This is a genomic window from Larsenimonas rhizosphaerae (assembly GCF_023700005.1).
GTDB classification, from domain to species: Bacteria; Pseudomonadota; Gammaproteobacteria; order Pseudomonadales; family Halomonadaceae; genus Larsenimonas; species Larsenimonas rhizosphaerae.
The window spans coordinates 57,672-288,357 of the sequence record NZ_JAMLJK010000001.1 but is presented as its reverse complement, the minus strand read 5'-3'; the positions used below and the strand labels follow the sequence as shown (position 1 = coordinate 288,357).

At 59.7% G+C, this 230,686-nt stretch carries 208 protein-coding genes and 1 other RNA gene (2 of these 209 only partly in view); 101 read left to right on the top strand and 108 right to left on the bottom strand.

All coding sequences use genetic code 11. The annotated features are described in order from the left end of the window. The 3 genes from NAT21_RS01295 to NAT21_RS01285 all read right to left on the bottom strand — a co-directional run. A protein-coding gene (locus tag NAT21_RS01295) for an amino acid ABC transporter permease (RefSeq protein ID WP_250935058.1) crosses the window boundary here: on the bottom strand, positions 1-646 show its 5' portion. Its footprint begins 545 nt before the window's first position; 646 of the gene's 1,191 nt are visible here — the first part of the coding sequence; the start codon lies at positions 644-646; the stop codon falls past the left edge of the window. Between the two features lie 79 nt (positions 647-725). Next, complete coding sequence (locus NAT21_RS01290; RefSeq protein WP_250935056.1) at positions 726-1,760, bottom strand: amino acid ABC transporter substrate-binding protein; 1,035 nt, start codon at positions 1,758-1,760, stop codon at positions 726-728. Between the two features lie 227 nt (positions 1,761-1,987). After that, a complete protein-coding gene (locus NAT21_RS01285) occupies positions 1,988-3,976 on the bottom strand; it encodes an acetoacetate--CoA ligase (protein ID WP_322974108.1) in 1,989 nt (662 codons plus the stop codon). Between the two features lie 225 nt (positions 3,977-4,201). Here NAT21_RS01285 and NAT21_RS01280 point away from each other — a divergent pair, with 225 nt between their 5' ends. Beyond that, on the top strand, positions 4,202-6,478 hold the full coding sequence (locus tag NAT21_RS01280; RefSeq protein ID WP_250935055.1) for a mechanosensitive ion channel domain-containing protein: 2,277 nt from the start codon (positions 4,202-4,204) through the stop codon (positions 6,476-6,478). Positions 6,479-6,549: 71 nt separating this feature from the next. Here NAT21_RS01280 and speE read toward each other — a convergent pair whose 3' ends face one another. The 3 genes from speE to hemE all read right to left on the bottom strand — a co-directional run bounded on the left by speE (position 6,550) and on the right by hemE (position 8,927). Beyond that, positions 6,550-7,413: a polyamine aminopropyltransferase gene (speE, locus tag NAT21_RS01275; RefSeq protein ID WP_250935054.1), complete on the bottom strand. Its 864-nt coding sequence runs from the start codon at positions 7,411-7,413 to the stop codon at positions 6,550-6,552. A 115-nt stretch (positions 7,414-7,528) separates the two neighbouring features. Next, the gene (locus NAT21_RS01270; RefSeq protein WP_250935053.1) at positions 7,529-7,873 is read right to left on the bottom strand and encodes a VanZ family protein; all 345 of its coding nucleotides are present in this window, start codon (positions 7,871-7,873) and stop codon (positions 7,529-7,531) included. Next, complete coding sequence (gene hemE, locus NAT21_RS01265; RefSeq protein ID WP_250935052.1) at positions 7,866-8,927, bottom strand: uroporphyrinogen decarboxylase; 1,062 nt, start codon at positions 8,925-8,927, stop codon at positions 7,866-7,868. The genes NAT21_RS01270 and hemE overlap by 8 nt, the downstream gene beginning before the upstream one ends. Before the next feature lie 266 nt (positions 8,928-9,193). Here hemE and ribA point away from each other — a divergent pair, with 266 nt between their 5' ends. The 3 genes from ribA (at position 9,194) to NAT21_RS01250 (ending at position 11,147) form a co-directional block, all read left to right on the top strand. Further along, a complete protein-coding gene (gene ribA, locus NAT21_RS01260; protein ID WP_250937942.1) occupies positions 9,194-9,829 on the top strand; it encodes a GTP cyclohydrolase II in 636 nt (211 codons plus the stop codon). Positions 9,830-9,872: 43 nt separating this feature from the next. After that, positions 9,873-10,565, top strand: coding sequence for a PAQR family membrane homeostasis protein TrhA (trhA, locus tag NAT21_RS01255; protein WP_250935051.1), 693 nt, complete (start codon positions 9,873-9,875; stop codon positions 10,563-10,565). Between the two features lie 99 nt (positions 10,566-10,664). Next, the gene (locus tag NAT21_RS01250; RefSeq protein WP_250935050.1) at positions 10,665-11,147 is read left to right on the top strand and encodes an acyl-CoA thioesterase; all 483 of its coding nucleotides are present in this window, start codon (positions 10,665-10,667) and stop codon (positions 11,145-11,147) included. A 68-nt stretch (positions 11,148-11,215) separates the two neighbouring features. On the opposite strand, the gene dxs is transcribed toward NAT21_RS01250, so the two are convergent. Genes dxs through xseB form a run of 3 tightly spaced genes read right to left on the bottom strand, consistent with a single transcriptional unit; the run spans position 11,216 to position 14,297 of the window. Then, positions 11,216-13,123: a 1-deoxy-D-xylulose-5-phosphate synthase gene (dxs, locus tag NAT21_RS01245; RefSeq protein ID WP_250935049.1), complete on the bottom strand. Its 1,908-nt coding sequence runs from the start codon at positions 13,121-13,123 to the stop codon at positions 11,216-11,218. A gap of 11 nt (positions 13,124-13,134) precedes the next feature. After that, entirely contained in the window at positions 13,135-14,010 is an 876-nt protein-coding gene (ispA, locus tag NAT21_RS01240; RefSeq protein ID WP_250935048.1) for a (2E,6E)-farnesyl diphosphate synthase, read from the bottom strand. After that, positions 14,010-14,297 (bottom strand): exodeoxyribonuclease VII small subunit, encoded by a 288-nt coding sequence (gene xseB, locus NAT21_RS01235; protein ID WP_250935047.1) that lies wholly within the window; start codon positions 14,295-14,297, stop codon positions 14,010-14,012. Before xseB ends, ispA begins: the two co-directional genes overlap by 1 nt. Positions 14,298-14,679: 382 nt before the next feature. Between xseB and serA the strand changes: the two genes are divergently transcribed. From serA to NAT21_RS01220, 3 genes are all read left to right on the top strand, one after another. Continuing rightward, the gene (gene serA / locus NAT21_RS01230) at positions 14,680-15,927 is read left to right on the top strand and encodes a phosphoglycerate dehydrogenase (RefSeq protein WP_250935046.1); all 1,248 of its coding nucleotides are present in this window, start codon (positions 14,680-14,682) and stop codon (positions 15,925-15,927) included. Between the two features lie 348 nt (positions 15,928-16,275). Further along, positions 16,276-17,496, top strand: a complete 1,221-nt coding sequence (locus tag NAT21_RS01225; RefSeq protein ID WP_250935045.1) for an MFS transporter — start codon at positions 16,276-16,278, stop codon at positions 17,494-17,496. A gap of 60 nt (positions 17,497-17,556) precedes the next feature. Then, complete coding sequence (locus NAT21_RS01220; RefSeq protein WP_250935044.1) at positions 17,557-18,348, top strand: SDR family NAD(P)-dependent oxidoreductase; 792 nt, start codon at positions 17,557-17,559, stop codon at positions 18,346-18,348. Between the two features lie 71 nt (positions 18,349-18,419). Here the strand turns inward: NAT21_RS01220 and NAT21_RS01215 are convergent, their stop codons facing one another. Next, positions 18,420-18,659 carry a hypothetical protein gene (locus NAT21_RS01215; RefSeq protein ID WP_250935043.1) on the bottom strand — a complete coding sequence of 80 codons (240 nt, stop codon included), beginning with the start codon at positions 18,657-18,659 and terminating at the stop codon, positions 18,420-18,422. A gap of 30 nt (positions 18,660-18,689) precedes the next feature. Here NAT21_RS01215 and NAT21_RS01210 point away from each other — a divergent pair, with 30 nt between their 5' ends. After that, a complete protein-coding gene (locus NAT21_RS01210) occupies positions 18,690-20,339 on the top strand; it encodes a BCCT family transporter (protein WP_250935042.1) in 1,650 nt (549 codons plus the stop codon). Between the two features lie 65 nt (positions 20,340-20,404). Here NAT21_RS01210 and NAT21_RS01205 read toward each other — a convergent pair whose 3' ends face one another. The 6 genes from NAT21_RS01205 to NAT21_RS01180 all read right to left on the bottom strand — a co-directional run bounded on the left by NAT21_RS01205 (position 20,405) and on the right by NAT21_RS01180 (position 27,027). Next, positions 20,405-21,127 (bottom strand): 3'-5' exonuclease, encoded by a 723-nt coding sequence (locus NAT21_RS01205; protein ID WP_265896087.1) that lies wholly within the window; start codon positions 21,125-21,127, stop codon positions 20,405-20,407. Next, a complete protein-coding gene (locus tag NAT21_RS01200; RefSeq protein ID WP_250935041.1) occupies positions 21,124-23,055 on the bottom strand; it encodes a DUF294 nucleotidyltransferase-like domain-containing protein in 1,932 nt (643 codons plus the stop codon). The genes NAT21_RS01205 and NAT21_RS01200 overlap by 4 nt, the downstream gene beginning before the upstream one ends. 146 nt (positions 23,056-23,201) lie before the next feature. Beyond that, on the bottom strand, positions 23,202-23,414 hold the full coding sequence (locus tag NAT21_RS01195) for a CsbD family protein (protein ID WP_250935040.1): 213 nt from the start codon (positions 23,412-23,414) through the stop codon (positions 23,202-23,204). A gap of 179 nt (positions 23,415-23,593) precedes the next feature. After that, complete coding sequence (locus tag NAT21_RS01190) at positions 23,594-25,072, bottom strand: aldehyde dehydrogenase family protein (RefSeq protein WP_250935039.1); 1,479 nt, start codon at positions 25,070-25,072, stop codon at positions 23,594-23,596. Positions 25,073-25,167: 95 nt separating this feature from the next. After that, positions 25,168-25,308, bottom strand: coding sequence for a DUF2256 domain-containing protein (locus NAT21_RS01185; protein ID WP_250935037.1), 141 nt, complete (start codon positions 25,306-25,308; stop codon positions 25,168-25,170). A gap of 6 nt (positions 25,309-25,314) precedes the next feature. Further along, positions 25,315-27,027, bottom strand: coding sequence for a thiamine pyrophosphate-dependent enzyme (locus tag NAT21_RS01180; RefSeq protein WP_250935035.1), 1,713 nt, complete (start codon positions 27,025-27,027; stop codon positions 25,315-25,317). A gap of 154 nt (positions 27,028-27,181) precedes the next feature. Here NAT21_RS01180 and NAT21_RS01175 point away from each other — a divergent pair, with 154 nt between their 5' ends. Next, complete coding sequence (locus NAT21_RS01175; protein ID WP_250935033.1) at positions 27,182-28,303, top strand: hypothetical protein; 1,122 nt, start codon at positions 27,182-27,184, stop codon at positions 28,301-28,303. Positions 28,304-28,367: 64 nt separating this feature from the next. Here the strand turns inward: NAT21_RS01175 and NAT21_RS01170 are convergent, their stop codons facing one another. Both NAT21_RS01170 and NAT21_RS01165 read right to left on the bottom strand, forming a co-directional pair. Further along, positions 28,368-28,916: an O-acetyl-ADP-ribose deacetylase gene (locus NAT21_RS01170; protein WP_250935031.1), complete on the bottom strand. Its 549-nt coding sequence runs from the start codon at positions 28,914-28,916 to the stop codon at positions 28,368-28,370. A 72-nt stretch (positions 28,917-28,988) separates the two neighbouring features. Then, positions 28,989-30,185 carry a multidrug effflux MFS transporter gene (locus NAT21_RS01165; protein ID WP_250935029.1) on the bottom strand — a complete coding sequence of 399 codons (1,197 nt, stop codon included), beginning with the start codon at positions 30,183-30,185 and terminating at the stop codon, positions 28,989-28,991. A 192-nt stretch (positions 30,186-30,377) separates the two neighbouring features. Here NAT21_RS01165 and NAT21_RS01160 point away from each other — a divergent pair, with 192 nt between their 5' ends. Further along, positions 30,378-31,244, top strand: a complete 867-nt coding sequence (locus NAT21_RS01160; RefSeq protein ID WP_250935027.1) for an SDR family oxidoreductase — start codon at positions 30,378-30,380, stop codon at positions 31,242-31,244. A 111-nt stretch (positions 31,245-31,355) separates the two neighbouring features. Further along, positions 31,356-31,853 (top strand): GNAT family N-acetyltransferase, encoded by a 498-nt coding sequence (locus tag NAT21_RS01155; protein WP_250935025.1) that lies wholly within the window; start codon positions 31,356-31,358, stop codon positions 31,851-31,853. 63 nt (positions 31,854-31,916) lie between these two features. Here NAT21_RS01155 and NAT21_RS01150 read toward each other — a convergent pair whose 3' ends face one another. Beyond that, a complete protein-coding gene (locus NAT21_RS01150) occupies positions 31,917-33,380 on the bottom strand; it encodes a methylenetetrahydrofolate reductase C-terminal domain-containing protein (protein WP_250935022.1) in 1,464 nt (487 codons plus the stop codon). Between the two features lie 374 nt (positions 33,381-33,754). Here NAT21_RS01150 and NAT21_RS01145 point away from each other — a divergent pair, with 374 nt between their 5' ends. After that, positions 33,755-34,738 (top strand): DUF1852 domain-containing protein, encoded by a 984-nt coding sequence (locus NAT21_RS01145; protein WP_250935020.1) that lies wholly within the window; start codon positions 33,755-33,757, stop codon positions 34,736-34,738. Positions 34,739-34,778: 40 nt separating this feature from the next. Next, on the top strand, positions 34,779-35,807 hold the full coding sequence (locus NAT21_RS01140; RefSeq protein WP_250935018.1) for a methionine synthase: 1,029 nt from the start codon (positions 34,779-34,781) through the stop codon (positions 35,805-35,807). 234 nt (positions 35,808-36,041) lie between these two features. On the opposite strand, the gene NAT21_RS01135 is transcribed toward NAT21_RS01140, so the two are convergent. After that, positions 36,042-36,269 carry a hypothetical protein gene (locus NAT21_RS01135; protein WP_250935016.1) on the bottom strand — a complete coding sequence of 76 codons (228 nt, stop codon included), beginning with the start codon at positions 36,267-36,269 and terminating at the stop codon, positions 36,042-36,044. A 19-nt stretch (positions 36,270-36,288) separates the two neighbouring features. Further along, a complete protein-coding gene (locus NAT21_RS01130) occupies positions 36,289-37,476 on the bottom strand; it encodes an aldose epimerase family protein (protein ID WP_250935014.1) in 1,188 nt (395 codons plus the stop codon). Between the two features lie 374 nt (positions 37,477-37,850). Here NAT21_RS01130 and NAT21_RS01125 point away from each other — a divergent pair, with 374 nt between their 5' ends. Further along, positions 37,851-38,819, top strand: a complete 969-nt coding sequence (locus NAT21_RS01125) for a metallophosphoesterase (RefSeq protein WP_250935011.1) — start codon at positions 37,851-37,853, stop codon at positions 38,817-38,819. Between the two features lie 40 nt (positions 38,820-38,859). Here NAT21_RS01125 and NAT21_RS01120 read toward each other — a convergent pair whose 3' ends face one another. Then, on the bottom strand, positions 38,860-40,056 hold the full coding sequence (locus tag NAT21_RS01120; protein ID WP_250935009.1) for an MFS transporter: 1,197 nt from the start codon (positions 40,054-40,056) through the stop codon (positions 38,860-38,862). 278 nt (positions 40,057-40,334) lie between these two features. On the opposite strand from NAT21_RS01120, the gene NAT21_RS01115 reads away from it, so the two are divergent. Then, on the top strand, positions 40,335-41,399 hold the full coding sequence (locus NAT21_RS01115; RefSeq protein ID WP_250935007.1) for an acyltransferase family protein: 1,065 nt from the start codon (positions 40,335-40,337) through the stop codon (positions 41,397-41,399). A 61-nt stretch (positions 41,400-41,460) separates the two neighbouring features. Then, positions 41,461-42,513 carry a dihydroorotase gene (gene pyrC, locus NAT21_RS01110; RefSeq protein ID WP_250935005.1) on the top strand — a complete coding sequence of 351 codons (1,053 nt, stop codon included), beginning with the start codon at positions 41,461-41,463 and terminating at the stop codon, positions 42,511-42,513. A gap of 37 nt (positions 42,514-42,550) precedes the next feature. On the opposite strand, the gene NAT21_RS01105 is transcribed toward pyrC, so the two are convergent. Then, on the bottom strand, positions 42,551-44,071 hold the full coding sequence (locus NAT21_RS01105) for a carboxylesterase/lipase family protein (protein WP_250935003.1): 1,521 nt from the start codon (positions 44,069-44,071) through the stop codon (positions 42,551-42,553). Between the two features lie 349 nt (positions 44,072-44,420). On the opposite strand from NAT21_RS01105, the gene NAT21_RS01100 reads away from it, so the two are divergent. Beyond that, positions 44,421-45,797, top strand: a complete 1,377-nt coding sequence (locus NAT21_RS01100) for an NAD-dependent succinate-semialdehyde dehydrogenase (RefSeq protein WP_250935002.1) — start codon at positions 44,421-44,423, stop codon at positions 45,795-45,797. Between the two features lie 235 nt (positions 45,798-46,032). After that, positions 46,033-46,623, top strand: a complete 591-nt coding sequence (locus NAT21_RS01095; protein ID WP_250935001.1) for a malonic semialdehyde reductase — start codon at positions 46,033-46,035, stop codon at positions 46,621-46,623. Positions 46,624-46,672: 49 nt separating this feature from the next. Here NAT21_RS01095 and rutR read toward each other — a convergent pair whose 3' ends face one another. Next, positions 46,673-47,320 (bottom strand): HTH-type transcriptional regulator RutR, encoded by a 648-nt coding sequence (rutR, locus tag NAT21_RS01090; protein ID WP_250935000.1) that lies wholly within the window; start codon positions 47,318-47,320, stop codon positions 46,673-46,675. A 339-nt stretch (positions 47,321-47,659) separates the two neighbouring features. Here rutR and rutA point away from each other — a divergent pair, with 339 nt between their 5' ends. The 6 genes from rutA to NAT21_RS01060 all read left to right on the top strand — a co-directional run bounded on the left by rutA (position 47,660) and on the right by NAT21_RS01060 (position 52,902). Then, complete coding sequence (gene rutA, locus NAT21_RS01085; protein ID WP_250934999.1) at positions 47,660-48,763, top strand: pyrimidine utilization protein A; 1,104 nt, start codon at positions 47,660-47,662, stop codon at positions 48,761-48,763. Then, entirely contained in the window at positions 48,760-49,515 is a 756-nt protein-coding gene (gene rutB, locus NAT21_RS01080; RefSeq protein ID WP_250934998.1) for a pyrimidine utilization protein B, read from the top strand. The genes rutA and rutB overlap by 4 nt, the downstream gene beginning before the upstream one ends. 26 nt (positions 49,516-49,541) lie before the next feature. Continuing rightward, positions 49,542-49,928: a pyrimidine utilization protein C gene (gene rutC / locus NAT21_RS01075; RefSeq protein WP_250934997.1), complete on the top strand. Its 387-nt coding sequence runs from the start codon at positions 49,542-49,544 to the stop codon at positions 49,926-49,928. Positions 49,929-49,963: 35 nt separating this feature from the next. After that, positions 49,964-50,773: a pyrimidine utilization protein D gene (gene rutD, locus NAT21_RS01070; RefSeq protein WP_250934996.1), complete on the top strand. Its 810-nt coding sequence runs from the start codon at positions 49,964-49,966 to the stop codon at positions 50,771-50,773. Then, positions 50,770-51,309 (top strand): flavin reductase, encoded by a 540-nt coding sequence (locus NAT21_RS01065; protein WP_250934995.1) that lies wholly within the window; start codon positions 50,770-50,772, stop codon positions 51,307-51,309. The genes rutD and NAT21_RS01065 overlap by 4 nt, the downstream gene beginning before the upstream one ends. Before the next feature lie 90 nt (positions 51,310-51,399). Beyond that, positions 51,400-52,902 (top strand): NCS1 family nucleobase:cation symporter-1, encoded by a 1,503-nt coding sequence (locus tag NAT21_RS01060; protein WP_250934993.1) that lies wholly within the window; start codon positions 51,400-51,402, stop codon positions 52,900-52,902. Between the two features lie 68 nt (positions 52,903-52,970). Here NAT21_RS01060 and NAT21_RS01055 read toward each other — a convergent pair whose 3' ends face one another. The 6 genes from NAT21_RS01055 to ltnD form a co-directional block, all read right to left on the bottom strand. Further along, entirely contained in the window at positions 52,971-54,350 is a 1,380-nt protein-coding gene (locus NAT21_RS01055; RefSeq protein ID WP_250934992.1) for a GntP family permease, read from the bottom strand. A gap of 39 nt (positions 54,351-54,389) precedes the next feature. Further along, positions 54,390-55,364: a D-erythronate dehydrogenase gene (gene denD, locus NAT21_RS01050; RefSeq protein WP_250934991.1), complete on the bottom strand. Its 975-nt coding sequence runs from the start codon at positions 55,362-55,364 to the stop codon at positions 54,390-54,392. 79 nt (positions 55,365-55,443) lie between these two features. Continuing rightward, entirely contained in the window at positions 55,444-56,244 is an 801-nt protein-coding gene (otnI, locus tag NAT21_RS01045) for a 2-oxo-tetronate isomerase (protein WP_407658243.1), read from the bottom strand. A gap of 58 nt (positions 56,245-56,302) precedes the next feature. Beyond that, the gene (gene otnC / locus NAT21_RS01040) at positions 56,303-56,956 is read right to left on the bottom strand and encodes a 3-oxo-tetronate 4-phosphate decarboxylase (RefSeq protein ID WP_250934990.1); all 654 of its coding nucleotides are present in this window, start codon (positions 56,954-56,956) and stop codon (positions 56,303-56,305) included. Beyond that, the gene (gene otnK / locus NAT21_RS01035; protein WP_250934989.1) at positions 56,953-58,239 is read right to left on the bottom strand and encodes a 3-oxo-tetronate kinase; all 1,287 of its coding nucleotides are present in this window, start codon (positions 58,237-58,239) and stop codon (positions 56,953-56,955) included. The genes otnC and otnK overlap by 4 nt, the downstream gene beginning before the upstream one ends. Further along, the gene (gene ltnD, locus NAT21_RS01030) at positions 58,236-59,183 is read right to left on the bottom strand and encodes an L-threonate dehydrogenase (RefSeq protein WP_350355145.1); all 948 of its coding nucleotides are present in this window, start codon (positions 59,181-59,183) and stop codon (positions 58,236-58,238) included. Before ltnD ends, otnK begins: the two co-directional genes overlap by 4 nt. Before the next feature lie 122 nt (positions 59,184-59,305). Between ltnD and NAT21_RS01025 the strand changes: the two genes are divergently transcribed. After that, positions 59,306-60,340, top strand: coding sequence for a LacI family DNA-binding transcriptional regulator (locus NAT21_RS01025; protein ID WP_250934988.1), 1,035 nt, complete (start codon positions 59,306-59,308; stop codon positions 60,338-60,340). Here the strand turns inward: NAT21_RS01025 and NAT21_RS01020 are convergent. Further along, the gene (locus NAT21_RS01020) at positions 60,337-61,947 is read right to left on the bottom strand and encodes an inorganic phosphate transporter (protein WP_250934987.1); all 1,611 of its coding nucleotides are present in this window, start codon (positions 61,945-61,947) and stop codon (positions 60,337-60,339) included. The genes NAT21_RS01025 and NAT21_RS01020 overlap by 4 nt on opposite strands. A 317-nt stretch (positions 61,948-62,264) precedes the next feature. Between NAT21_RS01020 and NAT21_RS01015 the strand changes: the two genes are divergently transcribed. After that, positions 62,265-63,488, top strand: coding sequence for an ATP-grasp domain-containing protein (locus NAT21_RS01015; protein WP_250934986.1), 1,224 nt, complete (start codon positions 62,265-62,267; stop codon positions 63,486-63,488). A gap of 60 nt (positions 63,489-63,548) precedes the next feature. Continuing rightward, complete coding sequence (locus NAT21_RS01010; protein WP_250934985.1) at positions 63,549-65,555, top strand: hypothetical protein; 2,007 nt, start codon at positions 63,549-63,551, stop codon at positions 65,553-65,555. 61 nt (positions 65,556-65,616) lie between these two features. Here NAT21_RS01010 and NAT21_RS01005 read toward each other — a convergent pair whose 3' ends face one another. Then, positions 65,617-66,930 (bottom strand): short-chain fatty acid transporter, encoded by a 1,314-nt coding sequence (locus NAT21_RS01005; RefSeq protein WP_250934984.1) that lies wholly within the window; start codon positions 66,928-66,930, stop codon positions 65,617-65,619. A gap of 156 nt (positions 66,931-67,086) precedes the next feature. Between NAT21_RS01005 and NAT21_RS01000 the strand changes: the two genes are divergently transcribed. From NAT21_RS01000 to NAT21_RS00980, 5 genes are all read left to right on the top strand, one after another. Next, the gene (locus NAT21_RS01000) at positions 67,087-67,716 is read left to right on the top strand and encodes a tellurite resistance TerB family protein (RefSeq protein WP_250934983.1); all 630 of its coding nucleotides are present in this window, start codon (positions 67,087-67,089) and stop codon (positions 67,714-67,716) included. A 191-nt stretch (positions 67,717-67,907) separates the two neighbouring features. After that, a complete protein-coding gene (locus NAT21_RS00995) occupies positions 67,908-69,038 on the top strand; it encodes an ABC transporter substrate-binding protein (RefSeq protein WP_250934982.1) in 1,131 nt (376 codons plus the stop codon). Beyond that, entirely contained in the window at positions 69,035-70,102 is a 1,068-nt protein-coding gene (locus tag NAT21_RS00990) for a FecCD family ABC transporter permease (RefSeq protein ID WP_250934981.1), read from the top strand. Before NAT21_RS00995 ends, NAT21_RS00990 begins: the two co-directional genes overlap by 4 nt. Continuing rightward, a complete protein-coding gene (locus tag NAT21_RS00985; protein WP_250934980.1) occupies positions 70,096-70,851 on the top strand; it encodes an ABC transporter ATP-binding protein in 756 nt (251 codons plus the stop codon). Before NAT21_RS00990 ends, NAT21_RS00985 begins: the two co-directional genes overlap by 7 nt. A 31-nt stretch (positions 70,852-70,882) precedes the next feature. Continuing rightward, positions 70,883-71,644 (top strand): TraX family protein, encoded by a 762-nt coding sequence (locus NAT21_RS00980; protein WP_250934979.1) that lies wholly within the window; start codon positions 70,883-70,885, stop codon positions 71,642-71,644. Between the two features lie 15 nt (positions 71,645-71,659). On the opposite strand, the gene NAT21_RS00975 is transcribed toward NAT21_RS00980, so the two are convergent. The 3 genes from NAT21_RS00975 to NAT21_RS00965 all read right to left on the bottom strand — a co-directional run bounded on the left by NAT21_RS00975 (position 71,660) and on the right by NAT21_RS00965 (position 74,966). Next, entirely contained in the window at positions 71,660-73,057 is a 1,398-nt protein-coding gene (locus NAT21_RS00975; protein ID WP_250934978.1) for an NAD(P)/FAD-dependent oxidoreductase, read from the bottom strand. 138 nt (positions 73,058-73,195) lie between these two features. Further along, on the bottom strand, positions 73,196-74,332 hold the full coding sequence (locus NAT21_RS00970; RefSeq protein WP_250934977.1) for an alkene reductase: 1,137 nt from the start codon (positions 74,330-74,332) through the stop codon (positions 73,196-73,198). Between the two features lie 115 nt (positions 74,333-74,447). Continuing rightward, positions 74,448-74,966 carry a GNAT family N-acetyltransferase gene (locus NAT21_RS00965; RefSeq protein ID WP_250934976.1) on the bottom strand — a complete coding sequence of 173 codons (519 nt, stop codon included), beginning with the start codon at positions 74,964-74,966 and terminating at the stop codon, positions 74,448-74,450. A gap of 205 nt (positions 74,967-75,171) precedes the next feature. Between NAT21_RS00965 and NAT21_RS00960 the strand changes: the two genes are divergently transcribed. Together NAT21_RS00960 and NAT21_RS00955 are read left to right on the top strand one after the other, a co-directional pair. Further along, positions 75,172-76,446: a nitrate- and nitrite sensing domain-containing protein gene (locus NAT21_RS00960; RefSeq protein WP_250934975.1), complete on the top strand. Its 1,275-nt coding sequence runs from the start codon at positions 75,172-75,174 to the stop codon at positions 76,444-76,446. Between the two features lie 339 nt (positions 76,447-76,785). Then, on the top strand, positions 76,786-78,141 hold the full coding sequence (locus NAT21_RS00955) for an MFS transporter (protein WP_250934973.1): 1,356 nt from the start codon (positions 76,786-76,788) through the stop codon (positions 78,139-78,141). A gap of 104 nt (positions 78,142-78,245) precedes the next feature. On the opposite strand, the gene cobA is transcribed toward NAT21_RS00955, so the two are convergent. After that, a complete protein-coding gene (gene cobA, locus NAT21_RS00950) occupies positions 78,246-79,148 on the bottom strand; it encodes a uroporphyrinogen-III C-methyltransferase (RefSeq protein ID WP_434084384.1) in 903 nt (300 codons plus the stop codon). Beyond that, positions 79,135-81,888, bottom strand: a complete 2,754-nt coding sequence (locus NAT21_RS00945) for a nitrate reductase (protein ID WP_250934971.1) — start codon at positions 81,886-81,888, stop codon at positions 79,135-79,137. Before NAT21_RS00945 ends, cobA begins: the two co-directional genes overlap by 14 nt. Before the next feature lie 558 nt (positions 81,889-82,446). Here NAT21_RS00945 and NAT21_RS00940 point away from each other — a divergent pair. The 7 genes from NAT21_RS00940 (at position 82,447) to NAT21_RS00910 (ending at position 90,734) form a co-directional block, all read left to right on the top strand. Then, positions 82,447-83,694: an NAD(P)/FAD-dependent oxidoreductase gene (locus tag NAT21_RS00940; protein WP_250934968.1), complete on the top strand. Its 1,248-nt coding sequence runs from the start codon at positions 82,447-82,449 to the stop codon at positions 83,692-83,694. Further along, positions 83,691-86,258, top strand: coding sequence for a nitrite reductase large subunit NirB (gene nirB, locus NAT21_RS00935; protein ID WP_250934966.1), 2,568 nt, complete (start codon positions 83,691-83,693; stop codon positions 86,256-86,258). The genes NAT21_RS00940 and nirB overlap by 4 nt, the downstream gene beginning before the upstream one ends. Then, positions 86,255-86,656: a nitrite reductase small subunit NirD gene (locus tag NAT21_RS00930; RefSeq protein WP_250934964.1), complete on the top strand. Its 402-nt coding sequence runs from the start codon at positions 86,255-86,257 to the stop codon at positions 86,654-86,656. Before nirB ends, NAT21_RS00930 begins: the two co-directional genes overlap by 4 nt. Positions 86,657-86,900: 244 nt before the next feature. Further along, positions 86,901-88,112: a zinc metallochaperone GTPase ZigA gene (gene zigA / locus NAT21_RS00925; protein WP_250934962.1), complete on the top strand. Its 1,212-nt coding sequence runs from the start codon at positions 86,901-86,903 to the stop codon at positions 88,110-88,112. After that, positions 88,105-89,043, top strand: a complete 939-nt coding sequence (folE2, locus tag NAT21_RS00920; protein WP_250934961.1) for a GTP cyclohydrolase FolE2 — start codon at positions 88,105-88,107, stop codon at positions 89,041-89,043. Before zigA ends, folE2 begins: the two co-directional genes overlap by 8 nt. A gap of 81 nt (positions 89,044-89,124) precedes the next feature. Continuing rightward, the gene (locus tag NAT21_RS00915) at positions 89,125-90,279 is read left to right on the top strand and encodes an MFS transporter (protein WP_250934960.1); all 1,155 of its coding nucleotides are present in this window, start codon (positions 89,125-89,127) and stop codon (positions 90,277-90,279) included. 59 nt (positions 90,280-90,338) lie between these two features. After that, positions 90,339-90,734 carry a putative signal transducing protein gene (locus NAT21_RS00910; protein ID WP_250934959.1) on the top strand — a complete coding sequence of 132 codons (396 nt, stop codon included), beginning with the start codon at positions 90,339-90,341 and terminating at the stop codon, positions 90,732-90,734. A gap of 18 nt (positions 90,735-90,752) precedes the next feature. Here NAT21_RS00910 and NAT21_RS00905 read toward each other — a convergent pair whose 3' ends face one another. The 7 genes from NAT21_RS00905 to NAT21_RS00875 all read right to left on the bottom strand — a co-directional run bounded on the left by NAT21_RS00905 (position 90,753) and on the right by NAT21_RS00875 (position 97,500). Next, positions 90,753-91,406, bottom strand: a complete 654-nt coding sequence (locus NAT21_RS00905) for a DUF1826 domain-containing protein (protein ID WP_250934958.1) — start codon at positions 91,404-91,406, stop codon at positions 90,753-90,755. A gap of 310 nt (positions 91,407-91,716) precedes the next feature. Beyond that, positions 91,717-92,052, bottom strand: a complete 336-nt coding sequence (locus NAT21_RS00900) for a hypothetical protein (RefSeq protein ID WP_250934957.1) — start codon at positions 92,050-92,052, stop codon at positions 91,717-91,719. Between the two features lie 612 nt (positions 92,053-92,664). Next, the gene (locus tag NAT21_RS00895; protein WP_250934956.1) at positions 92,665-92,874 is read right to left on the bottom strand and encodes a hypothetical protein; all 210 of its coding nucleotides are present in this window, start codon (positions 92,872-92,874) and stop codon (positions 92,665-92,667) included. Further along, positions 92,875-94,152 (bottom strand): cytosine permease, encoded by a 1,278-nt coding sequence (gene codB / locus NAT21_RS00890; protein ID WP_250934955.1) that lies wholly within the window; start codon positions 94,150-94,152, stop codon positions 92,875-92,877. 256 nt (positions 94,153-94,408) lie between these two features. After that, a complete protein-coding gene (locus NAT21_RS00885; RefSeq protein WP_250934954.1) occupies positions 94,409-96,601 on the bottom strand; it encodes an OsmC domain/YcaO domain-containing protein in 2,193 nt (730 codons plus the stop codon). A 146-nt stretch (positions 96,602-96,747) separates the two neighbouring features. Then, positions 96,748-97,320: a hypothetical protein gene (locus tag NAT21_RS00880; RefSeq protein WP_250934952.1), complete on the bottom strand. Its 573-nt coding sequence runs from the start codon at positions 97,318-97,320 to the stop codon at positions 96,748-96,750. A gap of 30 nt (positions 97,321-97,350) precedes the next feature. Next, a complete protein-coding gene (locus NAT21_RS00875; protein ID WP_350355172.1) occupies positions 97,351-97,500 on the bottom strand; it encodes a DUF2835 family protein in 150 nt (49 codons plus the stop codon). 241 nt (positions 97,501-97,741) lie between these two features. Here NAT21_RS00875 and NAT21_RS00870 point away from each other — a divergent pair, with 241 nt between their 5' ends. Continuing rightward, positions 97,742-99,022: an MFS transporter gene (locus NAT21_RS00870; protein WP_250934948.1), complete on the top strand. Its 1,281-nt coding sequence runs from the start codon at positions 97,742-97,744 to the stop codon at positions 99,020-99,022. An 87-nt stretch (positions 99,023-99,109) separates the two neighbouring features. Here the strand turns inward: NAT21_RS00870 and hemB are convergent, their stop codons facing one another. After that, on the bottom strand, positions 99,110-100,084 hold the full coding sequence (hemB, locus tag NAT21_RS00865) for a porphobilinogen synthase (protein ID WP_250934946.1): 975 nt from the start codon (positions 100,082-100,084) through the stop codon (positions 99,110-99,112). A 349-nt stretch (positions 100,085-100,433) separates the two neighbouring features. On the opposite strand from hemB, the gene NAT21_RS00860 reads away from it, so the two are divergent. Next, on the top strand, positions 100,434-101,777 hold the full coding sequence (locus tag NAT21_RS00860) for a hypothetical protein (RefSeq protein WP_250934944.1): 1,344 nt from the start codon (positions 100,434-100,436) through the stop codon (positions 101,775-101,777). A gap of 92 nt (positions 101,778-101,869) precedes the next feature. Here NAT21_RS00860 and NAT21_RS00855 read toward each other — a convergent pair whose 3' ends face one another. The 3 genes from NAT21_RS00855 to NAT21_RS00845 all read right to left on the bottom strand — a co-directional run bounded on the left by NAT21_RS00855 (position 101,870) and on the right by NAT21_RS00845 (position 104,931). Next, positions 101,870-103,378, bottom strand: a complete 1,509-nt coding sequence (locus NAT21_RS00855) for a tripartite tricarboxylate transporter permease (protein WP_250934928.1) — start codon at positions 103,376-103,378, stop codon at positions 101,870-101,872. A 3-nt stretch (positions 103,379-103,381) separates the two neighbouring features. Beyond that, a complete protein-coding gene (locus tag NAT21_RS00850; RefSeq protein ID WP_250934927.1) occupies positions 103,382-103,840 on the bottom strand; it encodes a tripartite tricarboxylate transporter TctB family protein in 459 nt (152 codons plus the stop codon). Between the two features lie 80 nt (positions 103,841-103,920). After that, the gene (locus NAT21_RS00845) at positions 103,921-104,931 is read right to left on the bottom strand and encodes a Bug family tripartite tricarboxylate transporter substrate binding protein (protein WP_250934925.1); all 1,011 of its coding nucleotides are present in this window, start codon (positions 104,929-104,931) and stop codon (positions 103,921-103,923) included. Positions 104,932-105,201: 270 nt separating this feature from the next. On the opposite strand from NAT21_RS00845, the gene NAT21_RS00840 reads away from it, so the two are divergent. Together NAT21_RS00840 and NAT21_RS00835 are read left to right on the top strand one after the other, a co-directional pair. Next, complete coding sequence (locus tag NAT21_RS00840; RefSeq protein ID WP_250934923.1) at positions 105,202-105,894, top strand: response regulator; 693 nt, start codon at positions 105,202-105,204, stop codon at positions 105,892-105,894. Beyond that, the gene (locus tag NAT21_RS00835; RefSeq protein WP_250934920.1) at positions 105,891-107,312 is read left to right on the top strand and encodes a sensor histidine kinase; all 1,422 of its coding nucleotides are present in this window, start codon (positions 105,891-105,893) and stop codon (positions 107,310-107,312) included. Before NAT21_RS00840 ends, NAT21_RS00835 begins: the two co-directional genes overlap by 4 nt. Positions 107,313-107,384: 72 nt before the next feature. Here NAT21_RS00835 and lldD read toward each other — a convergent pair whose 3' ends face one another. The 3 genes from lldD to NAT21_RS00820 form a co-directional block, all read right to left on the bottom strand. Next, a complete protein-coding gene (gene lldD, locus NAT21_RS00830; RefSeq protein ID WP_250934918.1) occupies positions 107,385-108,548 on the bottom strand; it encodes an FMN-dependent L-lactate dehydrogenase LldD in 1,164 nt (387 codons plus the stop codon). 104 nt (positions 108,549-108,652) lie between these two features. Then, a complete protein-coding gene (locus tag NAT21_RS00825) occupies positions 108,653-108,856 on the bottom strand; it encodes a hypothetical protein (RefSeq protein ID WP_250934916.1) in 204 nt (67 codons plus the stop codon). After that, positions 108,819-109,784 carry an alpha/beta hydrolase gene (locus NAT21_RS00820; protein WP_250934914.1) on the bottom strand — a complete coding sequence of 322 codons (966 nt, stop codon included), beginning with the start codon at positions 109,782-109,784 and terminating at the stop codon, positions 108,819-108,821. The genes NAT21_RS00825 and NAT21_RS00820 overlap by 38 nt, the downstream gene beginning before the upstream one ends. A 382-nt stretch (positions 109,785-110,166) precedes the next feature. On the opposite strand from NAT21_RS00820, the gene NAT21_RS00815 reads away from it, so the two are divergent. Further along, positions 110,167-111,357 (top strand): MFS transporter, encoded by a 1,191-nt coding sequence (locus NAT21_RS00815; protein ID WP_250934912.1) that lies wholly within the window; start codon positions 110,167-110,169, stop codon positions 111,355-111,357. A 1-nt stretch (position 111,358) separates the two neighbouring features. Here the strand turns inward: NAT21_RS00815 and NAT21_RS00810 are convergent, their stop codons facing one another. Beyond that, positions 111,359-111,970: a DNA-3-methyladenine glycosylase I gene (locus NAT21_RS00810; RefSeq protein ID WP_322974106.1), complete on the bottom strand. Its 612-nt coding sequence runs from the start codon at positions 111,968-111,970 to the stop codon at positions 111,359-111,361. 243 nt (positions 111,971-112,213) lie between these two features. Between NAT21_RS00810 and NAT21_RS15455 the strand changes: the two genes are divergently transcribed. The 7 genes from NAT21_RS15455 (at position 112,214) to NAT21_RS00780 (ending at position 118,362) form a co-directional block, all read left to right on the top strand. Continuing rightward, entirely contained in the window at positions 112,214-112,339 is a 126-nt protein-coding gene (locus NAT21_RS15455; RefSeq protein ID WP_265896022.1) for a hypothetical protein, read from the top strand. A 224-nt stretch (positions 112,340-112,563) separates the two neighbouring features. Continuing rightward, a complete protein-coding gene (locus tag NAT21_RS00805) occupies positions 112,564-112,716 on the top strand; it encodes a hypothetical protein (protein ID WP_250934910.1) in 153 nt (50 codons plus the stop codon). A gap of 255 nt (positions 112,717-112,971) precedes the next feature. Beyond that, entirely contained in the window at positions 112,972-113,961 is a 990-nt protein-coding gene (locus tag NAT21_RS00800; RefSeq protein ID WP_250934908.1) for a TAXI family TRAP transporter solute-binding subunit, read from the top strand. 116 nt (positions 113,962-114,077) lie between these two features. Beyond that, positions 114,078-116,684, top strand: coding sequence for a TRAP transporter permease (locus tag NAT21_RS00795; RefSeq protein ID WP_250934906.1), 2,607 nt, complete (start codon positions 114,078-114,080; stop codon positions 116,682-116,684). A gap of 120 nt (positions 116,685-116,804) precedes the next feature. Then, complete coding sequence (locus NAT21_RS00790) at positions 116,805-117,332, top strand: helix-turn-helix domain-containing protein (protein WP_250934904.1); 528 nt, start codon at positions 116,805-116,807, stop codon at positions 117,330-117,332. Beyond that, entirely contained in the window at positions 117,329-118,027 is a 699-nt protein-coding gene (locus NAT21_RS00785; protein WP_250934901.1) for an AzlC family ABC transporter permease, read from the top strand. The genes NAT21_RS00790 and NAT21_RS00785 overlap by 4 nt, the downstream gene beginning before the upstream one ends. Further along, positions 118,024-118,362, top strand: coding sequence for an AzlD domain-containing protein (locus NAT21_RS00780; protein ID WP_250934899.1), 339 nt, complete (start codon positions 118,024-118,026; stop codon positions 118,360-118,362). The genes NAT21_RS00785 and NAT21_RS00780 overlap by 4 nt, the downstream gene beginning before the upstream one ends. Here the strand turns inward: NAT21_RS00780 and NAT21_RS00775 are convergent. Genes NAT21_RS00775 through NAT21_RS00765 form a run of 3 tightly spaced genes read right to left on the bottom strand, consistent with a single transcriptional unit; the run spans position 118,356 to position 121,525 of the window. Then, positions 118,356-119,945, bottom strand: a complete 1,590-nt coding sequence (locus NAT21_RS00775) for a diguanylate cyclase domain-containing protein (protein ID WP_250934896.1) — start codon at positions 119,943-119,945, stop codon at positions 118,356-118,358. The genes NAT21_RS00780 and NAT21_RS00775 overlap by 7 nt on opposite strands. Beyond that, positions 119,942-120,367 (bottom strand): hypothetical protein, encoded by a 426-nt coding sequence (locus NAT21_RS00770; protein ID WP_250934894.1) that lies wholly within the window; start codon positions 120,365-120,367, stop codon positions 119,942-119,944. The genes NAT21_RS00775 and NAT21_RS00770 overlap by 4 nt, the downstream gene beginning before the upstream one ends. Before the next feature lie 9 nt (positions 120,368-120,376). After that, positions 120,377-121,525, bottom strand: a complete 1,149-nt coding sequence (locus NAT21_RS00765) for a hypothetical protein (protein ID WP_250934893.1) — start codon at positions 121,523-121,525, stop codon at positions 120,377-120,379. Between the two features lie 420 nt (positions 121,526-121,945). On the opposite strand from NAT21_RS00765, the gene NAT21_RS00760 reads away from it, so the two are divergent. After that, positions 121,946-123,589, top strand: a complete 1,644-nt coding sequence (locus NAT21_RS00760) for an OFA family MFS transporter (protein WP_250934892.1) — start codon at positions 121,946-121,948, stop codon at positions 123,587-123,589. 244 nt (positions 123,590-123,833) lie between these two features. On the opposite strand, the gene NAT21_RS00755 is transcribed toward NAT21_RS00760, so the two are convergent. Genes NAT21_RS00755 through NAT21_RS00740 form a run of 4 tightly spaced genes read right to left on the bottom strand, consistent with a single transcriptional unit; the run spans position 123,834 to position 128,035 of the window. Further along, a complete protein-coding gene (locus tag NAT21_RS00755) occupies positions 123,834-124,952 on the bottom strand; it encodes an ABC transporter ATP-binding protein (protein ID WP_250934891.1) in 1,119 nt (372 codons plus the stop codon). 3 nt (positions 124,953-124,955) lie between these two features. Then, on the bottom strand, positions 124,956-125,831 hold the full coding sequence (locus tag NAT21_RS00750) for a carbohydrate ABC transporter permease (RefSeq protein WP_250934890.1): 876 nt from the start codon (positions 125,829-125,831) through the stop codon (positions 124,956-124,958). After that, a complete protein-coding gene (locus NAT21_RS00745) occupies positions 125,828-126,730 on the bottom strand; it encodes a carbohydrate ABC transporter permease (RefSeq protein ID WP_250934889.1) in 903 nt (300 codons plus the stop codon). The genes NAT21_RS00750 and NAT21_RS00745 overlap by 4 nt, the downstream gene beginning before the upstream one ends. Positions 126,731-126,760: 30 nt before the next feature. After that, on the bottom strand, positions 126,761-128,035 hold the full coding sequence (locus NAT21_RS00740) for an ABC transporter substrate-binding protein (protein WP_250934888.1): 1,275 nt from the start codon (positions 128,033-128,035) through the stop codon (positions 126,761-126,763). A 217-nt stretch (positions 128,036-128,252) separates the two neighbouring features. Here NAT21_RS00740 and NAT21_RS00735 point away from each other — a divergent pair, with 217 nt between their 5' ends. The 4 genes from NAT21_RS00735 (at position 128,253) to NAT21_RS00720 (ending at position 131,408) form a co-directional block, all read left to right on the top strand. Beyond that, positions 128,253-129,245, top strand: coding sequence for a DNA topoisomerase IB (locus tag NAT21_RS00735; RefSeq protein ID WP_250934887.1), 993 nt, complete (start codon positions 128,253-128,255; stop codon positions 129,243-129,245). A gap of 91 nt (positions 129,246-129,336) precedes the next feature. Next, the gene (locus NAT21_RS00730) at positions 129,337-129,855 is read left to right on the top strand and encodes a peptidase associated/transthyretin-like domain-containing protein (protein WP_250934885.1); all 519 of its coding nucleotides are present in this window, start codon (positions 129,337-129,339) and stop codon (positions 129,853-129,855) included. A gap of 104 nt (positions 129,856-129,959) precedes the next feature. Beyond that, complete coding sequence (locus NAT21_RS00725; protein ID WP_250934883.1) at positions 129,960-130,409, top strand: universal stress protein; 450 nt, start codon at positions 129,960-129,962, stop codon at positions 130,407-130,409. 453 nt (positions 130,410-130,862) lie between these two features. Continuing rightward, the gene (locus NAT21_RS00720) at positions 130,863-131,408 is read left to right on the top strand and encodes a DUF3237 domain-containing protein (protein ID WP_250934881.1); all 546 of its coding nucleotides are present in this window, start codon (positions 130,863-130,865) and stop codon (positions 131,406-131,408) included. Between the two features lie 102 nt (positions 131,409-131,510). Here the strand turns inward: NAT21_RS00720 and NAT21_RS00715 are convergent, their stop codons facing one another. Further along, complete coding sequence (locus tag NAT21_RS00715; RefSeq protein WP_250934879.1) at positions 131,511-132,380, bottom strand: M23 family metallopeptidase; 870 nt, start codon at positions 132,378-132,380, stop codon at positions 131,511-131,513. A 173-nt stretch (positions 132,381-132,553) separates the two neighbouring features. Between NAT21_RS00715 and purU the strand changes: the two genes are divergently transcribed. Continuing rightward, positions 132,554-133,417: a formyltetrahydrofolate deformylase gene (gene purU, locus NAT21_RS00710; protein WP_250934877.1), complete on the top strand. Its 864-nt coding sequence runs from the start codon at positions 132,554-132,556 to the stop codon at positions 133,415-133,417. Positions 133,418-133,483: 66 nt separating this feature from the next. Here purU and NAT21_RS00705 read toward each other — a convergent pair whose 3' ends face one another. Together NAT21_RS00705 and NAT21_RS00700 are read right to left on the bottom strand one after the other, a co-directional pair. Beyond that, entirely contained in the window at positions 133,484-133,837 is a 354-nt protein-coding gene (locus NAT21_RS00705; protein WP_250934875.1) for an EthD domain-containing protein, read from the bottom strand. A gap of 20 nt (positions 133,838-133,857) precedes the next feature. Then, positions 133,858-134,682, bottom strand: coding sequence for an antibiotic biosynthesis monooxygenase (locus tag NAT21_RS00700; protein ID WP_250934873.1), 825 nt, complete (start codon positions 134,680-134,682; stop codon positions 133,858-133,860). 189 nt (positions 134,683-134,871) lie between these two features. Here NAT21_RS00700 and NAT21_RS00695 point away from each other — a divergent pair, with 189 nt between their 5' ends. Then, complete coding sequence (locus NAT21_RS00695; protein ID WP_250934871.1) at positions 134,872-135,567, top strand: IclR family transcriptional regulator; 696 nt, start codon at positions 134,872-134,874, stop codon at positions 135,565-135,567. A gap of 22 nt (positions 135,568-135,589) precedes the next feature. On the opposite strand, the gene NAT21_RS00690 is transcribed toward NAT21_RS00695, so the two are convergent. Both NAT21_RS00690 and NAT21_RS00685 read right to left on the bottom strand, forming a co-directional pair. Further along, entirely contained in the window at positions 135,590-136,681 is a 1,092-nt protein-coding gene (locus NAT21_RS00690) for an NAD(P)H-dependent flavin oxidoreductase (protein WP_250934869.1), read from the bottom strand. Then, positions 136,660-137,814 (bottom strand): MFS transporter, encoded by a 1,155-nt coding sequence (locus NAT21_RS00685; protein WP_250934866.1) that lies wholly within the window; start codon positions 137,812-137,814, stop codon positions 136,660-136,662. Before NAT21_RS00685 ends, NAT21_RS00690 begins: the two co-directional genes overlap by 22 nt. A 75-nt stretch (positions 137,815-137,889) precedes the next feature. Between NAT21_RS00685 and NAT21_RS00680 the strand changes: the two genes are divergently transcribed. Together NAT21_RS00680 and NAT21_RS00675 are read left to right on the top strand one after the other, a co-directional pair. Continuing rightward, the gene (locus NAT21_RS00680; protein ID WP_250934863.1) at positions 137,890-138,573 is read left to right on the top strand and encodes a nucleoside/nucleotide kinase family protein; all 684 of its coding nucleotides are present in this window, start codon (positions 137,890-137,892) and stop codon (positions 138,571-138,573) included. Continuing rightward, positions 138,573-139,109 carry a putative glycolipid-binding domain-containing protein gene (locus tag NAT21_RS00675; protein ID WP_250934860.1) on the top strand — a complete coding sequence of 179 codons (537 nt, stop codon included), beginning with the start codon at positions 138,573-138,575 and terminating at the stop codon, positions 139,107-139,109. The genes NAT21_RS00680 and NAT21_RS00675 overlap by 1 nt, the downstream gene beginning before the upstream one ends. Here the strand turns inward: NAT21_RS00675 and NAT21_RS00670 are convergent. From NAT21_RS00670 to NAT21_RS00660, 3 genes are read right to left on the bottom strand one after another with little or no spacing between them, the layout of a single operon-like run. Then, positions 139,100-139,870, bottom strand: a complete 771-nt coding sequence (locus tag NAT21_RS00670) for a siderophore-interacting protein (protein WP_250934858.1) — start codon at positions 139,868-139,870, stop codon at positions 139,100-139,102. The two genes, NAT21_RS00675 and NAT21_RS00670, sit on opposite strands and share 10 nt — an antisense overlap. Next, the gene (locus NAT21_RS00665; RefSeq protein WP_250934857.1) at positions 139,863-140,309 is read right to left on the bottom strand and encodes a MarR family winged helix-turn-helix transcriptional regulator; all 447 of its coding nucleotides are present in this window, start codon (positions 140,307-140,309) and stop codon (positions 139,863-139,865) included. Before NAT21_RS00665 ends, NAT21_RS00670 begins: the two co-directional genes overlap by 8 nt. Positions 140,310-140,365: 56 nt before the next feature. Further along, complete coding sequence (locus NAT21_RS00660) at positions 140,366-140,875, bottom strand: MarR family winged helix-turn-helix transcriptional regulator (RefSeq protein WP_250934856.1); 510 nt, start codon at positions 140,873-140,875, stop codon at positions 140,366-140,368. A gap of 251 nt (positions 140,876-141,126) precedes the next feature. Between NAT21_RS00660 and NAT21_RS00655 the strand changes: the two genes are divergently transcribed. Then, complete coding sequence (locus NAT21_RS00655; RefSeq protein ID WP_250934855.1) at positions 141,127-142,776, top strand: ribonuclease J; 1,650 nt, start codon at positions 141,127-141,129, stop codon at positions 142,774-142,776. On the opposite strand, the gene NAT21_RS00650 is transcribed toward NAT21_RS00655, so the two are convergent. Beyond that, entirely contained in the window at positions 142,758-143,240 is a 483-nt protein-coding gene (locus tag NAT21_RS00650; protein WP_250934854.1) for an HPP family protein, read from the bottom strand. The genes NAT21_RS00655 and NAT21_RS00650 overlap by 19 nt on opposite strands. A gap of 82 nt (positions 143,241-143,322) precedes the next feature. Here NAT21_RS00650 and NAT21_RS00645 point away from each other — a divergent pair, with 82 nt between their 5' ends. Together NAT21_RS00645 and NAT21_RS00640 are read left to right on the top strand one after the other, a co-directional pair. Next, entirely contained in the window at positions 143,323-143,907 is a 585-nt protein-coding gene (locus tag NAT21_RS00645) for a TetR/AcrR family transcriptional regulator (RefSeq protein ID WP_250934853.1), read from the top strand. A gap of 104 nt (positions 143,908-144,011) precedes the next feature. Beyond that, positions 144,012-144,881 (top strand): DMT family transporter, encoded by an 870-nt coding sequence (locus NAT21_RS00640; protein ID WP_250934852.1) that lies wholly within the window; start codon positions 144,012-144,014, stop codon positions 144,879-144,881. A 64-nt stretch (positions 144,882-144,945) separates the two neighbouring features. On the opposite strand, the gene NAT21_RS00635 is transcribed toward NAT21_RS00640, so the two are convergent. Further along, positions 144,946-146,061 (bottom strand): Gfo/Idh/MocA family protein, encoded by a 1,116-nt coding sequence (locus NAT21_RS00635; protein ID WP_250934851.1) that lies wholly within the window; start codon positions 146,059-146,061, stop codon positions 144,946-144,948. A 186-nt stretch (positions 146,062-146,247) separates the two neighbouring features. Between NAT21_RS00635 and NAT21_RS00630 the strand changes: the two genes are divergently transcribed. Beyond that, a complete protein-coding gene (locus NAT21_RS00630; RefSeq protein ID WP_250934849.1) occupies positions 146,248-147,111 on the top strand; it encodes an isocitrate lyase/PEP mutase family protein in 864 nt (287 codons plus the stop codon). A gap of 68 nt (positions 147,112-147,179) precedes the next feature. Here the strand turns inward: NAT21_RS00630 and NAT21_RS00625 are convergent, their stop codons facing one another. Further along, complete coding sequence (locus tag NAT21_RS00625) at positions 147,180-147,842, bottom strand: hypothetical protein (protein WP_250934847.1); 663 nt, start codon at positions 147,840-147,842, stop codon at positions 147,180-147,182. Between the two features lie 202 nt (positions 147,843-148,044). Here NAT21_RS00625 and NAT21_RS00620 point away from each other — a divergent pair, with 202 nt between their 5' ends. Together NAT21_RS00620 and NAT21_RS00615 are read left to right on the top strand one after the other, a co-directional pair. Beyond that, a complete protein-coding gene (locus NAT21_RS00620; protein ID WP_250934844.1) occupies positions 148,045-148,398 on the top strand; it encodes a translation initiation factor in 354 nt (117 codons plus the stop codon). Between the two features lie 17 nt (positions 148,399-148,415). Beyond that, entirely contained in the window at positions 148,416-148,838 is a 423-nt protein-coding gene (locus NAT21_RS00615) for a YbaY family lipoprotein (protein WP_250934842.1), read from the top strand. Here the strand turns inward: NAT21_RS00615 and NAT21_RS00610 are convergent. Then, the gene (locus NAT21_RS00610) at positions 148,802-149,842 is read right to left on the bottom strand and encodes a LacI family DNA-binding transcriptional regulator (RefSeq protein WP_250934839.1); all 1,041 of its coding nucleotides are present in this window, start codon (positions 149,840-149,842) and stop codon (positions 148,802-148,804) included. The genes NAT21_RS00615 and NAT21_RS00610 overlap by 37 nt on opposite strands. Positions 149,843-150,014: 172 nt before the next feature. On the opposite strand from NAT21_RS00610, the gene NAT21_RS00605 reads away from it, so the two are divergent. Both NAT21_RS00605 and NAT21_RS00600 read left to right on the top strand, forming a co-directional pair. After that, the gene (locus NAT21_RS00605; protein ID WP_250934837.1) at positions 150,015-151,337 is read left to right on the top strand and encodes an MFS transporter; all 1,323 of its coding nucleotides are present in this window, start codon (positions 150,015-150,017) and stop codon (positions 151,335-151,337) included. Between the two features lie 46 nt (positions 151,338-151,383). Further along, on the top strand, positions 151,384-153,675 hold the full coding sequence (locus NAT21_RS00600) for a glycoside hydrolase family 3 C-terminal domain-containing protein (RefSeq protein WP_250934835.1): 2,292 nt from the start codon (positions 151,384-151,386) through the stop codon (positions 153,673-153,675). An 8-nt stretch (positions 153,676-153,683) separates the two neighbouring features. Here NAT21_RS00600 and NAT21_RS00595 read toward each other — a convergent pair whose 3' ends face one another. Further along, positions 153,684-154,514: an NAD-dependent protein deacetylase gene (locus NAT21_RS00595; RefSeq protein WP_250934833.1), complete on the bottom strand. Its 831-nt coding sequence runs from the start codon at positions 154,512-154,514 to the stop codon at positions 153,684-153,686. Positions 154,515-155,073: 559 nt separating this feature from the next. On the opposite strand from NAT21_RS00595, the gene NAT21_RS00590 reads away from it, so the two are divergent. The 6 genes from NAT21_RS00590 (at position 155,074) to NAT21_RS00565 (ending at position 160,768) form a co-directional block, all read left to right on the top strand. Further along, positions 155,074-155,490 (top strand): lysozyme inhibitor LprI family protein, encoded by a 417-nt coding sequence (locus NAT21_RS00590; protein ID WP_250934832.1) that lies wholly within the window; start codon positions 155,074-155,076, stop codon positions 155,488-155,490. A 90-nt stretch (positions 155,491-155,580) separates the two neighbouring features. Beyond that, on the top strand, positions 155,581-156,234 hold the full coding sequence (locus NAT21_RS00585; RefSeq protein WP_250934831.1) for a DsbA family oxidoreductase: 654 nt from the start codon (positions 155,581-155,583) through the stop codon (positions 156,232-156,234). A gap of 329 nt (positions 156,235-156,563) precedes the next feature. Then, on the top strand, positions 156,564-157,460 hold the full coding sequence (locus NAT21_RS00580) for a nuclease-related domain-containing protein (RefSeq protein ID WP_250934830.1): 897 nt from the start codon (positions 156,564-156,566) through the stop codon (positions 157,458-157,460). A 258-nt stretch (positions 157,461-157,718) separates the two neighbouring features. Next, on the top strand, positions 157,719-159,131 hold the full coding sequence (gene nhaC, locus NAT21_RS00575; RefSeq protein WP_250934829.1) for a Na+/H+ antiporter NhaC: 1,413 nt from the start codon (positions 157,719-157,721) through the stop codon (positions 159,129-159,131). A gap of 28 nt (positions 159,132-159,159) precedes the next feature. Then, positions 159,160-160,074 carry an aminotransferase class IV gene (locus NAT21_RS00570; protein WP_250934828.1) on the top strand — a complete coding sequence of 305 codons (915 nt, stop codon included), beginning with the start codon at positions 159,160-159,162 and terminating at the stop codon, positions 160,072-160,074. 28 nt (positions 160,075-160,102) lie between these two features. After that, positions 160,103-160,768 carry a GntR family transcriptional regulator gene (locus tag NAT21_RS00565; protein WP_250934827.1) on the top strand — a complete coding sequence of 222 codons (666 nt, stop codon included), beginning with the start codon at positions 160,103-160,105 and terminating at the stop codon, positions 160,766-160,768. Between the two features lie 185 nt (positions 160,769-160,953). Here the strand turns inward: NAT21_RS00565 and NAT21_RS00560 are convergent, their stop codons facing one another. Further along, a complete protein-coding gene (locus tag NAT21_RS00560; protein ID WP_250934826.1) occupies positions 160,954-162,534 on the bottom strand; it encodes a sodium:solute symporter family protein in 1,581 nt (526 codons plus the stop codon). Between the two features lie 216 nt (positions 162,535-162,750). Here NAT21_RS00560 and NAT21_RS00555 point away from each other — a divergent pair, with 216 nt between their 5' ends. Beyond that, positions 162,751-163,623 carry an NAD(P)-dependent oxidoreductase gene (locus NAT21_RS00555; RefSeq protein ID WP_250934825.1) on the top strand — a complete coding sequence of 291 codons (873 nt, stop codon included), beginning with the start codon at positions 162,751-162,753 and terminating at the stop codon, positions 163,621-163,623. Between the two features lie 22 nt (positions 163,624-163,645). Here NAT21_RS00555 and NAT21_RS00550 read toward each other — a convergent pair whose 3' ends face one another. The 10 genes from NAT21_RS00550 to NAT21_RS00505 all read right to left on the bottom strand — a co-directional run bounded on the left by NAT21_RS00550 (position 163,646) and on the right by NAT21_RS00505 (position 173,065). After that, positions 163,646-164,956 (bottom strand): dihydroorotase, encoded by a 1,311-nt coding sequence (locus NAT21_RS00550; RefSeq protein WP_250934823.1) that lies wholly within the window; start codon positions 164,954-164,956, stop codon positions 163,646-163,648. Between the two features lie 873 nt (positions 164,957-165,829). Beyond that, positions 165,830-166,822, bottom strand: coding sequence for an aspartate carbamoyltransferase catalytic subunit (locus NAT21_RS00545; protein ID WP_250934820.1), 993 nt, complete (start codon positions 166,820-166,822; stop codon positions 165,830-165,832). 1 nt (position 166,823) lies between these two features. Next, positions 166,824-167,330: a bifunctional pyr operon transcriptional regulator/uracil phosphoribosyltransferase PyrR gene (pyrR, locus tag NAT21_RS00540; RefSeq protein WP_250934818.1), complete on the bottom strand. Its 507-nt coding sequence runs from the start codon at positions 167,328-167,330 to the stop codon at positions 166,824-166,826. After that, positions 167,327-167,785, bottom strand: a complete 459-nt coding sequence (ruvX, locus tag NAT21_RS00535) for a Holliday junction resolvase RuvX (protein WP_250934816.1) — start codon at positions 167,783-167,785, stop codon at positions 167,327-167,329. Before ruvX ends, pyrR begins: the two co-directional genes overlap by 4 nt. 15 nt (positions 167,786-167,800) lie before the next feature. Next, the gene (locus NAT21_RS00530; protein WP_250934813.1) at positions 167,801-168,358 is read right to left on the bottom strand and encodes a YqgE/AlgH family protein; all 558 of its coding nucleotides are present in this window, start codon (positions 168,356-168,358) and stop codon (positions 167,801-167,803) included. A gap of 93 nt (positions 168,359-168,451) precedes the next feature. Then, entirely contained in the window at positions 168,452-169,423 is a 972-nt protein-coding gene (gene gshB / locus NAT21_RS00525) for a glutathione synthase (RefSeq protein ID WP_250934811.1), read from the bottom strand. 122 nt (positions 169,424-169,545) lie between these two features. After that, positions 169,546-171,270, bottom strand: a complete 1,725-nt coding sequence (gene poxB, locus NAT21_RS00520) for a ubiquinone-dependent pyruvate dehydrogenase (protein ID WP_250934809.1) — start codon at positions 171,268-171,270, stop codon at positions 169,546-169,548. A 121-nt stretch (positions 171,271-171,391) separates the two neighbouring features. Continuing rightward, positions 171,392-172,120, bottom strand: a complete 729-nt coding sequence (locus NAT21_RS00515; RefSeq protein ID WP_250934807.1) for a 16S rRNA (uracil(1498)-N(3))-methyltransferase — start codon at positions 172,118-172,120, stop codon at positions 171,392-171,394. 3 nt (positions 172,121-172,123) lie between these two features. Then, a complete protein-coding gene (gene secB, locus NAT21_RS00510) occupies positions 172,124-172,594 on the bottom strand; it encodes a protein-export chaperone SecB (protein ID WP_250934804.1) in 471 nt (156 codons plus the stop codon). A 48-nt stretch (positions 172,595-172,642) separates the two neighbouring features. Next, a complete protein-coding gene (locus NAT21_RS00505; protein ID WP_250934801.1) occupies positions 172,643-173,065 on the bottom strand; it encodes a rhodanese-like domain-containing protein in 423 nt (140 codons plus the stop codon). Positions 173,066-173,250: 185 nt separating this feature from the next. Between NAT21_RS00505 and gpmI the strand changes: the two genes are divergently transcribed. Genes gpmI through NAT21_RS00490 form a run of 3 tightly spaced genes read left to right on the top strand, consistent with a single transcriptional unit; the run spans position 173,251 to position 177,361 of the window. Next, positions 173,251-174,804: a 2,3-bisphosphoglycerate-independent phosphoglycerate mutase gene (gpmI, locus tag NAT21_RS00500; RefSeq protein WP_250934799.1), complete on the top strand. Its 1,554-nt coding sequence runs from the start codon at positions 173,251-173,253 to the stop codon at positions 174,802-174,804. A gap of 13 nt (positions 174,805-174,817) precedes the next feature. Further along, positions 174,818-176,029 carry a murein hydrolase activator EnvC family protein gene (locus tag NAT21_RS00495; RefSeq protein ID WP_250934797.1) on the top strand — a complete coding sequence of 404 codons (1,212 nt, stop codon included), beginning with the start codon at positions 174,818-174,820 and terminating at the stop codon, positions 176,027-176,029. A 51-nt stretch (positions 176,030-176,080) separates the two neighbouring features. After that, positions 176,081-177,361: a S41 family peptidase gene (locus tag NAT21_RS00490; RefSeq protein ID WP_250934795.1), complete on the top strand. Its 1,281-nt coding sequence runs from the start codon at positions 176,081-176,083 to the stop codon at positions 177,359-177,361. Positions 177,362-177,380: 19 nt separating this feature from the next. Here the strand turns inward: NAT21_RS00490 and NAT21_RS00485 are convergent, their stop codons facing one another. The 3 genes from NAT21_RS00485 to NAT21_RS00475 are packed head-to-tail and all read right to left on the bottom strand — an operon-like array spanning position 177,381 to position 180,421. Then, a complete protein-coding gene (locus NAT21_RS00485) occupies positions 177,381-178,595 on the bottom strand; it encodes a UbiH/UbiF/VisC/COQ6 family ubiquinone biosynthesis hydroxylase (protein ID WP_250934793.1) in 1,215 nt (404 codons plus the stop codon). Between the two features lie 12 nt (positions 178,596-178,607). After that, positions 178,608-179,789 (bottom strand): 2-octaprenyl-6-methoxyphenyl hydroxylase, encoded by a 1,182-nt coding sequence (gene ubiH, locus NAT21_RS00480; protein WP_250934791.1) that lies wholly within the window; start codon positions 179,787-179,789, stop codon positions 178,608-178,610. Positions 179,790-179,812: 23 nt separating this feature from the next. Beyond that, positions 179,813-180,421, bottom strand: a complete 609-nt coding sequence (locus tag NAT21_RS00475) for a UPF0149 family protein (RefSeq protein ID WP_250934789.1) — start codon at positions 180,419-180,421, stop codon at positions 179,813-179,815. A gap of 151 nt (positions 180,422-180,572) precedes the next feature. On the opposite strand from NAT21_RS00475, the gene NAT21_RS00470 reads away from it, so the two are divergent. The 3 genes from NAT21_RS00470 (at position 180,573) to NAT21_RS00460 (ending at position 181,784) form a co-directional block, all read left to right on the top strand. Beyond that, the gene (locus tag NAT21_RS00470; RefSeq protein WP_250934787.1) at positions 180,573-180,881 is read left to right on the top strand and encodes a cell division protein ZapA; all 309 of its coding nucleotides are present in this window, start codon (positions 180,573-180,575) and stop codon (positions 180,879-180,881) included. A 75-nt stretch (positions 180,882-180,956) separates the two neighbouring features. Continuing rightward, positions 180,957-181,137, top strand: a non-coding RNA gene (ssrS, locus tag NAT21_RS00465) — 6S RNA. A 32-nt stretch (positions 181,138-181,169) separates the two neighbouring features. Next, the gene (locus tag NAT21_RS00460) at positions 181,170-181,784 is read left to right on the top strand and encodes a 5-formyltetrahydrofolate cyclo-ligase (protein ID WP_250934785.1); all 615 of its coding nucleotides are present in this window, start codon (positions 181,170-181,172) and stop codon (positions 181,782-181,784) included. Positions 181,785-182,101: 317 nt separating this feature from the next. Here the strand turns inward: NAT21_RS00460 and ilvA are convergent, their stop codons facing one another. Next, on the bottom strand, positions 182,102-183,640 hold the full coding sequence (ilvA, locus tag NAT21_RS00455; protein WP_265895972.1) for a threonine ammonia-lyase, biosynthetic: 1,539 nt from the start codon (positions 183,638-183,640) through the stop codon (positions 182,102-182,104). 164 nt (positions 183,641-183,804) lie between these two features. Here ilvA and rpiA point away from each other — a divergent pair, with 164 nt between their 5' ends. Beyond that, positions 183,805-184,488 carry a ribose-5-phosphate isomerase RpiA gene (rpiA, locus tag NAT21_RS00450; RefSeq protein ID WP_250934781.1) on the top strand — a complete coding sequence of 228 codons (684 nt, stop codon included), beginning with the start codon at positions 183,805-183,807 and terminating at the stop codon, positions 184,486-184,488. Here rpiA and waaA read toward each other — a convergent pair. From waaA to NAT21_RS00435, 3 genes are read right to left on the bottom strand one after another with little or no spacing between them, the layout of a single operon-like run. Continuing rightward, positions 184,473-185,732 carry a lipid IV(A) 3-deoxy-D-manno-octulosonic acid transferase gene (gene waaA, locus NAT21_RS00445; protein ID WP_250934780.1) on the bottom strand — a complete coding sequence of 420 codons (1,260 nt, stop codon included), beginning with the start codon at positions 185,730-185,732 and terminating at the stop codon, positions 184,473-184,475. The genes rpiA and waaA overlap by 16 nt on opposite strands. A 3-nt stretch (positions 185,733-185,735) precedes the next feature. Continuing rightward, a complete protein-coding gene (gene hldE / locus NAT21_RS00440) occupies positions 185,736-187,166 on the bottom strand; it encodes a bifunctional D-glycero-beta-D-manno-heptose-7-phosphate kinase/D-glycero-beta-D-manno-heptose 1-phosphate adenylyltransferase HldE (protein ID WP_250937931.1) in 1,431 nt (476 codons plus the stop codon). Continuing rightward, positions 187,166-188,245, bottom strand: coding sequence for a glycosyltransferase family 9 protein (locus tag NAT21_RS00435; protein ID WP_250934779.1), 1,080 nt, complete (start codon positions 188,243-188,245; stop codon positions 187,166-187,168). Before NAT21_RS00435 ends, hldE begins: the two co-directional genes overlap by 1 nt. Between NAT21_RS00435 and NAT21_RS00430 the strand changes: the two genes are divergently transcribed. From NAT21_RS00430 to NAT21_RS00410, 5 genes are all read left to right on the top strand, one after another. Further along, positions 188,244-188,939 carry a 3-deoxy-D-manno-octulosonic acid kinase gene (locus NAT21_RS00430; protein WP_250934778.1) on the top strand — a complete coding sequence of 232 codons (696 nt, stop codon included), beginning with the start codon at positions 188,244-188,246 and terminating at the stop codon, positions 188,937-188,939. The genes NAT21_RS00435 and NAT21_RS00430 overlap by 2 nt on opposite strands. A gap of 9 nt (positions 188,940-188,948) precedes the next feature. After that, positions 188,949-190,823, top strand: coding sequence for a DUF3413 domain-containing protein (locus NAT21_RS00425; RefSeq protein ID WP_250934777.1), 1,875 nt, complete (start codon positions 188,949-188,951; stop codon positions 190,821-190,823). Beyond that, complete coding sequence (locus tag NAT21_RS00420) at positions 190,820-191,629, top strand: glycosyltransferase family 2 protein (RefSeq protein WP_250934776.1); 810 nt, start codon at positions 190,820-190,822, stop codon at positions 191,627-191,629. Before NAT21_RS00425 ends, NAT21_RS00420 begins: the two co-directional genes overlap by 4 nt. Continuing rightward, positions 191,629-192,681, top strand: coding sequence for a glycosyltransferase family 4 protein (locus NAT21_RS00415; protein WP_250934775.1), 1,053 nt, complete (start codon positions 191,629-191,631; stop codon positions 192,679-192,681). Before NAT21_RS00420 ends, NAT21_RS00415 begins: the two co-directional genes overlap by 1 nt. Positions 192,682-192,987: 306 nt before the next feature. Continuing rightward, complete coding sequence (locus tag NAT21_RS00410) at positions 192,988-193,353, top strand: tautomerase family protein (protein ID WP_250934774.1); 366 nt, start codon at positions 192,988-192,990, stop codon at positions 193,351-193,353. A gap of 137 nt (positions 193,354-193,490) precedes the next feature. Here the strand turns inward: NAT21_RS00410 and waaF are convergent, their stop codons facing one another. Both waaF and rfaD read right to left on the bottom strand, forming a co-directional pair. Beyond that, on the bottom strand, positions 193,491-194,492 hold the full coding sequence (gene waaF, locus NAT21_RS00405; RefSeq protein ID WP_250934773.1) for a lipopolysaccharide heptosyltransferase II: 1,002 nt from the start codon (positions 194,490-194,492) through the stop codon (positions 193,491-193,493). Position 194,493: 1 nt separating this feature from the next. After that, positions 194,494-195,444, bottom strand: coding sequence for an ADP-glyceromanno-heptose 6-epimerase (rfaD, locus tag NAT21_RS00400; RefSeq protein ID WP_250934771.1), 951 nt, complete (start codon positions 195,442-195,444; stop codon positions 194,494-194,496). Positions 195,445-195,582: 138 nt separating this feature from the next. Between rfaD and glyQ the strand changes: the two genes are divergently transcribed. Beyond that, on the top strand, positions 195,583-196,548 hold the full coding sequence (gene glyQ / locus NAT21_RS00395) for a glycine--tRNA ligase subunit alpha (protein ID WP_250934769.1): 966 nt from the start codon (positions 195,583-195,585) through the stop codon (positions 196,546-196,548). A gap of 3 nt (positions 196,549-196,551) precedes the next feature. Further along, on the top strand, positions 196,552-198,627 hold the full coding sequence (glyS, locus tag NAT21_RS00390; protein ID WP_250934767.1) for a glycine--tRNA ligase subunit beta: 2,076 nt from the start codon (positions 196,552-196,554) through the stop codon (positions 198,625-198,627). A gap of 369 nt (positions 198,628-198,996) precedes the next feature. On the opposite strand, the gene gbcB is transcribed toward glyS, so the two are convergent. Further along, positions 198,997-200,103 (bottom strand): glycine betaine monooxygenase reductase subunit, encoded by a 1,107-nt coding sequence (gene gbcB, locus NAT21_RS00385; RefSeq protein WP_250934764.1) that lies wholly within the window; start codon positions 200,101-200,103, stop codon positions 198,997-198,999. Between the two features lie 370 nt (positions 200,104-200,473). Between gbcB and gbca the strand changes: the two genes are divergently transcribed. Continuing rightward, positions 200,474-201,763: a glycine betaine monooxygenase oxygenase subunit gene (gene gbca / locus NAT21_RS00380; RefSeq protein ID WP_250934762.1), complete on the top strand. Its 1,290-nt coding sequence runs from the start codon at positions 200,474-200,476 to the stop codon at positions 201,761-201,763. Between the two features lie 67 nt (positions 201,764-201,830). Here the strand turns inward: gbca and NAT21_RS00375 are convergent, their stop codons facing one another. From NAT21_RS00375 to gbdR, 8 genes are all read right to left on the bottom strand, one after another. Next, positions 201,831-202,076, bottom strand: coding sequence for a hypothetical protein (locus NAT21_RS00375; protein WP_250934761.1), 246 nt, complete (start codon positions 202,074-202,076; stop codon positions 201,831-201,833). A 12-nt stretch (positions 202,077-202,088) separates the two neighbouring features. After that, positions 202,089-202,904, bottom strand: coding sequence for an electron transfer flavoprotein subunit beta (gene etfB, locus NAT21_RS00370; RefSeq protein ID WP_250934760.1), 816 nt, complete (start codon positions 202,902-202,904; stop codon positions 202,089-202,091). Beyond that, positions 202,891-204,162, bottom strand: a complete 1,272-nt coding sequence (gene etfA, locus NAT21_RS00365) for an electron transfer flavoprotein subunit alpha (RefSeq protein ID WP_250934759.1) — start codon at positions 204,160-204,162, stop codon at positions 202,891-202,893. The genes etfB and etfA overlap by 14 nt, the downstream gene beginning before the upstream one ends. Beyond that, the gene (locus NAT21_RS00360; RefSeq protein ID WP_250934758.1) at positions 204,159-206,114 is read right to left on the bottom strand and encodes a (Fe-S)-binding protein; all 1,956 of its coding nucleotides are present in this window, start codon (positions 206,112-206,114) and stop codon (positions 204,159-204,161) included. Before NAT21_RS00360 ends, etfA begins: the two co-directional genes overlap by 4 nt. Before the next feature lie 48 nt (positions 206,115-206,162). Further along, positions 206,163-208,235 (bottom strand): dimethylglycine demethylation protein DgcA, encoded by a 2,073-nt coding sequence (gene dgcA / locus NAT21_RS00355; RefSeq protein ID WP_250934757.1) that lies wholly within the window; start codon positions 208,233-208,235, stop codon positions 206,163-206,165. Between the two features lie 11 nt (positions 208,236-208,246). Further along, on the bottom strand, positions 208,247-208,795 hold the full coding sequence (locus NAT21_RS00350) for a DUF5943 domain-containing protein (protein WP_284732635.1): 549 nt from the start codon (positions 208,793-208,795) through the stop codon (positions 208,247-208,249). A gap of 44 nt (positions 208,796-208,839) precedes the next feature. Further along, positions 208,840-209,817 (bottom strand): dipeptidase, encoded by a 978-nt coding sequence (locus tag NAT21_RS00345; RefSeq protein ID WP_250934756.1) that lies wholly within the window; start codon positions 209,815-209,817, stop codon positions 208,840-208,842. 185 nt (positions 209,818-210,002) lie between these two features. After that, positions 210,003-211,133: a choline metabolism transcriptional regulator GbdR gene (gene gbdR / locus NAT21_RS00340; protein ID WP_250934755.1), complete on the bottom strand. Its 1,131-nt coding sequence runs from the start codon at positions 211,131-211,133 to the stop codon at positions 210,003-210,005. Between the two features lie 264 nt (positions 211,134-211,397). On the opposite strand from gbdR, the gene gmhB reads away from it, so the two are divergent. Continuing rightward, positions 211,398-211,964 carry a D-glycero-beta-D-manno-heptose 1,7-bisphosphate 7-phosphatase gene (gene gmhB, locus NAT21_RS00335; protein WP_250934754.1) on the top strand — a complete coding sequence of 189 codons (567 nt, stop codon included), beginning with the start codon at positions 211,398-211,400 and terminating at the stop codon, positions 211,962-211,964. 68 nt (positions 211,965-212,032) lie between these two features. Here the strand turns inward: gmhB and argC are convergent, their stop codons facing one another. From argC to dnaA, 5 genes are all read right to left on the bottom strand, one after another. Continuing rightward, complete coding sequence (argC, locus tag NAT21_RS00330; protein WP_250934752.1) at positions 212,033-212,989, bottom strand: N-acetyl-gamma-glutamyl-phosphate reductase; 957 nt, start codon at positions 212,987-212,989, stop codon at positions 212,033-212,035. A 144-nt stretch (positions 212,990-213,133) separates the two neighbouring features. Then, the gene (gyrB, locus tag NAT21_RS00325; protein WP_250934750.1) at positions 213,134-215,551 is read right to left on the bottom strand and encodes a DNA topoisomerase (ATP-hydrolyzing) subunit B; all 2,418 of its coding nucleotides are present in this window, start codon (positions 215,549-215,551) and stop codon (positions 213,134-213,136) included. 18 nt (positions 215,552-215,569) lie between these two features. After that, positions 215,570-216,655 carry a DNA replication/repair protein RecF gene (recF, locus tag NAT21_RS00320; protein WP_250934748.1) on the bottom strand — a complete coding sequence of 362 codons (1,086 nt, stop codon included), beginning with the start codon at positions 216,653-216,655 and terminating at the stop codon, positions 215,570-215,572. Positions 216,656-216,711: 56 nt separating this feature from the next. After that, positions 216,712-217,815, bottom strand: coding sequence for a DNA polymerase III subunit beta (gene dnaN, locus NAT21_RS00315; RefSeq protein ID WP_250934746.1), 1,104 nt, complete (start codon positions 217,813-217,815; stop codon positions 216,712-216,714). Positions 217,816-217,885: 70 nt separating this feature from the next. Next, positions 217,886-219,385 carry a chromosomal replication initiator protein DnaA gene (gene dnaA, locus NAT21_RS00310; RefSeq protein ID WP_250934744.1) on the bottom strand — a complete coding sequence of 500 codons (1,500 nt, stop codon included), beginning with the start codon at positions 219,383-219,385 and terminating at the stop codon, positions 217,886-217,888. Between the two features lie 397 nt (positions 219,386-219,782). Here dnaA and rpmH point away from each other — a divergent pair, with 397 nt between their 5' ends. From rpmH to pgm, 4 genes are all read left to right on the top strand, one after another. Next, complete coding sequence (gene rpmH, locus NAT21_RS00305) at positions 219,783-219,917, top strand: 50S ribosomal protein L34 (protein WP_086623304.1); 135 nt, start codon at positions 219,783-219,785, stop codon at positions 219,915-219,917. Positions 219,918-219,954: 37 nt separating this feature from the next. After that, positions 219,955-220,311 (top strand): ribonuclease P protein component, encoded by a 357-nt coding sequence (gene rnpA / locus NAT21_RS00300; RefSeq protein ID WP_322974105.1) that lies wholly within the window; start codon positions 219,955-219,957, stop codon positions 220,309-220,311. Positions 220,312-220,436: 125 nt separating this feature from the next. After that, entirely contained in the window at positions 220,437-222,137 is a 1,701-nt protein-coding gene (yidC, locus tag NAT21_RS00295) for a membrane protein insertase YidC (RefSeq protein WP_250934740.1), read from the top strand. Between the two features lie 165 nt (positions 222,138-222,302). Continuing rightward, positions 222,303-223,967, top strand: coding sequence for a phosphoglucomutase (alpha-D-glucose-1,6-bisphosphate-dependent) (gene pgm, locus NAT21_RS00290; RefSeq protein WP_250934738.1), 1,665 nt, complete (start codon positions 222,303-222,305; stop codon positions 223,965-223,967). 57 nt (positions 223,968-224,024) lie between these two features. On the opposite strand, the gene NAT21_RS00285 is transcribed toward pgm, so the two are convergent. Continuing rightward, entirely contained in the window at positions 224,025-224,663 is a 639-nt protein-coding gene (locus NAT21_RS00285; protein WP_250934736.1) for a flavin reductase family protein, read from the bottom strand. A 170-nt stretch (positions 224,664-224,833) separates the two neighbouring features. Between NAT21_RS00285 and mnmE the strand changes: the two genes are divergently transcribed. The 4 genes from mnmE (at position 224,834) to NAT21_RS00265 (ending at position 230,032) form a co-directional block, all read left to right on the top strand. Beyond that, a complete protein-coding gene (gene mnmE, locus NAT21_RS00280) occupies positions 224,834-226,195 on the top strand; it encodes a tRNA uridine-5-carboxymethylaminomethyl(34) synthesis GTPase MnmE (RefSeq protein WP_250934734.1) in 1,362 nt (453 codons plus the stop codon). A gap of 292 nt (positions 226,196-226,487) precedes the next feature. Then, the gene (locus NAT21_RS00275) at positions 226,488-227,795 is read left to right on the top strand and encodes a paraquat-inducible protein A (RefSeq protein ID WP_250934732.1); all 1,308 of its coding nucleotides are present in this window, start codon (positions 226,488-226,490) and stop codon (positions 227,793-227,795) included. Next, positions 227,764-229,410, top strand: a complete 1,647-nt coding sequence (gene pqiB / locus NAT21_RS00270; RefSeq protein WP_250934730.1) for an intermembrane transport protein PqiB — start codon at positions 227,764-227,766, stop codon at positions 229,408-229,410. The genes NAT21_RS00275 and pqiB overlap by 32 nt, the downstream gene beginning before the upstream one ends. A 1-nt stretch (position 229,411) precedes the next feature. Beyond that, on the top strand, positions 229,412-230,032 hold the full coding sequence (locus tag NAT21_RS00265) for a PqiC family protein (protein WP_250934727.1): 621 nt from the start codon (positions 229,412-229,414) through the stop codon (positions 230,030-230,032). Between the two features lie 10 nt (positions 230,033-230,042). On the opposite strand, the gene rlmJ is transcribed toward NAT21_RS00265, so the two are convergent. Beyond that, a protein-coding gene (gene rlmJ / locus NAT21_RS00260; protein ID WP_350355170.1) for a 23S rRNA (adenine(2030)-N(6))-methyltransferase RlmJ crosses the window boundary here: on the bottom strand, positions 230,043-230,686 show its 3' portion. The gene runs 148 nt beyond the window's last position; the window shows 644 of its 792 coding nt (coding positions 149-792); its start codon lies beyond the right edge, outside the window; the stop codon is at positions 230,043-230,045.

Genomic DNA, 230,686 nt, shown 5'->3' with positions numbered 1-230,686 from the left:
GTCGGCCGGTGCGCGACTGTCGCTGCCGGTTATGGCGCGCCATCAGCATGGCCGCCACGCTACCTGCCAGCAGTGCTGCCACGCTGAACCAGAATCCGGTCTGGGGCTCTGGCGCGGGGACGAACAGGCCTCGACCATTCAGAAACACCATATCCCCCAGAGACAGGCTCTGACGGGGTGATGGCATGCTTCGAATAACGGCGATATACCAGAACAGAATCTGCAGCAGCAACGGAATATTGCGAAACAGCTCGACATAGACCGTGGCAAGCTTCGCCAGCAGATAATTGGGAGAAAGGCGGGCAATGCCCACGGTGAACCCGATGATGGTCGCCGCGACAATACCGAGTGCCGAGACCAGAAGGGTATTGAGCAACCCAATGACAAACGTACGCCCATAGGTGCTGTTGCCATCATAGGAAATCAGGGTCTGGGAAATGGAAAACCCGGCACGGTTATCCAGAAAATCAAACCCGGTATTGATGCCTCGGGCATCAAGATTCTGCAACGTGTTGTGAACCAGCAACCCGATGACCGAGGCCAGCCCGATCAGCAAAAGCACCTGAAATACCAGCGCGCGGGCCGCCGGATCACGCCACAGGGGCCCTCGCCCGCGCCGGGGGAGAGAATCGAAAGGACGCAGCATGCAGGCTCTCCGGTGAGAGGTCGTTAATCGGAAAAGGCATGAACGCGCCGCCCTTTACGGGCGGCGCCCCAGCAGGGGATTAACGAATCGGCGGCGCGTACTGAATGCCACCATTGTTCCAGAGGGCGTTGATACCGCGCGGAATATCGAGCGGAGAGTCCTTGCCGACCGTCCGGTCATAGACCTCGCCGTAATTGCCGACCTGCTTGATGATGTTGTAGGCCCACGCGTTGGAGAGCCCCATCTGCTCACCGTAGTTACCGTCCTTGCCCAGAAGACGTGCCACATTGGGATTGGGCGGGTTGTCACGCATGTCATCGACATTACTGCTGGTAACACCCAGCTCTTCAGCATCAAGCATGGCGAACAGGGTCCATTTGACCACGTCGAACCATTGATCATCCCCCTGGGCAACCACCGGGCCCAGCGGTTCCTTCGAAATACGCTCGGGCAGGATTACCGCACTGTCCGGTTCCTTTAGCTGCAGACGCAAGGCGGCCAGCTGCGACGAATCGGACGTCAGGGCATCACAGCGGCCACTGTCGAACCCCTGCGCGGTCTGCGACATTTCATCAAAGGCCACGGCCTTGTACTGCATGTCCTGTGCGCGGAAATAGTCGGCCAGATTCAGCTCGGTCGTGGTACCGGAGTTGACGCAGATGGATGCACCATCCAGCTCCCTGGCGCTGCTGACCCCCAAGGACTTCTTGACCAGAAACCCCTGGCCATCGTAGAAGTTCACGCCGGCAAAGTTGAGCCCCATGCTATTGTCGCGCGACGCCGTCCAGGTCGTATTGCGTGACAGCACATCCACCTCACCCGACTGCAGGGCCGTGAAACGCTCCTTGGCTGTCAGGGGAGCAAACGCCACCTTGTTCTGGTCATCCAAAACGGCCGCCGCGACTGCCTTGCAGACCTCGACATCAATCCCCTGCCATTTGCCCTTTGAATCCGGCGACGAGAATCCGGCCAGACCATCGCTGACGCCACAACGCACCTGGCCACGATCCTTGACCTCATCAAGCGTGGCGGCCTGAGCCATGGCAGAAGCCCCCAGCAGGGCAATACCTGTCAATGCAGCAAAAGAAAGGACCTGATTGTTCTTGTTGATCATGAATAAATCCCTTGTGCTGAAAAATGGAACATCAGTTGCACCATCTCCCATGATCATTGCAAGGGGCGTTCCACTTTCAGCCACCTGTTCGCAAAATCATGAAGATTCGACAAAAAAGGGCCCAATCAGCCGGGTATGGCAGACGCATCAGGACAAACAGTGAATTCAAAAAGGTTCCGGAAAGGGGGAAGTGCACCAGCGCAAACGCGCTGGTGCACCACTATCGTTCATGAAGCCAGCGCGTCGAGTCCATCGAAGAAGGCCAGTGATTCCGGGTTGGCCAGGGCCTCCCGATTCTTGACCGGCCGGCCATGTACTACATGGCTGACCGCCAGCTCAACCAGCTTGCCGGAACGGGTACGAGGAAGTTCAGGTGCCTCGATGATAATGGCGGGCACATGCCGAGGGGTGGCATGGGTACGAATGGTCTGGCGAATCTCCTCGGCAATCTCATCGTTCAGCGCATGACCGGATTTCATGGTCACAAACAGCACCACACGAATGTCGCCCTCCCATTGCTGGCCGATACACAGCGCTTCCTGAACACTGTCGACCCGGTCGACCTGACGATAGATTTCTGCCGTACCGATACGCACGCCGCCGGGTTTGAGCAGGGCATCCGAGCGTCCATGAATCACCAGACCGTCATTGTCTGTCAGCTCGGCAAAGTCACCATGAGCCCAGATATTGTCGAATTCAGAGAAGTACGCCTCGTGATAACGCTCTCCATCGGGGTCATTCCAGAAACCGACCGGCATGCAGGGAAACGGCTTTCTGCATACCAGTTCGCCCTTCTCGCCGCTCACCGGCTGGCCGTCATCATTGAAAACGGCCACATCCATGCCAAGCCCCAGACACTGCAGTTCACCACGATAAACGGGGCGGATCGGGCATCCCAGGGCAAAACAGGACACGATATCCGTACCGCCTGAAATGGAAGACAGCATCAGATCCTGCCTGATTTCGCGATACACATAGTCGAAGGATTCATGCGACAGGGCCGAGCCCGTCGACAGGATGGCTCGCAGATGCACCAGGTCATGACTCTTGTCCGGTGCCAGCCCTTCCTTTTCACAGGCTGCGATATAACGGGCACTGGTGCCGAACACGCTGACCTGGTCGATTTCAATGATATCCCAGAGTACTTCCGGCCCCGGGCTCAGCGGCATGCCGTCAAACAGCACCAGTGTGGCTCCCGTGGCCAGTCCACTGACCAGCCAGTTCCACATCATCCAGCCGCAGGTGGTGTAGAAAAACAGCACATCATCCTGATCCAGATCGGTATGCAGCCGGTGCTCCTTCAGATGCTGCAGGAGTGAACCACCGGCGCCATGCACGATGCACTTGGGAGCCCCGGTAGTTCCGGAGGAATAAAGGATATAAAGAGGATGATCAAAGGGCAGTGATCGGAAATCGATCTCGGCGGCCTCCCCATCCAGAAAATGATCCCAGCTTACTGCCTTGGGAATGGCTGAAATGTCCGGGGTATCCTCATAAAATCCGAACACCACCGTGGTCGTCACACTGTCCAGCGCCTCACTGACCTTCCCGACCCGCTCACGGATATCAATATGCCTGCCATTCCAGCTATACCCGTCACAGGCCAGAATGATGCGTGGCTCAATCTGACCAAAGCGGTCCAGGATGCCGGCCTCGCCAAAATCAGGCGAACAGGATGACCATATGGCCCCCAGACTTGCCGAAGCCAGCAGACCAATGACGGCATGCTCACTGTTGGGCACTACCCCGCCAATGCGGTCCCCGGCGGTCACACCCGCCTTGTCGAGAGCACTGGCCAGGCGGGCGACCTGATCATAGAGCGCGTAATAGCTCAGCGCGCGATGGCGGCCGCGCTCATCGCGGCAGATCAGGGCCGTATGTTCATCACGGCGCCACAGACAGTTGGCAGCATAGTTGAGGCGGCTTCCCTCGAACCAGCGGGCCCGTTCCATTCGCCCTTCCTCGCCATCGGCCCAGGTCAGGATATGGTCCGGGGCCGTGTCAGCGATCACATTGAAATCACCCCACAGCTCGGACCAGAACGTCTCGAGATGCTCGACACTGAAGGCATGAAGCGCAGCATAGTCAGGCAGCGCCACACCATGATCCCGCTCGATGCGGCGCATCAGCGCACTCATCTGCGTCGCCTTGACCCGCCCGGGCTCGGGGTACCACAAGGCTTCTTCCATCGAGGTGGATGAATCATATTCGGACATCACACATGACTCCCTGGTAAGGCGTTTACCGCCGGTGACAAGGGGGTGCCGCAGCACTCCTGAGCCATTCAATGGAACCGGCTCTTGAAATCACTGTAGTGCAAAACCTCCCGTGGGACGCAATGCTCTTTCAGGGTGGGCGCGTGACAGGGAACATGTCAAAGTAGCCCCTGTCCTTCGCCCGCATGACCGGGCGTTTTCCTGAACTCCCATACTGGAACTACCATGCACGTCCTTCCCGGTCTGCAGCGCCTTTCTATCCTGTTGATATTCCTGCTGTGCCTTGTGGTCATGCTGCCCGCCAAGGCGGCGATCCCCGGTGCAGGCACACTGCCCGGCCAGACGGCCTCGACGGATGCGCCGTCCGCCGGGGCACTGAACGACTCGCTGAGTCAGGTGATCTCGACGCTTGAAAACGATCAGCAGCGCCAGGCCCTGCTGGAAAGCCTCAAGCAACTACAGCAGGCCAACGAGCAAAGAAAGGACGCCGACACCGGTTCCTCGGGTCTGCTGGGTGCGCTGGCCAGTTCAATCAGCACCTTCGATGGTCAGGACCGCACCGGCTTTCTCGCGCGCTGGAAGCTCAAGGCCATCAAGGCCGGCCAGGATCTGACCTCGCGGATGACACTGAGCGTGGGAGCCGGACGCCTGCTCAGCCATTTCCTGATGACCATCAGTATTTGGTTCGGCATCGGCTGGGGGCTCAAATGGCTGGTTCGGGTACTGGCGCGCTACTACTCATGGGATATTTCCCTGCCGGAAGAGCCGGCCTTCATTGCCGTACTGCGCTATTTCCTGCGCCGTGCACTGCCCTGGAGCATTGCCTTCGGCGCCACCCTGGGCATTGCCTCGCTGCTTCCTGCCTCGGCCGGCATTACGCTGGGCATGGTCATGGCCTACGTCTCCCTGGCCGGGCTGCTGTTCCGGCTGATATGCGAGATCATCTTTTCGCTGTTCGGCTATGGTCACCGTCGAATTGCACAGCGCCTGCTGCGCCAGCGCGCTCTGGGACGGCTGTTTGTCATCGGAGCGCTGGCCGCGCTGGGTGATGCGGCCAATGCCGACGAAGTACGGCAGCTGGTCGGTAACAATCTGGGATCCTTTTTATCGGAAATGGCCAATCTGGCTGCCGTGGTCATTACCGGCATCTTCATCATTCGCTTCAAGCGCCCCATTCGCCACCTGATTCAAAACAGTCCGTATCCGCAGCGAAAGCAGCGAAGCAATGCCATGGTGCTGATGTATGCCCTGGGGCGCATCTGGCATATTCCGGCCACTCTGTTCGTGGCAGCGCTGTTCCTGTCAGTGATCACGCTCAGCGGCGATGCCCGTTCGGCCTTTGCCAAGGCCGTCTTTACCGCCGGGCTGCTGGTGGTGGTGCTGATCATCAACGGGGTTATCCGTCGTCATCGTGAGCAGGAGCGTCCGCGAGGCAAGCGCCGCCGCTATTCACTTTACTGGCGGCGGTTGAGCCGCTTCGGCTATACCGTCCTGCAGCTGATCAGCTGGGTGATCTTTCTCGAGATTGCACTGCAGCTATGGGGGTACAGCCTGACCCAGGCCCGTGACCCCCAGACCCTCTGGCAGTACGTCGCGCATAGCCTTTTAAGTCTTGGCACCACGCTATTGCTGGCATGGCTGGTATGGATCGTGCTGGATACCGCCATTCAGCAGGCGCTGAAGTCCACCATGAAGACCCACCGGGGACGCCATCAAAGTACCCGGGCCCAGACCATTGCCCCTCTCATTCGCAATGTGGTGTTTGTCACCATTTCGGTCATCACCCTGATCGTGGTGCTGGCCAATCTGGGCGTCAACGTTACGCCGCTGCTGGCCGGTGCCGGTGTCATCGGTCTGGCCGTAGGTTTCGGGGCACAGACCCTGGTACAGGACCTGATTACCGGTGTGTTCATTCTGATCGAGGATACGCTGGCCATCGATGATTTCGTTGATGTCGGCGGTCATATGGGGACGGTCGAAAAGCTCAGTATTCGAACCGTCAGGCTGCGTGACCTGGACGGTATCGTGCATTCGATTCCGTTCAGTCAGATCAAGTCGATTCAGAACTACTCCCGCGAATTCGGCATTGCCCTGTTCCGCATTCGCATCCCCCATGAGCTGAAGATCGATGACGCCATGAAGATGGTGCAGGAAGTGGCCGATGAGCTTCGGCAGGCAACCTTTGGTCGCTTTTATATCTGGTCGCCCCTGGAGTTTCAGGGCATCGACAGCTTTGATAACGGCGCCGCCATTCTCAGGGCACAGTTCAGAACATCACCGGTAAAACAATGGGAAGTCGCTCGCGAATTCAATCTGCGCCTCAAGCGCCGTATGGAAAATGACGGCATCAACATGGCCATGTCGCGCATGAGCATTCAGATGGAAAGTGGCGATCCCGTGCAGGGCACCGCCCCACTGCATCACTCCGGGGCCACCTCGAACGGCCCGTTCCTCGGCGACGGCCCGGTGCGAGGCCCCTCACACGGGGAGGATCCGACCTGACAGCAAAGAGGCCGGATAAAAAAAGGGCGGCTCATTGAGCCGCTCCTTGCTACCTATTTATTTTGCCACATTCACTCTACCAGCTGGCGCCGCATGAACGGCGGCAATACCAGAGCCCCCTGATGAAGAGCGCTACTATAATACTCAAGTGCCAGATCCGCGCTGTCGGCATCGTTACTGCGAAACGTTGCCGTATCGCAGCCCTTGCCGGCCAGCGTGCAGCTCCACCAGCCGGACGGATAAGTCGGCTGCGGGAAAGGCAGAGTGGCCACACTGTCAAAACCGGCAGCGCGCATGTCACGACGCAGCTCCCGGATGATGGTGCCGGTGTGGTAGAGCGGTGATTCACTCTGCTGCACCATCACGCCACCCGGAGCCAGGATGCGATGGCACCGCGTCAGAAAATCGGTCTTGAACAGGCCTTCGGCAGGGCCGACCGGGTCTGTCGAGTCGATGATCATGACATCGATGCTTTCATCAGGGCAGTTATCGACCCATTTGACGCCATCCTCGAACAGAAGCTCTGCCCGTGGATCGTCATTGCGCTCGACCAGCGTCGGAAAAAAGCGTTCGGCAGCCCGGGTCACTTCCTCATCAATATCGATCTGCGTCACCTTCTCGACACCGGGGTGCTTTAACACCTCACGAAGCGTACCGCAGTCCCCGCCGCCGATAATCACGACCCGCTTTGGCGCGGCGTGAGTAAACAGCACCGGATGCGACATCATTTCGTGGTACAGGAAGTTGTCACGATCCGTCAGCATGACGCAGCCATCCAGCACCATCAGCCGGCCGTGCGTCTCGGTCTCGAAGACTTCCAGATGCTGATAGGGCGAGGTCACATCCAGCAGTTTTTCAGTCACTCGGAGCGCAATGGCGCTGCCCTGCTGATCGAATACCTCGGTAAACCACCCATCCATCGGCTGCTCACTCATCTACCCTGACTCCTGCATACCGCCCCTGGCGGCTCGTTCGTTCCGGTCACCCCGGGAGGTGACGCCTTGTGTCCCGGCGCACCTTAGCCGCCGGTACAGGAAAAGAAAAGCGTGTTTATCGGCGCTGCCGGTACAGCCGGATAATCGTGGCCAGCACCAGGCCGGCCAGTGCGCCCAGGGTATTGGCCAGAATATCCTCCCAGTCTCCCCCCATGCGGCCGGGCACCAGGCACTGGCCATACTCGATGGCAACGCCGAACACAAAGGCGCTCATCAATGCCTGCAGCCGGGTCAGCCCGGCCGCATATAACAGCGCGGCCAGCATGCCGTAGCCCAGCCCATGCTGAAGCTTGTCCCATGGCAGATGCGACGGCAGGTCATCGCCAGGCATCAGACTGCCGATGGCAATGGCCATCGCCCAGCCCCCGGCAGCCATTTTCCAGAGCGTATGGCTAGCCATGATACGCCGGGCTCATTTCGTGCAGACCGTCAATGAAGGCGGTGACGTGCTCAGGTGGCGTAAACTGGGAAATGCCATGCCCCAGATTGAAGATATGCCCTTCTCCCGGCCCGAAGCTGTCCAGGATGCGCTTGACCTCGGCCCGGATGGCCGCCGGTTTGGCAAACAGGACGTTCGGATCAAGGTTGCCCTGCAGGGCAACACGATCCCCGACCCGTGCCCGAGCACCGGAAAGCTCGGTGCTCCAGTCAAGGCCGAGCGCGTCAGCGCCACTGTCTGCAATCTGCTCCAGCCACTGGCCACCGTTTTTGGTGAACAGGATTACCGGTACACGGCGCCCGTCATGCTCGCGAATCAAGCCATTGACGATCCGTGTCATGTAATCCAGCGAGAAGGCCTGATAGGCCGGCGTGGACAGCGCGCCGCCCCAGGTATCAAAGATCTGCACGACCTGCGCGCCGGCACGGATCTGGGCATTGAGGTAATCGGTTACCGCATCCGCCAGGGTGCTCAGCAACAGGTGCAGCGTTTCGGGTTCGCCATAAAGCATTGACTTGATATGACGAAAATCCTTGCTGGAACCGCCTTCCACCATGTAGGTCGCCAGCGTCCAGGGACTGCCGGAAAAGCCGATCAGTGGCACACGACCATTCAGTTCATGTCGAATGGTGCGCACGGCATTCATGACGTAATCAAGATCACGCTCGGCGTCCGGGGCCGTCAGTGTCTCGACCGCCTCGCGCGTGCGCACCGGATGGGAGAACTTGGGGCCCTCACCGGTCTCGAAATAAAGTCCCAGCCCCATCGCATCAGGAATGGTCAGGATGTCCGAAAACAGAATGGCAGCGTCGAGGTCATACCGCTCCAGCGGCTGCAGGGTTACTTCACAGGCCCTGTCGCGGTCGCGGCACAGGTCCATGAAACTGCCCGCCTGGCCACGCACTTCGCGGTATTCCGGCAGGTAGCGTCCGGCCTGACGCATCATCCACACAGGGGTGCGATCCACTGGCTGGCGAGCCAGGGCGCGAAGAAAACGATCATTCTTAAGCGTCATGCAATAAGCTCTCAGGCATAAATGTCGTCCCAGTGTAACGGAGACGCCCGCGTTTGGCCTGAATCAGGCCCAACAATTGCCCTATCGATGCCATCCTCACGATCTATTTCAACTAAATAGCGCATTTATACAGTATCTATATTAATTTCCGGGGGACCTGCAGAATGGTTTGCCCTCTGAAGCCAATGAGGGGGCCGTCTGTTCTTGTTACACTATTGCTTTGTCCCCGCCTCCGGGATGACATGCTCAATACCACTGAGGTGAACGTGACCATTCACTATATAGCGGCCTCGCGCCTGCCTACCCCCTGGGCCACCTTTACCATGCACGGGTTCGAGGATACCGAAACCGGCAAGGACCACGTTGTCTTGACGCTGGGTGATGTGGATGACGGCCACCCGGTGCTTGCACGGGTGCACTCCGAATGCCTGACCGGTGATGCGCTGTTTTCAATGCGCTGTGACTGCGGATACCAACTGCAGGCAGCGCTCAAGCGGATCGCCGAAGAGGGGCGTGGCGCCCTGCTCTATCTGCGCCAGGAAGGCCGGGGAATCGGACTGCTGAACAAGATCAGGGCCTATCACCTTCAGGATGAAGGCGCTGATACCGTAGAAGCCAATGAGGCCCTGGGCTTTGCTGCCGACCTTCGCCGCTACGATATCTGTACACCCATGCTCGATCATCTGGGCATAAAGGGGCTGCGTCTGATGACCAACAACCCCCGCAAGGTCGACGGATTGAAACAACAGGGTGTCAATGTGGTCGAACGGGTATCCATCACGGCCGGGCGGAATCCTCACAACGAGCATTACCTGACCACCAAGGCCGGTAAAATGGGTCATATGATGGGGCTGGAGGAGTTTACACTGGCAGCATCGGTCGATACGGATCGACGCCAGTAACCCCTGATTCTGCCCCCGGGGACTGGCAAGGGGGAGCAGCACCATGGACAAGCAGGGAACTCATCCGATAGAGCGCTTCGAGGAAGAATACACCCGGCTGGAGGAGTGGCTCAGCTCCTCCTCGCACGCTGTCGGGGCGCTTCTCAGTATTGCCGGACTTACGGTACTGATTGTCATGGCCAGCGTGGCGGCTCGGGTTGATCCATGGAAGATTGTCAGTATTTCCCTGTATGGCGCCAGCCTCATTGCCCTGTATGTTGTCTCGACGGTATATCACTTTACGCGCCGCCCTCGCCTGAAACGGCTGTTTCAGCATCTGGACCATTGTGCGATCTATCTGCTGATTGCCGGCACTTATACACCGTTCGTGCTGGTCAACATGCGCGGCCCCACAGGCTGGGGACTCTTTGCCGCTGTCTGGGGGCTGGCCATTTTCGGCATCGTGGTCAAGGCCTGCTGGCCCTATCGCCTTGAAGCCCTTCGCGTCACCATTTATCTGGTCATGGGCTGGCTGATGGTGTTCTTTACAGACCAGATGGTTGCCTCGCTGTCTCCCGAAGGCGTTCGCCTGCTGATTGCCGGTGGCATCATCTATACCGTGGGCGTCGTGTTTTACGCCATCAGCGCCATCCCCTATGGGCACGCCATCTGGCACCTGTTCGTGCTGGGCGGCAGCGTGTGTCATTTTCTGGCGATATACCATGGCGTATTAAGCTACCCCTATCCTTCCAGCTGACAGACAGCCTCACATTTGCTGACAGGACATGCGACACTTGCCCTGCAGCCCCCCGCTGCGCTCGCTACTCTCTATAACAACATGAGCCCTGTACTCACTATGGATACCCCTCGTCACCAAACGACCATGACGGTGCTGATGACACCTGACATGGCCAATTTCTCGGGCAAGGTTCACGGCGGCGCCCTGCTCAAACTGCTGGACCAGGTCGCTTATGCCTGTGCCAGTCGCTGGGCCGGCACCTATGTGGTTACCCTGTCCGTTGACCAGGTCATGTTTCGCCAGCCCGTACATGTCGGCGAGCTGGTGACCTTTCTGGGCGCCATCAATTACACCGGCCGGTCTTCCATGGAGGTGGGTATCAAGGTAATTGCCGAAGATATACACCAGGGGGTGGTACGCCACACCAACAGCTGCTACTTCACCATGGTCGCCGTCGACGACAATGGCCGCTCGCTGCAGGTACCGGCGATCGAGCCTGAGGATGATGTAGCCCGCCAGCGTTATGACTCTGCAATAAAACGGCGCGAACTGCGCAAGGAAATGGACGAGCGGCTACAGGCACTGCGTGATGGCAGTTAAAGCCACCGCACTCCAATAGAAAAAGGCCCGCAGATACGGGCCTTTTTTGATGCCATTGAACGATGTCATCAGGACATCAGGGACTGACGGTGGCGAATGGCCGCTTCGATGCCGTCCACATCCAGCCCGCACTCCTTCAGCAACTCCGCCGGCTTGCCATGATCGATGAAGCGATCCGGAATACCCAGATGAAGCAGCGGTACCTGTACGTTTTCCTCGGCCAGCAATTCGCCCACACCTGCCCCGGCACCACCGGCCACCACATTCTCTTCAAGCGTCACCAGCAACGAGTGAGACGCTGCCGCTGCCAGAATGGCCTCACGATCCAGCGGTTTGACGAATCGCATATCAATCAGAGTGGCGTTCAGCCGCTCTGCCACAATGGCAGCAGGCACGGTGAGACTGCCGAAGGCCAGCAGGGCGATCTCACTGCCTTCACGCACCGTCAGGGCTCGGCCGATTTCAATGGTATCGAGTGCTTCGCTCAACGGCGTACCCGGCCCGGTGCCACGCGGATAGCGCACGGCAGCCGGCCCATTGTATTCATAGGCAGTTGTCAGCATCTGCCGGCACTGGGCCTCGTCCGAGGGAACCAGAATGACCAGGTCCGGGATACAGCGTAGAAACGACAGATCCAGCGTACCGTGGTGGGTCGCACCATCCTCACCAACCAGGCCCGCCCGGTCGATGGCAAAGGTCACGTCGAGGCCCTGAACCACCACATCATGAATCAGCTGATCGTAGCCACGCTGCAGGAAGGTGGAATATATGGCGACGACCGGCTTGGCGCCTTCACAGGCCATGCCTGCTGCCAGCGTTACCGCATGCTGCTCGGCAATGGCCACATCGAAATAGCGTTCCGGGTAGTCCTTCGAGAACTGCACCAGATCAGATCCTTCGCGCATGGCCGGCGTAATGCCCATCAACCGCTTATCAGCCGCGGCCATGTCGCACAGCCATTCGCCAAAGACATTGCAGTATTTTCTGGGCCGCGCAGCGGCAGGTGCAGCCGCCTGAGTCGCTGCCGGAGATACCGGCTCCTTCTCCAGCTTGGTAATGGCGTGATAACCGATCGGATCCTCTTCACCTGGCAGAAACCCGCGCCCCTTGCGGGTCACGATATGCAGAAACTGGGGCCCTTTCCGGTCCTTGAGCATGGCCAGTGTCTTGACCAGCCGTGGCAGGTCATGCCCGTCGATCGGCCCGGTGTAGTTGAAGCCCATTTCCTCGAACAGCGTGGCCGGGCTGACCATGCCCTTGACGTGTTCTTCGGTACGCCGGGCAATATCGAGCGCTCCCGGTAGATGTGACAGCACGCGCTTGCCTCCTTCGCGCACCGACAGGTACGGCGCACTGGAAAGGATGCTCGACAAATAGGTCGCAATGCCGCCGACGTTCTCGGAAATCGACATTTCATTGTCATTCAGCACCACCAGCATGTCGGCATTGACATGACCTGCGTGAGCCAGCGCTTCAAATGCCATCCCCGCAGTCAACGCGCCGTCACCGATCACCGCACACACACGACGTGGCGGCGTCTGGCCGCGGGCCGCCAGGGCCATGCCCAGCGCGGCAGAAATCGACGTACTGGAATGTCCCACCCCAAAGGTGTCGAATTCCGACTCATCACGTTTGGGAAACGCAGCCAGCCCGCCCAGCTGACGTATGGTCGCCATGGCATCACGGCGACCGGTCAGGATCTTGTGCGGGTAGGCCTGATGGCCCACATCCCAGACCAGCCGGTCATGCGGTGTATTGAACACGTAATGCAGGGCCGTCGTCAGCTCGACCACGCCGAGCCCGGCGCCGAAATGTCCGCCGGTCAGTCCGACGGTATAGAGCAGGAACAGACGCAGTTCGTCCGCCAGCTGTCGAAGCTGTGACTCGGAAAACTGACGCAACGCCTCGGGGGTGTCGATGCGATCGAGCAAGGGCGTCGTCGGACGCTCTGTGGGTATGGTGTCAAACTGCTTCATGGGCATGGGTATCAGTGATCGCGTTCAATCATGTAGCGTGCAAGTGCTGCCAGCGGGTGCGCGGCGTCACCCAGCACAGCGAGAGCGTCAAGGGCTTCATCGAGCAGGGCCTGCGCCTTGTGTCGTGCCTCATCAAGGCCAAGCAGCGCGGGATAGGTCGGCTTGTCGCGCAGGGCATCGGCGCCCTGAATCTTGCCGATAATGGCGGTATCGCCGGTCACATCCAGAATATCGTCCTGCACCTGGAATGCCAGACCAATTGCACGCCCGTAACGGCGCAAGGCTTCCAGACGCTCATCGTCTTCCTCAAGTGCCGTCAGTCCGCCCATGACCAGCGCCGCCTCAATCAGGGCACCGGTCTTGTGACGGTGTATATCGGTCAGCGCATCCAGCGTGATTTCACGGCCGACGGCGCCAAGGTCCAGCGCCTGACCACCGGCCATGCCGCGTCGACCCGAGGCCCGGGCCAGCGTCCGAAACATTGCCATGGCCCGCGGGTGACCCGATTCGGCAAGGGTCTCGAAGGCCAGAGTCTGAAGGGCGTCACCGGCCAGTATAGCCGTCGCCTCGTCAAATGCCCTGTGACAGGTAGGCTGGCCGCGACGAAGGTCATCATCATCCATCGCCGGCAAGTCATCGTGTACCAGTGAGTAGGCATGAATCAGCTCTACCGCGGCAGCCGGCGCATCCATATCCGACATGTCGCCGCCAACGGCCTGGCCGGCGGCGTACACCAGTACCGGACGCAGTCGCTTGCCGCCCCCCAGTACGCTGTAGCGCATGGCCTCTTCAAGCCGCCCCTCGGGGCAGGGGGAAGCACGCAGGGTGTCGAGCAGCACACGCTCGACACGCACGCGCCCGTCATTGATCAACGCTTCTACCCGCATTAACGGCCTCCTTGCCGGTCGTCATCCGTCGTGGCCGAGGCATCCCGGGACAGAGGCGTCTCCTGAACCCGGCCATCGCCCTGTTCCATCAGCGCCTGTACCCGCAGCTCGGCGGTGGTCAGACGTTCACGGGCCGTCCGCGTCAGGCGAACACCCTGCTCAAAGGCGGTCAGTGAATCCTCGAGCGATAACTCCCCGGACTCAAGCCGGGTAACCACGGTTTCAAGCTCCGCCAGAGTGGCGGCAAAATCGGGCGCCTCGGGCGGCGTCACATCCTGTTCAGCCATGTCATCTCTCACTGCATCACGGAAAGTGATCCATCGCGGATGGATGCGTTTATGATGCAGCCATTATACACACCACATCGCCGGTGTCGGCGCTGCCCGCCCCCATGTCATGCCATCAGCCTGACTGAACAGCGACGTCGGTTATCCCGATACCCGGCGACATGCCGCCGGCTCCCGAATGATAGCGCCTCATGTGGCGCGTGAGCCATGTTCATAGCAGCATCTCGAGGCTATGGTAGAATACCTCTCCGCTGCGGCCTCGCCAGCGTATGAAGCGTGTCTGTTACTGCATTGCACGCCTTCGCGTTTCCGAGCGGCAGCGTTTCTCCATTTCCCTGTCAGACAATCGTCGGGCCCACCGATATCAAAGGTAGAAGCGATAATGGCTAAAACGTCCCTGGACAAGAGCAAGATCAAAATCCTGCTGCTTGAGGGCATCCACCAGTCCGCTGTGGACAACTTCCTCAATGCCGGTTACACCAACATCGAGCATCTGGCGACGTCCCTGTCCGAAGAGGAGCTGATCGAGAAAATCCGCGATGTGCATTTTATCGGTCTTCGCTCTCGTACTCAGCTCAACGAGCGGGTGATCAACGCAGCGGAAAAACTGACGGCCATTGGCTGCTTCTGCATCGGAACCAATCAGGTGGATCTGCCGGCAGCCCTGAAGCGCGGTATCCCGGTCTTTAACGCACCCTACTCCAATACCCGCTCCGTGGCCGAACTGGTCATCGCCCAGTCCATCATGCTGATGCGCCGCATTCCGGAAAAGAATGCCAAGGCCCATCGCGGCGGCTGGGACAAGTCAGCCAATCACTCGCACGAAGTGCGCGGCAAGACACTGGGTATCGTCGGCTACGGCAGCATTGGCGCCCAGTTGTCCGTCATTGCCGAATCCCTGGGCCTGCGGGTGATCTACTATGACGCCGTAACCAAGCTGGGCATGGGCAACGCCACGCAGGTAGCCAGCCTTGACGAGCTGCTTGAAACTGCCGACATCGTGTCGCTTCACGTACCGGAAATCCAGTCCACCAAGTGGATGATCGGCAAGCAGCAGCTGGCGAAGATGAAGCCCAACAGCGTGCTTATCAATGCCTCCCGCGGCACGGTCGTCGTGATCGAGGATCTGGCCGATGCCCTCCGCTCCGGCCGGCTGATTGGCGCAGCCATCGATGTATTCCCGGTCGAGCCGAAAAGCAATACCGAGGAATTTGTCTCGCCGCTGCGCGAGTTCGATAACGTTATCCTGACGCCACACATCGGCGGCTCCACCATGGAAGCGCAGGAAAACATCGGTATCGAAGTGGCCGAAAAACTGATCACCTACTCCGATAACGGCACCACCATCACCTCCGTCAATTTCCCGGAAGTGGCCCTGCCGTCTCACCCGCACAAGCATCGCCTGCTGCACATTCACCAGAATATCCCTGGCGTGCTGACCTGCATCAACCGGGTACTGTCGGAAAACGACATCAACATCTCCGGTCAGTACCTGCAGACCAACGCCGATGTGGGCTATGTCGTCATTGATGTCGACAAGGCCTACAGCCAGCAGGCTCTGGAAGCGCTGCGCGAAGTCAATGGTACCCTGCGTACCCGCGTGCTCTATTCCGAAGCCGACATGATCTGATCAACCGGCTGGATGTCTTGAAAGGCCCGCCGTCAACGGCGGGCCTTTTTCATGCGGGTCAGCATGAAAAGGGCCGAATCGGTGGGAAACAGGTCATTGTAGCCAGCAGCCCGGCGCCACACACTGGCACTACGCCAGCAGGCTGTTCGAGGAGGGCATGGGGACGTCACAGGGGCATCTCGTGACGCTATCGAGACTGGAGCGCGCGCCAGCAGATACTGAGCGATTATCACTCGATGGCACAGGTGGCCGCATACTGCCGGCCAAGCCGCTTCGCCGCCCGGTTCAACGCCACCCGGGCCTCTCACCCTCGCTTTATCACGCGCGTTCAGACTCATTGGAGGCCTCATGACCCACACCCCCTCACCCAGGGCGCTTCCGTATACCGTCTGGTGGCTGACGCTGTGTCAGGCACTGCTGGTCAGCGGCAATATAGTATTGATCACCATTACCCCCCTGATCGGCCAGCAGATTGCTCCCAGTGACGGCCTGGCCACCCTGCCGGTGGCGATCCAGATGCTGGGGCTGACGGCAGCGGCTCTGCCGGCCGGCTGGCTGACAGCGCGGTTCGGACGGCGGCGAACCTTTGTGATTGGCAACCTTACAGGCATGGCGGGCATCGGGCTGTGTGCGCTGTCTGTAACCGCACATCACTTCGTTGGCTTTAACGCCGGTACCTTTCTGATTGGTACCAGTATAGGAACAGGCATGCTCTACCGGTTTGCCGCCGTTGACGCAGCGCCGCTGCCCCAGCGTGATCGGGCGCTCTCGATGGTCATGGCCGGTGGTGTGCTTGCCGCCTTTTTCGGTCCCTGGCTTGCAGTGCATACCCAGGGCCTGTCGGAGACACCCTTTCTGGGCAGTCTGGCCGGGCTGGCCGGCCTGTATCTGGTGGCCCTGCTGATCATAGCCCGAGTGCCACTCATCAACCCGGTCAAGCCCGGGAGTCTGCGTCAGGGCCGTAGCTGGCGAGTGCTGCTGGGCCAGCCGGTGCTTGCCTCGGCCATTGTGGCAGGGCTTCTGGGGTATTCACTGATGACACTGATCATGACCGCCACACCGCTGGCGATGACACATGCCAGCATGAACATCGAGCACGTGGCGAATGTCATTCGCTGGCACGTTCTGGCCATGTTTGCGCCGTCCTTCATCACCGGGCGCCTGATTCAGCAGTGCGGCCATACCACCATGATTCTGCTCGGCAGCCTGCTGCTGGCACTGGCGCTGCTGTGCGCATGGTGGGCACCGGCGAGCTGGGCGTTTTATACCGGCCTTATCCTGCTGGGGCTGGGCTGGAACTTTACCTTCGTGACGGCCAGTGCCTGGTTGACCACCACTTACCGGCCCGAGGAAGCTCCGCGCGTTCAGGCACTCAATGACTGCCTGGTCTTCGGGGGCAGTACGCTGGCGTCCCTGCTGGCCGGGCCACTGAGTGCCGAACTCGGCTGGCAGTGGCTGAACATGGGTGTGCTACCGGTATGCGTCATATTGATACTGGTTGTGGCGCGGACAGCGTGGCAGCAACGTACGCGATCGGACCAGGCCCCCCTTGATACGGGCCCCCACTGACCAAAGATCCATAGCTGAAAAGGCCAGATATCAGGTCACCGACCGCAAGGAGGACATGGCATGAAGATTGATTTAACCGGCCAGCGCGCCATCATTACAGGCTCCACCGCCGGCATAGGCTACGCCATTGCGAAGGGGCTGTTGACGGCCGGCGCCGAGGTGACGATCACCGGCCGTACGCAGGACCGGGTCGATAGTGCCGTGGAAGCCCTGCAGCGGGACGCGGGTGGCACCGTCTCGGGCATCGCGTCCGATCTGGGTACTCGGGCAGGCTGTGACGCCTTGATCACGGCACGTCCGGATGCCGATATTCTGATCAATAATGTGGGTATTTTCGGGCCCCAGGACTTCTTCGAGACCGATGACGAAACCTGGCAGCAATTCTTTGACGTCAATGTCATGAGCGCCGTGCGGCTCTCGCGCCACTACGCACAGGGCATGAAATCCCGCAACCAGGGCCGTATCCAGTTTCTGTCCAGCGAATCTGCCCTCAACATTCCGGCGGAAATGGTGCATTACGGCATGACCAAGTCAGCGGTACAGTCCATCTCACGGGGACTTGCCAAGGTTCTGGCGGGTACCGGTGTGACGGTCAATGCCATCCTGCCCGGCCCCACCAGATCGGAAGGCGTCGTTGCCATGCTCGAGGCCATGGCAAAAGAGCAGGGTAAGTCCCTGGAAGAGGTGGAAGCCGACTTTGTGGCTGACAATCGTCCCTCGTCCATCATCGGGCGGCTGGCCACACCGGAAGAGGTCGCCAACATGGCGGTTTATGCCGCGTCCCCCCAGGCAAGTGCCACGACTGGCGCAGCCCTCCGGGTAGAAGGTGGCATCGTCGATACCATGGCATAATCGCAGGCAGACGGCCCGGCAAGCGGGCCGTTCCTTCTCTCCGCCATCGTGCGTTCCTTCCCGCCTATACATTATTTTTTATTATTGAACCATCTCCACGGCATCACCTCAGATTTTAAAAAATCGCCCGCCGTAATGAAGCAATGCCCCCTGACTGCTATCATGTCACTGATTTTAACCTGAATCAGCCGATACCCGGCGGCAGAAAGGCTCTCAACGCTCCATGCTTGTTTACCTGCCATGGCCAGCCTGACCAGCGTGGCTGGCTTTCTGCCGACTGCGATTTGTATCGGTCTGACACGGGAATCCACGACGCGACCAGATAATAATGGAGAAAATTCTTGGCTGATAAACACTCCGACAACGACGACGCCCGGCAGGAAGAGCCTGAAGCGCCGGCAGAAGGTGTGCCAGCGCCCAGCGGTGACGTAAACCTCATCGACACCGACTACAAGATCGGTCAGGACAACATCCAGACCAAATTCCTGTTTGATGTGGATATGCACGGCAAGGTCTTCGGTATCTCTGCCCTGCTGGTCACCGTCTTCGTTATTCTGACCCTGGCCCTTCAGGACCAGGCGGGCCCGATCTTCAATACGGTGCGCAACTGGCTCACCGCCCACCTTTCCTGGCTTTTCATGATCGCCAGCAATATTTTCGTGCTTTTGTGCGTGGGAATCATTTTTACCCCCCTGGGCAAGGTGCGTCTGGGCGGCTCGGATGCCAAGCCGGACCACAGCTACCTGGGCTGGTTTGCCATGCTGTTTGCTGCCGGCATGGGCATCGGCTTGATGTTCTATGGCGTCTCGGAGCCGATGACGCATTACTCGGACTCGATGGCCGGAGGCGCCTCGGCGCCGCTTGCCATCCAGGCGGCCGATCCCGGCCAGGCCACCGACCTTGGCATGGCGGCCACCATTTTCCACTGGGGCCTTCACCCGTGGGCCATCTATGCCGTGGTCGCGCTGGCGCTGGCGCTGTTTTCCTTCAACAAGGGTCTGCCACTGACCATGCGCTCCATTCTCTACCCTGTACTGGGTGAGCGCGTATGGGGCTGGCCGGGCCACCTGGTAGATATTCTGGCCGTGTTCTCGACACTGTTCGGGCTGGCGACCTCCCTGGGTCTGGGGGCAGAACAGGCCGCTGCAGGACTCAACTTCCTGTTCGGCATGCCGAATACCGAAGTGTCCAAGGTGCTGCTGATCTGCGCCATCACAGGCGTGGCGCTGGTATCTGTTGCCGCCGGAGTCGACAAGGGCGTCAAGCGACTGTCCGAACTCAACATGGTGCTGGCGGTATTGCTGCTGCTGTTTGTACTGTTTACCGGCCCGACCATGTCACTGCTTGGTGGCTTTTTCAGCAACCTGGTGGCGTATGGAAAGGAACTTCCCGGACTGGCCAATCCGTTCGGGCGTGATGATACGGCCTTCGTGCAGGACTGGACGGCCTTCTACTGGGCCTGGTGGATCAGCTGGTCCCCGTTCGTGGGTACGTTTATCGCCCGCGTCAGCCGCGGCCGTACCGTGCGTGAGTTTTTGATGGCGGTTCTGATCGTGCCTACGCTGATCACCGTTTTGTGGATGACGGTCTTCGGTGGCACCGCCATCGATCAGGTCGCCGGCGGCATGAAGGCCGTGGCCGACGCGACGCTCGAACTCAAGCTGTTTGTCATGCTGGAGCACCTGCCGCTGACCAGTATTACGTCCTTTATCGGTATCGTGCTGGTCATCGTATTCTTCGTGACCTCGTCGGATTCCGGCTCACTGGTCATCGACTCGATCACTGCCGGCGGCAAGCTGGATGCGCCGACATCCCAGCGTGTTTTCTGGGCCCTGATCGAAGGGGCCGTGGCCATTACCCTGCTGCTTGGGGGTGGACTTGGCGCGATGCAGGCCGCGGTGGTCTCGACCGGGCTACCGTTTACCATCATCCTGCTGCTGGCCTGTGTGGCCATCATCCAGGGGCTGCGGAGCGAACCAAAGCCGGGTTGACTGCGAAGCGCGATATAAAAAAGGCGACCCTCGGGTCGCCTTTTTTCATGGACTGCTGACGATCATCAGCTCCAGAGCCGTCGAATGGGCGTATCCGGGCTGTGATGAAAGGCGACCTGAGCCTGTAACAGCTCCGCTGTTGCCAGCGCATCCCCCAGTGCATGGTGGCCCTGGTAAATCGGCAGATTGTAGCGTTGCCGGCTTTCAAACAATCGGATGGACGCCGGTGGACGCCCTGCCATCCGGCGCAGCCACACCCAGCGACGACGCCGATGCAGACGCGCCTCGAGCCCCATGGTATCGATCACCGGAAACACGGCGCCCTCGCCCAGACGCTCACGCAGGGCGAGATCCAGAAAGGGGCGCTCGATATGACGGTAGTGAACCACCACCAGACGCCCCTTGAGCATCCCCATCACGTCGTCAAGCACGTCGCTTAAATCCGGGGCCTGTGCCACTTCACTGTGGGTAATGTGGTGGAAGGTGACGGACTTGTTGCTGAGTTTGCGACGTGGAGACACGACCCAGTAACGGCTTTCCCGCATGGGGATACGCTCCAGCCGAAACGGCACCAGCCCGATGCTGACAATATCGTGGCGTGTGGCATCCAGCCCTGTGGTTTCAAGGTCCAGTGCCACCATGGGCACCTCACCCACCGGGGTTTCCGGGTCCAGCGGGGCAGCCGAGAAGAAATCGCGCAACAGCGGGTGCTTGACCCGGCGCGCCCGCTCGGACATGTATTCCGGCCAGTCCGGTCGCTTGCGAGACTTCCAGGTACTCCACCTCACGAGCGCCTCCGTGAACCATTGTCCTTGCCACTGCGGGAAGGCATCGGGTAGCGGAAAGCCATGAACTTCTGGGCGTGACTGATGATTTCGAAGGCATCCTTCAGGTGGTGACGATCACGGCTCGGAATACTGTCCGGCTCGACGTTGTTGTCAGGTTCTCGCTCCTGCTGCAGATCCAGCGCCTGGTGGCGAATACGAACCATCGACAGCAGCTCGAAACTGTAGCGCAGCCGATCATTGACCCCCTCTGCCAGCAATGTGGTATTGGCAATGTCATCAAGCCGCAGAAAGCTGTTTTGCGCCTTGGAACCACAGGCCAGCGCATGGACACGAATCAGGTCCGCCAGCGGCGCAGTGCCCCGCCGCTTGATATTGATCGAATTGCGATGCTCGCCGTCCTTTTCGACCACGAAGGTGCGGAAGAAGCCCAGCGGCGGCGTTCGCCCCAGGGCATTGCGCGCCATGGCAGCCAGAAACAGGGGACGCTTCGGCGCCAGATCGGCAATCAATTCCTGCAGCGGCTCTACCAGCCGGTCCTCACCAAAGACGCAGGTCAGGTCAAAGAAAATCGAGCTGTGCAGCAGACGTTCCGGGCTGGGTTCATCGATCCATGACGTGAAGTACTCGCGCCAGACCGAAAACGGCTGACGCCAGCGCGAATTGCTGGCCATGATATCGCCCTTGCACCGGGCGTAGCCGCAGGCCGCCATGCCCTCTCGAACAAAGACAGCCAGCTTCTCGAAGTAGACATCATGTTCCTCGGGAACAAAGGCATCATCAATGACCAGAGCATGGTCCTGATCCGCCGTAATGGTCGGCTCATCCCGAGCCATAGACCCCAGTACCATGAAGGCATAGGGCACCGGTGGCGGGCCATAGGATTCCTCGGCCAGCTCCAGCAGACGACGAATCACGCTGCGTCCGATGGTCGCCAGTGCCCGGCCGATCATGCCCGAGTTGGCACCATCATCCACCAGACGAACAAAGGCCTTGCGGACCTCGGCGCTCAGCCGCCCCAGCCCTTCCACACTGGTCTGGTGGAAGATATTACTGACCAGATAAAGGCTGCTGTGGGTTTCGTGACGTACGATATCCGAAAGCTGCAACACCCCCATCGGGCGGCGACGATACAGCACCGGCAGGTGCTGAATATTGTTGCGCAGCATCGTCAGCATGGCCTCGTACACCGACTCGTCGGCCTGAATGCGTACCAGGTTTTTTGACATGACCTCGCTTACCGGCGTTTGCGGGTCAATCCCGTCGGCCACCACGCGGGTACAGCAGTCACGGTCGGTCAGCATGCCCACCAGATGCCACTGGTGCTGATCGTCGCCGACAAAGGTCGTGGCATCCACTTCCTCGGTACTTTCAATCACCAGCAGCGAGGAAGTGCTTTGCTCACGCATCAGCTGTGCAGCGCGTTGCAGGGGAGTGTTCTGTGCCACCATCAATGGCCGGCGCACGATCAACCGGCGAACCCGCGTCGTCAGCATGTTGCTTTCGTGGGAGTGGTGTTCGGCACTGGCCTTCAGTCGCTGGCCGCCGGACACGAGAAATTCCGCAAAGCCCTCGTCATCATCGTTGAGCGCTTCGATGATGGCCGCCGGCAGGAAGTAGATCAGGGTATCTTCCAGGGCATCCGCCTGGTAACGGGAAGGCCGGTGGCGCAGCAGGTCGCTGTACCCGAAGATGGCCCCTTCGCTCAACCGGTCAAACAGCTGCCCACTGCGACGCTTGATTTCGACCGCGCCGCTGCGAACATAGAACAGCTCGGTAATATCATTTCCCAGCGTCAGCAATTGAGCGCCCGCCGGAAAATACTGAATCTCCACTTCCGCGGCAAGCCGGTCCAGCCACTCATCGGGAAGGTTATCGAAGGGCGCAAACTGCGCCATGTGGTCACGGATATCCAGCTGTTCGATGGTCATGGAGTCGCCTGCACAAGGGAACGGTTCTGAATTGTCAAAGGGGGTATATCGCACGTCAAGCAAATACCGCACCGGACAATATCACGGGGCCCAAACGTAAACAGGGGCTCAAAAAGAGCCCCTGCAGGATGCTGCTGCGCTCAAGCTTATCGCTTGTTTTGCTCGGAGTCGGACTTGAGCGCGCTGTCGATGGTGTCTTTTACGTCACCCTTGGTTTCCTTGGCGTGGCCCTTGGTGTTCTGCGCCTTGCCTTCGGCTTCGGTGTCCTTGTCGTCGGTTACCTTGCCAACGGCTTCCTTCACCTTGCCGGCTGCCTTGTCGACCATGCCTTCAGCCTTGTCGGTCTTGGAATCCTTCATTATCCACCTCCATTGTGTAGCACCTGTCAGCACCCCGACCATGCCATGAAGGGCATGCCCCTCGGAGCACCAACTGCGATTCGTTCGCAGTCATTAGAGTGTAGAAGGCGTGTGCAATAATGCCACTATGCCAAGGGCTGACATGACATCCCTGTCCGGCAGCACGATATCAGGCTCCGTCAGCCTTGTGTCGGAAACGGAAACTGACGATAGGCATCACCCTGGTCACTGATCCAGCGCTCCCGCGTCCAGGCATTCAGTCCCCAGTGGCCATTGTGCTGCCCCATGCCCGAGGCCCCAAGCCCGGTAAACAGGGTCTGAGGTTCATCATTGACGCCCTGATCGTTGAAATGGATCATCCCGGCCTGCAGCATCTGCTCAATGGGCCCGCGCTCACGCCGCGTGAACACGCTGGCCGACAGCGCACCGCCTTCCACATTGGCCGCGGCCAGTACCGCGTCATCATCCTCGAACGGCAGCACCGTGACACAGGGGCCGAACATCTCCTCCTTCGCGGCCGGCATCTCGGGCTTCACATCGACCAGCAAGGCTGGCGTGATGAGGTTGCCGTCCTGCTCACCCCCACAAATCAGCCGGGCTCCCTGCGAGACACTGCTGTCAATGCGCTGCTTCGCGGCGTCAGCCTGACGCCGATCAATCAACGGGCCCAGGATAACGCCATCTTCCAGCGGATTGCCGGCCTTGACGCTGCGAACACGCTGCTCCAGTGCCGTGACAACATCCTCATACAGGGACCTGCTGACCAGCACCCGGTTGGTCGACATGCAGATCTGTCCCTGGTGCAGCAGCGAGCCAAAGACCGCCGCATCCGCAGCCGCCTCGACATCGGCATCACTCAACACCAGCATTGGATTATTGCCGGCAAGCTCCAGCGACGACTTCTTGAAATGGCGAGCACACTCGATTCCGATGTACTGCCCCACCCCGGTGGAACCGGTAAAGGAGACGCCGGCAAACACCGGATGAGATGTCATGGCCGCCCCGATCATCTTCGCATCACCGACCACCACGTTCAGGGCATCTGCCGGCAGGCCCACCGCCTGGAACATTTCCGCCAGCAGCAACCCACCGGTTAGATAGGTGCGCTGATCGGGCTTGAGCAGCACACTGTTGCCGGTGGCGAGCATCGCCGCCACGGAGCGCATGGAAAGGTTCAGCGGGAAGTTGAAGGGGCTGATCACCGCCAGCGCGCCCATCGGCTCACGCACCACTCGGCTCTGCTTGCCGGGAACGCTGGACGGCACCAGCGTACCGTGCATCCGGCCCGGGAAGCTGGCCGCCTCACGCAGCTCGGAAATGGCAGCCCCCAGCTCGAACGTAGCCTTCAGCCGCGAACTGCCTGCCTCCATGGCCGATAGCGTCAGAAAGGCTTCCTGACGTGCTTCCAGCCAGTCAGCGGCGTCCCGCAGCAGGCGGGACCGCTCGCTCGGGGTCATGCTGCGCATCACATCACGACCCCGAGCAGTACTTTCGATCGCATGATCCAGCTGCTCACGTGACAGTGGCGCCAGGCGCGCCACCTCACTCTGGTCGAACGGATTGACATCAACCAGCGGATCACCGCCCTCACCGGTCTGCCATTGGCCGGCGATGAACTGCGCCGGCTCCTGCACGCATAGAAAGGTCACATCACTCATGAAGCACTCCTGGGCATTCGAGGTACAGACATCATGGTATGCCTGATACCCCATGACGCCTATTAGCCATCCTGATTAGTTATTCGACATAGCTTTTATACCACAGTATTCCGCCGACACCGCTCCGAGCAGTACCGCACCTGTGGCCAGTCTCTGGCCCATTTCTTCCGCCAGCTGAACGGCCGGCCACAGACCGGACAGGTTTTGGTCGGCAAATGCGGCTTTTGATGAGCCATGCCGATTCACCGCTTCAGGAAATTCGAATTGACCAGATCCAGCACATCGTCCATTCGTCCATTGAGGATGGCCTTGGTGGAATAGAGGGCCGTGGAAGCAACCTGCCCCGGCTCCACCTTCGGAGGCATCACAAGTTCCATCCGGTTGACCTTCACATCCAGGATACCCGGGCCATCATGGTCCAGCAGTTCGCGCATGGCGCCATCCAGATCATGCTTGTGCTCGACCTTCCTGCCCCAGAGCCCTACCGCGCGGGCGACTTCGCCGAAGTCCGGGTTTTCCAGATCCGTAAAGGCGTCCAGCAGACCTTCAACCTTCTGTTCAATCTCGACAAAGCCCAGCGCACTGTTGTTGAACACCACCAGCTTGACCGGCAGCTTCAACTGCTTGAGGGTCAGTAGATCCCCCATAAGCATGCTCATGCCGCCATCACCGCACATTGCAATGACCTGCCTCCCCGGATAGGCCGCCTGAACGCCAAGGGCCTGAGGGTAGGCATTGGCCATGGTGCCGTGCACCAGACTCGAGAGCGTACGGCGCCTGCCATTGACGTCGATATGACGCAGCAGCCACACCATCGGGCTGCCACCATCGGCAGTGAATACGGCATCATCGCTGGCATGACGGTTGATCGCCAGCGCCAGCTCCTGCGGGTGGATCAGCTCATCATCGCGTGAGGTATGCGTCGCATGGGCTCTGGATTTCTCATAGGTCCTGCGGCATCCATCCAGCCATTTGGTATTCGTCCGCGGCTCGACCATGGTGGCCAGTGCCGCGCAGGTATCCCGCACGCTGCCCAGCAGGCCGACATGAACAGGGTGCCGCTTGCCGATCTGCTCGGCGTGAATGTCCACCTGAATGATGGTGGCCTTCTCGGGATAAAACTGCGTCCAGGCAAAGTTGCAGCCCAGCAGCAGCAGCACGTCACAATCGGCGACCGCGTGATAGCCGCCCTCCAGCCCGAATACCCCGGTCATGCCGACCTCGAAGGGGTTGTCGTACTCGATGAAATCCTTGGCGCGCGAGGTCCACGCCACCGGCGCATTGAGCCGCGCCGCCAGCGCCAGCACTTCACTGCGGGCATTTTCACAGCCAAACCCCGCATAGATCGTGATTCGTTTGCCGGCCTGAATGGCTTCGAGCGCCGGCACGAACTCTTCGGCACTGGGCCGGATGATGGGATCAAACCGATGGGCGCGATACGGCAGGTCATTGTCCGGCGTTTGCGTAAACAGATCCCCGGGGACGATAAGCACGGCCACACCACGCTTGTTGATCGCCGACTGGGCAGCAATCGCCGCCATCCGGCGTGCCTGGTTCGGATTGGTCAGGGTTTCACAGAACACGCTGTACTGCTCGTAGATCGGCTTTTGATCAACATCCTGCGGGAAGCCAACGCCGGACTCACTGGTGGGCACCTGGGAGGCAATAAAGACGACCGGGGCGTTACTGCGATGGGCATCAAACAGGCCGTTGACAAAATGCAGGCTCCCCGGACCGCAGGTGCCGGCACACAGGGCCAGCTCACCGGTTATCATGGCCTCGCCACCGGCTGCAAACCCGCCCACTTCTTCATGACGCACGTGAACCCAGTCCAGCTCGGACCGGCGCATCGCATCGGTCAGATGGTTGATGGTATCGCCGACAACGCCATAACAGCGCTGTGCTCCGGCATCCAACAGGGTATCAACGATGATTTCAGCCACATTCCGGCTCATGGTACGACTCCTTTCGCGTTCGAGGCTTCCTTGCTGGGATCAAGGACTGCGAATAAAGATAGTTGGCCTGACACGGAAGCCCAAGATAAAGCACTGGCGATAGCGATATACTGCTGCCGATACAACCCGCGACATTTTCAGGGGGCTTTCGTACATGAGGCGGATATCGCGGAAAACATGGCTGATTCTCGGGCTGGCCGTACTGCTGGCCACCGGTCTGACGCTGACAGCCACAAAGACCCCATTCGCCGACCAGCTCATCAGAGTGTCTGTCGATAACGCCCTCTCCCCGGCCATTGCCACCGACCTGCACACGGAAAGCATTGCCCTTAACAGGATATTTCTGGCCTACAGCAGCGATGAAGCACTGACGCTGGCCGCACGGCGGGCCATGCTCAAGCACCCTGACATTGCTCGCAGGGTATTGATAGAGCACGGCCTAGACTCCGGATTTCAAACCGCGCTCGACCGATTCGGCGCCGATGCGGTGGTGCCGGTGCATTACTTCGAAACCAGCGAGCTGCCGCTGGTAAACGCCCGGCTCTGGGCCGCCGACAAGGCCAGCGCCTGGTCGACGACCTTCACGAGCTGGTGGAAGGATGAATCCGGTGATGCCGAACCGGGCCCTGTCGAGCAAGACCACGCATCGAACCAGACCGAGCCGGTTTCACCCGAGGCACGCGCCGCTCTGGCGATCGCACTGCTGAATCGCCAGGGTTATCGGTTTCTGGACCAGTTCGTGATTGACCAAAACGGCACGACGCACTGGCTGCAGGGCGAGCGTACCCTGAGCGCGCTGTCTGATTTTTTCACCGGTGGGTTGCGTGGGCTGGAGCGCAAGGCCCAGGGTGATCAGGCCATCGGCGGCTGGGATATCGCCTCGGCAGGGCTCGATGTACTGGTGGTCGCCAGTACCGTCAAGGCACTGCGTGCGGGCGCAGCGCTTCGCACCGAGCGCGCCGCACAGGCCACACGGGTCGGCACCACCACCGAACGTCGTGCACTGCTCTCCGGCGCCGCCCGAGCGGTGGCCGGCTCGCGCACGGTGCGCTGGGCAGTCTATGGCAGTACCGTCTGGCTGGTGGTAACACACCCCTCCCTCATCAACGCCATCGGCGTCAACGTGGCCAGGCTACTGGGCTGGCCGGCCTGGCTGGGCCAGGGCGTACTGTGGTTCATCGTGCTGCTGCCGGCTCTGTGGCTATCGAGCATTCTCGCCCGCCTGGCTCGCTGCATCCTTTGGCCGGTTCGGCGCCTGACACAGGCCTGGCACTGACAGCCAACACCGTTGTTCGGGACACTGTTCAACCCTATTGCCGGCTTCCGGCAACGCCGGCGCGTCAGTCTGCGGCGAGAACCTGCTCGTATACCGTCTGGAACGCCCGGGCGTCCTGGTCACTGAAAAAACACAGCGTCACGTGAAGCTCGGAATAGTTCGGCAGCACCTCGGCCATCAGGCCACACACCACCCGGGCAGCATCGTCGAACGGGTAGCCATAGACCCCAGTGGAAATGGCGGGAAAGGCAATGCTTGTGCAGCCGTGTTCGGCGGCCAGCGCCAGGCTGTTGCGGTAGCAGTTTGCCAGCAGATGGGACTTGTCTTTCGTTCTGGCGTATACCGGGCCAACGGTATGAATCACGTAGCGCGCAGGCAGCTTGAACCCGTCGGTCAGCGCCACGTCACCATCGGGCAGGCCGTCAGGCCAGTCCTGCCGGCGGAGGTTTCTGCAGGCATCGAGCAACTCAGGCCCCGCTGCACGATGGATGGCCCCATCGACGCCGCCACCTCCCATCAGCGAACGATTGGCGGCGTTGACGATCGCATCAACGTTCAGGTGTGTAATATCACCGGTGATCACGCGCAGCCGCGCGCGCCATGACTGACTCATCCCATGTGCTCCTTCTCTCGTGCAGACTCGCGCTTCGTGGCCGGTCAGAGCGCCACGAAACTGCCGCCGATCTCACCCGGCTTCCACGCTGGCCCGCCCCTTGATGAGTGAGCGCAGCAACATCAGCACACCAACTGCCGCACAGGCGGCCATGGCCAGGATCAGGGCCTCCAGGGTATGCGGTAAAAGCGCCGACAGCGCCGACACGGTGCCGGCAATACCGAACTGGGCCGCCCCCAACAGCGCCGCGGCCGTCCCGCCACTGAGAGGGAAAAACTCCAGAAAGCAGGCCTGAATGTTCGGGCTGATGGCCCCCATCGAACCAATGGTCAGCATCATTGCAGCCAGAAAGCCGTAGAGCCCCCAGTCGTTGAAGGTCGCCAGTACCAACAGCACCATGCCCAGAGCCTGACAACAGGTTGCCAGCTGAAGAATGCGCAGTGACGGCAAACGAGACAGCAGGATGCGATTGGCAATATTGAAGCACAGCATGGTGATGATATTGGCGGCAAACAGAAACGAGAAGGCCGAAGGCGTCTGCTCGAAATGCCCCTGATAAATGAAGGAGGCGTAGGTAACGAACAGCATCATGGTCGAGAAGGCGGCCGACTGCCAGACGATAAACGGCAGGGCCTGACGCGTGGACAGCACAGCCCTGTAGCGCTGAAGAATGCTCAGGTTCGATTTCTGACGCGATACACGTCTGTTTTTATGAAACACCACCTGTAACAGCATCGGCACCAGCAGCAGGGCATATACCGCCAGCGCCACGAAAATCACGTGCCAGGACCCGAATTGCAACAGCAGGCTGCCAACACTGGGCGCAACACCAGGGGCCAGTACCATGATAAAGCCCATCATTGAAAACAGCTTGGCCGCATCACGCCCCCCGACCCGGTCACGCACCAGCGCCGGTACTGACACCAGCACCCAGCCGGCGCCAAAGGCCTGAAAGATCCTCCCGACCAGCAGCGTACCCAGCGTCTCGGCCTGGGCAATGACCAGGCTTGAAAGCGCAAAGACCACCAGACCCGCCATCAGGATACGCTGTCGGCCGAACCGATCCGATAACGCGCCCCCCACCAGCTGTCCGAACGCCAGCCCGAAGATATACACCGAGACGCTCAATGATACCGCCTGCTGCCCCACACCCAGCGACTCACCGATGACCGGAAAGGCCGGCAGATAGGTATCCATGGAGAAAGGCCCCAGCATCATGGTCAGGGCCAGGGCAAGCACCAGTGAAAAGGGGACAGTTGATTGGGGCATAAATACTCGCAGGCAGAATACTAATTGATAAAGTCAACGATATGATACCGACAAAACCGGCAACGCTCCAGCGAGCGAGCCGCTTGTCAGTGCTTCCTGTCTCTACTACACCTCTTGTTACTTTCATCGTAGTCGATCATTTTTCAGATACACCGCGGTGCAGACCTCACGAGATCAAAAGGAGCAGTCACCATGGTCAGGAAGACCACGATCCACGCGCAGCAACAAACCCTGCCAGGCAGTGAAGCGTTGATGTCACCCCGGGCGGAGTTCATCCGCGACAGCTATCATGGCAGCGGCAAGCTCGATGGCAAGGTCGCGCTGATCACCGGCGGAGACAGCGGCATAGGCCGCTCGACAGCGATCCACTTTGCGCGCGAAGGGGCCAGTGTTGCCATTACCCACCTGGCAGAAGAGCAGGAGGATGCCCTGGAAGCCAAACGTCTGGTGGAGGCCGAAGGGGCAAGGTGTCTGCTGATTGAAGCCGACCTCCGCCAGCGTGACGTCTGTGACGACGTGATTCGTCAGGTCATCGATACCTTCGGCGCGCTGAACACACTGGTCAATAATGCCGGCACCCAGCAGGTCAGCAAGGACATGACCGAGCTCAGCGATGAACAGTGGAAGAATACCTTCGCCACCAACATCGACAGCCTTTTCTACCTGACCCGGGCCGCCCTTCCCCATCTGGGTGAGGACGACACCATCATCAACAATGCCTCGATCAACGCCTACATCGGACCGGAATTTCTGATTGATTACAGCGCGACCAAGGGTGCGATCATCAGCTTTACCCGCTCACTGTCCAACCAGGTGGTCGGGCGCGGCATCCGCGTAAATGCCGTCGCACCCGGCCCGGTCTGGACACCCCTCCAGCCGGCGACCCTTGGCGCCCACGATCCGGACATGCTCGAGGATTTCAGTAGTGGCACCCCCATGGGCCGCGCCGGACAGCCCTCCGAACTCGGCCCGTGCTTTGTCTTTCTCGCCTCGCTGGATTCCTCCTTCATCAGCGGTCAGACCCTGCATCCGAATGGCGGCACGGTCGTGAACGGCTGAGCCTGTTCAGGGGCATGTCAAAAAGGCAGCGCATGGGCGCTGCCTTTTTTGTGCCATGCATCACGCATCAGGCAGTATGGGGGAGTCCCCCGACACATCCCTGGTATCGCCATGAGCTCTCTTCACATTCGCGCCCTCGAACCCGAGGACATCCCCGCGGTTCACGTCCTCTATTCCCAGCCCACCCTTCAGCGCAACACGCTGGGGCTGCCGTATATGCCGGTATCGGCATGGGCGGAAAAGGTGGCGGCAGGACCGGGCAAGCATCTATTGGTCGCGACGCTCGATGGCCGTCTGGTCGGCCAGATCAGTCTGCTGCTGGAGGAGCACCGCCCGCGCAGGCGGCATGTCGGCAGCCTCGGCATGGGTGTGGATGAAACCGTTCACGGCCAGGGCATCGGCACGCGGTTGCTCGGGGCGGCACTGGAACTTGCCGATGACTGGCTGGGCCTGACCCGGCTCGAGCTGAGCGTGTACGCTGACAACGCCGCCGCCATCGCGCTTTACACCCGCGCAGGCTTCGAACAGGAAGGTCACCATCGGAACTTTGCCCGCCGCGAGGGCGTGCTGGTCGATGCGCTGTCGATGGCACGGATACGCGAGGGCTAAGCCTCTCGAGAGGCCACGAGGCTACCGCGTTTGCCCCCCCTTGTGGCCATGCACTCATTACGCTCAAGGGCTCTGTTCCTGATCCCCGGGCGTTCGCGGTGACGCGGCATCGAACCACTGTGGCCAGGAACTCTGGTGGCGCGCGTCAGCATCGATGCACGGAATCAGGCGGTCGGTCAGTACCCGTGTCTGCCCGGTCGCCCTGGCCGTTCTGTATTTAACGCTGTGTATGCACTCGCGATCACCAAACTCGCAGCGATCAAGCCGAGTCCCGCCACAGGGGCCGTTCGCAAGCCCCTTGGGGCAGGTTTCGGGGCAGATGTACAAGGTGTCCTCAAGGCGGCACGTCCCGCAGGTATCACATCCGACCAGGGGGCGTTTCACCCCCCGCTCAAGTCGATGCAGCCAGTGCCTGCCGCGGGGCGTCCGCCAGACCCGACGTGTGAGCAGCCAGCCAGCGCCTCGACTCAGCGGATTGGTGCGACTGAACAACAGCGAATGGAACATCGATAGCGTGTGGTAGCGCATACGCTCCTTTCGGGTCGCACGTGATCGGGACTCGCCCGGTTGCCAGCCAGACTCCGAGGGATGAAACGTTACGAGAGGCACGTCCGGCATGTGCCAGTGCGCCTCCCAGGCGGCACGCCATTGCTCGAGGGTCCTGATCTCCAGTCTCAGGGTATCGATCGTTTTTTCCAGCGCGTGCAGCTGTTCCAGGGTGTGGATCCCCGACAGATGGATACCGGCATACCCCATCAATTCAAGCCCGATGATCTGCACCCCCAGACGCGCAAGACTGCGTTCACGGGCGTAGGCCGTGGAAACCGCCGCTTCTGCGGCAAGCAGCGCGTGCATCGAGCGGGTAATCGTGACGCCAGGAACGTGCTCCAGGAGCGTGGCACTTCTGGCGGTCAACGCCATGACACAGGCCAACAGGTGCACGGGGGCGGTGCGCTGCTGCATCCATGTCTGGGCCTCCTGATGCTTCCGGGCATCGAAGCCCAGCTGGAGGGTCAGGAAATCGGTACCGGCCAGAAGTTTCTTTTCAGCCTTGAGGTACTGCGCCCCGCTCTCGTCCTCCTGGTACTTGAACGGATTCAAGGCGGCACCGAGCAGCCAGCTCGGCCTGGCCTGCCTGACGATGTCCAGTGCAGGAACGGACTCCAGATAACGCACGGGCTGACCGGGCTCATGCCCCACCACCCGATCGCCCGTCAGCACCAGCAGTTGATCCAGACCGGCGGCGTCCATGCGATCCATCTGATCAAGTAGCGCCTGTCGGTCGCGATCCTTGCCGGAAAAGTGAAGCAGGGCCGGAAAGGAGCATGCCGCTCTTGAAAACGTCTCTGGTGGCGACAGGTCATCGTTGCTGCTCACCCGGTCGGCAATGGCCCCGACCAGCGGCCAGCCGCACAGGCTTGAGCGCTGCATGAGTTGTTCAAAGCCTGCCAGGCGCTCGGCAGAACGTCTTGGCACAAACTCGACAACACAGACGAACCGGTGTTCGCAAAGTGCCTTTCTCAACATGATCACTGCCCTTCCGCTGCCGGATCGAACGCCCTGTCAAACCGGACCCCATGACGATTGAGCGCCGCATGTGCCACCTCGATGAGATGGGAGACATCGCCCAATCATGAATTTGATTCTATTTAATCTTGAAAATATTCAGTTTGTTTCATGATGAGGCGTCACCGACAATACCTTCCAAACGCCGATCGTCGCTCACCCGTTACCTCGGGTGATGCATGGATACGGCCATCGCGTGCAGATCAGGCATGCCAACGGATTGACGCGGCAACAGGCCAGCGCGCTTGAGCCGCACCCGGGACCGAACAGAACGGAAAGAAAAGACACGGGGCCCGGCAACCCATGAATTTCAGGTATCAGGAGTGCAGGTCGCCATGAGCGAAGAGGTTACCTTTACCATCAAACGCATCGGATTCGATGAGCATTATCGTCCATCGGACAGCACGCGCACCACCACCAACTTTGCCAATCTGGCCCGGGGAGAACAGCGCCAGGAGAACCTGCGCAGAACGCTTGAAATGATCGACAACCGGTTCAATGCGCTGGCCCACTGGGACAACCCGGAAGGCAACCGCTATACCGTCGAACTTGATATCGTGTCCGTCGACATGACGATCCATGCCGCGCGCGCAAGCGATGCCCTGCCGTTGATCGAAATCCTGAAGACCACCATCCTCGATCGCCAGACCGGTGAACGCATCGAGGGCGTCGCAGGCAACAATTTTTCCTCGTATGTCCGGGACTATGATTTCAGCGTCGTACTGCCGGAACACAACAAGAACCGCACCACCTTCAGCATCCCGGACAACTTCGGCACGCTGCACGGCAATCTGTTCACCTCCTTTATCAATTCCGGTGCCTACAAGGACTGCTTCACCAAACCGCCCGTGATCTGCATCAGCGTGTCCAACAGCAGGACCTACCACCGCACGGACAACCGACACCCGGTGCTTGGCGTCGAATACCGGCAGGATGACTACTCACTGACCGATGCGTATTTCAGGAAGATGGGATTGACCGTGCGCTACTTCATGCCGGAAGGCAGCGTCGCACCACTGGCGTTCTACTTCTTCGGCGACCTGCTCAACGATTACACCAATCTGGAACTCATCAGCACCATCAGCACCATGGACACGTTCCAGAAGATCTACCGCCCCGAAATCTATAACGCGAATTCCGTGGCGGGCCGTGCCTATAAACCAAGCCTTGACCACTCGGACTACTCACTGACCCCGATCGTCTACGACCGCGAAGAGCGTAACCGGCTGGGCATAGAGCAGGGCAGGTTTGCCGAAGAGCACTTCATCAAGCCCTACAAGCCGTATCTCGATCAGTGGTCTTCACGCCCCGCATCCTGATTCTTCCGCCACTGATTCTCTATCGACAAGGTTTTACATCATGAATGAATGGTTACCCACATCCACCGCCGGCAGCCTGCCGAAACCTGCCTGGCTTGCCGAGCCCGAGACGCTCTGGTCTGCCTGGAAACTGCAGGACAGGGAACTGATCGAAGGCAAGCAGGATGCACTGCGGGTATCATTGCACGATCAGCAGCAGGCCGGCATTGATATCGTCAGTGATGGCGAACAGACACGTCAGCACTTTGTCACCACCTTCATCGAGCATTTGAGCGGCGTCGATTTCGAGCAACGCAAGACCGTCAGGATTCGCGATCGCTATGACGCCAGTGTGCCGTCAGTGGTTGGCCCCGTGGCGCGCGAAAAACCGGTCTTCGTCGACGATGCCAGATTCCTGCGCCAGCAGACCGACCAACCCATCAAGTGGGCGCTTCCGGGCCCCATGACCATGGTCGACACACTGTATGATGGCCACTACAAGAGCCGTGAAAAGCTCGCCTGGGAGTTCGCGAAGATCCTCAACCAGGAAGCTCGGGAGCTGGCCGCCGCCGGCGTCGACATCATCCAGTTCGATGAGCCGGCCTTTAACGTCTTCTTCGATGAGGTGAACGACTGGGGCATCGCGGCACTCGAGAAGGCAATCGAAGGGGTCGAGTGCGAAACGGCAGTACATATCTGCTACGGCTACGGCATCAAGGCCAACACGGACTGGAAGAAGACACTGGGGTCGGAATGGCGCCAGTACGAGGAGATCTTTCCCAGACTGCAGGCGTCGAACATCGATATCGTCTCGCTTGAATGCCAGAACTCCCATGTCCCGATGGAGCTGATCGAACTCATTCGGGGCAAGAAAGTGATGGTCGGCGCGATCGATGTGGCCACCCACACCATCGAAACACCCGAGGAGGTCGCCAATGTCCTGCGAAAGGCGCTTCAATTCGTGGATGCCGACAAGCTGTACCCCTGCACCAACTGCGGCATGACGCCCCTGCCACGCGCCGTGGCACAAGGAAAGTTGAACGCCTTGAGCGCGGGCGCCGCCATCGTTCGAGCAGAGCTTGCCCTCTGACCTCAGATGGCCTGAAACGTCTGGTTTTTTTGGCGGTGTTCAGATCGAGACAGGTCTCGGCGGCCTTGCCCACATGGCTGCCGCCCCAGATCATGCCCACTGCCATAAAACTGCCCGGAACAAAGGCACTGCGTGTTTGCAGGGTGTTTCCTCCTGACTCGGGCATCGCCCCGGGTAATTTTGAACCACCGCCGGCGCCTGCGAAAAACGCAGCGCCTTTATTATTGCCGTTTTTCAGCGGTCTGTATGGCAGCATAAAAAACCGGCGCCGTGGGCGCCGGGTATCGTTTCGCCTGACTTGCGATTATTGAGCGTGAATTCCAGCCCTTCTGATTCCACCTTTTTCCATTCGAAATCGGGCGAGGTCAGGTTGAGCTGCGTGTACGGCAGTGAATCGCAGGGAAACCAGTAGTTTTTATCTGTATCCACCATGCAGGCCGCCCAAAGGCGGCGCAGTGTCACGTTCCAATCACATATGGAATCACTCGGTCGAGAAGGTATACACCGTACGGGACTGATAGGTATCGCCCGGTTTCAGGATGGTAGAAGGAAAGTCGGCCTGATTGGGCGAATCCGGGTAATGCTGGGTTTCCAGCGCAAGGCCGCTGCGATGGCCATAGGCATTGCCTCCCTTGCCGGTCAGGGTGCCATCCAGAAAGTTGCCGGAATAAAACTGAATGCCCGGCTCGGTGGTAGCTACTTCCATGACACGGCCGCTTTCAGGGTCACTGACCCGCGCCGCCAATACCAGCGTGTCGTCCGTTGCTGACGCGCGATCAATCACGAAGTTGTGGTCATATCCCCTGGCACGAACAAGCTGCTGGTTATCGTCATTGATTTGCTCCCCTATAGCCGTCGCCTTGGTAAAATCAAACGGCGTGCCCTTCACCGACTTGATTTCACCGGTCGGAATCAGCGTCTCATTGATGGGCGTGAACTCGTCGGCATTGATCATGACCTGATGATCCAGAATATCGCCACTGCCTTCACCGCCCAGGTTGAAATAGCTGTGCTGGGTCAGATTGACAGGTGTCGCCCTGGTCGTCGTGGCCTTGTAATCAATGGCCAGTTCGTTGTTATCCGTCAGTGTGTAGGTCACCTCGACGTCCAGCTTGCCGGGATACCCCTCCTCGCCATCAGCACTGGTATAGGTCAGCACCAGCCCTGAACCGCTGTCATTTTCAAACGGCGTGGCGTTCCACAGCACGCGGTTGAATCCCTTGTCGCCCCCATGCAGGTGGTTGGGACCATCATTTTTGGCCAGATCGTACGTTTTACCGTTCAGCTCGAACGTTCCGCCGGCGATCCGGTTGCCATAGCGCCCTATCAACGCCCCGAAATACGGGTTGGATTGACGATAGGCGTCCGATAGATAGCCATCCAGTGAGCCAAAGCCCAGCACGATGTCATCGAGCCGGCCCTGAGCGTCCGGCGTCTTGAGTGACGTGATGATGCCACCGTAATTGGTCACTTCCATTTCCACGCCGTTACCATTGACGATGCGATAAAGATCGACCCTGCGCCCGTCAGGCAAGGTGCCAAATGCCGAACGTTCGACGGACTCAGGGGTATTCATCGCCCCACTGTCGTCGGCGAGGGCCGGATTGGCGGCAAGAAATCCAAGGCTGGCGCCCAGCGCCAGACAGGAAAAGGACATTCCCCATTTCATGGTACGTGCTCCTGCGGTGCGACTGTGTCAGCAGTCTGCTTTTTATTCGAAATAATCATTCGCTGGTTGAGCGGTGCCAATAACGTGCTCGCTACCACAGTAGGCCAGGGGATTGGCAAGCCACTAATACCGTTTTCCCGATACTTCGATATACATTCGGTTATGAGGACAACCAGGCGATCCTGCAGAGGGTGAGCCAGGCCAGGGCACACCGACATATTCCCCGGTATGGGCGCACCGGCCTGTCGACGCATCATGTTCGACCTTTTCAGGTGGTCAGCCTGTCACGTTCCGAAAAGGTGTGTTGTATCCTGGCATCCGGCTTGTCAGAATCGATCCGCCGCAGCGGCACAGACATTTCGGAGCGAAACGGCATGACACGCATTATAAAACGGATCGTGGTTACGCTTGCGTTCGCTCTACTCGCCGCACTGGTCTGGGGTGTAGTGATCGAGCCCTATACACTTGACCAGCGTAATACCAGCGCGACGGTGCCCAACCTGCCCAGGGCGTGGGAAGGGCGCAGGATTGCCCTGCTCGCCGATTTTCAGTCCGGCATGTGGCTCGATAACACCTCGCTGATCGATACCATTACCGAGACCCTCCTCAGGCAGCGCCCGGCTGCCGTGATCATTGCCGGCGACTTTGTCTATCACCCCACCAATACATCCGATGCCGCTGCCGCGAAGCGGGCACTGAACACGGCCAATGAGCAAAAAACCCTCATGTCACTGGATACCACCCTGGCGCGATTGAAGCCTCTGGTGGAGGCCGGTATTCCTGTTCATGCGGTGCTGGGCAACCATGATTACGCCATGGCCTCTCCCCATGATGCCCGCCTGGGATTCATTGCCGATGCCGTGAAAAAACGCATCCAACAGGCCGGCATTACCGTGCTCCAGAACCGGGCAGTACCGTTGTCACTTCCAGACAGCAATACCACGGACCAGCCCCTTTATCTGGTGGGTATCGGCTCGCACTACGCCGGCAATGATCACGTGGAACAGGCCCTTGAAACCCTGCCGGGCGACGCTGCCCGCCTTGTCGTCATGCACAACCCGGCGTCATTTCCCGATTTTCCTGCCCATACGGCGCCGCTGGCCATGGCCGGCCACACGCATGGCGGGCAGATGCGCCTGCCCGGTCTGCCACAGTGGAGCTGGATGAGCCTGTTTCAATCCGGCCCGGCACATACCGATGGCTGGATCGAGGAGGACTATGGCGCGCCGGGCAACAGGCTGTACGTCAATCGCGGGATCGGCTTCAGCATGGTGCCGATTCGTATCGATGCCCCACCGGAACTGACGATGTTTACCCTTCAGGGCAACGGTACAGCACAATAGGCTCCTTCCTCATTCCGGGACGACGGCTCACTGAAAACGCTCAGGTCTGGCTGTGCCGCAGGCGCAGCAATCCCGCCAGCGCAACTGCGGCCAGTACCATGACAAGGCCGGTAAACAACAGGCCAGCGGCTTTCAGCCCCATGAGCGTCACTGCCAGACCCAGCCCGACCACCGGCAGCGACAGTGCCACGTAGGCCACCACGAACAACAGTGCCGTCACCTCCCCGCGCTGCGCTTTTGGGCTTTGCCCCGCCACTGTCGAGATGCTGGCGCCAAAGGAACCTCCCTGCCCGGTACCGGCCATCACGGCGCTGGTAATGAGCCACCCGAACTGCCCGGTCATTATCGCCACCAGCAGACACCCGAGCCCGACCAGCAACGTGAACGTGGACAGGGGCAGACGAAGGTGCGCCGGCAACCTGCGCTGAATCATCTGCCCCAGGGTCGAGCCCATGAACAGCAGAAAGATGGAGGCCCCGACCACCAGGTGATTATCAATGTGCAGCAATTGGCCCATCAGGTTGGGCACCAGTGAGGTGAACAGCCCCATGACGCAAAAGCCCGCGAAGCAGGCAATCGAGGCGGGAATGAATACGGCCCGAACCTCTCGGGGCACACTGAATGACTGGCGATGCAGCCGAGGCCTGTCCGGGCGGGTGACGGTTTCATGGCACTGCCACAACAGCCCGCCCGCCACGACGATCAGCAGGGTATGCACAGCGTAGGGAAGGACCAGGGGCGACGGCAGATACTGCGCCAGCGCTCCGGCAGTCAGAGGCCCCAGCCCCAGCCCACCCATGTTGGCGGCCGTGGCGATAATGGCCGCCCGATTTTTGAGGCGCTCCGGAGCCAGCTCGATCACGGCCACGGTGGCCGTCGCGGTAAAAAGCCCTGCCGACAGACCGGACAGAAAACGCCCTGCCAGCAGCCACCAGAGCGTCCCATCGCTCATGAAAAACAGGTTGCTTGCCAGGGCGCATACCAGCCCCACAGCCAGCATGGGGCGCCGCCCCAGCTGATCCGACCAGGGCCCGCTGACCACCAGCGCCAGCAATACACCCACGGCGTAAGTGGCAAAGATTACCGTGATGATCAGGGCCGAATAACCGAACTGCTGCTCATAGATCGGATACAGCGGTGCGGGCAGTGTGGTGCCCAGCATCGTCACGGTGAATACGAACGCGATGGCGGCCAGGCCGCGTGCACCGCTCAATGAATGGGCAAGTCGATGGGGCATATCGGTCTCGTGAGCATCCTGTGGGGTGGCATATACCAGGACACAGCATAGACGCCCTGCCGCCTGGCCGGCACATGCAGTCGAAAGCGCACGAGGCGTGATACCACGCTCCGGGGCAGGCAAACCGCCGCTCACGTCACTGGCCACGACAGGGGCACATCAGAGGCTCGCTCAGGCGCACCGAACGTGAAACGATGACGTTGAAATGATCAGCACGGACGCACGCGGAAAGACGTGCGACAATGGTCGTATAATTACCCACCATTAGCGCACCCCCCATGACGTCACACAATACTGCTACTGCCTCACCTGCCAGAATCGCCTGGATCGATGCCGCCAAGGGCGCCTGTATATTCATGGTCATTCTCTGGCACGTCGCCACCGGCGCGTTCAATGAGGCCACCTATACCCACATGCCGCTGGATGTCTACTGGACCGGCCTGCTGACACTGTTTCAGCCGCTGAGGATGCCGCTGTTTTTTGTCATCTCCGGCTTTCTGGCTCACTCGGCCATCACCAGACGGCCCTGGAGCCACAGTCTGGCATCGCGCATTCTGATGCTGGGCTGGCTGTACATCCTCTGGGCCTCGATTCTGCTGCTGTTCAAGACCTGGCTCGCCGGCGCGTTCGCCCCTGATGTGCTGGAAGCAACCATTGCCGGACCGGTCGACTATCTGGCCCACCTGCTTCTGGCCGATAACACCATCTGGTACCTCTATGCACTCGTGGTCTACTTCACGCTCTGCAAGGCCCTCAAAGGCCAGCCGCTCATTCTGCTCGGCGCCCTGTTTGCGCTCTACCTCGGGGCCGACCGGCTCACCGATATCACCAATTTCTCGAAGCTCATCGGCTATGGGTTCTTCTACGCCGCAGGCTGCTTCGGCAAGCCCTGGATCGAGCGCTATTACGCGGATGTAAAACTGCCTCGGCTGCTGGGAACGCTGATCGTCCTGCCGATCGTGATGCTTGCCGGGCGTCAGCTCGACCTGTTCTATCACCCGGTCACCCAGCTCATCATGTCGTGCCTGATGGTATCGATCAGCATCGACATGCTGAGCCTGATACTCAAGCGGTGGTCACTCGGCTGGTTTCAGGCCCTGGGCCAGCGCACGCTGCCGGTATACGTGCTGCACATGCTGTTGATTTATCCGATGGCGCTCGCGTTCAGTGCACTGTCCGTCGACACCCTGCAGGGGTCGCTGCTGTTTGCCGGTCTGCCGCTGCTGCTTGGATTTGTCGTCCTGGGGCTCTCCCTGCTGGCGTACAGTCTGATCAACCGCGGACCGCTCAAGGCCCTGTTCGACCTGCCACGGCTGTCGATGCAGCGTTCCGTTCAGGAATAATCGCACGCACCGGGGGCTCTGGTATGATGAGCCGCGTTCATTTCCCTGCCCAGGAGCCCCCATGACCACCGCCCCCCAGACCCTCACCATTCGTCGTCCCGATGACTGGCACCTGCACCTGCGCGATGGCGACACGCTGAACACCGTACTGCCCCATACCAGCCAGCTGTTTGCCCGGGCCATCGTCATGCCCAATCTGGCACCGCCCATTACCACCCTCGAGATGGCCCGTAGCTACCGGGAGCGCATTCTGGCCGCCCTGCCCGAAGGCCACGATTTCACTCCCCTGATGACCTGCTACCTCAATGAACACGTGACCCGTGACACCCTGGTACACGGCCATGAGCAGGGCATTCTGACCGCCGCCAAGCTCTATCCTGCCAATGCCACGACCAACTCGAGCCATGGTGTCAGGGATGTGGCCGATATCTACCCGCTGCTGGACACCATGCAACGCATCGGCATGCCACTGCTGGTTCATGGTGAAGTCACCCGTGGCGACATCGATATCTTCGACCGGGAAAAGTACTTCATTGATGACGTAATGAGCGGCATTCGGCAGCGTTTCCCCGAATTGAAGGTCGTGTTCGAGCACATCACGACCAAAGAGGCCGCCCAGTTCGTGCAGGACGGTGATGAATTTCTGGCCGCCACACTGACGCCGCAGCATCTGGCGCAAAACCGCAATGACATGCTGGTGGGCGGCATTCGTCCGCACCTTTACTGCCTGCCGATTCTGAAACGAGCCGAGCACCAGGCCGCGCTTCGTCAGGCCGTCGCCAGTGGCCATCCCCGCTTTTTCCTGGGTACCGATTCCGCGCCCCATGTTGTCGCCGCCAAGGAAACAAGCTGTGGATGCGCCGGCGTATTCAATACGTCTGCCGCCCTGTCGGTATATGCAGATGTCTTCGAACAGGAAAACGCACTGCAGCACTTTGAAGCCTTCTGCTCCGACAACGGGCCGGCCTTCTACGGCCTGCCCCGCAATGAGGGGACCGTTACCCTGACCCGCACGCCGACCCTCATGGCGGACCACATCGGTCAGGGCGAGCAGATGTTTGTGCCCTACAAGGCCGGTGAGCATCTCAGCTGGTCCGTGAAACGGGACGACTGACCTCCAGGCCGCGCCCGGATCGGGCGCGGCCCGGGAGTTAGTGAAGCCCCTCCACCAGATCCAGGGCCGTCTGCCACGGGTCAGGCGACGCCGACGGTGCCGCCCGCTCGGGAAAGATCATCAGGGGAGCCGTATTGGTATCATAACGCGGCCACTCGGGCACCGCGGCCCCATTGGGATCTCCCTGCCGGGCAAAGTTGACCAGGTAAGTGTGAAAGGCCCGGGCAGCGGCGGCATCTTCCTCGCTGACCTGTTCGGCCCCGAAGCGGGTAGCCAGCGTATCAAAGGCGTAGGGGATATCCGTGGCATGGGGGGCACCGTTCCACCGGCCGCGCATGGGCGTGGCCACATGGCCGAAGCGGTACAGCCAGGTCGCCTGCCCTCCGGCAATGGCCTGTCTGGCGATGAAGCGAGCGGGCTCGGTCATTTTTACATCACGCCCGATGCGACGGGACAGATCATGCAGTTCAGCCGTACCACTGGGGTCATACAGGGCCCGGGCCTGATCGGCAGCGCCCTTGAAGCGCGAAAACAACGCCTCCCTTGAATCAGCGCCCATGGCGCCCAGATCGTTATCCGTCGTGCCGATCAACAGCGGCACCTGAAACTGCGCCGTGTTCATGAACCGATGCTGAACACTGTCAACGATGACATCGCCATCCACGAAGGGCCCGCCCACGTAGGTTTTCTTCTCGATACGCTCGGAGGCCAGGGTCGGCATGTTGAGCTCACCGGCCACCTGCTGCGCCGGCAGGTCACGCAGTGCCTTCAGCGCCGCCTCATCCGTCCCTTCGATACCATGCTGCCGAGCGAAATTAAGGCCGAAATCCTCGGCGGAATGCGGTGCGTCGCTGTCCTGGGCCGACGGTGTGTCATCATGTTCCAGTGGATATATCGGCCCCATCAGATCGCGCCCACCGCCGGACATGACCACCGCCTTGCTGAACAGCCCCCGTGCCTTTGGCTGACTGGCCAGATACAGCACCGAATTACCACCGGCGGATTCACCAAACACCGTCACATTGTCAGGGTCACCGCCAAATTTTCGAATATTACGCTGCACCCAGGCCAGGGCTGCCATCTGATCCATGATCGCGTAATTACCCTTCGGACCGGACTCACTGGCGGTCAGGGCCGGATGTGCAAAAAAACCGAAGCGCCCCAGCCGATAATTGATACTGACCAGCACAACACCATCACGGGCAAAGGCACTGCCGTCATACACGGGAGCAGCACTCCCGCCGTTGACGTATCCGCCCCCGTGAATCCAGACCATCACCGGGTGATTCTCCGCGTCATCCTTCGGCTGCCAGACATTGAGGTACAGACAATCCTCGGAAAGATTGCCCGCCAGGGGGGCCTCATCGCCGGCCATGGGCGTCTGCAGGCAGCTGGGCGAAAAGGCCGTGGCATCCCGCACCCCTTCCCAGGGGGTTACCGGATGTGGCGGCTGCCAGCGTCGTGCTCCGACCGGTGGCGCCGCAAAGGGAATGCCCCTGAATACGCGCGCCTGGTCGGTCACCTCCCCCTTCACTATCCCGTCATCAAGTCGTTTCATGGCTCGCTCCGTGGCATTCGCCGCTGTTACGCCCAAAAGAAGTGCAGCCGCAACGACTACTCCTGTGACTGCCCGCATTCCCTGCTCTCCAGATCATCCATTCAAGGGTTACGACTATAGTCGCCCTGTCCGAGTTCGCCTGCGCCGATGCGAAATGACCGGATTCAGTCGGTTTCAAAACGGCACGAGAGTCATCGCACAGGTCTCGGAGCACATTGCCTCGACAGGAACACTGAAGCCCGCCTGGAGGATCAGGCAAGAGTTGAGCAGGAATGAGTTTGGCAAATCGCGCGCGATCTACCATGCTGGGGTCATTGGAAATCTTGATTCACACCACAGGGAGCGTGCTGTGCCTAATACAGTAACTACTATCAATCCGGCGACCGGCAAGGCCATTCGCGAATTTGACACCATCACCGATGAAGCACTTCAACAGAAGATCGAGCAAAGCCACCAGGCATTTCTCGAGTGGAAGTCCAGATCCATCAGCGAGCGTGGCGCGCTGATCAAAAAGGTCGGTGAGCGCCTGAACGCCCACAAGGATCGCCTTGTAAAACTGATGACGGAAGAGATGGGCAAGCCCATCAGTCAGGGTCCCGGCGAGATCGATCTCTGCAAGGCCATCTGCGATTACAGCGCCGACAATGCCGAAAAGGTGCTTGCCGATGAAGAGCGTGATCTGGACGGTGGACGGGCGCTGGTCAGCTACCAGCCGATCGGCATTATCTTCGGCATCCAGCCGTGGAACTTCCCGTTCTATCAGGTCGTGCGCTACGCCATCGCCAACCTGATGGCCGGCAACGCGGTGCTTCTCAAGCACGCACCGAATGTCTGGGGCTGTGCCGAGGCACTTGAAGAGATCTTCAAGGAAGCCGGCATGCCGGAAAACATCTTTTCCGTGCTCTACATCCAGGACCAGCAGGCAAGCCAGGTGACCGAGCACAGGCTGGTGCGTGGCGTGACCTTTACCGGCAGCGCCGCGACCGGTCGCAAGATTGCCGCCGCCGCCGGCGAGCAGCTCAAGAAGACCGTTCTTGAACTGGGCAGCAACGACGCCTTTCTGGTGCTTGAAGATGCCGATATCGACAAGGCCGTCAACGCCTGCGTCATGGGACGTATCTACAACAACGGCCAGACCTGTGTCGCCGCCAAGCGTTTCGTGGTGGTGGACGCCGTTTATGACAAGTTCCGCGATGCCTTCGTCGAGAAGATGAAAAACGTGGCGTTCGGTGATCCGACCGACGAGAACACCCAGCTGGGTCCGGTCGCCCGCAAGGACCTGCGCGACGCACTGCACCAGCAGGTGCAGGAATCGATTGAAAACGGCGCAACCTGTGTTGTCGGGGGTGAGCTGCCGGACGTGGAAGGCTTCTTCTACCCGGCCACGGTACTTGAAGACGTCAAGCCCGGCATGCCGGCCTATGACGGCGAGCTGTTCGGCCCGGTCGCCTCACTGATCCGTGCCACCGATGAAGACGATGCCCTGCGCATCGCCAATGATTCGGTCTATGGCCTGGGCGGTGGCATCTTCTCCGAAGATGAAGAGCGTGCAGTCAAACTGGCCCGCGATCATTTCGATACCGGCATGATCAGCATCAACGGCTACTACATTGCTCAGCCCAACCTGCCTTTCGGCGGCGTGAAGGACAGCGGCTATGGCCGGGAGCACGGTGGCTTCGGCATGCGCGAATTCGTCAACATCAAGTCCATGATGATCGCGCAGTAATACGCAGCATCCCCGGCGCCTGCCGGGGCAGATGGTAAAAAACCGCCCTCCTGCGAGGGCGGTTTTTTCATGTCAGGCTGCCGGCGCGCTCAAACGTCAGAAGCCGAGCCGTCGACGCCCGCCACCCTCCTGCCGGACAGGCAGGTACGACAAACGTCTGGCATCGGGGGGAACGGCGAGCTAGGGTAGCCAGTGCTGGAAACCTATATCGATTACAACAACAAGGAGAACGTCGATGCTGTCATCACTCGACAATAACGCGCTGTCGCAACTGTTTTTCGAGGCTCATACTCACAACGCCTGGCAGCCGGAAAAGATCAGCGAGGAAACCCTGCGCACGCTTTATGACCTGGTGAAAATGGGCCCTACATCCGCCAACTGCTGCCCGGCACGTTTCATCTTTGTTCGTACGGAAGCCGGCAGGGAAAAACTGCTGCCGTGCGTGTCGTCGGGCAATACCGACAAGACAGCGACCGCCCCCTGCACGGTGATCGTCGCCTACGACAAGCGCTTTTACGATCGGTTGCCGACCCTGTTCCCGCACACCGATGCCCGCAGCTGGTTCACCGGCAGCGAGGCCTTCGCCGAGCAGACCGCCCTGCGCAACAGCTCGCTGCAGGCGGGCTATCTGATTCTGGCCGCGCGGGCCCTGGGGCTGGATACCGGCCCGATGTCAGGCTTTGATCCGAAGGCCATCGACGAGGCCTTCCTTGCCGGCACGGACTGGACCGTCAACATGCTGATCAACCTGGGATACGGCGATGCCAGTGGCGTGAAACCGCGCCTGCCTCGCCTTGATTTCGATGAGGCCTGCCAGCTCGTCTGATGCGCCCTTGACAGCATGGCCCGCGGCCGCGCTCGACTGCGTACATCACTTACGGGGTCGAGCGTGGCAACAGCCCACCCAGCACCATGTCCTGAATCGTTTGCACGGTGGCCTCGAAAAAGGCCGGGTCATCCAACCCCTGACCGGACACCGCCCTGATCTGCACCGCAAAGTCAGCGTAATGCTGCGTCGCGCCCCACAAGAGATAAAGCAGATGATGTGGCTCGACCGGGTTGATCCGGCCACTGGCCACCCAGTCATTGATGACCGCCGATTTCTCCTCCACCAGCGCCTTGAGGTCCTGCTCCAGCAGCTCCTTGATCAGCGGTGCCCCCTGGATCATTTCAAGGCAGAAAAGCCTGGAAGCGTCGGCACGGTCCCGGGCCAGCTCGACCTTGATACGAATATAATCGGCAATCGCATCCGCCGGCGCCTGATCGGCATTGATCGCCCGCATCGGGGCAAGCCAGGTATCCAGAATCTGCTGCATCACCGAGATGTAGAGCATCTCCTTGGATGAAAAGTAATAAAGCAGATTGGTCTTGGAAACACCGGCCTGCTCGGCAATGGCGTCCAGACTGGTACCTCGTACACCAAACCGCGAGAACAGCGTAAGTGCGGCATGGCGTATACGTTGCATGCGCACTTCACGGTCTGCCGAACGCTTGCCGCCGGCGGCGGAACCCCTGTCGCTCATGTCTCTCCCTGCCCCTCAAAGGCCACTTCCGGTGCCTGAATATTACGGTGTACTGACGACCTGTTCAGGCCCGCACGCCACCATCATGAAGCCGCACGCCTGCAAATGCGCTAAAAAAGCGCGAAATGAGGGCAATGCGCGCCGTTTTTGCTCATTGACTCACAATAACCTGGACCATTTGGTCCGATGTATTTCCTGCCCCGCCTGACAAGCCGTTGAAAACAGACAGGGAAACGATACCTGGCACGCCTGTTGGCATGTATTTCATGCAGTGCCGGTGCACACCCCCTGTCGTGGCCCACCGGCACATGTCATCCCGCAATGACCTGGAGGTAACCCATGCAACTTGGTGTCTTCATTCCCATCGGTAACAACGGCTGGCTGATTTCCGAAAATTCACCGCAATACATGCCGACCTTTGAACTCAACAAGGCCATCACCCAGAAGGCAGAGTACTACGGGTTCGATTTCGCACTGTCGATGATCAAGCTGCGCGGCTTCGGCGGAAAGACCGAATTCTGGGAGCATGCCCTCGAATCATTCACTCTGATGGCCGGACTGGCCGCGGTTACCTCCAGAATCAACCTGTACGCCACCGCCGCCACCCTGGTCATGCCGCCGGCCATTACGGCACGCATGGCAGCCACCATCGACTCCATTGCCCCGGGACGCTTTGGCATCAATCTGGTCACGGGCTGGCAGAAGCCCGAATACAGCCAGATGGGACTGTGGCCCGGCGATGAGTATTTCGGCAAGCGCTACGCCTATCTGGACGAATACACCACCGTCATGCGCGAGCTGCTTGAAAGCGGCCGGAGTGACTTCAAGGGTGACTTCTTCCAGATGGACGACTGCCGACTGAGCCCGCGCCCCGAGCAGGGCGTCAAGATCGTCTGCGCCGGTCAGTCCAACGCCGGCATGGCCTTTACCGCCAAACATGCCGACTACAGCTTCTGCTTCGGCAAGGGGCTCAACACGCCCACGGCGTTTGCCGAAACGGCCGAACGCCTCAATGAAGCCACCCGGGACAGTGAACGCGATATCGCCTGTTATGTGCTGTTCATGGTCATCGCCGACAGGACCGATGAAGCCGCCATGGCCCGCTGGGAACACTACAAGGCAGGTGCCGATCAGGAAGCGCTGGACTGGATGGCGGATCAGGGCGGCCAGGACAAGACCTCCGGCAAGGACACGAATGTCCGTCACATGACCAATCCGACCTCGGCGGTCAATCTCAACATGGGCACGCTGGTCGGGTCGTACGAGAACGTGGCTCGCATGCTCGATGAAATCGACACGGTCGAAGGCATGGGCGGGGTCATGCTGACCTTTGACGACTTCCTGGAAGGTCTCGATACCTTCGGTGAAAAAATACAGCCGCTGATGAAGACCCGCGTTGATGTGACCGGTGCAACCATGGCGCCGAGGGAGATCGCCTCATGAGCGCGCTGCACACCACACCGGTCGTGCGGTGCGACGGCGCCGCGTCGGACGATGAGATCGTGCTGCCGGGGCGGCCGGAAGCCATTGCCCTGCCCCGGGCACAGACGGCCCTGATCGTCGTTGACATGCAAAATGCCTACGCCTCGGCCGGCGGGTACCTGGACCTCGCCGGTTTCGATGTCAGCGCCACCGGGCCCGTGATCGAGGCCACTGCTCGAGCCATCAGCGCCGCCCGCGCCGCCGGTTTCCAGGTCATCTTCTTCCAGAACGGCTGGGATACGGAGTACGTCGAGGCCGGTGGCCCCGGCTCACCCAACTGGCACAAGTCCAATGCCCTGAAGACGATGCGCCGTCAGCCCGAACTTGATGGCCGGTTTCTGGCCAGGGGCACCTGGGACTACGCCCTGGTCGATGCCCTGACACCACAGGCCGGGGATATTGTCCTGCCCAAACCCCGCTACAGCGGCTTTTTCAATACAGCGCTGGACAGCATGCTTCGCGCCCGCGGTATTCGCCATCTGCTGTTTACCGGCATTGCCACCAACGTCTGCGTCGAGTCGACACTGCGCGACGGCTTTTTCCTCGAGTACTTCGGTACGGTGCTCGAGGACGCCACCTACCAGGCCGGGCCGCCCGCAGCCCAGGCGGCGGCCCTGTTCAATATTGAAACCTTCTTTGGCTGGGTCTCAAGCGTCGAAGCGCTCGAAACCGCCTGTCAATCCATCGGCGTCGAGGCCACCGAAACCGCCTGACCCATCTTCTTCCCGAGGACGTCATCATGCCTAAAACAAGCGTCATTCCCGAAGGTACCGGCACACCGCTGGCCCCGTTCGTACCCGGCACTCAGGCCGACAATATTGTCTATGTGTCCGGTACCCTGCCCTTCGACAAGGACAACAACGTGGTGCACGTCGGTGACGCCGCCGCGCAGACACGCCATGTGCTCGAGCTGATTCAGCGTGTGGTCGAAACCGCCGGGGGCACCATGGACGACATCACCTTCAATTCGATCTTCCTGCGTGACTGGGACGACTACGCCGCCATCAATGCGGTATACGCCGAGTTCTTCCCGGGTGACAAGCCGGCGCGGTACTGCATTCAGTGCGGTCTGGTCAAACCCGACGCCCTGATCGAGATTGCCTCGGTCGCTCACGTGCCGCACTAGCGCGACGCGTTCATCCCACTGACCGAGGACGATCCATGCACTACGAACTACAAGGGTGTCAGTCACCTGATGCACCGACGATTCTGCTGTCGTCAGGCCTTGGCGGTGCCGGCAGTTTCTGGGCCCCCCAGCTGGATGCCCTCGCACGAACCCATCGCGTGCTGATCTACGACCACCTCGGTACCGGCCAGAGCCCGGCGGCCCTGCCGGCCGGTTACCGCATCGAGGACATGGCCCGGGAGGCGCTGGCCCTGCTTGACCGGCTGGAGATCGATCAGGTGGATGTCATGGGGCATGCACTGGGCGGACTGGTCGGTCTGCAGATGGCCCTGATGGCGCCGGCGCGCCTGAACCGCCTGATTGTCATCAACGCATGGAGCTGCCTGGACGTGCAGAGCGCGCGCTGCTTTCACGTTCGGCGGGCACTGCTGAGAGACAGCGGGGTCGAGGCCTACCTGCATGCCCAGCCCCTGTTTCTCTATCCCGCCGACTGGCTGTCGAACCACCACACGCAGCTGCTGGCAGAAGAAGCACACGCCCTTGCCCACTTCCCAGGCAAGGACAACGTGATGGCCCGCATCGAGGCGCTGTCAGTCTTTGATATCGATGCCCGTCTGGGCGACATCGTCACGCCCACGCTGGTCATTGCCTCCCGTGACGATCTGCTGGTGCCGTACATGCGGTCACAGCGTCTTGCCGAAGGGCTGCCCAATGCCCGACAGGTGATGTTCGATTACGGGGGGCACGGCCTGACAGTGACCGTCCCGGATGCATTCAACACACTGATAACGCAGTACCTGGCCGACGACACGGCCCTGATCCCGCTAACAGGAGTTGCCTCATGAATGCCCTTCAACAACAGGAACAGCACACCGCCCCTCGGGAAATCTCCTCACGGGCATTTCGCGAAGCGATGTCTCATCTGGCGGCCGCCGTCAATGTAGTGACGACCGATGGCCCCGGCGGCCGGGCGGGATTTACCGCCTCGGCCGTATGCAGCGTGACCGATGAACCTCCGACACTGCTGGTCTGCATCAACCGCAGCGCCTCGGCCTACCCGGCCTTTGCCGACAATGAAACGCTATGTGTCAATGTGCTGAGCGCCGCCCATCAGGAGGTTTCCAATACCTTCGGGGGCAAGACCCCGATGGCCATGCGCTTCGACCACGCCGAGTGGATCACGCAGGATACCGGCGCCCCGGTGCTGGCAGATGCTCTGGCCCATTTCGAGTGCCGGGTCAGCCAGCGCATGCCGGTAGGCACACACGAGATAATGCTGTGCGAAATCGTCTCGATGTCGACCCATGACGCGCACGAGTGCCTGCTTTATTTCAACCGGCAGTATCACCAGCTCCCACGGTCCGTCGCCAGCGTCGGATAACCCTGCAACGATATGGGCAAGGCGCGCCCCGGGCCTGTCTGGTGTGCCTTGCCGGCGGTTTTTCATCCCCTTGCGATCAGGATTCCAACAATGACAACTTCCGTGTCTCGCATGGTCGAACGTGACGGCAAGGTCGAACTCACGCTCGGCGACGACGTTCGTAACAGCGCCCTTTTCAATGATGACATCGCCCCCACCCAGGCCCGCGAGCGAACCTGGACGACATGGAACGTCGCCGCGCTCTGGGTCGGCCTGTCGATCTGTGTACCGACCTATACGCTGGGCGGCGTACTCACTGCCTATTTTGGACTGAGTGTGGGCGAAGCGCTGCTGACGATCCTGCTGGCCAACGTGATCCTGCTGATTCCGCTGACGCTGAATGCCTTCCCCGGCACTCGCTACGGCATTCCGTTTCCGGTCGTGCTGCGCTCCTCATTCGGCCTGCGAGGCTCCAACGTACCGTGCCTGATCCGAGCGCTGGTCGGCTGTGGCTGGTTCGGTATCCAGACCATGTTTGGCGGTCTGGCCTTTCATCTGCTGCTGTCAGCCATTTTTCCGCCCTGGCAGGCCCTGGGCGGGATCGGTCAGGTGATCGGTTTTTTCATCTTCGGTGCCCTCAACCTGTGGGTCGTGATCCGTGGTGCGGACTCCATCAAGTGGCTGGAAACCCTGTCGGCACCGCTGTTGCTGCTGGTCGCCGTGGGGCTGCTGGTCTGGGCACTGCCGCATATCTCGCTGAGAGAGCTGCTGGACACGCCGCCCGCCCGGCCCGAAGGCGCCTCGGTCACGCCATACTTCCTGTCCGGCCTCACGGCGATGGTCGGCTTCTGGGCAACCCTGTCGCTCAACATCCCCGATTTCAGCCGCTTCGCCTGCCGCCAGAAGGATCAGATCATCGGTCAGGTCATCGGACTGCCGCTGACGATGTTCCTGTTTGCCGCACTGGGAGTGGTACTGACCGCCGCCTCGGCATCACTGGTGGGTGAAACGGTCGCTGACCCGGTCACGCTGATCGGCCACATCGACAGCCCGATATGGGTCTCCATCGCCATGATCCTGATCGTGATTGCGACCCTCTCCACCAACACCGCCGGCAATATCGTCTCGCCGACCAATGACTTCCAGAACATCGCCCCCAGGGTGATCAACCGCACCCGAGGTGTCCTGATGACCGGCGGAATCGGTACGCTGCTGATGGGGTACGACCTGCTGCAGAAGGCCGGTGTGATTGTCTCGAGCGTGACCCTTGAAAGCCTCTATTCCAACTGGCTGCTGGGCTATTCAAGCCTGCTGGGGCCGATAGCCGGCATCATGGTGGTGGATTATTTTCTGATCAAGCGCCAGCAGCTGGATGTCATCAGCCTTTACCGTGAGGGCGGCCGCTACCCGAACGTCAACATGGCCGGGTTCATTGCCTTTGGCCTGCCCGTGGCCCTGATGCTGCTGTCACTTGCGACCGGCGTCTGGAGCTGGCTCCATGACTACGGGTGGTTTACCGGATCGGCGATGGGAGCCGCCGTATATTATGTCGCAGGCAGGGCCCTGGAGCACCGAAGGGAGGCCTTCGATACCCGGCCGGCCACCTCCGCCTGAACCGCATATTCAATGAAACCGCCGTCATGTGACGGCGGTTGTTCAAGGTCTGATACCGATGATATACCTCAGCTCATCACGGCATTGGCCGTCAGCAGCATGACCAGCGATACCGCCCAGCCGATCGTGGTGGGCACCGACAGCACCAGCAGCTGGTGGCGAGTACTTTTCACGCCCAGCAGACGGTTGACCACCCAGAAGTAACTGTCGTTGAAGTAGCTGAAGAAGATCCCGCCGATACAGGCCGCCTGTGCAGCCAGCACCATGTTGACCTCCGGCATGTTGGCCAGAATCGGGGCCGAAATCGAGGCACCGGTAATCATGGAGACCGTGCCACTGCCCTGAATGAAGCGCACCAGTGTGGCAATGATGAACGGGATCAGCAGGGGCTGTATGCCCATCGACGCCACATACTCGCCGATATAGTCTCCGGCACCACTGGCCCGCAGCACTGCACCCAGTGCCCCCCCGGCACCGGTCACCAGCAGGATGATACCAGCGGTTTCCACCCCTTTTTCCAGATGCTGAAACACTTCATCCTTTGGTGTTTTCGGCATCAGGCCATACACCGCGATCAGGACACCGATGCCCACCGCGATGACCGGGTTACCGAAAAAGCCCACCAGCTGCACCAGCAGGTTCGTGGATTCCTTGCCGGCCAGCGCAGCCGTCAGGGTATTGAGGAAGATCAGAAGGATCGGCAGACCGATGGGCAGGCAGGACAGCCACAGCGCAGGCAGCTCGGATTCTTCCTTCATGGTCAGGGCGTCCTGATGCCCCTCCGGATCAAACCCGCCGGGCTGACGCGCCAGCATGGCCTCGATCTTCGGCCCCATGATGTGGGCATAAATCACCATCGCCAGTAACGCCGGCGCCGTGATCACGACACCCCAGGCAATCATCAGACCGATATCAACGCCGAAGATACCTGCCACACCCAGCGGGCCGGGGGTAGGAGGCACGGCACTGTGGGTCACGGAAAGCCCGGAGGCCAGCGCAATCCCCAGCCCGATGACGGATTTGCCACTGTTGCGCGCCAGCGCCCGTACCAGCGGATGCAGGATGACAAAGGCCGAGTCGCAGAAGATTGGAATCGAGACAATATAGCCGGTCAGTGCCATGGCCCCTTCTTCCTTGTTCTTTCCCAGCAGCCTTAAAATCGCATAGGCCATCCGCTGGCCGGCACCGGAGACTTCCAGTATCCGCCCCATCATGACCCCGAAGCCGATGACCAGCCCGATGGTCGAAAGCGTCTTGCCAAAGCCGGTCGTAATGGTCGACACCACCTCATTGGGAGGCATGCCCCCGATGATACCGGCCAGCGAAGCGGCAATGATCAATGCCAGCAACGCATGCACCCGGGTCTTCAATACCAGAAAAATCATTACAAAAATCGCAATCCCCAGACCGATGATGACCTGAGGTCCTGCGGCGGTAGACTCAATCATGATGACACTCCCCTGTCAGGGCTGTAGTTAGGGATACACTCAGGCAGACGCCACGGTGGCGTCGTCGGTCAGAAAGGCCTGCACGATGGCGGTCAGGTCGGTATCACCGGCAAACCCCAGCGCACGTGCGCGGTCGGTAGAAAACCGGGCCGGCCAGCTGCCGACAATGGCCTCGATGCGGGGGTCCGGTTCATGACGCACCAGAGCGCTCGCCTCGGGCCCGCCCAGCGCCTCCAGCGTGTCAAGCATCTGCGCCACACTGATGGTGATGCCAGGCAGCATGAACCCGCGGGAATGAGAAAGCGCTGAGGCCGGCACGTCCGCACCATGCAGCAACGCCGCCACAACACAGCCCGGCGACATGACAAACATCTCAAGCGACTCGGGCACCGGGCATACCGCCACCTCGCCCTTGAACGGCTCCCGCAGCAGCGAAGAGGCAAAACTGGATGCGGCAGCATTCGGCCGGCCAGAACGCACGATAATGGTGGGCAACCGCAGTACCAGCCCGTCGATCAATCCCCTGCGGCTGTAGTCATTGATCAGCAGTTCAGCCATCGCCTTCTGGGTACCGTAGGAATTCTGCGGTACCAGTGCCGTCATGTCGGTCACCGTATCCGGCAGGGCGCCACCATAGGCCGCGACCGATCCGGCCATGATCAGTCGCGTGTCCGACAGGGACAACGCCGCACAGCCTTCCAGCAACTGGCGCGTCGCATCGAAATTGACCTGCATTCCCAGTGCCAGGTCCGCCTCGGCAGCCGAACTCACTACGGCCGCCAGGTGATAGATCACCGCCGGGCGACCGGCAAGGCAGGCCTGAATGACGGCCGGGTCGGCCAGGTCGCCGGTATGAATATCTACCGGCACGTCAGTGTCCGGGGGCGCTGTTTTTACGTGATCAAGCAGGGTCAGGCGGGTAAGGGCCTGCCCCTTCAGCGCGCCGCGCTCGATCAATTGATGAACAAGGCGCTGCCCCAGAAATCCTGCCGCGCCGGTGATCATGACATGCATGGCCAACTCCTTGATAAAGCAAAGGTTGTCGAATGTTGTTGTAGTGCGTGGATGCCATGACGGGAAAAAAAGCAGTGGCTCAGCCGGTGGTCAGCCCGTACGGGCGGCCCCAGCCAAGTCCGGCGCGGGTATTACCGCGCGGTTTATATTCACAGCCCACCCAGCCCGTGTAGCCAAGCGTCTCAAGCCGCTCCAGCAGGGCCGGATAGTGCAGCTCCCCGCGATCCGGCTCGTGCCGGTCGGGAACACCTGCGATCTGCACATGTCCGACGGCGTCGAACTGCGCTTCCAGTCGTCGAGTCACATCCCCCTCAACGATCTGGCAGTGGTACATGTCGAACTGCACCTTGAGGTTGCTCGCCCCTACCCGCTGTACGATGTCGCGGGCCTGAGCCTGACGGTTCAGGTAAAAGCCCGGCATGTCCCGCAGGTTGATGGGTTCGATCAACAGGGTCTTGCCTGCCCGGGCCAGCTCGCCGGCGGCAAAGCGCAGGTTGGCGATGTAGGTCTCGGTATGTTCCTGCCAGGTGGCTTCGTCCGCACCTTCCGGTACCAGCCCGGCCATCGCATGCACCCGCGGGCAATCAAGCACCTCGGCGTAGCGTATGGCCTCGGCCACGCTGGCACGAAAGTCCTCCTCGCGACCGGGCAGGGAAGCAAGCCCTCGCTCTCCGGCGTCCCAGTCCCCCGGCGGCAGGTTGAACAGCACCTGCTCAAGCCGGTTCTCACTCAGCCAGCCCTTGATCTCTTCCGGGGCATACGCGTAGGGAAACAGGTACTCGACGCCGCGAAATCCGGCCTCCGCCGCCGCGGCAAATCGGGCCGGGAAGGCGTGTTCGACAAACATCATGCTGAGATTGGCGGCCAGCTTCGTGGTCATGGGCATATCCTGTGCTTCAAGTCCGGTAACGCGAGGCATGGAGGCCCCGCAGGTATCATCAGTCACGCGGGTAACGCGCATTGAGCTCATCCACCTGCTCAGGGGTCAGCCCGCGAGGGTTGGTGCCTCTGAGCAGCAAAAACAGTTTGGCGGTCTCTTCCAGTTCCTCGGTGGCATACACCGCCGCATCAAGGTTCTTGCCGGCCACCACCGGGCCGTGGTTGGCCAGCAGCACGGCACTGTGCTGACCGGCCAGCCCCCGTACGGCGTCCCCCAGCCGCTCGTCGCCCGGCACGTGGTAAGGCACCAGCGGCAGGGTGCCGACCCGCATCACGTAATAGGCTGTCAGCGGCGGAATGCAGTCACAGGGGTTGATGTCCGGCAGACAGGACACCGCCACCGAATGGGTTGAATGAAGATGCACGATCGCGCCGGCACTCGGCCGCTCTTCCAGCATGGCCCGATGCAGGAAGTGCTCCTTGGTCGGTGCATCGCCGTCCAGTACCCTGCCCTGGGCGTCCAGCCGGGTAATCCGCGCCGGATCGAGCCGGCCCAGGCAGGCATTGGTGGGCGTCATCAGGCACCCTCCGTCCTCCAGGCGCTGACTGATATTGCCGCTGGACCCCATGGTCAGCCCGCGGTCAAAAAGCGACTTGCCGTGCAGGGCAATCTGCTCGCGCAGACGATTGATCTCGTGAGGTGACTGGCTCATGGCAATACCTCGAATGCACGGGTAAGGAAATCAGTGCCGCCGAAATTGCCGGACTTGAGGGCAAGGGACAGCACGGTCTCGCGGCCAGGCAGGCTCGCCTGGGTCCAGGGTACGCCCGGATCAATCTGTGGCCCGATCCGCAGCGTGGTGATCGACAGGGCTGATACCACGGCCCCGGAGGTTTCGCCCCCGGCCACGATCAGACGGCCGATACCCTCGTCCACCAGGGTGCGAGCCAGCCAGGCCAGCGTCTCCTCGACCAGGGCGCCGGCCCGTTCGGTGCCGAGCCGATCCTGCACGGCACGCACGGCCTCACTGTCAGCGGAGGCATGGATCAGGAAAGGCGCCTGTGGGTCACGGGCCATGCACTGCCGGGCAAACTGCAGAGCCTCGTCCCGATGGGCATCTCCCTCGCTCAACCTGAGCGGGTCCAGCGCCAGACCGGGATGGCGGGCCTTGAACGCCTCAATCTGTGCAAGCGTCATGCGCGAACAACTGCCGGACAGCACCGCACATCCTCCGGATGAGGGTGCCAGCGCTGCAGCATCACCGTGTGGTGCCAGCCAGCCCCGGGCGCGGTAGGCCTCAGGCAGTGCCTGAGCCAGACCGGAACCGCCGGTCACCAGTGGCAGATCCGCCGTGACCTCGGCCAGCACGGCCAGGTCCTGCTCGTCCACGCTGTCGCATATCACGTGGGCCGTGCCGGCCTCCCGCAATGAGGCCAGCCGCTCGATGGCCCTGTCTGCGCCACCGGCCAGGGTGGCATGAGCGAGAAGGCCGACAGGCCTGTCCGTCTGCGCGCCCAGTACCCGCACCAGATCGGCATCCGTCATCGGCGTCAGTGGATGCTGCTCCATGCCGCTGTCGTTGAGCAGTCGGTCTCCGACAAACAGATGCCCCTGATATACGCTGCGCCCGTTGACCGGAAAGGCCGGGACCATGACGGTCTGGGGCGTATCAAGAGCCGCCATCAGCGCCTCGGCAACAGGGCCGATGTTGCCCCGCGGCGTGGAATCAAATGTCGAGCAGTACTTGAAGAAAATCTGACGGGCGCCACGTGCCTGCAACCAGGCCAGCGCCGCCAGACTGTCACGAACGGCCTCCTCTACCGGAGTGCTGCGCGACTTGAGCGCAATGATCACGGCATCGGCGTCCTCCAGCACCTGATCATCCTCCGGCACCCCAATGACCTGCACCGTGCGCATGCCGCCGCGCACCAGGTTGTTGGCCAGATCCGTGGCGCCGGTGAAATCGTCGGCAATCCCCCCGAGCACCAGACTCATGACGGACGCTCCTCGGCATCATTGGCCGCCGGCAAATCGAAATGACGCAACCGCTGATAGACCTTCACCACCGCCGAATCGTCTTCACGTCCAAGGCCTGCGCCGCTGGCAGCGGTGAACTGCTGCAGTGCGCTGCCGGCCACTGGCATGGGCAGTTTCAGCTCCCGGCCGGTAGCGTGCACGATGTTCAAATCCTTGACGAAGATATCCACGGCCGACAACGGGGTGTAATCGCCCTTCAGAATGTGTGGCACCCGGTTTTCAAACATCCAGGAATTGCCCGCCGAATGGGTAATGACGTCGTACAGCACCTCAAGGTCGAGGCCCATGCTCGCCCCCAGGGCCATGGCTTCTGCCGCCGCGGCAATATGCACACCAGCCAGATGCTGATTGACCAGTTTGACGCTGGACCCCGCGCCGGGCTGCTCGCCCAGCCGATAGACCTTCGCCGCCATGGCCGACAGCACGGCGTCCGTTTTTTCATAGGCCTCGGCAGTCCCGGAAGACATGACCGACAGCTCGCCGGTGCAGGCCTTCGCGGCCCCGCCGCTGATCGGTGCATCCAGCATGACAAGCCCCAGGGCCGCCAGGCGCTCACCGAGGGCCACGGCGTAGCTTGGCGCAACCGTGGCACACTGCATTACCACACTGCCGGGCGACATCGCTGCGGCCAGGCCACCCTGCCCCTCGGCCCCGAACAGCACCTGCTCGACCTGATCGGCATTCACGACCACCAGCAGCACGACGCTGCAGCCTGCCAGCGCGGCCGGGGTCTCGGCACTTCGGCCGCCGGCGTCCTCAAAGGCGGCACGGGCAGTCGGTGAGATATCGCAGCCGATGACCGACAGGCCCTGACGCAGCAGGGAACAGGCCGTGCCCATTCCCATGGCACCCAGACCAACTACACCGATGTCAGGGGATACAGCATTCGAGGGGGTAGACACAGTGATTCTCCCGTAGGCAATAACCGGTCTTGCCGGCTAATGATTGTGTAAATGGTAGCGCTACCAAAAAGGGTGCTTTAGTCTCGAGCCCTGCGCAAGTGCGAACAAGGAAAACGCGACCAATGTCCAGGGATGACGCCCACGAGAAACGCTCCCGCAAGGGAGCCATGCAGCCCACACTGACCGATGTGGCCCGGGAAGCCGGCGTCGCACCGATCACGGTGTCGCGTTACTTCAACGACCCGGAGGCACTACGTGACGCTACCCGCCTGAAGGTTGAAGCCGCGGTCAACCAGGTCGGCTATGTCCGCAACATGATTGCCGGCAGCCTGGCCTCGGCCACGACTCGGGTGATCCCGGTCATCGTGCCGTCGCTGGCGAACGTGGTGTTCATCGAGGTGATTCGAGGGCTGCAGCAGCGCCTGGAAGCCGCCGGCTATCAACTGCTGCTGGGCAAGACCGATTACGACCTGGACCGGGAAGCGCAACTGGTACGCACCTTTCTGGGCTGGTCTGCCTCGGGGCTGATCATCGCCGGGCTGCGTCACAGTGACGAGACCCGCCAGCTGCTGGAGAACTGGAACCAGCCGGTGGTCGAAATCATGGAATACGGCGACGGTCTGGACATGAACGTCGGCCTTGATCACCGCGCCGCCGGCCACGCCATGGCCACCCACCTGCTGAACCGGGGCTATCGGCATATCCACTACGCGGGGGCAGAGCTCGAGCGGGACTATCGCGCCGGAGAGCGCTTTGAAGGACACCGCCAGGCGCTTGAGGCCGCCGGGCTGCCGGCACCGCTGCTTGACCTGCCGAGCCGACAGCAGATGGACAGCGGGGCCGAGGCACTCATGCACATTCGGACGCATTCACCGACATGCGATGCCATTCATTTTGCCAACGATGACATGGCCTGCGGTGCCCTTCTCGCGGCCATGCGCGATGGCATCCGTATTCCGGAGGATATCGCCATAGCAGGCTTCAACGGCCTGCCGATCGGCCGGCACATGACGCCACGCCTGACCACGATTGTCTCTCCCCGGGAGTTGATCGGGCAACGGGCTGCCGAACAGCTGCTGCGACGCATCAGGGGGGAGCCGCTGGGCGAACTGAGCATCAATGTCGGCTTCACCCTGCACGAAGGCGAAAGCGCCTAGAACACCCCATTCAGGACCATGAACGCGCCGGCAGCCAGCACGGCGGCAGCAGGCAGGGTAATGACCCACGCCAGCGCAATCGGGCGCATCAGGGACCAGTTGGTCTGGCGATTGACCATGCCGATGCCAAGCACGGCGCCAATCAGGATATGGGTGCTGGATACCGGCAGGCCGAAGGTGGTGGCCAGCATCACGACGGCAGAGGCAGCCAGTTCGGCGGAGAACCCGGAGGCCGGGTGCATTCTGGTCAGATGGTGCCCGACGGTCTGAATGACTTCCCGGCCAATGAACCAGAGCCCGGCAATCAGCGCCACGCCGAAGGTCAGCATCGCCAGCGGCGGAATACTGGCCTCCTCGCCGATGGCCCCGGTGCGCAGCACATCCAGAACCGCGGCAAAGGGGCCAATCGCATTGGCAATGTCATTGGAGCCGTGACTGAAGGCAAACCCGGCCGCCGTAAAGACCTGCATCCAGCTGAACATCAGAAATGTCGAGCGTCCCAGGGTCTCGCTCTTGAGGGTTTTGGCAAAGATGAACGTCGCCATCCAGACCAGAGCGCCCACCATGCCCATGATCAGATAACTGCCCAGGGTATCGACCCCCAGAGCCAGGTGGCTGAAGCCCTTGAACAGCAGCATGGCCGTCAGAATGATCGCCCCCAGGGCTGCGATGACCGGTACCCAGTGTTCCAGTGCCCGGTGGGCATGCACATCCTCGCGCTTTCGATTGATGGTGTAGAGCTTGCGGTAGTACTCCGATTCCAGATCGTCGATGCTGAAATCCCTGTCACTGATGGCCTGCATGTCCCGCGCCATGGCCTGGGTGTAGGCCATCTGCTGCACTTCCGACAGCCGCTCGACGGCCTCCCTGTGACGCCGCTTGTGGGCACGCTTTTCCTCGCGAATGGTTTCCAGCCGGGATTGCGCCCTGTCGTTGTAGGCAAGGATATGGCGCTTGATCAGCGAGTACAGCACGTAAGCGACAATGCCCCCCAGTGCCGGCGAGAGCACCCAGGAAATGGCGATCATGCCCACTTCGCGCCACTGCACCAGATCAAGGGCGGCAAGTCCGCCGTGCTTCAACACTCCCAGCGTGACAGACCCGCCGATGATGGCCCCGACAATCGAGTGGGTAGTGGACACCGGGTACCCTCTGTGGGAGGCAAACAGCAGCCACAGTGCCGCGGCAATCAGTGATGACATCATGATGAACACGAACTCCAGCGGCCGGATCGCCATGCCATCAAGATCAACGATGCCGCCGCGAATGGTCGAGGTCACCTCTCCTCCGGCGATCACGGCCCCACTGACTTCAAAAATGGCCGCGACCAGCAGCGCCTGATGCACCGTCAGTGTGCCGGCGCCAACGCTGGTACCAAACGAGTTGGCCACGTCATTGCCGCCAATGTTGAACGCCATGAACACGCCAAAGAGCGTGGTCAAGAAAAACAGCAGCGTATGCTGACTCTGGATGTAGCCACTGCCCCAGGCCACGAAGTAGCCGGTAAAGGCCAGCAGCAGCCCGATAAAGAAAAGACTCAGCCGAGGCGAGTGCCTGAAGGTATCCAGCGTGGCGTGTCCGCCGGTTTCTGAAGCGTCGCTGCTCATGGTGCTCTCCGGCAGTGCCCGTGACAGGTATCAGACCAGGGCATGTAAGGCCATTCCACCCAGGTCACCGCAAGTCTAGAAAGCCGTCATGACAGGGGGATGACCCGCTGACAATGACATGAAACCAGGCCGTGACGAACCTTGCGCCACCTCGCTGCCGGGCCGCTCGCCACGCCGATCAGCCGCTGAACGCATGTCTGTTTTTTCATGCCTGAACGGCACCAATTTGCCGATTTTCCCGCAAAAAACCTCTAATCAACTACACTGACCCCACGATCTCGCACTCACATGACATATAAAAAACAGGAGACAGGATCATGGAAAAGGATCCCAACAAGGGCTATATCGCACTGCTGGGCTGGAGTCTCGGTGCCGTGGAAGCTGCCGAAAAATTTGACCGGCGCTACGTGGTAGTGGCTCCCACCTGGGCTGAAGAGTATTGCACCGAACACAACATTCCTTACGTGCCCTGGAACTTCGAGCGCCTGAACGACCGCTCCATCGAGATTGCCGAGACCCTCAAGGACATGGGCATCGATGCTGCCATTCCGTTATTTGAAGAAACCGTTGAATGGGCCGGTGCCATCAACTCCGTACTGATGGGCAATCCGCGCCTGCATGGTCAGGCCGTGCTGTTCCGGGACAAGGCCCTGATGAAGCGCCGAGCCCAGCTGGGCGGCATTCGGGTCGGTATTTTTGAAGAAGCCCACGAGCAAAGTGACGTGCTGCGCTTTTTCAAGCGCGTCAACCAGACCCTGCTCAAGCTTGATGGCGACCCGGAAGACCCGATTCACCTCAAGGCCTTCGACAAGGCCGGCTGCCTGGGGCATCGGGTCATTCGCTCCTCGGAGGAAATCGACACCATCCCCGACAGCGAATACCCGCTTTTGATGGAAAGCCATCTGGACGGCTGGGAATTTGCCGTCGAAGCCTGGGTGTGGAACGGCAAGATCCAGTTCTTGAACATCTCCGAATATGTGACCCTCGGATATTCCGTCTTTGTGCCCGCCACGCCGGAGCTTGAGAAATACCGTGCCCAGATCACGCAGCAGATCGAACTGCTGATCAAGACCTTCGACATTCAGTTCGGCCAGATTCACCCCGAATATTTTGTCACCAGTGACGGCACCATGTACTTCGGTGAGGTTGCCTACCGCCCGCCGGGCTTCAAGGCGTTCGAACTGATCGAACGCGCCTATGGCTTCAGTGCCTATCAGGCCACCATGCTGGTCTTCGACCCGCACACCACGGAAGAAGAGATCAACGCCTTCTTCCCGACGGAAGTGGTCGATGCGAAGGGCCATGCCGGCTGCTTCGGGGTCTATCCGCGGCGTCGCGTCGTCAGCCAGCTTGATATTCCGGAAGAGACCGAAAACCACGCGTATTTCGACTTCCACGAGCTGACGGCACCGCTGGAAGCCACCGTGACCAAGCGCACGGCCTTCGGCACCCACTGGGGGCTGATCTTCTTCTTCGGTGAGGATCCGCATACCCTCAGGGATCTGCTCAAGCATCAGGAAGACCTCGACTTCTATGTGTAAGACATGCGATAGCGCGGGCAATGCATCAGGCATTGCGCCGTGCCGCCTCAGGGAGGCCCTGTGACGATCAAGGACAGTGGCGAATCACACGCAACGGGCGAGCCTTCACGGCTCGCCCGTCTTGAACTTCAGCTCGACGATGCCGTTGACCGGCTGGCCGACGCGCCCTCCGTTTCCCGCGTGGGGCGGGCAGGCCGCGTATTCGATATTGCACGCCGTGTGCTGATGGAGCCCGGTGGCTGCGGGACGCTGGAAGCCCGTGCCAGAGCGATGGAAGAAGCCGGCATTTTCGAAGGCTCGGACTGGGCACGCCCCGGCATTCTGCTGCCGACACTGACCCGCCACTCACTGACCAGCCCCGAGCCGATGACCGTGGTCATCGAGGCTCTCAGCGAGCTGCGCCTGCTGGCCGTCGCGCGGGAGGACTATGCCCACCCCCAGGTGTCATCCGAACAGGCCCGCTCCTACCTGACCCAGGTACTGGCGCTGAACCTGTCGATGCTGTTTGGCCCGCCCAGCGAAGCCGAACGGGAAACCCAAGGCAAACTGGCACTGGTATCCCGTCAGCTGCTGGCTCACCTGTCCGAGCGCATCGGGTTTGAAAACGTCATCGATTCCATGATCGATGAAATCTGGCGGCTGCTGAAACAGCGCCCGATTCAGACCGAAACCATCCGCGAGATGATTACCCGCATCGCCCTGTGCCAGGCGGACCCGGAGATCGATCTGGGCACCAGCGGGCAGGGAGCAACACGGCTGGTCAGCAGCCTGTTCGGCCCGACCCAGGCCTGCAGCGAAGATCCGGGCATTGATATCTACGAAGAACGGCTGGCCATGATGGATGGCGCCGCCCTTCAGCTGGAGGCCACCGGCATGGCCCGCGCCATGCACGATACCGGGCTGGTCTCGGCCTATCACGCCGTACTGGTGCGTTATCTGCTGAAGGATCACGATCACCTGATCAGCGAGGCGCTCGGGCTGTCCGCCACCGGCCGCGATTGCCTGCTGCGCTTTCACCCGCTGATCCGTGCCCTGCTGGCACGCGTGGCCCAGCCGGAAACCGATCAGGCCCTGTACGGCCTGGCCCGGCTGCTGGAACGCGGCATTCTGTATCAGCCGCCCATTCCGCCGGCGTTGTGGCGTCAGCTTGGACTGCCCCTGAGCGACTGGTCGCGTGCCCGTATCAAGGCCGCCTATGGTGACATGGTGGACCCGGAAGCACGGCTGCTGGAAGGCGTACTGTGCATGCTGGGCCAGCCTCTGGGCGTGGGCCAGGGCAATAATCCCACCTGTCAGTCCGCCAGGGCGCTTTCCATGTGGGGCTGGAGCGACCCGGACTATCTGCTGCAGATGGTGACCTGGGCGGCACGGGATGACGGCATTACCATGCACTTTGAAGGACAGCCGATTTCATCCTGCGACAGCGGTGAAGGCCTCTCTCCCACGCTACCGCTGGACCTCGATCCGGTGTCCCTGCTGGTGGTGCCGCATCTGGACCGCATCTACATGGAGATGGGCCGGCGCTGCATCGGTCGGGAAGGCGACCCGCATCGCTGGATCAATCCGGAATTTCACGGCTGGTGGACCGGACGCGCCTTTCACATCAATGTGGATGTGGCCACCGGCATGCTGATCGAGCCGGAAACCTTCCTGCGCCACTTCTACGCCGCCTACCATCCGCACTATAACGGCGACCAGCCCCTGATCCACCCGCAACCCGCCGGCATTGCCGTGACCGACAGTGCCGCCCGCTTCATCGGCTGGCACGCCATCAGCATTCTGCGCGCCGCTCCGGGGCCGGATGATCACATGCGGATCTACTTCTTCAATCCCAACAATGACAGCGGTCAGAACTGGGGCGATGGCGTGGATGTCAGCACCGATGGCTGCGGCGAGCGCTTCGGCGAAGCCTCCCTGCCCTTCGCCCAGTTTGCCTCACGGCTCTATATCTTCCATCAGGATCCGCAGGAAGAGGGCCGGCTGGCCGATATTCCCGCTGCCGAACTGGACGATGTCATGGGCTATATCCGCCGAAGCTGGGGGGCGGAAAGACTGCCGCCCGCCTGATGGCCTGCTGCCGCCCTCCTCGCCGGGGGCGGCAGCCCTGCTCATCAGTGAACATCACCGCCTAGAGAAAGGTCAGCCCCGCCCCGATCACCACGCCGGTAATGACCAGATGAATCATGCAAAAGCCCATGATATCCCGCGCGCCCAGCCCGGCAATGGCCAGCACCGGCAGTGCCCAGAAGGGCTGCAGTAGATTGGTCCACGCATCCCCCCACGCAACGCCCATGGCCACCCGGCCCACGTCAGCCCCGAGTGCCTGCGCGGCCGGCAGCATGACCGGGGCCTGAACGGCCCACTGCCCCCCGCCGGATGGCACGAAAAGGTTCACCAGCCCGGCACTGAGAAAGGACCAGAACGGCAGCGTATCGGCATCGGCGATCGACACGAACAGTTCCGAAAGTGACTGCGCCAGCCCCGACTCCACCATGATGGCCATGATGCCGGCATAGAACGGAAACTGGATGACGATCCCGGCGCCGCCCTTGATGGCCTCGGTCAGGCTGTTGAGCAGGTTGCGGGGCGTGCGGTGAAGCACCATCGCCAGAAAAAGAAACAGGAAGTTGACGCTGTTGAGGTTCAGCCCGCCGCCATCGACAATGAAATACACCACCAGATACAGCACACCGGGAATGCCTACCAGCCAGGACAGCCACGGGCTGTTTTCAAGGCGCTCGGCAGGCAGCGAAGCGTCTTTTCCGGCCACGGGCTCCGGTTCGGCCAGCTGCTCGGGCGTGACCAGCACGATGTCCCTTTCGTCCGGCATCATTGCCCGGTTGACCAGCGGCATGATCACGAAAAGTGCCGCCAGAATGGCCAGGTTATAAAATGAAAAGAGAGTCTCACTGGTTGGAATCACACCGATCCGGTCAGCCGTGAAATGACCTGGCGTGGCGATGGTGAGTGGAATGGAACCGGCCAGTCCGCCGTGCCATACCACAAAGCCGGAATAGGCACTGGCAATCAGCAGGCGGTAATCCACCCGAATTTCCCGGGCCAGCGCGCGGGCGAACAATGCCCCGATGACCAGCCCGAACCCCCAGTTGATCCAGCTGGCCATCAGTGACACCAGCGTCACCATCAGAATGGCCCGCCCGGGCGTGCCGGCCAGCCGCGCAAGCGCCGTCAGACCACGCCGGACCGGGGGCGAACTGGCCAGCAGATAACCGCTGACCAGCACCATCAGCATCTGCATAGAAAAGCTCAACAGCCCCCAGAATCCGCCGCCCCAGACCCTCAGCACCGCCATGGGCGACTGCCCTTCGACCAGCATGGCGGCGCCGGCCGCTATCAGTGTCAGCAATAGCACAAAGATATAGGCATCGGGTAGATAGCGCTCTACAAGCCGCACCACGGGACGAGCGACAACCTTGAGCATCTTGAGCCACCTCGGGTGAATAACGGTTTTTTGACCCTGGCACACTCCTGCGGCAAACCCTTCCTCAACCTTGGTCGAGCGCGACGGCCCCACCTCGAATGGCCTGAAGGGTCTATAAAGAGGGGGACACTTTCATTCATTGCGTCAGGAGAGCTCATGAACGCACAGAAGATCCTATCCCAGCTGATGAAGCAGGCTGCCCGTTCGTCGAGCAAAAAACACACCGCCGGCGATTCCGGCTTCAACGTGTCCTCGCTTCTGGGCAGCGGCGCGCTGGGCATGCTGCTGGGAGGCCGGCGCGGGCGAAGCTCCATCAAGTACGCAGCCCTGGCAGGCCTTGGCAAAATGGCCTGGCAGGCCTGGCAGAAACACCGCAGTGAGAGCAGCTCGACCGCCGGTGAAGGTGAGCCGCTGGAACAGCTTGATGCCCAGGCCCGGGAGCAGCGCAGCCGGGTCATTCTCAAGGCGATGATTGCCGCGGCACGAGCCGACGGGCATATCGATGAGCGGGAACAGGACATGCTGGCCGGTCAGATGCGCGAGCTGGGTGCCGATGACGAGCTGCAGGCATGGGTCGAGCAGCAGATGGCGAGCCGGCTCGATGCCAGTGCCATCGCACGGGATGTGGATACCCCCCAGGCGGCCCGGGAAGTCTACCTGGCAAGCGTTGCCATCATTGATGAGCAAAATGACATGGAACGGGCATGGCTCGATCAGCTGGGCAGGGCGCTGGGGCTCGAGGCCGGCGTATGTACCGCGCTGGAGCGCGAGGCACAGGCGCAGTAGCCGCCTTCCTCCTCAACCGCACCGCCCACCCGGCCGGCCGGTGCGTTTTCACGACACTGCCCCCTGCCACGCTTCATGCCGATCCGGGCTCGGCAACAAAGCGATAACAGAGCGCCGCCAAATAGCGGTTTACAAGTGACAAACACTTCCAAATAATAAGCTCTATCATAAAAAGGCAGGACGTATCGGGCATGACATCAAGAATCATCACCGCATTAGTGCTGTGGGCGCTGTCCACGGCCGCATTCGCGCAGGAACGCATTACCGTTCACGATATCGCCGGCCGCGACGTGTCCGTTGAAGTCCCGGTAAAACGGATGATTCTGGGTGAGGGTCGAATGATCTATGCCCTGGCCATGCTGGACCGGGAAGCACCGTTCAAGCGGGTCGTGGGCTGGCGCGATGACCTCGCCAAGGCCGACCCGGGTTCCTGGGAGGCTTACAAAAAGCGCTACCCGGAGATCACGAAGATTCCGACCTTCGGTGGTTTCAAGGAAGGCACCTTCGATGTCGAACAGGCCATCACGCTTGACCCGCAGGTCGTGGTGATGAATATCGAGGCACGTGAAGCTACGGAAAGCTCCGGGCTTGACCGGAAGCTGGCCGCCGTGGGCATCCCGGTGGTGTACATCGATTTCCGTGAAAAGCCCATGCAGCACACCGACCCCAGCCTGCGCCTGCTGGGCCGCCTGACGGATCATTCGAAACGCGCCGACGAATTCATTGAATTCAGCAACGCCCATATCAAGGCCGTGACCGACCGACTGGCCAAGTCCAGCCCGACCACACCGGAAGTATTCATCGAGCGCGCCGCCGGCTACAGCGAGGAATGCTGCATGTCGTTCGGTAACGCCAACTTTGGCGAGATGGTGACCCTGGCCGGTGGACACAACATCGCAGGCGACATCATCCCGGGGACGTTCGGCACGGTAAACCCGGAGCAGGTCATCGCCTCCGACCCGTCGGTCTATATTGCCACCGGCGGCGAATGGAGCGGCTATGTCCCGGACGGCAAATGGATTCCTGCCGGTCCGAACAGCGACCAGGCCGAAGCCCGCAAGCGGCTTGAATACCTGCTGACCCGCCCGGCCCTGGCCCACACCGAAGCAGTGAAACAGGGTAACGTGCACGCCATCTGGCACCAGTTCTACAACAGCCCCTATCAGTTTGTGGCCATCGAACAGCTGGCCAAGTGGATTCACCCTGACCTCTTCAGGGACGTGGATCCTGACGCCACCCTGCGCGAGCTTTACTCCCGCTTTTTGCCCCTCGAGTATGCGCCCGGGTATTTCACGTCCCTGAACAAAGATGAGGATGCATGAGCGATACGCTTGCACCAACGGTTCACCGGGGCAGTCATTCCTACCGTGCCAGCATCGGCCGCCGCCTGCTTATTCTGCTCGGGCTGGCCGCTGCCCTGGTCGTATCCTTTGCCGTCGACCTGGCGACCGGACCCTATGACTACCCGCTGTCCGACGTAGTCACCACTCTGCTGTTCCCGGATGACGCTGACACCAAGATGCGCGTGATCCTGTGGGAGATTCGCATGCCGGTCGCGCTGATGGCGCTGACCGTCGGGGCTTCGCTGTCGGTGGCCGGTGCCCAGATGCAGACGATTCTGGCCAATCCCCTGGCCAGCCCGTTTACCCTGGGCATTTCTGCCGCGGCCGGGTTTGGCGCGGCCCTGGCACTGGTATTCGGCATTGCGCTGGTGCCGGTGCTGACGGCCTTCATCATTCCGCTCAATGCCTTTGTCATGGCCATGCTGGCTGCACTGGTGATTCACTTTTTCAGCCAGTTGCGGGGCGTGACCGTCGAGACGATCGTGCTGCTGGGCATTGCCATGGTCTTTACCTTCAATGCCCTGCAGGCCCTGCTTCAGTACCTTGCCAGCGAACAGGCACTGTCCGCCGTGGTGTTCTGGACCATGGGCAGCCTGGTCAAGGCGACCTGGACCAAGGTGGCGGTAACGGCCATGGCGCTGGTGCTGACCGTGCCCCTGTTCATTCGCCAGTCCTGGGCCCTGACGGCCCTGCGACTGGGAGATGCCCGCGCGGAAAGCCTGGGCGTCAACGTCAAGCGCCTGCGCCTGACCACTCTGATGCTCGTCAGCCTGCTGGCCGCCATTTCGGTATCGTTCGTCGGCAGCATCGGGTTTATCGGCCTGGTAGGCCCGCACATCGCCAGAATGCTGGTAGGGGAAGATCAACGCTTCTTCATGCCCGCCTCGATCCTGTGCGGCGCACTCATCCTCTCGGCCACCTCGGTGCTGAGCAAGATGCTGGTACCGGGCGCCATTTTGCCGATCGGCGTGGCGACAGCGCTGGTAGGTATCCCGTTCTTCTTCTCGTTGATCTTTGCAAGCAGGAAGCGTAACGCATGGTAAGCCTCGCCATTGAAGGCCTCGGCGTACGCTATGGCCGTACTCAGATACTGACCGACATCACGACGCCCGTGATTCACGACGGATCGATCATTGCCGTCATCGGCCCCAACGCCGCCGGCAAGTCGAGCCTGTTTCGCCGCATTGCCGGGCTGGCAGCCGGAGAAGGCCAGGTACATATCGAAGGCGTTCCCGACGGAGAACAGGCACTGGTGTACCTGCCTCAGGATACCAGCGCCAGCGCCGCCCTGACCGTGTTTGAATCCGTGGTCCTGGCTGCCAAGCAGGGACGCTCACTGAAGGTGACCGCCGAAGAGCTTGAGCGGATCGACGAACTGCTCGACTCGCTGCGCATTACCTCCCTCGCCTCCCGGTATCTGGCCGAACTCAGCGGGGGCCAGCGGCAGCTGGTCGGTATTGCACAAAGCCTCATCCGGCGCCCGCACATTCTGCTGATGGATGAGCCGACCGCCGCCCTCGACCTGCACCGCCAGATGGAAGTGCTGAGCCTGGTACGCCGACTGGCCGACGAGCGCCGGATGATCGTGATGATTGCCCTGCATGACCTGAACCATGCCCTGGGGTACTGTGACCAGGCCCTGGCCATCAGCCAGGGGCGCATGCACCGCTTCGGTCCCTGTGCCACCATCATTGACGAGCACCTGCTGGAACAGGTCTATCGTGTGGACGGCCACGTCGAGCGCAACTCCCTTGGCCAGCCTCAGGTCGTGCTCAAGGGCCCGCTGCTGTAGCAACGCCACGACCTGCACTCGGCACCCGCGCATGACGCATATTCAGCACGCTCCCCCCTGCTCCGGATGGACGGAATGGGGCAAATGGCTCGCCCTGATCACCATGACGCTGGATCATGTTGCCCGCTACCTGCTGGTCCCGGCGGGCCACGGCCAGGCCCTGTGGATCATGGAAACGGCAGGGCGTATCGCCTTTCCGCTGTTTGCGGCCATGGTGGCCTGGCATGCCCTGTATGACACCTCCCGCCACTGGCGCTATACAAGGCGCCTGCTGATCATCGGCCTGGTGGCCCAGTTACCCTTCATGCTGCTGACCGGTGGGCTGGTGCTGAACGTGTGCTTTACGCTCGCGCTCGGCCTGATGCTGGCCTGCACCACGCGTGCCCTGATGCGGGAAGCGGCATGGAACCCGGCGACGGTGCTTCGGCATGTGATGCTGGCCGCAGTCGGCCTGTTTCTCTGGTACGCCGTGGGGCCACGGCTTGAATACGGCCGGGACGGCGTGCTGATCATTCCGGCCTTCATGCTGGCGCAGTATCTGCTGGTCAATTACCCTCGCCTGACCGCTGCGCTGGGATGCCTGCCGGTATGCTGGCTTGCCACCCAACTCAATGACAGCACGCCCGCCCTGTTTTTTACCTGTGCCACCACGCTGTGCGTGCTGGTCATTGCTGCCCGCGGCGGCCATGACGTGCCGCGTCTGCCACCACGCGCGACGCTGCCGCGCTGGCTGTGGCGCAGCTGGTATCCCGGCCACCTGAGCCTGATCGTCGCGCTGGTGGTAGTGCCGTGACCCGGCCTGAAGGGCCTACTCCACCATCCGCGATACGGCGTTGTTGACCGCATTGAGCGCAGGACTCAACCCCGGCACATGAAGGTCACGCTGCATCATCGCCTCTTCCAGACCATAGCTTGCTGCCACGGCCTGAGCAGACACCCACCGCAGCGGTTCCGGCTCCCAGCGTTTCAGCACCTCTGCGGGACGGGCATTGGCATGCACCCAGGGCATCCGGGTACGCTCGGTCTGCTGCCCGGTGATCAGTTCCGCCAGCGTCTGCCCCATCAGGTGAGCCATGGCAGCCCCCTCTCCGGCGTAGCCACCGGCAGTGGCCATGCCGGTCTCCGCATCCAGAATGGCATGAGGCCGAAAGTGGCGTGACAGGCCCAGTGTCCCGCCCCAGCCATGGGTAATACTGACCTTGCCAAGGCCGGGAAACAGGGCGTTCAGCAACCCCTCCCGCATGCGTTGATGCCGCGCGGAAATCCCGAACTCCGCCCGGGCAGGGCCGCCGAAATGGTAGTAGCCCTGTGCCCCGAAAATAAGCCGGTCATCCTGGCTGCGCTGGCCATAGGTCACCAGTCGACTGGCATCCCCGAAGGCCTGACGACCGGCCAGTCCGATCTCGTCCCACTGCATGGAGGACAGCGGTTCGGTGGCAATCAGCATGCTCTCGATCGGCAGGATATGGCGCTTCAGCCCCAGATGACGGGTATAGCCCTCCGTAGACGTCACTACATGACGTGCCCTGACCCGGCCATGACGCGTGCGGGCAAGCCCCGGCGCCGTCTCCTCCACGGGGCTGTGCTCGTAAAGGCGCACACCGCGCGCCACCAGCCGGGCGGCCAGGCCGTGCAGGAGCTTCACCGGATGAAAGGTCGCGACCTGACGCTGCAGGATACCACCACGCTGATCACGAAACCGACCGATACGATCCATGGCATCAGGGTCCAGCCAGCGGCAGTCCTCGTCACGAAAGCCGATATGGTGCAGGTGCGCCAGGTATTCCCGCTGCACCTGCTCCTGTGCCGGATAACGGGCCGCCACATAGACCGCTCCTCCCTTGTGGTAGTCGGCCTCTATCCCTTCCCTTTCCAGCACGGCGCCAATGTCATCCACGTTGCGACACAGCAGATCACATACGGTCTGGCGCTTTGCCAGCGGCCAGTCGTCAATGTAGCGATCAAGCCCGGCCATGCTGCCGACCAGCCACCCACCGTTGCGCCCCGAGGCCCCATACCCCACCTGCTCGGCTTCCAGTACCACAATCCTCAGCGAAGGGTCGGCATTACCGAGGTAATACGCGCTCCAGAGGCCGGTAAACCCGGCACCGATAATGACCACATCGGCGTCGATATCACCGTCAAGCCGTGAATAGGCCACCGGCGGGGTCGCAAGGCTATCGTGCCAGTAACAGGGGTGAGCCATGGGAACAGCATCTCCAGCAGAAACAGAAGGCCTACCATAGCGCAGCACGCTGCCCCGGGGGATAGCCCTGCACACAAAAAGCCCGGGCACAGGGCCCGGGCGTCAGCAGAATGCGACTGTCAGTGCGTCAGTGCAGGATCAGGCACGGTCTGCGAGCATTTTTTCACGCGCCTTGCGGGTCTGCTCTTCCTGATAGGTGGGGAAGTCAACGTACCCGCGGGCATCGCCACCATAAAAGGTATCCGGGTCAAAGGGCGTCAGCGGCCAGTCGTTTTCCATCCGCTCCACCAGGTCCGGATTGGAGGTAAAGGGGCGGCCGAACACGGGCAGATCGATGGTGCCTTCATCCACCAGGCGCTGCGCTTCTTCCCTGTCGAGGTTGCCGGCAAACAGCAGCGTGCCGGTATAGGCCTCACGGAACCTGCGCAGGAAGTCACGCGGCAGCGGATTCTGACCCTGAGCGCCCTGGTCCATCAGGTGCACATAGGCCAGCCCACGCTTGCCGAGTTCTTCTGCCAGGTAGAGATAGGTGCCTTCAATATCGTCATACAGCGGCATGTCAAACAGCGTCGCATATGGCGTCAGCCGCACACCGACCCGATGGGCACCGATGAGGGCCACGGAGGCGTCGATGGATTCCAGCAGCAGCCGGCAGCGTTTTTCCCGCGAGCCACCATAGGCATCATCCCGGTCATTCAGCGCACCGTTGATGAACTGCTCAAGCAGATAGCCATTGGCCCCGTGCAGCTCCACACCATCAAAACCGGCCTGCCGGGCATTGACGGCGGCCTGGGCAAAGTCACGCACCAGCCGGCCACATTCCTCGGTCGTAGCCGCACGCGGCTTGCTGGCCGCGAGCATATCCGGCATGCCGTCCTCGTTGTAGCCGAAGGCCATGCCGCCCTGGGTGGTTGTGCTGCTGATCGGAGCCGCACCGTTTTGCTGAATCGAGGTATGCGAGACCCGCCCTACGTGCCAGGTCTGGCAGAAGATTTTGCCACCGCGCTCATGCACGGCATCGGTGGCCTTTTTCCAGCCGGCAATCTGATCAGGGCTGAAGATCCCCGGGTTGAACAGATACCCCTGCCCCTCGCGTGAAATCGGGCTGCCTTCGGAAATGATCAGCCCGGCGCTGGCCCGCTGACGGTAGTACAGCGCGCCCAGCTCGTTGGGCACATCGTGTTCGCTGGCGCGGGAGCGTGTCATCGGGGCCATCACGACCCGGTTGTTCAGTCGGATGTCCTGAAGATCATACGGTGCAAAAATAGAAGTCAAACTGCCTCTCCCTGAGCAAATAGTGATCAGGGCATCATCGGCCCTGTTCATGGATGCCCAGAGCCTAGACGATAGTTAGCAGGTTAACAATAAAGTTTGTTTATCGCACCGGTAGTCAGCACTCAACCTGATGGTAGAGCACCATCCCACGGGCCTGATAATTGGCAAGCGCCGACGGATGATCAAGCGTACAGGTATGCACCCAGACCCGCCGTGTACCGGGCCAGCCCCAGGCCTTGCGCAGCGCCTCGCCAAGCAGCGGGCCGCCCAGCTTCTGATCCGTCCAGCCCGGGCACAGCCCCAGATAGCGAATTTCGGTAGTGACATGATCCGGCCGGTGAAGCTCGAAGTAGCCCACGAGGGTATCGCCCACCGTGGCAGTCCAGGTCCTGAGTGTCGGGTCTGCAATACGCTTCTGCCACTCCTCGTCGGTGGCTTCGTCCAGATCTTCCCACTGCCAGTCATCACCCACCAGATGATAGAGCCGTCGATTCAGCCGCCAGTCAGGGGGCGTCACCTCATCAACCACCATCCGGGGTGGAAGCGCGGGGGCGAGATCTTCTCGCGGAGCAGGCAGCTCCAGATAGAAGGTGGTACAGGAGGCAGGAATCATCACGGTTACCCGGCAGGACATGTCGCATCACTATAGCTCAGCCCGGCATGATCGTCCGACCCACCAGGGATACGGATACTCCTGCTGAATGCTGCGCCGTAATGGATGCCCCTGGACGTTCGTCGTACCTGATCGGGGGCATGTGGTATACCCTTGAGGGACAGCCAGACCACACAACAATAACGCTATCGACGACCTCCTCCGAGCGGGGCCAGAGGATACGACCGTGACGACTGCACCCATCGAGCGGCTGTTGAAAGCCGCCCACGACGCCGAGCTGGAACGACTGGCTCACTTGAGTGATACCTGCCTGCTGGTCGGTGATACCTGCCGACTGGTGCACGCCCTTCAACGCGAGCGAGGGGCTTCGAGTATTTATCTGGGCTCCCACGGCCAGCGCTTTGTGCACCAGCGCCGCCAGCGTATCGAGGAATCCGTTCAGGCCGGAGAGCTGCTGAATGAACGCCTGAGTCAGTGGGCCCTGCCGGAACATGCTCCCTCCAGCGCCTTCAGGCATGCCGGACCGGGGCTTATGAGACGGACTGCCGCAGTCTGGCAGGGAATGAATGCCCTGCCCGGGCTGCGCACCCGGATCGACACACTGGATGTCACCGTTGATGACACCCTGCGCCTTTACAACCGGTTGATCAGTACACTTCTGTCCGTGGTATTTGAAGCTGCCGACACGGCGGATAACCCGGTAATCGCCCGTGCGCTGGTCAGCCTGTTTCATTTCATTCAGGGCAAGGAGCTGGCCGGTCAGGAACGTGCCTGCACCGCCTTCGGGTTTACCCAGGGCACCTTTGACGCCGATTTGCAGCACACTCTCACGCAACTGATCGACGCACAGCAGCGCTGCCTGGAGACCTTTACCGAATTTGCCACCCCGGCACAGCAGGCACTCTGGCAACAGGCCGGCTCACCGCCGATGAACGAAGCGCTTGAATGGCTTCGCCAGCTGGCGCACCACGGTACGCCTCTGCCGGCCGGGCTCGAAGATCCTGGAGAGCAGTGGTACGCCCTGGCCACACAACGCATTGATGGCATGAAGCGCGTGGAAGACCAGCTGGTGGCCGATCTGCATCAATGCTGTCATGAGCAGCTGCAATCGTGCCGAGACACCCCGTTCGACGCCTCGGCCCACCTCAATGACCTTCCGGAGGAGCCCGGCTCACCGCTGCCGTCAATGGACAGCGATGCAGCCACTGCCTCTCTGGCGACCAGCACCATGGGATTTCACCTGGGATGCGGTCTGGTGGGGCTGGTGCAGGCCCAGAACAGCCGCCTGGCAAAACTCAGTGACGAGCTTGAGCACACCCGCCGCCACCTGCGGGAGCGCAAGCTGATCGAGCGGGCCAAGGGCCTGTTGATGGCCCATGAGGCGCTCTCGGAAGAGGCCGCCTATCGGTTGCTGCGCAAGACAGCCATGGATCAGGGCAAGCCGCTGGTTGCGGTGGCGCGGGCCGTCATGGACCTGATGGTTGATCGCCTCGCCCCCTGAAGCCCCCGCCACGCGCTGGTGCGCCCTTCACCGCGGGTGCACCACGCCTGCCCACAACAACGGCCCGCCACCACCCTCTCACCACGCAACCCCCTGAAAAATAACGGCTTCCCTTGAGATGGCACTTCGTATGCTTTGAAAGGATGACTCGGGCCAACGGCGGTCCGATCGGTTGTCTAACGGCAACCCTGTCATCTTTCATTGCAGGCCGGCCCCACCCGGACCCGCAGAGGACAACGGCGTCCATCCTGTTTCGTGCCCCCGCGAAACGAGATGGACGCCGTTTTCGTTTTGGCGCGACGCCATTCAGGTGCCGTCGTTACCCACGGAGCACGAGTCATGAACATCCGACACAAAGCCAACAAGATCCGCCTGTTCACGCTATCAACGCCGCAGATGCGCGCATTTCACATGTCCTGGTTCGCCTTTCACGTCTGCTTTTTCGGCTGGTTCGGCATTGCGCCGCTGATGGCGGTCGTGCGAGACGACCTGGGCCTGACCAAGACCCAGATCGGCAACACCATTATTGCCTCGGTCGCCATCACTATTGTGGTTCGGCTGGTCATCGGGCTGCTGTGCGACCGCATCGGACCGCGCAAGGCCTATACCTGGCTTTTGTGCCTTGGCTCCCTGCCGGTCATGCTGATCGGGCTGGCCGACAGTTTTGAAACCTTTCTGATGGCACGGCTGGCGATCGGCGCCATTGGCGCCTCGTTCGTGATTACCCAGTACCATTCCACCATGATGTTTGCCCCCAACGTGGTGGGTACTGCCAACGCCACCACTGCCGGATGGGGCAACCTGGGTGGCGGGACAACCCAGATACTGATGCCGCTGGTGTTTTCGGGCATCCTGATGCTTGGCGTCAATGAAGCCCTGGGCTGGCGGCTGGCCATGGTTGTGCCCGGCATCGTGCTGTTTCTGACCGGCGTTGCCTATTACCGCTTCACACAGGACGCCCCGGATGGCAACTTCAGTGACCTTCGTGCCCGTGGCGAGCTGCCACCGGCCACGAAGGAACACGGCGCCCTGCAAAGCTTCCTGTCAGCGGCGAAGGACATTCGGGTCTGGGCCCTGTTTATCGTCTACGCGGCCTGCTTTGGCGTCGAGCTGACCATCAACAACATCGCCGCCATCTACTTTTTCGACACATTTTCGCTGAGTCTGGCCACCGCCGGGCTGATTGCCGGTCTGTTCGGCATGATGAACCTGTTTGCCCGTACCCTGGGCGGCGTATTTTCCGACCTGTTTGCTCGCCGGGGCGGGCTCAAGGGACGGGTTCGCTGGCTGTTCGTGGCCATGCTGTGTGAAGGCATCGCCCTGATCGGCTTTGCCCAGATGCAGACGCTGGCCGTGGCTATCGGCATCATGCTGGTCTTCAGTCTCTTTGTGCAGATGGCGGAAGGGGCCACGTTCGGCGTGGTGCCCTTTATCAATAAAAAGGCCCTGGGCGCCGTGGCCGGCATCGTGGGCGCGGGAGGCAATGCAGGCGCCGTTGCAGCAGGCTTTCTGTTTCGCAGCGAATCGCTGAGTTACCAGCAGGGGCTGTTTTACCTCGGTGTGGCCGTGGTACTGGCATCGCTGTGCACCCTTGCCGTCCGCTTCACTCCCGCCACCGAAGCCGAAGAAGGCCTGGCCTATGAGCAGGCCAGTGGTGAGCGGGGGGATTCCGCCCAACCTGCGGTAGCGCGCTGACGCCACTGCTTCTGTCATCCCGGCGCTGCCGGGGTACTGACACGAAAACGCCGTCATGGTCATGACGGCGTTTTTTAATGACGCGTATTACACCTGCTCCACGATCAGCCAGACAAGGTGGTCTGTAGCGATTTTTCGGTGGTCATGGATATGGCCTGCTGCATCGAGACCACACTGCCCACGACAATCAGACAGGGCGACGGCAGCGGCGCGTGCGCCAGCACATCCGGCATGTCGCGCAGCGTACTGACGCGCACCTGCTGGCTCGGCAGGGAGGCATGGGCAATCAGCATCATCGGCCAGTCGGCAGGCAACCCTGCCTGCATCAGGCCCTGGCTTATTTCGCCCACCCGGCCCAGCCCCATGTAAAACACAAGCGTTTCATCGCGCCGTGCAAGGCCCTGCCAGTCAGGCCCGTGCCCGGCGCGGTACTGCTGCGCGGTGATAAAGCGAAGGCCCTGAGCATGGGCGCGGTCCGTCAGTGGCATGCCAAGCGCAGCGGCGGCGCCGGAGGCGGCGGTAATGCCGGGCACGATCTCGGCGTCGATCCCAACCTCGGCCAGCGCAGAAAGCTCCTCTCCCATTCGGCCAAATACCGCCGGATCACCCCCCTTGAGCCGCACCACGCGCTTGCCCTCACCGGCCAGCCGCACCAGCAGCGCGCCGATCTCCGCCTGAGGTACGCTGTGATGGCCACAGGCCTTGCCCACGTAATAGCGCTCACATCCCGGCGGGATGCGCGCCAGAATATCCGGGCCGACAAGCCGGTCATAGACCACCGCCTCGGCGGCGCTGATCCGATCAAGTGCCCGAATCGTCAGCAGATCCAGCGCCCCGGGGCCTGCCCCGACCAGCGCGACCTGTCCCGACAGGGCGGCAGGCAACGCGGTGCGCGCAGGCGGCATCGCTGTGCGCCCGGCCAGACGTCCCTGAGCCATCTGGCTCAGCCGCGCCATCCAGCGGATGGGGTTTAATCGCGGAGCACGCAATGGGTTACAGGCGGACATGGTCACGCTCCTCTTCCAGAAGGGCTTTAAGTTCAGGTTGGCAGGAACCGCACTGTGTGCCGCAGGCCAGCCGGGCTCCCAGGGCCTCGACACTGTGATCGCCATCGCGGATGGCGGCCTGAATGGCATATTGCCCGACCTGATGACAACTGCAGATAATTGGTCCGTCATCACGGGCATCACTGTCATGACCAGCCAGAATGCGCCGGCGTACCGCCATGGAGATGCCTTCGGAGGATGCCTCGCCGAACAGCGCATCCAGCCACAGTGGTGACGGCAGCGTGTCAGGCGGGCCAACCATCAGCCACCAGTTCAGGCGGCCATCCTGCAGGCTGCTTGCCCGCAGCCGCCCACGGGCGTCGTCCACGCTCCACTGTGACAGGGGCCCGGGCAGGGTATCTTCAATCCAGGCCAGCCAGTCTCGTTCGGCCATGTCACTGTCTTCGGCCAGCTGCCAGCGCACGGCGTGGCACATCGGGATCCGAGCCCAGTACGCACAGTCGCGAACAGGCTGAAGGTCTTCGGCCAGTTCGGTTGTCACCATCAGCGTGGCTTCACGGCCATGGGTCAGCGGGCGCACATTAACCGCGCCATGCTTGGATTCCGGCTGGCCGGATATCGGGTCCACGTACGGGGCCAGCAGGGCATTGGCCCTGGCGCGGCCGCTGAATGCTTCGTTCCAGTGCATTGGCACAAATACCTCGCCGCGGCGCTGGGCACGAGCGATCCGTGCCCGGCCACGAAATCGTCCACAGATCCCGGTCAGCTCAACCAGCTGACGATCCTTGATGCCGTGTGCCTCGGCGTCCTGCGGGTGCAGGTCGACAAAGGGCTCGGCACGATGATTCATCAACCGGGCGGAACGCGCCGTGCGAGTCATGGTGTGCCACTGATCACGCACCCGTCCGGTATTGAGCCGCAGGGCATACGTAGCATTCAGAGCCTGCTGCGGGCCACACGGCCTCACCGGCATCAATCGGGCCCGCCCGCTCGGCGTGGGAAAGTGTCCGTCGGTAAACAGGCGCGCCGTGCCGGCCGGCGCCCGGGCATTGACCGGCCACTGTATCGGCGCCAGCGCGTCATACTCATCCCGCGTCAACGAGGCCAGACCGGAAATATCGAATACGCGCCAGCCCGCCGCGTCCGGGTCGTTATCCAGGCCTGAAAGCCGGGCATGCTCGGCAAAGATGGTGGCCGGATGGTCGTAGTCAAAGGCCTGGGCAAAGCCGAGCCGACGCGCCACCTCGGTCATGATCCACCAGTCGTGCCGGGCCTCGCCGGGCGGTTCGGTCAGCCCGCGCTGGCGTGAAATACAGCGCTCGGAGTTGGTGACGGTACCGTCCTTTTCCGACCAGCCGGTGGCCGGCAGGATGATGTCGGCCACATCCAGTACCTCGGCATTGGCCATGCAGTCCGACACGATGACCAGCGGACAGGCCGCCAGAATGCGCTTGACCCGGTCAGCGTCCGGGAGGCTGACCACCGGGTTGGTCGCCATGATCCATACCGCCTGTACCTCCCCCCGTTCGATGGCCTCGAAAAGCGCCACCGCCTTGAGGCCAGGCCCGTCCGGCAGCGTCGGCACCAGTGTGCCGGTCTGCCAGAAGCGCGTGACGCGCTCCAGGGCCTGCGGGGTGTGGTAATCCATGTGGGCCGCCAGCTGATTGGCCAGCCCGCCCACTTCACGGCCACCCATCGCATTGGGCTGTCCGGTGATCGAAAACGGCCCGGCACCGGGCAGGCCGATACGCCCCCCGGCCAGATGGCAGTTGATGATTGCCTGGCATTTATCGGTGCCGCTGCTGGACTGATTGATGCCCTGAGAGTACAGGGTCACGACATGCAGCTGGCTGGTAAACCAGTAATAGAAGGTTTCCAGCCGCTCCGGGTCGATATCGCAGTCGGCAGCGATGGCGTCAAGGGTGACATCCGCCTCGCAGGCGGCCGCCAGAGCCTCCTCAAGGCCCTCGGCATGACGGTCCAGATAGATCTGATCCATGCGCCCGGTGCGGTGCATGAAGGCCAGCAGACCGTTGAACAGCCGTGCGTCGCTGCCGGGGGCAATGCCCAGGTACAAATCGGCAATGTCGCAGCTGTCGGTCACCCGCGGATCAATCACCACAATGCGCATCAGCGGATTACGCGACCGGGCCGTCTTGAGCCGCTGATACAGCACCGGATGGTTCCAGGCAAGATTGGAGCCGACCAGCACGACCAGTTCTGCCTCCTCAAGATCGTCATAGCAGCAGGGTACGGCATCTGCCCCGAAGGCACGCTTGTAGGCGGCGACCGCCGAGGCCATGCACAGCCGTGAATTGGTATCCACATGCGGTGTACCAAGAAACCCCTTGAAAAGCTTGTTGGCCACATAGTAATCCTCGGTCAACAGCTGACCGGACAGGTACGCCGCCACGGCGTGATTGCCATGCGTGCTGCGGGTCGCGCTCAACCGGGCAGCGACCTGATCCAGCGCGTCATCCCAGCTGGTTATCGCACCATCTACACGCGGATGCAGCAGCCGACCTGAATGCTCCAGTGTTTCATGCAGCGCACTGCCCTTGACGCACAGCCGTCCCTGATTGGCGGGATGGGTCGTATCGCCGGCGACGGCCGTGATTCGGCCCTGTTCAAGCGTGGCGCTTACGCCACACCCCACCCCACAGTAGGGGCAGGTGGTCGCGGCCTGGCAGGGAGCGGCGTTGTGTACACTCGGCGGGTGTACGGCACGGGCATCGGACATTAAGCCTCCTTGAAAACGACAGAGGCCTGACGTCACGTTGCCGTGAGGTCAGGCCTCTTTGCCTGATGCCGGCAGATGCCGGCACAGTGATGTGCTGTCGGATGAAGCGGGAATACTGTCGGGCTGGAACCCCATTGTTCCGCACCGCGTACCAAATGAAGGCAATTATCACTCCTTGATGATCGTTTTCATTCAAAAACAGGCAGTTGCGCATGAATATCGAAAGACAAGGCGCCGCTTGACCCGCATCGGCATGGGATCATGGCTGGAAATGGTGCATATCGCGCAGCGAGTGCACCGAGCATGATCATTTCAGCAGCCCCCCCGCCAACCCGACAATAGCCCGGACCATCCAACTGCTTGAATTGAAAAATATTCCCCGCACATGGCACACCTTTCGCCTTGTCAGACTCATGACCGGCCAACGACGGCCGCAGCACATGACATCGTTATTCCTTCAGGCAAAGGCGCCTGATGCCACGAAGCTTCGGCCTGGTGGCATCAGGCGCCTTTTTCGTGGTGGTAGTGCGCAACGCGCCACCACCCAAGGAGATCAGCATGACAGATACGACAGGCTACTCCCCGCCCCATAAACACCTGGTAGTGGTCGGCAATGGCATGGCCGGGCACCGACTTGTCACCGCCCTGATGGCCCGGCCCGACCGACCGCCCCGCATTACCGTGATCGGTGAAGAAGCCACTACCGCCTACAACCGCATTCTGCTGTCGCCCTGGCTGGCCGGCGAGATTGACCGTGACAGCCTCGACTTGCCCGCTCCGGCGACGCATGGCCTGCACTGGCATCTGGGTGAGCAGGTAACCGGCATTGATCGCACTGCCCGCACCCTGTGGACCGATCAGGGTACGCGCCTTGACTATGATCGCCTCGTGCTGGCCACCGGCGCCCGCCCCACCCTGCCGGACATTCCAGGCATTGGCCTTGGCAATATTGGCGGGTTCCGCACGCTGGAAGACAGCCACTGGCTGATGCAGCGCACCGCGGGGCAACGCGCCGTGGTGGTCGGTGGCGGGTTACTGGGGCTCGAGGCCGCCGAAGGGCTTCGAAAACGCGGGGTGGAAGTCACCCTGCTGCAGCGCAGCGACCGATTGATGAATCGCCAGCTCGACGTTGTGGCCGCCAGCTGGCTGAAGGATACCCTGACCCAACGCGGGCTTACGGTGGAAACCGGCGCGCAGCTGGCCCGGTGCGAAGGTAGCGCCGATGGCCAGGTATGCGCCGTGGTGCTGGCCGATGGGCGTCGTCTGGCCACCGACTGCGTCATCATCGCCGCCGGCATTACCCCCAACACCGAGCTGGGCCGACTTGCCGGGCTGAACGTGAACAAGGGCATCTGCGTCGATGGCCACCTCACCACCCGGGACCCGGCCATCCACGCTCTGGGCGAATGCGCCGAAGTGGCAGGCACCACCGTCGGACTGGTGGAGCCGATCTGGGAGCAGGTCGAGACCCTGGCCGACGTGCTCTGCGGGCACGCGACCCCGGCCCATGTCCCGATGCCCAGCGCCACGCGGCTCAAGGTGGCCGGCATTGATCTGTACAGCTTCGGCGCGGCCGACCCGGCCCCCGGTGTGGAATCGATGACCTACGCCGACCCGGGCAACGGCGATTACCGCCGCCTGCTGATTGCCGACGACCGCCTGGTGGGCGCCGTGCTGTACGGCGACACCACCGATGGCCCCGCCCTGTTTCGGCTGGCCCAGGCCGGCACCGCCCTGGGGGCGGCTCGAGAGACACTGATTTTCGGCGCAGCCGATGCCACCCACCCTCTGCAGGAGGTCGCATGACCACGTCCCATTCCCCTCGGCTGATCGTGATAGGCAACGGCATGGTCGGCCATTATTTTCTGGAACAGCTGGTTGAACGCGGCGCTCATGAGCGCTTTGCGATCACGGTGTTCGGCGAGGAGCGCCACCGGGCCTACGACCGTGTGCACCTCTCCGAGTACTTCAGTGGCCGGGACGCCGAGGGGCTGGCGCTCGGCGAAGCCGATTTCTGCGCGCGCCACGGCATCGAGCTGCGCCTGGGCGAGCACGTCAGTACCATTGATCGCAGCGCCAGGACCGTGACCACCGAACGCGGCGACCTCCCCTATGACCAGCTGGTGCTCGCCACCGGCTCCTACCCGTTCGTACCGCAGATTCCGACCGTGGACGACGGCACCGGCCACGCCGGGCTGGTCTACCGCACCCTTGACGACCTTGACCGCATCCGCGACGCCGCCGCGGGCGTGGCCGATAACACCCACCGGCGCGGCGTGGTAATCGGCGGCGGGCTTCTGGGTCTCGAGGCCGCCAACGCGCTGACCTCGCTCGGGCTTGAGGCGCATGTGGTCGAGTTCGCGCCCCGATTGATGCCCGTGCAGCTGGACGACGAAGGTGGCCGAGCGCTGAAACGCCAGATCGAGGCACTCGGCGTGCACGTGCACGTCGACCACGCCACCACCGAGATCACCCCGGGCGAGACCCACCGCTACCGGATGCATTTCAAGGACCATGAGCCGCTCGAGACCGATTTGATCGTATTTTCCGCCGGTATTCGCCCGCAGGACCGGCTGGCGCGTGAGTGCGGACTGACCCTCGGCGAGCGCGGCGGCGTGATGATCAACGATGCCTGTGTGACCTCCGATCCGTCGATCTACGCCATTGGCGAGTGCGCCCTGTGGAGCGGTCGTGTCTTCGGCCTGGTCGCGCCGGGCTACACCATGGCCCGCACCGCTGCCGACCAGCTGGTAGGGCTTGAAGGTGAACCGTTTGCAGGCGCCGACATGTCGACCAAGCTCAAGTTGCTGGGCGTGGATGTGGGCTCGATCGGCGACGCTCATGGCCATACCGAGGGCGCCATCAGCTACCGCTTCATTGATGAAGCCACTCATGGCTACCGGCGGCTGGTGGTCTCGGCTGACGGCAAGACCGCGCTCGGCGCCGTACTGGTCGGCGACAACAGCTACTACGACACCCTGCTGCAGTACGTGCAAAACGGCATTGCCCTGCCCGATGACCCCGCCAGCCTGATACTGCCCCACAGTAACGGCGCACCGACCCTCGGGGCCGATGCCCTGCCGGACACCGCCATGATCTGCTCCTGCCATAACGTCTCGAAGGGGGCAGTGTGCCAGGCCGTGGAGGCCGGCTGCAGCGACATGGCCACCCTCAAGGCCGATACAAAAGCCAGTACCGGATGTGGCGGCTGCACGGCGCTTTTGAAGCAGGTGTTCGAACATGAGCTGGAAAGCCGCGGCATCAGCGTCGACAAGAGTCTCTGTGAACACTTTGCCTATACCCGCCAGGAGCTTTACAGCCTGGTACGCGTCGAGGAACTGACCAGCTTCGAGGCGTTGCATGCACGGCACGGCACCGGGCAGCTGGGGTGTGACATCTGCAAGCCCGCCGTGGCCTCGATTCTGGCATCCTGCTGGAATGCCCCGATCATGGATGCCTCCCTGGTGCCACTGCAGGACACCAACGATACCTTCATGGCCAACATGCAGAAAAACGGCACCTACTCGGTAGTGCCGCGCATTCCCGGCGGTGAAATCACCCCCGACAAGTTGATCGCCATGGGGGCAGTAGCGAAGAAATATGACCTCTATACCAAGATCACCGGCGGCCAGCGCATCGACCTGTTCGGGGCCGAGCTGCAGGATTTGCCCGAGATCTGGCGTGAGCTGATTGATGCCGGCTTCGAGACCGGCCACGCCTACGGCAAATCCACTCGTACGGTAAAATCCTGTGTCGGTAATACCTGGTGCCGCTACGGCGTGCAGGACAGCGTTGCCATGGCCCTGACGATTGAAAACCGCTACAAGGGACTACGCTCGCCGCACAAGCTCAAGTTTGCGGTATCCGGCTGTACCCGCGAGTGCGCCGAAGCCCAGAGCAAGGATGTCGGCGTGATCGCCACCGAGCACGGCTGGAACCTGTACGTCTGCGGGAATGGCGGCATGCGCCCTCGCCACGCCGAGCTGTTCGCCACCGACCTGGACGACGCCACCCTGCTCAAGCTGATTGACCGCCTGCTGATGTTCTATATCCGCACGGCTGACCGCCTTCAGCGCACCTCGGTCTGGCGGGAAAGCCTGGAGGGCGGGCTCGACTACCTGAAGGACGTCATCATCCATGACAGCCTCGGGCTGGGAGACACCCTGGAAGCCCAGATGCAGCACGTGGTCGATCAGTACGAATGCGAGTGGGTCAATGCCCTCAAGGACCCGGAAAAGCTCAAGCGTTTCCGCACCTTCGTCAACGATTCGCGCCGCGACCCCGACATCATCGCCGTTTCCGAACGTGACCAGCCGCGCCCGGCGCGACCTGACGAGATCAAGGCCCTGGCCGTGGAGATATCCTCATGAGTACATCCTGCGCTGCACCTCACACCACCGACGCAGTATACCTGTGCCACCGTCGGGATCTGGTGGCCGGTTCCGGCGTGGTGGCCTGGTACAATGGCCATCAGATCGCGCTGTTCCATCTGCCGGCTCGCCCCGGCGAGGCCGACGTGACTGATCCTCACGAGAACGCCACTGACCGGGGCGAGGCGCTCTACGCGCTGGATAACCACGACCCGTTTTCCGGCGCCAACGTGATCGGCCGCGGCATCATCGGCCATGTGAACGGCGAGGCAGTGGTGGCCTCCCCCATTTACAAACAGCACTTCCGGCTCCGCGATGGCGTCTGCCTGGAAGACCCCGAGAAGCGCCTGACCACCTGGCCTGTTTGCCTACGCGGTGACGATGTGCTGCTGGAATAACCCGCACCGAGCCTCTGCCCGCTTACTACGCCCGGCCTGCCGGGCGTTTTGCCGTTCGGCCACGGCGCCTGATCGACAGACTCGCTACTGCCCGATTCCGCCGTTGGCATATGAAGAGCCTCGCTCTTGCTCTTGAATTGTTATGTTATAACATATAAGTTACTGCCGATCACGGCGCCGTCAGGCGTCACTCTTACTGTGGCCCCACGTCAACGGGCCCCGGAATCACCAGGAGCCATATCCGATGTCCGAGTTCACTCCCCTGCCGGTTACCGTGCTGTCGGGCTTTCTAGGCGCCGGTAAAACCACGCTGCTAAATCATATTCTGGCCAACCGGGAGGGCCGCCGCGTTGCAGTGATCATCAATGACATGAGCGAGATCAACATCGATGCGGCGCTGGTGCGCGGCCACGATACCGGCACCGAGGTAGCCCGCGCCGAGGAGCGGCTGGTCGAGATGAGCAACGGCTGCATCTGCTGCACCCTGCGCGAAGATCTGTTGATCGAGGTGAACCGGCTGGCCCGGGAAGGCCGCTTCGATCACCTGGTCATCGAATCCACCGGCATCTCCGAGCCTCTACCGGTGGCGGAAACCTTCACCTTCGAGGATGACCAGGGCCGACGCCTGTCGGACGTGGCCCGGCTTGATACCCTGGTGACGGTAGTGGATGGCGTGAACTTCATGCGTCAGTACCTGGAGGCCCAGGCCCTGGCGGAAACCGGCGAAACCGCCGGTGAGGACGATGATCGCAACGTGGCCGACCTGCTGGTCGATCAGATCGAGTTCTGCGACGTGCTGTTGATCAGCAAGAGCGACTTGATCAGTGATGCCCAGCGAGCCGAACTGGAAGCAGTACTTGCCCGACTGAACCCGGCGGCTGACCTGCTGACGATGCGGAACGGCGTAGTCCCTCTGGACAAGGTGCTGAATACCGGCCGCTTCGATTTCGAGCGCGCCAGCGCCGCCCCCGGCTGGCTGAAGGAGATGCGCGGCGAGCACGTGCCGGAAACCGAGGAATACGGCATTTCAAGCTTCGGCTACCTCGCCCGCCGCCCCTTTGACCCGACAAGACTGCATGAGCTGCTGCACGCCGACTGGTTCGGTGAGGGGCTGCTGCGCTCGAAGGGCTTTTTCTGGCTGGCCAGCCGCCCTCGCTACGCCGCGCAGTGGAGCCAGGCCGGGGGCATCGCCCGGTACGGCTTTGCCGGGCTGTTCTGGAAGGCCGTGCCCGAAAGCGACTGGCCCGCCGACCCCGAGTGGCGAGACGCCATTCTGGACAAGTGGGAGGAGCCCTTCGGCGACATGCGTCAGGAACTGGTATTCATCGGCCAGAACATGAACGAAGCGCGCATGCGCCAGGCACTTGATGCCTGCCTGCTCGATGACGATGCACTGCTTCAGGGATTTGAATACTGGAAAACCCTCCCCGACCCTTTCGAGGCCTGGCATGACTGATCTCGCTTCCCCGAACGCCTCAGCCCTCGACGCCCGCGATGGACTGTCTGATGTGACACGCGGGCCTTCCCGACTGACCGGCGCACTGAGCCGTGTCGGCATGGCCGGCATCGAGCTGCCCCTGCTGCTTGATGACACCGCCTTCGATGTGCGCGTTGATGCAGGTGTCAGCCTGGATGACGAACATGCCCGCGGCATTCACATGTCCAGGCTCTACCTGGGGCTCGACGCCCTCACCCGGCGGCCGCTGACGCTGGCCCGACTTGACGAGACGCTTGCCGGATTTCTTGAAAGCCATGACGGGCTGTCGGACACCGCCTACCTTGACCTCACCGGCACCCCGCTACTGAGGCGGCCGGCCCTGATCAGCGATCACAGCGGCTGGAAGGGCTACCCGCTCACGCTCAGGACGAGGCGCTCACCCAGGGGCTTCGAAGCCCAGCTCGAGCTCGACATCGGGTATTCATCGACCTGCCCCTGCTCGGCGGCGCTGGCGCGCCAGCTCATCCAGCGTCACTTCGACGAAAGATTCAGCGACGCGTCCGGCCTGACACCTGAGGCAGTGCGGAACTGGCTCGGCAGTGAAGACGGCATCATTGCCACGCCGCACAGCCAGCGAAGCCGCGCCCATCTGCGGCTTCGCCTTGATCCAGGGCACGCCCGCCTGCCCTGGCAGGATGTCATCGAGCGCAGCGAAGCCGCCCTTGGCACGGCGCTTCAAACGGCCGTCAAGCGTGTGGATGAGCAGGCCTTCGCCCTGGCCAACGGCCAGAACCTGATGTTTTGCGAAGACGCCGCCCGACGGCTGCACGATACCCTGACAACCCAGCCCGGCGTTATCGGCTTCAGGCTGGACATCACCCACATGGAAAGCCTGCATGCCCACGACGCCGTGGCAACCGCCCAGTGGCACTGGCCCGGCTCGCTCTAGCCCCCGACCCGGAGCGTAAAAGCGTGCTATCTTGCGGCGACCGGCAACTGTCGGTCGCCGCTTTTTATCGAGGCTCGTCCCATGTCATCACCGTCCCCGTACTCGCGCCGCATTGCCGCCCTCTACGCCCTGTTTCTATTGCCGGGCACGCTTGCCGCGACCTGGATCACCCGCACGCCGGACATCCGCGACCGCCTCGATGCCGCCACCGACGAAATGGGGCTGGTGCTGTTCGGCCTTGCCGTCGGCGCGATGATGGGCGTATTGAGCGCCGGCCTCTGGGTGCGCCGGTTCGGCACCCGCAGCGGACAGTCGCTGGTCGCCGCCGCCGGGCTGGCGCTCTTTGGTGCGGGAATGGGGCTTGCCGAGGTTGCGATCAACATCGAAGGCGCGGCGGTGGAACGGCTGAGCGGTCGGGCGCTGATGCAGACGCTGCACGGCTGCTTCAGCCTTGGCACCGTGCTCGGGGCGCTGGTCGGCATCGCGTTCACGGCCTGGCGGGTACCGACCGAATATCACCTGATGGGGCTGACGCTTGTAACCCTGCCGGCGTTCTGGTGGGCCATTCGCGGCCTGCCCCTTGATACCGGCAAACGAGCGCAACCCACTGCCGTCAGGGCCGATATGCCTGACACCGATACCGCACCGCCGGTCTCGGTCTGGAAGACCCCGCGGGTGTTGATGCTTGGCACCATCGTGCTGGCGGTAGCACTCTCGGAGGGGGCCGCCAACGACTGGCTGCCGCTGCTGCTGGTGGATGTGCACGGCGTTTCTCCCGCGCTCGGCTCACTCGGGTTCATGCTGTTTGCACTGACCATGACGCTTGGGCGATTTTCCGGCAACGCCCTCATGCGCTGGCTGCCCCGACACACGCTCTTTCGGCTCTGTATCATTCTGGCGCTTGTCGGTGTGGCGCTTATCACCCTGACCGAGCACAGCGGCGTCGCCATCGCCGCCGTGGTGCTGTGGGGCATCGGCACCTCGGTCGGCTTTCCGCTCAGCATGTCCGCCGCCGGTGAAGGCGACAACGGCGACGCCCAGGTCGCCGCCACCGCTATCATGGGCTATATCGCCTTTCTTGCCGGGCCGCCGATGCTTGGGTTCATCGGCGAGCACGCCGGGCTCGACCGTGCCCTGATGGTAGTGCTTGCCGTACTGGCGCTCGGGCTGGCGGTCTCGAGCGCGGTGCGCCGCCCCGAGAAAACTCCCATGCCCGCCGCATCCCACAATGGGTAATGGGCCCGCCCCGGCGGCGCCGGTATAGTGACTCATTGCCCAGGTGCAGGAGACTACCCATGGCGTCTCACCCGGTTACCGTGGCCCGATTCAGTTACCCCTATGAAGCGTACCTGTTCAAGGGGCTGCTCGAATCACGTCACCTGACGGCGTTCATCGCCGATGAACACCTGATCACGATGCAGTGGATGTGGGAAACGGCGCTGGGCGGCATCAAGGTGCAGGTCGCAGCGGAGGATTTGGAGCTTGCCCGCGCGGTGCTCGCCGATTATGAGGCCGACCGGCTGGTGGCAGAAGTGGATACCGCCCCAGCGGACGTACCGACAGATGAGCAGAACAGTAGCGAGGCCCGCCCTGGCCGAGGCTGGCGAGCGCTGGCGGTGGCGTGCTGGGCCAGCACCGGGGTGGTATTCCCCCTGCCCGGCACGCACCGCCACCGTGAGTCCGATGAGTGATTCGTACCCCTGAAGCATTCAGACTGGATCGATGGTCAGTACCAGCCGCATCTCGCCCGGTGACACTCCCGGGCTTCGGTGTACCAGCGCCCGGTCTTCGCTCCCCACCCAGCCGGTGCCCTTCATCAATGCCACATCTCCCGCGCTCAGGGTATCGAGCGCCTCCGGCACCCGCAGGATGTCGGGTTTGCTGGCCGATGGTGCCCCCAGGCCAGCTCGATTGACCGCGTCATCCGGCAGCCACTCGCTGCCCGGGCCAAGATAGGTACTTACCAGCCGCACCGGCAGCCGATCGCAGTGAAAGCGCGGGCACATCGCCTCATCAAGGCGCCGAAGACGCACCCCGACCTCCTCGGTCTCGAACAGATACGCCATCGCCTGCGCCAGCGTCACCACATCCTCGATCAGCGCCGCACTGGCCTCCGGCGCGTGCAGTGCCTTGCGTAAATCATCCCCAAGCGCCTCACCCTCCGGGTTACCCCGCCACGAAAACGACAGCGGAAAGCGCGCCTCACGCTGGGCGCGAGCTCCCTCGACCACCTCGGGCGAGAGCGTGCGCTGCATCACGGCCAGCGTGATTTCGGGATCGAAAATGCGCGGCAGCACCGAGACCTCCCGGTCGATGGCCCAGTGGGTGTGTTCAGCAAGCGGTGTGGCGAGTGCGGCGGTCATGATCGGCTCCCTCAATGGCTTTATTGTTATGATATAACATATTTTTAGACAGAAAAAATACTTCCTCTTGAGCGGGGTAGTTGGTAGTTCTTGGGAGAGAAAAAGGATGAATGACCACGCGGTAGTAAAGCGCAGCCCGATGTTCGCGGAATGTTTATACCAATCGATGACGGGCATACGGCGAGGCAGTAGTTGGGTTGCCGGCTGGGGGAGGCGTCAGATCAGCAGGTTATTTGCATGCAACACTTTACCTATGGAACGCTTAGCTCATTCCGCCTAACGGTGCTCATTACAGTAGACAAGACTCGAGTCATTCATTGTATTTTTGAGTGAAAGGAGTGCCGTTGAAAGTGTGAGTGCAGCATTTGCAAAGAGGCCCCAGTGTATTTTCATCAATATCAGGGTTAACTATCCGTAGAATTCTTTTCTCGTCTACGTAAAGGCCACTGAAGTATGAGCTTTCACCAACGCGAATTACCTCTTCGGCTGATTCGTAATCCATGGCAACCAGCCAATTAATAGGGTCTTTTTTATCCAACCGAGAGACCGCTTCACTATGAACCTCACTCCATGGACAACCAACTTTGGCCAACAAAAACTTGAAAAGCGGCGTGTAATCAAGCCCACGCTGGATGCCTTTGCGCATTCCAAGGGCAGATTTCCTACGTCGTGTGTTTCTGAAATCATCTCCATGGAGATGATGAACGCCATGCGTCCTAGTATTTACCTTTCGGTACAGAAGCTTTTTTTTTCTCATATTCAACCATTATTAATGGTATAACGCTGAGTCTCTACGGCATAAATATAAAATAATGCAGAACTCGAATTCAAACAGCAAACTTCAAGTAACTGGCTATTCGCGAAGCCAATTGCCCTTATCATCCACCTTGACTATTACTTTTCTTTTAGTGCCTGGAAAGTTGTTCGAGTCGTTATCAGCGTGAGACAGTGCTTCCAATACAATAGAGTCTTTAGTATTTCCTACAACCTTTAAATTGCCAGAAGGGCCGTTGATCAGCACATACCGCATGGCGCAGCCACGTGGTACCAAATCCTAACGTCCAACTCCCTATTATCGGCAATCGCTTAAATAGTTTAAGAGTATTTTGAATAATTCTTATGTGCTGTGTTTACCTATGCTGACAAAGACAGGCCAACGGATCTCTCCAGTCGGATACGGCTCGTCTCTCTTATGTTACCCAACACAAAAACGCCCACTCGAAAGTGGGCGTTGTGCATAACTTAGATACTGCGCTAATCAGCTTACAGCCTTCGCTGCCCGCCAGGCATGCAGCTTCTGATAGCTGGTAATCAGCCGTTGGTGCCGGTCGATGCCGTCGAGGTCCATATTGGTTTCGGTAAGGCCATGGAAGCGTACGTCGCCGTTGATGGCGCCGACGTCAGCGTTGATTTTTTCCTCGCCGAACATGTGCACGAGGTTTCGGTAGCAGGCATCGATGATGTGCATTCAATGTCCCACAGAGTGCCTGGGGGGAGTGGAAAGACGATCGGCAGACGCGTGCGGGCGAATGCGCAGCAGCAGCGCGTAGCTCAGAGCAGCCACCAGCACGCCGACCAGCGGCGGCAGCAACGGTGAAAAAAAGGCGGCGGCGGCGCCCATGGCGTAGGCACCAAGGCCTCGGCGGTCGAAGTCGGGAAGTGAGGCATCGGCCAGGGCCGGGTAACGGCCCTTATGCTTGAGCCAGAAATCCGCCATGATCACCCCGCCCATCGGCGGAATGAAGGTGCCGAGCAGGACCAGAAACGGAATCAGATAGTTGTACATGCCCCCCACCGCCAGCACGGTGCCGATGGCAGCCCCCGCCACGGTAACGGTGCGACGCCGGTCGGTACGGATCAAATTGCATCCGGCCACGGCAAAGTTGTAGATGGTGTTGTCCTGGGTAGTCCAGATGTTCAGGAAAAGCATCAGGACCGCAATGGAGACAAACCCCTGGGCGATCAACACATCAACGATGTCCGCCTGCTGATAGATCATGGCCCCCAGCGCGCCGGTCAATACCATCAGGCCGTTGCCCACCAGAAAGGCCAACAGTGTGGCAATTACCGCAATGCGCGGGCGTTTGGCAAAACGGCTCCAATTGGTAGCCTGGGTACCGCCACTGATGAAGGTACCGATGATTACCGTAACGGCGGCGGCCACATTCATGCTCTCGCTCGGCGTTTGCCGGACAAGGCCCTCAAGGCCCCCCACATCAACCAGCTCCATGGCCAGGCTCAGCACAATGAAGAGCATCATCACCGGCACTGCCAGGCGCGAAAGCCAATCCATGCCCCGGTAACCAATCATCGCGGTGATGCAGAAGCCGAACCCGAAAAGCACCATCAGGGGGATTTCCATCCACGCCTGCATCCCCGTGGTGCGTACCAGCACTACGGCGATGGTCGCGGTCCCCCAGGCGTACCAGCCAATCTGGGTAAACCCCAGAATGAAATCCGAGAGCTTGCTGCCCTTTTCACCGAAGCAGAAACGGCCCATGAGCACCGCGTTCAGCCCGCTTTTACAGGCGATATAGCCAAGCGCCGCGGCGTAGATGCCCAGCAGCAGGTTTCCCAGCAACACGACCCACAGAAGCTGGTCGATCGGAAACGCCTGGCCCAGCGAACCACCGGCCCACATGGTCGCGGTAAAAAAGGTGAAACCCAACAGCACTACAGACGTGGACAACAGCCCCTTCCGCGCGCTGGCTGGTACCTCACTGAGGGGATAGTCGGAATGTTGCATGCTCGAAGCCTCGTTAGCCGTTATTTAGCTATCAACACATCAAGCAATAAGCAATAAGCAGGCCAATTGCGCAGTTCTGATAGACGCTGCTACCTGAGCGCAAGCACAACCGCAGGCGTGGAAGCCTGCAGGGGCATGGCCGGCCAGATGTATTTCCGGCCGGCCACGAGGTGGCCCGGGGCTCACCTGTTCTCGAAAACCTCACGCCGGGACATACGGCGTCAATGACTCATCCCATTGATACGCCCCTGCCGCCTCAGGCCCTCGCCGCCCGCCAGGCATGCAGCTTCTTGTAGCTGGTAATCAGCCGCTGGTGCCGGTCGATGCCTTCAAGATTCATGCTGGTCTCGGTAAGGCCATGGAAGCGCACGTCGCCGTTGATGGAGCCGACGGCGGCGTTGATCTTCTCTTCGCCGAACATGCGCTCGAGGTTTCGGTGGTAGTCCTCGAACTCGAGTTCATCATCCAGCAGGATCTCGAGCACGGCGGTGAGCGCCTGATAGAACAGCCCGCGGTCGCGGGTGTTGTCGTTGAACTGCAGGAACATCTGCGTGCGGTCGAGCGCATCCTCGTACTGGCCGAGATCGAGGCTGATGAGGAGCTTCAGCTCGGCAATCGTCAGTTCGGACCAGACGCTGTTGTCGTCGAACTCGATGCCGATCAGCGTGACGATCTTCATCTGCTCGTCGAGTTCGCTTTCCTCCAGCCGCTGGAGCAGGTCCGCGAGCTGGTCTTCCTCGAGTGTGTGCAGGTTCAGAATGTCTTCGCGGTAGGTCAGCGCCATGTTGGTGTTGTCCCACACCAGATCGTCCACCGGGTACACCTCGGAATAGCCCGGCACCAGAATGCGGCATACCGGCGCGCCGAGGTCCTCATGATGCGTGACGTACGCTTCATGGCCGTCTTCCGCAAGGATTCCGAACAGCCGCTCGGCCTCGTCACGGGTCGCACCGGAGAAATCCCAGTCGCAGAACGCGACATCGGCGCGGGCGCTGAAGAAGCGCCAGGAGACCACACCGGAGGAGTCGATGAAGTGCTCGACGAAGTTGTTCGGCTCCGCCACTGCCTGGGAGTTGAAGGTCGGCGCGGGCAGGTCATCCATGCCTTCAAAGCTGCGGCCCTGCAGAAGCTCCGTCAGGCTGCGCTCGATCGCGACCTGTAGGCTCGGGTGCGCGCCGAAGGAGGCAAACACACCGCCGGTGCGCGGGTTCATCAGCGTCACGCAGGCGACCGGATAGCGCCCGCCGAGGGAGGCATCCTTCACCAGTACCGGGAAGCCCTGAGCTTCCAGTGCGTCAATGCCTGCCTTGATCCCGGGATAGCGCGCGATGACGTCTTCCGGCACGTCCGGCAGGGCGATTTCCTGCTCGATGATCTGGCGTTTCACCGCCCGCTCGAAGATTTCTGACAGGCACTGTACCTGGGCTTCGGCCAGGGTATTGCCCGCGCTCATGCCGTTGCTCAGGTACAGGTTCTCGATCAGATTCGACGGAAACCAGACCGTCTCCCCGTCGGAATGACGCGTGAACGGCAGCGCGACGATGCCGCGGTCCCGGCGGCCTGAGTTGGTGTCGATCAGGTGCGAGGCTCTGAGTTCACCGTCCGGGTTAAAGATCTCGAGGCAGTGCGCATCCAGCACCTCGGCGGGCAGCGCATCGTCCGGCCCTGGCTGAAACCAGCGCTCGTTCGGGTAGTGGACGAAATCACTACCCGCGATCTCGGGGCCGAAGAACTGGTCGTTATAGAAGAAGTTGCAGGAGAGCCGCTCGATGAATTCCCCCAGCGCCGAGCACAGCGCCGCTTCCCTGGTGGAGCCCTTGCCATTGGTGAAGCACATGGGGGACGCCGCATCGCGGATGTGCAGCGACCACACGTTCGGCACGATGTTGCGCCAGGAAGCGATCTCGATCTTCATGCCGAGACGCTCGAGGATGCCGGTCATGTTGGCGATGGTCTGCTCCAGCGGCAGATCCTTGCCCTCGATCCAGGTGCTGGCGCTCTCTCCTTCACTATCAACAGAACCGCCCATCAGCAGCGCCTGGGCGTCTTCGTCGATGTTCTCGACCACCTCGATCTGGAACTCGGGGTTATTTTGAATCACCCGCTTGACCGAGCAACGCTCGATGGAGCGCAGAATGCCGGTGCGGTCCTTCTCGGAGAGATCATCCGGCAACTCGACCTGAATGCGGAAGATCTGGTTGTAGCGGTTTTCCGGATCAACGATGTTGTTCTGGGAAAGCCGGATATTCTCGGTCGGGATATCCCGGGCGTTGCAGTACACGCGCACGAAATACGCCGCACACAGGGCGGACGAGGCCAGAAAGTAATCGAACGGGCCGGGGGCGGAGCCATCGCCCTTGTAACGAATCGGCTGGTCGGTGATGACGGTGAAGTCGTCGAACTTCGCCTCCTGTCGGAGGTTGTCGAGGTAGTTGACCTTGATTTCCATGATGCAGAACCGGGTTGGTGACGGGTGTCGCTCGGAGCGAATTGCCCGCCATTATCCGGATTTGAGGGGGGGATGTCTTGGTGAGTTAACCGCTGACATTTTAGAGAAATTTTATCTATCAGCGTACTCACGTTTAATCTTTGCGATTAACCCCTTGGAACCAAGCGGAACGTTTTTACCATCAGAAAAAAGTCCGCCCAAGGTTTCATCACTAGATCGCTTAAACTTTTTTTAATTATCTCAGATATAATTTTATTATGGTTTTGAGGGCCGAGTATATCTATCATTATGGAAACAAATATCTTCCTCAACTTATCGTAATGATATATTTTCTCAGAAATTTCAATGCTTTTATCATCTATAACTTCAATGGATGCCACTAGGCAATCCAAAGCGGAATGCCTATACCCATGATAAGCCTTTAACTTATATGCTCCATAGCTTTCCGTATAATGATTCGGAAAATAGAGCCTCCCACATTCAACTAAACAAGATAGTGATGATTTTATTTGTACAATTTTATCATGCCCAAGTTCATTTTCATGTGAATAATATATCAAGTCAGACATTTCGGATATAGAGTCTTTAGACCAGTCTCTTAATTCCTTCATCCACTCATCCACAGAATACTCTGACCGTCGCCCCAATCTATAACTTACATACGATCCAACAACTGTTGCACCAAAACCTAACCCTGCTATTAAAACAGAAAAATCCATATAAAACCCTTCAAATAATTAAAAATATTATTAATAACTTAAGTTTGATAAGCTTTTGAATTTACCCTTTTGATCAAACACCAATCGATACACCCCCTGTACCCCGTTCGGTCCGACGATTCGATGCAGCGCCCGCGCGGGAAAGCGCACGCGGCGGCCATCGAGGCTGCGAGCGTCGATCCAGTCGGCATGGCGAAGCCCCAGACGTAATCATCCAAATTCCATCGGCGTGCGCACACTTGATTTTAGAATAATCGAATAAACAAACCATTCGGCCAGAGCTCGAAAGGACGTAATGCATGAGCAATAGGCGTCCGCCGGGTGACGGAAAGGGCACGGCCCCTGGGCTTTTTGCTATAGTGCGCCGCAGGCTGCGCTTGCGGCCGTCGCCCTGATTCCCTGTCCTGTTCTGGAGCTTGATGTGACATCCACCTCTGCCCCTTCCGGCACGCCATCGCGCTCACCCACGGTCAACCCGCGGCTTTTGCTGGCGAGCCAGCTGATCTTCAACGCTGGTTTCTATATGGTGCTGCCTTTTCTGGCGGTGCATCTGCGCGATAACCTGGCCATGGCCGGGGCGATGGTAGGTATGGTGCTGGGCATTCGTACCTTCTCCCAGCAGGGGCTGTTCGTGTTCGGTGGGGCGCTCTCTGATGCACTCGGGCCACGGCGCATTATCCTGCTGGGCTGTTTGATTCGTACCGCAGGCTTTTTGATGCTGGGCTTTTCCGACGCCCTGCCCATGATTTTGCTGGGTGCGTGCCTGACCGGCGCTGGCAGTGCGCTGTTTTCGCCGGCTGTGTCGGCGCTTCTGGCGCTGGCCGGCAGTGAAAGCGAGGCCCGTGGTGGGCAGTCGCGCTCGGCCCTGTTTGCGCGGCTGGCGATCTGGGGCGAATGCGGGGCGGTCATGGGGCCGGTGCTCGGGGCACTGCTTCTGGATGTCAGTTTCCAACTGGTGTCGCTGGCGGGGGCGGGCGTCTTCGTGCTGATGTTCTTCGTGCTGGGCCGAGCGCTTCCGGCAGGGGCGACCACTACCCAGACCGATGAACCGCAGGCCTCGTGGTGGCACGTGTTTCATAACCCGCAGTTTCTGGCGTTCATCGTGATCTACAGCACGGCGCTTCTGAGCTACAACCAGCTCTATCTGGCGATGCCGGTGGAGCTTGAGCGCGTGGGGGCAGACGAAGGGGCGCTGGCGATCATGTTCATGCTGGTATCGGTACTGGTCATCGCCCTTCAACTGCCGATCAACCGGCTGGCGCGTCATGTCGGGCCAGGCATCAGCCTGCCGCTGGGGTTTCTGATCTACGCCGCGGGCTTTGCCGCGGTGGCCTGGGCCGCGCCGCACGCCCCGGCAGAGGGCTGGCTCAAGCTGTGGCCCGCGGCGGTAATGGTGAGTGCCATCGCCATTGCCCAGATGATCGTGCGGCCGGTCGCGATGGATCTGATTCCGGGCTTTGCCGGTAACAAGCCGCTGGGGGTGTACTACGGAGCGCTGGCTTCTGCCGGTGGTGTCGCGGTACTGCTTGGCAACGCCGTGGCGGGTGATCTGCTCGATGGGGCGCTGACGCCCGCCCCCGGCGCCGGGCTGCCCTGGTGGGTGCTGGCCGGCTTTCCGCTGGTCAGCGCCGTGGCACTGGTGGTGCTCTTTCGCCTGCCGGCGCTGGCTCACCTTCGCACTCGGCCTGCTCCCAAGGGCTGATGACTTGTTACGTCACCTGAATCGGGCATAAAAAACGCCGCGCAGATGCGCGGCGTTTTTGTGCGGGCTGGCTTTACGCGTGAACGTTTACAGCCCTTCTTCCAGAAGCTGCGGCGCGAAGTAGGTCATGATGAGGTCAGCCCCGGCGCGACGCATGGAGCCCAGCGTTTCGCGCACAACGGCGTATTCGTCGATCACGCCCTGCTGGGCCGCGAACTTGATCATCGCGTACTCGCCACTGACCTGATAGGCCACCAGCGGCAGCAGGCTGTTACGGCGAATGTCGGCCATGATGTCGAGATAGGCCAGCGCCGGTTTGACCATCAGAAAGTCTGCGCCTTCGGCTTCATCAGCCATGGATTCCCTGAGCGCCTCGCGACGGTTCATCGGGTCCATCTGGTAGGTCTTGCGATCGCCTTTAAGCTCGGTGCCGGCGGCTTCACGGAACGGGCCGTAGAGCGCAGAGGCCAGCTTGGTGGAGTAGGCCATGATGGGAATGTCGTTGAAGCCCGCTTCATCCAGGGCGCTTCGAATCGCGGCAACCTGACCGTCCTGCGCCGAGGACGGCGCGATGATATCGGCCCCGGCCTTCGCGGCCTGTACCGCCTGAATACCGAGGTTTTTGATGGTGCGGTCGTTGTCGACGGTGTTGCCTTTCAGGATGCCGCAGTGGCCATGGCTGGTGTACTCGCAGAAGCAGATATCGGGAATCACCACCAGCTCCGGCGCGGCTTCCTTGATGGTGCGTACCATGCGCGCCACCATGCCATCTTCCTTGAGCGCGTCGCTGCCGGTCTCGTCCTTGTTGTGGGAAATACCGAACGGCATGATGCTTTTAAGCCCCAGCGCGCTCAGGCGGCGGGCTTCCTCGCCGAGTTTGCTCTCGGGCACGCGGTACTGCCCCGGCATGCCTTCGATGGGCGTGTAGTCATCGGTCTCTTCCTCGACGAAGATCGGGTAGACCAGATGCTCTGCACGCAGTGAGGTTTCCCGCACGATGGTGCGAAGGGCGTCGCTCTTGCGCAAACGACGAAGACGGGCCTGCGGAAACTGGGCCGGCATGAGACCTCCTGGCGGTCATGAAAAATGAATCGGGCCTGAGTATAGCGCTGCTCGAGAGTGAGGTCAGGGAAACGGCGGTATAGCGTGACGCTATAGGGTGCGTCGAACGGTCTCACCAGCGCGTCGGGGAGCACGTTAAACAGGCCTGTATTCACTCAGGTTATGTCGCTGCGCGCAGTAGCTGCCTACAATATGTCCATCCCCGCATCAGCCCGCCTGGTCCAGGCACTGCTCATCTCGAAATACTGCCCTCGTACGGTGTTTTCCGTTGATCCACTGCCCCGATGCCACCAGCGGGCCATGCCTGGCCGTTACTCTGACAATAATCACTACACAGACCCAACATCCAATGACTTCTGATTCCTCATCTTCCCACGCCGAACCGACCGGCTGGACCCTGGGCCTTCTACCTGCCCCGGAACTGCCTGCGCGCATCGTCGAAAAGGTGCGAGACCGCCTGGCAAGGCGACTGTCGAGCCAGGTCGCAAGCGACAAGGGCTGGCACATCGAGATCATCACCAACCCGATGGTCGGCACCGATGAAGACGCCGACGACATCATGAATGAAGCCGAGCACTTCAAGCAGGAACACGACTGGACCTACGTGGTGTGCATTACTGACCTGCCGCTGTTTCAGGACGGCAAGCCGCTGGCCGCCAGTGCCAGCCACTCGCGTGGCATCGGGATTCTGTCGCAGCCGGCGCTGGGTGCCTCGCCGATGGAAAAGCGCGTGGAGGAAGCGATCACTCAGCTGGTCAGCGAGCTGCATTTCGGCAGCACGAAAGAAGGCCGCGATGCGTTTTGCAATTACCATGGCAAGACACGGCGCTGGCAGCGAGGCGCTGCTCAACGGCTGGTCAAGCGCCGCCTGTCGGAGTGGGTTGCGCCGTTTGCCCGGCGGGATATGTCCGAAAAAGACACCCACCTGGATGTACGGTTTATCGCCCGCTTCCGCCTCACCGGCTACATCAAGCTGATCGGCGGCATGGTGCGTGCCAACCGCCCCTGGACGATCTTCCCTGCCTTTCGCCGCGTCGGTGCGGCGGCCTTTGCGACCGGCGCCTACGGGATGATCTTTCCCTCGATGTGGCGCCTGGCCGACAGCTACGAGCCCTGGCGCTTTCTCACGCTGATGCTGCTGTCGATGATCGCCATGGTGCTCTGGATCATCATCGACCATGGGCTGTGGGAGCCGATACGGCCCCGCGATGCGTTTTCCAATGCCAAGCTCTACAACATCGCGACCTTCAGTACGCTCGCCATTGGGGTGCTTTTCTATTATCTGTTTTTGATGCTGCTGTTTTTCATCACGGCGTACCTGTTTGTCCCATCGGTGGTCATGGGGAAAACCCTCGGCCACGAGATTGGGTTGCTCGAGTTCGGGGCGCTCGGGTGGCTTGCCACCTCGCTGGCCACCGTCGGCGGTGCGCTGGGGTCGGGGCTTGAGAGCGATGAAACGGTGCGCAGCGCCACCTACGGCTATCGCCAGCAGCTCCGCCAGAAGCGGCTTCAGGAGCAGCGCGACGATGATAACGACGACAGCAACGACGATAACCAGAGCAATAACGGCGACTACGAAGACCCGGATGACCCGGATGACCCGGAAAAGGAAGATGACAGGCAGAACGGCTCTAAACGGAACGATTCCAGGCAGAACGAGCACGCCGACGACTCCGAGCGCCGGTCAGAGTAGTTCCGGCTGAACAAGGCAAGCAGCAGATCGGCCCCGCACCAGCAAACGAACCCGCACAGGGCGGGTTCGTTTGCCGAGCATGACATGCAGGCTCAAGGCGCGAGCGGCACCCTCGCGCGACGCTGGCGCCAGCCCCGGTATATCGGCAGCACGACCATCAGCGCCACCAGCGCCCAGCCGCCCCAGGTAATAGGGCTGGACCACAGGATGGACAGGTCACCGTTGGAGATCGACAGCGCACGGCGCAGGTTCTGCTCCATGATGCCCCCGAGAATGAACCCGAGCAGAATGGCTGACAGCGGGAAGTCGAACTTGCGCAGGATGTAGCCCACCACTCCGATAACGATCATCAAAAACAGATCAAAGGTAGTGGCGTGAACCCCGTAAACCCCGATCGCAGTCACGATGGCGATGCCCGGCACCAGCGCCCAGTAGGGTACGGCCAGAATCTTTGTAAAGACCCGGATCAGCGGAATATTCATCACGACCAGCATGATGTTGGCAATGAACAGCGATGCGATCAGCCCCCACACGATATCGGGCTGGTTCTGGAACAGCATCGGGCCCGGCGTGATGTTATAAAGCGTCAGCGCCCCAAGCATGACCGCCGTGGTGCCGGACCCCGGTACCCCGAGGGTCAGCATCGGCACCATCGAGCCACAGGCGGCAGCACTGTTGGCCGTTTCCGGCGCAGCCAGACCGCGCAGATCGCCATCGCCGAAGCGGTTGTCCCGAGTGGCAATGCGTTTTTCACTCATGTAGGCCACGGCACTGGCCATGGTCGCCCCGGCCCCGGGCAGAATACCCATGAAAAAGCCCACCACACCACTGCGAAGCGTGGCCCATTTGATAAACATGAACTCCTTCATGTTGAACATCATACGGCCGCTGGTCTTGAGTGCGGTTTGCCCGTAATAGGTGCGCTCCAGCAGCACCAGAATCTCACTGATACTGAACAGCCCAAGCACCAGCACCACGAACTGGATACCATCGGACAGGCCCAGACCTCCGAACGTGAAGCGATAGACACCGCTGTTGGAATCGATGCCGATGCACGACAGCAGCAGGCCGATCAGCGCAGCCACGCCAGTCTTGACCGGCTTGTTCCCGGCCATGCCCGCCAGGCAGGCAATGGCAAATACCATCATCACGAAGTATTCCGCCGGGCCGAAGGCTACCGCCCAGGTAGCCAGCAGCGGGGCGAAAATGGTTACGCCAATGGTCGCAATCAGACCGCCAAAAAAGGAGCCGGCCGCCGAAATCGACAGCGCGATGCCGCCCTTGCCCTGACGCGCCAGCGGGTGGCCGTCCAGCGCGGTCATGACCGCAGAGGCTTCGCCTGGAATGTTCAAAAGAATCGATGAAATACGACCACCGTACTCACAGCCCAGATAGACCGCCGCCAGCAGGATCAGCGAGGTTTCCGGCGGCAGGCCCAGCGCAAAGGCGATCGGAATCAACAGCGCCACGCCGTTGATTGGCCCAAGCCCGGGCAACAGCCCCACCACGGTACCGATCAGCGTACCGCTGAGCGCCGTGATCAGGTTCAAGGGGGTCGTCGCTACACCGAACCCCTGGCCCAAATAGCCTAATGTATCCATGATTCAGCTCCCCAGTCCGGACAGCACGCCCAGCGGCAGCGGGACATCCAGCACACGATCAAACAGAACATAAAAGGCCAGTGACATCACGAGACCGGTAATCACGCTGGTGATCCAGCCGCCGTTGTAAAGACGACACATGGCAATGGCAAACAAAAACGACGAGACAATGAAGCCGAGACGCTCGAAGAAAAAGGCGAACAGGGACAGCGCCAGCACGCACAACACCAGCTTTACCAGCACCTGCGGGGTCAGCGGGGTCTCATCGTTTTCCTCGGCCAGGTGGCCGGGGCGAAAGAGCAGATAGACCGTGCCCGCCGCCAGCAGCACCAGCAGCAACAGCGGAAAGGCACGCGGGCCGACCGGTTCGTAGGAAAAGGCGGCCTGGTAGCCCATCGTGGCTACAGCGAGCACCGCATACACGACCAGCAGGGCCACCAGAAATAAACGTTGATACAACATGGGTGGAGGCTCCAGTCAACGAGAGACGAGAAGTGAACAAGGCCCTCATTGCGAGGGCCCCAGGGGCAGGTCAGCGGGCCTTAGCGAACCAGGCCATACTCGTCGGCCAGTTCCCGGTAATGCGCCACACGCTTTTTCACGTAGGCGTTGAGTTCGTCACCGGTCATGTCGAAGGGATAGAGCTCGCGACTTTCACGCAATTTGGCGAAGTCTTCGGACGCAAGCAGCTTGTCGAAGGCGTTCTTCCACCAGTTGTAGGCCTCGTCGCTGACTTCCGGTCCGACGTAGAACCCACGGATAACCGGCCATTCAACGTCATAGCCCTGTTCGATCGCGGTCGGAATATCGGCGGTGACCTTGCCCGGCAGACGCTCGTCGGAGAACACTGCGAGAATGCGCATGTCGCCGCTTTCAACGTGCGGCACGGAGTCGGAAATATCGGTACTCGCCACCTGAATGTGGCCGCCCAGCAGTGCTGTTGCCAGCTCGCCACCGCCTTCCATCGCCACGTAACGCATGTCCTTCGGCTCAATGCCGGCGGCCTTGGCAAGCATCGCCGTCTGCATCCAGTCCTGACCACCAACCGACCCACCGGCGCCGATCACGACCTTGCCGGGATCCTTCTTCAGCGCCTTAACCAGATCCTCGAGGGTCTTGTAGGGTGAATCGGCACGCACCGCGACAGCGCCATAGCTGGTGCCTACACCGGCCAGCCAGCGCACGGCATTTTCGTCATAGCGGCCGAACTTGCCCTGCGCCAGGTTCAGAAGCGAACCGCTTGACCAGGCCACGATGGCGTTGGGGTCATCCGGGCGCTGTGCCACGACCGTGTTGTAGGCGACCGCGCCGACACCGCCGGGCATGTAGGTAACACGCATCGGGGTAGAGAGAATCTTTTCCTGCACCAGCGCGCTCTGTGCGAGCTTGCAGGTCAGATCGAACCCGCCGCCGGGGGCGGCAGGCGCGATGCACTCGGAACGTTTCGGGCCATCGAAGGCCTGTGCCGGCAGGGTCATGCCCAGCGCGAGGGTACCCATCAATGCCGCCGCGGCTATACGACGCTTGCCTACTACTCGGGTTTTAATGCTCATGTCATCATCTCCGGTCATGTCTGCTCGAAAGAGACACCGATTCTTGTTGTCTGGCACAGGATCGAAAGGCGGGCACGCGTGATGCAAAAGAACGTTCGCTACGTCAGCCCCTCCGAGACAGCTACCGATGCACATGATCAGTCCCTCTCTTCAGAGGCCACTCCCAAACCTGCTGGAAATCGTTAGACTGTCGCCCGCAAACGGCCCCTGGCCCTGCCTGACAGACACGGTATCCACGAAGACTTTCACCAACCTTTCACGGACAGCGCCATGCGTACCCTATTAGTCGAAGATCATCCGTCTCTGGCCGAAAGTATCAGACAGGCGCTGGTCAGCGCCGGCTGGAGTGTTGATCTGATGCACGATGGTCTTTCGGCGCGCACGGCCCTTGAAACGGAGAGCTATGCCCTGCTGCTGCTGGACATCGGCCTGCCTGAAATGGATGGGTTCAGTCTGTTGAGCTGGCTCAGAAAGCACGATACGCGCCTGCCGGTGATGATCATTACCGCCCGTGGCAGCATCACCGAACGCGTGCGCGGGCTGAACCTCGGGGCAGATGATTACCTGATCAAGCCGTTTTCGCTGTCGGAAATGGAGGCGCGCATCAATGCGCTGATCCGGCGTACCCGGCACGATGGCCATGAAGTTCATCGCCTGGGGTCACTCGCCTTCGAGGTCGGCGCACGAAGCTTTACCCTCAGGGACCGCCCTCTGACCCTGCCACCGCGCGAACTCGCCCTGCTCGAGGCCCTGATGGCCCGGCTGGGACGCACGGTCAGCAAGGAACAGCTCGCCGCTCAGATGTTTTCAATGGACGAGGATGGCTCCTTCGAAGCCATTGAAGTCTACGTGCATCGGCTGCGACGCAAGCTCGAGGGCAGCGATGTACGCATCGTGACCTTCCGGGGTCTGGGCTATCAGCTTGAGCGGGCACCCGACACATCGCCTGTTGCATCGTCATGAAGGCAAGCCTGTCACAGGGCAGCCTTCGCGGCCGCCTGACCCGACGCATCGGCGCCGCGCTGTTGCTGCTGACCGGCATCGCCGTGGCCGGTGCGGTCTACGATGCCTCCCGCATCGCCAGCCAGGCCTATGACAGGCCGCTTCTGATCGCCGCCCGAATGCTCGGGGAATCGGTCCATGTCGAGGACGGCCGCCTAGGCGTTCATATTTCACGCGCCATCCTTGACCCGTTCTCGCTCGACAGCGGCGGCAGCGCCTTTTATCAGGTCATCGATGCCGAAGGCCGCACCGTCGCCGGGTTTGACGACCTGCCCGCCCCACCGGACGGCATGCCAATGACGCGACGCTACCCGTCACTGGCGCGCTTCTACGATGGGTCCTATGGCCATCGGGAGGTGCGCCTCGTGTCACTGCTGGTGCCGGTCAGTCAGCCGGATTACCAGGCCATGATCGAGGTGCGGGTCGCCGAACACCGCGACATTCATGCTCAGCTGCTGCACGAGCTGCTCGGCAATACCCTGCTGCGCCTGTTGCTGTTCGCCGTGGCGGCCTTCGGGCTGTTCGTGTTCGCCATCGACGCCGCCCTCAAACCCCTCAAGCGCATTGCCGACATGGTCGCCAGCCGCTCGCCGCATCACCTTGAACCGCTCCCGACCGACAACGTGCAGCGTGAAGTGCTTGGCCTGATCGTTGCGATCAATCACCTCAATCAGCGACTGGACGAGACCCTGAAGACCCAGCGCGCCTTCATTGCCGACGCCGCTCACGAGCTTCGAACGCCCCTGTTTGCGTTACGTGCCCGGCTGGAACTGGGCATGCGGGATACCTCGCAGGCCGGGCTTCAGGCCACGTTGACCGATGTTCATCAGGACCTTGAAGGACTGACGCTGCTGGCCAATCGATTGCTGTCACTGGCGCGGGTGGAGAACGATATTCAGCGATGTACCGACACCACGCTGGATCTGACCGAAGCCACCCGCGAGTTCTGCATGAGCATGGTATCGCTGGCCTGGCAGCGCGAGCTGACCCTGGCCTTCGAGGCACCGGAAACGGTTCAGGTGCGGGGGGATATGTCACTGATCAACGAGCTGCTGGCCATCCTGATCGGCAATGCCCAGGCCTATACGCCGGCGGGCGGCAATATTGTCGTGCGGGTCCTGCCCGGCGCCGTGATCGAGGTCGAGGACGATGGGCCGGGCATTCAGGAGGATGAGCGCGAGAAGGTGTTCGAACGGTTCTATCGCGGGCGCCATACCAGTGACCAGCGCGATGATGCCCGCGCCATCAGCGGCACCGGGCTGGGGCTCGCGATCGCCCGCCAGATCTGCATCGCCCTGGACGCCACGATCTCACTGCACCCTGCCCCCGGCGGCGGTACCCTGGCCCGGGTCACGTTCCGTAATGATGTCGAACGATAGCTGCCCTCGCCGTGCAGAAGGAACGAGACACAGTCCGTCCGGCCAGCCGGTCGCAGCGGGCCGAGGAAGATATCAGCGCAGGCTGTCTTCCCGCTCCTTCAAGGCACTGACCAGCGCCGCCTGATCGATCTCGGCAATCGAACGCTTGCTGGTCAGCGTCATCGCCACCCGCATCTCCTTTTCAAACAGGTCCAGCAGGTTGGCCACCCCTGCCTCGCCCGCCGCGGCCAGCGCGAAGACCCATGCCCGTCCCAGCATCACGGCATCGGCGCCAAGGGCGATCATGCGCACCACGTCCAGCCCGTTACGCACGCCGGAGTCGGCCAGAATCCTGAGTTCCCCGCTGACCGCCTCGGCAATTGGCGGCAGGGCCCGAGCACTCGAGAGCACGCCGTCAAGCTGACGCCCGCCATGGTTCGACACCACGATCCCATCGGCACCAAAGCGCACCGCGTCGCGGGCATCCTCAGGATCAAGAATGCCCTTGATCACCATGCTGCCCTTCCAGAACTCACGAATCCATTCCAGATCCTTCCATGAGATCGCCGGGTCGAAATTGTTGCCCAGCCAGCCAATGTAGTCTTCAAGCCCGGTCACCTGCCCGCGATATTCAGAGATGTTGCCCAGATCGTGCGGTCTGCCATGGATACCGACATCCCAGCTCCACTGCGGATGCATTGCCGCCTGAAGCATGCGCCGCTGTGCGGCAAACGGTCCGCTCATGCCGGAGTGGGCGTCACGATAGCGGGCACCGGGGGTAGGCATATCCACCGTAAAGATGAGTGTACGCACCCCGGCCGCCCACGCCTTTTCCAGCACATGCTGCATGAACCCCCGATCCTTCAGCACATAGAGCTGAAACCAGATGGGCTGAGCAGACGCTGCGGCCACCTCATCGACCGGGCAGACCGACACGGTGGAAAGCGTGAAGGGAATCCCCTTTGACGCCGCCGCCCGCGCCGCCTGCACTTCTCCGCGTCGGGCATACATCCCTGCAAGGCCCACCGGCCCCAGTGCCACCGGCATGGAAAGCTGCCGGCCGAAGAGTTCGGTGGAAAGCGAAAGCTCGGACATGTCAGTGAGCACCCGCTGGCGCAGGGCAATGTCAGCCAGGTCGCTGACGTTACGCTCAAGCGTATGCTCGGCGTAGGAGCCGCCGTCTGCGTAGTGAAACAGAAAGGGGGGCAAACGACGTCTGGCGGCACGGCGGTAGTCGGTCGAAGCGGAAATAATCATGGCGTTGTCATCCAGAATCTCGCACTAACGAAGTAGTGGCAGGGTTATCCAGGCAACACAAGCGGTGCATGAAAGCCAGCGCACCCGCGGTTACCAGAGCGTTTCTACCGCCCTTCTTCCCAATACGGCGGGGCAGGACAGGTCATGACCAGATCCACCATCGGCCAGTGCGGTCCATCTGCGCGGTAGATGGGCCTGAGTATAGCGCCGAGAGCGAGAGCCAGAGCCAGAGCCAGAGCCAGAGCCAGAGCCAGAGCCAGAGCAACGCTGTCATGGCGCGAGCGACGTGAGCCATTGGCGGACTGCACGCGCTGCCTCCTCGTCCCTTACGATGCCCAGATGAGATACGCCCTCAACGATACGTAACGTCATGTGTGGCGACAGCGGCCTGACAACGGCCTCGAACCGGTCGGCAAAGAGGGCTTCATCGTCCGACCCTGCGAGAAGCAACAGAGGCGCCTTCATCGCCTTGAGGCCCGCCTTGAAATCGGTAGGGCTGAGTCCGGCCATCATGCGGAAGGAATAAGAAAGCGTCTCCGAGCCGTCACGGTGTGTCGCCGGCATGGCGAAATCGAGCACCCGAGCGCCGTTAAAGGCCGTGACCCCGAGTCGATTGATCAATGCCAATGGCAGGATTTTAAAGAGGTTCGGACTGGCCCAGCCTCCCGAGTTCCTGCGCGTGGTCGGCGCATCGTGGCCAAGATAGGGCGCAAGCAATAGAACCCCGTCCACCGGGGGCATGTCCTGCCTCTCAGCAAGGCGCACCACCAGCCCGGCCCCGGATGAATGGCCGCCCAGTACCACACGCTCGATACTGTCCCTGCGTGCTCGAATATGGGCCACAAGATCCACAAGATCATCGCCGGGCTGTTCGATGTAATCGACATCACCGCGACGATGAGGCGCCGGGCCATGCCCTCGAAGGTCCGGCGTATAAACGGTTGCCGCATCGGCGGAGGCGATAGACCGCGCAAGCGGGGCCAGATACCGGCTTTCGGTACCTGAGCCATGCACCAGAACGAGCGCAATACACGAATTACTCGGATAGTGCCGATACCCCAGCGCACGACCGTCACGCGCGGTATAACGCTCGAGGGCAGGCAGCTCGACTGCCCTGGCATCATCGAGCGAAAGCGCCTCGAAGTTCAAACCGGTTTCATCTGCCATCAGATTCATGGGCCAAGGCACTCGAACAGCCATTACGCTGATCAGGAAAAACACAACCAATGGACGCATCCAGTCGGCCTGCGATTTCGCAGCTTGAAAGAGCGAGCCGCGTCAGAAGTCAGGATAGCCGAGGAAAGCGCCAGACCAGCGACCCATCATGATCGATCACGGCGCTACTGCTCGGCTGCAAGCAACACTGTTCAAGAAAGTGAGTGTTTACACAACCCATACCTTCCGATATGTCCCGGCAGTGGCAGCGCCTGGCACGGATCCCCCTTATCGTTGAAGCCATGCGCAAGAGTCCGGGCAGGCGGTGCTGCCCGGAAAGGAACCGAGCCGTTTTCAGCCGAAAAAGTTACGCATGACAGATACTTGACGATAGATCGTCCGGCCGACTTCCCGTAGTCTGCGCCCAGTCTTTCTGCAGCACTGTTTCACTCGGGAGCATTTCATGACATCTACTACCGCCGACTGTACGGCTTCGCCTGACTCGGCCTCTGCGGCCTGGGGGGCTGTATGGGCCATGGCACTCGGTGTTTTCTCACTGGTCACCGCCGAATTTCTACCTGCCAGTCTGTTGACCCCGATGGGGCAAGGTCTGGGAGTATCCGAAGGGCAGGCCGGGCAGGCCGTGACAGTGACCGCGCTGATGGCGCTGGTCGGCGGCCTGACGATTGTCCCGCTGGCCCGCACGCTTGATCGCCGTCATGTACTGCTGGGTCTTTGTTGCCTGCTGATCGCTTCCAACCTGCTGGTAGCAGTTGCTCCGTCATTGCCGCTCATGCTGCTGGCGCGCATTTTTCTCGGGCTGGCCCTGGGCGGCTTCTGGGCGATTGCAGCCGCCACCACGATGCGACTGGTGCCAACGGCCGAGATACCAAAGGCCCTGTCGATCATTTTCAGTGGCGTGCCCCTGGCGACCATTACCGCCGCGGCGCTGGGCAGTTATCTGGGTGACCTGTTCGGCTGGCGGATGGTCTTTTTCATGGCGGCAGGGCTCGGCGGTCTGACGCTGATCGCCCAGCTGATCACACTACCCCGCATGGAACCGAACCACGCCGCGGGCGCGGGTACCATGCTGAAGGTGCTCAAGCGGCCTGGGGTGGGTATTGGCATGCTGGCCGTGGCCATGGTGTTTACAGCCCATTTTGCAGGATTTACCTATTTGCGGGCCTTTCTGGAAAACAATGCCGGATTTCATATCACGGGAATTTCCACCCTGCTGCTGGCCTTCGGCGTCGCAAACCTGATCGCCACACTCGTGGGCGGTCGTCTGCTGGAACATCACATGCCCCGCATGCTGTGCGGCACGGCGCTGTTCATGGGGCTTGCCCTTGCCTGCCTGGCCCTGCTGGGCACCCAAAGCAGCTGGATGGCCTCGGCCATGGTCATTGTCTGGGGCCTGGGGTTCGGGGCCACGCCTGTCAGCTGGTCTACCTGGATTACCCGCATCGTGCCGGATGAGGCCGAAAGTGCCGGGGCACTGTTCGGGGCCGCCATTCAGACGGCCATTGCACTTGGGGCTGCCGCCGGTGGCGTACTGGTGGACGCCACCGGCGCACCGGGCATGATGCTGACCAGTGGCATTGTTCTGCTGATTGCGCTGGCCCTGATCGGCAGTCGTGTAAAGCTGACGGCCTGACTCAGGAAAGCGCCGCGACCTCGGCGTGGCGAAAACAGGCATGGGTGTGATCATTGATCATGCCCGTGGCCTGCATCCAGGCATACACAATCACCGGGCCTGCAAAGGTGAAGCCTCTTTTCCTGAGCGCTTTCGAAAGCGCCACTGAGGTCTCGGTCTGTGTGGGGATCGGCACCTCACCTGCCTGCACCGGGGTATGCTTCACACTCGCCCAGACAAACTCGTCAAAGGGTTCACCGGCCTGATGCATGGCCAGCCAGGCGCGCGCATTTCTTATCACGCCTTCAATCTTCCTGCGTGAGCGTACAATGCCTGCATTGCCCATCAGCCGTTCCACATCGGCCTCGGTAAAGTCCGCAACCCGCGCGGGCTCGAAGCCCGCGAAGGCTTCCCTGAACGCCTCCCGCTTGTGCAGGATGGTTCGCCAGGACAGCCCCGCCTGAAAGCCATCGAGCATCAGTTTTTCCCACAGGGCGCGGCTGTCGTATTCCGGCACCCCCCACTCGGTGTCGTGATAGGCAATCATCTGTGGATCATTGCCGGGCCAGTTGCATCGAACGCAGCTGCCTTCCATGGTTTTCTCCTCTAGCAGTGTGCCGAAGTGTGCATCCACGCCATGTCCTTGACGCTATATTCTTGCGTGCAATGACCCCTTCCCCATCAAAACAAAGACTTACTTATAAACTACGTGAAAAACATGCCGTGACCGGAAATTTCACAATGGCAACTCCGGCACAGAACGCGGCCTGGGCCAGGCGCATCATTCGCGTGCTGAGTGATGTCGGCCAAAACTATAAAGCTTGATGAGGTTGGGGAAGCAATGAAAATTACCGCAGCAGTTGTAATGACACTTGTCATGTCCGCCAGTAGCGCCGCTTATGCCGGTCAGGGCGACAGGACCAGTGATGAAGGTGGATTCTGGGGCTGGTTGTTTGGTGGTCATCACCAAAGTCATTCGTCCGGTGGTTCGGACATGTGCTGATCGGTTCAACCGACAGCCGCCCAAACGCTGTTACGCCTGCGCCATGCAGGCGTTTTTTTATGTATCCCCTGTAGCCGGGCTACGTGTTCCTGGCTATTGGTCCCGTCTCACGGCCTGTGCACTTATTGGCACAGACTATCCCTGACCAGTTCGCGCATGATTTAATCGTCAAAGTTCGCTTTGGCGACCCTATAACTATTATTCAAGTCCAAGGATAGATCATCATGCGACGTATTATGGCAGTGACTACCGTGATTCTTCTGACCGCCAGCGCCGCCGCATATGCCTATGCGGGCAGCACGGATCAGAAGGGTCAGGGCGGGTTTGCTCATCCGTTCGACCACCAGCCCAGCGACAAGCGTCACAACATGTGCTGAGTGGCGAATCAATATACACCTGCTTCTGCAGGTGTTTTTGATTGAGGCCTGCTTACCTTTTTTTCAGTTCTACCTTCTCGTTTCACATCAAATTACTTTTTTGAAACTTAATCCTGATCAAGCCACGTTTGGCAGTACCCGTTCCGGGGATTACCGTGAACAGGACACTACAATACCAACCTGCCCTTGAACGCCGTGATCATGCACCTTCCGACACGCACTACAACAAGCAAGGGCAATGATCGAGGGATCCTCATGTTTGCAAAACATCATGCCTTCAAGACGCTGTTCTCGGCCGCTGCACTGGCGCTGAGCACGGTGGCACTGACAACTGCACCGGCTCAGGCAGCCGACAAGTTCATGACCATCGGCACCGGTGGACAAACCGGCGTGTATTACGTGGTAGGCCAGTCAATCTGCCGTTTCGTGAACCAGGGCGACAGTGGCTACAAATGTAATGCGCCGTCGACCGGTGCCTCGGTAGCCAACGTCAACGGCATTGAAAATGGCGATCTGGACATGGGCGTTGCCCAGTCGGACGTGCAGTACAACGCCTATCATGGCGAGGCCCAGTTCAAGGGTGAACCACATGAGGATCTGCGTAGCGTGTTCGCCCTGCACGGTGAACCGGCCACTATTGTCGCGCGCAGCGGCAGCGGCATCACGTCCCTGGATGATTTGAAGGGCAAGCGTGTCAATATCGGTAACCCGGGCTCCGGTAACCGCGCGACCATGGAAATGATCATGGAAGCCAAGGGCTGGACCAGGGACGACTTTGCCCTCGCCTCCGAGCTGGATAGCGCCGAGCAGGCTTCTGCCCTGGCCGACAACAACATCGATGCCTTCATCTTTGTTGCCGGCCACCCCAATGGCTCCATCCAGGAAGCCGCGACCACCACGGACGTCACCCTGATCCCGCTGGATGATCCGGCGATCAAGGAGCTGGTTGATGAAAAACCCTATTACAGCTTCTACACCATCCCCGGTGGCATGTATAAGGGCAATGACAAGGACGTAACCGTCTTCGGTGTCGGTGCCACGCTGGTCAGCTCCACCAAGGTCGACGACGATACGGTCTACGCAGCCACCAAGGCTGTATTCGACAATTTCGATCGTTTCAAGAAGCTGCACCCGGCCTTTGCCAAGCTCGACCCGAAAACCATGATCAGCGATGGTCTGTCTGCCCCGCTGCATGACGGTGCCAAGCGTTATTATCAGGAAAAAGGCTGGCTCACCGACAAGTAATACGGTGATACATTGAAAGCAGATGCTTTCCGACCACCATGCCCCCGGTCCGCCGGGGGTATTGCGTTACTGGACTGATTAAATAACAACGTCCCTGGTCATCGAAGGAACACCTCATGACAGACTCTCCTGCTTCATCATCCCATGATGCCGCCGAACGCGCGCGGGAAATGGCCGCCAGCGCCGACACCGGCGGCCGCCAGCTTACGGGCTATCCGAAGCGGCTGATTCTGCTGCTGGCCTTTGCCTGGTCAGCCTTTCAGCTCTGGATTGCCTCTCCCCTGCCCTACATGCTGGGGGTTGGCGTCTTCGGCGCCACGGAAGCACGCTCGATTCACCTTGCCTTTGCACTGGTACTGGCGTTTTTATCCTATCCGGCCTTCAAGCGGTCGCCAAAGGAGCGCGTTCCACTACCGGACTGGGCCATGGCCCTGGTCGCTGCCTTTGCGGCCATGTATTTGTATATGTTCTATGATCAGCTCGCAAACCGACCGGGCAACCCGATCACTCAGGACGTGGTGGTCGGTATTCTAGGGCTGGTTTTGTTGCTGGAAGGCACGCGCCGCGCGCTTGGGCCACCGTTGATGATCGTGGCCATGGTCTTTCTGGGCTATTCCCTGGCGGGGCCTTACATGCCGGGCATGCTGGCTCACCGGGGCGTCAGTTTCGAAGCCCTGATCAACCATCAGTGGCTGACCAGCCAGGGTGTCTTCGGGATTGCGCTGGGTGTATCCACCAGCTTTGTCTTTCTGTTTGTCCTGTTCGGTGCCCTGCTTGAGAAGGCCGGTGCCGGCAATTATTTCATCAAGGTGGCCTTCTCGATGCTGGGCCACTATCGCGGTGGGCCGGCCAAGGCAGCGGTGGTCGCTTCCGGACTGACCGGGCTGATCTCCGGGTCATCCATTGCCAATACCGTCACCACGGGCACGTTCACGATCCCGATGATGAAAAAGGTCGGCTTCAGCAGCACCAAGGCCGGAGCCATCGAAGTCGGCGCATCCGTCAATGGCCAGATCATGCCACCGGTCATGGGGGCTGCGGCCTTTCTGATGGTCGAATATGTTGGCATTCCCTATGTGGACGTCATCAAGCATGCCTTCCTGCCCGCCGTCATTTCCTACATCGCACTGCTCTATATTGTTCACCTTGAAGCCATGAAGTCCGGCATGAGCGGGCTGAAAAGCACCAATCCGCCCAAACCCTGGCTACAGAAGGTGCTTGGTTTCCTGACCGGGCTGATCGGCATCATGGCGCTGGCGATCGGGGTGTATTACGGACTCGGCTGGCTGAAACCGCTGCTGGGTGATGCCACCCCCTGGGGCGTGGGTCTGCTGCTGGCCGTGGTGTATATCCTATTGCTCAAACTGGGGTCCAACTACCCTCCGCTGGAGCATGATCACCCGGATAGCGACATTACCGAATTGCCTCAGACCCGTCCTACCGTGATGGTCGGTCTGCACTTCCTGCTGCCGGTCATCGTGCTGGTGTGGTGTCTGATGGTCGAGCGGCTTTCTCCAGGATTATCCGCCTTCTGGGCCACGGTCATGATGGTCATCATCATGCTTACCCAGCGCCCGATCGATGCCTTTTTCCGTCAGGAAGGCCAGTTCGGCCAGGCCGCCAGGGCCGGTGTTCACGATGTATGGATGGGGATGGTAGACGGGGCGCGCAACATGGTTGGCATCGGGATTGCCACCGCGACCGCCGGTATTATCGTAGGGGCCGTATCCCAGACCGGCGTCGGGCTGGTGCTGGCCGATCTGGTCGAGCAGCTGTCGATGGGAAGCCTGATGCTGATGCTGCTGTTGACGGCGGTACTGAGCCTGATTCTGGGCATGGGGCTGCCAACGACGGCCAACTATATTGTGGTTTCGGCCCTGCTGGCTCCCGTCATCGTACAATTGGGTCAGCAACAGGGCCTGCTGGTACCGTTGATCGCCGTACATCTGTTTGTCTTCTACTTCGGCATCATGGCGGATGTCACACCGCCGGTCGGGCTGGCATCCTTTGCAGCCGCGGCCATCTCGGGGGCAGATCCCATCAGAACCGGCTTTCAGGCCTTCTGGTACAGCCTGCGCACAGCCGCCCTGCCCTTTCTGTTCATCTTCAATACGGATCTGCTGCTGATCAACGTGGATCTATGGCACGGCATATTGATCTTTATCGTGGCCACCCTGGCCATGCTGATCTTTGCTGCTGCCACTCAGGGCTGGTTTATTACCCGAAGCCGCTGGTACGAGACAGTACTGCTGCTGGTAATTGCCTTTACCCTGTTCCGTCCGGGCTACTGGCAGGACAAGATTGTTCCCCCCTGGCAGGACCTGCCTCCTGCACAGATGGCGCAGGCGCTGGAACAGGCCGGGCCGGGTGACAATGTGCGAGTGGCCATAGATGGCATCGATGACTACGGCCAGCCCACCCACTTTGTGGTGGAAATCCCGCCGGTAGAAGGTGCCAACGGCCAGGAGAAGCTGGATAACCTGGGCCTGATGCTGCGAGAGGACGGCAACAAGACGCTGGTGGACATGGTGACCTGGGGCAGTGAAGCCAAGGAGCTCGGGTTCGACCTTGATCAGACCATCACCGCAGTCCGCCTGCCCGCTGACCGCTTCGCCAAGGAGTGGTTATGGCTTCCTGCGCTGGGCGTGCTGGGGCTGATTATTGCCCTGCAGAACCGGCGCCGGCGCAAGCATGCCGCGTCACGGGAGGCAGCCACCGCATGACCATGTGACCTGTCGATGAAAAAACGCGCTTTCGGGCGCGTTTTTTCATGGCGCCTGCTTGACCTGACGTTCCATATAAAGAACACTTCAGACAAACGTTCTTTATATGGAACACCTCGTATGACTACCGACGAACTAATACGTCTTGGCCAGCGCATTACGACGCTGCGCGATGCCAGAGCACTGTCACTGTCAGGCCTTGCAGAAACCGCCGGGCTGGCCAAATCCAGTCTCTCCCGCCTGGAGCGGGGTCAGGCCAATCCCACCCTGGATACCCTGTGGCGGCTGGCAGAAGCACTTCAGTTGCCCTTCGGCAGCCTGATCGCTCCGGTAAACGGTCACGCAGGCAATGAAGACGTGTCGGTTCAGCTTGTGGCACAGAACACGACCACTGCCCCGATGGACATGTACCTGATGCAGATGGCCGCTCACCAGCAGCGGTACGCCAGGGCCCATCCAGCGGGTACCCGGGAGCATGTTACGGTGATCAATGGTGTCCTGACCGCCGGGAATGATCAGCACGGCAGGCGGCTTGTCGCCGGCGAGCGTCTGACCTTTGATGCAGATGTCGATCACCACTACCTGACCCATGATCAGGGCTGCGAAGCTCTGGTGGAAGTCCACTACCGGCAGGCCTGTACACCATGAAGAGTCACCGGCCGCTTTACTCGGGCATGATCCAGGCCCTGCCGATCGTGAGTGGCTATGTGCCGGTTGCCGTGGCATTTGGCGTGATCGGCCTGCAGGCCGGTATCACACCGATCGGCATTCTGGCACTTTCGCTGCTGGTCTATTCCGGCGCCGCTCAGTTCCTGTTTGTAGGGCTGGTCGCCGGTGGTGCATCGCCACTGCTGGCCGCCGGCATCGCCCTGGGCATCAATCTGAGGCATGTAGCCTATGGGCCGGCCATTGCCGCCTCGCTGCCACGCCATCCGGTCCTGCCGTTTCTGAGCCATTTGCTGACTGATGAGTCCTTTGCCCTGGCCAGCAGCCGACTTGAACAGCACCATGAAGGTGAGCGCTTGCGCTGGTTCAGTGGCGTAGCCCTCGCAGCATGGGCCAGCTGGGTAGGGGGAACACTGACAGGAGTGCTCGCCGGCCACTGGCTGATGATGCAGTGGCCCCTGCTGGACAGGGTACTGCCCTTTGCACTGCCTGCATTGTTCATCACACTGCTGTTGCCCCGCATGAATACACGCCACTGGGCGCTGGCCATCAGTATCAGTGTGTTCAGTGGTGTCATCATGGCCATGGCAGGCTGGCCCAATGTGGGCATCCTGCTGGCGGCGGGGTGTGGCGCGCTTTACTTCTGGCTGAACCACCACCGGAGCATGTCACGATGACCATCGCATTCTGGGCGGCGCTGATCATGATGGCCCTGGGCACCTGGCTGATGCGGGCCCTGCCACTTTGGTGGGTACAGCGACGACGCGCGCGGCCTGATACGTCAATGGCGACCACGCCTTATGGATTGATCGTCGCAGGGCCGCTGCTGATTGCCGGGCTGCTGGGGGTCTCACTGGTGCCTTCGGAGCCAGAGCCCATCACCTGGCTGGCGACCCTGGCGGGAGCCCTGGCCACGATCCTTTGCTGGCGCCTGACTCATCGTACCGGCCTGCCGATTCTGGTTGGTGTGGCGCTGTTCGGGGTGATCACATGGCTGGCCGAGCTTCACTGACGCTCGTGATATCGCCAGGTATTGCGGCCGGCCCGCTTGGCCGAGTACATGGCCGCATCCGCCAGCCGCAGTGCTTCGCGGCCGTCACCGGTATCATGCCCGATCACGGCAATACCGATACTGACGCCCATGTGAACATCATGACCGTCGATAACCAGCACCGGCTCTGCCAGTTGCGCTGACAGCCCGGCCAGTAACTCGTTGATGGCGGGGCGGCCCGAGCGGCTGCTTACCAGCATCACGAACTCGTCGCCTCCCAGCCGGGCCAGATAGTCATCCTCGATCATGGCGGCATTCAAAAGCCGGCCCACGCTGATCAGGGCCTGGTCACCGGCATGATGCCCGTAGGTATCATTGATCTGCTTGAAGTGGTCAAAATCCACCAGCAACAGCGTGACCGGTGGCTGTACATCGCTGGCCGACAGGAACTGGTACTGATCAAGCCTGCGCTCGAACCCCAGCCGGTTGCCCAGCCCGGTCAGGGGGTCCGTCATGGCCAGCAGGGTGGCCTGGTGTGCAGCCACCTTTTGCTCCGTGATGTTGTGCGCCACTCCCTGCGAGCGTCCGGGTGACAGGGGGGTAATCTGCAGGCTGAGCCACTGGGGCTGTTCCAGCGTATCAATGCGAACTTCCCATTGGCAGGCTTCGTTCCGGCCGGCGCCGCACCTGAGGAATGCCTCGGTGGACGGCATATCAACCCCCGGTAACTCGTGAAGAAACAGCGGAACGCGCTCAAGCTCAAGTGCCGGCGCCAGGCCGAAAAAGTACCGGAAGGCCATGTTGGCAGACAACACCCGGCCTTCATGATCGAGCTCGAAAATACCGGCATCGACATTATCGAAAAGCGTTCGGTACCGACGTTCTTCCACCGTCTGGATCTGGCGAAGCCGCCGTTCCTCGCCAAGGCTTTTCATCAGGCGATCAATCATCGCGTTGACACTACCGACCAGCTTGCCAATTTCATCGTGATGATTATTCCAGGGAATTTCGAGCTTTTGACCGGTCTCGGCTTCAAGCTCGCTCAGACGATGCGAAATACCGGCAATGGGCCGCGTAACATGGCGCAGCACAATGAATACGACACACAGCCCCACTCCCAGCAGCTGAATCATCAGCGCTATTGTCAAAAATCGGGAGGCCTCCACCACCTGCCGGTCGATACCGGCTTCGTCCGGCATCACGAAAATCCGGCATACCTGCTTTCGGGCATCAAACGGAGAATGAATCACGCGTTCAATGCCACCTTCCGCCTGGTCAGGTACGTGATACCCGGCAGGGGTCAACGCGGTGCCATCGGCCTGAACGATGTAAACATCACTGATGATGGAATTGCCGATCAAGCCTTCGGAAAGCTCATGGGCCAGCTGCGTGTCCCCCAGAAAGCAGGCCGCCTGTGCCGTACGCTCGACCGTTGAAAGCAGCTCTTCAATCCTGGAGTACTGGTTACGGCGCTCATCACTGGCGTGCACCTCGACCGCGACAGAGACAAATATGACACCAAGCAACCCCACGACGCCCATGACCATTGCTGTCGTACGCAGCGCCAGCCGGGTTTGAAACAGCACTTTCAATCGCTTGATCATTCAGGCGCCTCTCTGAGTAGAAAGACCACCCGCATGGCAGGCCTCAGATCGGCGGCATCGATATACCCCAGCGCATTGGAGTTGTGATCCACCAGTTCGAAGACGGTAGCTTCCTCGCTGACCTGATGTGGCGGCGAGCCGCGGCCGGAAAATACCAGCCGAGCCCACCAGCCGTTGATTTCCGCCAGCTCACGCTGAACAAGCGCCCGGTAAAATCGGGCGCGCAGCGGAGCGAGATCGATCGGCAGGGCCAGCTCGCCACGTGGAAGCCGGTTATAGCGCCCCATGTAAATATTGACGATGTCATCGCGTTCAAGCGTCAGGATGTCGCTATCGGGATTGGCGATCACGGCAATATCCGCCCGGGCATGTGAGCAGAGCAGAAACAGGGACACCAATAACGCACAGCAGGCATGACGCATGTTCTCCTCCTAGAAGATGAAATCCAGCCCAAGACCGAATGTCACCATCTCAAGGTGCCCATAATCATCGTGCTGACGCAGCAGGGGAGACGCCCCATAGGCACTTACATGATCAATCTGCCCCTTGATCGCCACCCTGGGGGTTACGTCATACCGAAGCCCGGCACTCAGCGTTCGCTGCCTGAAATGGCCCCCATTGAGATCCTGATTCGGATGGGAGGCCATCCACGCGGCCGACAGATAAGGGGTGTACTTGCCGTGTACATATCCGGCCGACAGTAGCGCACTGTGAACATGACCGCCCTTGCCGGACAGCGAGATCTCGTTGGCCATGGCCAGCAGCTGAAAGGGGCCAGGCTCCCAACTCACCGACAGCGACGTGAAATTCATGTCGGCAAAGCCGTACAGGTCGTTGAGGTCGGCATTCTGCGCCACCAGGGCGGCTACCACCCCGGCATCGATAGCGCCATAGTCGTAGTCGGGGCTGGTTTTCAGCGAGGTATACCCGGCACGGACAAACCAGCTTCCCTGCCTGTAATCAAGGTGACCGCCCCAGACATGCGGGTCCTTCAGGTTGGCCGAGACATTATCCGTCAGGTACAGCCGCTTGCGATTTCCATTACCACCAAAGAAGGTGGCACTGATGACACCGGAGCCGACTCCTTGAGTCAGCGTCACGTCGCCTCCGTCGATGGCATTGAGCTGCATGAGTCCGAAAAGCTCCACCGGGGGTCTGAGCCAGGGGTAGGCATAACCGACATACCGGGATTCCGAGAGCATATAGACGTCCCAGCCGATACGGCCCAGGCGCATATGAACATGAGAGGACGGGGAATACCGCAGGAAGGCCAGCGACAGTACCGGCTCGAAGCTGCCCGTATCGTCATAGCGGCTGAGCCCCTGAACCACGGCGCCCCACTCGCGATCAACATCGTAGCGAAGCTGAAGTCCGAGCAGACTGTTCTGGCGAAACCCGATGCCCTTGCCGGCACCGTCGGGCTGGTCCAGCTTACGCACGGGAGCAGCCTTGTCCTGGGGGTTGTACACCATGCCCAGCGTACCGAACCCATTGATGCTCAGGTGATCAAGCGGTTGATCGTCCGCCGCTGACAGCAACGGCACCAGCAGACCCAGCAGAACGCAAAGATATTTTGCCATGACATAGGGCTCTGATCGCAGTTCAGGTGCAAGCACATACTTACACCATGGTCAGAACCTTATCGGTCACAGACAGTGTTACTTGACTGACCACAGGCCTTGAAAAGGCCGGTTGCTGAAGGGGAATTCGTGCATTCGAAGCAGGCAACCGGCAACCGCTGGTCATGTCATCGCGCGCCTTACTCACGTCTCACGTCCGGGTCATGAAGCAATGGCCTGATGACCTCCTTTGACCATGAAAATCGTTCATATAACTATTGGCTAGTTGTTGCGCCCTATTCGATGACTTTAACTGTCGAGTCCGGATTTACCTGAAGACGCAATCAATATCGGCACAGGCAGAGGCGCCCTGAACAGGCACTTTTTCATGATGCTTGTACGTCGTTCGCGACGCTCACAAATAAAGATAAAAGAGAATCAATGAATAACACTACCGCCTCTCGGCGCCCTGCCGGCTTTTTCGACCGCGAGACAACCATCGCCCAGGCGGGGTTCAATCGCTGGTTGACGCCTACCTCGGCACTTGCGATACACCTTTGCATCGGCATGGCGTACGGGTTTTCGGTCTTCTGGATTCCCATGACCACCCTGCTGCCTTCCTCGAACACTGCGGCCAGCTGTAGCAACACAGGACTTTTACAAGCGCTTACGACCACCTCCTGCAACTGGGCGGTAGGTCATGTGACGTACACCTTCGGTATCTTTATCGCCATGCTGGGCATCTCCGCTGCGCTCTGGGGAGCCTGGCTCGAGCATGCCGGGCCACGCAAGGCCGGCGCCATCGCGGCGCTTTGCTGGGGTGGCGGCCTGATTCTTGGAGGCGTGGGGGTGATGACGCACCAGCTTTGGCTACTCTACCTGGGGTGCGGTGTTCTGGGCGGCATTGGCCAGGGGCTTGGCTACATCACGCCCGTCTCGACGCTGATCAAGTGGTTCCCTGACCGACGCGGCATGGCAACCGGCTTTGCCATCATGGGCTATGGCGGTGGTGCGATGGTAGGCGCTCCTCTGGCCGTCTGGCTCATGGGGATGTACTCAGATAACGGCGGCAATGGCGTCGCCCTCACCTTGATTACCATGGGCATCATTTACTTCATCGTCATGAGCATTGGCGCCCTGAGCTTTCGCGTCCCGCCCAATGGCTGGAAGCCTCAGGGATGGCAGCCGTCGGACAAGCAGCACACCAATACCATGATCACTCAGGGCCATGTTCATCTCAAAACATCCTGGAAAACCCGGCAGTTCTGGCTGATCTGGGCGGTGCTGTTCCTGAACGTCACCGCGGGCATTGCAGTGATTTCGATGGCAAGCCCCATGCTGCAGGATGTATTCGGCTCTGCCTTGCTGGGCGTGGAGAAGACCGGTGAGGCACTGACCAGCGCGCAAGCCACGGCAATTGCCGCAGCCGCAGCGGGTCTGGTTGGCCTGATCAGTCTATTCAACAGTGTAGGACGGCTGTTCTGGGCTTCCCTTTCAGACAAGCTGGGGCGCAAGAACACCTACTACGTGTTCTTTGTACTTGGCATCATCGCCTATTGCTCGCTGCCCACCTGGGGTCACCTGGGCATGGCCGGGCTGTTCGTCATTTCCATTTGCGTAATTCTGAGTATGTACGGCGGTGGTTTTGCCACCGTTCCTGCTTATCTGGCCGATATATTCGGCACACAAATGGTTGGTGCCATTCATGGCCGCCTGCTGACCGCCTGGACCGCTGCGGGCCTGATCGGCCCTGTCGTGATTACCCTCATCAGAGAAGCCCAGCTGGATGCCGGCGTAGCACCGGCGCTGGTATACGACCGCACGCTCTATCTCATGGCGGGCCTGCTGGCGATAGGCTTTATCTGCAATAGCCTTATCCGACCGGTCGATCACTCATTGCACATGTCAGAAGAGGAGCTCGCTCATGAGCGCGCTCTGCAAAACGAAGCCAGTGTCTCAAGCGACGCCCAGCTGGCCGCGCGTGGCCGGTTCGGCATTCGCGGCGTAATTGCCTGGCTCGCGGTCGGCGTGCCTTTTTTGATCGGCCTCTACATTGCCCTTGCCAAGGCCGCCGCGCTGTTTTGACACTTCCTTATTACGGCAGGATCCACCGAACAGGATCCTGCCCCCACCCCTTGTCGAGCATGTCTCCAGGCACCACCACCTGATAGAAAAACCCTTTGTTGACATGCATTTAAAGGCAGGCACGGCCTGATCAGTGTATCAGGCATCGTTCAGGTAGAACGGCCGACGGGCATTCAGGGCCTGGCTGACGAAAGCCCGGTACCCACGCCGCGACTCTGGGAAGGCACCGTCGACGCGTCGCAAATCAGGTATGACGAATTCGCGCCTCGCTATCAGGATCAAACGCCACCATACGAGAGACATCAAACGCAAAGCGGGTCGGCGTTCCGGCCGAAATATCGGTACCTGGCCGCATGCGTGCATTAATCTCCCGCCCGCCCAGGTGCGTCACCACGTACATGTCGGCCCCGGTGGGCTCGACAAGTTCTACCTCCAGCTCGGCTTCAAAGATGCGGCCGTCATGATGGGCGCTGGCCGGGTCGGTAATCGCCTCCGGCCGGATACCAAGAATCACCTCACGGCCCTCCCAGCCGGCCAGAGCCTCGGCATCCCGTTCGATGGGCAGCATCAGAACGTCTTCATTACGTTTCCTGACCCGGGCATGCAGGACACCCTCGTGCCGGACGATATCAGCCCGAAGCAGGTTCATCGAAGGCGATCCCATGAAGCCGGCCACGAACAGATTACTGGGGTCATCGTAGACTTCCTGCGGTGTTCCCAGCTGCTGAAGCTCTCCTGCCCGCATCACCGCGATACGAGTGGCCAGTGTCATGGCCTCGATCTGGTCATGGGTCACATACACGATGGTCGTATTCAACCGCTGGTGCAGCTGCTTGATCTCGGTACGCATGTCGACCCGTAACTTGGCATCCAGGTTGGACAGGGGCTCATCGAAAAGAAACAGCTGTGGATCACGTACCAGCGCTCGCCCCATGGCCACACGCTGGCGCTGCCCGCCGGAAAGCTGCCCCGGCTTTCGATCAAGCAGCGATTCGATCTGAAGCATGCGGGCGACCTTCTGGATGGCCTCCCGGCGCTGCGCCTTTGGTACCTTGCGCATTTCGAGCCCGAAGCCGATGTTGCCGGCCACCGTCATGCTGGGGTACAGCGCGTAACTTTGAAACACCATGGCAATATCTCGTCGGGCCGGATGCAGCTCGTTGATGCGTTCGCCGTTGAGCAGAAGCTCCCCTTCCGAAATGGAATCCAGTCCGGCAATCATGTTCAACAGCGTTGACTTGCCACAGCCGGAAGGTCCGACCAGCACCAGAAAGTCGCCCTTTTCGATCGCGATATCGATGCCCTTGAGCACGGTGGTGTCGCCAAAGCGTTTTTTAATATTGTTGATGTGTAGAAAACTCATTGCTCAACCCTTCACCGAACCGGACATGAGACCGCGCAGGAAATATTTCCCTGCGAGGACATAAACAATCAACGTGGGCACTGCCGCAATCATCGCGGCGGCCATATTGACGTTATAGGCCTTTACCCCGGTCGAGCTGTTGACCAGGTTATTGAGCGCCACCGTGATTGGTGCACTGTCTCCCGAGGAGAACGACACACCAAACAGAAAGTCATTCCAGACATTGGTGAACTGCCAGATTACGGTCACGACAATGATGGGAATGGACGACGGCAGCAGAATGCGGAAAAAGAGGGTAAAGAATCCGGCACCATCGAGCTGCGCGGCCCGCACCAGCTCATTGGGAAAGCTTTCGTAGAAGTTGCGGAAGAAAAGGGTCGTAAAGCCGATGCCATAGACCACATGTACCAGCACCAGCCCCGTGGTGCTGTTGGCTACCTGCAGAATACCCAGTACACGTGCCATGGGCAGCAGGACAATCTGAAAGGGAATAAAGCAGCTGAACAGAATCAGGCCAAAGACAATCTTGTGGCCGCGAAAGCGCCATTTTGTCAGCACATAGCCATTAAAGGCCCCCAGCAGTCCTGAAATCAGAACAGCAGGCACCACAATACTGATGCTGTTGAAGAAGTAGCCGTGCACCCCATTGCATTCAAGCCCGATACAGGCACCACTCCAGGCGTCCAGCCAGGGCGTGACCGTCCATTGCTCCGGCAGCGCCAGCATGTTGCCCTGGTGAATTTCTTCCAGCGACTTGAACGAGGTGGTCAGCATCACATAAAGGGGCGTCAGATAAATGACGGCAAATACACACAATACGGCATACAGCATCACTCGCGCGCCACTGAGCGAACGCCGCCCCGGCATGGCAGAACTCATGAGCGGCCCCCCCTCAGTTCGGAGTACAGATACGGCACGATCAATGCTGCAATCACTGCCAGCATGAACACCGCACTGGCTGCCGCGATCCCCATTTCATTGCGGGAGAAGGCATAGGAATACATGAAGGTTGCCGGTACCGCCGTCGAGTTGCCGGGTCCGCCTCCGGTCATCGCAACAACCAGATCGAAGCTCTTGATGGCCAGATGCGCCAGCACCACAATCGCGCTTAAAAAGACCGGGCGCAGTTGAGGAATGATTATTCGCGCATAAATCTTCCAGGTCGGCGCGCCATCGATCTGGGCAGCCTTGATCATTTCACCATCAATGCCCCGCAGCCCGGCCAGGAACATGGCCATGATGAATCCGGTGGCCTGCCAGACCGCCGCAATGACAATGGTATAAATCGCCATGTCCGCATTGATGAGCCAATTGAAGGTGAAGCTTTCCCATCCCAGTTCGCGCATGGTTTTTTCAAGTCCAAGCCCCGGATTGAGAAACCATTGCCAGGCGGTCCCGGTCACGATGAACGACAGCGCCATCGGGTAGAGGTAAATGGTACGCAGAACCCCTTCGGCGCGAATGCGCTGATCAAGCAAAATGGCCAGCAGCAGCCCCAGCACCGTGCAACTCACGATATAAAGCAGGCCGAACACCCAGATATTGTGAAGCGCGATCCCCCAGGTCCATGAGCGCCACAGCTTTGACCACTGCTCCAGCCCGACCCAGGTATAATCCGGCAGCATGCCGGAGTCGGTAAACGAGATATAACTTGTCCAGACAATAAAGCCGTAGACGAAGAACAGCAGCAGGGCGAAGGACGGGGCGAGCACCAGCTTGGGAAGCCATTGCTGCAGCCGGCCCCGCCCCTCGCCATGACGAGGGGGGGAAGAAGGCATGAGTCATGCTCCGAGACGGGAAGGAAAGACTTATTTAGCGTCCTGAATGGCCATGGCCATCTGCTCGGCAGCCACATCGCCTGGCATACTGCTGTTGACGAAGGCAGACACGATGTCGAATACGGCATTTTTCACCGCCGCCTGAGCCGCATATCCATGCGCCATGCTGCCCATCAACGTATTGTTCTTCGCGGCGGCCTGTACCTGCTCATATCCCTTCTGTGCACATGCATCCAGCTCATCGGCAGGCAGGTCCATGCGCGCGGGTACGGATCCCTTATTATTGCTGAACGCTATCTGGAAGCCAGGTGAGGCAATGGCACGCGCCATGGTGTCCTGAAGCGCCTGCTGCTGCGTGTCATCGGTTTTGAACATGATCATCAGGTCACTGTTGAACGTCACTGCCTGCTGGGTGCCTGGCGTGCGGAAGCACAGATAATCCTTGTCCGGCGCGAGGTTTGCGTTGATGAACTCCCCTTTTGCCCAGTCCCCCATGATCTGGTAGAGCGCCTTGTCATTGATGACCATGGCGGTGGCCAGATTCCAGTCACGCCCGGAGGAGTTGGGATCACGATAGGCCAGCAGCTCGCGGAAGTTGTTGAAGGCCTTGATCATGGTGTCGGAACGCAGGGTAGCATCGTCAAGGTCGATGAAGGCCTTGCGATAGAAATCAGGGCCGCCGGTCGCCAGCATGACATTTTCAAATACCGTGGCGTCCTGCCAGGGCTGCCCACCATAGGCAAGCCCCGTATAGCCCGCATCCCTGGCCTTTTTCATCGACGCCAGAAAGTCCGTCCAGGTAGTGGGTTGCTCGATACCCAGCTTGTCCATCAGTGCCTTGTTGGCCCACACCCAGTTGGTAGAGTGAATCTCGAAGGGGGCTCCGATCCAGTGGCCCTTGTATTTCGCAAAATCCTGCAGCGGCTGGGGAAATATGTCGCCCCATTTCATGTCCTGGGCCACCTTGTCCAGGTAGCTTAATCCGCCACGCTCTGCCCAGTCACGGGCATCAAATCCGAGCACCTGAGCCGCCGTTGGCGGGTTGCCGGACGTGACACGCGAGCGAAGCACTGCCATGGCATTGGTACCTGCGCCGCCCGCGACCGGCATGTTCTTCCAGCCGATGCCCTGATCGGCAAGATCACTCTTGAGTACCCCCAGAGCACGAGCCTCACCGCCCGATGTCCACCAGTTGAGCACCTCCACTTCCCCCTTGTCCGGTGTCTCTGCCGCCTGGACGGGCAAACCCAGTGTAAGGGGTAACAGTGATGCAAGCAGTGGTACGGCCAGCCGAGTGGTGATCATGGTATCAATCCCTGTGTCATCGTCCTGCATGAACGACATTATTGTTGGCAGCCCATGGCATATGAGCGCTTTCGACTATCCCGCAGTGTCACCCCCCACCACAATACAACCAAGGATGAAGCTGTCGGGGCCAGGGGATGCCCGGGACCATGCCGCCCTGAAGCCGTCACTGGAAGATCGTCTATGATCAATGAACTCGATACACAAGGAGCAGACAGTGGCCCCAGAAACGGTCTACCGGCACCCGCATGGACGCGGATTTACCTACAGGACGGCGCAGGGCCGTACCTTCAGCCACAGGAAGTGGCGTCAGTGGATCAAGGACCTGGCCATCCCTCCGGCCTGGACGGAAGTGGAAATCACCCTGGACGAGGATGCCCGCGTTCTGGCCAGCGGCCGGGACGATGCAGGGCGAAAGCAGTACATCTACAGCGACAGCTGGCGAGAGGCACAGGACCGGCGCAAGTTCGATCGCATCACCCGCTTCGCCGAGACACTCGAGACCATGCGTCGCGTCACCGGCCAGCACCTGATTCTGGAGGGAATGCCGAGGGACAAGGTAATGGCCTGCATGGTGCGCCTGATCGATGCCGCCTACTTCCGCCCCGGAAGTGAGCGATACAGCCAGGAAAATGACAGCTATGGATTAACCACGATGCGCTCAAGACACCTGACCATCGAAGGTGACGAACTGATCTTTGACTATCAGGGCAAAAGTGGTCAGCAACAGCATCGGGTGGTGGAGGATGAGCGCCTGGCAGAAGTGGTGGCTCAGCTTGACGAAATTCCAGGCTATGAAATCTTCAAGTATTACGATGATGACGGCCGCAAGGTACGTGTCGATAGCCAGGACCTCAACGACTACATCCATGACATCATGGGTGAAGACTTCAGTGCCAAGGACTTTCGAACCTGGGCCGGTACCTCTCTGGCGGCGCTGGCTCTGGATGAGCTTGGTCCCGGGGAGAATGAAAGGGCCAGTCAGAAAAATGTTGTCGAGGTCGTCAAACGCGTTGCGCAGCGCCTGGGCAATACACCGAGCATTGCAAGGGCCAGCTATATTGACCCGCGTGTGGTAGAGAGCTACCTGGACGGCCGAACGCTCAGCCACTTCCGCGCACTGGTCACGCAGGAGCTCAAGACCAATACCCTGATCGGCCCGGACGAACAGGCGGTGCTCGTCCTGCTCAAGAGCCGTCTTGAACAGTAACGACCCTGTCTGAAACGCGCCATTGCAGTAGCCATTAGTGCGGCAGGAAGGCACCATCTCTCCTGTCGTTCCCCGATTTCAAGGAGATACCATGCGCAAGATCCTGGCCCTGCCGCTGTTCGCCGTCATGTTGAGCGGCTGTCAAATGATGTCAGAAAGCGGCATCCTGCCCGACAGCACCACATCAACGCCCAGTCAAAACCCCAATCTGGTCAAGCGCACCGTGCCATTTTCAGCCGACGAATATGCACGCCTTGAAAAGACCGGTACCGGCACGATCAAGGGTCAGCTCTATTATTCCCGGAACGGTCAGAAGATAACCAATGAGGGTGAAACCGTCTCGGTGGCACCGGCCACTGCCTATGCCGCGGAAGCTGCCGATGCCGCGCTCGCCGGCAAGCAGATTGAACCGGCAGACCCCCGTGCCCGTGAATATACCCATACCGCACGCACCGACAGCACCGGCCACTTCACCGTAACCGGTATTCCCGCCGGGGTATTTTATGTCGGCAGTGCCGTCCACCTGCCGGATGGCACTCTCAGCCCGTTTATTCTCAAGCAGGTAAGGCTGAGCGAAGGGCAGACCAAAACCATCGACCTGAGTCGGTGACCCCTGCGGCATACCATCGCATAACGGCCCATTTGCCTGCCTGGTGCCTACACTGAAGAGGTGAGGAAGTTACCTCTTCAGTGTTTTGCACAAGGAGAAACGCCATGTATCGCTCTCTGCTGGTGCCGCTTGATGGCTCTGATCATGCCGCTCACGCCCTGGCTGTTGCAGTCCAGATGCTGGACGATCATGCCAGCCTGTACGTTATCAATGTACCGGAGCCGCCGATGGCCACGGACCGACTCGGCGCAAGTGTCGGGGCCGCTCCCCTTGACTACACCCCGGAAATGGCGCGGGAACAGGCAGAACAGGTCATTCAGGAAAGTCTGGACAAGGCAGGACTGAACAGGAACAAGGTACATGTCATTGTGCGCGGCAGACCCGCGGTAGAAGCGATCCTCGAAGAAGCCAGGGCCCTCGACATTGATGCCATCGTCATGGGCAGCCGCGGGCTTTCCGACCTGCACGGCCTGTTTGTCGGCAGTGTTTCCCACAAGGTCAGCCATCTGGCGAGCTGCCCGGTCATTACCGTCCATCTGCCGAACAAGACCTGATTCGAGCATGCACGAACGTCAGGAGCACCAGCCTCATGCCCGGAGTGCTCCTGTATTGTCACAAGCAGCCTGGACAGGTCTGAATACTTCCAGGCTCACATCCCCTCTCTGCCAGTCCCCGATATACTGTGGTTGAACCACACCACCATGGATGACACGCCGTTGAAAGCGGTGCATTCCGAATTATGGTTTGCCTTTGTGTTGTAAAAAACCGGTATAAGCTTCAAAATGTTACACTATATAACAACATCAGCGGCTGGACTGGTCCCCGTACAGAGCGTCAACTCATCGAGCACAACACGGCATCAACGCGTATCATTGCGAACGGCATGCCATACAGTCGTCGCGCTCCTTGTACAGAGTCTCTTTCCACGGCACGGTCTGTGCCTTGCCTGCATTCTTTCCGGCACCGTGTATCGGGCCGCTATTTTACTGCCATGGAGGACATGACAGGTGGTCGATTCATACCTATCCCGGGCACGACGCGCCGCGTTCGCTGTTGGCCTGGTATTCATGACCGCGCTGGGTGCTGCACCCGCGCAGGCTCTGAACATCCCCCCTGCCCCGGAAAGGCCGCACCTGGAAGCCCTTTACGAAGCGGTAATTCATATCGGCCCTACCCGTTCGCTGGGCCATGGCCCGAATGGGGAGAGGAGAGTCATGCCGATTACGGGCGGCACCTTCAAGGGCGAGCGACTTGAAGGAGAGATCAAGGCCGGAGGTGGAGACCGCCAGCTGATTCGCCCCAATGGTACCCGCGAACAGGAAACCAGCTACGAGATGAAAACCGTTGATGGCGTGACCATCAAGGTTCGCAACGAAACCGTGGTCCATGATGATCTGACGGGGTCGGCACCCTACGCCATGTCCTATATTCATCTCTCGGTACCTGCCGGACGCTACGCATGGCTCAACAACTATGTGGTCGTCGGCACCCTGACGCCAATCCCCGATGAACCCCGGTCCATGCTGCTGAATGCCTATCGGGTCATGCCCTGACGAAAGATGTGCCTGGCCGATACGCACCTCGATGCAGGATGCCCCGGCCAGGTCTGACGTGGCACACATGCAGCCTGCCTGCGAATCGGCCCACCCCACCACTTACTCCTCGCGATTTACTACCAGCAGGGGATCAATACGGGTTGAAAACCAGCTCATGCCCCAGTGCAGATGGGGGCCGGTGGCTCGCCCGGTGGCACCAACGCGCCCGATCACCTGTCCCTGCGTCACCGTATCGCCCACCGACACATCAAGCGCCGAAAGGTGCAGGAAATTGGAGCTGATGCCAAAGCCGTGATCCAGCAGCACCGTACCGCCGGTCAGATACAGATCCGGGTCAGCAAAGGTGATCACTCCACTGGCCGGTGCCCTTACCGGCGTTCCCGTGGGCGCGGCAATGTCCATACCGGAATGGGCCGAGCCTGGCGTGCCGTTATAGATACGCTGACGGCCGAAACGACCACTGATGCGCCCCTCCACCGGCCAGATGAAATGCTGGGCAAACCCGGTTCTATTGTCATTGCGCGTACGCGCCGCGCTGACCTGTGCCTGCTCTCGGCCAATACGGGCGGCGATGTCCGGCGGGGGCGATACGGTACTGGAAGGCACCCCGTTGACCCGTTCGATCGGCCAGTCACGCGGAGTAACCGTGACACTGGCCTGTTGCCGAACGCCGGAGGGCAGCGTTACCTCGATGGTTCGGGGCCGTGTTTCGTCCCGCCCGATACCGAACACGATCGTGCCGTAATCACTGACGTTCAGCACATGCCCGTCATAACGCACCTGGCTGCCCACGGGCACCCGCCCGATGACCATGGCCCCCTGCTGCACGTGTGCCGGCAGAATGATGTCATTTTCTGCGGCCTGTAGCGACGGAGCGACCAGCCCAAAAGCCATCGCCAACAACGCTGCCCACCAGCTGAAAAACCGTGAAAAGGCACCGACGGCGCCATAGTGTGCTGTGCTCATCATGCTACCTGCCCGGGTCGGTCTCATAAAAACTGCTGCCAATAGCGTATGGGACGTTATAATCGGTTACCAACGCCTGGAATGAGCTGTCACTATCGCACAGCACTTTAACGCCAGCACACTTGTTTCCCGGCGCGGCATGATCACTCGCCGCACCGGTTGTTACGGACAGCAGCATGGATACCCCGACGCATTACATCATGACGGTCGCCTGCCCGGCGGCCTCCGGCATCATTGCCGCCGTGACCTCGTTTCTGAGCCGTCACCAGTGTTACATCAGCGAACTGGCCCAGTTCGATGACGAGGAAATCAGCCGATTTTTCCTGCGTGCCAGGTTTCGTTTCAATGAAGGTGCGACAGCTGACTTTGAACAGCTCAACGCCGAATTCGAAGCCATTGCCCAGGACTTTTCGATGGACTGGCAGATTCATGACACCTCGCGCCTGCCCAAGGTCATGATCATGGTCAGCAAGTTCGATCATTGTCTGACAGATCTGCTGTACCGCCACCGCAAGGGAGAGCTGGGCATGGAGATCACCGCCATTGTCTCCAACCACCTTGACCTGCGTTCGATGGCTGAACGCGAGGGCATTCGCTTCGTATACAAGCCCATCACGCCGGAGAACAAGGCACAGCGTGAACAGGAGCTGTTTGAGCTGGTCGAGGAAACCGCGACCGACCTGGTCGTACTGGCCCGCTACATGCAGATTCTAAGTGATGATCTATGCCGCAAACTGGAAGGGCGCGCCATCAACATTCACCACTCCTTCCTGCCAGGCTTCAAGGGCGCACGCCCCTATCACCAGGCCTTTGAGCGCGGCGTCAAGCTGATCGGTGCTACCGCGCACTTCGTGACCGGCGATCTGGATGAAGGCCCGATCATCGAGCAGGAAGTCCAGCGCGTTGATCATACCTACCGACCTCAGGATCTGGCCTCGGTTGGCCGCGCCACGGAAACCGTGGCCCTGTCACGTGCCGTACGCTACTTCATCGAGCACCGGATCTTTCTGGCCGACAGCAAAACCGTCGTTTTTCACTAGTCAGCTCCTGTGTACGACAGATTAAAAAGCCGCCTTTCAGGCGGCTTTTTTGCATCATAAATTAGATCAGGCATCGCTGATAATAGTTGTCTGATGCCCCACCTGAATCAGCGTATTATCGTGATCCAGAAAGGTTTTCTCATCGGGAAATACCTTATCGCGATAAGTATCAGAAGTGAGTACGGCTTTCATGCCGGCCTCGTCATCAAACCAGATCTCCGCGGTACCGTCGTAGTCATCCACGCTGACAGGAGCGTCATCACTTAGCGGAGATGGATGCGTCTGGATATATCGCATCACATGCCGGTCAGCTTCCGGAATGGAGCGAAACAGCGGCCCATGCTGATCGATGTGATGACGAACGAATTCGTCATGAGATAAATCAGGGTGGCGCTTCAGAAACATGGTCATCTTGAGCATGGTCAATCTCCTTCTGTTTATCAGGCTGGCTTCCATCGAGTGGCGGGCGAGGTATCTGGATAGGTGATGCCATCCGGATAGGTCAGCAACTCGATTAACATGCCCCAGGGCGTATATGCATACAGTCCGGCGTTACGCTCACCGCCTTCGTTGCGCGCCAGGCCATGCGGAGGAGATAACAGTTTCCCTCCTGCCATCTCGAGCCGCTCGGCAGCCTGGTCGATATCGTCCACATATATTCCCGGGTGGGTAAGACCGATATCCTGCAACGAGGCAGCCGGTCGCTGAACCGCCCCCTTCATTTCAAACAGCTCAAAACAAGGGCCTTCGCCTAACCGCAGCAATCGCATATGCGTAATGCTGGTGCCGGGTGATAATCCCAGCTGTGACTCCACCTCTGGACCAGCCATGGGCTCGGCATCGGCAGGCTGCACGTCATAGAGCGTAACCGCCCCGAATGCCTTGTTGAAAAATCGTGTCGCCTGCTCAAGGTCCGGAACCGTCATTCCCAGGTGGTCCACACCACGCACGCTGGTGCTGGCAGTGGCAGGCTCCCTTGCGACCTCATCGAGCACGACAGTATGAGCAGCCCCTGCCTCTGTCAGAGTCTCAAGCGCCTCATTGAACTGCTGGGTGTGTATCATCTTCAGATGCCTTTTAAAGGCATCCTCGCTTTCGTACACCTCCATCATGGTAAAGCGTGACGGGTCGCCCTGCTCACGGTAGGCCAGAAAGGACACGTTTCCCGGTTCCCGGCGTACCTGCCCGGCAAGACGGTCGATACAGGCTTCAAGTTCAGCGGCATGTCCCTGTTTAGCTGTTACGGTGGCTAACATTGACTTCATTTCTACCTCCTCGGTGACTGTTAGGCATAACAATGCACTCTTATCAAAAGGTAGTATAAGCGCTCATAAATTCAACAATAATGCATTAAATATTGTTTTATCCTTAAAATTTTCCATATTATGGGAAAAATATCCAAACAGAACATGACAGGGATCGATCCTTGTCACTTGCAACCCCAGGAGATTTCGGTGATCCAGTCGATTGAACGTGCCATTGCCATCCTGGAGGCCATGGCCGATGCCGGCGGCTCGGCCAGGCTTCAGCAGCTGGCTCAGCGTCTTGGGCTCAAAACAAGCACAGCCCACAATATATTGAAAACATTGAATAAAATGGGATATGTACAAAGGAGAGAGGGAAGTACTCTATATTATCTTGGCGAACGAATTCTGACCCTGACACGGGTCATTGGCGATGATGATGCCTTGCGCAGCCGGTTACGGCCCTGTCTCAACGCGATAGCGGAAAAGACCCGAGAAACCGTGTTTGTTGCCGTACCTTGTGGGAAAGAGGTTTACTTCCTGGATGCCATCGAATCAGATCGGCCACTCAAGGCAGCCAGCCCGCTTGGGCAACGTTCTCCAATGGTCGGCTCTGCCATCGGAATGATTTTTCTGGCTTTCATTCCCCGCCTGCGTGAAGCACTGACATCACTGCATGCCGAGCAACGCCCGGCGCCAATGGAGGCTGAAATTCAGCAGATTTATCAGCAAGGATATGCGTTGGACCTGGAGGTCTTCTCGGCAGATCTCAATTGCGTGGCCATTCCCTGGCGGGATAACGGTGAAGTACGTGCCGGTATTGGCATCAGCGGCCCGGCCTCGAGACTACCGGAGGCTCGTTTGCGGGAACTGGCATCAATCATGGCCACGGTGCTCCATCAATAATCACGTCAAAGGCGTGATGCCATTATAAAAAACCAGCCTCACGTACCAGCGCATCAACCAACGTAGCAGCCTGCATTGCCCTGCTACGCGGCGCACCCTCACCCGCCCAGTGCGCGGCATAATCAGTATTCCCGTAACGGGCTGCAGCAGCATTGAGCGCCTTGTTCAGGTCATAGGTCAGCGGATAATCAGGCAGCGTTACCTCAGGCCCCACAAGTTCGCCATGTGCCTGATTGATGATGCCCCGTGCCGGTCGGCCAGAGATACCGCGGGTAATACCAGTATGGTGCGCGGCCTCGCTGGCCAACGAGGCCCTGTAGGCTTCATTGGCTGCCGATTCAGGACAAGCTACAAAGGCCGTGCCCAGCTGCGCCCCGGCCGCTCCTTTTTCTCGCATTGATCGAATATCCTGCCCCGTCATCAACCCGCCAGCAGCGACCACCGGTAGATGGGTGATGGCCAGCACACGACGTAGCAGCTCACGCACGCCACTTCCCGCATCACTGGTGGCATCAAAGTTACCGCGATGCCCGCCCGCCTCAAGGCCCTGAACCACCACAATGTCCAGCCCGGCGGCTTCAATCTGCCGGGCCTCCTGAACCGTCGTGGCACAGCCAGCCAGCATGATCCCCCTGGCCTTCATGGCAGTCACTGCGCCAGGCGAGGGCACGCCAAAGTGAAAGCTGGCCACGGCCGGGCGCGTTTCAAGCACGACCTCCAGCAGCTCCGGGTCGTCATTGAACCCGGTATAGATTTCACGAAGCACCTCGGGCGGCTCGGCATCGAAACGGGCAAATGCCGGCCGCATGGCCTCGATGAAGCGCTGAGCGACCGCATCATCATGGGCAGGCCGCGCATGGCAGAAAAAATTGGCATTGAACGGACGTGCCGTAAGCAGGCGTGTCGCCTGAATCATCTCGAAGGCCTTGCCTGGACTACTCGCCCCCAGTCCCAGTGAACCAAGCGCCCCGGCATTGGATACTGCCGCCGCCAGCGCCGGGGTTGATACTCCTGCCATGGGAGCCTGAATAATCGGCCAGTCGATAGCCAGCAGGTGTTCCAGTCGTACGGTCATCGCGCTGTCCTCCGGGATTACGAAAAGAAGGATATCCATGTCGAGCGCCAGGCCCAGACACTTCCCAGCCCCATGACCACCAGCATCAGCACCAGCATCGCCAGCGCCAGCCGCAGACTGGCCACGCCAGCCAGCCCACCGATCAATGCAGGCCCCAGCAACAGGCCACCGTATCCCATGGTCGCGACCATGGCGATGCCCATGTTGGGGTCATGATGTCTGGAGGCTGCACGACTGAAAACCTGAGGAACCACGTTGGCCAATCCCGCCCCCATCATGCCAAAGCCGAGAATGGCAGTGATCAGGGAGGGCCACAGCAGCACCATGGCCAGCCCGATAGCGGCCATCAACGCGCCCAGAGGAAGAAGACGCTCAATGCCCCAGCACGTCACCAGACGGTCACCGGCCACACGACCGGCCAGCATGGCCAGCGCAAAGGCGCCATAGCCGACGGCGATGCCTCCACCACTGTCCGGCAGGACCGCCTGCAGATACAGGCTGCTCCAGTTGGCCACGATGCCTTCGGCCAGCAGGGACAAAAAGGCCAACACTCCCAGCCCACTCACTGCTCGGCTGGGCCAGGCCAGCACTGCTACCGGTGCCGAGACCTGGCCTGCCGGAGTCCTGTCGCCATATAACGCGACCGTCACCATGGCCAGTGCAAGAATCAGTGCCGGGCCCCCGGTCAGAAGGGCCGGTGGTGCCGACAGCATGATCAGGCCCCCTGCCGTTCCGGCTCCGGCCAGCCCACCGATGCTCCAGCCGGCATGAAATGACGACATCATGGTCTTGTCTTTATCACGCTCCAGCGCACTGGCTCGGGTATTCATCACCACATCCAGCGAGCCATGGCCGGCACCCAGCAGGATCAGCAACAGGGAGAGCGTCACCAGTGAGGGCATCCACGCAGTCAGTGCCAGCGCCACAGCCGCTGTCAGCCCGCTCACGATACTGAGATGACAGGCGCCCCAGCGACCGACAAGCCGGCCGGCCAGTACCATGAACACAATGGCCCCGCCGGCAAAGGCCAGCAAGGCCCAACCCATGGCCGCATCACTCACTCCCAGTCCGTGCTGAATACGCGCTACCGCGACTGACCAGGCACCGATGGCGAATCCGTCGGCGGCAAAGGTCAGAAACGTCATCCGGCGAGCCTGGCACCACTGAATCATACGATGCTCCTTGCAACATGGTTCCATGGAGGGTAGACCAGAGGCTTTCCCCTTGATGCCGATCAGGACATGTTCATGGCCACTTCATCCCCTCATGCTACTCCGTCTGTCCCTGTCGATGATGCCCTGCTCGACGCTGCACGCCGGTTGATTCACCGCCAGCCACGCTCCCTGCTGGGCATTGTCGGGGCTCCCGGGTGTGGCAAGTCCACGCTGGCCGCAGCGCTGACGGAGGCGCTTGGCCCGCTGGCAGTGCAGGTACCGATGGATGGCTTTCATCTCTCCAACCAGGAACTGGCCCGCCTTGAACGCGCCGGCCGCAAGGGCGCGCCGGATACCTTCGATGCCTCCGGCTACCGAGACCTGCTGTACCGCCTTCGCACACCACATGTGGATAATGAAGTCATCTATGCCCCCGACTTTTATCGCGAGATAGAAGAACCGATCGCCGCCAGTATCCCCGTACTGCCGGAGGCTCGACTCGTGATCACGGAAGGAAATTATCTGCTGCTGCAGGATGCGCCCTGGCCGCAGGTGGCAGAACTGCTTGATGAGGTCTGGTATCTGGATGTGGATAACGAACAGCGAGAGACGTGGCTGATAGAGCGGCACATGCGCTTTGGAAGAACGGAAGCCGAGGCGAAGGCCTGGGTTGCCTCGACTGATCGCCCCAACGCTGAACGTATTGCCCTGACACGCCACCGCGCCGACCGTATCGTTCGCTGGGATGACACCGGCCTTCGCGAGGGCACCCTGTAATGCTGAAATGCTGTTGGCGCAACCTTGAAACAAACGGCCTGGAAGAAGCGAGTCTCAGGGAAAGCGCCACCGGAGTGCACATCGACAGCCACGTGATCGACTCCCCCGTGTCAGGCGTGATACTTCAGTATCAACTGTCCCTTGATCCACACTGGCGCCTGCGTGAGGCCACCGTGCAGGTACGGGCGGGCGAGCGTCTGGTACTGAAAACCGATGGTGCCGGGCACTGGCAGGTCAATGACAGGGCCTGCCCGGCGCTGGAGGGGTGCACGGATGTGGATATTGCAGCCACGCCACTGACCAATACACTGCCCATCAGACGCCTGGGGCTTGCCCATGGCGACAGCGCCACGATTGATGTAGTCATGGTCGCGGTTCCGAGCCTGCAGGTAACGTGCGTGCGGCAGCATTACCTGCGCCACGATGCATCCCATTACCGGTACAGCGGGCTGGACACGGGCACCTCATCAGAGTTGCGCGTTGATGAGCACGGGCTGGTGCAATGCTATCCGGGGGTATTCACACGTCAGGCCTGAGCGTCCTGATCGGCATCTTCACGCTTGACAACCTTGTGGTCGTCCTCTGCCATGCCGTGCTTCCAGTAGCTGGAGATATAACATTGCCGACGCTCAAGCCCACGGACCTGCCTTGTGTAGTACCTGAGGGCCCGCATGCCTGAGAACTCACAGGCTCCCCAGACAAAGCCACGTCCGCTGTCAGGCCATGGCCAGGCCCTGACGGCGTCGATCAGCGGTCCGCCGCCTTCGGCCGTACCCGGCCGGGGATTGATTACCCAGTGCAGCACCATGCCCTCGGGGTGCGCGAGCGACTGGATATCATCTTCGCTGGTGACTTCGATGAACACGGCCCCCCTGTGGGTCGATGCCATGGTTTCCAGATTGACGGCAAGCGCCGGTAACGCGGTCATATCCGCCACCATGAGACACCAGTCGGCCTGCTCATCCACCGGCTTTGACGGACCCGGACCCCCTACCATCAGTCGCGACCCGGGTACGGCTGCCATGGCCCAGCGGGATGCCGGACCATGATCGTCATGCAGCACCACATCCACATCGATGTCACCCGGACGATGGGCACGTATCGTGTAGGTTCTGATCAGTGGTGAGGCACCGTCTTCCTGGGAGATCATCAGCTTGACGTAGCCACCGGACAGGTCCGGCTCAGGAAAACGATCCATGCCGGGGCCTCCGAGGGTCAGGCGCAGCATGTGCGGTGTCAGCCGCTGTGAGTGCAGCACCTCAAGTTCTCGAGGGGCCGGTTTTCTGCGATCACTCATCGGCAGACTCCGGTGCGGGATAAAGGTTGTCGGTCATGGTGACAGCCAGGCGGGTGAACAAGGCAATATCAGACGCCGGCAGGCCGGCACTCATGCGCTCTGCCGCCACGGTTTCGGCCTGTTGCACCGCGGCGATCATCGCCCTGCCACTGTCGGTCGGGTGCACCTGCTGACTGCGGCGATCCTCAGGGTGGGGAGATTTCTCGATCAGCCCCTCGGCAATCAGCCCGTGAAGTAACCGGGTGATCTGGGCCTTGTCCCGGCGAGAGCGTTCGGCCAGGGCATTTATCGTACTGCCGGGCTGGTGATGAATACCCTTGAGCAGCCGGATATGGGAAACGGTCAGGGTCAGGCCTGCATCGTTATATGCCTGGCGAAGGGCCCGCTTGTAGGCATGAAGAAGGCGGTGCAGCGCATCGCCGAGGGTATCTGAGGTCATGGCAGGACCATTTAGTTGACTATATCAACAATATTGCCGCGCGTGCCAGCCACCTGTCAATCCGAACCTTCAAGGGCCGTCAAAAGTGCTCGAAGCCCCTGGTCCAGGGCCGCCCGGTCCGTCTCGGACAACGATGACACAACCCTTGCCTGGTTGGCGACATGCGGCTCAAGGGCCGCGCTGATGCATGCCTGCCCGGCCGGGGTCAGCCGGACAAGGCTGCTTCGGCCATCATCTGTATTGGCAACCCGCTCGATCAGTCCTCGCGCCTCCAGCCGTTTCAACCGGTTCGTCATCGTACCGGAGGTAATCATCAGCGACGAAAACAGGGCCGTGGGAGCCAGACACCAGGGGGCCCCGGACCGACGCAGGGTAGCCAGCACATCAAATTCCCAGCTGGCCAGGCCATGAGCATCAAAGACCCGATCCAGCTCATGCTGTACCAGCACGCTGGTACGCTTGAGCCGACCCAGCGTAGCCATTGCCCTCGTATCAAGCTCGGGCACCTCTCGCGCCCACTGATCAATGATTACATCTACCGCATCCTGCGGATCCTGCGAAGCCATACCTGTACTCCTGAATACCGGTGTGCGCCCAGCCCCAGAGCCGAACGCGAAGAATGTACCTTCATGCAAGAATACAAGCGTCTCACTTTCGACGTGGCCTGCTCCAGATAAATTGCCGTATCAATGACCATCTGTCGTCGGCTCGTCCAGAGCAGGCCGGTGCTGGCTACCGGGATAGCATGCGGCATGTTTGTCGGTAATGGCGCAGCTATCGTATAGTTGAATCAAAGTTTTGCCGCTCAGGACTATTCATGCCGCCATCCCGCATTCAGGTACGCCCCCGATTACGCAGCCCGCTGGTCTTTCATCCGCTCGGGGGCTGTGGCGAGATCGGCATGAACCTGTCGCTGTATGGCTACAAGGATCACTGGATTGCCGTCGACTGCGGCATGATGATTCGTCAGGATCTGCCGAACACCCCCTTGCAGAGCGCAGATGTCAGCCATCTGGCAGCTCGTCAATGGGTCCCCAGGGCGCTGTTCATCACCCATGGTCATGAGGATCACATCGGCGCCATTGCCTGGGTCTGGCCGAAGTGGGGGTGCCCGATCTACGCCACGCCGCTGGCCTGCGCACTGATGCGGGCACGCATGAGCGAACAGGGACTGCGTACCGATGCCCTGCATGAAATATCACCTGGCGACACCATCGAAAGTGGTCCCTTTTCGGTACGCTACCTGCCGGTCACACACTCCATTCCCGAGAGCTGCTCACTGCTGCTGACCACGCCGGCCGGGCGGGTACTGCATACGGGCGACTGGAAGCTGGACCCTACGCCAGTGATCGGCAAACCGGTCAACCCATCGACCTTCAAGGCGCTGGCGCCGGTGGATATGGTGATCGGTGATTCCACCTGTGCCGATGTCCAGGGACATTCCCGCAGCGAGCAGGATGCTGCAGAAGCGCTGGAGGCGTTGGTCCGCACCTGCACTGGTCGTGTGGTGGTCAGCTGCTTTTCAAGCAACATGGCTCGCCTGAAGGCGCTGGGAGATGTCGCCCGTCATACCGGCAGGCGCATCGGCCTGCTTGGCCGATCGATGGATCGCATGGTGCGTATCGGGCTGCAGCTTGGCTACCTGGATGACTTCCCGTCGCGCATCCCCACCTCCGATCTGGGTTACCTTCCGCCTGAAGAGGTGCTGATTATTGCGACCGGCAGCCAGGGCGAGCCCCGCTCGGCCCTGGCCCGCATGGCACAGGGCAGCCACCGGGAGCTGGACCTGACCGCCGGTGACAGCGTCATTTTTTCCGCGCGCGCCATTCCCGGTAATGAGGAGCCCATTCAACGCCTTAAAGAGGGGCTGAAACGCCAGGGCGCCATTATCTTCGATGAAAACAACGCGCCGGATCTGCACGCTTCCGGCCACCCCTCCCAGGAAGAGCTGGAAACCTTCTACAGCTGGGTGGCTCCCAGAGCGCTGCTGCCGGTCCATGGTGAGCCGGCTCACCAGCAGGCGCACCAGAACGTGGCGCGCCAGTACAATATCAAGACCCCGCTGGCTCCGCTCAACGGCAACGTCATTCATATTCGTGGCCCTCACGCGTCCCTGGAAGAGCATCTGGAACTGACCCCGGAGCTTCACTTTCAGGACAAGGGCCGCCGCTCACGGCAGCGCCGCCCGGGCCTTGCTCTGGCGCTGGTGGTCTGCCAGGGCCACGACGGCGACTGGTATCGACAGGGGCGGGTAATGTGGGACATTGATGCCCCACTCCCACTGGACGAGCAGGAGCTTACCGACTGGCTCGATGAGCTTGTGCCAGGGCTCGGGCCTCACTCACTGAAGTCGCTGCGCCGTGAGTTGTTTGCACACTTGCAGGCCTACATTCATCTGCATACCGGCCAGCAACCCGCCCTTGATGTGCAATTGTTGAGCGATCAACATCAGGCGCGCCACCAGTAAACCGGCCAGCGCCGGGCCCGCCCAGGGTTATTGATGACCCAGGCCACCACGACCAGAACCACTGCCCCGCTGGCCACCGGAGTCAATAGAAAATCAACGCCCGGCACCTGTGGTGCCATCATGATGACCAGTGGATTGGCACCCGCCGGAGGATGCACTACCCCCATCAACTGCATGGCCATGATGGCCAGCCCGACACCCAGAGCCATGGCCGTGACCCCATCGCCAAGCCAGTGATATACCAGCAGACCGACGGCCGCTGACACCAGGTGTCCGATGACAACGTTGCGCGGCTGTGCCAGCGGCGCGTCGGGCGCGGCAAACAACAGCACACAGGTGGCGCCAAAGGGCGCCATCAGTAGCGGTAAATGACTGGCATGAGCCAGCCACCCCATCAAACCGATGCCTGTTACTCCGCCCACCAGCCCACGAAGGCTGTCCAGAAAACACGTACGATAATTCATTGAATATAGCCCGCTCGCTTGATGTGTACATACAAGTCTGTACACTTTTGACGATATCAGCAAGCACAACAGGAAAAAAGCCATGGCCAAACGCGAAGATATCCTTGAAACAGCCCGGCAGCTTTTCAATGCCCATGGATTTCAGGCCGTGGGCGTTGACTGCATTCGTGACAAGACGCCGGCATCCAAGATGACTCTGTACAAGCATTTTTCTACCAAGGAAGGATTGATTGCGGCGGTACTTGCAGACCGGCATGACAGATTCAGCCACTCTCTTGAGCAGGCACTGACCCCAGCCGTGTCGCTGACGGACATGCTGGCGCGCCTGTTCGGATGGCATCGCGCCTGGTTTTGCTCCTCGAGCTTCAATGGTTGCATGTTCATTCGAGCCCGGGATGAATACTGCTCCACCTCCGCCGTGATCGAGCAGCAGGCTGCTCGGCACAAGGCCTGGCTGCATGCGACCGTGCATGATCACATGGCCCGCTTTGATGCCGGGATGGCCAAACGACATGGGCAGGCGATCAGCATGCTGCTGGACGGCATGATCGTTCAGACGTCACCGGGTCATGACAGGGTGGCTGATACGGCGTGGATTTCCGTGATCGACTGGCTGGGGCTTGATGATGCGCCGTCGACCCTGCCGGCCATGGTGGTATCACTCTAGATCGATGCATCGCACTGCACGTCAGGCCTTCCTGTAGCTATACTACGGATCCCTCGCCCCGTGCCGCCAGGCATGGGCCTTGTGTCCTTCATCCGGAGTGGCCTGTGCCCTTTCGTCATCTTCTCCTTGCCCTGGGTGTCATCATCGTCTGGGCCTACAACAATATCGTCATCAAGGTAGGCGTCACGGAAATCCCGCCGCTGGCCCTGACTGCACTGCGCTTCATCATCGTTGCGGCACTGGTTGTGCCCTTTACCCGGCTGAATCGGGAACAGTTGAAGTGGGTTGCACTGCTTGCCCTTACCTTTGGCCTGATGCATTTCGGCCTGTTGTTTATCGGGCTATCCAGGGCCGAGGCCGGTACCGGCGCCATTCTGGTCCAGCTGGGAACCCCGTTTGCTACCATTCTGGCCGCCGTTTTCCTGAAAGAGCGATTAAGCCCCAAGCGTATTCTTGGCCTGGTGATTTCACTGGCCGGGGTAGTCGTGCTGGCCGGCGGGCCCTCCATGCCGCCGGCGCTGCCGCTGACCCTGTTGATCATCAGTGCCCTGGGCTGGGCCATTTCAAACCTGATCGTCAAGGCCGGGCCGACCATTCCCCCGGTGGCCATGGCCGGCTGGATGGCCCTGCTTGCCATCCCCCTGCTCGTCACGGCATCGCTGATATTCGAGGATCATCAGCTCCAGGCCATTGGCAACGCCGGATGGCGAGGATGGGGAGCCGCCTTTTACAGCGCGGTCATGTCATCGATTCTGGCCTACAGCGCATGGTACTGGCTTCTGCGGCAATATGAGGTTCGACGGGTTATCCCACTGTCACTGCTGACACCGGTGTTTGCGGTCATGCTGGGGATCTGGCTGATGGACGAACACATGGATATTTTCAAGGTCATCGGTGGCGGCATGATCGTGCTCGGCATTGCCATTATCAATATTCGCTTCCGACGGCTGGCACCTGGCGCCCGTACCCGCTGACGCAGCACGCAAAACGGCGCCCGAAGGCGCCGTATCTGACAGGACAGCATGTGCAGGACAATCACTATCCGCTGATTGTCGCCACGCTTACTGCTTCTTCAGGTGGCTCGACCGGCGTCAGGCGGCGTATCTGTTCAGAAGTGATACGTGCGCGATACTCAAGCGGTTCGATCTCCTGACGCTGACCGGTATCCAGCGCCTGCTTGATGGCTTCCAGAATACGCATGTCGCGCCGTCCTTCCTCACCATCCGCTTCCGGCTGCACGTCGTTCAGAATGCAGGCCGAGAAATATTCGGTCTGACCACCGAACTGCTCGGTGGGGCCGGGGTCCTGCTCCGTGGTCTCGCCCTTGATCGTCCAGGTGCTTTTGATCGAGACATCCGGACCGAAGATATAGCTTGGCTGGCAGTCGATGGTGCCTTTTTCAGCCACCAGCGTGAATCGATCAATACCTGCGGCCGAGCAACTGACCACGAAGGTTGCCATGCGCCCTTCATCAAACTCCAGAGTGATGGACACGGTATCATCGAAATCATAATTCTTTGTGGGGTGCTTGCGACCCGTCGCGCTCACGGCGATCGGCTCGGCACCAAACAGATGGCGCACGGCATTGATCTGGTAGGTGCCCTGGTCCGGCACGACCCCGGCCCAGTATCCGTTGGTGGCGCGGTGATTCTTCTCGTTCAAATCCTGAGTGAAATGCGATGTAAACGAATGCGTACGCCCCAGTTCGCCTGACTGCAGCCGAAGGATCATGTCGACCGTGGCCGGCTCATGATGCAGACGATATGCGACCATCAGTTTGGCATTGCCCTGTGTACCTGCCGAAATCATGGCATCGCAATCGGCCACACTGGTAGCCATCGGCTTTTCAAGCAGCACATGGATGCCTGCCTTGAGCGCAGGCTCGGCATGCTCGCGATGACGAAAATTGGGGGTTGCAACGTACACCGCATCGATTTCGCCCGACGCCAGCAGTTCATCATACTGCTCATAGGTGTAGGTGCTGATGCCGTACCGCTTGCCGAGAGCTTCAGCCTTTTGAGGATCCCCGGTGACCAGCGCTGTCAGTTCGGAATTTTCGGCCGCGCTTATTCCTGGCATGAACGCCATCTGAGCAATTTCGCCGCCGCCAACGACGGCATAACGAACCTTACTCCGAGAAGTGGTTGCAGACATGAAAAGCATCCTCCGTGATGCATGAATAGATACTACTCACCGTAGAACACCCCTCAGGCCTTGTCAGATAATGAGCCCAATCCCTGCTCTTTTTTTGTTGTCAGACTACATACTGCTGAACCATTTTCCCGGCAGGCGTATAATGCTCTCATTTCAAACATGACCAATCAGTACGGAGCAGACAGGATGGCTACCCCTTCCCAACATGATTTACGCAATGAATTCAGAGCATTACTGGAAAGGGATGACTGTTTTTATACCGCTTCCACCTTCGATCCCATGTCAGCACGCATTGCTGCTGATCTGGGCTTTGAAGTCGGGATTCTGGGCGGTTCGGTAGCATCACTACAGGTTCTGGCGGCACCGGACTTTGCCCTGATCACCCTCAGCGAATTCACCGAACAGGCAACGCGGATCGGCAGGGTAGCAACGTTGCCGATTATTGCCGATGCCGATCATGGCTACGGTAACGCGCTGAATGTCATGCGTACCATCAATGAACTGGAGCGTGCAGGTGTTGCCGCCCTGACCATTGAAGACACACTGTTACCGGCCAAGTACGGCCGCAAGTCCACCGACCTGATTCCACAGGAAGAAGCCGTCGGCAAGATCAAGGCGGCCATCGAGGCGCGCATTGATCCCGCCATGGCCATTTTTGCCCGTACTCACGCCGGCCAGTTAAGTGTTGAAGCCACCATCGAGCGGGTGAAGGCTTATGAGGCAGCCGGCGCTGATGGCATCTGCATGGTGGGAATTCGTGATTTTGATCATCTCGAGACCATCAGCCAGCATCTGTCCATTCCGCTGATGCTGGTGACCTATGACAACCCTGCCCTCAACGACAGGGCCCGACTGGCAGCCTGCGGAGTACGGGTCGTGGTCAATGGCCACGCGGCCTACTTTGCCGCCATCAAGGCAACCTACGACTGCCTGCGTGAGCAGCGCGGTATTGCCGAAGGCACACTGAACGCCTCGGAGCTGTCGACCCGCTATTCAACGCTTGATGAAAACCGCGAGTGGGCACGCCGTTACATGGATGTCAGCGAATGACACGGGCTGTCCCGTCAAACAGGAACGCCCTGCAGATGCAGGGCGTTCCTGTATTAAAAACGCGTTGATCAGAACGTATATTCAACACCAAGAACGGCAACCGGATAGACGTGATACTTGTCCAGTTCATCCTTCGCTTCATCTTCCTGCTCATCGACATAAGAGCTCAATGCAGCCTGTGCGGCCGGGTTATTGACCGCTGATCCTCGTGCGTGAAGGTTCACGGAGGGGTCAATCAGGAAGGCACCGGCTTCAGCATAAAACCCAAGGCCGGCCCGATTGCTGGTGCGCCAGCCAAGGCCCAGATACGGTTTTACACCGTCGGCCATTTCCGCATCACCTTCCAGACGTGCCTGGTCACCGGTGATTCCGAGGTCAGACAACTGGTTGGGCGTCCCCGTCACGTTCAGTTGAATGTCGGGGCGCACCAGACCGCCGGAAACAAAGAAGCCGCCGGCCCAGGGGAAATAATCCAGCTTGATGCTGTAGATATCGCTGTCGATGTCGCCCTTGTAGTCAACATCGTCTACCGTCCGGTCCAGATCATCATAGGTGTAACCACTGTAGCCGGCGGTCAGGGCAAAATAGTCACTGAAGCGCCAGCTGACATTTGCGCCAAGCCCTGTCGTGCCGGCCTGCGCCCCGACAGACCAGTGATCGTCGGCAGCAAGCGCTGCGGAAGAGGATGCAGCCAGCACACCCGCCAGCACAAGAGAAGAGACCAGACGCATGGTAAAGCTCCTTGAATCATTTAATTAGTTTTTTGGTTCTGGAGACTAATTCTAAAGAACCAGACCGCAAGCGCAATTATTGTTACTGGTACTCTACGGCATCCCTGCACTGTCATTTAGATCTGGAGGAGCGTTAAAGCCCGCTTTTTCTTTCTTTCAGGGCTGCGTTATGCTCCCAGCGTCACCCACAAGGAGGCCGCCCATGGCGTCATTCAAGGATCAACTGAGCAGCCTGGTATACTCGACGGACGGCGGCGATCAGCGCGGCCGACAGCAGGATGATAATGAGGATGAGGCGCGACTCTCTGCTCTGGATGGCATCGTGCGCCTTCGCCGCGAGACGTCCGGCCGCAAGGGCAAGGGGGTTACCACCATTTCCGGGGTGCCGCTTCCCATGGCCGAACTGCGCACGCTGACCCAGGCGCTCAAGAAGCGCTGCGGCAGTGGCGGCACCCTGACCCGACAGGGCATGATCGAGATTCAGGGTGATCACAGGGAGGCCTTGAAGGCCGAACTTGAAAAACGGGGCTTTACCGTCAAGCTGGCAGGCGGCTAACCACAAGGATATATGTCATGAAGATTCGTGCATCATACCTGATGCGACTGTGCGGCAGCGTGGCCCTGCTGGCCAGCCTGAGCGGGTGCAGCCTGATAGGCCTGGGGGGGCCGGACTTTGCCACGCTTTCCGGCCAGGCCACTTACCGGGAGCGCATGATGCTGCCGGAAGGCAGCACCCTGAACGTGTCGCTGCGCGATGCCAGTGCCGAAAACAACTCGCTTGTGGCAGAAACCAGCGTTAATCATGTGCGCACTACCCCCATGCCCTTTACCCTGCAGTTTGATCGCGGCAGTCTGGATGAGGCACACCGCTATACACTGGATGCGCGCATCACTGAAAACGGCAAACTGCTGTTCAGAACGAAGACCCCTGTGGAGGTGCTGACCCAGGGTGCCCCGACTCAGAACGTCGACCTGGTACTGCAGAAAACGCCCTGATCCGGCGCTGGCCCGGTGGACTCCCTGGTCATCAAAGTCGGTGTGAAGCCGCTCTCGAACCCGGGGGGTTCGCCCCCCTTGAGGCGGGCTTCCATCAGGGTTACTGCGGCCCTTGCCATCTCCTCGACCGGGGCATGAACGGTGGTCAGGGTCGGGGCGAGATGGCAGGCGTAGTGTTCATCATCATACCCCACCACTGATAGCGCGTCGGGCAATCTGATACCGGGATACAGCACCTTCAGCCGGCTCATCGCGCCCATCGCCATCTCATCATTGCCGGCCACCAGTGCGGTGATCGGACTCTTTCGCGTTCGCAACAGATCGATGGCGTATCGGCCACTTCCATCCTGAGAATCACCTTCGATGATGGCTGCCTCATCCAGAGGCAGGCCGGCGTCCTGCATGGCCTGACGGTACCCTTCCAGCCGCCATCTGGCGTCCTGCTTTGACAGTGGCCCGGTCAGGCAGGCGATGTGACGATGCCCCAGCTCGATCACATGACGCGTTGCCAGATAGCCTCCCCGGCGGTTATCGATATAGACGCACTGCCCTGCCAGCCCCTGGACCTGACGATTGATGACCACCATGTTCATTTGTCCGGCCAGCATCCTCAGCGCGTCATCCTCCAGACCATCGGCATGCACCAGCACACCGTCACAGCGCTTGCTGCTCAAGAAGCGCAGCGCCTCACGCTCTCGGGTAGCGTCACTGTGGCCTGCAGCCACCATCAGGGAGTAATCCGAGCGCCGAAGCGCTTCTTCCACCGTCGCCATGAACCGGCTCATGAAAGGGCCCCCAAGATGGGAAATCAGCAAGCCGACTCCCTGAGAGCGGTTCGAGGCCAGTGAGCGCGCAAAGGCATTCGGCGCATAGTCCAGCATCTCGATGGCAGCCTGCACCCGTGCCCGGGTTTCGTCATTGACGGGCACATCGCCTTTCATGACCCGTGAGACCGTCGCCACTGATACGCCAGCCTGTGCGGCGACGTCGCGAATGGTAGTCATTGGTGCCTTTCCCGTGTGGTTGCTCTCGACCGGTGCCCTCTGCCGGCAGTCAGTAATGATATTTTACTACGCCTGTATCGACAAAAGGCGAGTGGTGAATGCAGAACGTACCAACCATCATGTAACCGGTTACATGACATGAACAACAGGCCCCGCGACGGAGCACTTGTCTATGCTGAGCAGAAGGGAGAAGTTGAGCTTTGGGGCCGGCGATTTCGCGTTCGCCTTCACGTGGGCGTCGCTGTCGCTCTATCTGATGTATTTCTATACCGATGTCTTCGGTATCAGCCCCGCCGTGGTGGGAACTCTTTTCCTGGTGACTCGCCTGTGGGACGCCATCACCGATCCCATCGTGGGCGTATTGAGCGATCGCACCCGCTCTCGCTTTGGCCGCCTGCGTCCCTGGCTCCTGTTCTCGGCCCTGCCGCTGGGCATCATACTGGCCCTGACCTTCACCACCCCGGCACTGAGCGAGTCCGGCAAGGTGACTTACGCCTTCGTGACGTACATCGCGTTGATGGGCGTCTACACCATGGCCAACATCCCCTACTCCGCCCTGCCGGTCATCATGACCACAGACAACACCGAACGGCGGGACTTGAGCAACATTCGCGTCATCTGCTCCTATGTAGCGTTTGTCCTGATCAGCTACAGCACACTGCCGCTGGTCAGGTGGTTCGGCGGTGGTGATGAGGCACTGGGGTTCTCGCTGGTCTTTTCCCTCTACGGCGTCATGACATTTGCCGTACTGCTGGTCACCTTCAGGGGGGTCAATGAACGCCATATCGAAGGCGAAAGTGCCAGCAGCCCGCTGACCAGCTTCAGGGATGTAGCGCGCGCCAAACCGTTCTGGCTCATGTTCCTGGTCTGCGTGCTTATCTTCACACTGATGCTGATGCCGGACTCGGTAACCATCTATTTCTTCAAGTACTACCTGCACGATGAAGAAGGCGTCTCCCTGTTCCTCGCCTGCGGGTATGCCGCCGTGATCGCAGGGGTACTCATCAACCAGTATGTACTTCAGCGATTCTGCAAGCGCACCGTCATGATCTGGGCCAATCTCGGCTACGCACTTGCCCTTGCAGCCTTTTTCAAGGCCGTCGAAATCAACACCCCCACCTTCGTCGCCGTCTTCATGCTGGCCAAGGTATTCAACGGCATCATCGGCGCCACCATGTGGGCCATGGTGGCCGATATTGCCGACTACGTTGAGTACCGCTCGGGGCGGCGGGCTACCGGCGCGTCGACCAGCGCGGTCACGTTCAGCCACAAGTTCGGCATGAGTATTGGCGGGCTGCTGGTCGGGCTGCTGTTCAGCACCTTTGGCTATGTTCCCAACGCCGATCAGACACCGGAAGTCCTCACCCTGATCAAGTCCATGATGAGCCTGATCCCCGCGGCGGGCGCGCTGTGCGTCGCCCTGATCATGCTCAGGTATCCCCTCAGTGATCAGGTGATGGAAACCGTGCGTGCTCAAAAACCCACGGCGGCCTGATACGCCCGAGATGCCTTACCGTTCCCCATGTACAAGGATGACTGCAATGCGTGACCTTGATGAGCTGCTGACTCAACTGACCCTTGAGGAAAAAGCCGGCCTCTGCTCCGGTCAGGACTTCTGGCATACCCGTGCCATTGAGCGGCTCGGCATCCCGGCCATCATGATGGCCGATGGCCCCCATGGGCTTCGAAAGCAGCCTGATGGCCCGGGGGCAGATCATGTCGGCCTGCTCGACAGCACTCCCGCCACCTGCTTCCCGACCGCAGCAGGCCTGGCCAGCAGCTGGGATACGGAGCTATTAACCCGGGTCGGCCAGGCCCTGGGCCGGGAGGCCCAGGCCGAGGCACTGTCCGTGGTGCTCGGGCCCGGCGCCAACATCAAGCGCTCCCCCCTGTGCGGACGCAACTTTGAATACTTTTCCGAAGACCCGCTGCTGTCATCAAGACTTGCCAGCGCGCACATTCAGGGCGTGCAGTCCCAGGGCGTCGGCAGCTCACTGAAACACTTCGCGGCCAATAACCAGGAGCACCGCCGCATGTCGGTCGATGCACGCATTGACGAGCGCCCCCTGCGCGAAATCTATCTGGCAAGCTTTGAAGAAGCCGTACGTGAGGGCAAGCCATGGACCGTCATGTGCGCCTATAATCGCCTTAATGGCCCCCTGTGCAGCGAACATCACCGCCTGCTGACCGATATCCTGCGCGATGAATGGGGCTTCGAGGGCGTCGTGGTCTCTGACTGGGCCGCTGTCAATGATCGCATTGACGGCCTGAAGGCCGGGCTGGAGCTTGAAATGCCCTCCAGTGGTGATACCCGAACGCGCCTGATCGTCGATGCCGTTAAAGAAGGTCATCTGGAAGAGGCGGTGCTCGACCGCGCCGTACGGCGGCTGCTGACGCTGATTTTCAAGGGCGTCGACCAGCATCGTCCAAACGTCACGGCAGACCTGCAGACACACCATCAACTGGCCCGCGAGGCCGGACGGCAGAGTATGGTGCTGCTTAAAAACGAGCAGATATTGCCGCTGGGGTCTCAACAGAAGGTGGCAGTGATCGGTGAGTTTGCGCAGCGGCCACGCTTTCAGGGTGGAGGCAGCTCCCACGTCAATCCAACACGGGTGGATACGCCGCTTGATGCCATGACGTCGCGCGCCGAGGCCCCGTTGACCTACGCGCAGGGGTTCGAGATCGACAGCGATCAGACCAACGATCGCCTGACCGAAGAAGCGGTGGCAGCAGCGCAGAGTGCCGAGGTTGCCGTCCTGTTTGTCGGGCTACCGGAGCGCTACGAGTCAGAAGGCTATGACCGCACCCACCTGAACCTGCCTGCCAATCAACTGGCGCTGATTGATGCCATCACCCAGGCACAGCCCGCCACGGTGATCGTTCTTGCCAATGGCTCGCCGATCGTCATGCCCTGGGTTGATCGCGTGCCAGCCATTCTTGAAGGCTATCTGGGTGGTCAGGCGGCAGGGGCTGCCATCAGCGATCTTCTGTTCGGCGATGCCTCGCCCGCCGGACGGCTGGCAGAAACCTTTCCTCACCGGCTGGAAGATACGCCCTGCTATCTATCCTTTCCGGGGGAAGGCGATGTGGTGAACTACAGCGAGGGCATTTTTGTCGGCTATCGTCACTACGATACCGTCGGAACCGCACCACTCTTCCCGTTTGGCCACGGGCTGAGCTACACCACCTTCGAATACAGCGATCTAACGTTGTCAGGCGATGCCATTCGTGCAGAACAGGGCCTGAGTGTCACCCTGCGCGTGACCAATACCGGACAGCGTGCCGGCCACGAGGTCATACAACTGTATGTCAGCGATCGCACCTGCACGGTGCCTGTGGCTGAAAAGGCATTGAAGGGCTTTCACAAGGTGTACCTGGCGCCGGGCGAATCCATCTCGGTAACCCTTGATCTGACCCATCGGGATCTTGCCTGGTACGACGTGGACCATCAATGCTTCCGCGCACCGAGCGGCACCTTCGAAGTGCACGTCGGTGCCTCCTCTCGAGATATTCGCGCCGTGGCCTCGTTCACCGTTGAGGGCGATGCACCTGCCTGGCCGGCCCTTCACCGCAATACGCTGTTCGGTGACCTTGAAGCCCTGCCGACTGCTCAGCGTATCCTGAGGGATACCCTGGCACCGATGGCCGAAGCCTCTCCACTGCTGGCCGGCATGTTGGGTGACACCAGCGATGGCGAAAGCGATGACATGATGGTGGCCATGATGCGCTATCTTCCTCTGCGCGCCCTGCCGTCCTTTACGGCCGGTGCATTCAGCGAAGACGATATCACCACGCTGCTGGAACGCCTGCGTCAGGCCGCTGTGGCCTGAATGTCCCGCTAGACACTGGCCGCCGCCAACGCAGCCAGTGTCTCGCCAATCGGCGCATCCACCTTGAGCGTGAACAGGTCATCGGCGCGTGTGCGCCCCTGGTTCAAGCAGAGTAGCGGCTTATCGGCCCGGTGAGCATGTCGCGCAAACCGGAACCCGGAAAACACCATCAGCGATGACCCGATCACCCACAGGGCACCCGCCTCGTCCAGCCGGTTCATGGCGCTCTGTAGCCGAGGCCTGGGCACGTTGTCCCCGAAATACACCACGTCCGGTTTCATGATGTCATGCCCGCATCTGGGGCAGGATGGGATCTGAACGCCTGAAAAATCTGCTTCCAGATCCGCATCGCCATCTGGTGCCACGGTCGCTGACATATCGCGCCAGCCCGGGTTCAGCTCGGCCAGCCAGTCATGATAGGCCCGTCGTTTCAACAGCCCGCTGCAGGCCATGCAGCGCACCAGATCCGCTCGCCCATGCAGATCGATGACCTGTCGGCTGCCGGCCTTCTGGTGCAGGCGATCCACATTCTGGGTAATGATGGACGATACGACGCCTGACGCCTCAAGGGCCGCCAGTGCGCGGTGAGCCGGCCCCGGCTGGGCCTCGCCCAGCACCTGGAACCCGATCAGGCTGCGGGCCCAGTACCGTTGCCGGGCAGCATGGCTTTGCATGAAGGCCTGGTGTGTCATCGGTGGCGGCCGCTTCCACTCCCCCTGCCGGTCACGATAATCCGGGATGCCGCTTTCGGTGCTGACACCAGCCCCCGTCAATACGCACACAGGCCCATGCTGGTGCAACAGCGTCTCAAGACACTCCATCAGGTCACGGTCAGGCATAACAACTCATCCAGTCAGACAGCGGTTTCGTTATACACGCAAGTGTAGTGGTAGTAGTCGCGCGCCACGCGCTATTCGCGACAGGAATATGCTGGCGCCAGCGTCACTCACTTGCTCCTGCCCAGCAGCGAATGGCTCATCCAACACGCCACGCCGCTGCACGTGCCTGCCGAATGACCGGTCGAAAGGGCAGTGGAGCCTGGTTGAACACCACGCTTCAAGCAGCTGAAGCAAGCCTTCCAGCGTAATTCTCGAAGACCAGGCACAGGATTTTGAAGGGCGTCTTGCCGAACAACAACAGACTCAAGACATGCCTGTGACATCTGCACCTGTAACGGAAGTGGCCACAGAGCGGGCGGCAAGACCACTACGATAACCAGGCTGCCAGGGGGCCCCTGACAAACCACGTCACCCTTGAACTCAGATAATGTCGTTGGTTACTTATCATCTCCTTCTGTGCTCAGATAACCGGCTGAAAGTGCCAGTAAGCACAGGCCCTTCCAGAGAACATGGCGGTTACGCCCGACTGACCAGCACCTTGTGTGCGTTTGGGGAAACAATGAAAACGTGGCTACTTATAGTGCTCGCTTCGCTGTCGCTGTCAGCCGTGGCTGACGACGAGGCGCTTGATTGCAATAACGTAATGAACACGCTCGATATCAATCGATGCGCGGCTATCGAGCTGGAGGACGCCGAGAAGGTACTCACCCACTATCTGGAAACGAGCGTTGAACGTAACGCGGCTGACCCTGAGTTGGTCGATGCCATCAAGGTGGCTCAAAAGCAGTGGCAGGCGTATGCCGCTGCCCATTGCGACGCTGTCTATACGCAGTGGCGCGAGGGGACCATTCGAGGCGTCATGGGTATTACGTGCCGTACCCGGTTAACAAGACAGCGAACGCATGAGATCTGGCAGGACTTTCTGACCTACATGGACAGTACGCCGCCGGTGTTACCGGAACCCCCTGTCGAGTAACGCGTTACTTCCCTGCATGGCAGTACTGCCGTTACGCCGTGCAGGCACGTACCATGGCTGTCTTGAGTTTGAGCGAATGAGGGTTACCCAATGCAGAGATTGAGAATTGATCTGGTATCCGATGTTGCCTGCCCGTGGTGTGCCATCGGCTACCGGCGCCTGGCACACGCGCTGGAGACCCTGAAGGGCGAGATCGAAATCGAGCTTTTCTGGCAGCCCTTCGAGCTTAACCGGGATATGCCGCCCGAGGGCGAGCCAATACTCGAGCACCTGTGCCGGAAGTACGGCAAGGACGCGGCAAGCATGGAACAGTCCCAGCGTGAAATCATGAAGGTGGCCGAAGAACTGGGATTGAATTTCCGTGGCGCTCTCGAGCGCCGGGCAAACAATACCTTCGCGGCCCATCGGGTGCTGGCGTGGGCGGCCACGCAGAACCGGGAAACGCCCCTGCAACTGGCCCTGTTTGATGCCTACTTCGGTGAGGCGAAAAATCCCGCCGATCCACAGGTGTTACGCGAGAAGGCCATGGAGGTGGGGCTTGACGGCGCCGCCGCCGAGGCCATCGCGCGATCGGATCAGTACGCGGATGAGGTGAGAGCGGCCGAACAGAAATTCATGGACGCCGGAGTCACTGCCGTACCGGGCTTCATCCTCGACGGCCGCTATTTGATTTCCGGTGCCCAGCCAGCGGAAGTGCTTGTCGATGCACTTCGTCAGGTGGCCGAGGAAAACGCTAGCCGCTGATATGCTCGCTCACTGTTCCCTTCCTCAACAGGAAGGCACGGGTGATGGTGTCAAAGACGATCCTTCCGTGACGCCATATCGTGAATCTCACTCTACCGATCACGATGATCAGGGGACCGGCTTTCGGTGCTGACACCTGCGCCCCGTCAACATACCGACGAGCGCAGGCTGATTCAATGACGTCTCAAGGGCCCCCATCAAGCCACGGCCAGGCATAACGGCTCACCCGGTCGAACAGGGTTTTCGTTATACAAGCAAGTGTAGTTATAGTAGTGTCTAGCGCCTTTCCCTACGGCCCTGGCGGCCATGTTCTGCTCTGGAGAGCTGCCATGTACGGGTTGGAATATCTGCTTCCCCTGGTGTTCGTCACGCCCCTGATTGCCACGATCATCGTGGTCTATGGCATGCGCCATCTGTTTTATCATCGCTTTATTTCCCCCATCGACGGTGCGTTTCTCAACGAACCCGGGCAGAGCCTGCGTAACCGGCTCGATAGCGCCCTGATCCGCCTGTATCTTCTGGCCTCGGCGGGCCCCTTGCTCGCACTGATCCCTATTGTCTACGGCATGGGCAGGATGCTGATAACCACTGAGCAGAACTGGCTGGAATGGGCACTTTATGGCGCGGGCAGTACAGTCGTGGTATTTGCTCTGGCCGGGCTGATGGTGGCGACCTGGCAGCGCGTCAGGCGCCTGAAGCTGGGGCTTTCGTGCGAACTGGCCGTCATCGACACCCTCCGCTCACTGGATGGCCGTGACGCCGGAGGATACGCCGTATACACCAGTATCGACTGCCCGCTGGAGCCGATGACCGCCATCGTGCTGACGCCTCAGGGGGTGTATACCGTCACCGCCAAGGCGCGGTTACGCCCGATCCATGTCGGTATTCACGAACCGGTTGTCGTCCAGCGCGAGCAGCTGCAGTTCCCCCACATGCGTGAGCATCAGCCAGTGCGTGAAGCACGCAGTGCCTGTCGCTGGCTGTCACACCAGCTGGAAGCCCATATGAAAACCCCGGTTTTCGTGACCGGGGTAGTAGCCCTGCCGGCCTGGCAGGTGCAGGGCCAGGCATCGGGGGAAGATGTACTGGTGCTGGGAGGGCATCAGCTCATGCAGGGCCTGCTGACCCACATCCCTCCCACGATACTGACGCCCGAACAGCATGACACACTGGCTCACCTTCTGACTCAGTGGGCCGCCGGCAACGTGCATTTCCAGGATAAGTGATCAGGCCCCATGTTCTGGCCGGAATGGCCCCATGAACGTGCATGGCCGAGGTGCCCTGGCCGAGCCCATGCCGGTCGGATTGTAATAACGCCCTCCTCAAGCGGCCGCCCCGGCCGCTTTCTTCGTTTTGGTATCTTCCCGCAGGAGCACCACACCGACCTGGTAACAATACAGTGGTTGAATTTGTGCAATTGTATGCTGTATACAATTTAGAGCGGCACGACGAGATAACAAGTCCAAGAACACTCGAGGTGTGAAATGACTCCACGAATCGCCCAACGACCGGGGCCCGGCGCCCTGTGTCTCATACTTGCCAGTTTCGCCGTCATCATGTCGACGGTGCTGGTTCTCAAGATTCCGGTGGCGCTGGCGCTCTTTGCCGCCTGGTTTGCCATGTTCGCTATCGGAAAGGGCCTGGGCCACGCCTACGACTCGCTTCAGCAGGGTGCCCTTGACGGTATTCGCAGCGGGCTCGAGGGGGTGCTGATCATCGTAACGGTTGGCGCACTGATCGGCGGCTGGATCGCCGGTGGCATCGTACCCAGCGTCATCTACTACGGCGTATCACTGATTGACCCCGCCTGGTTTCTACCTGCGGCGTTTCTGATATGCGGGCTCACCGGGCTGGTCACCGGCACCTCGTTCGGCGCAGTCGGCACGATCGGGATCGCCATGATGGGCATCGGCCACGGGTTCGAGCTGCCGCTACCGGTGGTAGCGGGCGCTGTCATCTCCGGTGCCTATGTAGGCGACAAGCTCTCGCCCCTGTCCGATACCACCGTACTAACGGCCTCCATCTGCGAAGTGCCGCTGATCGAGCATGTGCGCTCCATGCTCTACACCGGCGTCCCCTGCGTAACGCTGGCGACGGTCGGTTTTGCCATCGCCGGCAATCACTTCTCAAGCACCGAGTACGACATGCAGCAGGCCGATGCTGTCATGGCCCAGCTCGACGCGCACTTCTCGATCTCGGTCTGGCTGCTGCTGCCCATCCTCGCCACGCTGCTGCTGCTGGCCCTGCGCAAGCCGGCGCTGCCGGTCATCGCCATCGGTGCGGTACTCGGCGTCGCCTGCGCCTGGCTGGTTCAGGACAGCACGCCGCTGGAAGCGGTCACTGCCCTCTATGCCGGCAACCAGGGCGACTACGGTGACGGCTATCTGGCCAGCATCCTCAATCGCGGTGGTATGGCCTCAATGCTGCCGGTGATCGCGATCGTCATCTTCGCGCTAGGGCTCGGCGGGCTGATGGAGCGCCTGGGCGTTCTGGAAACGATCGCCGATGCGCTCACGCGAATGGTTCACCGCAGCACCGGCCGTCTTACTCTCGCCACCATCGCCTGCGGTTTCTTCGGCACCATCTTCGGCGGCGCCGCCTACGTGGCCATTTTCACGGCAGCGTCGATGACCCGAAACATCTACGACCGCCTGGGACTGCAGCGCACGGTACTGTCACGCAACGTGGAGGCCGGCGGCACGCTTTCCACGCCGATGATTCCCTGGACAAGCGGCGCGGTATTCATGGCGACCACTACGGGCGTCGCGACCATCGATTACCTCCCCTTCCTCTGGTATCACTGGCTCGTGATGGTGTTCTCGCTCCTTTATGGCTTCACCGGGTTCGCGATGTGGAAACGCCCGCAGACCGATACCGACGCCGAACCCGCTCGTTAACTCAACCGACCTTCTGGAGAACGACCTCATGACCAACACTACCGGCAGCTCCCAATCCTACGTCGCCGACTCACGCAACGAAGACGTCATCGTCCATGTCGATGGCGAGTTCAAACCCAAGAGCCAGGCGACGGTATCGATCTTCGATAGCGGCTTCGTACTGGGTGACGGCGTGTGGGAAGGCATTCGACTGGTCAACGGCAGGCTGATTGCTCTCGACGAGCACATGAAGCGGCTCTATCAGGGCGCGGCGTCGATCTCGCTGGATATCGGCGTCACTCGCGATGAGCTGGTTGACCTGATTCACCAGACGCTGGAGAAGAACGACATGACCGACGGCGTGCATATTCGCCTGATGGTCAGCCGCGGACTCAAGAGCACGCCCAACCAGGACCCGCGATTTCTGCGCGGCAAGGCAACGATCGTGATCGTCGCCGAGCACAAGGTGATCGACAAGGCAGCTAAGGCGAAGGGCCTGACGCTGTTCACGTCGACATTCCGCTGCAGCTCGCCCGACGTGTTTGACCTGCGGCTCAACTCGCACAGCCGGCTCAACTTCATTCAGGCGCTGATCCAGGCGATCAACGCCGGCGCCAACGAGGCGCTGATGCTGGATCCCCACGGGTTTGTCGCCAGCTGCAACTCCACCAACTTCTTCATTGTCCGCGATGGCGAACTCTGGACCTCCACCGGGCGTTACAACTTCAAGGGCATCACCCACAAGACGGTCATGCGGCTGGCGCGTGAGAATGGCATCATCGTTCATGAAACGGACTTCACGCTGGCAGAGACCTACACCGCCGACGAAGCCTTCGTCACTGGTACACTGGGCGGCCTGACACCGGTCTATCAGATCGATGGGCATGCTATCGTAAACACCCGAAGCGAGCGCCTGACCGATCGTCTTGCCGAACTCTACAGCGCTTATCTGCAACACGGCTGAAGACCATCATTGCCACAATGGGAAGCGAATGTTCACTACCGAGATCGAACAGATCCCCGAGCGCCGCACACTCTGGGAACAAACCGCCCAGCGCCTGCAGACGTTGATTGCCAACGGCACACTGGCGCCAGGCACTCGCCTGACCGAAAACGCCCTTGCCGAGCAGATGGGGGTCAGCCGCGCCCCCTTGCGTGAAGCGATTCGGCATCTGATCAACGTCGGTTTGCTCGTCAGTGAACCCTACAAGGGGGTGCGGGTGCTCGAGCTCACCCGAGAGGGGCTTCATCAGCTCTATGAATACCGCACCGGCATCGAGCAGATGGCGTTTCGGAGCCTCTGGCCCAAACGCGGCGCCAGAAGTTTCGCCGATCTCGACCATCGCCAGGCCCGGCTACTGGAGGCGATCGACGACGGCGACAGTGCACTTGCCATCGATCGTGAACTGGAGCTGCATCAGTGGTGCTATGAACTCAGCGGCAATACGCTGCTGCTCGATGCGTGGACACGGATCAAGCCACACCTGCGCTGCTATTTCGTACTGCACCAGCGGGCGCACAATCGAGCCGGCCCGGCGCGGCAATCCCACGACAGCTACATCGAACACGCCAAAGGAGAGTCTCTACCGGCAGCGCTTGACTTCATCGAGGCGCACATGAAGCAGGGATTCGACCAGGTCATTGCTCACTTGCGCTGAACTGTCAGTCATGCCGTGCTGCCGGTTTACTCCTCGCAGCGGACTACGATAAACGCCTCGGGAGCGTCAGCGCTCCCGAGGCGCATCGGTATCAGACCGATATCCCCTGATCAGGCCCCGTGTTCTGGTCGAAATGACCCAATGCCCCTGACATGAACGATGCCCTTTGGCCGAGCCCGTACCTGTCAGAGCGACTGCAGCCAGAACAACAGCCCCAGCCATAGAAAGAAATAGACCACCAGCGCAATGATCCAGCCGCGTATCGATGGCGCAGCGGTCGCATCACCGGCATTACGCCGAGCCCAGGTCAGACCATCCAGCTGGGCATGCGAAGGGCGCCCTCCGGTTGATGCACTGATGACATGTCCGGTGACCACCACCACTACCACGCCGACCAGATTGTAATAAAGCCAGGACATGTCGATGACTGCCGTCAGCCCCCAGACCACCAGCACGCCGACAATCAGGCCGAGGAAGGCCCCTGTTCCATTGACGCGGCGGCTCAGAATGGCCAGCCAGAACACGCCCAGCAAGACGCCGTTGAAATAGGAGCCGATGCGATTGACCGCCTCGATCACCGGCCCCAGGTTGCCGGCAAAAAAGGCAAAGATGGTGGCAAAGATCCCCCACAGCACGGTCATCCAGCGCGAGGCCGTCAGATAATGTGCTTCCGACCGGTCCCGGGCGACAAAACGCTGGTACACGTCTCTGACCGAGACGGCTGACAGTGAATTAAGCGCAGAATCCAGGCTCGACATGGCAGCAGCAAATACCCCCGCCACCACCAGGCCCGATACACCAGGCGGCAGCTCGGTGACCACAAATCGAGGGAAAAGCTCGTTGGGGTTGTCCACGTTCGGCACGCCTGTATGGCTGTAGAAGGCGTGGAGCATGATGCCGATAAACAGAAACAGCATCATCTGAGGCACCAGCAGGAACCCGCCCAGCATCAGTGAGCGCTTGCTTTCATGTTCGGATTTGCTGGTCAGTACGCGCTGAATCTGGCTTTGATCCGCGCCGAAATACGCCACATGCAGGAAGAACCCACCCAGCACACCAGCCCAGAGGCTATAGGTCACTGATGGGTTCGGGTCGAGGTTGATCGGGTGCAGCAGGCCGGCATCACGCGCATGGCTGAACACCTCTCCCCAGCCACCGGGCAGGCCGTTCACGATCACGACAATACTGAGCCCCGCCCCCAGCCACAGCACCACCATCTGCATGACATCGGTCCAGATCACGGCACTGATACCGCCCAGTACGGTATAACTGACGGCAATCACGGCCATCAGCAGAATGGTCCAGTCCGTGGGCCATCCGGTGACCACCGACAATACCAGCGCCGGCGCATACAGCACGATGCCCGTAGCAAGCCCCCGAGCCAGCAGAAACAGCAGTGACGCCAGCAACCGAGCCCGAACGTCAAACCGTCGCTCAAGGAATTCATATACCGTGTAGACACCACTGCGATAAAACACAGGCACCATGAAGGCGATCAGAAACCCGATGGCCAGCGGAGCATTGACGAAGGTAACCAGGCGTTCGAGGCCGCCCTCATAGCCCCAGCCCGGTGCACCGATGAACGTGATGGCACTGGCCTGGGTGGCCATGACCGAGAGCCCTACCGCCCACCAGGGAATCCTGCGTCCGCCAAGGAAATAATCCTCGGTCGATCCCTGCTTGCGGCCCACCCAGGCCCCGACGGCTGCCGTCAGTGCGATGTAAACCACCAGCACCAACGTATCCCATATCGTGAACTGACTCATCCTGCCCTCCGGATATTGTTATTGTTTCAGGCAACCTGCCAGGCCCTGGGCTCAACAGGCTTGATTTCAAATGTAGCTAATAAAGCGCTGTATATACGAAGCATTCGACGTCAGCAGGAAAAAACGATCGGGCACAGCCAGCCAGGACATTGCACGTGGAAGCCCGCTCTCACACCTGGTACGCTCAATGGACCTTCATAACATCACGAGCACATCATGTCCGACACACCGACTATTGCCGTACTGGGCCTGGGCGCCATGGGCCACGCCTTTGCCGCGAATCTGCTGGCCAGCAACATGACCGTTCGACTCTGGAACCGTACCCGCGCCCGTGGCGAGGATCTGGAAGCGAAGGGGGCCGCCCTGTGCGATACGCCGTCCGAAGCGGTCAAGGGAGCGCAGGTAGTACTGACCATGCTGCCGGACATGGAGACCACACGCGACGTACTGCTGGACAGCGGCCGGGCCCTTGAAGCCATGCCGGAGGGTGCGACGCTGCTGCAGATGGGCACACTCGGCGTTGAGCCGACCGAAACGCTGATGAACGCCGTTCAGCAGCAGCGGCCGGATGTTGTCTTCATTGATGCCCCGGTATCCGGCACCAAGGCCCCGGCCGAAAAGGCGCAGGTACTGGTACTGGCCAGTGGTGAACGCGACAGGTCACCCCACATCGACGCCGTATTTGGCGCCATCTCCAAGGGGGCCCGCTGGCTGGGTGAGGCCGGTGCCGGCTCGCGCATGAAACTGGTGGTCAATGCCTGGCTGATTGAAATGATGCAGGGCATTGCCGAGAGCGCTCGACTGGCCGAAAGACTGGGATTTTCCACCGATGACTTCTGGTCCGTACTCGACGGCGGCCCACTGGCAGCCCCCTACGTCAAGGCCAAGCTCGACATGATCAAAAGCGGTGACTTTGACGCTCAGATGGCGCTGGAATGGGGGCTGAAGGATGCCCGCCTGGCACTTCAGGCCGCCGGCGATCAACCGATGCCGGGGCTTGAGCGCATTGAATCCCTGTGGACAGAAGCCGACGAGAATGGCCTGTCCAAGGAAGATATTGCCGGCATTTATCGCTGGCTGGAAAAATAACCTGCTCCCGTGGCGTGATGCATCACGCGACGTAACGGGCCACGCCGCGGGTCAGTGTGGCCACACACTGCCCCTTGAGAGCTACGCCAGCCAGCGGCGTATTGAAGCCGGCCGAGTGCCAGTCGGACTCGGCCGGCGTCCATGTCCGCTCAAGATCAAACAGTGCCAGATCGGCCGGGCTCCCCGGGCTCAGATGGCCCAGCGGTTCGCCGAGCACCATGGCAGGTCCTCGAGTCAGCGCCTCGACCAGACGCGGTAAACCCAGCACGCCCTTGTCCACCAGCGCCATGCCCATGCTGAAACAGGTTTCAAGACTTGCCATGCCCGGCTGTGAAGCAGCAAAGGGTGCCAGCTTGGCGGCTGCCTCATGGGGCAGGTGATCGCTCACGATCGCATCAATGATCCCTTCACTGAGCCCTTCTCGCAGAAGCGTGCGATCACTTTTGTCCCGCAGCGGTGGCTGGAAGTGAAAGCGGCTGTCAAACCCTTCGAGCAATCGGTCTGTCCAGTGCAGGTGGGCAATGCCGACATCAGCCGTCACATCCAGACCCCGGGCCTTGGCCTGTGCGATCAGATCAACGCTTCGCCCGGCCGACAGCAGGGAGAAGTGGGCCCGCACCCCGGTCTGCTCGATCAGCATCAGCCATTGAGACAACGCCATGATCTCGGCCGTATCCGAAATTCCGGAAAGCCCCAGACGTGCGGAAATAACCCCTTCATGGGCACACCCTCCGGCCGCCAGAGCGGCATCCTCCGGCTGAATATGAACCGGGATATCAAAGGTGGCCGCATATTCAAGGCAGCGCAGCATGACGCGGGTATCCGCGATGGGCTGGCGCAGGTTGGTCAGCGCCACGCAGCCTGCCTGCTTGAGGCCGGCCATATTGGTCAACAGCTGTCCGGAAAGCCCCTGCGTCAGCGCACCCAGCGGCAGCACCCGCACCGACCCCAGCGCCTCGGCCTTGCTCAGCAGGGTCTGAATATGGGACGGGTTGTCCAGTACCGGTGACGTATCCGGCCGAGGGCACAGGGTGGTATAGCCACCGGCCAGCGCCGCCTGCACTTCACTGGTCAACTGTCCCTTGTACCTCGGCCCCGGATCTCGCAGATGAGGAGCAATGTCGATGAGCCCCGGCGTCACCAGCAAGCCAGCCACGTCAAAGTCCTGCACACCGTCAAACCCTTCCGGCGGCGTATCGATGGCCGCAATCCGGCCATCGTCGATATAGAGCGTGGCCACCTCATTGATTCCTTGGGTCAGATCCAGCACATGGCCACCGCTCAAACTGTAGCGGCGTGGCAAGTTATCTGGTGCAAGGGCAATACGCGGCATGGGCGGCCTCTCATGTGGTGGATCGACGTCGCGCCAGAGTATAGCGCCCTTTGCCAGGCGGAAAAACGAACAGCCCCTGTCGCCTCACTTCCCTGATCGATGCAATGGCATCGTTTCACACGGCAGAGCACCTGTCCGCCAGCGTGACAGAAGATTATACGGCAACTTTACGTATTTAATTACGTAATTAGATAAAGACGTGAAAACTGATAGGCTGCTAACTTGTAACGGGGAGAAAATAGCCTTGATAACCGAGGCAGTAATGATGAACCATGCATGATATTGACCGGCGAATGCTTATATTTCTGAAAATCGTCGCGACGCCGTAAAGACATTGAATTCGTCATTTCATGCATGCAGTCGTCAGTGCTTGCCCCTCCCACCATGACCAATAAAAAGAGCGCATGACCTCCTATGCTGCTCAAACGATGTCCGCACCCGCTTCACCAGAAAAAGGACAACACAAAAAGCGCCGATCCTGCGCCATTTAACGCCCAAAAAACGCCAAACGCGCCAAACGCGCCAAACGCGTAGAAATACAGTGGCATACTCACTCGGGTATTCAAACGAAAAAACGCGCTCGATGGCGCGCTTTTTTTGCCCGACAGGGCATCCCGAACTGACCAGCGAACTGAAGTATCAGGGGTACTCGAAGACAGGGATTTTCCGGCATGCCGGCAGTGCGCGCTCAAACCATGGGGTAGTCGACCGGAGGGCTCATGCCATTACGCCTGGTCTCAGCGATTTACGATGGGAAGTTCGAGGGCACCCGTACCGACATGTTTCCGGCTACCGGCTCCGCGACTTTTCAGACAACGAAAACAACAACGCCGCCCGAAGGCGGCGCAGCAACACAGGTGATCCCGAGACGCTTCAGGCAGCGCCTTTCTGCGTCTGACCACTGACCGCCATCGACAGCACGGCCATGCGAACGGCTATGCCGTTGGTAACCTGATCCATGATCAGGGACTGCGGGCCGTCCGCCACGGCAGACTCGATCTCGACACCACGGTTCATCGGGCCGGGATGCATGACCACGGCATCAGGCCGTGCGTAGGCCAGCGTTTCACGTGTCAGGCCATAGTAGCGATAAAATTCGCCTTCAGACGGCAACAGCGCGCCGTCCATACGCTCCTTCTGCAGGCGCAGCATGATCACGACATCCACATCCTTCAGGCCCTGACGCAGGTTGGTAAACACCCGGCATCCCATGGCATCCACCTGAGAGGGCAACAGTGTCAGCGGTGCCACCAGCCGAACCTCACCAGCCCCCAGCGTTTTCAATGCATGAACCTGAGAGCGCGCTACCCGGGAGTGCAGAATGTCGCCGACAATGGCCACCTTGAGGTTCGAGAACTCGCCCTTGTGGCGGCGAATCGTCAGCATGTCGAGCATGGCCTGCGTCGGGTGGGCATGGCGCCCGTCACCGGCATTGATGATCGCCACGTGCGGCGTTACCTGGCTTGCGATGAAGTGAGCCGCGCCGGAGTCGCTATGACGCACGACAAAGGCATCGGCCTGCATGGCTTCCAGATTGAACAGGGTATCTCTCAGGGTTTCACCCTTTGAGGAAGAAGACGTACCAATATCCAGATTGAGCACATCCGCCGACAGGCGCTTGGCGGCCAGTTCGAAGGTGGCACGGGTGCGGGTGGAGTTTTCGAAAAACAGATTGACGACAGTACGCCCACGCAGCAGAGGCACCTTCTTGACCTGCGCATCACCGATACCACGAAAGCTGTCTGCGGTATCCAGAATATCGGTCAGCAGTGCCCGAGGCAGTCCCTGAATATCCAGAAAGTGACGCAGGCGACCCTGCTCATCAAGCTGAACATCACCAGGCAGGGCAGGGGGACATATCTGCATCTCAGGTCTCCTTGAGCGTCAACATAAGCGGGTCCGGCCCGGTCAGCTTGATGCGCTGTCCGGCAGGCAGTGACAGATCCAGCCCGACAACGTCGGGTTGAATCGGTAATTCTCGTCCAGGCAGGGCAATCAGACTGACCAGCGTAATGCGTTCAGGACGGCCGAAATCAAACAGCTCATTCATGGCTGCGCGAATGGTTCGCCCTGACATGATGACATCATCGACCAGCAGGATATGCGCACCTTCGATACCAAAGGGCAGCGAGGTGGAACGACGATTGGGGGCCAGGCCCTGATGGTAGAAGTCATCACGCCAGAAGCCGATATCCAGCGTGCCGACCGGACGGGGCAATTCAAGCTCCCTGGCGATTGCCTCGGCCACCCAGACGCCACCGGTATGCAGGCCAACCAGCTGCACGTTCTGCAGCGCCTCCGGCATGGTCGAAAAGTGCGCCCGGGTCTTCGAGACCAGCACATCCAGCAGGGAAGAAACATCGGGAAGGGTCATTGGTTTATCTCCGAAAGCAGCATGCCGACGACATCGTCACGCCCGAAAAATCCCGCCAGAATAAGCTGGGCAGCGATGCCGTCCACCCCGTGCTGACGGTAGTTACCCTTGTGCCCGCGGGCATGGGCGATGGCCTTGGCTTCCCGGGTCGAGCCACGCTCGTCCACCATCTCGAATGGAAGGCCGTAACGGCCGTGCAGGCGATTGGCAAACTTGCGGGCACGCCGGCTCATCTCGGATTCGGTATCATCCATGTTCAGCGGCAGCCCTACTACCAGCAGGTCCGGCTCCCACTCCTGAAGCAGTCGACTGATGATCGTCCAGTCCGGAATGCCATCACGCGCCGCCAGCGGCTCGAGGGGCGTGGTCGATCCCAGCATTTCCTGCCCGACCGCCACCCCGATGCGACGCGAGCCGAAATCAAAGGCCATGACCAGCCGTTGCCCATTGCTCATGAAGCCTCCGCCGTATCAGCCATGACCTGCCTCGCGCGACAGGAGGCTCAAATCCACGCCCAGAGAGCGCGCGGCAAGCTCCAGCCGCTCGGCCGGCGGGGCATGAAACAGGATGTCCGGCGTTGCTTCGACGGTAAGCCAGGTATTGTCCTTGAGCTCCTGCGCCAGTTGATTGGATTCCCAGCCGGCACAGCCCAGACAGACCAGCACCTCATCCGGCCCCCGATCCTCGGCCAGGGCGTGCAGGATATCCATCGAGGTAGTCAACGCGATATCCGGCGTCACCTGCAGGCTGGAATCCCAGTCGGCAGCCTGTCCGCGGTGAAGGATGAACCCGCGATCCTTGTGTACCGGCCCGCCGTAAAAGACGGTCAGATCGGCGTGACGGGAGCCTTCGCCTCCCAGCTCGAGCTGATCAAACAGCCCCTTGAGTGTCAGGGCCAATGGCTGGTTGATAATCAGTCCCAGCGTCCCCTTGTCATCGTGGTCGCACAGGTAGCTGACCGTTCCGGCAAACTGCTCGTCATCGAGGTGAGGCATTGCCAGCAAAAAATGATCCTGCAAACCCTGCATGAGCCTCCCTTGGTGCCCGGGGCACACATCAGTGAAAGGCATGGCAACGCCATGCCCGGTATAAAAATCGCAGCCTGCTAGTGTAACACCGCTTTATGCGCTGTTGCGGGCTGCAAGGCGACGTTCGATGGCATCCATCAACAGGCCAGGGATATCGGTACCCTTCTGGGCATCGATTTCACGCACACAGGTCGGGCTTGTCACGTTGATTTCCGTGATGTAATCCCCTATCACGTCCAGACCGACAAACATCAGCCCCTGCGCCTTGATGGACGCCTTGACCTGGTCCACCAGCCAGTAGTCGCGGTCGGTCAGCTCACGGGCAACTCCGCGGCCACCTGCGGCCAGATTGCCGCGGACTTCACCGGCACTGGGGATACGTGCCAAACCGTAGGGCACCGGTTCACCGTCGATCAACAGGATACGGGTATCCCCGTCACGAATTTCCGGAATGTAGCGCTGAGCCATGATCTGGCGCTCGCCACGCAGGGTCAGCTGCTCGATGACCGCCCCCATGTTTCGACCGTCCGGCCCGATATGGAAAATACCGGTGCCACCCATGCCGTCGAGCGGCTTGAAAATGGTATCGCCCTGTTCAGCCTGGAACGCCCGCAGCACCTTGTCATCACAGGACACCACCGTCGGCACCAGGCACTGGGTAAACTGCTGGGCATAGAGCTTTTCATTGCAGGTAAGGAGCGCCTGAGTGGGATTCACCACCAGCACGCCTTCACGTTCGGCAAATCCCAGCAGGTGAGTAGCGTTGATGAACTCGTGATCGACCGGCGGATCCTTGCGCATCAGGATCACATCCAGCTCGGCAAGGGCACGGGCCTCGAACTCGCCCAGATCGTACCAGTGCGCAGGGTCTTCATGCACTTCAAGTGGTGCCATGCGCGCCATGGCTCGCCCGTTGGCCAGGTACAGGTGGCGCTGTTCCATGTAGAACAGGTTCCAGCCCCGTTTTCGGGCGGCCCACAGCAGCGCCAGCGAGGTGTCCTTCTTGAAGCTGATATCGGCAATGGGATCCATCACGATCCCGACATTCAGAGTGCTTGTTGCCATGGGTGTCTCTTCTCTCCAGGGGGGTGTTTCAAATTCGGTGCCTGTCTCGTGACAACGGGCCGCATGCGGCCCGCTGAATGAAGAACAGTATGCGTCAGCCCATCAGCCCGTACCATGGCTGACTAGCGCAACAGGTTGGTTTTCGCCAGTTCGATGACTTCATCGCCACGACCACTCATAACGGCACGCAGCATGTAAAGGCTGAACCCGCGGGCCTGCGCGGCCTCGATCTTCGGCGGCATCGACAGCTCCTGCTTCGCTGTATGTACATCGATGATGACCGGGCCGTCATGTTCGAACGCTTCGGTCAGTGCATCATCCAGCGCGCGGGATGATGTCACTCTCACACCCTTGATACCGAGGGATTCGGCCAGCGCCCTGAAATCCGGCTGGCTCAGATTGGTGGTGTGATCCACGAACCCTGCCGCCTTCATTTCCATGGCGACAAACCCCAGGCTGCCGTTGTTGTAGATCACCACCTTTACCGGCAGTTGCTGCTCTGACAGCGTGATCAGATCCCCCATCAGCATGGTAATGCCGCCGTCCCCCGATAACGAGATGACCGGCCGGTCCGGATGCGCCACCTGCAGTCCCATTGCCTGCGGCATGGCGGTAGCCATCGAGCCGTGCATGAAGGAGCCGGTCAGCCGACGCTGGCCATTCATTTTCAGATAACGTGCCGCCCAGACGGTGGGCGTGCCCACATCGGCGGTAAAAAGGGCATCATCAGCAGCCAGCGCGCTGATGCGGGCAGTCAGGTACTGCGGGTGCAGGGGAATGTCGTCGTCACGTGGCGAGGCCAGATCATCCAGCCCCTGACGCGCCTTGCGGTAGTGCTTGCGAGCTGCATCCAGAAACGCCGTATCATCCTGTGATTCAAGGCGCGGAAGCAGGGCAGCAAGGGTTGGCCGGATATCCCCGACCAGCCCTTTCAGCAGCGGACAGCGACGCCCGAGATGCCCACCCCGGTTATCGATTTGAACAATGTTGCCGTGTTCGGGGAAAAAGTCGCGGTAGGGAAAGTTGGTGCCCAGCATGACCAGAAAATCACATTCCATCATGGCGTGATAGCCGGAGCTGAACCCGATCAGTCCCGTCATGCCAACATCATAGGGATTATCGTATTCAAGGGACTGCTTGCCGCGCAGGGCATGTACCACCGGGGCCTTGAGCCGCTCGGCCAGTGCGACCACTTCATCGTGGGCATTATCACAGCCATAGCCACACAGCAGTGTTACCTTCTTTTGCCCGTTGAGCAGCTCGGCCAGCGCATCCAGCTCATTGTCCGGCGGTACCACGACCGGCAGTACCGGGTCAGACCAGCTCACCCTGCTGTCACTGGCAGGCTGAAGCGCTACATCCCCCGGCAGCACGATCACCGAGACACTGCGGTTCACGATGGCGGAGCGCATCGCCGTTTCCAGCACCCGCGATAACTGCTCGGGGCTGGATACCAGTGCACAGTAATCGCTGCACTCCTGAAAAAGGCGTTCTGGATGGGTTTCCTGGAAATACCCAAGGCCGGCTTCGCTGGAGGGAATCTGGGCCGCAATGGCCAGCATGGGCACATGGGCCCGCTGCGCCTCATAAAGCCCGTTGATCAGGTGGAGGTTGCCCGGCCCGCAGGAGCCGGCACAGACCGACAGACGGCCGGTGGCATCCGCTTCGGCACTGGCCGATAACGCCGCGGTTTCCTCGTGGCGCACTCCTCGCCAGAAAATGTCTTCCCGGGTACGCAGGCTTTCTGTCAGCCCGTTCAGGGAATCACCTGGTAACCCCCAGATGCTGCGCACTCCTGCCTGATGCAATGTTTCGATCAACACATCAGCTACGGTTGCCGTCGCCATATCATCTCCTGGTATTGTTCATCCAAGGCCTCTGCCCACAGGCAGGGCGTATAGACAAAAGTCTAGCCGGGATACAGAAGACGCGCCTGCAGGACCTGCCGAGACACGGCAGGTAGCTGCATCAGGGAAGCAGATCGCCGTAGCGCGATTGCAACAGGGTCAGCGCAACCACCGGAGCCGTCTCTGTTCGCAGGATGCGCGGACCAAGCCCCAGGGGAATGAAATCATGATGCAAGGAAGCACTCACTTCATCAGCAGAAAGGCCGCCTTCCGGGCCGATCAACAGCGCCACGCGCGCTGGCGAAGCCTGCTGCTCCTGCCAGCCGGGTTGCCCGGGATGCAATACCAGTCTCAGGGGATCATCCCGCTCGGCCAGCCACTGAGGCAGGGCCATTGGCGGATGAATCGCAGGCACCGTTGCGCGGCCGCACTGCTCGCAGGCACTGATCGCCACGTTTTGCCAATGCGTCAGTTTTTTGTCGGCCCGATCGCCCTTGAGCCGCACATCGCCACGCTCGGTGTACAGCGGGGTAACTGATGCCACGCCCAGCTCGACCGCCTTCTGGATTGCATAATCCATGCGGTCACCCTTTGAGATCGCCTGCCCCAGATGCACTACCAACGGCGACTCTGGCGTAGGCGAATACTCACTTACAATTTCGACATCCACCTGTCGGCGTCCGACCTCCAGCACCTGTGCCAGCACCTCATGACCCCGGCCATCAAACAGACTGACCTGATCGCCGGGTCTGGCACGCAATACAGCAGCCAGATGCCTTGCCGGGCCTTCCGGCAAGGAAAAACGCCGCCCGAGGGGCAGCGTTTCGTCAACGTAAAGGCGAATGCTCATGGCCTAGTTGGCGGCCTGCTGGTTGCCCTGCTGCTTCTGGGCATACATGGCGTCGAAGTTGACCGGAGCCAGCATCAACGCAGGGAAGCTGCCACGGCCGACCATGTTATCAATGCACTCACGCGCATAGGGAAACAGCACGTTCGGACAGAAGGCATTCAGGGTGTGATCGAGCTGTGCATCAGGAAGTCCCATGATGGTAAACAGGCCAGCCTGCTCGACTTCGACCAGAAACGCCGTGGTCTGCTGCTCGCCATTGAAGACCTGTGCCGTTACCTTGACGGTGACTTCGTAAACACCTTCGTCCACCTGCGTATAGCTGTTATCAACATCCAGCTTTACCCGAGGCTGAAACTGCTGCTGGAAAACGGACGGTGAGTTCGGTGCTTCGAAGGACACATCCTTGACGTAAATACGCTGAAGTGCGAACTGGATGTCTTCCTGCCCCTGGGCAGTGGCATTTTCTTCCGACATGCGTGTTATTTCCCCTGAAAATGATGAATGAAGAGCGCAGGCCCGGCGTCAGCGACGCACTACCGGCAACTCATCGGCCTGCCACTGGGACATGCCACCCTTGAGTTTGGCGGCACGGCTGAAACCGGCAGCCTTGAGCTGGGTCATTGACTGCCCCGCCGTCTGGCCTGACTTGCAGACCACAATGACCGGCTTGTCCTTGTGTTTATCAAGTTCATGCATACGGCTATCGAGCTTGCCCGCTGGAATATTCACGGCACCGGCAATATGCCCGGTCTTGAATTCCTTCGGCTCGCGGATATCAACCACTGCGGCGTCCTCGCGGTTGATCAGCCGGGTCGCCTCGCCGGAGGTAACCCCACCTTCCCCATTGCGTTTGGCCTCGAATGCCAGCCAGGCCAGCAGTATCAGGGCAAATACACTCACGAGCACCAGATGATTCTGGGCAAACTCCAAAAACTGATCGATCATTGGGCCTACACTCTTGGAGGATAACGAATTCTGAATACGCCGAAGACACGGCCTTTGGCGTAGCCTGGAAAAAACGCGCCCAGTATACACAAGCCGAGGCCGTGCGTCCGGCTGACGTCCAAACAGGCGTGGGGTATGATGCCTGAAAGGGCACCTTTCGCGAACCAGCTAATCGAGGCGATTTCATGACGAAGGAAGCGACAACCGGTCCACGTCCCGTGGCACTCATCATTCTTGACGGCTATGGCCAGAATGATGCCTCGGAAAACAATGCGGTAGACAATGCCGACACACCGGTCATGGATGACCTGAAATCCCGTTACCCTCATACGTTGATTCATACGGACGGCGGGTATGTCGGGCTGCCGGATGGCCAGATGGGTAATTCCGAAGTCGGCCACATGAACCTTGGTGCCGGCCGAGTGGTCTACCAGGAACTGACACGCATTACCAAGGCAGTCAATGATGGCGAACTGGACAGCAATGAGGTTCTGACGAAGGCAATCGACCAGGCCGTTGACGCCGACAAGGCCGTTCATGTCCTGGGGCTGTTGTCCTCGGGCGGAGTACACAGCCACGAAGATCACGTCCTGGCATTGATCAGACTGGCCAGCGATCGCGGTGCAAAACGCATTTACCTGCACGCCTTTACCGACGGCCGTGACACGGCACCAAAATGCGCAGGCGAGTCCTTGAATCGCGCCGATGCCCTGTTCGAAGAGCTGGGGAACGGTCGGATTGCCTCAATCGTGGGCCGCTTTTATGCCATGGATCGCGATAACCGCTGGGAGCGGGTCGAGGATGCCTATCGCGTCGTCACCGAAGGCAAGGGGCGTCACACGGCAGAAAGTGCCACACAGGCGCTGGACGCTGCCTACGAGCGTGATGAAACCGACGAATTCGTGGAAGCCACCAGCATTCAGCCGGACGGTAGCCCGGTCACCATCGAAGACGGTGACAGTGTCATTTTTGCCAATTTCCGCTCGGATCGGGCCCGTGAGCTGAGCCGTGCCTTTCTGTCGGACGACTTTGATGGCTTCACGCGCACCCCGCCGAAGGTCAATTTCGTGACGATGACCCAGTATGCCGAGGACATCAAGGCTCCGGTGGCGTTTGCTCCCGCGGAGCTTGGCAATACCCTGGGTGAAGTGGCCTCCAAACGAGGCCTGCGTCAGCTGCGGATCGCCGAAACCGAGAAGTATCCTCACGTCACCTTCTTCTTCTCCGGCGGGGAAGAAAAGGAGTTCGAAGGCGAAGAGCGCATTCTTGTTCCCTCGCCACGAGACGTGAAGACCTACGACGAAAAGCCGGAAATGAGTGCTCACGGCATTACGGAAAAACTCGTCGACGCCATTCGTGCCAGGCGGTTTGACCTGATCATCTGCAACTACGCCAACTGCGACATGGTCGGTCACACCGGGGATCTGAACGCCGCCATCAAGGCGGTCGAAACCGTGGATACCTGCCTGGGCCAGGTACTCGACGCCCTGCGGGAAGTCGGCGGTGAATGCCTGGTCACTGCAGATCATGGCAACTGTGAAATGATGGTCGATCCCGAGTCGGGCAATCCGCATACCTCACATACCACGTTCATGGTGCCGCTGGTCTATGTAGGCGAACGCGCTGATCATCTGGCCGAAGATGGCAGCCTGTGCGATCTCTCCCCTACCCTGCTGACCATGCTGGGTGAGTCACAGCCCGAGGAAATGACCGGCCGCTCACTTCTTGAGATCTCGTGAAGCGACATTGCGCATGATCGTTACCTGTCTGCGCCGCAGGGGAAGCCTGCTTGTGCTCGCCCTGCTGATAATGACGCCCGGACTTGCTCCGGGCGTTCTTGCGGCCGATATATCAAAAGCACAGCTCGAACGCATCGGCGCGACTGTCGAGGCGGCCGAAAACCGTCTGGACGCTACCTCGTCAAAGCGCCGCAAGGCGCGTCAGGCGCTGGAAAAGGCCGAGCGGCAGCTCGCAGCCACCCACAAGCGTCTTGATGATCTGGCCGACCGGCAACGCGAGATAGAATCCTCGCTACGCACTCTGAATACGCAGCGCGCCAGCCTCGAGCAGGAGCGCAGTGATCAGCGAGAAGGGCTTGCCCGACAGCTGGCAGGCCTTTATCGCCTTGGCCGTGATCCGCGAATGAAACTGCTGCTCAATCAACAGGACCCGGCACAGGCCGCGCGCTTTCAGCATTATCTCAACGCGCTGAACAAGGCTCGCCAGGCACGACTGGATGCCCTGGCATCGCTGAATCTCGATCTGGCCCGCAATGAACACCAGCTGAACGAACAACAGGCATCACTGGATACCACCAGAGCGACCCTGACCCGCCAGCAGGCCACACTGGATAGCCAGCGAAGGGAGCGCGAACAGGCCGTGGCGACACTGAATGCCGAATACGGCTCCCGCCAGTCACGTCTGGCCGCCCTCAAGCGCGAGCAGACACAGGCCGAAAAGACCTTCAATGCCATGCAGGAACAGCTGGCCAGAGCCCGTAAAACAACCGGCACCGGCGAATTGACCGCCGAGGAAGCCAGCGCCGAGGCACCCGCGCAGCCCTCTCGCGTCGTGCGGGCCGGCAAGGCGACCACGGGCAAGTGGCCCATAGCGGGAGCACGCATGCTGTCTGCCTATGGCAAGGGCGAAGGCGTCCACAGAAATGGTGTCCTGCTGGGCGCACGCGCAGGCACCACCGTTCGGGCCATGGTGGCGGGCCAGGTGGTATTCGCCAACTGGATGCGTGGCTTCGGGTACCTGGTGATTGTCGCTGATCGAAATAACGTGCTTACCTTGTATGCACATAATCAGCGGATCAACGTCACTACCGGTGATCAGGTTGAGAAGGGGGCTGCCCTGGCTACGGTGGGTGATTCAGGCGGGCTCAGCCAGCCTGCACTGTATTTTGAAGTGAGAAGCAAGGGTAATCCGGTCGATCCGGGGCGCTGGCTGTCCCGGCATTAAGGACTCATCACATCAGGAAGGCGCCCTGGCGTCGCCGGACAAGGATTCGTTATGCACGCGCGCCCATGGGCCACGCTGACAGGCCTGCTGTTACTGGTCTTCCAGATACCACTTTACGCAGAGGATACCGCCCCCGAAGATGGCGCGCTTCCCATCGAGGATATCCGCACCTTTTCCCGGGTCTTCGAGCAGATCAGACAAACCTATGTCGATCCCGTGGATGACAAAACGCTTTTCGATAATGCCCTGCGTGGCATGGTGTCCAATCTGGATCCGCACTCGGCGTATCTGGACGAGGCCGGCTTTCGCGATCTGCAGGAGGCCACTCAAGGCGAATTTGCCGGTGTAGGCATTCAGGTCAGCGAAAAAAACGGCCACATTGTCATCATCGCCCCGATGGATGGCACGCCCGCCGCGCGTGCCGGACTGCAGCCCAATGACCGCATTCTGAGCATTGATGGCACATCAACCAATGATATGAGCCTGAGCGACGCCGTCGAACGAATGCGGGGCAAGGAAGGCAGCACCATGACCCTCGGTGTTCTATCGGAAGCAAGCAACACGCCACGCACAGTCACCCTTGAGCGGGCCATCATTCGCCAGGACAGCGTGACGAGCCGAATACTGTCACCAGGGTATGCCTACGCCCGCATCAGCCAGTTCCAGGCACGCACCGCCGATGATCTGGCATCAGCATTGTCCGATCTCGAAGGCAGGCAGGCACTGAAGGGGCTGGTACTGGACTTGCGCAATAACCCCGGTGGTCTGCTGGAAAGCGCCGTGGAAACAACCAACCTGTTTCTGGATACCGGATTGATCGTGTATACCCATGGACGGATCGAAAACAGTGAAGTACGTTTCAACGCCTCCCGGGACACGACACGTCTTCGGAAGATACCCGTGGTAGTGCTGGTCAATGCCGGCACCGCCTCGGCAGCGGAAATCGTGGCAGGCGCCCTGAAGGACAACCATCGAGCCATCGTGATGGGCGAACCCACCTTTGGAAAGGGCTCGGTACAAACGGTCATGCCGCTGGACAATGGCGGTGCCCTGAAACTGACCACCGCCCGCTATTTCACACCCAGCGGGCGCTCGATTCAGGCCGAAGGCATTGTGCCTGATGTCCGACTGCAACGCGGCGAGCTGATGCTGAACGATGCTCAGGCACCTGAGGTACGTGAGCGCTCACTCGAGAACCATCTCGACAGTACCGAAACCAGCGCAGCACTCCCTGCACCGGCTTCGGCCCTTGCCGAACAGGATTACCCGCTTGGCGAAGCACTCAATCTGCTGAAGGGGCTGGCCGCCTGGCAACAGGCAGGTACTCGATAATACCGGCAGGGCATGCATGTCAGGGCTTCATGACCCGGGGAAGGTCGCCCCGGCGCCCCAGCGCCTGACGTGCAAAAAACTGCTTGATGGGCGCCATGCGGTTTACGCCCTGCAGCCCCAGGTTCCGCAGCAACCGGACTGGCGTCAGGCGGCTTCCGAACCCTCGACGAAAGGCATCCATCATCCACAGCATTTGCTGGTTGTCACCACGACGGCGCCTTGAATAGCGGGCCAGGATTCTGGCATCCCCCATGGCGATGCCCCGCTTGCGTGCCTGAAGCACCTCTTCGGCCAGTACGGCCGCATCCAGAAATCCCAGATTGACGCCCTGACCTGCCAGCGGATGAATGTTGTGTGCCGCATCGCCGACCAGGGCCAGCCCGGCCTGGGTGTAGCGCACCGCATGGCGCTGCACCAGTGGAAAGCAGGCACGCGACTGCACGGTATGAAAGGAGCCCAGTCGGTGTTCAAACGCTACGGACAACTCCCGCAGGAAGTCGTCATCATTCCGCTCATTCTGAACATGGCCAAATGCCTCGTCGCAGGACCAGACGATAGAGCTGGTATGGGTATTGCCTGATACGGACAGGGGCAAGAAGGCCAGTGGTCCGGTCGGTAAAAAGACCTGACGCGCCGTAGCGTCATGTGATCTTTCATGAGTAACGGTGGCTACCAGCGCTACCTGTCCGGTGGCATATTCCCGTGTCTCGATACCGGCCAGCGCACGCAGTCGGGAACGTGCACCATCGGCCCCCACGATCAGACCTGCCGTCAGCTGCCGACCATCGTCAAGATGCAGGATACCGGCAGCCGCGTCATCACAGACCAGCGCCTCGGCGCGACAACCGAAAAGGAGCGTCGCCTCGTCACAGTCGCGCAACGCGTCATGCAGTGCATCGGTAATCGCGCTGTTTTCAACAATATGCCCCAGGGTATCCACGCTGATATCGTCGGCATGAAATCCGAGTTCGCCGGTTCCTTCACCATCCCAGACCGTCATGTGCTCATAGCCACTGATACGGCGTGAGGCAATGGCATCCCACACGCCCAGACGCTTCAGCCAGAGTCTCGAGGCCTCGGTAATGGCACTGACGCGATTATCCACCGTGTCAGGGGACCAGGCCGCCTCCCCTGACCCGGCATCCACCAGTGCCACGCGCAGACCACCACGCGCCAGCTCCAGCCCAAGAGCGCTTCCCACCATACCGGCGCCGACAATGACTACATCAAACATGTTGATTCCCCATCAAAGCCCCATGGCACGGCGCGTCAGCAGGCGCCGGGCAGGTGAAAACAGATTCATGCCGATCAGCCCAAGCCCACGGGCATGGGCCAGCAACGGGTGCTCGACACCAAACAGTCGCACCAGCCCGTCACTGAAGCGAATGATCTGATCCCGATCCTGCTGGCGACGCGCATCGAAGCGCCCCATTACCGAGGCACTGCCTATGGCCTCGTCCTGCTCAAGGGCCTGTTGAATTTCGCGGGTCAGGTCCTGCACGCCACGCAGTGCCAGATTGAACCCCTGGCCGGCAACAGGGTGCAGCGTGTGAGCTGCATTTCCCAGCATGGCCAGATAAGGCCGCGTCTGCTCCCGCGCCTGTCGAAGCGCCAGCGGGTAATCCATGCGCTGGCCCACCTCGACAAACCGGCCGACACGGTCACCAAAGCAGCGCTGAAGCTGTTCCAGAAATCCGGCATCCGACAACGCCCTGGTGCGCGTGAGCCCTTCGAGCGATTGTGTCCAGACCAGCGCCATCCTGCGGCCCTGCAATGGCAATAGCGCGATGGGTCCCTCAGACGTGAAACGCTCATAGGCCACCCCCTGGTGAGGTGTGCTGAGGGTCACGTTGGCGATCAGGGCATACTGTTCATAGGGTGTCACATCATCCCTGATCCCAAGCTGCCCCTTGAGCCCCGAGCGACCGCCGTCCGCCATGACGGTAAGCGCGGCGTTCAGGGTACTGCCATCGTCCAGCGTCAGGCAGTGCCCTTCCTTCTCCGGCACAATCCGCTGCACCGATGCCGGACAACGCCACGAGATCGGCAGCTCGGCCAGGCGCTGATGCAGCACATGTCCCATCCAGCGGTTGCCGATGACATAACCCAGCGCTTCCGTGTGAGTATCGCGACAGGACAGACGCGTCACACCCAGATACCCCCGTTGGCTGACATGAATGGAGGTAATCGGGCAGGCCTTTTCCTGCATGCCCTTCCACACACCCAGTGATTCGAAGCAGCGCCGCGACCCGTAGGCGATGGCACTTGAGCGGTCGTCAAAGCTTGATTGCGGCTGGCCGTGTTGCACCGGAGAAGGTTCGATCACAGTCACATCAAGGCCGTAACGCGAGATCAACGGCGCGAGCGCGCAGGCCATGCTGGCACCGACCAGCCCTCCGCCGATGATGGCTATATCCGTGTGCGTCATGGCATTCCCCGCGTATGTATCGCCTAGTGGTGAGTGTCCGACATCGCATCGCTGTCGGGAAGCGTCTGATCATCGACCTTTTCAACGTCAGGCGTCCCGGGGTGCTGCTCGGTATACAACAGCATCGCTGCCATTCGTGCGTGTTCTGTCAAGGCAAACAGATCGTTCTCGTTTTCAGCGCTGTCATCAATATCCGTTTCGATCGCACACATCTGCCTGACATCCTCGAGCGCTTCGCGAAGCGCGGCCGGCCACTGTGACTGCGTCTTTTCATCACATTCATCCAGGGGTTCGCAAAAGCCGAGGCACCAGTCGCGCAGCCCCTGAGCCCGCTCCCCAAGGGAATACATGTCATCCGGCAACAGCGGCTCGTATTCCAGCTCACTGGCAGAAAGGCGGGCCTGAGTACGGCGACGCCATTCGAGAAGCTGCGCGGCGTCTTCCCGGTCACGGGGTTCTTCCACTCCCAGGGTGGCACAGACTTCTTCCAGCCAGCCGTCCGGAGTGATGTCCTTCAGTGCCAGCTGGGCGCATAGCCGGCCATCCAGAAAGGCCGGGGACTGCAGTGTGCCGTGGGCGAGAAAAATATCGCCAATCAGCGAAAAATCGAGGGGATTATCTTGAATCGACATGGGCGTCCTGTAGTGCGTCGCCGGATCATGAGAGGGTAGCCATACGGGCCGTGCGTTGACCGCCCGATAGTGGCTCTCTATAGTGCGTAACATCGTTGACCCACCATCTTAGCGCACTGGCCGTCAAAGGCCCATGCCGGAGCTGATCCCCATGAGCGAGGCGTCCCGCCATACCGTTGAAGTGACCCTTCTGGGTCGAACCTACCTTGTTAACTGCTCTGACGAGGAAGAAAGTGCTCTTGTGGACGCAGCGCGCTACCTCGACACGGCACTTGAAGGCATTCATGGTCAGCGCAAGGTCACTGATATCACCAAGGTAGCGCTGATGGCAGGGCTCAACATCACACACGAGTTGATGGAGGAGCGGCAGAAGCGTCGCGAGGCTGAAGACGTTGCCGAGCGAGCCGGTGATGCGCTGGAGCGCGCCGTGCGACGTGCCAGGGGCACACCTCGCTCCTAGGCTGTCACCCGAACAGCGTACCTTTGAGGCGCTTAACCTTTGGGCGCAGCCCCGGGAATCTGTTAAACTTGTTCCTGTTCTCTGGAATGTGCGCCAGCTGTTGTAGTCCCTTGAGCCTATGCGTAATACCCAGGGGGTCACATTTGCAGACTTGTGTGCATGTCCGCGCGTCGGAAAGCCTGATGGTCTGCATGAGACCACCCACCTTGAACCAGTAGGTTCAGGGCAGAAACAGCAGCGGCATTCTGGAGAACCCTTTTCCTTCTATATCCCCCGCCTGGATATCCCATGATTGACTCTACCGGACTGACCCGACGTCAATTGCGCCAGACACTCAGGCAACATCGCCGCAGCCTGTCCTCATCAGGCCAGCGAGACGCCAGCCTTGCATTGTGTCGTCACCTTCGGAACCTGCCTGCCGTACAGCGCGCCCGACGTGTCGCACTCTATCTGCCCAATGATGGTGAAATTGATCCACGTCCGCTGCTGAACTGGTTTTCCAGGCGAGGAACCCGCGTATACCTGCCCGTCCTGCGTCCGCTGTCGGATAACCGTCTATGGTTCGTGCGATATGATGACGCAACGCCAATGAGCGTGAACCGTTTCAATATCAGCGAGCCGCATACGCGCCTGAATGCGCACCGCGCACGGCGTTTACCACCCTGGGGGCTGGATGTCGTTCTGATGCCACTGGTGGGATTTGATCGAAAGGGAAACAGGCTGGGAATGGGTGGAGGGTTCTACGATCGAACCTTTGCCTTCACGCGCAGGCAACGACCCGCTCCGCACCTTATCGGGCTGGCACATGCCGGGCAGGAGGTAGATCAACTGCCGAACCAGCCCTGGGATGTACCGCTGAATGCTATCGTGACTGATCGGTCAGTACTGGATACCGGACAATGAATGTCGGTCATGCACCCATGAGTGTCTGCGCATAACCGGTCGCTACAACACCAATACCGAACAGAAACACGAGAGTCACTACAAGATCAGGCTTACGCTTCATGGTGGCGGAGTTCACTGTAACAGGGATGAAAAAAACGATCGCACTATAGGAGTAGAAAGCCGCGCCCCGCAAGTAGTCAACCGTACTTTTTATTCAGACCTTCAGCTTCATGAACGACCACGCCCACATCGCCTTTAGCCCTTTATAACCAGATTATCCCATCCCTCGCCGTACGTATTCACAAAACAGCCGCATTTTATGCGGCTGTTTTGGATCATTGAGAGGTGAAAAGACGATAGGCCGGGTTATCCGTTTCCTTCCAGTAGCGATACCCGATGCTGTCCAGCTGGTGTTCCAGCTGTGGAAGATCGTCCGGGGGCAACTGAAGCCCTACGAATACGCGGCCATACGCCGCACCATGGTTGCGGTAATGAAACATCGAGATGTTCCAGCCTTCCGGTAGAAAGGACAGAAAACGCATCAAGGCTCCCGGACGTTCGGGAAACTCGAACCGATAGGCTTCCTCGGGCAGCGCCGACGGAGCCCGCCCTCCCCCCAGGTGACGAATGTGCAGCTTGGCCAGTTCGTTGCTGGTCAGATCTTCCACCGGGTAGTCGGCACTTCGCAGCTGATCGATCAGTGCCTGACGGTCCTGGCCACCAGGCTGAGTGCGCACCCCGACAAAGATATGTGCCTTGTCGCCCTGGGCATACCGGTAATTGAATTCCGTTACCATGCGATCGCCGATCACGTTGCAGAACTGCTTGAAGCTGCCGGGACGTTCGGGAATGGTCACGGCAAGGATGGCTTCACGCTGCTCACCGAGTTCCGTACGTTCGGCGATATGCTGCAAACGGTCAAAATTGGTGTTGGCCCCCGAGTTGATGCATACCAGTGACTGGCCTTGCGCACCGGTCTGCTGAACGTATTTCTTGAGCCCCGCCAACGCCACCGCTCCGGAAGTTTCCGATACTGCCCGGGTATCTTCAAAGATGTCCTTCACCGCCGCACACATTTCATCCGCGGTCACGGTAATGACACCATCAATGTAATCCTTGAGGATTTCGAAAGGCTTTTCACCGATCTGCGCAACGGCCACCCCCTCCGCAAAGATGCCAACCTGCTCAAGCACCACACGTTCACCAGCATCGAGAGCCGCCTTGAGGCAGGCCGCATCGGCCGGCTCAACGGCAATCACCTTGATCTCCGGACGCAGGTACTTCACGTAGGCTGCAATGCCCGCAGCCAGTCCGCCACCGCCTACCGGTACGAAGATGGCATCGATGTCATCCGGATGCTGGCGCAGGATTTCCATCCCGACCGTGCCCTGACCGGCGATCACATCCGGGTCATCATAGGGCGGAATGTAGGTATAGCCATGCTTCTCGATCAGGGTACGGGCATGCGCCAGTGCTTCACTGAAGGCATCACCGGCCAGAATGACTTCCGCCCCCAGTGCGCGAACGGCCTGAACCTTGATATCGGGGGTAATGCATGGCATGACGATAATGGCCCGTACCCCCATCTTTTTGGCCGACAGGGCCAGCCCCTGAGCATGGTTGCCCGCCGAGGCCGCAATGACCCCCTGAGCCTTCTGCTCATCGGTCAGCGTGGCCATCTTGTTATAGGCACCGCGCACCTTGAAGGAAAAAACCGGCTGCAGGTCCTCCCGCTTGATCCATATCTGATTATCGAAGCGTTTGGACAGCATAGGCGCCGCAGACAGGGGCGTTTCGATGGCGGCTTCATAGACGCGCGCCTGGAGGATCTTCTTCACATACGCTTCAAGCATTCTCGTGTCCTGGTGGTGCATTACTGAAAGGGGCGGAGCGGGACGCTTTCATTCAAAACGCCATGACAACAGCCTACGAGTCCGGGCAGACTGCGTCTACACGTGCAGGTGAGCTTACGTATAATACGCCTCTCGCCGCAGGGGCGACACGCTCTGGTCATTCACCCCCCAATGCAGGAAACACCATGGCCTTGTCTTCTCAGGATCAGCTCAAACACGCTGTCGCCCGCGCTGCGGTCGATGAAATTCTTCCCATGCTTGATCGCCAGACCGTCGTCGGGATTGGTACGGGCTCCACTGCCAACTGCTTCATTGATGCCCTGGCAGAATACCGCCATGACTTTGACGGTGCCGTTGCCAGTTCTCAGGCCACTGCCGATCGCCTTAAAAAGCACAATATCCCGGTCTATGACCTTAACGGCGTAGGGACGCTGCCGGTGTATGTCGATGGCGCGGATGAAATCAATCATCAGCTTCACATGATCAAGGGAGGAGGTGCGGCCCTGACACGAGAAAAAATCGTGGCAGCCTGTGCGCAGACCTTCATCTGCATCGCGGATGGCTCCAAGCATGTGGACCGGCTGGGCGGGTTTCCATTGCCGATCGAAGTCATTCCCATGGCTCGCTCATATGTTGCCCGCGAGATCGTCAAGCTTGGTGGCGACCCTGTATATCGGGAAGGCGTGGTAACCGATAACGGCAACCAGATCATCGACATCTTCAACTTCATGATCGATGACCCGCTGGACATGGAGGTTCGCATCAACAGCCTGGTGGGCGTTGTCACGCATGGCATCTTTGCCGTGCGAGGTGCCGATATATTGCTGCTGGGACGCGAGGATGGCGTCGCCCGCTACACCGCCTCCTGAGGCAACAGCGGTATCAGCCCATCGAGGGTGGCTGCCAGCGCCCCTCGATGGGCTACCACAACATCCTGACCCCGCGCGCCCTGGGCATGTGCCGTAGCCGGATCGGCACGCACAGCCAGCAGCGCCTGACCGAGGTGTTCCGATGAGCTGACATGGGTCAACGCATCGGCGTCATCAAGCAGGGCGGCAATCTCGGTAAAGTTGTCCAGATAGGGGCCACTGATGACAGGCACGCCAAGCGAAGCCGGCTCCAGCAGGTTATGCCCCCCAACAGGCACCAGACTGCCTCCTACAAATGCGGCACTGGCTGTCCCGTAGAAGGTCATGACCTCACCCATGGTATCTCCCAGATACACTCGGATGTCCGGCGTGACGCCTTCTCCGCGGGAACGACGTGCCATCGCCAGGCCATGGTGGCTTACAAGCTGTGCTACGTCATCAAAACGCTGCGGGTGGCGAGGCACCAGCACCAGCAAAGCCGAAGGCACCACTGCAAGAAGCCGTCGGTGAGCCGCCAGCACCTGCTCATCCTCGCCGTCATGCGTGGACGCAGCCACCCATACGAAGCGGCCTCCCCACTGATCAAGCAAGTACTCACTCGCCTTCTGAGCCTCGTCACTTTGGGCAAGGTCAAATTTCAGACCACCGGTAATAACCATTTTTTCCGTCGGGGCCCCGAGTGCCGTGAATCGCTCTGCATCTACGGCATCCTTGATGCCCAGCCAGTCAAAATGGTTCAGCGTCTGCGCCATCAGGCGAGCTACCTTCGCGTATTGACGCGTAGCGCCTGCAGATAATCGCCCGTTGACCAGCGCCAGAGGAACCTGGCGCCGCGCGCAGGCATGGACCAGATTCGGCCATAGCTCAGTCTCTACGATAATGCCGATCCGTGGTGACAGGCGCTCGACAAACCGGGCTGTGGCGCAAGGAAAGTCCAGTGGCAGAAAGTAATGACTCACTTCGCCCTTGAACAGGGTTTTCACCTGTTCTGCGCCAGTTGCCGTCATGGTAGTAACCACCACGGGACTGTCGGGATAGCGATCAATAAGCGCCTTGATCAGGGGTCTGGCCGTCATGATCTCACCGACTGATGCGGCATGAATCCAGAGCGGACGATGAGGGGCGCGCGAGATCCAGCCCAATCGCTGCCGACGCTTGTAAGTGGGCAGCCACTCACGCCAGATACGCCACCATATGAACGGTGACAACAAATACAGCAGTGCACTGTAAAGCCCGCGCCCCATCAATCAGACTCCCCGGCCCAGAATGGTGGAAATCATTGCGGTGGTCGATACACCATCCTCGAACCCGAGCACACGCACTTCACCGCCATGACGTCGCACGGCATCACCACCAGCGATATCCTCGGGCCGATAATCACCGCCCTTGACCAGGATATCCGGCAGAAGCTCCTCGATCAGCTCCGCCGGTGTGTCCTCGCTGAAAGGCACGACCCAGTCCACGGCAGACAGACCGGCCAGCACCTGCATGCGTCGCGCCAGTGCATTGATGGGTCGCTTCTCGCCCTTGAGGCGCCGCACGGAAGCATCATCATTGACAGCCACTACAAGGCGATCCCCCAGGCGACGCGCCTGCTCAAGATAAGCCACATGGCCGGCATGGAGGATGTCAAAACACCCATTGGTCATGACCACCTTCTCGCCCCGTCCCTGAGCAGCCCTGAGGGATACCTTGAGGGTCGCAGCATCGGAAACGCCATATTCTGCCAGGCGGTCGCCGTGAAGCGCAGTATAGAGTTCGGCAATCGACAGGGTGGCCGTCCCAGGCTTGGCCACCACCAGCCCGGCAGCCAGATTGGCCAGCATCATGGCTTCCGGCAGTTCATGGCCGGCGGCCAGCGCCAGACCAAGCACCCCGATGACCGTATCCCCGGCACCGGTAACATCAAAGACTTCCTGGGCATGAGTAGGTAAATGAAGCGGCGCCATTTGCTCGCGGATCAGTGTCATCCCTCGCTCACTGCGCGTGACCAGCAGCGCTTCCAGATTCAGCGAGGCGCGCAGTGCTTCTCCCTTTTCCGCCACTGCGTCGTCTGTCGGGCAAGGGCCTGCCACGGCTTCAAACTCGCTCAGGTTGGGAGTAATGATGCTGGCACCACGGTAGCGCTCGAAATCCACGCCCTTGGGGTCCACAAGCACCCGCTTGCCTGCCGCCCGGCCAGCCTGAATCAGATCCTGCACCTGAGCCAGAGTGCCCTTGCCATAGTCCGACAGGATCAGCAAATCCGCCTGGGCCATCCCCTCGGTAACCTTGCCGGTCAGGGGCGTGGTATCGATGTCTGCAAAGGACTGCTCGAAATCAAGACGAATCAGCTGCTGACTGCGACTCATGACCCGCAGCTTGGTGATCGTCGGAGCCAGCTCACTGTGCTGAAAGTCCGTCACGATATCAGCAGCACTCAATGCCTGCTCCAGCAGGGCAGCATTGTCATCCTGCCCGACCAGCCCGGAAAGCGTGACATGTGCACCCAGCGAGGCAATGTTCAACGCTACGTTGGCAGCGCCACCTGGCCGGTCCTCACTGCCATCCACGCGGACAATCGGCACCGGGGCTTCCGGAGAGATTCGGGATGTCGGTCCAAACCAGTACCGATCCAGCATGACATCGCCCACGACCAGTACGCGAGCCTGTTCCAGGGCCTTGAAATCCAGTTTCATCATTCCGGTACTCTTTGAGTGGCGGTGTCCAGTAACAAACGGTCCAGCTGCTTCGTCACATCTTCAGGAAGAATCAGTGACATGGCCTTTGGGTGACGCACACGTGCTTCCCAGCGAGTGGCATCCTTCTTTTTCTGATAGGTAGCGACGGCCTGAGGATAGCGATTCACCACGTACTGTTGCCAGCAATAAGGAGCAGCCCGCTCGGGATTGGTTGTGGCATACAACCCGACAACCGGCGTCCCCAGGGCATTGGCCATGTGTACAGGCCCCGAGTCCGGTGCAATTACTGCCCTGGCTTGCTGGATCAGCGCCAGCATCCCCTTGAGTGACGTTTTGCCCAGCAGATTGACTGGCTCGGCCTGTTCGCAGCAACTGCGAATGACAGATACCATTTCCTGCTCCTGATCACTCCCGCCCCCTGTCAGGAAGGTCGTCAGCGCGTGCTCGCGCCAGGCATGATCGATGACGGCGGCGTAGCCCTCGGGAGACCAGTTGCGAAAGTTGCGCAGCCGCGGATTGGCACAGGGGCTGATGACCAGACCGGGCCTGGCGCTCAAAATGCGCTCGGCCTCCGCGTGGGCCTCGGGCGGAATCGGAATATCCCAGGCAAGGGAGGTGTCCTCGACACCCAGAGCACGAGCGAAATCCATGAAGGATTCCAGCACATGCGCCCGCGGGTGGGGCGCCAGCCGCCGATTGGTAAACCAGGTCTGCCTGTCCTTGGCACGGTCTGCATCATAGCCAAGGCGAATATCGGCCTTGAGACCCAGTGACAGGACACTGGCACGAATGGATTGCTGCATGTGCAGCAGCGCATCGAACCGGATATTTTCCAGTCGGCGCCAGATATCACGCATGCCTGCAAGGCCCGACGCCTTGTCAAACACGATGAACTCGACCCCCGAGAGGCCGGTAAGTAAACTGTGCTCACCTTTACCAATGATCCAGGTGATTCGCGTGTCCGGCCACTGACGCTGCAGCGCACGTACGGTAGGGACCAGATTACAGACATCGCCAAGGGCGGAAAGCCGCAGTACACAAAGATGTGTCGGGCGAACAGGCAAAGGATGCTTCATGCGGTTACAGATATCCCGGAAAGCAAATACAGCCATTCTATATGATGCTGAAAGAGCCCCACAAATAGAGCCTGACTGGTTTATGCCCGAGTGGTGGGAAAATCAGCAGGCCATCACTGGCCGGGCCCCGGGTCGAGGCGAAAGTCTTTTTCTCTCCCGAGAGGATCAACAGTGGGTATTAAGACCCTACAGACGGGGCGGCTTGATCGGTCGCGTCGTCAGGGAGCACTACGTCTGGACGAGACTCGAGGCTACCCGAGCCTTCAGGGAATGCCGCCTGACGGCCCGCCTTCAGCAGGCAGGGTTGCCGGTTCCCGCGCCTGTCGGTGCCTGTGTATGGCGCCATGGTCTCACGTATCGGGCCGCCCTTCTGACCGTCCGTATTTCAGGGGCACACGCCCTGGCAACCTGCCTGGAAGAAGGCCGAGCGGATCATGCGCTTCTTCATGACGTCGGCCGAATGATCCGACGCTTTCATGATCACGGTCTGGATCATGTAGACCTCAACGCACGCAATATATTGATCGACGAAGCCCATACGCCCTGGCTCATTGATCTTGATCGCTGTCAGCTTCGCGCCGGTGAACGCTTCAAGGCCCGCAACCTGGAGCGGCTTTCTCGCTCGTTCGAAAAGTTTGCAGGTACCCACTCACAACGCCTGTACACCGCCCTACTTCACGGATACAACGCCTGAGCACTACTTATGGAAAAGTTCATCCCCAACCGACGTTTTTACCTGCGTGGCAGCGCCTTTTTTGCGCTGATCAATCTATTCGTGGTGTGGGCCATCGCGACCCGATACCTCCCCTGGCTCGAGACGCCTGATGACCCATGGGGCATTGCCTATCTGGTGACCACCTGGATTGGCCACTTCGGTCTACTGGTGATGCTGGCCTGGTTACCGATGGGGTTGTTGGCCCTGATACTGCCAAAACGTCCGCTTATCATCGCCCTGACAGTTCTTGCCGGTATCGGGCTATGGGTACTGGCCCTGGATACCGTCGTCTTCGGCCAGTATCGCTTCCATATCAATCATTTCATGCTGTCCCTGTTCCTGCACAACGAGGACGGCGATATCGTCAGCTTTTCTGCCACCACCTGGGCCACCGGCATCGGTGTAATGGCAGGACTGCTGCTGTTTGAAGCATGGCTTGCATGGCGCATCATCGGCAGGGCACAGAGTATTCGCTTTCCCGTCTGGAAAGGTTTTCTGACCCTGCTGGTGATGGCGCTGGCCAGCCATGCCATTCATATCGTGGCCGATGCCCGCTACAAGCGCAGCGTGACAGCGCAGGCCAGTATCTACCCCCTGCTGTTCCCGGCCACCGCCAAGGGGTTCATGGAAGACCATGGCTGGCTTGATCCCCGGGCTGCCCGCTCTCGCGGTCTGGATGTCAGCAAAACCCCGAATGCCGCGACACTCGACTGGCCGGCTCACTCGCTTCAGTGCACTCCCGGAAAAAACCCACCCAATATCATCATCATTGCGCTTGATTCATGGCGGTTCGATGAATACAGCCAGAAGACCACGCCGCATCTTTACAGTGCATTCGAGCAGGACGCCCTTCGTTTCAACCATCACGTCAGTAGCGGAAACGCCACGCGTAATGGCATTTTCGGCCTGTTTTATGGCCTGACCGGCAATTACTGGGGCGTCATGAACGATAATGAAATAGGCAGCCTCTTCATTCGCACCCTTCAAAAACATGATTATCCACTGGGACTGTTTGGCTCGGCCAGTTTCGATGGCGTAGGTTTTGACCGTACCGTCTTTTCTTCGGTCCCTGACCTGAGGCTTCGTACCTATCAGGGAGCAACACCCGCCGAACGGGACCGCAACATGACATCGGAGTGGCTGAAATGGCAGGCCACTCGTCGTCAGACAGAAAATGGCACACCGTATTTCGGCTTTTTATTCTACGACGCCCCCCATGGTTACAGTGTACCTGAAGGCGCCGAGGCCCCATGGCAGCCCTCGCGCGAAGGCATGGAATATGCCGAACTGGGGCAGGATACAGACCCGATCCCGGTGCGTAACCTTCATCGCAATGCCGCCCATTACGACGATGCATTGATCGCGCAGGTCATTGCCGACCTTAAACGTCATGGAGAGTGGGACAATACCTGGATCGTCGTGACGTCTGATCACGGTCAGTCATTTAATGATACCGGTCACAATTTCTGGGGCCATAACAGCAATTTCAGCCGTTACCAGACGCAGGTGCCCATGATCATTCACGGACCCGGCGTGGAAAAAGGAGTACATGAAGGCACTACCAGCCACCTCGATGTCGTGCCAACCTTGATGCGTCACGCCCTGAACTGCAGCAACCCACCGTCCGATTACAGCATGGGTAGCGACATGCTCGACCCCACACTGGATCATCCGTGGGTCATTGCGCACAGCTATCTGGGGTATGGCATTATCGAATCGGACCGAATTACCGAAGTGAAGGATAATGGTGCGTGGGAAATCTACGATCCTGACATGAACCCCGCTCCCACTCAGGCGTTCTCCCCGGCCGTCTTTGAAGCCGTGCGACAAATGTCACGTTTTTACACCGGAGCAGGAACATGAGCACACACCGGGCCAATCCCCTGCCCCTGACAGGCGTGGTCATCACGCTTAATGAAGCCGAGCGCATCGAGGCCTGTCTTGCCTCGCTCGGCAGGGTCTGCAGCGAACTGATTGTGGTGGATTCAGGCTCGACCGATGACACCTGCCACCTCGCGGAAAAGGCAGGTGCCAGGGTTATTCATCAACCGTATCTGGGTGATGGCTATCAAAAGAATGTGGGCCCTGCTGCGGCTTCTCACACCTGGGTACTATCGCTGGATGCCGACGAGCGTCTGACGGATGAGGCCGTAGCCGTCCTGCAGTCACTTGATCTGGACTCGACATCTCATGACGGATTCGCCCTGCGTCGCCGTAACTTCATTGGCTCACGCTGGATCAAACGATGCGGCTGGTACCCGGACTATTGCATCCGCCTGTACGACCGTACTCGAACCGGTTTCAGCGAAACCCGCCAGCATGCCTCTGTAAAGGCTGCCTCGCCCTGCCGGCTGGATGCAGATATCGAGCACTACTCGTTCAAGAACCTGGGCGAGCTTTTCACCAAGGCCAGCGGCCGTTTTTCCAACCGGTCGGCCAAGGTCATGTACCTGAAGGGCAAACGTGCCACCAGTTGGTCTCCGTTACTCCACGGTGCGAATGCCTTTCTACGCAAGTACATTGCCCAGGGCGGATGTCTTGCAGGCGTAGATGGACTTTCCGTGTCACTGTCTGCCGCCACCAATGCCTACCTGAAGTACGCCAAACTGCTTGAGTTTCAGCGTGATGCGCGTGTCCGTGATGCTGAAAACTTTGATAAGGTCTGGTGATGACATTACCCCTGCATATTCGACACGTTAATCTTGCCCGCGGCTTCCGCGGTGGCGAGCGACAGACCGTTCTGCTGATTGAGCAGCTGGCCATACGCTACAAGGGCCAACTGACTCAAAGTCTGGTGTGTCGTTCCGACTCCGAATTGCCGGAAAGACTTGCCGACGTGGACGTGCACGTCATTGCTGCCGGCCACCAGCTACAGGGGCATTACCAGGGCGTCCCCGCAGATATCGTGCACGCCCATGAAGCCAAGGGAGTGCACTGGGCCTGGGTACATCACAGACTGCGGCGCCCCCCTTACCTGCTGACCCGTCGCGTCCCCCAGCCGGTCAGGGACAAGCCCTTCAACAGGCTTACCTACAGCAATGCCAGCGTCGCAGTTGCCATTTCCTCCGTGATCCAGCGTCATCTTGAATCACGTCACTGGGCCCGTACGGCCCTGATTCCCAGCGCCTACTCCCATGTACCGTCTGACCCCAAGCGGGTCAGCGAGCTCAGGACACGATTTGCCGGCAAGACAGTCATCGGCCATGTCGGTGCACTGGTAGATCGTCACAAGGGGCAGCGCGTGCTGTTGGAAGCAGCCCGGCGTCTTGGGCCTTCCCATCCTGACGTGGTGTTTCTGCTGTTGGGTGAGGGAGAAGATGCCCAGGAATTGCGACGCGAAAGCGTCGATCTTGAAAACGTGACCTGGGAAGGCTTCCAGCCGGATGTCGAAAACTATTTCGACATCATGGATATCTTTGCCTTCCCATCTCGCAACGAAGGGCTGGGTTCCACCCTTCTGGACGCCATCGACCACCACGTCCCCATCATTGCCAGCGACGTGGATGGTATTCCCGATATCATCACTCACGAAAAAAGCGGCCTGCTATTTTCACCCGGTGATGCCTCGGCGCTGACCCAGGGGCTCGATCGAATGCTGACGGACCCTGCCCTTTGTCATGCCCTGGTACAGGGTGCCGATCAACGCCTGGTCGAATTTTCGCCGGAAGCCATGGCAGATAGTTATCACGCCCTGTATCACCGAATACTGGCACGCACATAGCCTTGTCTCTTCCAGGGGCTCTACTGAAAAATCGGTAACGCACCGTATTCGATAGCAGCCCCATTCCCCGCCCCTTGATGCATGCCCTGCAAGCGCCGACCAGAAAGCACGAATATAACCGGGACCATTAATGTCCATCCTGCGCTGAATCCTTATGAAACCTCCCGTTCATTCCTGCATTGCATCAAAAGACTACCTGCGTGTTTTTCACAGTGGACGAAGACTTCTATGATGTTCAGGTAACGCATCAATACGATGACGTTCGCCAAAGTAACTTCGTCACACGCCAACCCAGGAGCTACCCGCATGCCACTCGTCACCATTTCCATTACCGAAGGGCTGGCCGAACGCCGGAAGGATATCGCTGACCTCGTTAATGCATCTGTCATTCGCACCATGGATTTTCCGGATGATGACCGCTACCACCTTATCAATACCATGACCCCTGATGCCCTTGAGCTTCAGACACGGCAGGGAGAACGGGTCGCGCTTCAGTTGACCATGCGCAGCGGGCGTACGGATGCCCAGAAGAAAGCCTTTTATCAGGATGTAGTTGCCGCCCTGTCGGAAAAAATCGGTGTGTCTTCCGAAAATATAATGATCGTCATTACGGAAAATCAGGATATTGACTGGTCCTTTTCCGATGGCATCGCGCAGTTTGTGACTGACTGAACCATTCCATCATGTTTCACGTGAAACATGACAGGCAGCGGTACTGACATGACAAAAAGCCCGAATGTTTCATGTGAAACATTCGGGCTTTTTCAGACGCCACCTCGTATTTCCGGTAATCCGGTAAAGAGGGGGATTTACATCGACGCTGCAATCCGCTCAACCGACAGCTTGTTGAGACAATCAGTATGCCCCAGCGGGCATTTCCGCTCGAAACAGGGAGAACAGGAGAGTGCCAGCGTGTGAATCGTCGCGTCAGTGGTCAGCGGAGGAGTATAGGCGGGTGAGGATGAACCATAGATGGCATGAATCCTGACTCCTGTGGCGGCCGCCACGTGCATCAGCCCGGAATCATTCGTGACGACCTGCTCACAGCTTCCCAGCAGGTCCACCGCATCGGCAAGCCGGGTTTTACCGCACAGATTGAAGACACCCTGCTGCCCTTCGGCAATAACCTCCCCGGCCTCAACATCCTTTGGGCCACCCAGCACGATGACGTCATAGCCCTTTGCTACCAGCCGGGCTGCAAGCGCGTGGTAATGGGTCAATGGCCACTGTTTGGCTGGACCATACTCAGCACCTGGCATCATCCCGATTCTGGGCGCCGATGACAGCCCCAGCGTAGTGACCAGCGACGCCAGATTGTCCGGATCACGCTCAAGGGATGGTACAGGGATCTCCGACGGCGGCATCCCATCTTCTACCGGCAGTCCCAGGGACACAAACCGCTTTACGGTCTGATCCAGTACCTTTCTGTCGAGCGTGCGTCGCTCGGTCAGAACAACATAGCGCTGCTCACCCAGAAAGCCGGTACGTCGGGGAATGCCGGCCAGGAAAGGTACCAGTGCCGACTTCCATGACCTTGGCAACACAATCGCACGATCGTATTTACCACGCAGTTGCCGGGCTAGCTGCCAGCGCGCCTTGAGACCGAACTGACCATGGCTGGTATCAAGCGTCAGTGCATGACGCACCTCCGGCATGCGCGCCAGAATCGGGAGCGACCAGCGAGGGCCCATCACATCAATGACTGCCGCACCGTTGTGGCGCTTCAGTGTCTTGAACAGGCTTTGCGCCATGACCATGTCGCCGACCCAGGAAGGCCCAACTACAAGAATACGTTCCGGCACCTCTGACATATCAGGTGCCACCCTCGCCGTTGAGCCATCCAAGATATTCACTTACGCCTTCGGCCACGGTCTTGAACGGTGCCTGATACCCGGCCTCGCGCAGCGCCGTAATATCGGCACGGGTGTAGCTTTGATAACGCCCTTTCAGATGATCGGGGAAGTCGATGAAGTCAATTGCGCCCTTGCCGTAGTAACCGATGACCGTGTCGGCGATGGCCTTGAACGGCTCGGCACGCCCGGTGCCCAGATTGAAAATCCCGGAAATATTCGAATGATCCAGAAACCATAGATTAACGCTGACCACATCACCGACATAGACAAAGTCACGGCTCTGCATGCCTGCGTCATACCCGTCCCATGCTCCAAAAAGCTTCGGGTTCTCGCCAGCCAGCACCTGAGTGTGATGATGAAAGGCAACGCTGGCCATGCTGCCCTTGTGCTGCTCGCGCGGGCCATACACGTTGAAATAGCGAAAACCCACGACCTGCGTTGTCAGCCGCTCCCAGTGATGACGAACGTACTGATCAAACAACAGCTTCGAGTAGCCGTACACATTCAGCGGCTTTTCGTAATCAGGTGACTCAACAAAGACGTCGCTGTCACCGTAGGTGGCTGCCGACGAGGCGTACAAAAACGGAATACCACGGTCGTTGCAGTAGTGCAGCAACACCTTGGAGTATTCAAAGTTGTTCTCGAGCATGAACCTGCCATTCCACTCGGTCGTGGAGGAGCAGGCGCCTTCATGAAAGATGGCATCGACAGGCGGCAGACTGGCAGCCTTCACCCTCGCCAGAAAATCATCCTTGTCGAGGTAGTCCTCGATCTGACAATCCACCAGATTGACAAACTTGGTGCCGTCAGTGAGGTCATCCACCACCACGATATCTGTCCGTCCACGCGCATTGAGCGCCTTGACGATATTGGCCCCGATGAAGCCGGCCCCGCCTGTCACCACAATCATGACATTGCTCCGTTGAATGCTGTTGGTACTGGATGTCTGCAAATGGCCGCGTTAAACGCGGCTCTATAACCCGATAGCCGCTAATTGTATACTTGCCGGCAGATTAATTCATGAACATGGGACAGGGGTGTTTTCCCGATGACACAGGCGATACCGGACGTTAGTACTTTTCAGGGCCTGATTCTTGCCCTGCAGCAATACTGGGCCAACAAGGGCTGCGTAATCATGCAGCCGCTGGACATGGAGGTGGGCGCCGGCACTTTCCATCCGGCGACCTTCCTGCGCTCAATCGGCCCGGAGTCCTGGAATGCGGCCTACGTACAACCCTCACGCCGCCCTACCGACGGGCGCTATGGTGAGAACCCCAACCGGCTTCAGCACTATTATCAGTTTCAGGTCGTAATGAAGCCCTCCCCTGCCGACTTCCAGGCCCTGTACCTGGGTTCTCTGGAAGCGCTGGGGCTTGACCCGCTCACACACGATATTCGCTTCGTGGAAGACAACTGGGAATCCCCGACACTGGGCGCCTGGGGGCTGGGATGGGAAATATGGCTCAATGGCATGGAAGTGACGCAGTTCACCTACTTCCAGCAATCCGGCGGCCTGGAGTGCTACCCGGTAACCGGCGAACTGACCTACGGCCTTGAGCGCCTCGCAATGTACCTGCAGGATGTCGATAGCGTCTACGACCTGGTATGGACGCGGGCACCGGACGGTTCCATCGTCACCTACGGGGATGTGTACCTTCAAAACGAGCGAGAGCAGTCAACCTACAATTTTGAACATGCCGATGTACCAACGCTGTTCGACAACTTTGACTACTACGAGCGCGAATGCAACAAACTGCTGGCACTGGATACTCCGCTGCCCCTGCCCGCTTATGAAATGGTCCTGAAGGCGTCACATACCTTCAACCTGCTGGATGCACGCCACGCCATTTCCGTCACCGAACGACAGCGCTTTATCCTGCGAGTGCGTACCCTGGCTCGTGATGTTGCCAGCGCCTATTACGCCTCCCGCAAGGCAGCAGGTTTCCCCATGGCACCGGCGCATATACGTGAGGCCCTCATGCAGGACGATACACAACAGCAAGGAGACGCGTAAGCCATGGCGAACGAACGCACTTTTTTGATCGAACTGGGCTGCGAAGAGCTACCGCCCGGCGCCATTGCCCCGCTGGCTGAAGCACTGGCTGCCGGCCTGTGCCGCAAGATGGACGATGCTGAACTTCCCCATGGTGAGGTGCATGCCTGGGGCACGCCTCGCCGTCTGACCGTGGCCATCGAACGTCTGGCCGATATCCAGCCCGACCGCCATATCGAAAAGCTTGGCCCGGCCCTCAAGGCGGCCTACAAGGACGGTGAGCCTACCAAGGCAGCACTGGGTTTTGCCCGCTCCTGTGGCGTTGATATCAGCGAGCTTGAGGAAATCGATACAGACAAGGGGCTGCGTCTGGGGCACCGCCATGTCGAGACAGGCCAGTCGACCTGCGAACTCATGCCAGCCATCGCCGAGAGTGCCGTCAACGAACTGCCGGTACCCAAGAACATGCGGTGGGGCGATTCACGCGTAGAGTTTTCACGCCCGGTTCACTGGCTGGTCATGCTGCACGGTGAAGATGTCATCCCCGCCACCATTCTGGGCCTGACCTCTGACAGGATCACCTACGGCCACCGTTTTCACGCGCCAGAGGCCATCGAGCTTGTCAATGCCGACACCTATCTGGAGGTTCTCGAAACCCGCGGCAAGGTACTGGCTGACATGAACCGCCGTCGCCAGGAAGTCCTGAGGCAGGTTCAGGATCAGGCAAAGGCACTCAAGGCCACGGCCGTCATCGATGACGACCTGCTGACCGAGGTAACCGGACTGGTGGAATGGCCCGTTGCGCTGGCTGGCCGTTTTGACGAGCGCTTCCTGGAAGTGCCGCCGGAATGTCTCGTGTCGTCCATGAAGGCCAATCAGAAATACTTTCACCTGCTTGATGAGCAGGACAACCTGATTCCGGCGTTCATCACTATTTCCAATATTGAAAGCCGTGACCCACGCCAGGTGATTGAAGGGAACGAGCGCGTTATTCGCCCCCGTCTGGCCGATGCCGCCTTCTTCTTTGAAACCGATAGAAAGCGCACCCTGGCAAGCCGCTGCGATGAGTTGAGCAAGGTGGTATTCCAGCAGAAACTGGGCACCCTGGCGGACAAGAGCCGCCGGACCCGCGTGGTGGCTGCTGCCATAGCGTCGTCCATCGGCAGCCCGATCGAACATGCCGAGCGCGCCGCCGAACTGGCCAAATGTGACCTGGTCACTGAAATGGTCCTCGAATTCCCCGAGCTTCAGGGCATCATGGGCGCCTACTATGCCCGCTTTGATGAAGAAGCCGAGCCCGTCGCTCGGGCGCTATATCAGCAGTACCTGCCCCGGTTTGCCGGTGATGAAACACCAGACGAACCCACCGGTGTAGCACTGGCACTGGCAGACCGACTGGACACCCTCACCGGTATCTTCGGGATCGGCCAGCGGCCCAGCGGAACGCGTGACCCATTTGCACTGCGTCGCGCCTCCATCAGTGTACTGAGCATTCTGGTTCGCGGAGAATACAACCTCGACCTGCGTGAACTGCTCGGTCTGGCAACCAAACAGCATAGCAACCTGCCGAACGCCGACACTGTAGTCAATGATGTGCTGGAGTATATGCTTGATCGCTTCCGCACATGGGCACAGGATGCCGGCATGCCGGTGGAAGTGTACCAGGCTGTTCGAGCTCGGCCGGTCACTCGCCCCTACGACTTTGAACGCCGACTGAAGGCCGTACATCACTTCAGCCAGCGGGATGAGGCACGCGCACTGGCAGCCGCCAACAAGCGTGTCGCCAATATCCTGTCAAAGCAGGACGGTGAAGTCGCTCATGAGGTTGATGTGGCCCTGCTGACCGAGCCCGCCGAAAAGGCGCTTCATGATGCGATCGTCAGCGCCAGTGACCGCGCTCTTCCGCTCATAGGCGAAGGTGACTATGCCCAGGCCCTGGACGCTCTGGCGGAACTGAAAGGCCCGGTTGACGCCTTTTTTGATCAGGTCATGGTCATGGCCGAAGATGATCAGATCCGCCGCAATCGGCTGGCGATTCTGGCCTCACTTCAGCAGCTGTTTCTGGAAATAGCGGATATCTCCCTGCTGCCCCAGGGCTGATAACAGTACTACTTGAAAGCCCCCTTACGGGGGCTTTTTCATGTCTGGATTTCATGGTCGGTCAGATCATGTGTTTCACGTGAAACATGGATCTGCCCGATTTTTCCCATGGAACATGCACGCTCTTCAGCCAGGGGTATCCACCCGTTTCGCCAGCCGACTCAGGCTTTGATTCAAATGCGCGAATCGCCACTTCCCCTCAGCCATCGAGCGCCCTGCTTCTGAACTGCACAGCGCCGTGACGACAGGAGAAATACTGAAAAAAGGGGCATCGCGTTTTCACGCCATGCCCCTTCAGATAAAGATCAACACCATCATTATGCGTGTACATGTTTCACATGAAACATGTACACGGCGTCAGAACGATTATCAGAAATCGATGACAACATCGCCGATCGGGCGACTGCAGCAGGAAAGAATATACCCTTCTTCGATATCTTCTTCCGTAATCCCGCCATTATGCTCCATTTCCACTTCGCCGGATTTAAGGGCAACTCGACAGGTACCGCAGATCCCCATACCGCAGGCCTTGGGAATGTGAAGCCCCAGCTTGGCCGCCGCCGTGTGGACGGTCTCGGCACGCTGTACACGAACGCTTTTGCCGGAGGCCGCGAACTGAACACTCAGCAGATCGCGATCATCGATCTCTTCTGCCTCGGCTTCTGCCTGTTCGGCCCACTCTTCAGCCTCCTCACGAACGTCAACCGGCGTCGCACCGAACGATTCCTCATGGTAATGATCCATGTTGAAATCATTGGCCACGAGAATGTTCTTGATGGCATTCATGTACGGCGTCGGGCCACAGCAGAAGATTTCACGCTCAAGGAAATCGGGCACCATCATCCGAAGCATGGGCTCGGTCAAAAAGCCGCGATAGCCGGACCATGTCTCACCCAGATCATCCTTGCGCTCACTGACCAGATGCAGCTTGAAGTCGGGAATACGGGAGAACATATGCAGCAGTTCACGATGATAAATTACATCACCGGGTGAGCGCGCACTATGAACAAAGTCAAGATCGACGGCCGCATTTGTATCAAAGAACCAGCGCGTCATGGACATCAGCGGTGTAATGCCGACCCCGCCGGACAGCAACAGTACCTTGTCCGCTGGATAGTCGATTGCATTGAAGTTGCCCACGGGCCCATGCACGGCCAGACGGTCGTTGACGTTCAGGTGATCATGCAGCCAGTTCGACACTTCACCGCCAGGTACCCGTTTGACAGTAATGGAAAAGCTATATGGGATAGAAGGTGAGCTTGAGATGGTGTAGGAACGCATCACCGTCTGGCCGTTGATCTCAAGTTCCAGCGTCACGAACTGACCGGGCTTGAAGAAGAACATGACCGGCTGATCGGCCATGAAGCAGAAAGTACGCACATCACGCGTCTCCTGGATCATCTTGACGCAGCGTACTGCATGCCGGCCATTGGTCCAGGTTTGGGTCGTTACCGGGTTCAGGAAACTGCTGCTCATAATGGTCACTCTCTGCCGGTCAGGCTTTCTCGAATTCGATGTCCATCATGGAGATCGGCTCACGTTTCAGGCATTCTGGCGATGCATTGTTTTTGCAACTTGCCTTTGAGCGACATCAACATACCCCTCACAGCCACTCAGACAAAAGAATCCGAGGCACCATGCCGTTCTGGTGTCAGCAGAAGTCGTCGGCAGATAAATCACCCCATAAGGGTTGCCGCAAACTCCATTTCATCAGTGCCAGTAGTAAGCCCGACCAGCCCCTGAAAAACAATGCGGCAGCTCCTGATCATATAACAATCATTATCGTCATGGCCCCTACCCCGAACCATGCAGGTCGGGAGGCTTAGTTTATGAGGACGTACACACTATGCATCTGATCGACCACGAACGGCTTGAAGACTCCCTCAATGACATCGGAACAGCCTGCGCTCAGATGCTGAGTGAGCGTGAACCGTCCTTCTCATTGCCCCAGCCCTTTTACAACGATGAGCGTTTCTTTGCTCTGGACATGAAGGAAATCTACGGCAAGGAATGGCTGTTTGCCGGCATGACGTGTGAAGTTCCCAAAAAGGGGAACTACATGACGATGAACATTGGCGACAATCCCATCGTGATCGTGCGTGGCGACCAGGATACCGTGCATGGTTTTCACAACGTGTGCCGCCACCGCGGTTCCAAGCTGTGCCTTGAAGAAAAGGGCAAGGTCGCACGGCTGGTGTGCCCCTACCACCAGTGGACCTATGAACTGAACGGCAAGCTTCTATATGCCGGTACCGACATGGGCTCGGATTTCGACATGACGGCCTACGGCCTGAAGCCGATCCATGTTCGCACCTCAGGTGGCTTTATCTTCGTCTGTATTTCCAGCGATGAGCCACCGGCCTTCGATGAATTTCTCGAGACGCTTGACCACTACCTTGAGCCATATGACATGGAAAACACCAAGGTCGCCGTGGAGTCCAACATCGTTGAAGATGCCAACTGGAAGCTGGTACTGGAAAACAACCGTGAGTGCTATCACTGCAACGGCGCCCATCCGGAACTGTTGAACTCACTGATCGAGTTCGATGATACCGATGACCCGCGTGCCACGGACGACTACAAGGCGCTTGTAGCCAGAAAACAGGCGGACTGGAGCGCCCAGAGCGTGCCTTTCGAACTCAAGCGTATCGACCGTCGTAACCGGTTGACGCGTACCCCGCTACTGAACGGTGTGGTATCGATGACCATGGATGGCAAGCCGGCCTCCAAAAAGCTGATGGGACGCCTTCAAAGCGCGGACATGGGGTCACTGCGAATTCTTCACCTTCCGAACTCGTGGAACCATTTCATGGGTGATCATTCGATCGTGTTCCGTGTTCTGCCCATCAGTGCCCAGAAAACCCTGGTTACCACGAAATGGCTGGTGCACAAGGATGCGGTTGAAGGTGTGGATTACGATCCGGCTGAAATGCGCCGTGTATGGGACGCCACCAACGATCAGGACCGCAAGCTCGCTGAAAACAACCAGCGCGGCATCAACTCAAAGGCCTACCAGCCCGGCCCCTACTCAAAGACCTATGAGTTTGGTGTTATTGAATTCGTGACGTGGTACAGCGAGCAGATGCAGAAAAACCTGTCCAATGATGCGCCTGATCTGAAACTGGCGAAGGGCTGATCACCAGCGCAATGCAATATACGAAAAGGCCCGTCCATGGACGGGCCTTTTTTATACCTGAGCAGCCTTATTGCCTGAGGACAGGGCCCCACCAGCGCTCAATGGCACTCAGCACATCAGGATGAATGGCATCGGCACAGGCCAGCCACTGTTCAAACAGTGGCTTGAGCCCTTCTGCCTGACCGGCCTCCCAGGCTTCAAAGGCTTCCCGGGCGAGGACATCCACCGATGCCTTCGGATCCTGAACAGGCACCTTGTGCACCTGCAGTGCCACCCTGAAATCCACTTCATCTATCAGATCAACCAGCATCATTGCAGGATCCTCCTATATACTCAGTACGTTTTCGTCCTGAAGAAGCTTGAATATCGCTTCAGCACCTTCCTGAGCACTCACTTCCGAAAGTACCTGTCCCGCGCCACCTTCCGACTTTGCCGCCGCAGCCTTGAACCGATCGCGAGCCGATTTGGACTTTACGATCTTGAGCCGTTTAGGACGAACACGCGCTGCCTTGATACTGAGCCCTGCCAGCGCTTCGTCAGTGCTGCTGTCATGGCTGATGGTATCTATTCGCCCCCGCTGCGCCGGGCCAAACGCACTTTGTCGTGCTCTCGCCGCACTCTCATCAACCGTGGCAATCGCCGGGAGGCGCACCTTCAGGCGCCGTCGCTGACCGCGCGGCAGGGCCTGCAGGATTGTCGCCTGGTTACCCTCGATCGATTCGATACTGACAAGCCCTGCGATCAGTGACCATCCCAGAGATTCCGCCAGCATATAGGGCAATAACCCGGAACCTTCGCCCTGCTCCGCCTGAGTGCCGGTCAGTACCAGCCCAGGCTTGCTCTCCCGCAGTATTTCTTCCAGCGCAGCACTGACATCAGCATCTGCCGACTGCTCGATGAGCGAGATACTATCGATGCCCATCCCCAGATAGCCACGCAGCGCCTCACGGCACTCCTCGCCTGGCTCACCGGCATGGAAAAGGCGGATATGGCTGTTCTCTACGTTAAGGGCCAGTTCGACGGCACGTGCATCCTGATCGGCACGCCCCGGGCGTCCGGTAAGGGAATGACGCCCGGTTGATACCAGTACCGCCACCGACAGCCCGGAAGAGCCACTGGCCATTGATTCATGCCGCTTCATGACGCGCCTCCTCGGTACGTTTCTGATCAATCAACGCCACCAGGGCTTCCAGTATTTCCTCGGCATCACCAATGACAGCCAGATCAGCCCGTTTGACCATATCGCACCCCATATCACGGTTGATGGCCACTACCTTGTTACAGCGTTCGATACCCTGAAGGTGCTGGATCGCGCCGGAAATGCCCACGGCAATATACACACGGGCACTCACCCATGTTCCGGTAGCCCCTACCTGCCGCTCACGAGGCATGAATCCGTTGTCCACGGCCACACGAGAGGCACCTTCGGCCGCGCGCAGCTGAACCGCAGCATGATGGAAGCGATCCCAGTTTTTGATGCCGTTCCCTCCTGACAGGATAAACTCGGCTTCGCCCAGGGCCACGCTGGCCGGGTCAACAGCAACCTGGCCCAGGTTATCAATGCGAATCATGGCTTCCGGCACGCTGCCTTCCAGTTCCACCGCCCTCACTTCATGACGGGTTTCCGATACCGGTTCGGCACACTCTTCCAGTGCCAGAATGCAGCGCGGGAGTGTTCTGACAATGTCCGAGCGCTCACGGGCACCACGACATTCACAGGCCCACTCGTTGTCCCGTGACAGCAGCTGCCAGACCTGCGTTGCCGGACGTTCCCTGAGCCGTACCGACAGGCGACGGCCAAGCTCAGCCCCACCCAGCTGGGAATCCGGGAACACCCAGCGCTCCGGTGAATACTCGCGTTCAAGTGCTTCAAGCTGTCCCAGTCGTCGTTCCGGGCTGTACCCTTCCAGACGTTCATCGCCGAGATGCAATAGACGGTCTACACCGGCATGCTCGAACCGGGTCTCACGGTGGCTGCCAAATACTACCGCCAGAACCGCGCCCTGGCGGGCAGGATCAGCATCTGCCAGCTGACGGGCCATGCCCAGTACATCCCGGTCATGACTGGTCAGTTCACCTCCGGCCATATCAGGCACAACAGCGATGATAAATGCCGGCTCATCGATAGTGACCAGCGGTTTCTGCGGCTCGCTTTTCGCCTGACGGCCGGGAGAGGCAGCGGCCTGGCTTGAAAGCAGCCCACTGCGGTCAATACGCTTGATACCGTTGGGCCCGATGCTGCCAATCCGGTGCGGGTCACGACGCACAAGTCCGGCAGGCCCCATCCACTGTGAAGGGGAGGCTGAAGCACCCTGTTCAGCCATGACCTGGGCATGATCCGGGTGCAGACGGTTACGAGCAATCCATTCAAGCCGCGGGTTCTTACGTGGCAGGCTCATGCGATCACCTCCAGCGGTTCCTGTTGATCTGCCTTGTGGCGAGGGTCAGGCCTGTCGGTCAAGGCATCAGCGACCAGTTCAGCAATGTCCTTGATCTGAGGGCGTGGCTCGACCACCCCTTCAAGCATTGCCGTACACTGCGGACAGCCTACTGCAACAATTTCGGCGCCGGTCTCGCGAATATCGTCCATCCTCATGTCCGGAATACGCTGTTTTCCAGGCACATCAACAACCGGAGCTCCCCCACCGCCGCCACAGCAGCGTGACCGGTATCCGGACCGCACCATCTCGTTGACATTCAGGCCCAGTGCCTTCAATACCGCCCGTGGTGCTTCGTATTCACCGTTGTAGCGACCCAGATAGCAGGGATCGTGATACGTCACGGTACCCGGCATGGCCGGCGCAAAGGACAGACGATCCGCACCGATCAGGCGATCAAGATAACCACTGTGGTGATAGACCGTGTAATGGCCGCCAAAATCACCGTACTCGTTTTTGAGAACATGGAAGCTGTGCGGGTCACAGGTCACGATACAATCGAACTGATGCTTCGCCAGCGTGGCGATATTGCGTTTGGCCAGCGACTGGAACGTTGCCTCATCCCCCAGGCGCCGAGCCAGATCCCCACTGTCACGCTCGTCATTGCCCAGCACGGCAAAATCAACCCTTGCGGCTCTCAGCACCTTGATCAGGGCGCGTAGCGTGCGCTGGTTGCGCATGTCAAAGACGCCATCACCCAGCCACAAGAGTACTTCGGTACGCTCACGATCCTTGATCAACGGCAGTTCAAGGTCGGCTGCCCAGTTCATGCGTGAAGTGGGCGAGAAACCACCAGGGTTGTCGGTTGCTATCAGATTATCCAGTACATCCGCGCCCTTGCCCGGCGTATCGCCATACTCAAGTGTCAGGTGACGACGCATGTCCACCACGGCGTCAACGTGCTCAATCATCATTGGGCATTCTTCAACACAGGCGCGGCAGGTCGTGCAGGACCACAGGGTATCCGGATCAACCAGTGCCTCGCCCTTGCGAGCCACCAGCACGCCGCCGGAGCCTATCTGATGCTCACCGGACTGGCCCGGATAATGTGAGCCGGCGTATTTGGCATCAGTGCCGGTCGTCATGCCGGCAACCATATCCTGAATCAGCTTCTTGGGATTGAGCGGCTGCCCCGCAGCAAAGGCCGGACATACAGCCTCGCACCGTCCGCACTGAACGCAGGCATCAAACCCGAGCCGCTGGTTCCAGGTAAATTCTTCCGGCTTGATCACACCCAATGGCGCTGTCCTGTCATCCAGATCAAGCGGCTTGAGACCTGTCGAGCGGCCACCGCCGAAACGTTCCTGGCGGCGGTGGAACCCGAGGTGCAGGGCGCCGGCGAAGGCGTGCTTCATGGGCCCGCCCCAGGTCATGCCGAAGACCAGTTCCGACAGGCCCCACGCCACCAGTACCACCAGCACCAGCGCAAATACCCAGCTTCCAGCATTTTCCGGCATCAGGCCAACAGCCGGCAGCGTCGTCAGGAACATGCCGAGTGAAAATGCAATCAGGCTTTTCGGCAGGCGCTGAAACGCCCCCTTCGACAAACGCGCAGGCGGATTGATGCGGCGGCGATAAACCAGCACGCTGCCGACGAACATGATGGCCGTGAAGGCGAGCAGCAGCCAGCCCAAGATACCACTGGCCAGATCGAAACCATGCACGATGATGGCAAGGACCATGGAGGCCACGAAACCACCGGCCGTAGCCACGTGAGTATGTGCAATGTACTTGTCACGTTCGACGACATGGTGGAGATCAACAAGATAGCGCCGTGGAATCGAAGCCAGCCCTTTCATGATGTTGACAGGGGATGGTCGACCACGGCGCCACATGGCGATGCGACGAAACGCACCAACAGCACCCAAAACGAGCGACACCGCCAGTAACAGCGGTATTAGAATATTCAGCATCGGAAAGCCTCCCGGACAGCCCGCGCGGCATTACCGCGCGGGCAGGTCTCAGAAATCCTTGCAGAGGCGCAAGGCGTCGTAGATGGCAGCGTGCGTATTGCGCGGTGCAGTGCAGTCGCCGATCCGGAACAGCAGGAAGCCTTCTCCCGGCTCACTCAGGCAGGGCTGGGGTTCAATGGCATACAGCGCTTCGAGGTCCATCTGGCCGCGGTTACGCGATTGTGGCTTCAGGGTGTAGTACAGCGTTTCGCTGGGCTTGACCCCGTTTTCAACCACGACCTGATCCACGACCCGCTCTTCCATTTGGCCGGTGTACTCGTTTTCGAGTACCGCCACCAGCGCCGGGCCCTCGCGATAGACCTTGTGAAGGGCCAGGTCGGAGGTCATGATGACTTCTTTCTCATACAGCGTGCGGTAGTACGTCGGGAACGTAGTGCCTCCTACTGCAGCACCTGGCTTGATGTCGTCGGTGACGATCTCGACCCGGGAGCCCTTGTCGGCCATGTAGTCCGCTACGGACACCCCGGAAAATTCACAGATCGTATCGAATACCAGCACGTTTTTGGCCGGCTCAACCTTGCCATCAAGAATATCCCAGCTGCTGACAATCAGGCTTTTCTCGGGATCTTCATCAAATCCCCAGTCTGCCACCTGTGTCATGTGCGGCGCACCACCTGTAGCCAGCAGAACGATATCCGGGCGCAGGTCCTTGATGGTCGCTTCATCAGCGGGCGTGTTGAGGCGAATATCCACCCCCAGGCGATCCAGCTCGAGCTGATACCAGCGCGTGATACCCGCCATCTGATCGCGGCCCGGCGCACGTGACGCCGTGGTGATCTGACCACCGATCTGATCCTTGGCTTCAAACAGTGTTACATCATGGCCACGTTCGGCACTGACGCGCGCTGCCTCCATCCCGCCGGGGCCACCGCCGACCACAACCACCTTGCGAAGCGGTCCCCTGGTCTTTTCGATGATGTGAGGCAGCCCCATGTATTCGCGAGACGTTGCTCCGTTCTGGATACACAGTACATCCAGCCCCTGATACTGGCGGTCGATGCAGTAGTTGGCACCCACACACTGACGAATCTGATCCGTCTGCCCCATCTTGATCTTGGCAATCAGATGCGGGTCAGCAATGTGCGCACGAGTCATCCCGACCAGGTCAACGTGGCCCGCTTCCAGGATACGAGTGGCCTGGTTTGGATCCTTGATGTTCTGGGCGTGAATGACCGGAACCGAGACGACCGTCTTGATACCGGCGGCCAGATGCAGGAAGGGCTCCGGCGGATAGCTCATGTTCGGAATAACGTTGGCGAGCGTATTGTGAGTATCACAACCCGACCCTACAACGCCGAAGAAATCGACCTTGCCGGTCGCGTCGTAATAAGCCGCGATCCGTTTCATTTCCTCGTGATCCAGACCGTCCGGATGGAACTCATCGCCGGTGATACGCATGCCGACCACGAATTCATCGCCGACTTCTTCCCGAACCGCCTTCAGCACTTCCATGCCAAAGCGCATCCGGTTTTCAAAGCTGCCACCCCATTGGTCGGTACGCTTGTTGACGCGAGGACTCCAGAACTGGTCGACCAGGTGCTGATGCACTGCCGACAGCTCAACCCCGTCCAGACCGCCTTCCTTGGCCCGGCGTGCTGCCTGGGCAAAGTCGCCGATGATGCGCCAGATCTCTTCTTCTTCGATCGTCTTGCAGGTCGAGCGGTGAACCGGTTCGCGTACACCTGAAGGAGACAGCAGTGTTGACCAGTCGTATCCGTCCCAGCGAGAGCGGCGCCCCATGTGGGTAATCTGAATCATGATCTTGCCGCCATGCTTGTGCACGGCATCTGCCAGATTCTGAAAGTGCGGAATGATCCGATCCGTCGACAGGTTGACCGAACTCCACCAGCCCTGAGGACTATCGATCGATACGACCGATGAGCCACCACAGATGCACAGTCCGCACCCACCCTTGGCTTTTTCTTCGTAGTATTTGACGTAACGTTCGGATGTCATTCCGCCGTCGGTGGCATACACCTCGGCATGCGCGGTGCTCACTACCCGGTTACGGATTGTCTGGCTACCGATCTTGATCGGCTCAAACATTGCTTCAAAGGCCATATTCTCTCTCCTCAGCTAGTCGGCGCAACCTTGAACCGGCCAACATCACACCCGGATTCGGCGCCGCTCTGGACCTGCTCGGCCTGGGTACGCAGACTGCTTCCACCAGCTGCAAGAATCTGATCCATGGCACCGGCAAACCAGCCAGTGAACATGTATTCGATCTTCCGATCGACCTTGCCCATCTGATAAACGAAGGCACTGTGCTCAAGGCGTACGCTCGCGGTACCATTCTCGAGATCAATCTCTTCGGTAATGAACAATCCCCAGCCACGCTGAGACAAACGCTTCATATAGTGCTCGAAGACGTCCACGCCCTGAAGGCCGTGAATTTCAGCCTCCTTTTCACACCAGTGCCAGGCACTCTTGTAACCGGCGTGATAGAGAATTTCGGCATATTTCTCGGCACCGAGCGCTTCTTCCACGGCCACATGGTTATTGATGAAGAAATGGCGCGGTACATACAGCATCGGCAGTGCATCGGTGGTCCAGATGCCTGTTTCGCTGTCGACTTCGATCGGCAGTTGGGGAGCAGTAGTCGTCACGGTGTCTAACCTCATGTTCTTGTCGTTGTTTCAGATGAATCCAGTACTCTGGTGGCGTATCAGGCGCCCCAGACGTCACGCAGTACGCGCACCCAGTTTTCGCCCATGATCTTGCGGACCTGTCGCTCGCTCATGCCGCGACGGAGAAGCGCTTCAGTCAGGTTCGGGAACTCGCCAACGGTACGGATACCCTTGGGATTGATGATTTCCCCAAAGCTGGTCAGGCGACGTGCATAGCCCTTGTCATGCGTAAGCCACTCGAAGAACTGCTGATCGTGGCCCTGTGTGAAATCGGTGCCGATACCGATCGCGTCTTCGCCCACGATATTCATGATGTACTCGATGGCTTCAACGTAATCGTCCACGGTGGCGTTAACACCGGCACGCAGGAAAGGAGTGAACATGGTGACGCCAACAAAGCCGCCGTTATCGGCGATGAATTTCAGTTCCTCGTCGGACTTGTTGCGCGGGTGTTCCTTCAGGCCGGATGGCAGACAGTGTGAGTAGCAGACCGGTTGCTTGGACTCGAGAATGACTTCCCTGCTGGTGTTGGCACCGACGTGAGACAGATCACACATCATGCCGACCCGGTTCATTTCCGCCACGATTTCGCGACCGAACCCTGACAGACCGCCATCACGCTCGTAACAGCCGGTACCGACCATATTCTGGGTGTTGTAGCACATCTGAACGATGCCCACGCCAAGCTTCTTGAAGATCTCGACATAACCGATCTGGTCTTCAAACGCCTGTGCGTTCTGGAAGCCGAAGATGATGCCTGTCTTGCCTTCTTCCTTGGCTTTGGTAATGTCCGCCGTGGTATGCACCGGACGAACAAGGTCACTGCACTCATCCATCAACGCCTGAGTGCGGACAATATTATCGACGGTGGCCTTGAACCCCTCCCACACTGACACAGTGCAGTTTGCCGCAGTAAGACCGCCTTTACGCATGTCTTCCAGCAGCGCGCGCTCCCATTTAGCGATAATCAGGCCATCGATGATGATAGCGTCGTCGTGCAGTTCGGACGGGGTCATGGTGTTCTCCACTAATCAGGTTATGCGGCCAGCATATCCCCGCCCCCCTGCCCCACGACGCCTGTATGCGACGAAGATCATTCCAAAAGCGTCAACATTGTCGCGCTCAGGCATAATGGACCCGCTGACAAAAAAGGCCCGGTGATCACCGGGCCTTTTTTGTCAGCGGGGAATAATACTTCCTGCTAATGAGGTACACGAATACTGGCGTAGGTCGGTTCGCCAAGGGCATTTGAAAGCGCCAGCTGGGCACTTGAAAACCGCGTTTCCGTCAGGGAAAGCACCGGTGGCGCCTGGCTAATGGCCAATGTCTGTTCCTGCTGCTTGCGAGACAGTACGCCCAGGCGTTCATCACGGGGGGGGACACCAAAGAACTCCCGGTAGCACTTGGAAAAATGGGGCGTGGAAACAAACCCGCAGGCCGAGGCGACATCAATGATCGACAGGGATGTCTGCTTGAGCAGCTGTCTGGCACGCGTCAGGCGAAGCTTCAGATAATATCGGGAAGGCGAGCATTGAAGGTATTTCTGAAACAGGCGCTCAAGCTGACGACGTGATACATCAACATAGCGCGCCAGCTCACACAGGCTGATCGGCTCTTCAAGATTGGATTCCATCAATGCCACGGTATCAAGCAACTTGGGCTGGGTCGTTCCAAGGACGTGCTTGAGGGGAACACGCTGGTGATCCTGCTCGTTACGCATTCGCTCATAAATAAACATTTCCGATATGCCAGCCGCCAGTTCACGCCCATGATCGTGAGCAATGACGTTGAGCATCATGTCCATCGGCGCCGTGCCACCTGATGCGGTGAACCGATTCCGGTCAATACAGAATAACCGTGTCGTCAGCGCAATACCGGGAAAGGCTTCCTGCATGGAGGCCATGCACTCCCAGTGCGTGCTGCTTTCATATCCATCAAGCAGACCGGCTCGAGCCAGCGCCCAGCTGCCGGTACAAACAGCCCCCATGCGGGAAAGACGTCGCGCCTGCTGCTGAAGCCATACCACATGGCTTCGCGTAACGTAGCGACCAGGAGCAACGCCACCGCAAACCACTACATCATCCAGCGACGGCACCGTACTGAAGGATTCATCGGGCGTGACCATCAAGCCGTCACTGGCACGGAGGGGCTGACCATCGGCGCTGATGGTATACCAGCGATACAATTCCTCGCCTGCCAGTTGATTGGCCATACGCAAGGGCTCAATCGCAGAAGCCAGTGAAATCAGGGTGAAATTTTCAAGAAGCAGGAATCCCATACATCGTGGGTGGGGAGACGGGTCTGCGCCCTGATACAACGTACTGTTTGTCATGAAATATCTCCTCAACCATTTTTCTATTTATTGCTTGTTATCGGATATTCTGGCCCGGAAGTGCGTGTCCGGTGGAGTGTGCAAGGCAGGTGTGCGTTACAACATCAGGTCAGGGTAAATAATCACACCTTTAAGTCGCTCTGTTATATCAATTATCTCCATCGTTGATACGATGGCGGATAGCCCCTTCTTATAACCACTGCATCCAAAGCTATGTGTCATGGCTTTTTTTGGATCTGTCCCGCATCAGGAAGCCTGTCCGCCATGCATTCGTTGATTATTCTGGACCGTGATGGCGTCATTAATGAAGACTCCCCACATTACATCAAATCGGTAGATGAGTGGATACCGATACCTGGTGCTATCGAGGCTATCGCAGCACTCTATAATGCAGGGTATACAATTGCTGTCGCGACCAACCAGTCAGGTATCGCTCGGCAGCTTTTTGATGAAGCAACCCTGGCGGCGATGCACAGCAAAATGTGCTCACTGGTAGAGAAGGCAGGCGGTCATATTTCGCATATTGCCTGGTGCCCCCACGGCCCGAAAGACAACTGCCACTGCAGAAAGCCGTCCCCTGGCCTGCTGGAAAGCATACGCGACACACTTGGCTATCAGGACCTGAAAAGCAGCTGGATGGTTGGTGACAGCCTGCGCGATCTTCAGGCAGGCGACAGGGTTGGGTGTCGTCTGGCGCTGGTCAGGACCGGGAAGGGTGAAAAAACAAGTCATGAGCTTGCCGCCCTGTCACATCCAGATAGCGTAATCGTGAGCGAATCACTGGCAGAATTTGCTGCTCGTCTTCTTGACTGTCATGCAGACACACCGTAAAGAAAGATGCCCCTGAGGGGCATCTTTTTCCATGTTTCATGTGAAACATTATTTAATTGGCTGATCACTTAACGCTCGATATCAAGACCTCGTGATTCGTCGACTCCCAGTCGGATATTCATGCACTGGACCGCCGCTCCAGCCGCGCCCTTGCCCAGGTTATCCAGGCGGGCCATCAGGGTCATGCGCTGGCTGTTACCAAACACGAACAGGTCGACCCGATTGGTATCATTGCATCCCTGAACATCAAAAAATCCCTGATCAAGATTGGAAGCATCGTCGTCTGCATTCATCACTCGAACGAACTGTTCTCCGTCGTAGTGAGCCTTGTAGGCATTGACGATATCCAGCGTAGTGGTGCCGCCTTTCAGCTGCGCCGCATGCAACGGGATACTGACCGTCAGTCCCTTCAGAAAAGAGCCTACGACTGGCACGAAGACTGGGGCATGACCCAGTCGCGCATGAAGTGACATTTCCGGAAGATGCTTGTGCTCAAGCCCAAGCGCATAGCTCCGCGGGCTATCAAGGCGAGAATTATCTGCGGCCTCGTACTGGGCAATCATCTGCTTGCCACCACCACTGTACCCGGTCAGTGACGTCGCACTTAACAGACTGTCTTCAGGGAGAAGGCCGGCATCAACCAAAGGGCGTGTCAGAAGAATGAACGCCGTTGCATGACATCCCGGGTTGGCAATGCGATGACTGGCACGAATCGCTTCGCGTTGCCCGCTGGCAAGTTCGGGCAGTCCATAAGCCCATGATGGATCGGTACGAAATGCCGTACTGGCATCGATGACAGTGGTATCAGGATTTTCAAGCATTGCCACGGCTTCGCGTGATGCATCGTCGGGCAGGCAGAGAAATGTAATATCGGAGGCGTTGATCAGTCGCGCCCGCTCACTGGCGTCCCTGCGCTTTTCTTCATCAATGCGCAGCAGCTCGATGTCATCGCGTACAGCGAGATAATCCATCAAACGAAGTCCGGCTGTACCTGACTGACCATCTACATATACCTTCGGTGCCATGCAATTCTCCCTATCTGATTATCTCGATGACTTTGATCATCATAACGTAGATTCAGGCAGGCCTCCGAGTCCGAATATGCATAAAAAAAGCCGGCGCAATGCGCCGGCCAGAATGTTTCACGTGAAACATTGATTCATCAGAACCTATACGTCCAGATTGGCGATCAGAGCGTTGCTTTCAATGAAGTCACGACGCGGCTCGACCTCATCACCCATCAGGGTATTGAACATCAAGTCTGCCGCAACAGCATCTTCAATGGTAACGCGCAGCATGCGACGCGACTGCGGATCCATTGTGGTTTCCCACAGCTGCTCGGGGTTCATTTCGCCCAGCCCCTTGTAACGCTGCACACTGAACCCGCGGAGCGCTTCCTTCATCAGCCAGTCAAGTACGTCGCTAAACGTGGTAACTGACTGCTTCCGCTCGCCGCGGGCAATGAAGGCGCCCTCTTCAAGCAGACTGTCCAGTTCCTCACCCAGCTTCGTCATGGTGGCATAGTCAGCAGACCGGAAGAAGCCGGCACCCAGCGGGTAGTCCGTGGACACGCCATGAGCCGACAGGGCAACACTTGGAAGGTAGACTGACTGCTCTTCATCATAGCGCAGTTCAAAATGGTAGCTGGGCCCGCCTTCATAGGCGACGACCGTATCCATTTTGGCCTGAATCAGCGTCAGCCAGTGCTGCATTGCAGCCTGATCAGACAGCATTTCTCCGGAAACTGCCGGCACTTCGATCAGCTTGCGCAGTACTTCGATGGGGTAGACGCGGCTCAGCCGGTCAATGCGAGCCATGGCCGCACGATACTGGTTAACCAGGGTTTCAAGCCCCTGCCCGCCAAAACCGGGGGCATCAGCGTTGACATGCAACAACGCACCATCCAGTGCTGTCGTGGTCAGGTAATCCTGAAGCGCCTGCTCGTCCTTCAAATACATTTCCTGCTTGCCACGCTTGATCTTGTACAGCGGCGGCTGAGCAATGAAGATGTGCCCCCGCTCGATCAGTTCGGGCATCTGGCGGAAGAAGAAGGTCAAAAGCAGCGTACGAATGTGCGACCCGTCAACATCGGCGTCGGTCATGATAATGACCGAGTGATAACGCAGCTTGTCCGGGTTGAACTCTTCTCTACCGATCCCGCAGCCCAGCGCGGTGATCAGGGTACCGACTTCCGCTGAAGACAGCATCTTGTCGAAGCGAGCCTTTTCAACGTTCAGTATCTTGCCCTTGAGCGGCAGGATGGCCTGAGTACGGCGGTCCCTGCCCTGCTTGGCACTTCCCCCGGCACTATCACCCTCCACCAGATAAAGCTCCGATCGGGTGGGATCCTTTTCCTGGCAGTCCGCCAGCTTTCCAGGCAGACCGGCGATATCGAGCGCACCCTTTCGCCGCGTCATGTCTCGCGCCTTGCGCGCAGCCTCACGCGCCCGAGCAGCATCGAGCATCTTGCTGACGATGGCCTTTGCTTCGCTGGGCCGCTCGATCAGGTATTCGCTGAACTGACGGCTCATCTCCTGCTCTACAGCCGTCTTGACCTCGGAGGAGACAAGCTTGTCCTTGGTCTGAGAGGAGAACTTGGGATCCGGCACCTTGACGGAAATAATCGCTGTCAGGCCTTCTCGTGCATCGTCACCGGAGGTAGCCACCTTGGACTTCTTCTGAATATCCTCGGATTCGATATAACTGTTCAGGGTTCGTGTCAGCGCTCCCCTGAAACCGGCCAGGTGGGTACCGCCATCACGCTGGGGAATATTATTGGTGTAGCAGAAAATGTTTTCACTGAAACCTTCATTCCACTGCATCGCCACTTCAACCGCTATACCATCTTCCCGCTCCATATTGAAATGAAATACGGGGTTGAGCGCTGTACGGTTCTGGTTGAGGTGGTTGACGAAGGCATGTAATCCGCCCTCGTAATGGAACAGTTCCTCACGACCATCCCGTTCGTCCTGCAGGCGAATGGCTACACCGGAGTTCAGGAAGGACAGTTCACGCAGGCGCTTGGCCAGAATGTCGTATTGAAACTGAATATTGGCAAACGTTTCCGAAGATGGGCGGAAAGTCACCATGGTACCGGACCGGTCGGTCTTGCCAACCACCTTGAGCGGCGTCTGGGGCACACCATGCACATATTCCTGCTCGTGCACCTCATTGTTGCGCCAGATGGTCATGGTCAGTTTTTCTGACAACGCATTGACGACGGACACGCCGACCCCGTGCAGACCGCCCGACACCTTATAGGAGTTGTCATCAAACTTGCCCCCTGCGTGGAGCACCGTCATGATGACTTCGGCAGCAGATACACCTTCTTCCTTGTGTATATCCGTCGGTATACCACGGCCATCATCTGAAACAGACACCGATTCATCCGGGTGAATCGTCACCAGAATTTCGCTGCAGTGCCCGGCCAGTGCCTCATCGATCGAGTTATCCACGATCTCGAAGACCATGTGATGTAACCCGGTGCCATCGTCGGTATCACCGATATACATCCCGGGACGTTTACGAACAGCATCAAGTCCCTTTAGAACCTTGATACTGGTTGAATCGTAAGCATGTTCGCTCATTGCCCGCTCCATATGGAATCACGCCGCCGTTAATCGTCCGTCCGAGACGTGAAAGTGGGCCACATCAGCGGGCACACTCCACACGTCATCCAGCAGATGTCGATCAATGCCGGTAAGAAAAGTCTGACATTTCATGTGTTCAAGAAGACCGCAGAATGCCTGTCGGTGCTCCTCGTCAAGTTCAGCTGCCAGGTCATCAATCAAATAGATGCATTGACGCCCCGTCGCCTGTTCGAGCCACCACCCCTGGGCCAGCTTCATGGCACTGACTACAAGCTTCTGCTGCCCGCGCGACAGAACCTGTGCCGCCGGGCGTGTACCCACCCTGAGCCGTAGATCAGCACGCTGGGGGCCTTGCTGGGTGAAGCCCATTTGCCGATCTGTTGTGGCGCTTTGCTCAAGCACCTCAATCAGCGAACGTGCCTTGTCCCATCCACGGTAGTAACGCAGCTGCAGATCCGGCAGGCTGATCAATCTGCTCAGCAACTGCTCGAACACCGGCAGAAAGGACTGAATATAGTCACGTCGCAGCACATCAAGCTGCTCTGCATACCGCGCCAGCTCTACGTTCCAGGCGTCAAGTGTCTGACCGTCCATTCTATCATGTCTGAGCAGCGCATTCCGATGTTTCAGTGCCCGGCGGGCAGCACGCCACAGATCGAAGAATTCATGTTTCACGTGAAACACGCCCCAATCGAGGAATTCACGACGGGCTGCCGGAGCACCATCAATCAGTCTGAAGGCGTCCGGATTGATCAGTTGCAAGGGAAGTTTTTCAGCCAGTACCGCAACACGGTCTACCCGCTGACGATCCATTTTGAGCTCGACGCCCTCCCCCTGCCGCAGTCGGCGAACTCCCAGGGGTACAGGCACTTCACCTGCGAGGCGGCCAAATACCGTCAGGGCAGCTTCGTCATGCATGATCGCCTGCTTGAGTTGATGCGTTCGAAAGGAACGAGCCAGGCCCAGAATATGAATACCTTCAAGCAGACTGGTCTTACCGCTGCCATTGGCTCCGGTAATAAGATTGATATGGGCCGAGGGTGTCATGTCTACCGAGGCGAGGTTACGAAGCCCGGTACAGCGAAATTGATCAAGTGGCATAGGCAGGCATCAACCAGAAACGGGGCCCTTGGGCCCCGTTATCAAGGAATGGCAGATTAAAGGCGCATCGGCATGACAACATACAGCGCGTCACTGCCACCCTGAGCTTCCAGCAGAGCACTGCTGTTGGGGTCGGACAGGGTCATCTGGACCTGCTCACACCCGAGAACATTCAGAACATCCACCAGGTAACCAACGTTGAAGCCGATTTCAAGTGCGCTGCCCTGATACTCTACCGACACATTTTCCTCGGCCTCTTCCTGATCGGGATTATTGGCGGTGACCCGCAGGTTACCTTCATCCAGATTCAGGCGAACACCACGATACTTCTCATTGGAAAGAATCGCGGTGCGCGAAAGGACCTGACGAAGCTCTGCTCGATCCGCGCAGAACTGCTTGTCTCCTCCCTTGGGGACAACACGCTCGTAGTCCGGAAACTTGCCGTCAACCAGTTTGGACGTAAACGTGTAATTACCGGTGTGCGCTCGCAGGTGATTGTTCCCCAGCGTCAGCGTCAGCGGCTCGTCGCTGTCATCCAGCAGGCGTGCCAGTTCCAGTACACCCTTGCGCGGCAGAATCATCTTGAACGGCTTGTCCAGCGTGAACTCGGCATCACGGGCACATACGGCAAGGCGATGTCCGTCGGTGGCCACTGCACGTACCAACTGATCACGCAGATCAATGAGCATACCGTTGAGGTAATAGCGAACATCCTGCTGCGCCATGGCAAAGGATGTTGCATCAATCAAATGCTTGAGCGTCCCGCGGGTCAGCGTAATTTCGGCTTCGCCCTGGCCTTCATCAATGTTGGGAAATTCCGCGACTGGAAGTGTCGACAATGTGAAGCGTGAACGACCGGCACGCAGTATGGCCCGACCTTCTTCAACAGCGATGGTGATATCAGACCCCTCTGCAAGGGATTTACAAATATCCATCAGCTTGCGCGCCGGCACTGTTGCCGAACCGGCAACATCTACCGTAGCCGGCACGGTACGTCCTACCAGTTCAACTTCAAGATCAGTACCGGTCAGGGACACGGAATCATCTTTTACATCGATCAATACGTTCGACAGCACCGGCAGGGTCTGACGACGCTCGACGACACCTGCCACAAGCGTCAGTGGACGCAAAAGGGCTTCACGGGAGATGGAAAATTTCATGACACGTCACTCTCGCATCGAATAATGGGGTAAAAAAGGGAGTGTGGCGACAACGTCGCCTCGTCGCCCATCAGCTGGTCAACAACCGCAGAAGATTCTTGTAGTCTTCGCGAATGTCGGCGTTTTCTTCCTTCAGTTCGGCCACCTTCCGGCAGGCATGCAGTACCGTGGTGTGGTCGCGACCGCCAAAGGCGTCGCCAATCTCCGGCAGACTGTGATTGGTCAGTTCCTTGGCAAGCGCCATGGCCACCTGGCGAGGGCGGGCTACCGAACGGGTGCGGCGCTTGGAATGCAGGTCAGCCACCTTGATCTTGTAATACTCGGCTACCGTACGCTGAATATTATCCACACCCACCTGCTTGTCCTGCAGTGCCAGCAGATCCTTCAATGACTCTCGGATGAAGTCCTGATCGATTGGCCGGCCCATGAAGTGGGAATCAGCGATGACCTTTTTGAGGGCGCCTTCAAGCTCACGCACGTTGGAACGAATTTTCTGGGCAATGAAAAAGGCAGCATCATGAGGAAGATCGACCTTGGCCTGATCGGCCTTCTTCATCAGAATAGCCACACGGGTTTCCAGCTCCGGAGGCTCGATGGCAACCGTCAACCCCCAGCCAAAGCGCGATTTCAGACGTTCTTCAACACCGATGATCTCTTTAGGATAACGATCCGAGGTCAGAATCATCTGCTGCCCACCTTCAAGAAGCGCATTGAAGGTATAAAAGAACTCTTCCTGTGAGCGCTCCTTTCCGGCAAAAAACTGAATGTCATCAATCAGAAGCGCATCGACACTGCGATAAAAGCGCTTGAAGTCATTGATGGCATTAAGCTGCAGCGCCTTGACCATGTCTGCTACAAAGCGTTCGGAATGTAGATAGACAACACGTGCATTATCCCGAAGACCGGCAAGGTGATTGCCAACCGCATGCATGAGGTGGGTTTTACCCAGCCCCACTCCCCCGTAAAGGAACAGCGGGTTGTAGGCGCCACCCGGATTTTCGGCAACCTGACGAGAGGCGGCTCGGGCAAGCTGATTCGACTTGCCCTCAACAAACGTCTCGAAGGTAAAATTGGGGTTCAGACCACTGTGGTGATTCAGGCTGCCTTCAACCTGAACATGACGCTCGCTGCCAAAGGCACGGGGAACGGCCGGTGCAGACTGGGAGCCACGTGCGTGCGGCTCGGCAAAGGAGCGTTCCTGTCGGCTGGGCATGCTCATCCGCCCGGCAGAAGGCATCTTGGGCGGTGGCGCTGCCTCGGGCTGCTCCGGCACCGCCGGCTCGGCAGCCACCGGGTCAGCCACAGGATTTGATACACTGCGACGGCTACCAATACCCAGCGTCACCTTTGGCGGCCTGCCCGGCGATAGCTCACGCATTATTTCGTTGATGCGTTTCAGGTATTTGTCCCTGACCCAGTCCCGGACAAAGCGGTTGGGCGCCAGAAGGGACACTTCATTGGAAGCGTCGACGGCATCGGCCTGCAGGGGGCGTATCCAGGTATTGAATTGCTGGGAGCTCAATTCATCCTGCAGATAGTCAAGGCATTTCTGCCATAGCGCGATAGACACATGACCTCACGGGGATTGACCTGAGCAAAGCCGGCATTGTAGCGATTACCGCAAGGGTTATCCACATCATATCAGTCGACAAAACCGCATGTGGATAAGTTATTGAGCCCCAACCAACTGATATAACCACAGAATTTGACCCATAACTTCAGTAGCGAGAGAAGTTATCATTGAAGTACCCACAAAATTATCCACACCCTGTTTTGCACTTTCGTACAGGTCAAAACCCCGTACTGGCGCGCCCTGTTGCGTGCCAATGCAAGTCGTGTGCTCAATAAAAATTGCACCCAGGGCCCGAATTCACTAGAATCCCCGCTCTTGACCGGAGCGTGTCCGCAAGGAACCTCCACGATTTTCCGAACTGTTTTTCACCCCAACTACCTCCTGGGAATCAGCTATGAAACGCACATTCCAGCCCAGCGTGCTCAAGCGCAAGCGTAATCACGGTTTCCGCGCTCGTATGGCAACCAAAAACGGCCGTCAGGTCATCTCTCGTCGTCGTGCGAAAGGTCGCAAGCGTCTGAGCGCGTAATCGTTTCCTGATGGCAACGTATGGCTATACACGCTCCTTGCGACTCTTGAGTAGCCGGGAGTTTCAGCATGTCTTTGACAACGCGTGTTTCAAGGTGCACGGCAAGGGGCTACTGGCTCTGGCCTGTGCCAACGACCTGGACCATGTCCGGGCGGGCATGGTGTTTGGCAAGAAATCCATGCGACGCGCCGTCGATCGGAATCGATTAAAACGTCTGACACGCGAATCCATTCGCCTTCGTCAGCATTGGCTACCCGCCGTGGATATCGTAGTGATTTCCAAACGTGGTGTGGCAGACCTGGACAGCGAGACCCTGCAGCGCCAGCTTGACGGCATGTGGCGGCGGCTTGAACAGGACGTCAAACGGAAAAACCGCAAGGTCTCTCCCGCTTGATCATGCGAGTACGAAGGTCATGGCCTACAGACGTCAGATGCTCCGCCCGACCAGCATGTCACAGTGACTGGCTCGGGCGCTTCTTCGTCTGGACCCGACATACACCCTAACCGGGCTTAACACGCATGGACCTGAAACGACTCCTTTTCGTGATACCTCTTGCCGTGGTGACCTATCTGATGGTCATTCAGTGGAATCAGGACTATCACCAGCCGCAAGATAACGCCCCGAATACTCCGGCACTGGCAAGCCAGGGCAGCGATGCGAATCAGGCACAGGGCCTGGATGCTCCCGAGCACACCAGCGAACTGTCCGGCAGTGGCCACAATGCCTTGTCAGCCGATGGCAAGCCTTCAAGCGCCAATGGCGAAAGCCGGCTCATCAGCGTCGATACGGACGTATTGAATCTTCGTATCGATCCGCGAGGAGGCGATATTGTCTTTGCTTCCCTGCCGAAACATACCCAGCGTCTGGGCTCTGATCGTCCCTTTATCCTTCTGGCCGATGGCAAGACACTCGACTATGTCGCCAAGTCCGGTCTTGAGCTGAACAATCACAAGGGTCGCCTGACCTATACGCCGGAAAAGACCGACTACCGGATGAGCGATGATCAGAAGACACTTACCGTCGATCTGAAAACGTCGCTTAAAGGTCTGGATATTACCAAGCGCTTTATCCTCGATCGTGACAGCTATGCCATCAAGGTCGAATATCTGGTCAATAACAATGGCCAGCAGCCGGTATCGGCACGCTTCATAGGTCAGTTGGCACGCGATAACAGCGATGACCCCACCAGCGGTGCAGGCGTGGGTGTTCATTCCTATCTGGGCGCTGCATTCTCGACGTCTGAAGAGCCTTACCAGAAGGTCAGCTTTGAAGACATTCAGGATGGCGCGTTCAAGAATGTTGAAAGCCGCGCCGGCTGGCTGGCGATGATTCAGCACTATTTCGTGGCGGCCTGGGTACCTGACGCCAACGAGCAGAACCTGTATTACGCCACCGTTGACGGCCAGAAACGCAACGTGGCTGCCTTTGCAAGCCCGTCTCAAAGTGTCGCACCCGGCCAGCAGGCCACACTGGATGCCACGCTTTACGTCGGGCCCAAGATTCATGAACGTCTGGAAGCGCTGGCGCCCAAGCTTGACCGCACCATCGATTTCGGCTGGCTGTGGTTTATCGCTACTCCGCTGTTTCTGATCCTGAAGTTCATTCACGGCATCATCGGCAACTGGGGCTGGTCCATCATTCTGCTGACCTGTTTCGTCAAGGCCGTTCTCTTCCCGCTGTCTGCCAAGGCTTACAAGTCCATGGCAAAAATGCGCAAGATGCAGCCCGAGATGCAACGCATCAAGGAACTGCACGGCGATGATCGCCAGAAGATGTCGCAGGAAATGATGAAGTTCTATCAGAAGGAGAAGATCAACCCGCTGGGCGGCTGTCTCCCGATGGTCATTCAGATGCCGGTCTTCATCGCCCTGTACTGGATGCTGATGGAATCCATCGAGCTGCGCCATGCGCCGTTCATGCTCTGGATTCATGACCTGTCCGCACAGGATCCATACTTCATCCTGCCGATTCTGATGGGCCTGTCGATGTTCCTGCAGCAGCAGCTGAACCCGACACCGCCGGACCCGACTCAGGCGAAGATCATGAAGATGCTGCCGATCATCTTCACCTTCTTCTTCCTGTGGTTCCCGGCAGGCCTGGTCCTTTACTGGATCACCAACAACTGCCTGTCAATCGCGCAGCAGTACTTTGTCACCAGGCAGGTTGAACGTGGCGACAAGGATGACAGCGACAAGGGAAGTAAACCCGTCAAGAGCTAATGCCTTCCCTGCCTCGAACGCCTCCGCATCTGCGGGGGCGTTTTTCATGGTACCGGGGTCAGACGCGTCATTGAGGCTACCAGGCATAATATCCTGCCCGCCCTCCTGCTAGACTGCAGGTCAGTATTGGCAACGTTAACAACGTCTTCATCAAAGGAACGAGAAATGAGCATCAACCCTCATGCCGGACACTCCCCAGAGGCGCAGGATCTCGCCCACCTGCCGCGTCTGGTGTCGCGCTATTACAGCGAACAGCCCGATCCCTCGGACCCTGCACAACAGGTGGCCTTTGGCACCTCAGGCCACAGAGGGTCGTCTCTGAAGACCAGCTTCAACGAGTGGCATATCCTGGCAACCACACAGGCCATCTGTGAATATCGCCACAGGGAAGGTATCAGCGGGCCGTTGTTCATTGGCATGGATACTCACGCCCTTTCCGAGCCGGCGTTTGTTTCAGCACTTGAAGTCCTGGCCGCCAACGGTGTTGAAGTACGCATTGATGCAGGGTGTGAGGAAACAGGCGGTGAGCCCGGGTATACCCCTACGCCCGCCCTGTCGCATGCCATTATCGAATACAACCAGGGCCGCGAAAGTGGCCTGGCGGATGGCATCGTCATCACCCCCTCACATAATCCGCCGGTAGATGGTGGCTTCAAATACAACCCACCCAACGGTGGCCCGGCAGATACCGACATTACCAAATGGGTCCAGGAGCGCGCCAATGCGCTGCTGACAGCCCGGCTAGAGGGCGTCAAACGGGTCAGCTACGCCGACGCACTGGCTGCAGAGACCACCCAGCGCTTTGACTTCATGGACAGCTACATCAGCGGGCTGGACCAGATCATCGACATGGATGCCATCCGCGAGTCCGGCCTGAGTTTCGGTGTCGACCCCCTGGGGGGCGCCGGAGTACATTACTGGCCACGCATTGCCAAACATTACAGCCTGCCGCTTGAAGTCATCTCGACCACGGTCGACCCGACCTTCCGCTTCATGCGGCTGGACTGGGATGGCAGAATTCGCATGGATTGCTCCTCGCCCTATGCCATGGCCGGTCTTATCGAGAACAAGGATCGGTTTGACGTGTCCTTTGCCTGTGACACCGACCATGACCGTCACGGTATCGTGTCTCGTTCTGCCGGCCTGCTGAACCCCAATCACTACCTGGCCGTTGCCATCGAGTACCTGTTTACTCATCGCCCTCAGTGGGGCGACAACATGGCCATCGGCAAGACACTGGTATCGTCATCAATGATCGACCGGGTTGCCAAGGGGCTGGGCCGTCAGGTGGTGGAAGTTCCGGTAGGTTTCAAATGGTTCGTCAATGGCCTGACTGACGGCAGTCTGGGATTTGGCGGCGAAGAATCCGCCGGGGCGTCATTTTTGACGAAGGATGGCAGCGTCTGGTCCACGGACAAGGATGGCATTATCCTGGGTCTGCTGGCCGCTGAAATCACGGCGGTGACCGGCAAGGACCCGGGCCAGCGCTATCAGGCACTGACCGAACAGCATGGCGCTCCAGTCTACGCGCGCGTGGATGCCCCCGCAGACAGGGATCAAAAGGCGCGCCTGGGCAAGCTGTCTCCCGACCAGGTGACTGCTGACAGCCTGGCAGGTCATCCGATCACACGAATCCTGACGGAAGCCCCGGGGAATGGCGCCTCCATCGGGGGATTGAAAGTGGAAACGGATGCGGGCTGGTTTGCCGCACGCCCCTCCGGCACGGAAGATGTTTACAAGATCTATGCAGAAAGCTTTGAAGGCGAAGGCCACCTGAAGCAGATTCAGGAAGAAGCCAAGGCGCTGGTTGACCAGGTATTGGCCGGCTGAGCCCTCTTCCCTCGACGGAAGGCCAGCGCATGCGCTGGCCTTTTTCATGTTACTGGATCAACGCTTCCCCGGGGCCGCTCCGGGCCGATACATGTCAAAACGTTGCTGTTCACTGACCGTGAAGTAACTTGCCGGGCCACCAGCACGCATGATGGGCTCCGCGGCGGCCGTTTGGTAAACCCCGTCATCCAGCAGGTTCTGCTGAATATGAACACCGACAACCTCACCCATTACCAGCCATGTATCCAGCGCCGTCCCGTCAGCCGATTCCAGACGGATCAACTGCGATAGCCGACATTCAAATGAAACGGGCGTTTCCCTGACCCGCGGCACGCTGACAACGCGAGAGGGCTCGGGCGTAAGCCCCGCCAGCACAAACTCATCTACCGAGGCATCGACGCTGTCACAACTGGTGTTCATGGGCTCGGCCAGGGTACGTGTGGCCAGATTCCAGCAGAACTCCCCGGTCGCCTCGATATTACGCACACTGTCCTTCCAGCCGATGCTTGAAAACCCGATCAACGGCGGCGTGTAATTGAAGGCATTGAAAAAACTGTATGGCGCCAGGTTGAGCCTCCCCTCGGCGTCATGAGATGAAATCCACCCGATGGGGCGGGGTGCCACGATGGCATTGAAGGGGTCATGCGGCAACTCATGCCCATGACGTGGTTCATAAAAATGGAAGGAACGGGACATACGGTCTCCTGACGTATCGTTGACTCTCTGCCGGCCGCTGCAGCAACCGGCAAACCATGCAGGCACTATAGCAGCGGCCCGATGACCCGGCCTTGCGAGACACCTGGAGAGCATCGACAATACATCCACTGCGGCCATACCCGCTCGCCTTTCATGACTCAGGACATTTCATGCTCGATCAGGACACCATCTGTGCACTGGCCACCCCTCCGGGGCGGGGCGGTGTAGGTATCATCCGTTTCTCCGGCCCCAGGGTTCCCTCGCTTGCCAATGCACTGCTCGGGTTCGAACCTGCCCCTCGGCATGCTCATTACGGCCCATTCATGGGCGCAACAGGGCAGGTACTGGACGAGGGGCTGGCGCTTTACTTTCCGGGGCCCAACTCCTTCACCGGCGAAGATGTCCTGGAGCTTCAGGGCCACGGCGGCCCAGTCATCATGGACTGGCTCCTGGAGCGCGCCATCGAACTGGGCGCCCGACTCGCCAGACCCGGCGAGTTCTCTGAACGCGCCTTCCTGAATGACAAGCTCGACCTTGCCCAGGCCGAAGCCATTGCCGACCTGATTGATGCCAGCTCGCGCCAGGCCGCTGAAAATGCCCTGCGTTCGCTTCAGGGTGACTTTTCCAGGCGTGTTTCGGCACTGGTACAGCAGCTGATCGAACTGCGTGTCTATGTTGAAGCCGCCATGGATTTTCCGGAAGAGGAAATCGATTTTCTGAGTGACGGCCATGTCGCCAACAGGCTTTCCGAAGTAAAGCAAGTACTCACTTCGGTAAGAAAGGCCGCAGGACAGGGCACACTGATGCGCGAAGGCATGACCGTCGTCATTGCTGGGCGACCCAACGCGGGCAAGTCCAGCCTGCTGAACCGGCTCACCGAACAGGACACTGCCATCGTGACCGACATCGCCGGCACGACGCGAGACGTCTTGCGTGAGTACATTCACCTCGACGGTATGCCGCTGCATGTTGTGGATACGGCCGGGCTTAGAGACACTCCGGATGCTGTCGAACGTATCGGCGTACAGCGGGCCTGGGAGGAGATCGAAAAGGCAGATCGAGTGTTGCTGATGGTAGATGCCGCTGAGACCGAGGCACTGGACCCAATGGTCATCTGGCCGGAATTTGTTTCCCGATTGCCGGATCCGGCGCGGCTGACACTGGTGCGCAACAAGGTAGACACAACCGGTGAAGAAGTAAGTGCTGACTTGCACTCTACGCCTCCTGTAGTGCGGATCTCCGCCCAGAATGGCGATGGCGTGGAGCACCTGAAGGCTCACCTGAAGGATGTCATGGGCTTTTCATCAACTACCGAAGGCCGGTTTTCGGCCCGTCGGCGCCACCTGGATGCGCTTGATCGAGCGGGACGAGCGCTGGACAGTGGCATTGATCAACTGCATGGCGCCTCTGCCGGTGAACTTCTGGCCGAAGACCTGCGGGCAGCTCAGGAAGCCCTGGGTGAGATTACCGGTGAATTTACTGCCGATGACCTTCTCGGAGAAATATTCGGCAACTTTTGTATCGGCAAATAAATCCTGTGCACAAAACGCACGACGCTGTCAGCAGCATGGCACTGACAAGGGAAGGACAGAAAATATAAAAGTGAGTGCCCACTATGATTGGGCTTAATGAATTATCGAGATCTGGATACCCATGACACAGGGCCGGTAACGCTGTTCGACGGCCTGTCGATCCTCGATGGACTTGCCACCGTGGTCCCCTTCTCCTACTTCAGGATTTTTTCAGCGCTCCCGGCTTCTTGCAGGATGCAAAGCCGCCCGGGTAACGCCATACTAATGGCTCAGGCCATCAACCGGATCATTTATGTCGGGTTCCTTGACGATCACTTCTCCTCAGCTTCCTCTGCGAGCATGCACAGAATGTGACCTGATCAGCGAGATCCCTCGGCTATCACCGGGAGAAGCCGCTCATTGCCCGCGCTGCAATCATGTCATGGCCCAACGCCATAACAAGCCGGCGACTCACGTGGTGGCGTATGCTTTAGCGGCTCTAGTGGCACTGGGTATTTCACTGCCCTTTACGTTCATCTCCTTCGAAGCCAATGGCGTACTGCGTCAGATGGGGTTGACCGAAGCCGCCACTACCCTGCTGGCAGAACATTATGAGCTGCTGTCGCTTCTGATCTGGTCGACCATCATTGTATTGCCCGGCCTTTATCTGCTCATCAGCATTTATCTGCACCTCGGTCCTCTATGGGGCTATACCCCACTGGCAAGGCGCTGGCTGGGGCGGCTTTTGAAGCGAATGCAACCGTGGATGATGGCCGACGTGTTTCTGATTGGCGTACTGGTGAGCATGGTCAAGGTACTGGCACTGGCAAGCATCGGCTTTGGCACGTCATTCTGGGCCTACGTCGCCTTTGTGGTATTAATGCTCAAGACCTCCAACGTAATGGATCATGACTGGCTTTGGACCTTTATCGCCGGACCTGATCGCCCGATACGTCATGCCATTGCCGGTCAAACCGGAGCATCCCAGGGCATGACCGGCTGCACGGTATGCCACGCTATCAATGACCTTGGTACCGGGAAAAAGCCCCGTTGTCGTCGCTGTGATGAGCGCCTGCACATGCGGAGGCCTCACAGTATTCAGGCCACCATGGCCTTGCTGCTGACCGCCGTACTGCTTTATATACCAGCCATGTTGTTGCCCATCATGACTGTTTCAACGCTGGGAGATCGCTCCCCACAGACCGTGATTGCCGGTGTGCTTCATTTGATCGGCAGTGGTGACTGGCCTATCGCCCTGATCATTTTTGTCGCCAGTGTCGTGATTCCCATCGCCAAGATCATGGCGCTGACCTGGTTATGCTGGAAGGTATATCGCCCAAGACCCTGGCGCCCACATGTACGTCACCGGTTGTACTTCATGACCGAGGTCATCGGCCGATGGTCCATGATCGATGTATTTGTCGTTGCTCTTCTGGTCGCACTGGTGCAGCTCGGTGCGATCATGGAAGTGTATCCCGGAGCAGGCGTTATCGCGTTTGCCAGTGTTGTCGTGATTACCATGATGGCAGCCATGCGTTTCGATCCCCGCCTGCTGTGGGACGAATTGAGTTATCAACAGGACCCATCCCATGAGCAAGTCTCCTCCTCAGGCGAAGCGTAAACGCCAAAAGTCCCTGTCACCGGTGTGGCTGGTGCCGCTGCTTGCCGTACTGATCGGTGGCTGGATGATTTACCACACCTTTTCATCCAGGGGGCCCGAAATCACGTTGATCATGGATAATGCAGAAGGCATTGAAGCTGACAAGACCCTGATCAAGGCCCGCAATGTCGAGGTAGGACGCGTCAATTCGGTGGCGCTTTCCGACGACACGACGCATGCCGTAGTAAAAGCCCGAATGCACAACAATACCGATGAGCTGCTGAACAAGGGAACACGCTTCTGGGTCGTCAAGCCCCGGGTAGGCCGTGAAGGCATCAGCGGTCTGAACACCGTGCTGTCAGGACCATATATTCAGCTACAGCCCGGCAGCTCTGAAGAGGAAAAAAGATCGTTCGAGATGCTCGACAAGCCTCCGGTCGCACCTCCGGATGCAGCAGGTCTACGCATCAACCTGACCAGCAATAATGCCAACGCCCTGAGCGTGGGCGACCCGGTCGTATTTCAGGGGTATACCGTCGGCCGGGTTGAAGCGTCCAATTTCGATGCTTCCGACCGTCTGATGCACTATCGCCTGTTCATCTTTGATTCCTATCAGACACTGGTGACCACCAATACGCGATTCTGGTCGGCCTCGGGCGTGCGGTTCGATCTGAGTACCGAGGGATTCAGCCTGAATCTTGCTTCCATCGAGTCACTTGTCAGTGGTGGAGTGACCTTTGGCGTTCCCGAGGATATTGCGCCCGGTCAGGCCGTTGGCCCCTCCGAGAGCACCTTCGAGCTTTACAGTGATGAGGAAGCAGCGCTGCAGGGAAGCTTTAGCCATTACCTTAAATATGTGGTGCTGATAGATGATACGGTGCGTGGCCTGCACAAGGGCGCGCCTGTCGAATACCGCGGTGTTCGGGTCGGTACGGTGGATACCGTGCCCTATCGAATATCCCAGGTAGAAAAACAGTCGCTGACCAACTTCAAGATTCCGGTACTTGTACGTATCGAGCCTCAGCGACTTCAAAGCCAGATAGATGAAGAAAGCATCGAGCAATGGCATGCGCGAATCAACCGTCTGATCCATCGCGGCCTGAGAGCCTCACTCAAGGCCGGTAACCTGTTCACGGGTGCGCTGTTCGTTGATCTGAATTTCACCGACGAAGCCGGCCCCAAGGGCCCATTGCCCAAATTTGCAGGCGTGGACGTTATTCCAAGCCAGCCGGGCAGCTTTGCACAGATCGAACAGAAGGTATCGGCACTGCTCGACAAGCTGAACGGTCTCAATATCGAGCCGGCCCTGAACCATCTGGACAAGACGCTGGTCAGTTCGGACAAGCTGCTTACCTCGCTGAATGCCACGACACAGGAACTGAATACCCTGCTGAAGGACCCGGCGACAAAGGCTCTGCCTGACGGCATGCAGAAAACACTGGATTCCATCCAGGGAACACTGGACAGCTACAGTGAAGATACGCCGGCCTATGGCGAGCTGACCGATACGCTGAAATCGCTGCAGGAACTACTGAACAACCTTCAGCCAGTGGCCCGTACGCTCAGCGAAAAACCCAATGCCCTGCTGTTTAACCGCGAGGCAATCATGGACCCACAACCCAAGGCGGCCCCCTGACATGGTTTCAGTATTTCGCAGCATTGTCGGTACCAGCACACTGGCGGCCAGCCTGTTACTGGCAGGTTGTGCCGGCAGCAGCAGTACACAGTTTCATCGCTACACCCTTCCTGATGAAAGCCTCTCAGCCAATGTGAGCACTTCCTCACAGGAGCAGCTGCAGCCGGTTGCGGTACCGCTGGTGAGACTTGCCGATTATCTGTCGGGAGATGGCATCGTCATGCAGACCAGCGATATCGAAGTGCAGCAGGCTCAGGGGCACCTGTGGGCAGGCAATCTGGCACGCCAGTTGACTCGCCAGCTGCGCCGACAGCTTGCGTCGGGTCTGGGATCAGCAAAGGTGCTGGATCGCCCTTCAGGCGGCAGCGATACCCTGTCTGTACAGCTGGATCAGTTTCAGGGGCGCCATGATGGCCAGGCAGTTGTCGGCGGCAGCTATGAATTGCGTGATGGCGGCGACAACATCATTCTCAAGCAGGACTTTCATGTTACCAAGCCGCTGCAAAATGATGGTTACCCCGCCCTGGTACGTGCACTGGCTGCCGGATGGCAGCAGGTCGCAGGCCAAATGACGCAAGCCATTGTCGCGCATTCACGCCCCATGGCCTCCCCTGCTCCGTAAGACTCATCCATCATTCAGGGCACCACCAGCTGCTGGTGTGCCCTGCCTGTTCTCCCCAGCAGCCAGCGACTTCTGCCAGAGCATCATCGAGCTGTTCAGGCACCTGCCAGGGCGGATTAACGATCAATAGCCCGGAGCCATACATGCCGCGCTGAGCTCCAGGATCACGACGCACCAGCTCACTGCGCCACACCTTTCTGACTCCCAGAGCACTTATCTGATCAAGCAGTTCCTGGTGACGCGCCGCAGGCAACAGCGGATACCAGATCAGCACGATGGCATGGCGCGCCATCTGCTGAATACGGCTGACCGTCTCGGCAACGTCACTGTATTCCTGCTTGAGTTCGAAGGACGGATCAATGATCACCATGGTGCGAGGCGTTGATGACGGCAACCTGGCCACCACCCCAGCCAGACCATCTGTTTGACGACACTGAGCACGAGCAAGAAAAGTCTGATGCTCAAGATGGGTAAACTCACCGGGATGAAGCTCGAATAACTCCAGCCTGTCCTGAGCTCGCAACCTGTCTGCCAGCCACCAGGGAGAGCCGGGATAGAACATCAGCTTTTGAGGATTGTCCTGTTGTTGCCCCAGCCGCAACAACCATTCAGACAGCAACGGATGATGCGGCGTCATGCGCATCAGCGGCGCCA

Coding starts and splice junctions, on each gene's coding strand:
- NAT21_RS00990 (WP_250934981.1), top strand. CDS start 69,035: ATGAGCGATACGCTTGCACCAACGGTTCACCGGGGCAGTCATTCCTAC.
- NAT21_RS00900 (WP_250934957.1), bottom strand. CDS start 92,052: ATGCGCAAAGGCATCCAGCGTGGGCTTGATTACACGCCGCTTTTCAAG.
- NAT21_RS00600 (WP_250934835.1), top strand. CDS start 151,384: ATGCGTGACCTTGATGAGCTGCTGACTCAACTGACCCTTGAGGAAAAA.
- hldE (WP_250937931.1), bottom strand. CDS start 187,166: ATGAAACTGGATTTCAAGGCCCTGGAACAGGCTCGCGTACTGGTCGTG.
- pqiB (WP_250934730.1), top strand. CDS start 227,764: ATGAGCAAGTCTCCTCCTCAGGCGAAGCGTAAACGCCAAAAGTCCCTG.
- ispA (WP_250935048.1), bottom strand. CDS start 14,010: ATGCGGGTAGAAGCGTTGATCAATGACGGGCGCGTGCGTGTCGAGCGT.
- NAT21_RS00560 (WP_250934826.1), bottom strand. CDS start 162,534: ATGAGTCAGTTCACGATATGGGATACGTTGGTGCTGGTGGTTTACATC.
- NAT21_RS00805 (WP_250934910.1), top strand. CDS start 112,564: ATGCGACGTATTATGGCAGTGACTACCGTGATTCTTCTGACCGCCAGC.
- NAT21_RS00495 (WP_250934797.1), top strand. CDS start 174,818: ATGATCGTTACCTGTCTGCGCCGCAGGGGAAGCCTGCTTGTGCTCGCC.
- NAT21_RS01155 (WP_250935025.1), top strand. CDS start 31,356: ATGAGCTCTCTTCACATTCGCGCCCTCGAACCCGAGGACATCCCCGCG.
- gmhB (WP_250934754.1), top strand. CDS start 211,398: ATGCATTCGTTGATTATTCTGGACCGTGATGGCGTCATTAATGAAGAC.
- NAT21_RS00680 (WP_250934863.1), top strand. CDS start 137,890: ATGGCCACTTCATCCCCTCATGCTACTCCGTCTGTCCCTGTCGATGAT.
- NAT21_RS01290 (WP_250935056.1), bottom strand. CDS start 1,760: ATGATCAACAAGAACAATCAGGTCCTTTCTTTTGCTGCATTGACAGGT.
- NAT21_RS00930 (WP_250934964.1), top strand. CDS start 86,255: ATGAGTACATCCTGCGCTGCACCTCACACCACCGACGCAGTATACCTG.
- NAT21_RS00835 (WP_250934920.1), top strand. CDS start 105,891: ATGAAGGCAAGCCTGTCACAGGGCAGCCTTCGCGGCCGCCTGACCCGA.
- glyS (WP_250934767.1), top strand. CDS start 196,552: ATGGCGAACGAACGCACTTTTTTGATCGAACTGGGCTGCGAAGAGCTA.
- NAT21_RS01105 (WP_250935003.1), bottom strand. CDS start 44,071: ATGAAACGACTTGATGACGGGATAGTGAAGGGGGAGGTGACCGACCAG.
- secB (WP_250934804.1), bottom strand. CDS start 172,594: ATGTCGGAAGAAAATGCCACTGCCCAGGGGCAGGAAGACATCCAGTTC.
- NAT21_RS01000 (WP_250934983.1), top strand. CDS start 67,087: ATGAACGCACAGAAGATCCTATCCCAGCTGATGAAGCAGGCTGCCCGT.
- waaF (WP_250934773.1), bottom strand. CDS start 194,492: ATGTCAGAGGTGCCGGAACGTATTCTTGTAGTTGGGCCTTCCTGGGTC.
- NAT21_RS00855 (WP_250934928.1), bottom strand. CDS start 103,378: ATGGATACATTAGGCTATTTGGGCCAGGGGTTCGGTGTAGCGACGACC.
- NAT21_RS01060 (WP_250934993.1), top strand. CDS start 51,400: ATGACAACTTCCGTGTCTCGCATGGTCGAACGTGACGGCAAGGTCGAA.
- yidC (WP_250934740.1), top strand. CDS start 220,437: ATGGACCTGAAACGACTCCTTTTCGTGATACCTCTTGCCGTGGTGACC.
- mnmE (WP_250934734.1), top strand. CDS start 224,834: ATGCTCGATCAGGACACCATCTGTGCACTGGCCACCCCTCCGGGGCGG.
- NAT21_RS00780 (WP_250934899.1), top strand. CDS start 118,024: ATGACCATCGCATTCTGGGCGGCGCTGATCATGATGGCCCTGGGCACC.
- dxs (WP_250935049.1), bottom strand. CDS start 13,123: ATGAAGCAGTTTGACACCATACCCACAGAGCGTCCGACGACGCCCTTG.
- NAT21_RS01200 (WP_250935041.1), bottom strand. CDS start 23,055: ATGACCATCGAACAGCTGGATATCCGTGACCACATGGCGCAGTTTGCG.
- pgm (WP_250934738.1), top strand. CDS start 222,303: ATGAGCATCAACCCTCATGCCGGACACTCCCCAGAGGCGCAGGATCTC.
- rutC (WP_250934997.1), top strand. CDS start 49,542: ATGCCTAAAACAAGCGTCATTCCCGAAGGTACCGGCACACCGCTGGCC.
- NAT21_RS01115 (WP_250935007.1), top strand. CDS start 40,335: ATGACGTCACACAATACTGCTACTGCCTCACCTGCCAGAATCGCCTGG.
- NAT21_RS00650 (WP_250934854.1), bottom strand. CDS start 143,240: ATGAATTATCGTACGTGTTTTCTGGACAGCCTTCGTGGGCTGGTGGGC.
- rutD (WP_250934996.1), top strand. CDS start 49,964: ATGCACTACGAACTACAAGGGTGTCAGTCACCTGATGCACCGACGATT.
- gbca (WP_250934762.1), top strand. CDS start 200,474: ATGCATCTGATCGACCACGAACGGCTTGAAGACTCCCTCAATGACATC.
- gbcB (WP_250934764.1), bottom strand. CDS start 200,103: ATGAGCAGCAGTTTCCTGAACCCGGTAACGACCCAAACCTGGACCAAT.
- NAT21_RS01145 (WP_250935020.1), top strand. CDS start 33,755: ATGAGCGAAGAGGTTACCTTTACCATCAAACGCATCGGATTCGATGAG.
- NAT21_RS01160 (WP_250935027.1), top strand. CDS start 30,378: ATGGTCAGGAAGACCACGATCCACGCGCAGCAACAAACCCTGCCAGGC.
- NAT21_RS00350 (WP_284732635.1), bottom strand. CDS start 208,795: ATGAGGTTAGACACCGTGACGACTACTGCTCCCCAACTGCCGATCGAA.
- NAT21_RS00785 (WP_250934901.1), top strand. CDS start 117,329: ATGAAGAGTCACCGGCCGCTTTACTCGGGCATGATCCAGGCCCTGCCG.
- NAT21_RS00545 (WP_250934820.1), bottom strand. CDS start 166,822: ATGCAGATATGTCCCCCTGCCCTGCCTGGTGATGTTCAGCTTGATGAG.
- NAT21_RS00590 (WP_250934832.1), top strand. CDS start 155,074: ATGAAAACGTGGCTACTTATAGTGCTCGCTTCGCTGTCGCTGTCAGCC.
- otnK (WP_250934989.1), bottom strand. CDS start 58,239: ATGAGTCTGGTGCTCGGGGGGATTGCCGACGATTTCACCGGCGCCACG.
- serA (WP_250935046.1), top strand. CDS start 14,680: ATGGCTAAAACGTCCCTGGACAAGAGCAAGATCAAAATCCTGCTGCTT.
- NAT21_RS00905 (WP_250934958.1), bottom strand. CDS start 91,406: ATGACCGCCGCACTCGCCACACCGCTTGCTGAACACACCCACTGGGCC.
- gshB (WP_250934811.1), bottom strand. CDS start 169,423: ATGGCAACAAGCACTCTGAATGTCGGGATCGTGATGGATCCCATTGCC.
- NAT21_RS00675 (WP_250934860.1), top strand. CDS start 138,573: ATGCTGAAATGCTGTTGGCGCAACCTTGAAACAAACGGCCTGGAAGAA.
- NAT21_RS00345 (WP_250934756.1), bottom strand. CDS start 209,817: ATGACCCCGTCCGAACTGCACGACGACGCTATCATCATCGATGGCCTG.
- xseB (WP_250935047.1), bottom strand. CDS start 14,297: ATGGCTGAACAGGATGTGACGCCGCCCGAGGCGCCCGATTTTGCCGCC.
- NAT21_RS01280 (WP_250935055.1), top strand. CDS start 4,202: ATGCACGTCCTTCCCGGTCTGCAGCGCCTTTCTATCCTGTTGATATTC.
- rfaD (WP_250934771.1), bottom strand. CDS start 195,444: ATGATTGTGGTGACAGGCGGGGCCGGCTTCATCGGGGCCAATATCGTC.
- NAT21_RS00800 (WP_250934908.1), top strand. CDS start 112,972: ATGTTTGCAAAACATCATGCCTTCAAGACGCTGTTCTCGGCCGCTGCA.
- ruvX (WP_250934816.1), bottom strand. CDS start 167,785: ATGAGCAATGGGCAACGGCTGGTCATGGCCTTTGATTTCGGCTCGCGT.
- NAT21_RS00615 (WP_250934842.1), top strand. CDS start 148,416: ATGAAGATTCGTGCATCATACCTGATGCGACTGTGCGGCAGCGTGGCC.
- NAT21_RS00955 (WP_250934973.1), top strand. CDS start 76,786: ATGAACATCCGACACAAAGCCAACAAGATCCGCCTGTTCACGCTATCA.
- NAT21_RS00475 (WP_250934789.1), bottom strand. CDS start 180,421: ATGTCGATTCAAGATAATCCCCTCGATTTTTCGCTGATTGGCGATATT.
- pyrC (WP_250935005.1), top strand. CDS start 41,461: ATGACCACCGCCCCCCAGACCCTCACCATTCGTCGTCCCGATGACTGG.
- NAT21_RS01190 (WP_250935039.1), bottom strand. CDS start 25,072: ATGAGTGATGTGACCTTTCTATGCGTGCAGGAGCCGGCGCAGTTCATC.
- NAT21_RS00690 (WP_250934869.1), bottom strand. CDS start 136,681: ATGGATATCCTTCTTTTCGTAATCCCGGAGGACAGCGCGATGACCGTA.
- ilvA (WP_265895972.1), bottom strand. CDS start 183,640: ATGCACCACCAGGACACGAGAATGCTTGAAGCGTATGTGAAGAAGATC.
- NAT21_RS00715 (WP_250934879.1), bottom strand. CDS start 132,380: ATGATGAGCACAGCACACTATGGCGCCGTCGGTGCCTTTTCACGGTTT.
- NAT21_RS01185 (WP_250935037.1), bottom strand. CDS start 25,308: ATGGCTCATCAAAAGCCGCATTTGCCGACCAAAACCTGTCCGGTCTGT.
- NAT21_RS00275 (WP_250934732.1), top strand. CDS start 226,488: ATGTCGGGTTCCTTGACGATCACTTCTCCTCAGCTTCCTCTGCGAGCA.
- NAT21_RS00910 (WP_250934959.1), top strand. CDS start 90,339: ATGGCGTCTCACCCGGTTACCGTGGCCCGATTCAGTTACCCCTATGAA.
- NAT21_RS00470 (WP_250934787.1), top strand. CDS start 180,573: ATGAGCGAGGCGTCCCGCCATACCGTTGAAGTGACCCTTCTGGGTCGA.
- NAT21_RS00755 (WP_250934891.1), bottom strand. CDS start 124,952: ATGAGTTTTCTACACATCAACAATATTAAAAAACGCTTTGGCGACACC.
- NAT21_RS00425 (WP_250934777.1), top strand. CDS start 188,949: ATGGAAAAGTTCATCCCCAACCGACGTTTTTACCTGCGTGGCAGCGCC.
- pyrR (WP_250934818.1), bottom strand. CDS start 167,330: ATGACCCTTCCCGATGTTTCTTCCCTGCTGGATGTGCTGGTCTCGAAG.
- NAT21_RS00795 (WP_250934906.1), top strand. CDS start 114,078: ATGACAGACTCTCCTGCTTCATCATCCCATGATGCCGCCGAACGCGCG.
- NAT21_RS00610 (WP_250934839.1), bottom strand. CDS start 149,842: ATGACTACCATTCGCGACGTCGCCGCACAGGCTGGCGTATCAGTGGCG.
- NAT21_RS00760 (WP_250934892.1), top strand. CDS start 121,946: ATGAATAACACTACCGCCTCTCGGCGCCCTGCCGGCTTTTTCGACCGC.
- rutA (WP_250934999.1), top strand. CDS start 47,660: ATGCAACTTGGTGTCTTCATTCCCATCGGTAACAACGGCTGGCTGATT.
- NAT21_RS00490 (WP_250934795.1), top strand. CDS start 176,081: ATGCACGCGCGCCCATGGGCCACGCTGACAGGCCTGCTGTTACTGGTC.
- rpmH (WP_086623304.1), top strand. CDS start 219,783: ATGAAACGCACATTCCAGCCCAGCGTGCTCAAGCGCAAGCGTAATCAC.
- purU (WP_250934877.1), top strand. CDS start 132,554: ATGGATACCCCGACGCATTACATCATGACGGTCGCCTGCCCGGCGGCC.
- NAT21_RS00915 (WP_250934960.1), top strand. CDS start 89,125: ATGTCATCACCGTCCCCGTACTCGCGCCGCATTGCCGCCCTCTACGCC.
- NAT21_RS00980 (WP_250934979.1), top strand. CDS start 70,883: ATGACGCATATTCAGCACGCTCCCCCCTGCTCCGGATGGACGGAATGG.
- NAT21_RS00360 (WP_250934758.1), bottom strand. CDS start 206,114: ATGCTGAATATTCTAATACCGCTGTTACTGGCGGTGTCGCTCGTTTTG.
- NAT21_RS00530 (WP_250934813.1), bottom strand. CDS start 168,358: ATGCAGGGTTTGCAGGATCATTTTTTGCTGGCAATGCCTCACCTCGAT.
- NAT21_RS00685 (WP_250934866.1), bottom strand. CDS start 137,814: ATGATTCAGTGGTGCCAGGCTCGCCGGATGACGTTTCTGACCTTTGCC.
- NAT21_RS00595 (WP_250934833.1), bottom strand. CDS start 154,514: ATGCCTGACCGTGACCTGATGGAGTGTCTTGAGACGCTGTTGCACCAG.
- glyQ (WP_250934769.1), top strand. CDS start 195,583: ATGACACAGGCGATACCGGACGTTAGTACTTTTCAGGGCCTGATTCTT.
- NAT21_RS00605 (WP_250934837.1), top strand. CDS start 150,015: ATGCTGAGCAGAAGGGAGAAGTTGAGCTTTGGGGCCGGCGATTTCGCG.
- NAT21_RS00940 (WP_250934968.1), top strand. CDS start 82,447: ATGACAGATACGACAGGCTACTCCCCGCCCCATAAACACCTGGTAGTG.
- nhaC (WP_250934829.1), top strand. CDS start 157,719: ATGACTCCACGAATCGCCCAACGACCGGGGCCCGGCGCCCTGTGTCTC.
- NAT21_RS00745 (WP_250934889.1), bottom strand. CDS start 126,730: ATGCCTTCTTCCCCCCCTCGTCATGGCGAGGGGCGGGGCCGGCTGCAG.
- gyrB (WP_250934750.1), bottom strand. CDS start 215,551: ATGAGCGAACATGCTTACGATTCAACCAGTATCAAGGTTCTAAAGGGA.
- NAT21_RS00845 (WP_250934925.1), bottom strand. CDS start 104,931: ATGAGCATTAAAACCCGAGTAGTAGGCAAGCGTCGTATAGCCGCGGCG.
- NAT21_RS01025 (WP_250934988.1), top strand. CDS start 59,306: ATGTCCAGGGATGACGCCCACGAGAAACGCTCCCGCAAGGGAGCCATG.
- NAT21_RS00565 (WP_250934827.1), top strand. CDS start 160,103: ATGTTCACTACCGAGATCGAACAGATCCCCGAGCGCCGCACACTCTGG.
- NAT21_RS00670 (WP_250934858.1), bottom strand. CDS start 139,870: ATGAGTGATCGCAGAAAACCGGCCCCTCGAGAACTTGAGGTGCTGCAC.
- NAT21_RS00880 (WP_250934952.1), bottom strand. CDS start 97,320: ATGGATTTTTCTGTTTTAATAGCAGGGTTAGGTTTTGGTGCAACAGTT.
- codB (WP_250934955.1), bottom strand. CDS start 94,152: ATGCAACATTCCGACTATCCCCTCAGTGAGGTACCAGCCAGCGCGCGG.
- NAT21_RS01005 (WP_250934984.1), bottom strand. CDS start 66,930: ATGCTCAAGGTTGTCGCTCGTCCCGTGGTGCGGCTTGTAGAGCGCTAT.
- denD (WP_250934991.1), bottom strand. CDS start 55,364: ATGCATGTCATGATCACCGGCGCGGCAGGATTTCTGGGGCAGCGCCTT.
- NAT21_RS00700 (WP_250934873.1), bottom strand. CDS start 134,682: ATGAAGTCAATGTTAGCCACCGTAACAGCTAAACAGGGACATGCCGCT.
- lldD (WP_250934918.1), bottom strand. CDS start 108,548: ATGATTATTTCCGCTTCGACCGACTACCGCCGTGCCGCCAGACGTCGT.
- NAT21_RS01130 (WP_250935014.1), bottom strand. CDS start 37,476: ATGAAATGGGGAATGTCCTTTTCCTGTCTGGCGCTGGGCGCCAGCCTT.
- NAT21_RS01285 (WP_322974108.1), bottom strand. CDS start 3,976: ATGTCCGAATATGATTCATCCACCTCGATGGAAGAAGCCTTGTGGTAC.
- dnaN (WP_250934746.1), bottom strand. CDS start 217,815: ATGAAATTTTCCATCTCCCGTGAAGCCCTTTTGCGTCCACTGACGCTT.
- NAT21_RS00740 (WP_250934888.1), bottom strand. CDS start 128,035: ATGATCACCACTCGGCTGGCCGTACCACTGCTTGCATCACTGTTACCC.
- NAT21_RS00860 (WP_250934944.1), top strand. CDS start 100,434: ATGACTTCTGATTCCTCATCTTCCCACGCCGAACCGACCGGCTGGACC.
- NAT21_RS00895 (WP_250934956.1), bottom strand. CDS start 92,874: ATGCACATCATCGATGCCTGCTACCGAAACCTCGTGCACATGTTCGGC.
- NAT21_RS00585 (WP_250934831.1), top strand. CDS start 155,581: ATGCAGAGATTGAGAATTGATCTGGTATCCGATGTTGCCTGCCCGTGG.
- hemB (WP_250934946.1), bottom strand. CDS start 100,084: ATGCCGGCCCAGTTTCCGCAGGCCCGTCTTCGTCGTTTGCGCAAGAGC.
- NAT21_RS00430 (WP_250934778.1), top strand. CDS start 188,244: ATGCGGTTACAGATATCCCGGAAAGCAAATACAGCCATTCTATATGAT.
- speE (WP_250935054.1), bottom strand. CDS start 7,413: ATGAGTGAGCAGCCGATGGATGGGTGGTTTACCGAGGTATTCGATCAG.
- NAT21_RS00665 (WP_250934857.1), bottom strand. CDS start 140,309: ATGACCTCAGATACCCTCGGCGATGCGCTGCACCGCCTTCTTCATGCC.
- zigA (WP_250934962.1), top strand. CDS start 86,901: ATGTCCGAGTTCACTCCCCTGCCGGTTACCGTGCTGTCGGGCTTTCTA.
- NAT21_RS00505 (WP_250934801.1), bottom strand. CDS start 173,065: ATGATCGATCAGTTTTTGGAGTTTGCCCAGAATCATCTGGTGCTCGTG.
- NAT21_RS15455 (WP_265896022.1), top strand. CDS start 112,214: ATGTCCGCCAGTAGCGCCGCTTATGCCGGTCAGGGCGACAGGACCAGT.
- NAT21_RS00770 (WP_250934894.1), bottom strand. CDS start 120,367: ATGCGTCATGCCTGCTGTGCGTTATTGGTGTCCCTGTTTCTGCTCTGC.
- NAT21_RS00965 (WP_250934976.1), bottom strand. CDS start 74,966: ATGTCCTGCCGGGTAACCGTGATGATTCCTGCCTCCTGTACCACCTTC.
- NAT21_RS01270 (WP_250935053.1), bottom strand. CDS start 7,873: ATGGCTAGCCATACGCTCTGGAAAATGGCTGCCGGGGGCTGGGCGATG.
- dgcA (WP_250934757.1), bottom strand. CDS start 208,235: ATGGCCTTTGAAGCAATGTTTGAGCCGATCAAGATCGGTAGCCAGACA.
- NAT21_RS00815 (WP_250934912.1), top strand. CDS start 110,167: ATGACATCTACTACCGCCGACTGTACGGCTTCGCCTGACTCGGCCTCT.
- NAT21_RS00655 (WP_250934855.1), top strand. CDS start 141,127: ATGCCGCCATCCCGCATTCAGGTACGCCCCCGATTACGCAGCCCGCTG.
- rpiA (WP_250934781.1), top strand. CDS start 183,805: ATGGCCTTGTCTTCTCAGGATCAGCTCAAACACGCTGTCGCCCGCGCT.
- etfB (WP_250934760.1), bottom strand. CDS start 202,904: ATGAAGCGGCATGAATCAATGGCCAGTGGCTCTTCCGGGCTGTCGGTG.
- NAT21_RS00705 (WP_250934875.1), bottom strand. CDS start 133,837: ATGCTCAAGATGACCATGTTTCTGAAGCGCCACCCTGATTTATCTCAT.
- NAT21_RS00820 (WP_250934914.1), bottom strand. CDS start 109,784: ATGCGTCCATTGGTTGTGTTTTTCCTGATCAGCGTAATGGCTGTTCGA.
- NAT21_RS00375 (WP_250934761.1), bottom strand. CDS start 202,076: ATGATGCTGGTTGATCTGATAGATGAAGTGGATTTCAGGGTGGCACTG.
- otnI (WP_407658243.1), bottom strand. CDS start 56,244: ATGACCACGAAGCTGGCCGCCAATCTCAGCATGATGTTTGTCGAACAC.
- gbdR (WP_250934755.1), bottom strand. CDS start 211,133: ATGACAAACAGTACGTTGTATCAGGGCGCAGACCCGTCTCCCCACCCA.
- NAT21_RS00750 (WP_250934890.1), bottom strand. CDS start 125,831: ATGAGTTCTGCCATGCCGGGGCGGCGTTCGCTCAGTGGCGCGCGAGTG.
- NAT21_RS00660 (WP_250934856.1), bottom strand. CDS start 140,875: ATGGCTTCGCAGGATCCGCAGGATGCGGTAGATGTAATCATTGATCAG.
- NAT21_RS01150 (WP_250935022.1), bottom strand. CDS start 33,380: ATGTTGAGAAAGGCACTTTGCGAACACCGGTTCGTCTGTGTTGTCGAG.
- NAT21_RS01125 (WP_250935011.1), top strand. CDS start 37,851: ATGACACGCATTATAAAACGGATCGTGGTTACGCTTGCGTTCGCTCTA.
- NAT21_RS01120 (WP_250935009.1), bottom strand. CDS start 40,056: ATGCCCCATCGACTTGCCCATTCATTGAGCGGTGCACGCGGCCTGGCC.
- NAT21_RS00775 (WP_250934896.1), bottom strand. CDS start 119,945: ATGATCAAGCGATTGAAAGTGCTGTTTCAAACCCGGCTGGCGCTGCGT.
- NAT21_RS00995 (WP_250934982.1), top strand. CDS start 67,908: ATGACATCAAGAATCATCACCGCATTAGTGCTGTGGGCGCTGTCCACG.
- NAT21_RS00840 (WP_250934923.1), top strand. CDS start 105,202: ATGCGTACCCTATTAGTCGAAGATCATCCGTCTCTGGCCGAAAGTATC.
- NAT21_RS01095 (WP_250935001.1), top strand. CDS start 46,033: ATGCTGTCATCACTCGACAATAACGCGCTGTCGCAACTGTTTTTCGAG.
- NAT21_RS00850 (WP_250934927.1), bottom strand. CDS start 103,840: ATGTTGTATCAACGTTTATTTCTGGTGGCCCTGCTGGTCGTGTATGCG.
- etfA (WP_250934759.1), bottom strand. CDS start 204,162: ATGAGCCTGCCACGTAAGAACCCGCGGCTTGAATGGATTGCTCGTAAC.
- poxB (WP_250934809.1), bottom strand. CDS start 171,270: ATGGCGACGGCAACCGTAGCTGATGTGTTGATCGAAACATTGCATCAG.
- NAT21_RS00635 (WP_250934851.1), bottom strand. CDS start 146,061: ATGTCTGCAACCACTTCTCGGAGTAAGGTTCGTTATGCCGTCGTTGGC.
- NAT21_RS01180 (WP_250935035.1), bottom strand. CDS start 27,027: ATGAGCCGGAATGTGGCTGAAATCATCGTTGATACCCTGTTGGATGCC.
- NAT21_RS00975 (WP_250934978.1), bottom strand. CDS start 73,057: ATGGCTCACCCCTGTTACTGGCACGATAGCCTTGCGACCCCGCCGGTG.
- nirB (WP_250934966.1), top strand. CDS start 83,691: ATGACCACGTCCCATTCCCCTCGGCTGATCGTGATAGGCAACGGCATG.
- NAT21_RS00730 (WP_250934885.1), top strand. CDS start 129,337: ATGCGCAAGATCCTGGCCCTGCCGCTGTTCGCCGTCATGTTGAGCGGC.
- NAT21_RS00625 (WP_250934847.1), bottom strand. CDS start 147,842: ATGCGTCTGGTCTCTTCTCTTGTGCTGGCGGGTGTGCTGGCTGCATCC.
- NAT21_RS01170 (WP_250935031.1), bottom strand. CDS start 28,916: ATGAGTCAGTCATGGCGCGCGCGGCTGCGCGTGATCACCGGTGATATT.
- hemE (WP_250935052.1), bottom strand. CDS start 8,927: ATGACGCTTAAGAATGATCGTTTTCTTCGCGCCCTGGCTCGCCAGCCA.
- NAT21_RS01065 (WP_250934995.1), top strand. CDS start 50,770: ATGAATGCCCTTCAACAACAGGAACAGCACACCGCCCCTCGGGAAATC.
- NAT21_RS01055 (WP_250934992.1), bottom strand. CDS start 54,350: ATGATTGAGTCTACCGCCGCAGGACCTCAGGTCATCATCGGTCTGGGG.
- NAT21_RS01220 (WP_250935044.1), top strand. CDS start 17,557: ATGAAGATTGATTTAACCGGCCAGCGCGCCATCATTACAGGCTCCACC.
- NAT21_RS00265 (WP_250934727.1), top strand. CDS start 229,412: ATGGTTTCAGTATTTCGCAGCATTGTCGGTACCAGCACACTGGCGGCC.
- NAT21_RS00555 (WP_250934825.1), top strand. CDS start 162,751: ATGTCCGACACACCGACTATTGCCGTACTGGGCCTGGGCGCCATGGGC.
- folE2 (WP_250934961.1), top strand. CDS start 88,105: ATGACTGATCTCGCTTCCCCGAACGCCTCAGCCCTCGACGCCCGCGAT.
- NAT21_RS00485 (WP_250934793.1), bottom strand. CDS start 178,595: ATGTTTGATGTAGTCATTGTCGGCGCCGGTATGGTGGGAAGCGCTCTT.
- NAT21_RS01175 (WP_250935033.1), top strand. CDS start 27,182: ATGAGGCGGATATCGCGGAAAACATGGCTGATTCTCGGGCTGGCCGTA.
- NAT21_RS01225 (WP_250935045.1), top strand. CDS start 16,276: ATGACCCACACCCCCTCACCCAGGGCGCTTCCGTATACCGTCTGGTGG.
- NAT21_RS00550 (WP_250934823.1), bottom strand. CDS start 164,956: ATGCCGCGTATTGCCCTTGCACCAGATAACTTGCCACGCCGCTACAGT.
- NAT21_RS00435 (WP_250934779.1), bottom strand. CDS start 188,245: ATGAAGCATCCTTTGCCTGTTCGCCCGACACATCTTTGTGTACTGCGG.
- cobA (WP_434084384.1), bottom strand. CDS start 79,148: ATGTCCGCCTGTAACCCATTGCGTGCTCCGCGATTAAACCCCATCCGC.
- NAT21_RS00420 (WP_250934776.1), top strand. CDS start 190,820: ATGAGCACACACCGGGCCAATCCCCTGCCCCTGACAGGCGTGGTCATC.
- NAT21_RS00570 (WP_250934828.1), top strand. CDS start 159,160: ATGACCAACACTACCGGCAGCTCCCAATCCTACGTCGCCGACTCACGC.
- NAT21_RS00580 (WP_250934830.1), top strand. CDS start 156,564: ATGTACGGGTTGGAATATCTGCTTCCCCTGGTGTTCGTCACGCCCCTG.
- NAT21_RS00985 (WP_250934980.1), top strand. CDS start 70,096: ATGGTAAGCCTCGCCATTGAAGGCCTCGGCGTACGCTATGGCCGTACT.
- recF (WP_250934748.1), bottom strand. CDS start 216,655: ATGCCACTTGATCAATTTCGCTGTACCGGGCTTCGTAACCTCGCCTCG.
- NAT21_RS00285 (WP_250934736.1), bottom strand. CDS start 224,663: ATGTCCCGTTCCTTCCATTTTTATGAACCACGTCATGGGCATGAGTTG.
- NAT21_RS00790 (WP_250934904.1), top strand. CDS start 116,805: ATGACTACCGACGAACTAATACGTCTTGGCCAGCGCATTACGACGCTG.
- rutR (WP_250935000.1), bottom strand. CDS start 47,320: ATGAGCGACAGGGGTTCCGCCGCCGGCGGCAAGCGTTCGGCAGACCGT.
- NAT21_RS01195 (WP_250935040.1), bottom strand. CDS start 23,414: ATGAAGGATTCCAAGACCGACAAGGCTGAAGGCATGGTCGACAAGGCA.
- NAT21_RS01165 (WP_250935029.1), bottom strand. CDS start 30,185: ATGCCCCAATCAACTGTCCCCTTTTCACTGGTGCTTGCCCTGGCCCTG.
- NAT21_RS00765 (WP_250934893.1), bottom strand. CDS start 121,525: ATGGCAAAATATCTTTGCGTTCTGCTGGGTCTGCTGGTGCCGTTGCTG.
- trhA (WP_250935051.1), top strand. CDS start 9,873: ATGGACAAGCAGGGAACTCATCCGATAGAGCGCTTCGAGGAAGAATAC.
- NAT21_RS00410 (WP_250934774.1), top strand. CDS start 192,988: ATGCCACTCGTCACCATTTCCATTACCGAAGGGCTGGCCGAACGCCGG.
- NAT21_RS01250 (WP_250935050.1), top strand. CDS start 10,665: ATGGATACCCCTCGTCACCAAACGACCATGACGGTGCTGATGACACCT.
- NAT21_RS00620 (WP_250934844.1), top strand. CDS start 148,045: ATGGCGTCATTCAAGGATCAACTGAGCAGCCTGGTATACTCGACGGAC.
- argC (WP_250934752.1), bottom strand. CDS start 212,989: ATGGCACCGAAGGTATATGTAGATGGTCAGTCAGGTACAGCCGGACTT.
- gpmI (WP_250934799.1), top strand. CDS start 173,251: ATGACGAAGGAAGCGACAACCGGTCCACGTCCCGTGGCACTCATCATT.
- otnC (WP_250934990.1), bottom strand. CDS start 56,956: ATGAGCCAGTCACCTCACGAGATCAATCGTCTGCGCGAGCAGATTGCC.
- NAT21_RS00645 (WP_250934853.1), top strand. CDS start 143,323: ATGGCCAAACGCGAAGATATCCTTGAAACAGCCCGGCAGCTTTTCAAT.
- NAT21_RS00885 (WP_250934954.1), bottom strand. CDS start 96,601: ATGGAAATCAAGGTCAACTACCTCGACAACCTCCGACAGGAGGCGAAG.
- rutB (WP_250934998.1), top strand. CDS start 48,760: ATGAGCGCGCTGCACACCACACCGGTCGTGCGGTGCGACGGCGCCGCG.
- NAT21_RS00630 (WP_250934849.1), top strand. CDS start 146,248: ATGGCTACCCCTTCCCAACATGATTTACGCAATGAATTCAGAGCATTA.
- waaA (WP_250934780.1), bottom strand. CDS start 185,732: ATGGGGCGCGGGCTTTACAGTGCACTGCTGTATTTGTTGTCACCGTTC.
- NAT21_RS00945 (WP_250934971.1), bottom strand. CDS start 81,888: ATGTCCGATGCCCGTGCCGTACACCCGCCGAGTGTACACAACGCCGCT.
- NAT21_RS00460 (WP_250934785.1), top strand. CDS start 181,170: ATGATTGACTCTACCGGACTGACCCGACGTCAATTGCGCCAGACACTC.
- NAT21_RS00515 (WP_250934807.1), bottom strand. CDS start 172,120: ATGAGCATTCGCCTTTACGTTGACGAAACGCTGCCCCTCGGGCGGCGT.
- NAT21_RS01020 (WP_250934987.1), bottom strand. CDS start 61,947: ATGAGCAGCGACGCTTCAGAAACCGGCGGACACGCCACGCTGGATACC.
- NAT21_RS01015 (WP_250934986.1), top strand. CDS start 62,265: ATGGAAAAGGATCCCAACAAGGGCTATATCGCACTGCTGGGCTGGAGT.
- NAT21_RS00725 (WP_250934883.1), top strand. CDS start 129,960: ATGTATCGCTCTCTGCTGGTGCCGCTTGATGGCTCTGATCATGCCGCT.
- ubiH (WP_250934791.1), bottom strand. CDS start 179,789: ATGACGCACACGGATATAGCCATCATCGGCGGAGGGCTGGTCGGTGCC.
- NAT21_RS00415 (WP_250934775.1), top strand. CDS start 191,629: ATGACATTACCCCTGCATATTCGACACGTTAATCTTGCCCGCGGCTTC.
- NAT21_RS01140 (WP_250935018.1), top strand. CDS start 34,779: ATGAATGAATGGTTACCCACATCCACCGCCGGCAGCCTGCCGAAACCT.